Source organism: Symbiobacterium ostreiconchae, assembly GCF_055396975.1.
The window spans coordinates 401,704-624,437 of sequence record NZ_AP042454.1 but is presented as its reverse complement, the minus strand read 5'-3'; the positions used below and the strand labels follow the sequence as shown (position 1 = coordinate 624,437).

The window sequence follows — 222,734 nt, the reverse complement described above, 5'->3', positions numbered from 1 at the left end:
GGCACCCCGCGCGAGGTGTTCAGCCAGCCCGACCGCCTGCGGGCGCTGCGGCTGGATCTGCCTCCCGCCGTGCAGGCCGCGCAGCGGCTGCGCGCAGAGGGCGTGCCGCTTCCCGACACCATACTGACGCTGGATGAGCTGGTGGAAGCGCTATGCCAATTGTATTCGAGGCCGTAAGCCACATCTATCAGCCCGGGACGCCGTTTGCGTGGAAGGCCCTGGACGACGTGTCCCTCACCATCTCCGACGGGGAGTTCTGGGGAATCATCGGCCCCACCGGATCGGGGAAGTCCACCCTGATTCAGCACATGAACGGCCTCCTGCGGCCCACATCGGGGCGGGTCCTGGTCGACGGGCTCGACCTCTCCGACCGGAAGACCGACCTCCGGAAGGTGCGCCAGCGGGTGGGCCTGGTTTTCCAGTACCCGGAACACCAGCTGTTCGGCGAGACCATCTACGAGGACGTCGCGTTCGGGCCGCGGAACATGCAGCTGGACGACGCCGAGGTGGAGCGGCGGGTGATGACGGCGCTGGAGCGGGTCGGGCTTCCCCCTGAGATGAAGGACCGGTCGCCCTTCGGCCTTTCCGGGGGCCAGGCGCGCCGGGTGGCCCTGGCCGGGGTGCTGGCCATGGAGCCCCGGGTGCTGATCCTGGATGAGCCCACGGCGGGGCTGGATCCCCAGGGGCGCAGGGAGATCCTGAACCTGGTCGGCCGGTTCCCCGCGATGGGCATGACGGTCGTGCTGGTATCCCACTCGATGGACGACGTGGCCGAGTACGCCGACAAGGTGCTGGTGATGCACCGGGGCCGCGTCCACATGCTGGGCACGCCGCGGGAGCTCTTCGCCCGCCGGGCGGAACTGGAGGCCATCGGCCTCGGGGTTCCGGCGGCCGTCGTGCTCGCGGACAAGCTCCGGGAGCGGGGCTGGCCCATCCCGCCGGACGTGGTCACCATGGATGAGGCCGTGGCCGCCATCAAGGCCGTGCTCGCGGGCAAGAAGGAGGCGGGTGGCCTGTGAGCTTTCAGGTGACCATCGGGCAATACTACCCGGGAAACTCGATCCTGCACCGGCTCGATCCGCGGGTGAAGATCACGGCGGTCATCCTTCTGTCGGTGGCCATCTTCCTGCCCAGGGCCTGGCCGGGCCACCTCGCGGTGGTCCTGTTCACCCTGGCGATGGTGCTGCTCGGTCAGGTGCCCCTGAAGCAGATCCTCCGGGGCCTGCGGCCCATCCTCATCTTCCTGGTGATCACGGCCCTGTTCAACCTGTTCCTGACGCCGGGAGAAGAGCTCTTCCGCCTGGGCCCCCTGGTCGCCACGCGGGAGGGCCTGCGGCTGGTGGGCGTGACCTCGACCCGGCTGATCCTGCTGGTGACCATCGCGTCGATTCTCACGCTGACCACGTCGCCGATCCGGCTCACCGACGGTCTGGAGATGATGCTCCGGCCGCTCCGGCCCATCGGCGTTCCTGCACACGAGCTGGCGCTCATGATGACGATCGCCCTGCGGTTCATCCCCACCCTGGCGGAGGAGGCCGACCGCATCATGCGGGCGCAGCAGGCCCGGGGCGCGAGCTTCTCCACCGGTTCCGTCGTCTCGCGGGTGCGCAGCCTCGTACCCGTGCTGGTGCCGCTGTTCGTGGCCGCCTTCCGGCGGGCCGACGAGCTGGCCACCGCCATGGAGGCCCGGGGCTACCGCGGCGGCGAGGGGCGGACCCGGATGCGGGAGCTGACCTTTGCCCCGAGGGACGGCGTCGCGCTCGGGGTGCTGATCGGATTCGTCGCCCTGATCGTGGTCATGCGGGTCGCCGGCATCGGGTAGCGCCGCATGAGGGGGTGCGCGATGCGGACCATCAAGCTGGTTCTCGCCTACGACGGCACGGCCTACGCCGGTTTTCAGCGGCAGCCCAACGGCATCACCATCCAGCAGCGGCTGGAAGAGGCCCTGCGGGCCGTTACCGGTGAACCGGAGCTGCGCATCGGCGCTGCCGCCGGGCGGACCGACGCCGGCGTCCACGCCCGGGGTCAGGTCGTGCACCTGCGCACGCGCGCAACCATCCCCATCGACCGGTGGCCGGCGGCCGTCAACAGCCGCCTCCCGGATGACATCGCCGTGGTCGGCGCTGAACTGGCGCCGCCCGACTTCCACGCCCGGTACTGGGCCCGGGAGAAACGGTACCGGTACACGTTCTGCCTCGCGCCGTACCGGCTGCCTCTGGCCCGCCTCTACAGCTACCACTGGCCGCGGCCGGTGGACGTGGACGCGATGCGGGAGGCGGCGGCCATTCTGGTGGGGAGGCACGACTTTGCCGCCTTCCGGGCGACGGGGGGTTCCGCCCGCACGTCGGTGCGGACCGTCACCCGGCTGACGCTGACGGAGGAGCCGCCGTTCCTCCACCTGGACATTGCGGCCGACGGCTTTCTCTACAATATGGTGCGGATCATCGCCGGTACCCTTCTGGAGGTGGGCGCCGGACGGCGCAGCATCGACAGGGTGAAGCGGGCGCTGGCGACCGGCAACCGGCAGGATGCCGGCAGGACCCTGCCTCCCCACGGCCTCTGCCTCGAAGAGGTGGTGTACGGCGACGGTCCGAGCTATCCGCCGTGGGCCTTGGAGACCGCGCCCGACGCGGATTTGGAGCCTTGACAGTGGATCGGACACCAATGTATACTAAGGAGCGTTGACCTCGCCACCTCTGGCCAAAAGAGGTTGAGACCAGGAGCGACCTGGACCTCACGCCTTTTCCCCGAGTAGGGCGTGTACGCCAGGCGCCGGCCGATTCCATAGATTGACCCTCAACTGACCGATTCCGTAGGAGGGAACCCCGTGAGCACGACATTCATGGCCAAGCCGCAGAATGTTGAGCGGAAGTGGTATGTGGTCGACGCGGAGGGCAAGACCCTCGGGCGGTTGGCCAGCCAGGTGGCTGCCATTCTGCGCGGCAAGCATAAGCCCACGTTTACCCCGCACGTCGACTGCGGCGATTACGTCATCATCGTCAATGCCGAGAAGGTCAAGGTGACCGGCAAGAAGGTCACCGACAAGATCTATTACCGTCACTCCGGTTACCCGGGCGGCCAGAAGGCCATCAGCTTCGAGCAGATGATTGCGAAGCGGCCTGAGCGCGTTCTCGAGCTCGCCATCAAGGGCATGCTTCCTCACAACCGGCTGGGCAGGCAGATGTACCGCAAGCTGAAGGTGTACGCCGGTCCCGAGCACCCGCATGCGGCGCAGAAGCCCGAGCCGCTTGAGGTCTAATCGAAAGGAGGCGTGTTGAACGATGTCGACCGTGACGCAATACTGGGGTACGGGCCGCCGCAAGAAGGCCATCGCCCGGGCACGCCTGGTGCCGGGTACCGGCAACTTCGTGGTGAACGGCCGCTCCCTTTCTGAGTACTTCGGTCTCCAGACCCTGCAGATGCTGGTGGAGAGCCCCTTCGCCGTGACCGGCACGACGGGCAAGTTCGACGTGTACCTGAACGTGATCGGCGGCGGCATCTCCGGCCAGGCCGGCGCGTGCCGGCACGCCATCGCCCGGGCGCTGCTGAAGGTGGACCCTGAACTCCGCCCCGCCCTGAAGCAGGCCGGCTACCTCACCCGCGACCCGCGGATGAAGGAGCGGAAGAAGTACGGTCTGAAGAAGGCCCGCAAGCGCCCGCAGTTCTCCAAGCGCTAAAAGCTGTACAGGCCCGTGGCGTCGCCGCCACGGGCTTTTGTCCTCCTTCCGTCCCGGCCTGTCCCGCGGAAACCAGCATGTCCGACCGACTGGCGCATACCCATCCTCCGTGAGGGAGGGAGGCGTGTGCGCAGGTTTCCTGTGCTCCAGGCCGTGATGGCGGTCCTGGCAGTCGTGGTCGTGCTGGCCGGGATGCGTTTCGTGGCCGGGCTGCGGGCAGATGGGCCGGCAGGGGAGCCGCAGGCCCCCGAGGCCCCGCCCGGCCCGCTGGCCGGCATGGTCATCGTGGTGGACCCCGGTCACGGGGGCTGGGATCCGGGGGCTGTGGTTGAGGGCGTGAAGGAGAAGGACCTCACCCTGCAGGTGAGCCAGGTGCTGAAGGAATTGCTGGAGGCCCGCGGCGCGCGGGTGATCCTGACCCGCTCGGACGACACCCACTACTCGCGCACGGTCCGGGAGGACCTGCGCCAGCGGGTGGCGCTGGCGAGCGAGCACCGGGCGGACCTGTTCCTCTCGCTGCACGCGAACCAGGACCGCTGCAACTGCTGGGGGGCGCAGACCTTCTACCAGAAAGGCGGCTCGGCGGAAGGGAAGACCCTCGCCATCGCCATCCAGAACCGGCTGCGGGAACGGACGGACACCACCCGCTACGCGCTGCCGGGCGACTACTTCGTGCTGCGCACGACGGACGTGCCGGCGGTCATCGTGGAGATGGGCTTCCTCTCCCACCGTCCCGAGCGCGAGAAGCTGCAGCAGCCCGAGTACCAGCGGACCATCGCCCTGGCCATCGCCGAGGGCGTTGAGGCGTACCGGGAGTACCTGGCGCGCAGCCCCGGCGTGGCGCCCGATAACCCGGCGGACCCGAGCCCGCCCCGTTCCGGGGACTGAGATCGCGGCAGGGCGAAGGAATCAAAGGTCGGCGCCTCGAAACCCCTGTAGGAATTGCACCAGCCAGGGGAGGCGCCGACGTTGCACCGGAATCTCAACTACGGTTGGATCGATGTCATCACCTCGGGGAGCATGTATGCCGGCAAGACGACGGAACTGATCCGCCGGGTGCGGACGTTCATCCTGGCGAAGCGGACGGCCGTCGTCTTTCAGCCGCGCATGGCCAGGCGTTACACCGACGACGAGGTGATCGTGACGCACGACGGGCTGCGGTTTGAAGCGATTCATACCGACAGCCCGCTGGAGATCCTCTGGTATGCCGAACTCCATAAGCCCAACGTGATCGCCATCGACGAGGCCCAGTTCTACGACCCGTCGCTGGTGGATACGGTTCAGGAACTGGCCAACCGCGGCCACTACGTCATCGTGGCCGGTCTCTCGCAGACTTCCGAGGGCAAGCCGTTCGGCTGCATGCCGCAGCTGCTGGCCCTGGCCGACAGCATCACGTCGGTCTACGGCGTGTGCGTCGTCTGCGGCGAGCCGGCCACGAAGCCCTTCTCGCTCACCGCCAAGACCGAGGACGTGGCGGTGGGCGGCGGCGAGCGGTACGAGGCCCGCTGCCGCAAGTGCTGGCTGGAAGGCCGCCGTCAGCGCGGGGAGACGTGCTGACCAGGGTGCGGCGGCTTGCTGAACTTCAGCCCGTAGGAGTACGGTCCCACATCGCAGGCGCCCAGGAAGCGGAATCCGCCCGCAGTGAACTCCTGGGTGACGTCCTCCGGATCCAGCCGGACGTCCGGCGGCGGCCCCACCGGGGTCGCCTCGGGCTTCCAGTCGACCACCAGGCAGATCCCGCCCGGGCGGAGGATGCGCTTCACCTCGCCGATGAACATGGAGGCGGGATCGACCTCGTGGTAGACGTCGGCGATCAGGACGGCGTCGCACGACTCGGTGGGCACCGGCCACTCGTCCTCCTCCTCGGCCAGGACGGGCAGGACGTTGCCGAGCCCCTGCTCGCCCGCCCGCCGGCGCAGGAGATCCAGCATCTCCTCGCGGAGGTCGATGCCGTACACCACGCCCCCGGGGCCCATGGCCCGGGCCGCCGGCAGCGCAAACCACCCAGGCCCGCACCCCACGTCGGCCAGCGCGGTGCAGCGGGCGAGGTCCAGATGACCGAGGATCCGTTCCGGATCGTGCCAGCCGCGGCGGCTTTCGTCCAGCAGCCGCTCGGCCCCTTTCGGGTCGAACTTGTGGGCCAACCCGCATCACCCCTTTGCCTGTCTGGAGTTTGGACGAAAACCACGAGCAGAGGAGCACGGGAGGAGATACTATGGCGCTCAGCCCCGGTCTCCGTGGAGAGGCCCGGACTGCGGTAACCCCGGAGAACTGCGCCAGTGCCGTCGGCAGCGGCCTGGTGGAGGTATTCGCGACGCCCATGATGATTGCCCTGATGGAGGAGGCGGCCGCCCGGGCTGTCCAGCCGCACCTGGGCGAGGGCGAGACCACCGTCGGCACCGCCGTGCACGTGCAGCACCTGGCTGCGACCCCGCCCGGCATGAGCGTCCGCGCCACCGCGGTGCTGGAGCGGGTGGAAGGGCGGCGGCTCACGTTCCGGGTCGAGGCCTTCGACGACCGGGAGCGGATCGGCGCCGGTACCCACGAGCGGTTCGTCATCCAGCGGGACCGGTTTCTCCAGCGGGCACGGGAAAAGCAGTTGTCTTAAACGCTTTAACGTGCTAAACTTCCTCCAAACCATTTGGAGGTGTTCCTGTCTTGGCTCAGCCTACCTACCACATCGCCTGTCTCCCGGGCGACGGCATCGGTCCCGAGGTCACCCGGGGGGCAGTGACCGTGCTGCAGGCAGCAGCGGCTGCCCACGGCTTCCGCCTGGCGTTCTCGGAGCATCTGGTGGGCGGAGCCGCCTATGATGCCGCGGGCCACCCCTTCCCCGCGGAGACGCAGGAGGCCTGCGACCGGGCCGACGCCATCCTCTTCGGGGCCGTGGGCGGCCCCCGGTACGACGGACTGCCGTGGGATCTGCGCCCCGAAGCCGCCCTCCTGGCCATCCGCAAGCGCTACGACCTGTTCGCCAACCTGCGGCCCATCCTGCTCTACCCGGCGCTGAAGGACGCGTCGCCGCTGAAGAACGAGGTCATCGGCGGTGGTGTGGACTTCATCATCGTGCGGGAGCTGGTGGGCGGCATCTACTTCGGCGAGCCGCGGGGCATCACCACCCTGCCCGACGGCACCCGCCGGGCCGTGAACACCGAGGTCTACACCGACGCCGAAATCGCCCGCATCGCCCGCATGGGCTTTGAGATCGCCCGCGGGCGGAGGAAGAAGCTCACCTCGGTGGACAAGGCCAACGTCATGGAGGCGGGGAAGCTGTGGCGCACCGTGGTCGACGAGGTGGCCCGGGAGTTCCCCGACGTCGAGGTGGAGCACCTCCTGGCGGACAACGCGGCGATGCAGATTCTGCGCCGGCCCGGCGACTTCGACGTGATGCTGGCCTCCAACCTCTTCGGCGACTTCCTGTCTGACGAGGCGGCCATGCTCACCGGCTCCATCGGCCTCCTGCCCTCGGCCTCGCTGGGGTCCGCGCGGAACCGCTTCGGCCTGCCCAAGGGCTTCTACGAGCCCATCCACGGGTCGGCGCCGGACATTGCCGGCCAGGACCGAGCCAATCCGCTCGCCGCCATCCTGTGCGGCGCCCTGCTGCTGCGCCACTCGCTGGGACAGGAGCAGGCGGCCCGGGCTGTGGAGCGGGCCGTGGCCGAGGTGCTGGAAGCGGGCTACCGCACGGGCGACATCACCGTGCCCGGCAGCGCCGTCCTCGGTACCGCCGGCATGGCGGCAGAGGTGGCCAGGCGCATCGGGTGACACGGGAAGGGGGTCCACCCCGGCGGGGTGGACCCCCAATCGTCAGTCGTCCTCCTTCTCTTCCTTCCTGACGGCGTTCACCTTCACGTTCAGCGGGGCCTTTTCCAGGATGGCGGGGATCGCCTCGACGATCTTGTCGATGGCCGTGCCCTTGCCCAGCGGCAGGACGGAGACCTCGCCGTCCTTGATCACGATCACGGCCTTGGCCGCCAGGCGGGCGCCGCCGCCGCCGCCCACGCCCGAGCCGCCGCCCTGCTTGTCGTCCCGGCCCTCGCCGCTGCCGGCGCCGAAGCCGAAGGTCAGGTCCATCACGGGCATCAGCGTCACGTTGCCCACCGTCATCGGTTCCCCGATGATCGTCTTGACCGTCAGGTGCTTCTCCAGGGTCTCCATCAGCGAATCCAGCATCTGCACAGACATGTCAGAATCCTCCTTTCAGCAGGATGGCCCGCAGGGGCCTGAAGCGGATGTTCCCCACGATTCGGTTCCAGATGACCGGGTTGCGCGCCACCTGCCACGCGATGCGCAGCAGGCGGAAGCCGTACAGGCGGCCGGAGAGTTCGCCCGCCCCGATCAGGCACGGGCGCTGGAAATCGGGGGTGAGGGAGAGTGCGCGCCCGAGGCCGGTGCTCCAGCGGACGGCCTCGCAGAAGCCGGTGAGGGAGGGGTCGGGGAAGCCGTAGGTGCCCTCTGCCGCAAACCGCACGCCCAAGGAGCGCCAGAGCCTGCCCGGAAGCCGCGCCGCCTCCCGCAGGACGGCCAGGACCAGTTCAAGGTCAGTGCGCGAGCGGCGACGCCCGGACTTCCGATCGCCCCTCTGCCCCGGCCTCCCTTCGGGCCCGCCCCGGGGCTTCCGTCCCGCGCCCGGCCTTCGTGTGTTTCTTGCCCTGCCGTCCATGCGGCGGCCCATCACCCGGACCTCCGAGGACTGCAGCGCGCCGTCAGACCAGATTGCGCCGGCGGTGAGCAGCAGCAGGCCCCACCGGAGGCGGAGGCTCGCCTCGGCCCGGCCGAGCAGCGGGCTCTCCCAGTCGTCGGCCGCCAGGTCTGAACGGGCCCGCACGCGGACGTGGCAGGGTACGAAGAGCAGGGCGAGCAGGAGGAGCAGGAGCAGTCCCAGGAGCACGAGGAGCAGGCGGACGAGCGCCGTGCCGACCGCGCCCAGGATCGCCAGCAGGTCAACCGCCCCCTTTCCGCCCCAGCCACCGGCGCAGCCGGAGTGAGCGCTTCAGCCCTTCGACCCCGATATGGCCCAGGCTGCCGATCGCCCGGGCGGGCCGGGCAAATGCCGGGTTGGCCGTGAGCCACAGGGTGCTGAAGCCCCATGCGGTGGCCGGCTTGGGATCGGGCTGCGTGCGCCGCCGGTACTCGGCCAGGAGCTGTGCGGCCAGGGCGTCGGCATCCTGCGGGGGCTCCGGCGCGAGCCGGTCCGCGCCGCGCAGGTCCCAGTAGAGGCTCTTGTAGAAGCCGGCCTGACGGCGGCACGCCTGGCACTCCTCCAGGTGCGCCTCCACCAGCGCAGCCTCGGCAGGGTGCAGAACGCCGTCGACGTAGAGCTGGACCAGTTCCTCATCGCAGCGCATGAATGGCATCATTCCACCCCCTGAGTCGAAAGCCGGGCGCGTAGCCACCGCCGGGCCCGGAACAGGTAGGTCTTCACGGTGCCGACCGGGATATCCAGCATCCGGGCGATCTCCTCGTAGCTGAGGTCCTCCTGGTGCCGCAGGATGACCACCATGCGCCAGAGGGGCGGCAGGTCGGCGATCGCCCGCTGCAGGTCCACCAGGGTCCAGGAAGGTTCGGCGGCGGGGTCCCCGGGCAGGGCGGCCTCGGGGAGGGCGTCCAGCGACAGGTGGCCTCGCCGCTGCTTCAGGTAGTTGAGGGCGACGTTGGCGGTAACCCGCCTGAGCCAGGGCCACAGGGGGCGGGAGGGGTCCAGGGAGTCGATGGCCCGCACCGTCCGCAGAAAAACCTCCTGGGTGAGGTCCTGCGCATCCTCCCGGTGCTGGACGAAGCCATATGCGGTGCGGTAGACTCTGTCCTGATAGGCTTCCACCAGGCGGGCGAAGCCCGCGCCGTGACCCTGCCGGCACAACTGGATGATCGACGCGTCCCGGTCCATCTGCGAGCCTCCCTCCGCCCTCTACCCTGAAATACCATCTGGCTCTGCAGAAAGTTTCAGTTGTGGGGCAAACAACCTCAGTTTTCCGAAGGAGACAGTACAGCATGCTGGTTGCGTTGTACCTGGCGGCCATCGTGGCGGCCAACCTTTCCGTGGCCTATTTCGGGCCGTACGCGAGCATCATCAACTCGTTTGTCTTTATCGGCCTTGACATCACCACCCGCGACGCCCTGCACGAGCGGTGGGAAGGCAAGAACCTCTGGGGCAAGATGGCCCTCCTGATCCTGGCGGGTTCCGTGCTCTCCTGGCTGCTCAACCGGGACGCGGGGCGCATCGCGCTCGCCTCGTTCGCCGCGTTCGCGGCGGCCGGCGCGGCCGACACCGTCGTGTACCACCTCATGCGCCATCGGCCCAAGCTCTGGCGGGTCAACGGGTCCAACGCCGTCTCCGCCGTGGTGGACTCCGTCGTCTTCACGACCGTCGCTTTCGGCAGCTTCATGCCGCTGATCGTGGGCGGCCAGGTCTTGGCCAAGGTCGCCGGCGGGTACGTGTGGGCGCTCCTGCTGGACCGGGTCTACTGGCGCCGGGCCCAGACCCAGGAACGGTGATCCTTTCGGTCTATCGCAGGCATCCTCTCGTAGGGCGAACGGTCTAGGGCGTTCGCCCTATTTCCTTCTCGACAGCGTGCGACTCTTCTGCTATAGTTAAAAGACGAACTTTTCCGCGGAACATGGAGGGGTGTGGGGATGCGCTACCTGAGCGCCTGGATGTACGGGGTGGGGGCCCTGTACCTGGCCATGGCCTTTCTGTTCAACCCGCTGCTGCTCTCGTATGTCATCCCGACCGCCGGGCTGGGCCTGGAGCCCGGCGGGCAGCGGGTGCTGGCGGACGGCGTGTTGTTCATCGGCGCGATTGTGGCCGTGCTGGGCGTGTTCCTGCTGCGGGGCGCCAGCCGGCCGCACCTGAACCGGGAACTGGTGAAGCTGGTCATCTGGGTGGAGGTGATCGCAGGCCTGGTGCTCAACGTGTACCTGGCTCTGCGCGGCTACGGCCATCCCGTCGCCCTGGTGGCCCACGCGCTGCTGCACGGGGCGATCGCCCTGGTGGGCCGGCACGCCCTGGTCACCTGCCGGCGCCACCTGACGGCGGTGAAGCCCCTGAAGCGGGCAAGCTGAACAACGCGGAAGCCCCGAAGGCGAAGCCGCCTTCGGGGTTCTTCGTGGGGGGAGCCGGACCGCCCGGGGTCACTGCTGCAACAGCTCCTCCAGTTTCCGGCCAAATACCTGGGGCGGCTCCATGCCAAGGAGGACCAGGTACTGTCCGATCTGCGACCGATGGTGAATCTCGTGCTCGGCCATCGTCATCAGCAGGCGCCACGCGCTCACGGTCATGCCGAAGGGCGTGGTGCGTCTCATTTTCAACACGCCGGGGTCGGCCGCCTGCAGTCTGGCCATCGCCTCCGCATGGGTGCGCACCAGGTGGTCGACGGCCTCCTCCTTGGTGGGGCCGAGCTCACGGGCGTGGCCGGGGTAGCGCCAGTGTCCGTCGAGGACGCCGTCCACGAACATCCGCTCCGTGGCGGCGATGTGGCGGATCAGGTCGCCAAAGGAGAACTTGCCGGGGCGGGGGGCGAAGTCGATCTGGTCGGCCGGAACCGCCTGGATGAACGAGAGGGTGCGGCCGCGGACCGACTCAAAGTAGCGGGCGAAGTCGGCGAGGCTGGTGAGCACTGCACGATCCCCTCCTTATCGTACTTACCCAGATAAACGAAGGGCGCACGGCGGCGGTTCAGCCTGCGCGCACCCTCCGCTGAAACGGGGGGCCGCTGTGCGCACGTCTGAGGGGTAGGAGGCGATGACCCCATGAGACGGATGGCAAGCGCGCTGCTGCTGACGGCCCTACTGGCCGGCTGCGGCGGCCTGGCGTCGAACCCGGCCGCCGAACTGCCGGAGGTGGACCCACGCGTGGGTCAGGCCACGGTGGCGTTCGGGATCGACCTGTTGAAGGAGGTCTACACCGGCGAGAACGCCCTGCTCTCCCCCGTGAGCGCGAGCGTGGTGCTCAGCCTGACCGGGGCCGGCGCACGGGGCGAGACCCAGGCGGAGTTCTGGCAGGCCCTGCGGCTGGACGGGCTGACGCCCGACGAGATCCAGGCGGGCAACCGCGCCTTGCACGCGGTGCTCACCCGGCCGGACCCGAAGGTGGAGGTCAACCTGGCCAACGCCGTATGGCACCGCCCGGACGTGGCGGTGGAGGAGGCCTTCGTCGACCTGGCCGGGAAGTACTACGGCGCGGCGGTGGACGAGGCCGAGTTTGGCACACGGGCCGGCACGGACAAGATCAACGACTGGACGGCTGAACAGACCAGGGGTAAGATTGAGAAACTATTTGAGGAGACCAGCCGGAACACCGTCATGGTGCTGGCCAACGCCCTCTACTTCAAGGGGGCGTGGAGCGAGGCCTTCGACCCGCAGCAGACCCGGGGCGGCACTTTCACCACGGCAAGTGGCGCCGAACGCACCGTTTTCTTCATGGAGCGGGACGGCGAGTGGGAGGTGCTGGCAGCCGGGCAGGCGGAAGGCAGCGAACGCACGGTGCGGGGCGTGCGGCTCCCCTACGGCGAAGGCCGGGTGGCGATGTACCTCTTTGTGCCCGATGACCTGGACAGCTTTCTCGCCGACCTGACGCCCGAGGCCTGGGCCGAGATCATGGAAGGCTTTGCCCCCCAGCACGGGCTGGTGCGGGTGCCGAAGTTCAAGCTGGAGGCGACCCACGAGCTGAACGAGCCGCTGCAGGCCCTGGGGCTGGTGCGGGCGTTCGATGGGAGCCAGGCCGATTTTACCGGCATCTTCGGCGAGGGCCGGCGCGGCGTGGAGATATCGGATGTGGTTCAGAAGACGTTCATGGAGGTCAACGAGGAGGGGACGGAGGCGGCGGCCGCCACCGGAGTGGCCATGCGGGAGAGCGCCCCGCTGCCGCTGGTGGAGGTCGACCGCCCGTTTCTGCTGGCGATCTGCGACGACGAGAGCGGCGCCCTGCTCTTCCTGGGGGCCGTGACGGACCCGGTGTAAGGAGGTGCGTACGATGAAGTTGCTCACGCTTCTGCTCGTGGGCTTCTTTCTGACCGGCTGCGGCGGCGCGCTGCCCGGCGCCGGCGGCCCGGGAGGCACGGGCATGGCGGCGCCGCCTCCCCGGCCGGAGGCGGTAGACCCGGGCCTGATGCAGGCCACGGACCGGTTCGGGATCCACCTGCTCCAGGCGGTGCACGCTGAGCGGCAGAGCGAGAACCTCTTCCTGTCGCCCGCCAGCGCCCAGATCATCCTCAGCCTCACGGCCAACAGCGCCCGGGGCGAGACCCGGCAGGAAATGCTGGAGGCCCTGGGGTACGCGGGCATGGATCTGGACGCGGTCAACCAGGCCATCCGCGACCTGCGGGGCATCCTGGCCCACCCCGGTAAGGGGGTCGAGCTGAGCGCCGCCAACGCCATCTGGCACCAGAAGGGCATGGCGGTGGCCCCGGCCTTCCTGGAAGTGGCCGCGCAGCGGTACGGGGCGCAGGTGAACGAGACCACCTTCGGGGAGCCGGCCGCGGCGGAGGCCATCAACCGCTGGGTCGCGGACCAGACCCGCGGCCGCATCCCGCGGCTGGTCGACCAGACGCGGCCCGACGACGTGATGTGGCTCGTCAACGCCCTGTACTTCAAGGGCGAGTGGCAGAAGCCCTTCGATCCCCACCGCACCCATGACCGCCCCTTCACCCTGCCGGACGGCCGGAGCGTGCAGGTCCCCTTCATGCACCAGACGGCCACCTTCGGCTACCTGGCGGAGGAGGGGCTGGTGGGCGTGCGGCTGCCCTACGGCGAGGGCGACCTGGCCCTTTATGCCTTCATGCCGGACGCGTGGGAAGGCTTTGTGGAGGGGCTGACCCCCGAGCGCTATGCGGAGTGGATCGCCGGGATGGGCCTGCGGGAGATCCGCCTCGCCATGCCCAAGGTGAAGCTCACCGATCAGGCGGAGCTGAAGGAGCCGCTGGCGGCGATGGGCATGGAGCGGGCGTTCACCCCCGGCCAGGCTGACCTGGGCGGCCTGTTCACGGAGAGCCCGGAGCTCTACATCAGCCGGGTGATCCAGAAGACCTTCCTGGAGATCCACGAGGAGGGGACCGAGGCCGCGGCCGCCACCGGCGTGGGCGTGACCCTGACCAGCGCCCCGGCCGAACAACCGCCCGAGGTGGTGCTGAACAGGCCGTTCCTGCTGGCGATCCGGGACGACCGGACCGGCGTGACCCTCTTCCTGGGCGCGATCGTGGATCCGTCGTAGGGGGGTGCTGCATGCGGATGTCAGCCATGCGTAAGCGGCTCATCCTGCCCGCCGTGCTGCTGGCCGGGCTCCTGCTCCAGGGCTGCGGCGGCCTGCTGCCCGGTGGCCAGGGCCTGGCCGCGGCGCCTCCCCGGCCGGAGTCGGTGGACCCGGCCCTGGCGGAGGCTGCCGACCGCTTCGGGATCGGGCTGCTCCAGGCGGTGTACGCGGACCGGCAGGGTGAGAACCTGTTCCTGTCGCCCGTCAGCGCCCAGGTGATCCTCAGCCTGACCGCCAACGGCGCCCGGGGCGAGACGCAGCGGGAGATGCTCGCCGCCCTGGGGTACGGGGAGGCGGACACCGGTGCCGTGAACGAGGCCATGCGGGACGTGTGGGGTATCATGGCCCATCCCGGCGAGCAGGTGGAGCTCACCACGGCCAACGCCGTCTGGTACCACAAGGGGTTCGAGGTGGTGCCGGCCTTCCGGGAGGTGGCCCGGGAGCATTACGGTGCGGAGCTGTACGAGACCGAGTTCGGCAGGCCACAGGCGGCCGAGGCCATCAACCGCTGGGTGGCGCGCCGGACCCGGGATCGCATCCCGGCGTTGATCGACAAGACCTCCGAGGACACCCGCATGGTGCTGGTGAACGCTCTCTACTTCAAGGGCGAGTGGCAGGAGCCGTTCAACCCCGACCGCACGGAACCCGGGCCCTTCCACCGGCCGGACGGCAGCGTGGTGCAGGTTCCGTTCATGCGCCAGACGGAGACCTTCGGCTACCTGGCGGAAGATGGGCTGGTGGGGGTGCGGCTGCCCTACGGCGAGGGCGACCTGGCGCTCTACGCCTTCATGCCGGACGAGTGGGACGGCTTCGTGGAGGGGCTCACCCCCGGGCGGTTCCGGGGGTGGATCGACGGAATGGCGGAGGAACCGATCCGGCTGGCCTTGCCGAAGGTGCGGCTGGAGGACGCCCACGAACTTCAGGATCCTCTCCGCGCGCTGGGCATGGAGCGGGCGTTCGACGCCGAGCAGGCGGATTTCAGCGGGCTGCTGGACACCCCTGAGCCGCTGTACGTGGACCGGGTGATCCAGAAGACCTACCTGGAGATCCACGAGAAGGGCACCGAGGCGGCCGGCGCCACCGCCGTGGAAATGAGGGCCGGCAGCGCGCCGCTTGCCGCACCCCCTGAGGTGGTGCTGGACAGGCCCTTCCTCCTGGCGATCCGGGACGACCGCACCGGCGTCACGCTGTTTTTGGGCGCGATCCTGGACCCGTCGTAGACAGCGGAAATAACAGCGCTCCCCCGGCCCATTCCGGGCCAGGGGGAGCGCCTCGTCTTCCGCCGTCTCTCCTAGTCGCCGATCTTCTGGGCCTCCTCCAGGACCGCCGCCGGGATGTCCAGGCCCAGGGTCTCCACCGTCTTGGTGTTGATGATGAGGCTCAGGTCCTCGTTGTACCGCACGGGCAGATCGCCGGGGTTCTTGCCCTCCAGGATGTCGACCACCACCTCGGCGGTCAGCTTGCCGTGCAGGTAGTAGTCGAGGCCGAACGTGGCCAGGGCGCCCTGCTCCACATAGCTGTCCACCGACGAGATGGCCGGGATCTTCTGGCTGTTGGCCACGTCGATCACCGCCTGGACGCCCTGCGCGAGGGTGTTGTCGGTGATGAGGTAGAGGCCGTCCACCCGGCCGACCAGGGACTGGGCCGCCTGCTGCACTTCCGTGGCGTTGGCCACGGTCGCCTCCACGATGTTCAGCCCCATCTCTCCGGCGGCGGCGTGGATGTCGTTCATCAGCGCCACCGAGTTGGCCTCGCCGGCGTTGTAGATGACGCCGAGGTTGGTCACCTTGAGGCCCAGCCGGTCGAACAGCTCCATCTGGATCTTCACCGGCACCAGGTCAGAGGTCCCGGTGACGTGGCCGCCGGGCTTCTGCAGGTCCGAGACCAGGCCGGCGCTGAGCGGGTCGGTGACGGCGCTGAAGACCACCGGGATCGGGTTGTTCTTGGTGGCGTTCACCGCAGCCTGCGCGCTGGGCGTGGCGATGGCGATGATGAGGTCCTTCTTGTCGGCGACGAACTTCTCTGCGATCTGCTGTGCCAGGGGCTGCTCGCCCTGGGCCGACTGGAAGTCGATCTCGATCTCCTTGCCGTCCTCGTACCCGGCCTCCCGCAGACCGTCGATGATGCCCTGCCGGGTGGCGTCCAGGGCCGGATGTTCCACGATCTGGGTGAGGCCGATCCGAATCGGCCCGGCGGTCGACCCGGAGCCGGAGCTGTTATCGCTGGACCCCTGCGGTTGAGACGTGGTCCCGCCACACCCGGCCAGCACGAGCGCGGCGGTCAGAAGCACTGCGCATACGCGACGCACGGCAGATCGCCCTCCTCTGTGCCTTCCAAACTGCTCTCTATGTGCGAACCCCCGGGAAGGGGAAGCCGCCTAGTTGGCCAGGACGGCCCGGTCGTAGCTGAACTCCTCGCCCCGCACCCGCTCGAAGGCCTGGCGGAGCCCCTCGATGGTCAGCCCCTGCTTCTCCGGGCCGCTGAGGGTGAAGAGGATGCGCCCTTCATGCATCATGACCAGCCTGTCGCCGAGGCGGATGGCCTGCTCCAGGTTGTGGGTGATCATCAGGGTCGTCAGCCGGTGCTGCCGCACCCAGCGGTTGGTCAGATCCGCGATGAGCGCGGCGGCCCGCGGGTCCAGGGCCGCGGTGTGCTCGTCCAGCAGCAGGATGTCAGGCCGCTGCAGCGTCGCCATGAGCAGGCTCAGGGCCTGCCGCTGTCCGCCTGAGAGCAGCCCCACCTTGTCGTTCAGGCGGTTCTCCAGCCCGAGGCCCAGGTGGGCCAGCTCCTCCTGGAACATGCGGCGCTTGGCGGCAGTGAGGGCCCAGCGCAGGCCCCGGGCGCGGCCCCGGGCCAGGGCGAGTGAGAGGTTCTCGGCCACGGTGAGGCTCGGAGCGGTGCCGGCCAGCGGGTTCTGCAGCACCCGGCCGATGCGCGCGGCCCGCTGCACTTCGCTCCAGCGGGTGACGTCGACGCCCCCCAGCAGGATGCGCCCCCGGTCCGGCGTGATCACGCCGGCCACCGAGTTCAGCAGGGTCGACTTCCCCGCGCCGTTGGAGCCCACGACGGTGACGAACTCGCCCGGCGCCAGCGTGAGGTCGATGCCCTTCAGCGCCTTCACCTCGTTGACCGTTCCCGGGAAGAAGGTCTTGTGAACGCCCTCGATGGTCAGCCCGGTCACCTGGCTTCACTCCCTTCCGGCAGCCGCACCGTCTTCTTGATCTGCGGGATGGACAGGGCGATGACGACGAGCGCAGCCGTGACCAGCTTCAGGTCGCTGGCCTGGAAGCCGGCCCTGAGGGCCAGCGCGAAGATCGCCCGGTAGATGATGGAGCCCAGCAGCGCGGAGAGGGTCGCCCGGAAGACGGTGGGGGCGCCGAAGAGCGCCTCACCGATGATGAGCGCCGCCAGGGCGGCCACGATGGTGCCGATGCCCATCTGCGCGTCGGCGAAGCCGCTGTACTGGGCCACCAGGGCGCCGCCCAGCCCCACGACCGCGTTGGAGAGCGTGAACGCCAGGAGCCGCATGCTGTCGCTGCTGACGCCGAGCATGCGCACCATGCCGTCGTTATCCCCCGTTGCCCGGAGCGCGAGCCCGAGTTCGGTGCGGAAGAAGAGGTTCATCAGGAGGACCATCAGCGCGGCGATGCCCGCGAACAGCGCCAGCCTGGCCCAGCCGTCGTCCGGCACCAGGGTGTCGAGGGTGAACAGGGCGATGTTGGAGCGCCCCATGATGCGCAGATTGACCGAGTACAGCCCGGTCATGGTGATGATGCTGGCCAGGAGCGGCTGCACGCGCAGGCGGGTGTGGATGAGCCCCGTGATGGCGCCGCCGGCAGCCCCGGTGACGAACCCGGCGAGGGTGGCGAGCAGCGGGTGAACGCCCATCGTCAGCAGGCGGGCGGCCGTGGCCGCGCCGGTGGTGAGCGTCCCGTCCACCGTCAGGTCCGGGACGTTCACCACCCGGAAGGTCATCCAGACCCCGAGGGCGACCAGTCCCCAGACCAGGCCTTGTTGCAGGACAGGCAGCAGAAAGTTGAGGACGAATTCCATGACGACGCCTCCAATCGGGAACGCACTTTCGGGTTCAGAAATTGAGAAGGCCCCCCGAAGACGCGGGCGGCCCAGGGTTGGAGTTCCGGCGTGGTGAAGATGTCTCCTCGACTCGTGCCCATGCAACGTCACGCTATGCAAGTCTGCAGACTTGGCCACTATGATACTTTACCAAGATGAAGTGTGTCAATAGGAATCGGACAATTGGCTTGAGGTTGGCTGCAGGAAATCGGATGGCTATACTGATGGTATGGTCAAGTGTATTGGTGCCATTCCCGAAGCGAAGCCGCGCTCGTGGCGGCACAGGCTGACGGCGCCCCTTTCCGCCGTCGCCAGACAGGTGGCCGAACTGGAGGAAGGTGCAGGGCTCCGGCGGCTGGCCGGGCGGCTGGCGGCCCTGGACCTGGGCGACCGCGCCGTGCTGGTGGTGCGGCCCGCCCTGGGCTTCATGACCGTCGATCTCTGCCTCATCGGCCCGGGACGGGCCCTGGTCATGAACGCCCTGCACTGGGCCGGCGACATCGTGCCCGGGAAGAAAGGCGAGTGGCGGGGGGCCGGGGGGAAGGTGGATCTGGGCCGGCCCGACCGGAGGGCCCGGGTGTTCTGCGACCGGCTCGCTTTCAGCGGCCGCGCCCGGGGCATCGCGCTGGAGCCGGTGGTTGTGTTCACGGCGGGCCCGGCCCGGTGTCTCAGCGATGATGCAGAGGCGGCGCTGGTACAGTGGGACGAGCTGGAACCGTTCGTCCACAGCCGGATTCACCCCTCCGCCGTCGGCTTCCCTGCGGAGGATCTGGTCCGGCTGATCAGCCCGCCCGGCACCCGGCCGATTACCGAGTAAAGGAGGCGCGCCATGCACCTGAACCGCTTCTGGTCCTCCGTGTGGACGGCGGCCGGCTTCCTGTTGCTCATCACCCTGGTGCAGATGATCGCGGACCAGGTCGTGACGCTCTTCGACCTGCTGACGTTCCAGGCGCCTTCCGCGGCGCAGTGGGCCACGCGCGTCAGCCATGCGGTCGTGCCGATCCTCGCCGCACGCACGTACATCGACTGGCGCTGGGGCTGGAAGGCGGACAACGCCGGGCTCCGGGGGACTCCGGGCGCCGTCTTCTGGCTGCTCCCCGGCCTGGCCGGCGGCCTGGCGCTCGCCGGGGTGGCCTTCCTGCTGGACGGCTGGGGGCGCGTGCCGCAGCTCAACCTGGCCGCAGGGCCCCTGCTGCAGGCGGCCTTGACCGCCGTGGCGCTCTTCGGCGTCGAGTTCATCCTGCGCGGCGTTGTGATCTCACGGTTCCAGCACGATCTGTCGGGACGGGACGTCCTCATCCTGGCCCTGGCGGCGCCGGTGGTCTGGGTGGTGCTGGCCGCATCGTTCGGGTTCGGATGGCCGGCCCAGCCGCTCCGGGGCCACTTCGGGGGGCTGGCGGGCATCGCCTTCTCCGCCCTGCTGAGCCTGCTCTTCCTGCAGACCCGGTCGGTCTGGCTGGTGGCCGGCGTGCATATCGGGCTGTACCTGGGCCGGACCGTGCTGGGCCTGGCGTATACCCAGGCGGCGCTGTTTCTGGTGGCGGCCGTGCCGGCCGGCGTGCTCCTCTGGCTCGAGCTGAACCGCTTGCGGACGGTACGGCCCGCCGGCCCGCGCCAGGGGAAGCGTCGGACCGTCTATGGCAAGACGATCCGCGGCCCGTGGGGACCGCATTAGAACATATGGCCGTGCGGAGCACGGCGCACCTGCAGCGGTGCGCCGTGTATTTTTATGCTTGCATTCTGCATAGATATTCGCTACACTCTTTGCTATCAAGGGTAGGGGGCGCGTGTGATGACGGTGATGACCCTGAAAGGGAGGGACTTCATCTCGCTCCACGACTGGAGCAGAGACGAGCTCGAAGAGGTGCTGGAGCTCGCGCAGTGGCAGAAGGCCCGCCTGAAGGCCGGCATTCGGGACGAGCCGTTGAAAGGGAAGCAGCTGGGCATGTACTTCGCCAAACCGTCCACCCGCACGCGGCTTTCGTTCGAGGTGGGCATCCGCCAGCTGGGGGGCGACGCGCTGTTCCTCTCACCGCACGATCTGCAGGTGAGGCGCGGGGAGACCCTCGCGGACACGGCCCGTGTGATGAGCCGCTTCCTCGACGGCATCATGATCCGCACCTTTTCCCACCGGGAGGTGCTGGAGCTGGCCGAGCACGCGACCATCCCCGTGATCAACGGTCTGACCGACGAAGAGCACCCGTGCCAGGTGGTCGCGGACCTGCTGACGGCCCTGGAGCGGTTCGGCACCCTGGAGGGGCTGAAGCTGGCCTACGTGGGGGACGGCAACAACATGGCCCACAGCCTGATGGACGGCGGCGCCAAGTTCGGCATGCACGTGGTCGTCGCCAGTCCCGAGGGGTTCCAGCCCGATCCCGCCCGGGTCGCCCGTGCACAGGCGACGGCTGCGCAGCACGGCGGCAGGGTCGAGGTGGTGACCGATCCGGTGCTGGCGGCCTCGGGAGCGCACATCGTGTATACGGACGTCTGGGCCAGCATGGGCCAGGAGGCAGAGGCCGAGCGGCGGAAGAAGGCCTTCGCCGGCTACCAGGTGACGCCCGAGCTCATGCGCTGTGCCGCGCCCGAAGCGGTCTTCATGCACTGCCTCCCGGCCCACCGGGGCGAGGAGGTGGCCGCCGAGGTGATCGACGGCCCGCAGTCTGCGGTGTTCGACGAGGCCGAGAACCGTCTGCACGCGCAGAAGGCGATCATGACGCTGATCATGGCCTAGACGGGAAGAACAGCAAAGCAGCCAGCACGGTGGTCGTGCTGGCTGCTTTGCCGATGCGTCGTTATACGGTTGCCTTGGCCGCAGCGGCCTCCTCGCCGGTGATCCGGGCGAGGAACTTGCGGTACATGGGCCGGAACCAGTAGTCCACACCGATGTAGCCGGCGTAGGCGCCGCCCAGGGCGACCAGGATGAACTCCAGGATGAGCAGGTTCGGGTTGGTGCTGATGGTGCCGCTCAGGATGAAGGCGAAGTTCATCACCATGCCCATCACGGCGGCGAAGATGGTGGCGAAGCCGACGATCAGGGCCAGGCCGACGAGGAACTCGCCCACGGGGACCAGGAAGTTGAACAGGCCCACGTTAGGCAGGGCAAAGTTCTCCAGGAAAGCGGCCCACCAGCCCTGGACGACCGGCTTGGCGCCCTCGGAGGCGGGGATCGACTTGGCGATGGCACCCTTCAGGAAGCCCGAGGCGTCGAAGCCGTCCACAAGCTTGTGCCAGCCGGCGGTCATCCACTGGTAACCGACGTACAGACGGATCACGAGCCAGATCCAGCTGCCCTTGGCGCCCTTGAAGTACTCCAGCATCTTTCCGTACTCCTCCTTAATGAAGACATACAACCGCATGATAGAAATCCGACGGGTTGATGCAAGCTGTCCTCACGTTTCTTACGAACTTGTTACAGCCACACTGTAACATCGCAGCGCCGCTCTCCGCCATCCTTCGATTTGATTATTGTAGGTCTAGCACTTTGGTACTGTCTCCGGGTGCCGAAAGATCTCCCTCCGGCAGAACCGGTCTAATCCGGACGAGTGCCCCCGGCTCCGGAACGGAGGTCCACCGGGTACGGACCCTACTGCGATCGCGGTTCTTTTGCTCATGGCTGGTCCCTTCCAGTCTGTGATACCCTGTAAACAGGAGACGTGCCGGGGGGTGGCGATCATCACCGGACGAGCGACACTCAGCAAACTGCTCCCGCACAGGCGCTCCCAGCCTCCCGCGAACCCGGAGAAGGAGGCCGGCCCATGCGGCGGCCAGTGTCTGCTGTGCGTGGCGGCCTGCCCGTCCGGCGCGCTCATGTGGATCGGCAACGTGTGGCGGCTCGACCTCTCTCACTGCCTGGGCTGCCGGCTCTGCTTCCTCGCCTGCCCGGAATCCGTGAACTAACATGTAATGAAGAGATAGAAATGGCGTCATCACGCGGCGAACCGGCCTCTGCGGAGGCCGGTTTATTTTGTGTCTAGAAATATCGCTGAATGTGATAAAAATAACTAGTGTTCTCATAGAACGAAAGGAGGAGTTATGGGCGGACATTCAGAATACAATGGCCGGGATGAATGGCCATTCATTCAGTTAGTCTCCAGGGGGGAACCGGAACCGCACATGAGGGGGAGGGGAGGAAGTGTCGAACGGATACGCCGCAAAGCCCTGGCTCAAGGCCTACCCGCCGCAGGTGCCGGCCGCGCTGCAGTACGAGGATGTCGCCCTCTACGACCTGCTGGTGCGAGCCGCTGAGAAGTACGGCGACGCCACCGCGACGGTGTTCTACGGAGCCCGGCTCACCTACCGGCAGCTGTACGAACAGGCCCGCCGACTCGCCGCAGGGCTGGTCCGGCTGGGCGTGCGCAAGGGCGACCGGGTGGCCATCATGCTGCCCAACTGCCCGCAGGCAGTCATCGCCTACTACGGGGCGCTGATGGCCGGGGCCATCGTGGTGCAGGTCAACCCGCTCTACATGCCCCGAGAGCTCCGGCACCAGGTGAGCGACAGCGGCGCCAGGATCATGATCGCCATCGACCTGGCGTACCCGAAAGTGAGCCAGCTCAACCTGGAGCACGTGGTGTACACCGGAATGCAGGATTACATGCCGGTGCCGCTCAGGTGGATCGCGCCGCTGAAGCTGAAACCGCCCCGCATCCAGTACCGGAAGGGCGTGCTGCCCTGGGCGCGGCTGCTGGATGCCGAGCCCATCGCCGAGCCCGTACCGGTCAACCCGGCGGAGGACCTGGCCCTACTTCAGTACACCGGCGCCACCACCGGCCTTGCCAAGGGCTGCATGCTCACCCACCGCAACCTGGTCGCCAACGTGATGCAGACCGAGGCGTGGCTCTACAAGGCCAAGCGCGGACCCGAGCTGGTCACCCTGGCCGCACTGCCGTTCTTCCACGTCTACGGCATGACCACCCTGATGAACTTCACCATCCACATGGGCGGAACGATGGTGCTGCAGCCCAAGTTCGAGGCCGGGGAGACGCTGAAGCTCATCCAGAAGTACCGTCCCTCCATCTTCCCCGGCGCGCCGACGATGTACGTCGCGCTGAACAACTTCCCCAGCGTGGAGAAGTACCGGCTGGACTCCATCGAAGCTTGCATCTCGGGGGCGGCGCCGCTGCCGGTGGAGGTCCAGGCCGAGTTCGAGCGGCTGACCGGCGGCCGGTTGGTGGAAGGCTACGGGCTCACCGAGGCGTCGCCGGTCACCCACGCCAACCCCATCTGGGACCGGCGGAAAGAGGGGTCCATCGGCCTGCCCTGGCCCGACACGGAGTGCCGCATCGCCGATCCCGAAACGGGCGAGGACGTGCCGGTCGGCGAGGTGGGCGAGCTGCTGATCCGCGGCCCCCAGGTCATGAAGGGATACTGGAATCTGCCGGAGGCCACGGCCGAGGCCCTGCGGGACGGCTGGCTCCACACCGGCGACATGGCCCGCATGGACGAGGAGGGCTACTTCTACATCGTCGACCGCAAGAAGGACATGATCATCGCCGGCGGCTTCAACATCTACCCCCGCGAGGTGGAGGAGGTGCTCTACCTGCACCGGGGCATCAAGGAGGCGGCGGTGGTCGGCGTGCCCGATCCCTACCGGGGGGAGACGGTGAAGGCCTTCATCGTGCCGCGCGAAGGAGTGACCCTCGACCCCGAAGAGATCAAGCAGTTCTGCCGTGAGCATCTGGCAGCGTACAAGATTCCGCGGCTCATCGAGTTCCGGGAAGAGTTGCCCAAGTCCCTGGTCGGCAAGGTGCTGCGGCGCGCGCTTCTCGAGGAGGAGAAGAGCCGGAAGGAGGTTGTGTAGTGTCCACGCGGAGCGGCGACAAGTACGCCGCGATCCTGGATGCCGCTCAGCACGTCATCGCCCGGCAGGGCTACCACAATGCGCAGATCTCGCGCATCGCGGCCGAGGCGGGCGTCGCCGCCGGAACGGTCTACCTCTACTTTGAGAACAAGCCCGACCTGCTGATCTGCCTGTTCCGGGAACGCCTGAAGCTCCTGGTCAGTGAGATCAAGGAGGCCATCGGGGACGCGGCCGATCCCCGGGAGAAGCTGCGGCGGGCCATCGCACAGCATCTGCGGTCCCTGGGCACCCGGCCCGAGCTGGCGGCCGTGACGCAGATCGAGATGCGCCAGGCCGACACGCAGGTGCAGCAGCGAATCAGCGCCCTGATGCAGGACTGGTTCGGGGTCATCGACCAGATCATCGCGGAAGGGCAGGCATCCGGGCTGTTCACCCGTGAGGTGCCGTCGAAGCAGATCCGCAACCTGATCTTCGGCACCCTGGATCAGACCGTGACCGCCTGGGTCATGTCGGGGTACAAGTTCGACATCCAGGCCCTGGCGGAGCCCACCTACCGGCTCATCGCCCATGGCGTCATGGAACACCGTGAAGGAGGCGTGGGGAATGGAGATTCTTGTTCTCCTGAAGCAGACGTTTGACACAGAAGCCAAGGTGACCGTGAAGGACGGCCGGGTGGTCGACGACGACGTCACCCTCGTGATCAACCCGTACGATGAGTACGCCGTGGAGGAGGCCCTGAAGATCCGGGAAGCCGTCGGCGGCACGGTGACGGTGATCTCCGTCGGCCCGGCCCGGGTGGATGAGGCCCTGCGCCGGGCGCTGGCCATGGGGGCGGACGAGGCGGTAGCCATCGACCCGCCGGCGGACGCCGATGAGTTCGTGGTGGCCAGCCTGCTGGCTGCCTGGGCGAAGGACCGCAAGTTCGACCTGATTCTGGCCGGAAACGTCTCCGTAGACACCGGCGCCGGCCAGACGGCCCTGCGCGTGGCCGAGATCCTGGGCCTGCCCCATGTGGCGGCTGCCCTCAAGGTAGAGATCGCAGGCGACTCGGCCACGGTCCACCGGGACGCTGAGGGCGACACCGAGGTGGTCACGGTGCCCCTGCCGGCCCTCATCACCGCACAGCAGGGTCTCAACGAACCGCGGTATCCGTCGGTGCCGGGGATCATGAAGGCCAAGCGCAAGCAGATCACGCGGCTCTCCCCGGCGGACCTTGGGGTTGACGCCGCGCCGAAGACGGCCGTCACCTCTGTCTACCAGGCCGAGCAGAACCGGCTCAACAAGATGCTCGCCGGCACGCCTGAGGAGCAGGCCCGGGAGCTGGTCCGTCTGCTCCGCAGCGAAGCCAAGGTTGTATAGGGGAGGGCGCAAGAGGTATGGCACGCAACGTTCTCGTGGTGGCTGAGGTTCGCAACGGGGCCATTCGCCCTGTGTCGTTCGAGTGCATCGCCGTCGGCCGGGCGATCGCGGAGGGCGGCAGCATCACTGCCGTGCTGCTGGGGCAGCCGGGCGGCGACGGCGCCGAACTGGTCGCCCGGGGCGCCGACCGGGTGGTGGTGGTGAAGGGCGACCACCTGCAGAATTACACGCCGGACGGCTGGCTGTCGGCCCTGCAGCAGGTCTACCTGCAGGAGAAGCCCGACGTGGTCCTGATGGGTCACACCGGGATCGGCCGCGACCTCCTGCCCCGGTTCGCCATGCGCAACGGGGCCGGCATGATCAGCGACGCCATCGCCGTGAAGGTGGAGGGCGGCCAGGTGGTCTTCACCCGCCCGATTTACGCCGGCAAGGCGTACGCGACCCAGGTGGTGACCGAGGGGCTGATCGTGGCGACGATCCGGCCTAACAACATCGCGGCCCTGGAGGCCGACGCCGGCCGTACCGGCGAGGTCGTGGAGACCGAGGCGGCCCCGGCCGACCTGCGCACCGTGATCAAGGAGATCGTGCGGCAGGCCACCACGGGCGTGGACCTGACCGCGGCCAAGGTGGTGGTGGCCGGCGGGCGCGGCGTGCGGTCGGCCGACGGGTTCAAGCCGCTGTACGAGCTGGCGGAGGTCCTGGGCGGCGCCGTGGGAGCCAGCCGCGCTGCGGCGGACGCGGGCTACTGCGACTACGCCCTGCAGATCGGCCAGACGGGCAAGACCGTCACGCCCGACCTGTACATCGCCTGCGGCATCTCGGGGGCGATCCAGCACCTGGCGGGCATGAGCGCCTCCAAGGTGATCGTGGCCATCAACAAGGACCCCGAGGCGCCGATCTTCAAGGTGGCCGACTACGGCATCGTCGGGGACCTGTTCGAAGTGGTGCCGCTCCTGACGCAGGAGTTCAAGGCGCTGCTGGGGTAGGCGCCCCGCTGCCGCGGGCGCACCGGGAACACCGTGAAAGTCCGTGACGAGACCGAACTGCAAGGAGGGAGAGACCCGTGCCCAACGCGATCCGTAAGGCGGCGGTCCTGGGAGCCGGCGTCATGGGCGCCCAGATCGCGGCGCACCTGGCCAACGTGGGCATCCCGACCCTGCTTCTGGACATCGTGCCGCGGGAGGTCACGCCCGAGGAGGCTGCGAAGGGGCTGACGCTGGAGTCCCCGGCCGTACGCAACCGACTCGCGACGGCTGCCCTGCAGAACCTGCAGAAGCTGAAGCCCTCCCCGCTCTACTCCAAGGACGTCCTGCGGCTGATCACCCCCGGCAACCTGGAGGACGACCTGCCCAAGGTGGCCGAGTGCGACTGGGTGGTCGAGGCCGTCATTGAGAACCTGCAGATCAAGAAGGATCTCTGGCAGCGGGTGGCCACGTACCACCGCCCGGGGATGATCGTCTCCTCCAACACCTCCGGCATCTCGATTCAGGCGATGGTGGAGGGAACCCCGGAGTCCTTCCGCCGCCACTTCCTCGGCACCCACTTCTTCAACCCGCCCCGCTACATGAAGCTGCTGGAGCTGATCCCCACGCCGGACACCGACCCCGAGGTCGTCTCCTTCATGGCGGACTTCGCCGAGCGGGTGCTGGGCAAGGGCGTCGTCCTCGCGAAGGACACCCCCAACTTCATCGGCAACCGCATCGGGGTCTTCGGCATGATGGTCACCCTGGAGGAGATGAACCGGCTGGGCCTGACCCCCGACGAGGTGGACGCCCTCACGGGCAAGGCGATCGGCCGGCCCAAGTCCGCCACCTTCCGCACCCTGGACGTGGTCGGCATCGACACCTTCTGCCACGTCGCAGACAACTGCCGGGCCACCATCCCCGACCCGGAAGAGGCCCGGATCTTCACGGTCCCCGAGCCGATCCGCGACATGGTGAAGCGGGGCTGGATCGGCCAGAAGGCCAAGCAGGGCTTCTTTAAGAAGGAAGGCGGCCAGATTCTGACCCTGGACCTGGAGACGATGGAGTACCGCCCCCGCAAGAAGGCCAGCTTCCCGTCGCTGGAGGCCGCGAAGGCGAATGCGGATCTGCGCAGCCGCGTGCGGGCCCTCGTGTTCGCAAAGGACAAGGCCGGCGAGTTCCTCTGGGCGGTCACCAAGCGGACCCTGCTCTACGCGGCGGAGAAGGTCGGGGAGATCGCCGACGACGTGGTCGCCATCGACAACGCCATGAAGTGGGGCTACAACTGGGAGCTCGGGCCCTTCGAGATGTGGGACGCCATCGGACTGGAACCGTCCATCGCCCGCATGGAGGCCGAGGGGCACACGGTTCCCGAGTGGGTCAAGGAGGCGGCCCGGAAGGGCGGCTTCTACAAGCGGGAATCGGGCCGCAGCTTCTTCATCGCCAGGGGCGAGTACACCCCTGTGCCCGCCAGCGAGCGCATCATCGACATCGAGGCCCTGCGGGAGACCGGCCGGGTGGTGCGCGAGAAGAAGGGCGCGACCCTGCTGGATATGGGCGACGGCGTGCTCCTGATGGAAACGCATTCGCCCAAGGCGGCCATCGGCTTCGACATCATCAGCCTGTGCAAGGTGGCGGCGGAAGAGCTGGCCAGCGGCAGGTGGAAGGGCCTGGTCATCGGCGCCCGGACCGAGAACTTCTGCGTCGGCGCCAACGTGGCGATCATGCTCATGGAGGCGCAGGAGGAGGAGTGGGACGAGCTCGAGTTCATGGCGCGTGAGTTCCAGAACGCGTTCATGGCCTTGAAGTTCGCCCCGAAGCCGGTGGTGGTGGCGCCCTACGGCCTGACCCTGGGCGGCGGCTATGAGCTGTGCGCCGTCGCGGACCGGGTCGTGGCCGCCGCCGAGAGCTACATCGGCCTCGTCGAGGTGGGCGTGGGCGTGATCCCGGGTGCGGGCGGCAACAAGGAGATGCTGATCCGCGGCCTGGAACGCCTGCCGGCGGGGGTCCAGGTCGACACCCAGCCCATCCTCAACCGCATCTTCGAGACCATCGCCACCGCCAAGGTGGCCACCTCGGCCCGCGAGGCCCAGGAGATGGGCTACCTGCGGCCCACCGATGTGATCGTGGTCAACAAGGATCATCAGCTCTACGAGGCCAAGCAGACGGTCCTGGCCATGGAGGCCGCGGGGTACCGTCCGCCCGAGCCGGCGCTGATTCCCGTGGCGGGGCCGGAGGGCCGGGCCGTGCTGGAGATGGGCGCCTACGGCATGTTCCTGGGCGGCTGGGCCACCGAGCACGACCTGCTCATCGCCCAGAAGCTGGCCTATGTGCTCACGGGCGGCAACGTGCCGGGAGGCACGAAGGTGACCGAGCAGTACCTGCTCGACATCGAGCGCGAGGCGTTCCTCAGCCTGCTGGGCACGAAGAAGACCCAGGAGCGCATGGCCCATCTGCTCAAGACCGGCAAGCCGCTGCGGAACTAAGGAGGTGGCGACGAGTTGCGCGAGGCAGTGATTGTAACCGGCGTCCGTCTGGCACAGGGGAAGGCGCCGAGGGGCTCGCTCCGGCATGTGCGACCGGAGGACATGGCCGCGACAGTTATTAAGGAAGCGATCGCACGGACACCCGGACTCGAACCCGCAGCCGTGGAGGACGTGGTGATGGGCTGCGCGTTCCCCGAGGGGGAACAGGGCCTGAACATCGCCCGCAACGCCGCCATCCGGGCGGGGCTGCCGACCTCGGTCCCCGGCTTCACCATCAACCGGTTCTGCTCTTCGGGCCTGAACGCGATCGCCATCGCCGCCAACGCCATCATGGCCGGCAACATGGACATCGCGATCGCCGGCGGCGTCGAGTCCATGAGCCGGGTGCCCATGGGCGGCCATACCCCCCGCCCGCACCCTGACATCGTCGCGAGCTACCCGCAGCTGTACATGTCCATGGGCCACACGGCCGAGGTCGTCTGCGCCCGGTACAACGTCAGCCGGGAGGACATGGATGCCTTCGCCCTGGCCTCCCACCAGAAGGCGGTTGCGGCCATCGATGCCGGCAAGTTCAAGGACGAGATCGTGCCGATCACCGTGAAGGAGCGGATCTTTGACGGCAAGCGCGTGGTGGAGAGGGAGTTCGTCTTCGACACGGACGAGGGGGTCCGCCGGGACACCTCGATGGAGGCTCTTGCCCGTCTCCGCCCGGCCTTCTCCGCCAACGGCCAGGTGACGGCAGGGAACTCCAGCCAGACGACCGACGGGGCCGCCGCCGTGGTGGTGATGTCCGCCGAAAAGGCGCAGGAGATGGGCCTGAAGCCCATGGCCATCTTCCGCTCCTTCGCGGTGGGCGGCGTCGACCCCGAGGTGATGGGCATCGGCCCCGTGGTGGCGGTTCCCAAGGCCCTGCGGCAGGCGGGCATCACGCTGGCCGACGTGGACCTGATCGAGCTCAACGAGGCGTTTGCCTCCCAGTCCCTGGCCGTCATCCGGAAGCTCGAAATGGACCCGGCCAGGGTGAACGTCAACGGCGGGGCCATTGCGCTCGGCCACCCGCTGGGCTGCTCGGGCGCACGGCTGACCGTGACGATCATGCACGAGGCCCGGCGCCGCAAGGCCAAGTACGGCCTCGTGACCATGTGCGTCGGCGGCGGCATGGGCGCCGCCGGAGTGCTGGAGTTCGTGCACTAGCATAAAGGAGGTTCCGCACATGTCTGAGACCGCCAACGTCTTGAAGGGAGGCTCTTTCCTCCTCTCCCAGGCGAGCCCCGATCAGGTCTTCACGCCGGAGGACCTGAGCGAGGAGCAGCGGATGATCGGCAGCACGGCCCGCGAGTTTTCCGAGAAGGTGTTCGCGCGCCTGGCCGAAATCGAACAGGATAAGCCCTTCCACTCCCGGCCGCTCCTGCGCGAGCTGGGCGAGCTGGGCCTGCTGGGGCTGGAGATTCCCGAGGAGTATGGCGGGATGGGGCTCGATAAGGTGACTGCTACCGTTGCGACGGAGGAGTACTCCCGGGCCGGATCCTTCGCCATCACCATCGGCGCCCACACCGGCATCGGCAGCCTGCCCATCGTCTACTTCGGCACGCCCGAGCAGAAGGCCAAGTACCTGCCCAAGCTGGCCTCCGGCGAGTGGGTCGCGGCCTACGCCCTCACCGAGCCGAACGCAGGCTCCGACGCGCTGGGCGCCCGCACCACCGCGAGGCTCTCCGAGGACGGCAAGTACTGGATCCTGAACGGCACCAAGCAGTGGATCACCAACGCCGGCTTTGCGGACGTCTTCGTGGTCTACGCCAAGGTCGACGGCGAGAAGTTCTCGGCCTTCATCGTCGAGCGAAACTTCCCCGGGGTCTCGATCGGCCCGGAGGAGAAGAAGATGGGCCTGCACGCCTCCTCCACCTGCTCGCTGATCCTGGAGGACGCCAAGGTGCCCGTGGAGAACCTGCTCGGCGAGATCGGCAAGGGGCACGTCATCGCGTTCAACATCCTGAACATCGGCCGCTGGAAGCTGGGCGCCGGCACCGTCGGCTCCAGCAAGATGGTCCTGGCCACCTCCATCGAGTACGCCAAGACCCGCAAGCAGTTCGGCAAGCCCATCGCCGAACTCCGGGCCATCCAGCAGAAGCTGGCCGACATGGCCGTGCGCACCTATGTCACGGAGTCCATGGGCTACCGGACCGCCGGCCTCTTCGACGCGAACCTGGCCGGCCTCGACGCCAACGCCGACGGGCGGGAAGCGGCCCGGCGCATCGAGGAGTACGCCATGGAGTGCTCCATCATGAAGGTGTTCGGCACCGAGGCCTTCGACTTCGTCGCCGACGAGGGCGTGCAGATTCACGGCGGCTACGGTTACATGGATGAGTACATGGTCAGCATGGCATACCGGGACAGCCGCATCAACCGCATCTTCGAGGGCACCAACGAGATCAACCGGCTGCTCATCCCGGGCACCCTGGTCCGCCGGGCCATGAAGGGCCAGCTGCCGATCATGCAGGCGCTGGCCGGCCTGCAGGACGAGCTGATGAACCTCACGCCGTTTGAGGAGTCGGATGAGCCCCTGGCCCAGGAGCTCTTCATGATCGACCGGGCCCGGAAGATCTTCCTGATGCTGGCCGGTCTCGGCGTGCAGAAGTACCAGATGGCGCTGGAGCACGAGCAGGAGCTGCTCATGGGCGTGGCCGACATCGCCATCGAGATCTACGCCATGGAGTCGGCGGTGCTCCGGGCGCTGAAGGCGGTCCGGCGCGGGCAGCCCGGCCTGAAGGTCGAGATGGCCACGATCTACTGCCAGGAGGCCTTCGAGCGGATTGCCTCCACCGCCCGCACGCTGCTGCCGGCCGTGGAGGAGGAGGGCGACACGCTGCGTACGCAGCTCTCGATGCTCCGCCGGCTCAGCCGGTATACCCCGGTCAACACCGTGGCGCTCAAGCGGAAGATCGCCGAGCGGCTGCTGGAGAAGGGCGAGTACGTCTGCTAGGACGGAGCAGCCAGGATGTAGAGATGAAGGGGAGCGGTCCGGCCGCTCCCCCTTTTTCTGCCTGGGCGGGATGCCCAGATTTAAGATCGCGCGGAAAAAATCTATTCGAGGAATGGAAGGTATTTCATGACCGTGTATAGAACATGCAATACCATGCGTAGTTCATGAGTAAATCATCCGTCCGTATTGGATCCAAGAAAAGATATTTGGCGTATTCACCGCACTCTTCCCCCAGCGCCAAAGGCACACCCGCCGAAAGACGGGGCCGCAAAGCCACGGGGCTAAAGGAAGTCACCTTCCCATGCTAGCCGGGCTGCCGCTCGGGACGCTGCCGGTCTTGCGTCGCAGCGTCTGCTGGAGGGTGCTTTTTGCGTAGTTATTTTTACCGGCAAACGATTGTCGGTTTTTCGACGCCAGGAGGTTTCTCGCGTTTACGGGTAGAAGTTCCCCTTCGTGGATTAGCCACTCCTTGGACTTTCGGGCAGGAACTCTCTCTGACACCGCGAATAATTACACGAATAATATGCACATAGTCCCAACTTTGAGCCATTGTGGTATAGAGTCCCCCAGCCAGACGGAGGGGTTGTGCACATGGAGAACCCACTGAGCCAAGCGGAAATTGATGCCCTCGTAATGACGACGGGCACCAACGTCCGCACCTACGATTTCCGGAGGCCGAGCAAGTTCAACAAGGACTTGATCCGGACCCTGGTGCTGGTGCACGAGAACCTCGCCCGGCTGCTTCAGTCGTACCTGTCTGCAGGGCTGCGCACCTGGGTCCAGATCAACGTGCGTTCCACCAACCAGTTCACCCTCTCGGAGTTCACGCAGCTGCTCCCCAATCCCACCATCGCGCTCTCGTTCCGCCTCAATCCCCTGCCGGGAATCTGCCTGCTGGAGATGAGCCACAACATCGCCTTCGCGATCATCGAACGGGTCTTCGGCGGACCGGGCAGCGACGCGCAGCCGCAGCGGGAGCTGACCGAGATCGAACTGGGCATCATCCAGCGGGTCGTGCGGGACACCTTCGGCCCGATGAAGGAAGCCTGGCGGAACGTGGCCGAAATCGACCCGACCATCGAGTCGGTGGAGACGAACCCGGTGTTCATCCAGGTGGACAATCCCACAGAGGTGGTGGCGGCCATTACCCTGGCGGTGGAGATCGGCGAGCACCTGGGTCACATGACCTTCGCCTTCCCTTACTCCACCGTCGAGCCCGTTTTGTCCCGTCTCTCGCCGCAGTCGTGGCTGGCCGAGACCAAGCACAAGAGTCCTTCCGAAGAGGAGAGCCTGCGGCGCGCCGTGCAGGGGGCGCCCCTGCCGGTGACCGCTCAGCTTGGCAAGACCCGCATGCGACTCGGCGAGTTTCTTGCATTGGCGGTCGGCGACGTCATCCGGCTGGACGCCCGGGTGGGGGACGAACTGCCGGTTTTTGTCGGCAACAAGCTCGCCTTCCATGCAAAACCCGGCGTGGTGGGTGACCGCATGGCCGTCCAGATCACGCGCCGGGTGACCTGACAACCGGTGAAGTGGTGGAGCAATGAAAGTTGAATTCCTGAACCCCTTTGTCTACGCCGGACTCAAGGTTCTGGCCTCGGAGGCCGGGCTGAAGAGCGTCGTCTCCGACAAGCCGCAGATGCGCAAGGCGATTGCCACGCTGCACGCGGTGAATGTGGTCATCGGCGTCATGGGATCGGTTCAGGGGATCGTCATCTACGGCATGGAGCTGGCGATGGCCAAGGGCATCATCCGGGCCATGACCGGTCAGGACTTCCCGATTACCGACCCCATGGCCGAGTCGGCCCTGGGCGAGCTCGCGAACCTCATCACGGGCTACGCCTCCGGCACCCTGGAGCAGGCGGGCTGGCCGAGCCGCATCTCGCCCCCGCGCATCGTCAGGGGAACCGGCGTCCGGTTCGCCAACTCCGTGATCAACATGCTGACCGTACCGATCATCACGGAACTCGGGCAGATCACGATCTACCTGGCCCTGCGGGAGGTGGACCCCGCAGCCGCCAGGTCAGCCGGCGGCGAAGGTCCCACGGGAGGGATGGCAGATTGATTCGGGGCATTGAAGCCTCCAGATCGGGCATGGCGGTGGAGCAGCTGCGCACGGACGTGCTGGCCGACAACATCGCCAACATGAATACGAGCGGGTTCAAGCGGGCCACCGCGACGTCGGTGGAGTTCGACAGGATGCTGATCCACCGCATGGGCGATCCCACGGACCCCAGGTCCCAGGAGGTGGGCACCTTGGGGAACGGCAGCCGGGTGGACCAGGTGGTGGTGGACGAGCGCCAGGGCGACATCTACGAGACGGGCCGGGCGCTGGACCTCGCGCTCGAGGGGCCCGGCTGGTTCCTGGCCCAGCGGCCGGACGGCAGCCTCTACCGCACCCGGAACGGCACCTTCCGCCAGATGGCCGACGGCACCATTACCACCGCCGAGGGATACCGGGTGCTGATGGAGGCCCCGGGCGGCCTGGTTCCGCTGGTGGTGCCCGGCGTGGAGCCCACCTTCCAGGCCGACGGCACGATCCTGGCGGACGGGATGCCCATCGGCCGGCTGGCCCTGGCCGATGCCGCCCCGGAGACCCGGCTGCACAGCCGGCGGCTGGAGGCCTCCAACGTGGATCTGGCCAAGGAGATGACCGACCTGATCGTCACCCTGCGGGCTTACCAGGTGAACCAGCGGGCGCTCCGGGTGCAGGACGAGACCCTGGCCCGAGCGGTCACCGAGATCGGCAAGGTCTGATGGACGGCGAGGAGGGGGATAGCCCATGATCGGTCGTGACCTGGCCGCCCGCATCGTGGAACAGGCCATCGACGCGGCGTCGCTGCGGCAGCGGGTGCTGGCCAACAACCTGGCCAACGCGATGACGCCCGGATTCAAGCGGTCTCGGGTCGATTTCGAGACCGAGCTGGCCCGGGCCCTGGCCAAGGGGGGCGACCCAGACCAGGTGCGCCCGACGGTCGTGCGGGAGACCGATTCGATCGGCCGCCCCGACGGCAACAACGTGGACGTGGAAGCGGAGTCGGTGAAGATGGCCGCCAACCAGATCTGGTACGCCGCGCTCACGCGACAGATCAACGACCACTTTGCCCGGCTGCGCATGGTGATCACGGAGGGGAGGCGCTAGTTAAATGCGGATGTTTCAGGCCATGGAGGCCAGCGCTTCGGCCCTGACCGCCGAGCGGCTGCGCATGGACGTGATCGCCAACAACCTGGCCAACTACCGCACCACCCGCACGGCGGAGGGCGGGCCCTACCGCCGCCGCACCGTGGTGGTGGAGGAGCGGCCCAATACCTTCGCCGGCGAGCTGGCCAGGCAGGCGGGCCGGCCGGCCGAGCCCGGGCTGGGGGTGCGGGTGGCGCAGATCGTGGAGGATCCCAGCCCCTTCAAGGAGGTCCACGATCCCACGCATCCCGACGCCGACCCGGTCACCGGCATCGTCCGCCTGCCCAACGTGGACCTGCTCCAGGAAATCACCGATCTCATGCTGGCGCAGCGCATGTACGATGCCAACCTGACGGCGTTCAACGCCGCGAAGAACATGGCCCTCAGGGCCCTGGAGATCGGCCGCTAGCCGCTAGGAGAGGAGAACCGCCATGGACATTCAACGGATCAACGCCATGCTTTCGCTGGAGCCGACGATCTCCCGCGAGAACCGCAGTGAGGTCCGGGAGGGCACCTCCTTCGGCGACGTGTTGGCCAACGCCATCCGGCAGGTGGAGCAGGATCAGCGCCACGCCAACGAGATGGCCGTCAGGCTGGCGGCCGGGGAGGTCGAGGATATCGCCCAGGTCATGATCGCCTCTGAACGCGCGAGCCTCAGCCTCAACCTCGCCATCCAGGTCCGGAACAAGGTCATCGAAGCTTACCAGGAAATCATGCGCATGACCTTCTAAGTCAAGACCTAGACCGCACCTGCACCAACCTCAGCGGGGGGAGACCACTTGGCTAATGCGGGCTCCGATGTGATGGGGCGAGTCAAGCAAATCTGGGGCGGGATGAGCCGGCCGGTGCGCTGGCTCACCGTGGGCCTGCTGGTGGCGCTGGCCCTTTCCCTCGCCGTCGCCGTCTACCTGAACCGGCCGCGGTGGGAGGTCTTCTACAAGGCCAGTGACCCCAGCGAGGTCAGCACGCTGGTGGCGCACCTGGATGAACTGGGCGTCCCGAGCCGCGTCACCGGCAACGGGCTGGTCATCGAGGTGCCCGCCCGGGAGCGCAGCGCCGCCAACCTGGCGAAGGCGCAGGCCGGCCTGCCCAGCTCGGGACACGTGGGTCTCGAGATCTTCGCCCAGCCCCAGTTCGGCGCAACCGAGTTCGACCGCCAGGTGAACTACAAACGGGCGATGGAGGGGGAGCTGTCCCGCTCCCTGATGCGCATCGCCGACATCGAATACGCCAAAGTGAATCTCAATGTACCCGAAAAGTCCGTCTTCGTGCGGGATGAGGAGCCGCCCTCGGCCGCGGTCCTCGTTCAGCTCCGGTCCGGACGGACCCTCGACGCGGATAACGTCACCGCAATCATCAATTTCGTTGCCAGCTCCGTCGAGGGGCTGACGCCGGACCGGGTGACGGTGATCGACAGCCAGGGACGGGAGCTCAGGCCCGCCGACGACGATGCGCAGCGGCTCGACGCCGAGGCGCTCGCCTTCCAGCGGCAGCGGGAGGAGCAGCTGACGCAGAAGCTCCTCCAGGTGCTGGAGCCGATCTTCGGTCGGGGCAACGTCGCGGCTTCCGTGACGGTGGAGCTGGACCACCAGTCCTCCCGCACCGAGGAGCGGATCGTGGGCCAGGGCGTGCCCGTCGCCACCGTGTCGGAGCGGTCGGGCTCCCAGACCCAGGGCACCAGCACCGAGCCCGCGCCGGTCAGCACGCAGCTGCCCGGCCAGGGGGAGACCCCGGGGGTCACCGCGCCCGCCGTGCCCATCTACCAGGAGCCCAGCGTCTCCACGGAGTCCGGCGAGTCCTACCAGAGCCGCACCGAGACCCGGTACGACGTGGGCGAGCGGAACCAGGTCACCGTGTCGCCCGCCGGTTCGGTGAAGCGCATCAGCGCGGCGGTGACCATCAACCAGGATACCCTGACCCAGTCCGAGATCGACCTGATTCGACAGCACGCGGCCAGCGCCACCGGGGCGCAGCTCTCCGACGTGACCGTACTGGCCATGTCCTTCCGCCCGACCGCGCAGGCGGATGCTGCGCCGCCCGCGCCGGAGGCTGCGGCGGGTTCCCGGCTCTTTGACGCCAGGGCCCTGGCCATCGGCCTCGGGATCGCGTCGTTCCTGCTGATTCTGGCCGCACTGCTGACGCGGCGGCGCGAGTCCGAGCCCGAGTTTGCGCTGCCGGGCCATCCGGCCGTGGGCACGGCCCTCGACGTGGCGCTGGGGCTCGACCAGCCGCTTCCGGTCCAGCAGGCCGCGGCCGCAGAGGCGGCGCCGGCGGCACCGGAGGCACCGGAGGCAGCCCCCGCCGAGGAGACCGACGTGCAAATCACAGGGGAGATGACGGCCGCGGAGAAGTTCGAGGAAGTCATGAAGCGGCGGCGGCCCCCGCGGCAGCCGATCGATCCGGAGGATTTCATGGACGACGACATCCTGGCCGACATCGACGTGCTGCTTGAGCAGGCGCCCGAGGCCTGCGCCGAGGTCATCCGGCACTGGCTGAAGGGGGGGATCTAGCGCTTGGCAGACCGTGACCAGAAACTGACCAGCCGGCAGAAGGCGGCGATCTTCTGCATCAACATCGGCGTTGAGCGCTCGGCGAAGATCCTGAAGCACCTCCGGGACGACGAGATCGAGATGCTCACCGTCGAGATCGCCCAGTCCCGTAAGGTGACCCCCGAGGTACGGGACCAGGTGCTCACCGAGTTCATCATGGTGGCCACGGCTGATAAACACATTCGCACGGGCGGCATCGATTATGCCCGTGAGATGCTCGAAAAGGCGCTGGGACAGGAGCGGGCGCGCGACATCCTGACCCGCCTGACCTCCCACCTCCGGCGCCGTCCCTTCGACGCCGTGCGGCACACGGATCCGGTGCACCTGGCCTCGTTCCTGCAGAACGAGCATCCCCAGACCGTCGCCGTCATCATGGCCCACCTCGACGCGGACAAGGCGGCGCAGGTGCTGCTGGGCCTCCCGCCGGAGCGGCAGGCCGACATCCTCCGCCGGGTGGCCACGCTCGACCGCACGTCGCCCGAGATGCTGCGGGAGGCCGAGCGGGTCCTGGAACGGAAGGCATCGGCCATCGTCAGCCAGGAGTCGACGGCGGCCGGCGGCATCAACTGGGCGGTGGACGTCCTCAACCGGGTCGACCGCACCACCGAGAAGACCATCATGGGGTTGCTCTCGGCGGACGACCCCGACCTGGCCAGCGAGATCGCCCAGCGGATGTTCCTCTTCGACGACATCGTCAACCTCGACGACCGCACCGTCCAGCGGATCCTGCGCGAGGTGGACATGAACAAGGATCTGCCGCTCGCCCTCAAGGCCGCCAAGGAAGAGGTGTGGCGCAAGATCATGAACAACGTCTCCAAGCGGGCCGGCGAAGCCCTGCGGGAGGCCGTGGAGTACCTGGGCCCCGTGCGCATCCGCGACGTGGAAGAGGCGCAGGCCCGCATCGTCGCCCTGATCAGGCGGCTTGAGGAGTCCGGCGAGATCCAGATCGCCAGGGGTGGTGGCGCTGATGAGTACATCTAGGTCCGGCAAGCTCCCACCCGGGGTGGAGGTACGGGCCCCTTCGTGGCCGCAGCTCACGCCGCCCCCGCCGCCGCCTCCGCCGCCGCCCAGCCCGCCGAAGCCGGCCCGGCGGCCGGCGCCGCCGGCACCCGAGGAGCTGGAGGCGGAGAAGAAGGCCGCCGAGTCGGTGCTGGACGAGGCGCGGCTGGAAGCCGCCCGCATCCTGCAGTCCGCGGCGGAGGAGGCCGAGCGCGCCGAGGCCGCCGCCCGGGAGGAAGGCTTCCAGCAGGGTCGCCGGGAAGGGCTGGAGGCCGGCCGGGCCGAAGTGGAGGCCCTCCGGCGGGAGGCCGAGCTGGCGCTGGAGAACGCCCGGCTCCAGGGAGAGAACCTGCGACAGACCGCCGAGAAGGAGGCCGCCGTCACCCGCCTGGAGGCGGAGAAGGCGGCGGAGAAGCTGCTGGCCGATGCGCGGGAAGAGGCGCAGCGCATCCTCGAGGAGGCTCGCCAGCGCGCCGAGCGGCTGGTGCAGGAGCGGCTGGAGCAGTCGCAGGAGGCGCTGGTCCAGCTGGCGGTGGCGGCCGCGGCACGGCTCGTGCAGGGGCACCTGGCCGTGGAGCCCCAGTCGGTGGTGCGCATGGTGGCCGCCGGCCTGCGGCTGGTGAAGGACGCTCCCGCAACCGTGCGCGTGAACCCCGAGGACCTGCCGCTCTTGGAGGCGCAGCGCGCCGTCCTGGAGCGGGAGCTCGGGGCGGGGGCCCTCACGCTCACCGCCGATCCCGGGATGCAGCGGGGCAGCTACGTGGTGCAGACCCCGGTGGGCCAGGTCGACGGCGACCTGGAGCACCAGATCGAGCGCATGGAGGCCGCCATGCGTGCCGCCCTGGGAGGGTCTGAGGAATGAGCGCTGCACTGCCGTGGACCAGGCTGCGGCGGGCGGTGGAGCAGGTCGAACTGCTGCCCGTCGTCGGCCGGGTGACCGGCGCCGCCGGGCTCATCATCGAGTCGGCCGGCCCCAGGGCCAAGATGAACGAACTGTGCTGGCTGCAGGGCGACGGGCGGAGGGTCCCGGCCGAAGTGGTCGGCTTCCGGGAGGACCGACTGCTGCTGATGCCCCTCGGTGAGACCGACGGCCTGCGCCCCGGCTGGGATGTGATCGCCACCGGCGGCCCCCTGCAGGCGCCGGTCGGGATGGGGCTCCTGGGCCGGGTCATCGACGGCCTCGGCAACCCCATCGACGACAAGGGCCCCCTGATGGGCTGCGGCTTCCGCCCCATCCTCGGGCCCGCCCCCGACCCCCTGGCCCGCCAGCGCATCCACCGGCCGCTCAGCCTGGGCGTCCGGGCCCTGGATGCCCTGATTACGGTGGGCATGGGTCAGCGGATCGGCATCTTCGCCGGGTCGGGCGTCGGCAAGTCGACCCTGCTCGGCATGGTCGCCCGGGCCACCGCCGCCGACTGCAACGTCATCGCCCTGGTGGGCGAGCGCGGCCGGGAGGTGCGGGAGTTCATCGAGAAGGACCTGGGCGAGGAGGGGCTCCGGCGGTCCGTGGTGGTGGTGGCCACCTCGGAGCAGCCCTCCCTGGTGCGGATCCGGGCCGCGCTCATGGCCACGGCCATCGCCGAGTACTTCCGTGACGCCCACGGGCTCGACGTGATCCTGATGATGGACTCGGTCACGCGCCTGGCCCACGCCCAGCGGGAGGTGGGGCTTGCGGTCGGCGAGCCGCCCGCCACCCGGGGCTACACCCCGTCGGTGTTCGCCATGCTGCCCCGGGTGCTGGAGCGCTCGGGCACCGGCCCCGCAGGCAGCGTGACCGGCGTGTACACGGTGCTGGTGGACGGCGACGACATGAACGAGCCGGTGGCCGACGCGGTCCGCTCGATTCTCGACGGGCACGTGGTGCTCTCCCGGAAGCTCGCCAACGCCGGCCACTACCCGGCCATCGACCCGCTGCAGTCGGTGAGCCGCGTGATGCCCGACGTGACGACGCCGGAGCACCGGAAGCAGGCCCAGCGGCTGCGGGCCTTGCTCTCGGCCTACCAGGAGGCCGAGGACCTGATTCAGATCGGCGCCTACCAGCAGGGCACCAACCCCCTGGTGGACGAGGCGCTGGCCAAGATGGACCAGATCAAACGCTTCCTGATCCAGCCCGCGGACCAGCCCAGCACGATGGAGGAGGCCCTCCGGGGGCTCGCGGCGCTGTGCGGGGAGGATGCATAACCGATGAAGCGCTTCCGCTTTCGGCTGCAGCGGCTGCTGGAGATCCGGCAGCAGGAGACCAAGGTGGCGCTGAGCAACTTCGCCCGGGCCCGCCTGGCGACCCGCGCGGCCGCCATGCGGCTGGAGCAGGCCGCCGCCCGCCGGGCGGAATCCGCCCAGCGGCTGCTGGCCCGCCGGCAGGGGCGGATGACGGTGCTGGAATGGCGCCAGTCCACCGAACTGCACGAGGCCCTGGTGGCGGCCGAGTGGCTGGCGGCGGAGCAGCTTGCGGCGGCGCAGCAGGAGGAGGAGCGCCGGCGGTGGGAGCTCACCGAGGCCGAGCGGCGCGAGAAGGTGCTGGAGCGGCTGCGGGACCGCCGGGCCGCCGAGTTCGAGCGGGCGATGCTGGCCGCGGAGCAGGCGGCGATTGATGAGATGGCACAGACGGTCTATCGGGAGGGAGGTGGCCGACGATGAGCGCTGTGGCACCCGAGCCCACCAGTACGCCCGGGGAGGAGTTGCCCAGGAAGCGGCGTCTGCGCCTTCCCCGGCTGCGCCGGCGCCGGGCGGAGGAGGCGGGGGCAGAGCCACCGCCCAAGCCGCGCCGGCGGCCCAGGACCCGGCCGCGGCGCCCCCGGCAGCCGCCGTCCATCGCCGTCTACCTCACCCTCTTCGCCCTGCTGACGGGCGCAGCGGCCATCACGCTCCACCTCCGCCCCGACCTGATTCCCGGTCTGACGCCGGTGGAGGAGGCGCCCGGACAGGCGCCTGCGGATGCAGCCCCCTCTGCCGAGCAGCTGCAGAGGGCGGTGGAACTGGCACGGAAACAGGCGGACCTGCAGCAGCGTGAAGCGGACCTGAACCAGCGGGAGGCGGCGCTGCAGGAGCGGGAGGCCCAGGTGGACCAGCTCCTGGAGGAACTGGGGGTCGCCGACCGGTCGGGAGCCACGGCCGCGCAGACCGCCCGGCTCCTCACCGAAATGTCCCCCTACCGGGCAGCTGTCCTGCTCGCGGAGATGGGGAACGGCACGGCAGTGGCCGTTCTGAAGCAGATGAAGACGGACGACGCAGCGGCGATTCTGGCGGCGATGGAGGAGAACCGGGCAGCCGCGCTGCTGCGGGCCTATGCAGAGGAGGTAGAGCCGTGACGGCACCGATCGTGAGTGCGGGCGGAGCGCCCCAGGCCCCGGTGGCGACCCACGGAGAGGGCAGGCGCAGAAGCGAAGCTTCCCCGGCCGACGGCACCTTCGCGGCGGTGCTGGCCGCCCTGGCGCCTGCACAGGCGCCGCCTGACGCCCCCGGGGCCGGTGAGGTGGTTCCTCCGGGGCAGGCCCCGCCGGCCGGAGCCGGGCTCCCCGATCCGATCCAGGCGCTGTTGGGACCGGCCAGTCCGGCTGGCCCGCAGGCGATGCTGCCCGCGGCGCTTCCCGGGGAGGCCGCCGCGGCCCCGGACGGGCAGGCTGACGCCGCCGCGGCGCCGGCCGGCCTGACGGTCGAAGTGATCGCCGCGGAGCAGGCGGCGCCGGGGCAGGCCGGGCAGGATCCGCTGGCGAACCTGCTGCGGCCGCAGGGGCCGGAGCCCCCGGGCCCGGGGACGGGAGATCTGCCGGCCGGGTCGCCGGCACAGGGCGGCCAGGCGGCGCCGGCGGAGGCCGGTGAGGCCTGGATGGCGGCGCGGGATCGGCCGCAGCCGGCCGTCCTGCCCGATGGGGCCCCCGCCGGGCAGGCCGCGGAGGCCGACGCGGCGGCTGAACCCCCCGCAGGACCCGCACCGGCCGGGATGCCCGAAGGTAGGGCGAACCCCGCAGCTCTGGAGCCGCTCGCCGATGAGGGCTTCGCCGCGGGGGACGGCGCATCGGCCGAGGAAGGAAGTCCGCAGGGCACGGCGGTGCGGCAGGCGCCCGACGCCGCGCCGGCCACCGGGCCTGATCCGGGAGGCGGCGCCGAGGTTGCTGCCCGTCCGGCGGCGGTTCGGGGGCTGGAGCGGCTCACCGCCGGCCGGCTGCAGGCGGAGCAGCTGGTGAACGAGCTGACCCGGGCGCTTCCCGAACTGCCGGACGGCCAGTACCGGCTGACCCTGCGGCTGCACCCCGAGCACCTGGGCGAGGTGCGGCTGGAGCTGCACCTGAGCGGTCGTGAGGTGTACGCCGCCATGGAGGTGTCCACCGCCGACGCCCGCCAGGCGCTGGAGAGCCGGGGCGAGCAGCTCCGGCAGGGCCTGAGCGATGCCGGGTACCAGCTCGCAGGGTTCGAGGTGGCTACCGGCCAGGGGCGGCAGGCCCGCCAGGGCGGCGACGAGGATCCGGCGGGGTGGCCCCGGGCGTCCGGCCGCAGCGTGAAGGCGACCGAGGCCGCGGCCGCACCGGCGGCCGCTGTCGGGCGATCTGCCGGCCCCCGGAGCGGGCGGCTGGATACGTTGGCGTAGGAGGCGGTAGGCGATGAGTGTGAACGGCGTTCAAGGGGTCCAGCCGGGTACGGCCTCCGGCGCCGGGCAGACCGCTGAGAGCAGGAGGCCCACCGACCAGCTGGGCAAGATGGAGTTCCTGCAGCTGCTGGTCACGCAGCTGCGGTATCAGGACCCGCTCAACCCCATCGACGACCGGGAGTTCATGGCGCAGCTCGCGCAGTTCTCGGCCCTGGAGCAGATGACCGAAAACGTCCGCTGGGCGCGGCTCAGCTACGGGCTCAGCCTCGTCGGCGCCGCGGTGAAGTACTGGGGGAACGAGGGGCAGCCTGAGATCGGCATCGTGTACGCCGTCCGGATCGACAGCGGTGAACCGCTGCTCAATCTCGGCAACCGGGAGATCCGGCTCGAGCAGGTGATCGAGGTCGCACCGCCCAGCTTCGAAGAAGAGTAAGGGGAGGTAGTCTGGCATGCGTTCGCTGTACTCCGGCGTTTCGGGTATCCGCAGCCACCAGACGCGGATGGACGTGATCGGCAACAACATCGCCAACGTCAACACGACCGGCTTCAAGGCCAGCCGGGTCACCTTCACTGACGTGTTCAACCAGACGCTCTCCTCGGGTTCGGCCCTGACCAACCCGCAGCAGATCGGCCTGGGCGTGGCCGTGGGCTCCACGGACCTCATCACCGACGAGGGCGCCTTCCAGATGACCGGCCGGGCGTTTGACCTGGCGATTTCCGGCGCCGGCCTCTTCGTGCTGAAGGGCGCCAACGACGAGATTTTGTACAGCCGGGCGGGCATGTTCGACTGGAACCCGGACGGCATCCTGATCAACCCGGCCCTCGGGATGAAGGTGCAGGGCTGGATGGCCGTCGACGGCGTCATCGGCCGCACCGACCGGGCGACGATGCAGGACATCCAGATCGTCCGGGGCTCGGTCTCGCTGCCGGTCGCGACCACCCGCGCGACCTTCAAGGGGAACCTGGACGCGGCCGCAGAGGAAGACAGCACCTACGAGACCATCATCAACGCGTACGACTCCCTGGGCCGCGACATCCCCATCACGCTCCGCTTCACCAAGGGCGACGGCAACACCTGGACGGTGCAGTACTGGGATCCGGAGACCGAGGGCTGGTCTGACGAGCACACGCTGGCCTTCGGATCGGACGGCCGGATCCTGGGCCCTGAGGGTCCTAACGATGATGACCCGAGGCTCTGGACGATCACCATCACGGATCCCAACGACCAGGCGGACGACCTGGAGATCACCCTGGACTTCCGCAAGATCACCCAGGCCTACGACGCGTCCGGCTCCGGCGGCACCGCCCGTTCCACGGTGGAACTGGACACCCGCGACGGCCGGCCCATGGGCAGCCTGGAGGCGGTCTACGTCAACGAGCTCGGCGAGATCATCGGCCGGTACACCAACGGCGACTCCCGGCTGCTGGCCCAGATCGCCCTGGCCCACTTCAACAACATGGCCGGCCTCATCAAGGAGGGCAACTCCACCTTCGCCGAATCCCCGGCCTCGGGCGTGCCGCAGATCGGGACGGCCGGCACGGGCGGGCGCGGCACCCTGGTGCCGGGCAACCTGGAAGGGTCCAACGTCGACCTGGCGGGCCAGTTCACCGAGATGATCCTCACCCAGCGGGGTTATCAGGCCTCGGCGAGGGTCGTCAGCACTGCGGATGACATGCTGCAGGAGATCATCAACCTGAAGCGGTAAGTGCGGGTTCCTTACTGAACTAACCGATAAGAGGAGATTACACATGAACCGAGGGCTGATTACAGCGCTCGTCGCCGCCGTTGTCATCCTGGCGGTCGGCGTGGCCGGCCTCGCCGCCTACGTGATCTTCATCCTGCCGCAGAGCGGCGGTCTCGTGGCCGCCGGCGGGGGCGGGGGCACGGCCGTCGTGGCCGGCGAGCCGGTGCTGGAAGCGGCGTACTACGAGCTCGACGAGTTTGTGACCAACCTCGCGGACAAGGACCGGCTTCGCTACATCAAGTTCAGCGTGGCCCTGGGGCTGCGCAGCGGCAACTCCGAGCAGATCGCCCGGGACGCCGCCCCGCAGGTGCGGGACGTGGTCCTGAGCCAGGTCCGCGAGCTGACCGCGGCCGACCTGAGCGGCGCCGACGGCAAGGAGCGGCTGGCCCAGGCGATCAAGAACGGGCTCGACGGCCTCCTGCCCGGCCACGTGACCCGGGTCTACGTGACCGACATGGTGATCCAGTAGGGAAGGAGGGGCGATCGATGGCCAAGCACGGACTGACCCAGGAGGAGATCGCCGCCCTCTTCGCCCAGGCACGGCAGGGTGAGCAGAAGCCGGAGGCGGCCGCCTTTCCCGACCTGAACCCGGAGGGGTCGGCCCAGGGGGACCCGTCGCCGCTGGGGCTGCTCGCCGACGTGGAACTGGAACTGACGGTGGAGCTCGGCCAGAGCCGGCGGAGCCTGCGGGAGATCCTGGCGATGGGCCCGGGCTCGGTCCTGGAGCTGGACAAGCACGCGGGTGAGGCGGTGGATCTCCTGGTCAACGGTCAGCTGGTGGCCCGCGGGGAGGTCGTGGTGATCGGCGAGAACTATGGCATCCGCATCACCGAGCTGATCAACCCCGAGGGGAGCGCCGGCCGATGACCGGCACCGAGACCCCGGTCCAGGCCTGGCCCGGCGGCGGCTCGGGCAGTCTGCTGCTCTTCCTGTTCAGCGCGCTCCTGGTCATCGCGCTGGCCTTCGTCACCGTGCGCTGGCTGGCCCGGTGGCAGTTTCACATCGCCCGCGGCCGGCGGATGCGGGTGCTGGAGGGGCTGGCTGTGGGCCGCGACCGGTACCTGCTGCTGGTGCAGGTGGGGCAGGAGATCCTGCTCTTGGGCTCCGCTGAGGGCTCCATCCGGCTCATCCACCGCATCGACGACCCGGAGCTGGCGGCGGAGTGGCTGGCGGAGTCTCCGCCCGAGCAGGGGTCCCGCCCCACCAGCTTCGCGGGTGTGGAGGGCGCGGTGCGGGCCAACCTGGAGCGCATGCGTGAGCTTCTCGCGCGGAAGGGAGGGGGGCCGCATGCGTAGCGCACGGATCCTGCGCCCGCTGCTGCTCACCGCGGCTCTCCTGGCGCTGGCGGCGCCGGCCGCGCTGGCCCAGCCGCTGGAGATTCCCACCTTCGACTTCATCCGGCCCGCGGAGACGCCCCAGGAGGGGCTGCAGACGATGCAGCTGCTCCTCCTGCTCACGGTGCTCACGCTGGCGCCGGCCATCGTGATCCTCTGCACTTCCTTCACCCGCATCATCGTCGTCTTCGGCTTCATCCGCACGGCGCTGGGGCTGCAGCAGACGCCGCCGAACCAGGTGCTCATCGGCCTTGCGCTGTTCCTCACCGCCGCGGTGATGATGCCGACCTTCAGCGAGATCAACCAGACCGCCGTGCAGCCCTACCTGGCCGGGGAGATCGACCAGGTGGAGGCCATCGAGCGGGGGGCGCTGCCGCTGAAGGCCTTCATGCTCCGGCAGACCCGTGAGGCCGACCTCGGCCTGATGCTGGAGGTGAGCGGTCAACCGGCGCCGGAAGGGCCCGAGGACGTCAGCTTCCTCACCGTGGTGCCCGCGTTCGCCCTCAGCGAACTCAAGACCGCGTTCACCATGGGCTTTCTGATCTACCTGCCCTTCATCATCATCGACCTCATCACCGCCAGCCTCATGATGTCCCTGGGCATGATGATGGTGCCGCCGACCCTGATCTCGCTGCCCTTCAAGGTGCTGCTCTTCGTGCTGGTCGACGGCTGGCACCTCGTGGTGGAGTCGCTGGTCCGAAGTTTCACGGGATAAGGGGGGCGAAGGCACGTGACTCCGGAATTCGCCCTGGATCTTGCACAGGAAGCGGTGCGGGTTGCGCTTTACGTGGCGGCGCCCGTCATCGGACTCAGCCTCCTGGTGGGCCTCATCATCTCGCTGTTCCAGGCGACCACCCAGGTGCACGAGCCGTCGCTGCAGTTTGTGCCCAAGATTCTCGCGGCGGTGGCGGGTCTGGTCGTGTTCGGGCCCTGGATGCTCACCACCCTCATGGACTTCGCCCGGCGCGTGATGGACCTGCTGCCCCGGATGGTGCGCTGACGGCCGATGGAACAGCTCTACGCGCAGCTCGCCGCCCTCCTGCTGGGCGCTTCCCGGGCCATGGGCGTCTTCACCGCAGCGCCCGTCTTCTCCACCCGGTTCGTGCCGTTTCAGGTGCGGGTGGCCCTGAGCTTCGTGCTGGGATTCTTCCTCATGCCGGCCATCGAAGTGGCCCCCGGGCGGACGGAGGGGGTGCACCTGCTCACTGCCGCCCTGGTGGAGATGGTGGTGGGCCTGGTCATCGGGTTCCTGTGCCTGATGGTGATCAGCGTGCTGCAGATCGCCGGCGCGCTGATGGACCTGGAGATGGGCTTTGCGCTGGCGGGCCTGTTCGACCCGATCACCGGCCAGGGCGCCACGGTGCTGGGCAACCTGTTTCAGACCACGGCCCTGGTGTTCTTCATCGCCCTCGACGGCCACCACTGGCTGATCCGGGCGTTTGCGCAGAGCTACGCCCTGGTGCCGGCGGGCGGGCCGGTGGAGGGCACCGCCGGCGGTCTCTACGTCGCCCGGCTCTTCGGCGACCTGCTGGCGCTGGCTGTGCAGCTCGTCCTGCCCTTTGTGGCGGTCATGCTGCTCACCATGGTGGCGTTCGCGGTGCTGAACCGGGCCGTGGCGCAGCTCAACATCTTCGCCATCGGTCTGGGCACCAAGACCTTCGTAGGGCTTCTGCTCCTGGTGCTGCTGCTGCCGTTCTACGGGCGGCCGCTCACGGCCCTGTTCGAGGCCGGCTTCCGGGAGGCCCTGCGGATACTCGAGCTCATGCGGGCCGTGCCGGGGGGGTAAGCCGTGGACCTGCAGCTCTTTGCGGAGCGCACCGAGGAGCCAACGCCACGAAGGCTCCAGAAGGCCCGTGAGGAGGGCCGCGTCGCCCGGTCCACCGACCTGGTGGCCGGCCTGGGGCTGGTGGCAGCCACGCTGGCCCTGCGGGGCCTGGGCGGCTACAGCGTGCAGCAGGTGACCGGCGGCATGGTCGGCGCCTTCGAGACGCTCCGGCCGCTGGAGCTCACCCCCGAGACCACGGCGGCGGTCATGCAGGACTGGGCCCTGATCGGCCTGCGCGCGGTGCTGCCCATCGCCCTGGTGGTGGTGGCCATCGGCGTCGTCGCCGGCACCCTGCAGACCCGTTTCATCTTCACCCTGCGGGCCCTGGTCCCCCGGTTTGCCACGCTCAACCCCATCACCGGCCTCACCCGCATCTTCTCCCTCCGCACGGTGACCGAGCTGGTCAAGGGCCTGATCAAGCTGGCGGCCATCGGCTACATCGCCTACCGGAGCGTGCGGGGCCTGGTGCCGCAGTTTCCCAACCTCATCGCCCAGACCGTTCCGGCGGGGCTCAGCGCCATCGCCGATATGGTGCTCGACGTCATGCTGGCCGTGGGCCTGGCCTACCTGGTCGTCGGCGTGCTCGATTACGGCTACCAGTACTGGGAGTTCAGGCGGTCGATGCGCATGACGAAGCAGGAGGTCAAGCAGGAGCACCGGGAGCAGGAGGGCGCCCCGGAACTGAAGTCCCGGCAGCGGCAGCGCATGCGGGAGCTGGCCATGCGCCGCCGGGCCCTCAAGGAAGTGCCCGGGGCCGATGTCGTCGTCACCAACCCGACCCACTTCGCCGTCGCCCTGAAGTACGAGGCGGCCAAGGACGAGGCGCCCCGGGTGGTCGCCAAGGGCGCCGACCTGCTGGCGCTGGAGATCCAGAAGATCGCCCGGGCCCACCACGTGCCCCTGGTGGAGAACCGGACCCTGGCCCGGGGCCTCTACTACGACGTCGAGGTCGGGCGTCTCATTCCCCCCGAATACTACCAGGCCGTGGCCGAGGTGCTCGCCTTCGTCTACAACCTGCGGCGGCAGAGCCGGCAGGCCGGTCAGGAATAAATCCGTTGAGTCCGAGGTGAACGAGCTGTGACCAACCCGAGCGGCGCTCCGTCGATCCGGGTCTCCGACGTCGCCGTGGCCGGCGCCATGGTGGCCATGGTCACCCTGCTCATCGTGCCCCTGCCTGAGTTTCTGGTCGACCTGCTGCTCACGTTCAACATCGCGGCCGCGGTGGTGATCGTGCTGGTCTCCATCTTCACCGGCGAGGTCCTGCAGTTCTCGTCGCTGCCGACCCTGCTGCTGATCACCACGCTGTTCCGCATCACCCTCAACATCTCCACCACCCGCCTCCTGCTCACCACCGGCGAGGCGGGCGAGGTCATCCGCCGGTTCGGCCAGTACGTCATCGGCGGCAACACGGTGGTCGGACTCATCGTCTTCCTCATCCTCATCATCGTCCAGTTCATCGTGATCACCAAGGGCGCCGAGCGCGTCTCCGAAGTCGCGGCCCGCTTCACCCTCGATGCCATGCCTGGCAAGCAGATGTCCATCGACGCGGACCTGAACGCCGGCCTCATCACCGAGGCCGAGGCCCGGGCCCGGCGGCGGCAGATCGAGCGGGAGGCCGACTTCTACGGCGCGATGGACGGCGCCACCAAGTTCATCAAGGGCGACGCCATCGCCGGCCTGCTCATCGTCTTCATCAACCTGCTGGGCGGCTTCATCGTCGGCATGCTCCAGCACGGCATGACGTTTGCCGAGGCCTGGGGCCACTTCTCGCTGCGCACCGTAGGAGACGGCCTGGTGACCCAGATTCCGGCCCTCCTGATCTCCACCGCCGCCGGCATCGTGGTGACCCGGGCGGCCGACGAGTCCAGCCTCGGCATCGAGCTCACCCGGCAGCTGGGCGGCGACCCGAAGCTGCTCATGCTGGCCGGCGGCCTCATGATGGTCCTGGGCGTCATCCCCGGGCTGCCCACGGTGCCCTTTTTCGTCATCGGCGGCCTGATTCTGGGCATCGGGGCCGTCAGCTCCCGGTACCAGCGGGCCAGGATTGCGGCCGAGGTGCCCGAGCCCGAGCCGCTGCCCATCACCAACGACGTGGTGCCCGAAAGCCGGGTGCAGCTCACCCCGGTGGATCCGCTGGAGGTGGAGCTGGGCTATGCCCTGGTGCCCATGGCCGAGCCCGGCCGGGGCGGCGACCTGCTGGACCGGGTGGTGGCCGTGCGCAAGCAGGTGGCCGCCAACCTGGGGCTGCTCCTGCCCTACATCCGGGTGCGGGACAACCTCGCCCTCGGCCCGTACCAATACGTCATCAAACTGCGGGGCATCGAGGTGGGCTCCTACGAGCTGCAGCCCGACCGCTACCTCGCGATGGACCCGGGCGGCCTCGATGAGACCGTGCCCGGCCAGCCCACGGTGGAGCCGGCCTTCGGCCTCCCGGGGCTCTGGATCTCGCCGGCGGACAAGCAGCGGGCGGAGCTCATCGGCTACACCGTGGTCGACCCCGCCTCGGTGCTGGTGGCGCACCTCACCGAGGTCATCAAGGAGAACGCGCACCAGCTCCTGGGCCGGCAGGAGGTCAAGGGCATGGTGGACATGGTGAAAGAGACCCACCCGGCCCTGGTGGAGGAGCTCACGCCCCGGCTGCTGTCGCTGGGCGAGATCCAGAAGGTGCTCCAGAACCTGCTGGCCGAGGGCGTGCCCATCCGGGACCTGGTGCTGATCTTCGAGGCCCTGGCCGACTGGGCGCCGGTGACCAAGGACCCAGAGCAGCTCACCGAGAAGGTGCGGGTGGCGCTGGGGCGCACCATCGTGCACCACTTCGAGCTGGGGCCGGTCATCAAGGCCATCACCCTCGCGCCGGACGTGGAGCAGCGGCTCTCGGCCGCCGCCGAGAAGCGGGGTCCCGGACCCGGCCTGGACCCGCAGCTCGCGCAGGCCGTCATCAACGGCATCGCGCGGGAGGCGCAGGCGATGGCTCAGGCGGGCCACACCCCCGTGCTGGTCTGCTCGCCCGCCCTGCGGCCGGTGATCCGGCGCATCGCCCAGCACACCTATCCGCGGCTGATCGTGCTCTCGTACGCGGAGCTTGATCCCAGGCTTGAGATCGAGTCGGTGGGGGTGATCCGTGCATGATGCAGGTGAAGAAGTACATGGCCCCCACGTACGCGGAGGCCCTGATTCTGGCAAAGAACGAACTCGGCACCGACGCCGTCATCGTCGACAGCCGCAAGGTGCGGGTGGGCGGCATTTTCGGCCTCTTCGGCCGCGTGATGACCGAACTCACCGTCGCGGCCGATCAGCGGCCGCAGCCTTACCGGGGCGCGCGCCCGGCGGCACGCCCGCGCGGCGCAACCGCACCGTCCGGGGCGCCGGCTTCCGCGCAGCCCGCGCCCACGGTGCCGCAGGGGGTCTCTGCTGATGCGGCGCCTGCGGTGGTGCACGGGGGCCCTGCTCCTGCGGCTGCTGCGGTGCCGCACGGGGGCCCTGCTCCTGCGGCGCCTGCGGTGCCGCAGGTGACCTCTGCCGCTGGTGTTCCGCAGCCTGTCGCCGGCGCAGCCGCTTCTGCGAGCCCGGACTCCGGCCCCGCGCCCGCGCCGGAACCGGCAGCGGCTCCGGCGGCGGCCGTCTGGCCGGCGCTGTCGGATGCCGTCCCGGCAGCGCCTCTCTCCGGCATCCCGCTGCCCGGCAGCCCCGCCTCTGCGGTCCTGGCCCCCGGCAGCGCGGATCTGGCCGGCCTGCGCCGGGAGGTGGCCGACCTCCGGCAGGCGGTGACCCGGCTGGTGGAGGCGCGGCCTGACCCCGCCGCTCTGCTGGAGCTGAAGGGCTACGCCCGCAAGGTCTACGAGCGGCTGCTGGACGCCGGCGTGGCGGAAGGGCTGGCCCTGGCGATCAGCCGGAAGGTCGGCACCCACGCGACGAAGGGCAGGGCCCTTCTCCGGGCGGAGCTGAACCAGCTCATGGGCCCCGGCGCGCCGATCCAGGCGGAGGCCGGCCGCCGGAGGGTGGTTGCGCTCATCGGCCCCACCGGCGTGGGCAAGACCACGACGCTGGCCAAGCTGGCCGCGCACTTTGCCCTGGAGCGCGGGCTGAAGGTGGGGCTCATCACCGCCGACACCTTCCGCATCGCCGCCGTGGATCAGCTGCGCACGTACGCGGACATCCTGGCCATTCCCCTCTACACCGTGGAAAGGCCGACCGACGTCCACCAGGCTCTGGCCCACAATGCGGACGCCGATCTGGTGCTCATGGACACCGGCGGCCGGAGCCACAAGGACGAAGAGCGCATGGCGGAGCTGCAGGAACTCCTGGCGGAGGCGCAGCCCGACGAGGTGCACCTGGTGGTCTCCCTGAATACCAACCCGCGGGACGTCCGCCGCATGCTGGAGCGCTACCTGCCGCTGGGCGTCAACCGCTTCATCTTCACCAAGGCCGACGAGACCTCTGCCCCCGGACTGATGCTGAACATCCGGGCACAGTGGGACCTGCCGATCTCCTACGTGACCGACGGTCAGTCCGTGCCCGACGATCTGAGGCCCGCAGACAGCGTCGACTACTCCAAACTCTTCATGGGGGCGTAGCCCGATGTTCGATCAAGCCAGCCGTCTGCGCGAACTGGCCGCTGCCTACCGGAATCAGGCCGCGGGCCGGGCGCCCCGTCGCTTTGAGGCCATCGCGGTCACCAGCGGCAAGGGCGGCGTGGGCAAGACCAACCTGGCCGTGAACCTCGCCCAGGTGCTGGTGAAGGACGGCCATGAGGTGCTGCTGATGGACGTCGACCTGGGTCTGGCCAACGCCAACATCCTGCTGGGTACGGTACCCCCGTATCATCTGGGGCACTTCCTGCGGGGCGAGGTCGACATCCTGCAGGTGATCCACCGGACGGACACGGGCCTGAAGCTGATCGCGGGGGGCTCGGGCCTGGTGGAGCTGGGCAGCCTGACGGCGGCCCAGCTGCGCCCGATCCTGCGCTCCCTGGAGCGGCTGGAGGGCGAGGCGGAGTACCTGATCCTGGACACGGGGGCCGGGGTCGGCGATGCGGTGCTGGAGTTCGCCCTCGCGGCGGATCAGGTGCTGGTGGTCACCACGCCGGAGCCCACGGCCATGGCCGACGCCTACACGATGATCAAGGCCCTGGTCGCCCGGGATCCCCGGGCCCGCATCCGGCTCGTGGTCAACCAGGCGGAGCGGCCGGAGGATGCGCAGCGAGCAGCGGAGCGCATCGTCACCACGGCCCGCAACTTCCTGGGCGTCGAGGTGGTGCACCTGGGCACCGTTCCCCGGGACCCCCACGTGTGGCAGTCGGTGCGGCGCAGGGTGCCGTACGTGCTGGGCTACCCGGCGTCGCCCGCTGCCCGGGCGGTGGAGGCCATGGCCTCACGGCTGCTGGGGGAGCAGGTGCCGGCGCCGTCTGTACCGGGTTCGTTCTTCGGCCGGCTGGCGAGCCTTTTCGGCCGGCGGAGCAGCAGCCTCTAGAGGAGGGATATCCGTGACCGTGCAGCACCTGGAGCTGTGGCAGCGCTGGCGGCAGTCTCACGACACGGCTGCACGAGACGCCCTGGTCCAGCACTATCTGTGGCTGGTCCGCTACGTCGCGGGCCGGCTGATGGTGGGCATGCCGGACCACGTGGACCAGGGCGATGTGGAGGGGCACGGGTGCTTCGGGCTGCTGGAGGCGATTGCCCGCTACGACCCCGACCGGGGGGTCAGGTTCGAGACGTTCGCGATTCCTTGGATCCGCGGCGCCTGCCTGGAGGGGCTGCGGGCGATGCAGTGGGCTCCGGCCCTGCGCCGGCGGGTGCGGCAGCTGGAGAGGGTGCGGGACGAGTTGATGGCCGTCCTGGGCCGCGAGCCCTCCGCCGCCGAGCTGGCCGCGCACATGGGGATCTCGGTGGAGGAGGCGGACAAGCGGCTGCAGGAGGCCGGGACGCTCGCGGTGCTCTCGCTGGACGAGGCCCTGGCCTTCGATGACGGCGAGACCACGGCGCTCGCGGACCGTGTGGCCGACGACGAGGCGGTGGACCCGGAGCTGGAGAGCCAGCGGGCGGAGCGCCGGGAGATGCTGGCCCGGGCGATCGCGTCGCTCTCGGAGCAGGAGCAGCTGGTGATCTCGCTGATCTACCAGGAGGGGCTGATCGCGAAGGAGGTCAGCGAGATCCTGGGACTCTCGCAGGCCCGGATCTCGCAGGTGCACAGCAAGGCGATCCTGCGGCTCAGGGGGAAGCTGTCGCGGATGAAGCGGGATCTGGTGTCGTGAGCCGTGGGGTGTCGGCCGACCTGGGCCGGGAGCCGAGGCGGCGAGATGTGGGCTGTGAGTTGTGAGTGGTGAGAGCGGCTGTGAGCGCCTGTGTGCGGGGAGGGCGGCCGTGAGTGGTGAGCCGCGGCGAAGCCCTGTGCCCGGGAGTTGAAGGCGTGCCGGGTCGGCCCGTGCCGGAGCGTGGCCTCCGTTCGGCGGATGGAGGCCTCGTGGCGGAGAGTCTGGGGCATAACGGCGGTGCGCACGGGTGCGCTGCCCTGAACTGCGTGGATGAAACGTGAAATGCGCCTGAGGGGGTAGCCCATGGAGACCTTTCTCTATCTCGTCCTGGCCCTGGCAGCGGTCGGTGCGCTGGCCTACGCCGTCTACCAGGTGACGGTCAGGCAGCAGCGGATGCTGGCGGAGATCACCCGGCTGGAGCGGCTGACGGCCGAGGTGACCATGAGCGCCGAGGCCCTGCTGGATGAGATCGACCAGCGGATGGCGCGGCTCAACGACCTGGCCGCCCAGTTGGAGATCCGGGCGGTCGCCGAGGTGCAGGCGAAGGCGCGGTCCCGGGCCAAGTCCGGGACGCAGCCGCAGGCGGACGCGCCGCCGGACGGGCGTCCTCCGGCCCCTGCGCTGCCGGACGCCGGGGGCCAGGAAGCGCCTCAGCCGCAACCGGAGCGAGCGCCGGAGGTCGAAGCCGCCCAGCAGAAGCCGAAGCGAGGCCGGCGGTCCCGCGCCGGGGCTGGGAGCACAGCGGCGCCATCCGGTCCGGCGGCGGGCTCCCAGCAGGCGGGGGGCTCCCGGCAGGCTGCAGACTCAGGGCAGATAGCAAGCCCCGGGCAACCGTCGGAGCCGGCAGAGGCCCCTCCCGCGGAGCCTTCGCCCACGGAGCCGGCACGCCCCCAGGCCCCGGCCGATCGCTACGGCGACCTGCGCGAGGCGGTCTGGCGCCTGGCCGACGAGGGCAAGAGCCCTGTGGAGATCGCCGAGGCTCTTGGCGTGCCCCGGGGCGAGGTGCTGCTGCTGCTCAACCTCAGGGGCAAGAAGGCTCCACGTTAATATTGGGTGCATTGCGGCGAAAATGGGCCCTAGTTCGTGCAAAGCCATGCTGATTCGCCGCGAACTGGGTTAAACTTTGAGGCGTTTTGAGCCATGTAAGAAGTATCAGATCGAGGGGGTTGGGACGCACATGAAGATTGACCGGCGAGATCTCTCGGGGCTGCCCGGCGTGCAGCGCCCCGGCTTTTCGCGCTCCGGGCGTGAGGTGCGGCGCAGCGCCGGATCGCCGGGCGTCCAGCCGCCCGATCAGCTCTCCATTTCCGACCGCTCCGTGCAGGTGAGCGAGCTGAAGCCGGCGCTCGCCGTTCTGCCGCCCGTGCGGGCGGAGGTCATCGCCCGGCTGAAGGAGCAGATCGCCCGCGGCGAGTACCGGGTCGATCCCCACCAGCTGGCCGAACGGCTGCTCCGGCTGGGGGTGATCGACCGGTGAGCGCAACCGCGCTGCTGCGTGAGATGATCGAACTGACCCGCCTCCAGGTGGAGCGGGTCATCAAGCGGGACCACCAGGGACTCCTTGAAGGGTCTCGGCAGCAGGAGGCCCTGCTGGCTGCCCTGCAGGAGGCCGAACTCGACGGCAGCCCCGAGGAACTGCGGGCGCTCTACGAGGAGCTGGAGAAGGAGAAGGTGAAGCTCCAGAGCCTCCTGGAGACCGAGAGCCAGCGGATCGACTTCCTGATGCGGCTGCTGCTCGGCGGGCCGGAGCAGAAGAGCGTGGGCTATCCGTCCGGCGTGACGAAGCGCGCCGGCGGGCGCATGCTGAACAAGAAGACGTAAGGGGGAAGCGGCGGTGATCCGTGGAATCAGCTCGGGTTTTTACACGGTCACGCGTGCCCTGCAAGCCTCCCAGTGGGCGATGCAACTGCACCTGGAGAACATCGCCAACGCCAACGATCCGAACTACACCCGCCGCACGCTGGAGAACCGGGTGGACCCCTTCGGTCGCCTGCCCGAAGTGGTGCGGATGCGTGACCTGTTTATCGACTTCCAGTACCGCCGGGCGCAGTCCAGCGCCGGCTACGCCTCGATTCGGGCCGACCTCATGGCCCGGGTGGAGGACATCTTCGGCGACCCGATCGAGGGCGGCCTGGCCCAGGCCATCGACCGGTTCTTCGACGCCTTCAAGGCGGTGTCTGAGGACCCGGCGGACGAGGTGCTGCGCATGGAGGCCATCGAGGCCGGGCGGCGCTTCGTCCAGCACATCCACGAGGCGATGTCGCAACTCACGCTGATCAAGGGCCAGATCAACGAGCGCATCGAGGGCGTGGTGACCCAGATCAACGCCCACCTCAAGAACCTGCAGAACCTGAACAGCCGCATCGCCTCCATGGTGGGCTCTTCCGAGATGGCGGCCGACCTCATGGACGAGCGGGACCGCGTGCTCGATGAACTGGCCCGGCTGACCGGGGCCCGGGCGACCTACCTGGCGGACGGAACGGTGCGGGTGATGATCGGCTCGGTCCCGGCCGTGGACGGCACGGCGATCAACCTGCTCGAGGTTGTCCAGGGCGAGAACGGCCCCATGGTGAGGTGGCAGGACTTCGCTGTGCCGCAGTTCGCTGGCCACGGCGAGCTCGCGGCGCTGCTGGACATGCGGGACGGGGACCTGAACCACGTGATCGCCGAGGTCGACAAGCTGGCGAAGAACGTGGCGCGGGAGGTCAACAACATCCACCGGAAGGGCTACGACCTCGACGGCCAGACCGGGCGCGACTTCTTCCTCATCCAGGACGATGTGCCGGGCGGCGTCTACGTGCACCCGGACCTGACGCTGCGCGGCATCGCCGCCGCCGGTTCGGCGGATGGCTGGAGGGCGGACGGCACGAACGCCGACAAGATCTACCAGCTGTCATACGGCATGTGGCCCGCTTACGCGGACACCTACACCTGGGAGGATACGAGCTCGCCGGAGAACCCGGTGAAGACCCTGGAACTCGGGAGAGACCTGTCCGCCTCCTTTCTCCACACCTGGCAGACCGAGGAACCCGTGGTGGATGAGAACGGTGACCCGGTGCTGGACGCAGAGGGTAACCCCGTCACCCAGACGGTTGACCACGAGGTCAGGATGCGCGGCACCTGGCGCCAGAACGTGGACGGCTCCGTCACGGTGACATTCACCGAGCAGTGGGATGCGGATGCGGGCGACTGGGTCCCGCTGGATCCCCCTGTCGTGGCGCAGTACCGGCGGGAGAACCAGCAGCTTGCGGCCGTCGGCGGCGAGGTCTACCAGGCGGGCAATCCCGACTTGATCGACAAGTCCAGCTCACCCACGACGTGGTACCGGAACCTGGTGGGCCTGATCGGCTCACGGGGCAAGGCCGCGATTCACGACAACGAGATTGCCGAGGCCCACATTCAGGCGGCCCAGGAGCAGCGCTCGTCCAAGTTCGGGGTCTCCATCGATGAGGAGATCGCGCTGATGACGGCGGAGCAGAAGGCCTTTGCCGCCGTGGCCCGGGTGCTGACGGTGCTGGACGAGATGCTGCAGACCCTGATCAACGCGGTGTCGTAGCTGGGGTGATCACATGCGGGTAACCAACTGGATGCTGGTAAGCACGGCCATACGGGAGCTGGAGGACCTGCGGGCGCAGTACGCCAAAGCGCAGAAGAAGGTCTACGGCCGCGCCCTGGAGCGCCCCTCCGACGACCCGCAGCGGGTGATCGAGGCGATCGACCTGACCGGCATGAAGGTGAAGCTGGAGCGGGCGCAGCGGGCGGCCACCGACGCGAAGGAGTGGCTCTCGATCGCGGAGACCAGCCTGACGGCGATGTCGGAGGATCTGCAGGCGGTCTACGAGACGATGATCCAGTTCGGGTCGCCGGCCAATCAGGAGCCCACAGCGCGGGAGAACCTGGCGCTCCAGATTGAGGCGCTGCGGGATGCGATCAAGCGGGAAATGAACACCCAGCACCGCGGGCGTTACCTGTTTGCGGGTTGGGCCGTGGACACGCAGCCCTTTGAGGACGACGGCTCGGGCGGCGTGGAGTACAAGGGCAGCACGCACAAGATCGAACGGGAGATCGCGCCGGGGTACAAGGTGGCGATCAACGTCCATGGCGATGAACTGCCCCATGAAATCATCGCCACCCTGACCGAGGTGGCGAACGCCATCCGCACCGGCACCGTCGAGGATGTCACAAAGCACCTGGACAAGGTGCAGGCTGCCGCCGATGAGTTGCTGGCCCGGCGGTCGGAGGTCGGGCTGGCTTACCAGCAGGTGGAGCAGTTCCAGGGTTACGCCCGTGACGGGTTGATTACGGTCGAGGAGCGGCTGGGCGAGATCAGCGGCGGCGACATCGCGGAGGCCGTGATGGAGATGACGCAGGCGCAGCAGGCCTTCCAGGTGGCCCTGACGGCGTTCAGCATGGCCCTGCCGAAGTCGCTGATGGACTACATGTTCCGGTAGTTGGCTTCCAAGGGAGGCGTGAGGGATGAAGGTGACGGCACCCGTCAGCGGCCCCACTTCGGTCCCCGACCGGGCCGTGACGCCGCGCGAAACGGCCGAAGCGGTCAAGTTGCACATGCAGGAGGAACAGCGGAAGCTGTCACAGCCGCTGTCGAAGGAGCGGGCCGAGGAACTGGCCGAAAAGATGAACTCCGCGGCCGAACTGTTCAATAAGGCCGTGCAGTTCAAGGTGGTCGAGGGGAATCGCATCGTCATCAAGGTGGTGGACGTGACCACGGACGAGGTGCTGCGGGAGTTCCCGCCGGAGCGGCTCTTGGAGGCGCTGCTGGCGATGGAGCGGTCCCTCGGCCTCCTGATTGACGAAAAGGTCTAGGGGGTGGTCCCGTGAGCATGCGACTGGGCGGGCTCATCTCCGGCGCCGACACCGAGACGCTGATCTCGGCGCTGATGGAGCTGGAGCGGACCCGGATCTACCGGCAGGAGAACCAGCAGGTGCTGCTGGAGCAGAAGCAGAAAGCGTGGCGCGATGTACGCACCCTTCTGGAGCGGATCCGGGAGAAGCTGGACCCCCTTCGCTTGCCCATGGTCTTCCGGGCCCGCAAGGTGACGGTGAGCGATGACGCCGTTGTCTCGGTCACCGCTGAGCCGGGGGCGGCGCAGACCAGTTACGCGATCGAGGTCATCCAGCTCGCGCAGAATCACATGGTCGCGAGCGAGAAGATGTCCCTGGATGCCACGCTGACGGCGGGCAGTTTCCAGATTGGGGACGACCCGGACCATGTGGTGGAGGTTGAGGACGGGGATACGCTGAGTACCCTCGCGTCCAAGATCAACCAGCTGAACGCCGGTGTCACTGCCCATGTGGTCTCTGCCGGAAACAATGAGTACCGCCTCATTCTGACCAGCACGAAGTCCGGCAAGGACCATCGCATTGCCTTGACGCCGGGCCAAGGCACGGTGTTGGAGCAAATCGGCCTCGCCGACGGCGTGGATGAAGAGGGCAAGGTGATCTTCCAGTACGTCCTCTCCGAGGCACAGGACGCGAAGATCAAACTGAATGGTGCCGAGGAGTTTGAGAGCTCCTCCAATACGTTTGGCAACATCCTTCCGGGCATCAGCATTACCGTGAAGAAACCCAGCAGCGAGGCCGTGTTAGTCACGGTGGACGCTGACCCCAACAAGGTCGTGCAGGCGGTCAAGGAGTGGGTGTCTGCGTTCAACGCCGCTCAGGATCAGCTGAAGGCGCTCAGCGCGTACGACACCGAGAAGAAGACGGCCGGCATCCTGAACGGTGACAGCTTGGTGCGCAGCATCCAGTACAACCTGCGCGACTTTCTGTCCCGGGAAGCGCAAATTCCCGGTGCAGCTTATACCCTGCTCAGCCAGGTGGGCATCGGCTATGGTGCCTACGGCTCCGCAGACTACGGCAAGCTCGTGGTCGATGAGGCGAAACTAAAGGCGGCGATCGAGCAGGATCCCGAGGCTGTTCTTCGGTTGTTCAACGCGGATACCGGACCCTTGGCTGAGATGAGTTCGTATCTCAAGACGGTGCTCGACTACAACGAAGGTCCCTTCAAGGTGCGGGATGAGAGCCTGACCAGGCAGATCAACCGCATCAAGGAGACGATCGAGCGCCTCGAATACCAGCTGGAGATGCGGGAGCAGACGCTGCGCCGGCAGTTCCAGTACATGGAAGAAGCCATGGCGAGGCTGAAGAGCCAGGGCAATTACTTCATGATGCAGTTGTTCGGCGGCATGATCCAGTCGCAGTAAGCGCTCGGCCGGGGGTGACACCGTGAACGGAATCAACCAGTACAAGACTTACCAGGTGAACACGATTGCGCCGGAGGATCAGGTCGCCCTGCTGTACGAGGGGGCGCAGCGGTTTATCGACAGGGCCGCGAAAGCCCTCGAAGAACACGACTATGCCGCGGTGAGCCTCAACGTCGGCAAGGCGCAGCAGATCTTTGCTGAGCTCGCGGCATCGCTGAACTTCGACGCGGGGGAGATCGCCCACAACCTGAACCGGTTGTACGACTACTGGTCCTGGCGCTTGAGCGAGGGGCTGATTCACAAGGACGTCGGCGCGTTCCGGGAGGTATCCGCGGTCGTCGGCGACATGGCGGCGACATGGGCCCAGGCCGCCAGGCAGGTGCGCGCCCAGCGCGGGGTCAAGGCCAGTGGATAGGCTGGCAGAACTCACGGCCGCCTACGACGAGGCTCTGGCGGCAGGTACGGAGCTGCTCGACCTGCTGCGGGCGCCGGTTGCGGCGCTGCCGGTGGATCGCATCCAGGCGCTTATTGAACGCCGGGAGGCGGCGGTGCAAACAGCCGTGGCCCGCTTTCAGCCGGGCGACCAGGAGGCGCTGCGGGACAGGCTGGAGACCCTGGTGGCACAGCAGCAGGCGCTGGAGGCCCAGTTGGAAAGGGTGATGGGCGACCTGCGGCGGCGCATGCAGGAGGTGGAGGCCGCCAAGGCGACCGCCCGTCGGTCCCGTCAGGTGATGGACGCCGGAAGGCGGGGCAGCGTTCTGGATCAGCGGCGCTAGGCGGAATCGGGAGCATTGGGGCGGGAAAGCGCGAAATCCGGGAAGATCCGGCAGGAACAACGTCAAACCCGCATTAAGTTGAGGTCAGGATATACCCATTCATATATTGTCCAACCAGATGGGGGCAACTGGACCGGCCGGCAGGGATGAAGCCGCCCATCTGGCTGGGCAGAGCACAATAAGAGCAAGGAGGCTACTTAACGTGCGTATCAACACCAACATGGCTGCGCTGAACGCGTGGCGGGCCCTGACGATCAACAACGAGAGCATGACCAAGTCCCTGGAGAAGCTCTCCTCTGGCTACCGGGTGAACCGGGCGGCCGATGACGCCGCCGGCCTGGCGGTCTCGGAGAAGATGCGGGCGCAGATCCGCGGCCTGAACATGGCCATCCGGAACGCGCAGGACGGCATCTCGCTCATCCAGACCGCTGAGGGTGGCGCCACGCAGATCCAGAACATGGTCCAGCGCATGCGTGAGCTGGCCGTTCAGGCGGCGAATGGCACGCTGACGGAAGAGGACCGGGGGCAGCTCCAGAAGGAGTTCGCACAGCTACAGGAGGAAGTGTCTCGTACCGCTGCAACGACCAAGTTCAACGAACTGGGTCTGCTGGGTGTTGCTCCTGCTTCTGCCAAGGCGAACGCTTCCCTCTCGACCTATGGAGTCAAGGTAACCGTATCTGAGCCGGCCGTCGTTACCGGTAAGACGTACGTGGTTACCTACGACGACGACAACGACCAACTGGTCATCTCCGATGGTACCGACATTGAAAGAGTAGATGTGGGAACGAAGACGACGCTGGCTAGTCTGGGCATTACCGTTGATGCAACAGACTTTGCCCTTCCCGACCCCGATAACCCTCCTGCTGACGGTGACCAGCTGGGCACCATTGAAACCGTCAAGCAGGGGGCCTGGAGCAACGAGATTACCCTCCAGATTGGTGTGGGAGCGGACGAGACTGTCGATGTTCTCAAGATCACCATGGAGGCGCTGGATGCCACGTCTCTGAAGATTGACGAGATCAGCATCGATGACGATGTCGAGGCCAGAAATGCCATTAGCGTACTTGACGGCGCGTTGGAGACTATCAGCGGTGTCCGGGCTAACCTGGGGTCCTACCAGAACCGGCTGGAGAACTCCATTGCTACTCTCCGCATCCAGTCCGAGAACCTGACCGCCGCCGAGAGCCGCATCCGCGACGTCGACATGGCGCTGGAGATGGCCACCTTCACCAAGTACCAGATCCTGCAGCAGGCCTCGACGGCCATGCTGGCCCAGGCCAACATGTCCACCCAGTCCATCCTGTCGCTGCTGCGGTAAGCGAAACCATAGCGCATACCGGGGACGCCGTCCCCCCGGACGGGGGGACGGCGTCTATCGCAGCAGGCGGTCACTGAGGAGGGAGTCTCTTGGATCTCGCAACTATCGGCGGGCTGCTGTTCGCCATCATTGCCATCGCCGTCGGCGCGTACCTGGAGCACGTGACCCTGAAATCGCTGCTCGGCATCAGCGCATTCCTAATCGTCGTCGGTGGCTCCGTCGGCGCCACGATCGTGTCCCATGCCGTCGAGGACCTGAAGCAGGTTCCCAGGGTCCTCAAAATGGCCTTCTCGCCGCCGAAGCGGGACTACCAGGGGATGATCGACCTCCTCGTCGGCCTGGCCGAGAAGGCCCGCCGCAACGGATTGCTCTCCTTGCAGGAAGATGCCGAAGAGGCCGAGAACCCGGTGGTGAGGCGGGGGCTCACCATGGCCGTGGACGGCGCGGATCCCGAGCAGGTCGTCGAGGTCATGCGTGCACTCAGCGACCAGATGGCGGGCGAGATCATGCGAGGCGCAGCGGTCTTCGAGACGGCCGGCGGCTACGCGCCCACGCTGGGCATCATGGGCACGGTCATGGGTCTCATCACGATCATGGGCCGTCTAACGGAGCCCGACACGCTGGGTCCCGCGATCGCCGTCGCCTTCCTGGCGACGCTCTACGGCCTCGGGTCGGCCAACCTGTTCTTCCTGCCCATGGGCTTCAAGATCAAGGCGCTGGCCAAGCAGCTGACACATTTCAATGAAATGATCATCGTGGGTATCGAAGGCATTCAGGCCGGCGAAAACCCCCGTAACTTGCGGGAGAAGCTCTCCATCTACCTGCCCACCACTGGTGGTCGGCGGGCTGGCGCTGTCACGGGGGCTGCCGCACAGGAAGGGGTATAGCTGAATGGCCCGTAACAACAAGGCCCTGGTCGAAGAAGAGCACGGCGGTGGCGGGGGGCACGGCGGCGGCACCGCGCGCTGGATGGTTTCCTACGCCGACTTCATGACCCTCATGTTCATCGTGTTTGTGGTCATGTTCTCTTTCGCGCGCGTCGACACCGCTAAGTACCAGAGCCTTGCCAGGTCGCTGGGGCAGGCCCTCGGCGTGGCGGGACCCGACATTCCGCCGCTGCCCACGCGCAGTCTGCCGGGCACAGCCCTGCCCATCATCGCGCCGGAGCGGCCGGGCAATCTGCCAGACGTGCCGGACTGGCCGGCGCACCTCATCGCGCCGCCGGAAGAGGAGCCCGCCGAGATCGCACCGGTTCCGCCCGTGGAGCCGCCCCCTGAAGAGGCACAGCCGGCGGAAGACTCCACCGGCGTCTGGACGGCTCCTGAGCCTGCTTCCACTCCCGTTGTGGAGCCTGTGGTGGAAGTGGACGAGATGGAAGAGGTGGCCGAGGTGTTCCGGGCCATGCCGGGCGTGAAGACCGGCCTGCTCTCTGTGGCGTTGGAGGAGCGGGGCATTGTTCTGAGCGTTGCCGGCAGCCTGCTGTTTGACCCGGGCGAGTATGCGATCCGGCGTGAAGCCCACGATACGCTGAATGAAATTGCCGGGAAGCTGGCAGGGGTCGAACTCCCCATCATGGTAAACGGCACGGCCGACGCGACCCACGATCCGGGCAGCGCCGAGGCGTTCGAACTGGCTGCCCTCCGTGCGGGCGCCGTGGTGCGGTACTTTACCGAGACGGCCGGCCTGCCCGGCGGAAATTTCGTCTACTTCGGTTACGGCGACGCGGAGACCGCCACGGACCGGGTGACGATTATCGTCGCGCGCAAGGCCAGATAACGCGGGCGGCGGTCATGCCCGGGGCGTCCCCCCCATATCCTCCTATGAGCCCGTCCACGGGCACACAGGGGGGAGCCCGCGTTGGAATGGAAGTCCGCCCTCGCGACCTTCGCCATCATCTTCCTCGCCGAACTCGGCGACAAGACCCAGCTCATGGTCATGTCCCTGTCCGCCAGATCCAAGGCTCCGCACATGATCTTCCTCGGCGCGGCCGGGGCGCTGATTGCGTCCTCGCTGGTCGCCGTGGTCGCGGGCGACAGTTTCCTACGCCATATCCCCGTCCGGTACCTCCGCTTCGGTACCGGGATGATGTTCATGATGATCGGGGCCATGCTGGTCTATCGTTCGCTACGCGGCTGAGCGGCCGTCCCGCCGGGACGGCCCTTTCGATTCTCCCGCCCCGCGAACTTCTTCTCCCTCCCCGGCGTCTCCCATACGAAGGGGTTGATCGCACGCATGAACAAGCTCATCGGCCTCGTCCTGGTCCTCATCGGCCTCCTGGCCGTGTTCCGCTTCACCATGTCCAGCGCATGGCTGTTCCTGCTCATCGCGGCCGGGCTGGCCTTCGCGGTCAAGGCCGGGTGGCTGGGCCGCGGCGGGTACGTCGCCGCCGTCATCTTCGTCCTGCTCGCCTTCGCCGGCCTGGCCGCCCGCACTGTGGTCTTCGGCTTCGCCATGCTGTTCCGCCTGGCTCCGCTCATCCTGCTGGCGCTGGGGATCTACTACGTCTACAAGGCGTTTACGCGCTAGGGAGGTGTCGGCGTGAAGGTCGCGCCGGTCCATCAGGTGGTGAACATCTGGGCGATGAAGCAGATCATGCGGGCCGCGCAGAACCACGTGCAGCAGGTCCTGAAGGCCGCCCTCAGCAGCCCGGAGCCCCACAAGGGCACCCGGATCGACGTGCGGGTGTAGCATGGCGGTTACGCTGATCATCGGGCCGGCCCGGTCCGGGAAGACGGCGGCGCTGCGTGAGCGCTGCCTGCACTGGCTGCAGCAAGGCGTGCGCACCGATCAGATCCTCATCCTCACCCACGGGGCGGAGCAGACCGCCCCGTGGCGTCGCGGTCTCGACCTGCCCGCCAGCGGCGCCATCGAGGTCCACGACTTCTATGGCTTCGTCCGGCAGGAGCTCACGCTCCACTGGCCGACCGTGCAGGCGCAGCTCCCGCCGGCACGCCGCTGGCTCGCGCCCGTGTTTCTGCCCCTCACCGTCGAGCGCTACCTGCTGCAGGCGCTCCTGGAGCCCTACTACACTCTCTTTGGCGACGTGGTGAAGACCACCCCCGAGCGGCTGGCGATGCAGCTGCTTACCCGGGTCGACCGGGCCGCCGCCGCGGCCGGGATCGCGCCGGGGCAGGCGGTTCGGCGCATGGCCGAGGCCGACCGACCGGAGAAGCGGCTGGTCTACAGCCAGGTGGCGGCGCTGCTGGAGCAGCACCGGACCCGCCTGCTGGCGTCAGGCCTGCTGGATTACGGCCTCGCACTCACGCTCTTTTCCGAGACCCTCCTGCCCGCTCCCGGTTACCGCGCGTTCCTGCGGGGCCGGTTCTGCCGGCTCCTGGTGGACGACCTTGAAGAGGCCGCCCCTGCGGAGCGGGCGTTCATCGCGGCCATGGCGGAGGCGGTGGAGGAGGCCGTGCTGACCATCGATCCGGACGGCGGCCACGGCATCCTGTACGGTTCGGCCGCGGCCGAGGTCCTGGCCCGCTTCGCCGGGGCGGACCGCGTCGTGCTGCCGGACCCCGCGCCCGACCTCGACGCCCGGCTGGCGCAGATTCGTGAGGCCCAGGCGGCAGCAGGTCCGCCCGGGCTGCCCGCGCCGCCCGGCCCGGTGCACCTCGCGGCCGAGTTCTGGGGCGACATGGTCGCCCGTGCGGCCGAAGCGGTGGCCGATCTGGCGGCCGAGGGCCTGCCTCCCGGGGAGATCGCCGTGATCGCCCCCCGGGTCGACCACCTGCTGGCCACCGCGCTGGGCCAGGCCCTGGCGGCCCGCGGGATCCCCCTGCAGCCTGTCGTCCCGACCCGGCGGCTGCTGGACGAGCCCGCCGTGCGGGCCATCGTCGCCCTGGCCGGCCTGGCCGTCCCCGCGTGGCGCCCGCCCTGGCCGTCGCCGAGCCCGTACATCGACGCTGTCCGGGTGCTGTTCGGCCTCGATCCCATCGCCGCCGCTCACCTCGGCGAGGCGCTTTGGGCGGCGGAGGGCGACCTGCCCGATCCCGCCGACCACCCGGGCCCGTATCGGCTGCTTTATGCCTGGCTGCGGGCGGCCCGCCGCAAGACGTGGCAGACCGATACCTTCATCCGGGCGGTCCTGCTGGAGCTGCTCCTTCCCCTGCGGCCCGACCTGCCGCCCGCGGCCGTTGACGCGTGCCGCCAGCTGCTCCGTGTTGCGACGGATTTCCGCCTGGCGGCCCAGCGGTCTGACGTCGCAGCGGATCCCGGCGGCACCGGCCCCTTCGGTCCCGCCTACCGGCCGCTGCTCACCGAGGCGACCGCGCCGCTCTGGCCCGGCGAAGCCGAAGGGGACGGCGGCGCCGTGCTGCTGGCCACGCCTCAGGCGTACCTGAGCCGCCGGCTGACCTCGGCCGTGCAGGTCTGGCTCGACGTCTCCTCGCCCGGGTGGCGGCCCGCCGGCGTGTCCGAGCTGGCCAACCCCCACGTGCTGGATCCCACCTGGCCGGATGGCGCCCCCTGGACCGACGCCGACTCCCGCCGGGTGCGGGAAGCGGCCAGGGACCGCATCGTGCGCGCCCTCCTGCGCCGCTGCACCGGCCGGGTGATCACGGCGTCGGCCGCCCTCAGCCCGTGGATCCAGGAGCAGGAAGGGGGGCTGTGGGCATGACCTTCACCCTGCGGCCCGACCAGGAAGACGTGGTCAAGTACCGGGGCGGTTACATGGCGGTGCCGGCCGTTCCCGGTGCGGGCAAGACCACCGTGCTGGCCTACCTGGCCGCGGACCTCATCGCCGAGGGGCGCCACCTCCCCGGCCGGATCCTGATCGTTACCTACACCAACTCAGCGGTGGGCAACTTCAAGAACCGCATCGGCCAGTTCCTGGAGGCACGGCAGCTGCCCCGAGCGGGTTTCGAGGTGCGCACCATCCACTCCCTGGCCGTGCAGATCGTCCGGGAGCGGCCGGAAGCCATCGGCTGGCCGGATACGTTCGCCGTGCTGGACGACGTGCGCCGCATCAGCCTCATGAGCGCCCTCACCGACCGGTGGATACGCGCACACCGGGACATCTGGGAGTCGCTGATCCGGGAAGACGCCCACAACCGCGAGCAGGCGCGGGCGCGCTGGGCAGAGCGGACCCCGGAGCTTGTGGGTCGGCTGATCCAGGCCTTCAAGGCCCGGCAGCTTTCCCCGGACGACGCCCTGGCGCTTACCGAGCGGCTTGCGGACACCGAGCCCCTCCGCTGGGCGGCGCAGGTCTACCGGGACTACCAGCGGGCCCTGGCCCGCGAGGGGCTGGTGGATTTCGACGACATGATGCTGGGGGCCCACCGGCTCCTGACCGCCGAGCCGGACCTGCTGCAGCGGCTCCGGCAGCGCTGGACATACATCTTTGAAGACGAGGCGCAGGACTCGTACCGGCTCCAGGAGCAGGTGCTCCGCCTCCTGGCCGGCCCCGGCGGCAACTTCGTCCGGGTGGGCGACCCCAACCAGGCGATCATGGGCAGCTTTACCACGGCCGAGCCAGCGCTCTTCCGTGCCTTTGTGCGGGAGCCGGGGGTGACCGTCCGGCCCCTCACGATGGCCGGCCGCTCCAGCCAGGAGATCATCGATCTCGCCAACGAGCTGGTCCGCTGGACCCGGCAGGACTACCCCGAGCCCGGCTGCCGGGACGCGCTGGAGCCACAGTTCATCCAGCGTGTCCCGAAGGGGATGGGGCAGCAGAACCCGGAGCCGGAGGGCCGGCGGGTCCTGGTCCGGGACTTCCCCACCTACGACGAGGAGATGGAGAAGATCGCCGCCCTGGCCGCCCGGTCGGTGCGGCGCTACCCCGATGCGACAGTGGGCGTGCTGTTGCCTACGAACGCCATGGTGGACCGGATGCTTTCGCACCTGCGCGCCCTGGAAGCCCCGGCGGTCCCGGTGGGCAGGACGGCGCCCCTGGAGCGGCTGCGGACAGGGTCGGACCTGCTGGCCGCCCTGGCCTTCCTGGCGGCGCCCCACCTGCCCGAGCGGCGTGCGGCGGCCGCCCGCCTGGAGCCGTATCTCGAGGGCTGGCTGGCGGATGCCGCGCAGCCGGCGGACGTCCTCCTGCTGCGCATGGCGGCCGACCTGCGCCTCTCCGGCGAGGACCTGGCCCTGGCGCAGTACCTGGCCGTGCGGGCCCGGCGCATCCTGGAAGAGGCGCCCCTCTATGGCCCCGGCGACGTGGCCCGGGAGCTGACCGACGCCCTCGGCCGGGCCGGGTGGCTGGCCGACGCGCTCTACGACCGTCAGGGGTTCGAACCCCGGCCGGGCGCCGTCTACGTGGTCACCTGCCACGCCGCCAAGGGGCTGGAGTGGGATACGGTGTACGTCGCCGGCCTGACCCGTGGGTTCTTCACCGGCGGGCTGCGGGACCGGACGCTGTCGGAGCTGTGGTCGCTGGTGCCCGGGCAGGTCAATCCCGAGGCGCGGGCGCTGGCCCTGCTGGACCGGCTCACCGGCGCGCCCGGGGTTCCCGACGATCCCGTGGCGGCGCATAAGCGGGAGCAGATCGGTGAGAAGATCCGCCTGCTCTACGTGGCCATCACCCGGGCCCGCCGCAACCTGATGCTCTCTTACCACTGGCGCACCGAGCGGGGGTACGACACCTCGCCCCCGCCGGCGGTGGTCCGCCTCCGGCAGTTTATCCAGGCGAGGAGGTGACCGGGTCGGTGGCGCAGTTGATTCCCTTGCACGAGCGGCCGTTCAGCGCCCTCGCCCTCCGGCTGTACTCGGAGTGTCCGCTTCGCTTCCGGCGGCGGTACATCGACGGCCTCTACCTTACGGGCGGGCCGGACGACCCTGACGAGCAGCGGGCCCTGCTTCAGGGCGAGCGCTTCCACCTGATGGCCCGCCGCTACTTCAGCGGAATGGAGCCCGGCACCCTGGGCGACCCCGCGGATCGGGCGGAGCTGATGGGATGGATGGATATGCTTCGCCGCTACCTCCCACGGCGTCCGGAGTACACCTACTACCCGGAGCTGGAGCTGCGGCTCTGCGAGACCCAGGCGCTGGCGCCCGATGACCCCGGGAGCCCTCCGGCTCTGCCGGTTCCGGCTGGTTCCCGGGCACGATCGGGCGCCTCCGCCCCGGCCGGCGGGCGGGTTCAGGGCGGGCAGCCCGACCATCCTGCACCGCCGACTCGCACCGTCCTCCGGCTGATGGCGAAGTTCGATCTGGTGGTGGTGGCGCCCGACGGGCAGGCGACGATCTACGACTGGAAGACCTTGCGGCACATGCCGCCCCGGGCCCGGCTGGAGAGCGCCTTTCAGACGATGGTCTACCGCTACGTCCTCTGCGCGGCGGGTGGCCCCTACGCCCCGGGCGGCGCCTTCGACCCCGACCGCGTGGCGATGGTCTACTGGAACCCGCTGCGAGGGGGGCGGGAGGTGCGGATCCCGTACAGCCGGGCCCAGTTCGAGGAGGACGGCAGGCGGCTGCGAGAGGTGGTGGCGGAGATCCTGGCCACGCCGCCGGATGGCTTCCGGCCCACCGGCGACTCCCGCATCTGCGCCCGCTGCGAGTACGGGCAGCTCTGCCACGGCCCGCTGGCTGCGTGGGCGTCGGAGCCTGTCCGGGGTGCGGATGGACCGGTGGAGGAGGAGGGGCCTCAAGAAGTACCCGACGTCGGGTTCGACGGCATGGCCGACCTGCCGCTGCCGTGAGTGCGCAGGGACCTCTGGATGATGGCCAACGGGAGACAGGGGGTGGTGCCCCCTGTTTCCCTTGCTATTGGGATACCCGTCGGCCAGGTGGAAGTCTTGCCGCTGTTCGCGCCCGGCGTCCCCGACATTTCGGTGTTCCGGGGTGAGACGCAGACCGGGCACGCATGATGGGAACGAATGTGCACTTTCGTCGAGTCCTTGCGCCGCAAGCGTTTCCGGGCTCACGGGCCGGCAAAAGCGCACAGGGCGCGGGTTTCACGAAAGTGCACATTCATGCCACCGCTGCGGGCCAGGGCCGCACTGACCAGAACGGAGAAGCGAGCAGGACGCCCCCCTGGGAGAGCGTCCTGGACTCATACGATGGCGGGCCCAGCGGAAAGCCCCGGGTCAAACCGCACGGAGCGCCGCTGACACCCTATGTACTTCGCCTGTGTGTCGGGCGCACCCCCGCTCGGCGCTGCACATTCGTCATGCCCCACGCAGCCCGTACGACTTGGGTCAGGGCTTCGCTCTCGTCGTCGCCCTGCGCACCACGCCCGGCTTCGGCCAGCGCTGCACGCTCGTCGTCGCCCTGCGAATCACGTTCGACTTCAGCCAGCGCTGCGCCCTCGTCATTGCCCTGCGCACTACGCCCGACTTCGGCCAGGGCTACATCCTCCCTATTGCCCTACGAAACACGCCCACCTTGGGCCGGCGCTGCATCCTCGCTATCGTCCTGCGAATCACGCCCGTTTTCGGTCAGCGCTGCATCCTCGCTATCGCCCTGCGGATCATGGCCGCCTCCGGTCAGCGCTGCATCTTCGCCATCGCCCCGCGAATCACGCCCGCCTTCGGCCGGCGCTGCACCCTCGTCATTGCCCTGCGCACTACGCTGCGCTTCGCCTGGCGCCGCACTCTCCGCCTCGCCCTGCAAATCGCGCGCATCCGCCGGCTCGCCGCCGACCCGGAAGTTCCCCACCTGCTCCTTCAGCCACAGGGCGATCTGGTTCAGGCTCTGCGCGTGGCTGGCCACCCCGTCGGCGACCGCCGTCAGCTCCTCGATGGCGGCCGAGACCTGCTCGGCTGCCGCGGCGTTCTGCTGCGCCGCATCCACGATCGAGGAGATGGAGGAGAGCGCCTTGACCGTGCTCGCGGCCATCTGCTCCGTGGCGGCGGTATTCTCCGCCGTCACCGCGGCGACGCCCTCGAATGCCTGCATCGCCTCGTCCACTTCCTGCTTCAGCGAGCGGGCGGCCTCGGCGACCTGGCTCACATCCTCCGCAGCCCGGGTGACCGTCTGCAGGATCTGCTCCAGCCGTGCGCCCGAACGTGTGGCCAGCTGGCTGCCCTGCTCCACCTCGGCGGAGCCCACGTTCATCGACTCCACGACCTGCGAGGTCCGGGCCTGGATCTGCCCGATCAGCTCGCTGATCTCCCGGGCCGAGGCGGCGGAGCGCTCCGCGAGCTTCCGCACCTCGTCGGCGACCACCGCAAAGCCGCGGCCGTGCTCGCCGGCCCGGGCCGCCTCGATGGCGGCGTTCAGTGCGAGCAGGTTGGTCTGGTCGGCGATCTCCGAGATGACCGCGGTGATCTGGCCGATCTGGGCCGAGGCCTCCGCCAGCTCGCCCATGCGGGCCGCCGACTCGCCCACCACCTGCCGGATGCGGTCCATCCCCTGCACCATCTCGGCGACCGCGCCGGCGCCCTCCGCGGCCATCTGCGCCGCCTCCTGGGCGCCCCTGGCGACCAGCTCGGTCTGCTCGGTCATGCGGGTCAGGTCCTGCGCGGCCCGGTGGAGCAGGCCGGACGCGTCCTCCAGGTCGGCGGAGGACCGGCTGGCCCCCGCCGCGATCTGCTGCACGGCCTGGCGCAGCTCCTCGATCATCCTGTTGATCTCGCGGGCCGAGGCGGCCTGCTGCGACGTTCCCTCCGCCACAACGGTCACGGCGCGGGCCGCGTCCTGGGCAGAGGCCGCCGCCTGGTCCGCCGTGGTCGCCAGGTCGCCCGAGACCTCCAGGCCGGCCTGCACGGTGCCCTGCATGCCCACCACCAGCCCCCGGAGGTAGTTCACCATCTGGTGGTAGCTCCGGGCCATCTCGGCCAGCTCGTCCCGCCCCTTCAGCCCGGCCAGCGCAGCCGTGACGTCCTGGCTGAGGTCGCCTTCCGCCATACGCTGCGCCGCCCGGGCCAGGGCCTGGACCGGGAGGGTAATCCGCCGGGCGATCAGGTACGAGATGGCCAGGCCGAGCACCACCGCGGCGCCGGTGGTGCCGACGGTGAGAATCCGCGTGCGCTGAACCGCTTCCTCGGCGGCGCGGGTCGTCTCATCCACGCGCTCCTGGAGGTGATCCACCAGTTTCTCCAGCGCAGCGCTGATGGCGGCCCGCTCGTTCTGGAGCGACCTGCTCATCCACCGGACTTCTGCCGGATTAAAGCTCTCCCGGCTCAGCACTCGCGATACGAACCCGGTGAACTGGTCAAACTGGCCGTGCACCGCGGCCACCAGATCGGACTCCTGGGTATCCCCCGCCGAGTCTGCCAGTGCCCGAAGCCCATCCGTCACCTGGGCTTCCAGCTGCAGAAACTTATCCCGGTGGCTGGCTTCAGTGGTCGCGGTAAAGGCGGAGGCGGCGTAGGCCATTTCAGAGAGCTGGCGCTCCAGCTGCTGGGCCTTCAGCATCTGGGCCAGGGCCGCCTCCTTCTCCGCATTGGCCACCTGGACGTTCTGCAGCCCCCAGTTGGCCGACGCGGCGACCCAGCCGGCCAGCGCGATCAGCACCACGGACAGCGCGAACAGGCGGAGTTGGACCGTCCACTTCATCCGAGAAGCCCCTTTCTCGTGCATGCGGCCGGTGGGAACCGGCGAGGAATTGCAAGCAAGCACAGTATAATGGTAAAGTGTGCTAACTTCAAGGTATTGACAACGCCGTGTCGTTTCATTATCGACTTCGCCGGGTCCCTTCCCGTGCCCTGTGTCGATCCGTCACTTTCCCTCCGCCGGGGGCGTCCAAACACTGGGTAAACCAATCTGATTACTTGGAGGGAACCGCCGTGGAACGTGCTGGTGCTTTTCAGTTCAAGGGTGCGGTAACCCTGGTCGGTCCGGAGCTGCGCGTGGGCGATCAGGCCCCGGCCTTCACCGCCGTGGGCAACGATCTTTCCACGGTTGATTCGCGCTCGTTCGCGGGCAAGGTGCGCATCATCTCGTCGGTACCTTCGCTGGACACGGGCGTGTGTGACACCCAGACCCGCAAGTTCAACGAGGCCGCCGCCAGCCTGGGCGAGGACGTCGTCATCCTCACCGTCTCGGCCGACCTGCCATTTGCCCAGAAGCGGTGGTGCGGCAGCGCCGGCGTCGACCGGGTGATCACGCTCTCGGACTACCGCGACCACGCCTTCAGCAAGGCGTACGGGACCTACATCAAGGAGTGGGCGCTCTGCTCCCGGGCGGTCTTCGTCGTCGACCGGAACGATAGAATCGTCCACGTGGAGTACGTGCCGGCAGCGGGCCAGGAGCCCAACTACGAGGCGGCTCTGGAGGCGGCGCGGGCGGCGCTGTAAGGAGCGGGTACGTGCAGGTCGGGCCGACCCAGTGTCGGCCCGACGCCTTTTTTCTGACGGATGAAAGAAACCTTCATGTGAATCTCGTCACAAAGTAAATTTTACTTGATGGATTTGATTTCGCGAAGTAAACTTTATGGCAGGGAGGCGAGAACAGTGGTGAGTGTTCGCGAGCGGCTTGCCGTGATGGAGAAATCGATGACGGAGTCGGAGGCCAGGATTGCCAAGGTGTTGCTGACACAGAACGAACCCTTCTTCCTGTCGATCGGTGAGCTGGCCCGGCGCAGCGGCGTCAGTGAGGCCACCGTCGTGCGCTTCTACCGGCGGCTGGGCTTCAGCAGCTACCAGGAACTGAAGGTGGCGCTGGCGCAGGAGGCCACCCCTGTGGCGCCGTCTGCCGCTTACGAAGACGTGCTGGTTGACGATTCGCCCGCCCAGGTGCTGGCCAAGGTGATCGCCCAGACGGTGGAGGCGCTGAACGCCACAGGAAGCCTCCTGGACAAGGAGGCCCTGGACAGGGCAGCCCTCTGGCTGTCCGAGGCCCAGCGCATCTACTTCATCGGCGCAGGCGCGTCGGGCGCCGTCGCCATGGATGCTGCGCATAAGTTCCTGCGCCTGGGCGTCCAGTCTGTCGCCTGCACCGATTCCCACCTGCAGGCCATCATCGCCACTCACCTGCACGCCGACGATGTCGTCGTTGTCATATCCCATTCCGGCGAAAGCGTGGAGGTCATCGACGCCATGCGCCTTGCCAAAGCGCGGACGGAGAAGGTCATCGGCCTGACCGGCTACCACAACTCCACCCTGGCTCAGGAAGCCCCGGTCGCCCTGGTGGTGGCCGCACGCGAAACCCATTACCGTTCCGATGCCATGGTGAGCCGGCTCGTGCAGCTGGCCGTCCTGGACGCGCTCTATGTGGTGACCGTCTGCCGGAGGGGGGCCGGCGCCGTCGAGGCGCTCAACCGATCCCGGCTCGCGGTGGCACGGCGCAAGCGATAATCTGTAATCCCAGCGAAAGGAGCAGTCGCAGCATGAAAGTTCTCTGCATCGGTGACGCGATGATTCCCGGGTCGTGGTTCGAGGAGGCAGCGAGAGAGCTGGGTTCGTGCGAGCGTGTCACGGCAGATTGGGAGACCGACTGGGGGCGGCTCCAGAACCGGCGGCTCGTGGTGGAACAGCAAGGTCCGGCGGTGGAGGAGGTTCCGCCCGCATTCCGCGAACACCCCGACGCCGAGATGGTCATCGGCCTGTTCTGTCCCTTCTCGGCGGAAGGGATGGACGCGTTCCGCAACCTGCGGGTGATCGGCGTGGCCCGGGCCGGCGTCGAGAACGTCGATGTCAGGGCCGCCACTGAGCGGGACATCCTGGTCTTCCACGTGATGGGCCGCAACGCGGAGGCGGTCTCCGACTTCGCCATCGGCCTCATGCTGGCCGAGGCGCGCAACATCGCCCGGGCGCACGCCGGGGTGAAGGCCGGCGGGTGGCCCAAGAAGTTCAGCAACGGAGATCACATTCCGGAGCTCCGGGGGCGCACGGTCGGGCTCGTGGGCTTTGGCTACATCGGCCATCTGGTGGCCCGGAAGCTGCGCGGCTGGGATGTCAACTTGCTGGTCTACGATCCGTACGTCGACCCGGCGGAGGTCGCGGCGGTCGGCGGCAAGTTGGTGGATCTGGACGTGCTGATGGCCGAGTCCGATTTCGTGTCGCTGCACGCCCGGCTGACCAAGGAGAACCGGGGCATGATCGGCGCTGAGCAGATCGCCCGGATGAAGCCCACCGCCTACCTGATCAACACCGCACGCTCAGGGCTGGTGGACACCGACGCCCTGGTCGCCGCCCTCCAGGAGAAGCGGATTGCGGGCGCCGCGCTGGACGTGTTTGACGTCGAGCCGATCCCGGCGGACCACCCGCTGCTGAAGCTGGATAACGTCACGCTCACCTCGCACATCGCGGGCACCACGAGGGATGCCCTGACCCGTTCCCCGTACCTGCTGGTCCAGGAGATCGCCCGCGTCCTGGACGGCGAGCCGTCCAGGGGGCTGATGAACCCCGAGGTCCTCGAGCGGCCTCAGGTGCAGGCCTGGCTGAAGCAGGCCCGGGCGGAGCTGGGGAGGTAAGGACGATGCTGCAGCTCAGGCCGTTTGGCCCGATGCTCCGTGATGCGGTGGCGCGCGGGTACGCGGTGCCTGCGTTCAACGTGTACAACTGTGAGTCGATCACGGCGGCCGTCCGTTCGGCCGTCGCCCACCGGGCGCCCCTGATCCTGGCGCTCGGGGCCAAGTACTTCGACCAGATGCGCCCTGCCTTTGCCAGGGCGGTCCTTGAGGCGGTGGTGGCCGCCGAGGAGGCCCGGGGCCACCGTGTCCCGTCCCTGGGCCTGCACCTGGACCACTGCGACGACCCGGCGCTCTGCCAGGAGGCCATTGAGGCCGGCTTCAGCAGCGTCATGATCGATGCCTCCGCCCTCCCCTTCGAGGACAACGTCCGCATCACGCGCCAGGTGGTCGAGGCGGCCCACGCCCGCGGCGTGGGGGTCGAGGCCGAGCTGGGCGGACTGGCCGCCGGTGAGGCCAGCCACGAGTTCAGCAGCGGCGTTGAGGCGCTCACAGACCCCGAGCAGGCCCGGGATTTCGTCGCTCAGACCGGGGTAGACGCCCTGGCCGTCTCCGTGGGCACCGTGCACGGCCTGTACAAGGGCGATCCCCACATTGACCTGCCGCGGCTGGAGGCGATTCGCCAGCGGGTGGGCATCCCGCTCGTGCTGCACGGCGGCACCGGCGTGCCTGCCGAACTTCTGCGGGAATCCATCGCGCGCGGGGTGGCCAAGGTCAACGTCAATACCGAGGTCTCGCTGGCCGCCGTCGGGCGCATCCGCGCGGAGATCGAGCGCAAGCCCAAGGTGCACTTCTCCGAGGTTACCAAGGTCGCCGTGGCCGCCATGGAGGAGGTGATGGCCGACTACATCGCCCGGTTCAACGCGGCCGGGAGGGCCGCTGCGGAGTAGCCCCGCAGAACGGCACAGGGCGCACGCCGTCCCGCCGCCCGTGCCGCGCTCAACACAGACCGCGTTCCCCGAACATCCCGGAGGCAGGCAACTGGTCACAACGATCCCTGATCATCCCCGAAACCGAGTGGCAACGCATGGGGGGACCTTGCATGTTACTGTGGATCTTCTTCGGATCGCTGCTCCTGATTTTCGGCCTCATCGTCTGGGCGAAGTGGGATGCGTTCCTGGCGCTGATTGCCACGGCAATCGCCACCGGACTCGTGGTGGGCATCGGCCTGGACAAGCTGGCCGGCACGATTACCGGCGGGTTTGGCAGCACCCTGGGCGGCATCGGCATCACGATCGGCCTCGGTGTGATGCTGGGCGAGCTGCTGTCGGCGTCCGGGGCCACCGAGCGCATCGCCGACTCGCTGCTGCGGCGCCTGGGAGACCGGCGCGCGGTCATGGCCGTCGCCCTCACGGGCTGGGTGGTTTCCATCCCGGTCTTCTTCGATGCGGCGTTCGTCATCCTGGTCAGCCTCATCCGGCACATCTCCAAGCGCACCCGTATCTCCATGGTCACCCTGATCACCGCGCTGGCCGTCGGCCTGATCACCACGCACGCCGTGGTGCCGCCCACCCCGGGCCCCATGGTCGTGGCCGAGAACCTGAAGGCCAACCTGGGCTGGCTCATCCTCTATGCGATCATCATCTCCGTGATCGCCATCCTGGTCGTCGGCGTGCTTTACGGCCGCTGGATCGGCCGCAACGCTCCCCCGGCGTCTGACGATGACGCGTCCGGGGCCCAGCAGGAGACCGCGGCCGCTGCGGAACCGGGCACCGAGAGCCTGCCCAGCGCCGCCCTTTCCTTCGGCCTGCTCGCCCTGCCCATCGTGCTGATCCTGGCCAACACGGTCGTCTCCGCTGTGGCCCCCGGCACGGGCGCCGCGCGCCTGTTTGCGTTCCTCGGCGACAAGAACGTCGCCCTCTTCATCGCTGTCCTGGCGTCCCTGTTCACCCTGCGGTCGTACTTCAAGGCGCAGACCAACGCCATCCTGAGCAACGCCGTCAAGGCCTGCGGCACCATCCTGCTGATCACCGGCGCAGGCGGCGCTTTCGGTTCGGTCATCTCCGCCAGCGGCATCGGCGACTACCTGGTGGAGGTCATGCAGGCGTGGAATCTGCCGATTATCATCCTGGCCTTCCTCTTCTCGCAGATCCTGCGCATGGCTCTGGGCTCCACCACCGTGGCCCTTGTGACCACCTCGTCGGTGTTGGGTCCGGTCGTCGCACAGCTGGGCGTCTCGCCCGTGCTGGTCGCCCTTGCCATCTCCGCCGGCGGCATCGGCCTCTCCCTGCCCAACGACTCGGGCTTCTGGGTGGTCACCAACTTCGGCGGCTTTGAAGTCCGTGACACCTTCAAGACCTGGACTGTGGGCGGCACGCTGGCCGGCCTGGTCTGCCTGATCCTCGTACTGATCCTGAGCCTCTTCCAGGGGATCCTGCCCGGACTGTAATGGGAGCACTCGCCGGCTCTCCGCTCCCTGCGGGGAGCCGGATGGTTTGACAGGAGGTGGAGGTTGCAGATGCAGCAGCAAGTCAACACGCAGACCCCGGCGGCAGACCCTGCAGCCCGCGTTCTCGCCGTCGACGTGGGCACCACGGGCGCCCGCGCCATGTTGTTCGACCTTCAGGGGCGCCCCCACGGAATGGCCTACCAGGAGTACCGCAGCCATTTCCTGACGCCCACGACGATCGACCACGACCCGCAGACCTGGCTCAACGCCGTCGACCGCGTGATCCCGGCCGTCCTGCAGCAGACCGCCACACCCGGTGAGGCGGTGAAGGCCATCGCCGTCACCAGCCAGCGGGCCACGATCATGCCCGTGGACGGGCAGGGCCGGCCCCTGGCCCCGGCCATCCTCTGGCAGGACAAGCGGACCATGGCCCAGTGCCGCGAGATTGAGGAGGCGGTGGGGGACGACGAGATCTACGCCCGCACCGGGCTGCGCATCGATCCGTACTTCTCGCTGCCCAAGCTGATGTGGTTCCGGGACCAGCGTCCTGACGTCTTCCGCGAGGCCCGCTGTTTCCTCACCGTGCACGACCTGATCGTGAACTACCTCACCGGCGAGTTCGTGACCGACTGGACGCAGGCATCCCGCACCATGCTCTTCCGGGTCAACGAGTTCCGCTGGGACGGCGAACTGGCCGAGCGGTTCGGCATCGACATCGCACGCCTGCCCCGGCCGCTGCCGCCGGGCTCCGTCGCCGGGACCCTCACCCGCGAGGCGGCCGGGCGCCTGGGCCTGCCGGCCGGGACGCCGGTGGTCCTGGCCGGCGGTGACCAGCAGAGCGCCGCCCTGGGCCTCGGCGTGACCCGCCCCGGGTACGCCAAGGTGACCACCGGCACCGGCTCCTTTGTGGTGGCCGCCACCGCTTCGCCGTACCGGGACCCGCAGAAGCGGGTGGTCTGCAGCGCCTCGGCGGTGGCCGGCGCCTGGATTCTCGAGGCGGGCATCTTCACCTCGGGCTCGGTGTACCGCTGGATGCGGGATGAGCTGTCTGCGGCGGAGAAGTCGGCCGCCGACACCCTGGGCCTCGACCCGTACGATTTGCTGAACCTGGAGGCCGCCCAGTCAGCGCCCGGCGCAGGCGGGCTCATCCTGCTGCCTCACTTCGCGGGCAGCGCCGCGCCGTACTGGAACCCCCGGGCGCGGGGCGTCATCTTCGGCCTCACCCTCGGTCACGAGCGGAGCGACGTGGTTCGGGCCGTGCTCGAGGGAATCGCCATGGAGGTCAGCAAGAACCTCCGGATCATCACCGACCTCATGGCCGACCAGACCGAGCTCACCGAGATCCGCGTGAGCGGCGGGGCCGTGCGCTCAGACCTGTTCAACCAGATTCAGGCCGACGTCTACGGCCGCCGGGTGGTGCCCGGAAAGATGGAGCAGGCCAGCGCGCTGGGGGCCGCGATCCTGGCGGCCACCGCGGTGGGGGCCTACCCCGACGTCCACGCCGCGGCTGAGGCCATGAGCGCCCTGGAGCCCGGACGGGCCCGGGAGCCCGACCGTGACCGTCACGCGCTCTACCAGGAGATCGTCGCCCTCAACGACGCCGTATACCAGGCGCTGCTGGCCGGCGGCGTCTACGAGCGGGCGGCGGCGCTCGAAGCCCGGCTGCAGCAGATGAAGGGGTGACTTCCCGGAAAGACTGCAGGGCCGACCCGGTGGGGGGTCGGCCCTGCCCGTATGGTTTTTGGGGTCTACTTCGCCTGCGCGGCGACGTCCGGTTCCACGTGGACGTGCACCTCGCGCACGTCGTCGACCCGGATGAGCGCCTCTTCCACCCGGTCGGCCACGGCGTGCGCCTCCACGATGCTGTAGTGACAGGGCACCAGCACGGTCACGTCCACGTGCACCCGGCTCCCCAGCAGGCGGGCGCGCAGGCGCTGCACCCCCGTGACGCCGGCGACGCCCATGACGACCTCGTGGAGGGCGTCGATGCGTTTCTGATCGGCGAAGCCGTCCATCAGCATGTGCGCGGCGTCGGAGCCGATGGACCAGGCCGTCCGGGCAATCAGGGCCGCGACCGCCAGCCCGGCCAGCGGGTCGGCCCAGTACCAGCCCAGCTGGCTGCCGACGATGCCGGCCGCCGCGCCCAGGCTGATGAAGACGTCGGAGAGATGGTCGTAGGCTGCCGCTTCCAGGGCCTTGCTGCAGCAGCGGCGGGCCAGCCGGAGGTTGTAGGCGTAGATGGCCAGCAGGACGGCCGCAGAGCCCAGGGCCACCCAGAGCGACCAGGCCTCCGGCGCGGCGCGCCCGGGAGAGACCAGCGAGAGGACGGCGCCCCGGCCCACCTCCAGGCTGGCGAGCCCCATGATGGTGGCCACCACCAGGGAGGCGACCCCTTCGGCGCGCTCGTGGCCGTACCGGTGCTCGTTGTCGGCCGGCTGCTGCGCGATCTTCAGCCCCAGCAGGACAGCGACGGAGCCCAGCACATCGGTGGCGTTGTTCACGCCGTCGGCGGCGATGGCCTGCGAGCCCGACAGCCAGCCGACGACCAGCTTGACGGCAGCGAGCAGACAGTAGGTGGCGATGCTGAGCCAGGCCCCCTTCACGCTCTGCGCCTGCCGGGAGGAAGAGGTATCGATCGCCGTACACCCCCGTTCATCCGCGACCGCACGGGGTTTCCCCCAGCCAAGAATGTTGCCCTGGGGAAACTCTCGCAAGACGACGCAAGACCCGCACCGCACTGCGGCACAGGTCCCTCACCCAAATCGTAGCATGTGAACCGGATCACGGCAACGCCCAGGGCGCGAAATACGGCCAGGAGACTAGATCTCCTGGCCGAAAGTACCTACGCCTCGTCCTCGCACTCGCTCTCCAGCATGTGCTCCATGGCTCCGGTGGTCACGCAGAGGATGCGGGCCGGCCGGTCGCTGCAGTTCTCCACCCGGTGGGGGATATAGCCGTGCCAGTGGAGCGAGTCTCCCTCGTTGAGGGTCAGTTCCTCATCCCCCTGCCGGTAGCGGACCGTGCCCTCCAGCACCAGGTGGCATTCCTCGCCCTCGTGCACGTGGTTGTCCCCGCCGGTGGCGGCCCCGGGCGCCAGCTCCAGCAGCATCATCTTCAGGTTGCGCCCCGGCGCCGAGAGCAGCTGCACGCTCAGCCCGTCGCCGCTCATGGAATATCCCTGCCGGGCGTTGGCCCGAACCACGTGCGCCCGCTCTTCCTGGGAGATGAGCAGGAGCGCCACCGGCACCCCGAGTCCGGCCGAGAGCCGGTCGAGGGCCTGCAGCGAGGGCGAGGCCTTGTCGTTCTCCAGCTGGCAGATGAAGCCCTTGGAAAGGCCGCTGCGTTCCGAGAGCTCCTGGAGGGTGATGCCCTTTTGCGTGCGAGTCTGGCGGATGCGGTGGCCCAGGGACATCAGCGCACCTCCTCGGTGACTCAGGCCAGGTCTGTGGCCGCGGGCGAGGTGTACCCGGGCACGTAGACGCCGGCGTCCAGCACGCGCTTCAGGGCCTGGCGCGCCCGGTGGAGCCGGGCCTTCAGCGCGCCCACCTCGATGCCCAGCATATCCGCCACCTGACTGTTGGAGAAGTCTTCCAGATCGCGCAGCTCGAGCAGGCGGCGCTGGTTCTCCGGCAGCTTGTCGAGTGCCGCCCGCACCACGTTCTCCCGGTACTGCTGCTCCAGGTAGAGATCGGGGTTGTCGGCGGGTTCGTCGTCCAGAATGGCCAGCGAGGCGGCCGGCGAGAACTCCAGGGTCGCTTCCAGCGACTCCGCGGCGGTGCGGCCCCGCTTGCGCCGGATGTCCAGACACGTGTTGGCCGCCAGCCGGTAGACCCAGGTGCCGAAGCGGGAGCGCCCCTCAAACTTGGGCAGCGCGGCCATCAGCTTGACCAGGATCTCCTGGACGGCGTCCAGCGCATCGTGGTGGTTCCCCAGCATGCGGTAGGACAGGCGGTAAAGCCGGTCCTCGTACCGGCGGACGATCTCCTCAAACGCCGCCTGGTTGCCCTTCAGGTAGGCGGCGACCAGCTCCTCATCGGTGGGTACGGCGACCGGGTGCGGCCGCTGTTCGGGAACTCGGGTGACCGGCACCTCAGACAGTGCAGCGTTGGATGCAGCCATCTGGCAGATCCTCCCCTCCATCACGAGCCTCTCTATGTAAGGTTGGTAAACATCGTTTGTTGTGATTAAACTTTACCACAGGGGTTTGCTCCGAGTCAACAGGGTTTGCTAGAAGAAAACCGGACTTTTTTAAGCTACAAGTATAAGATCTGTGAATACCCATAAGCCCCGCCGATAGCTGCCCGGGTTTCGGGGGCAGACTAGCTCAAGTTTCACGCGAACAACTCGACATTCGTGGTGTTAAAAGGGCGTATGGGTAGGGAGTGGCCCGGTTCAGGGTAATCTCAGCTCCAGCCAGGGGAGTACCCCGGCTGAACACCAACCGCAGCGTGTCGCCGAGGCACCGAATGGTTGCTCGGCACCGGGCCGCTACTCGTACCAAGAGTCGACTCCCCGCCTCGGCCAGTTTGGGCGAGTTCGTGCTCAGAAACCGCCAAGCCCAGCGCACCAGGTTGAAGGCGAACAAGACCAGCTGCGTGAAGGCGGCGTTGGCCTCATACTTCCGCAGCCGAGGAGTACCAAAGTGGAACGTTCCCTTCCACTCCTGGAACCCGGCTTCGATGGTCTGCCGTCCATGGTAGAGCTTGACGACCTCTGTCGTGGTGAGCTCCTCAGGCTGGAGCGTAGTCAGGATGACGCTGCGGACCTCCCGGCCATCGGCGTCCCAGCGGCGCATGGCGACCAGGCGCACCGGATACGGTGCGAGCAAAGTGGGGCCAGGTACGGTAACGGCTTCGGAGGCAAACCGGTTCTTCTCGACTTCAACCCAGTTCTCTGCCGGTACAGCGTCGAAGAGGTGCTTGTAGGCGACGTTGCTTCCGGAGTAGGACTTGATGGTGAACTCATACCCCAGTTCCAGCAGGCGCTGGATCACTTCCGGCGTGCCAAAGGCGCTGTCAGCTCGCAGCAGAATACGGAGGGGAGCCAGGTTCGTCCGATTCTCCTGCCGGTACTGCCGGAGTCGCTGGTTCACTTCACGGAGGTGCTGAACCTCCTCCTGGAACTCACGCTGCAGCTTCTGCTTCCGGCGGGCGCTGCCCTTGCCTGATACCGTCTGCAGTTGCTGATACAGCTGCCTGACCCGAGCCTTCTGCTGAGCCAGGCATGCCTCGACCCATTCGACTCGCCGCAGGGGACGACCAATCCGGGCTTCGATCCTGGGAATCAGTTCGAGCAGGCAGGCGCCGGAACGGCTGTTGGCCTTGCCGGACTTGAGAAGGCCGTCGATGGCAAAGCGCTGCTGCTTCCCGCTGAGGAAGGCGGCTGCGATCTGATAGCCTCGGGCCAACTTCCCCTGGATGTAGCCGAAGTCGGTACCGGTGTACTGCCTGGTCTCGCCCCGAACCTTCTGGCCGGTGAGGTCAATGTCGACGATGACCATTCCGGAGCGGTCTGGACCTGCTACGGCAGCCACCTCCTGCTGAAGCAGCGGGGCCTGGATCTCAGCGAGTGCGTCGGAAAGCTGCTGAACGTTCTCCTCCGTCAGCTTGCTGAAGGTCGCACAGACGGTGGAAAAGTGAGCAAAGCGTTCCTGCCCCCAGGCTTGAGCTACGGCAGGATCGGCAACCAGCGGCTCAGGGTCGAAGTTGAGATCCTTCATGTAGCGACAGTTGCCGAGAATGGCAACCAACGCCTCGACCACCTTGTCAACCGGCGTGTGGGCGTAGGTCTTCTGCTTGATGCGCAGGTGCCGATTCAGGATCTCAGCCAGGTTGAGCCTTTGAGCTACCCAGCCAAGAGCGACGAGAAAACCATGTCGGGTGGTGGACTTGATGGCTTGCGCAGCGATGTTGGGTGTCGTACCATGAGACTGCATCAGTCGAACCTCCACATGGTGGTTTAAGAGGGGCAACTCCCACCATGTATCATTGGTTCTGACTGATGCTTTTTCAATGGGTTTCCATTGCACGAAGTCCGGGTTATTCACGCGAAACTTGAGCTAGGGCCGGGAGGTGCATGGGCGTATGAGCGACCAGCCGCAGGGCTGCACCGGCGAACGCTGCAAGGTGTCGGGGACGTACAGCTGCAGCGCGGGCGTCAAACAGTATTACAACGAAGGCGACCCGTTCGGCCCCTGCCCGCAGACCGGCCAGCCGACCCGCTGGGTGCGAGTGACCTGAGCGCACCGGCCCGATAGCGGGTCCGGGTGCGGGGGAGACTACGCGCGGGAGGTGAGCGCACATGAGCCCTGACCCGCGCGTGACGCCCACGGGCGACGCGGCTCCGGACAACCCGGCCCTGGGACGGCTCACCGTCCAGCGGCTGGGCATGGAGGTCGCCCAGGAACTGGGCATCGATCCCCACGGGGTCGCCGCCTTCGGGGCCGGACAGGACCCGGCCCTGCCGCAGAAAGAGGCGCAGACCCACAGCCCCGGATCGCGCCCAAACCGATGAGGTTTCGGCAGCTTGCGGCGCTGCCCCGGTTCCCGGGGCAGCGCCGCCGGCTACAGGGCGAAGGTGCCCCCGTCGGTCACGATGAGCTGGAGAATCTGCTCCTCGGCGCCGGTCTCGGCGTTGATATAGACCAGGTAGATGTACTCGCCCGTCTGCCCCTGGAACTCATAGGTGAGCACCTCGCCCGTCCCGGCCTGGTCCGGGATCAGGGCCAGCTGCACCCGGGTGACCTCCAGGGCGGGGTTGAGCCGGCGCCTGGCCTCCTCCGCCGAGAGGCGCGGCCTCGGCAGGCTGCGGCGGCGGTGGTGGGTCAGGTACTGGCGGGCGTCCATCCCCAGCACCTCGCCGTTGTCCAGGGCCACCTTCACCTTGGCCTGGTCGGGGTAGATGAGCACCTCCCCCTGCCGGTGGGCGTAGGCGACGAAGGCGACGCCGTCCTGGATCTGCGCGAAGGTGGGCACCATGTCCGTGTAGCCGGCGCGGGCCAGGTACTCCTGCCCGATGGCGCGGGCCCGATCCAGGTCCAGCCTGGGGCTCCCCACCACCCGCCCGTTCACCACCTCCAGCAGGTGGCCGCCCTGGCGGGTGAGCGATACCGCGACCGTGTAGGCGCTGCCCCGGCTGCCCGCCGGGGCCAGCCGGAAGGTGTACGCGGGCAGGTTGCCGCCGCTCTCCACCACTTCCACGATGCGGTGCGCCGCCGCCTCGGGGAAGACCGCCGTCAGCCGCCCCGCGGCTTCCTCCCGGGTGATCGGCGGGCCGGCCAGGGCCGGCGGCGTCTCGCTCACGTGGTCGGAAAAGGGGCCGTTGTAGATGAGGGTCGGCATCTGCTCCGCACGGGTGGCCAGCTGGGCCCAGCCGCCGTCCAGCACGGCCGCCATGGCTGCCCCGCCCCCGGCCGACGGCGCCAGCAGGCTCTGATCGGGCCTCCGGAACAGGGTGCGCCAGGAGAGCTGAGCGGGCTGGTGCCACCGGAAACCGCCCCGGTGGTACTGGGTCAGCATGGTGCTCAGCTGCTCCCGCAGCGCCGTGGCGGACTCGCGCAGGCGCTGCAGCTCGGCCCGTTCGGCCTCCGTCATCGGCCGCCCGGCCGCCTCGTCCCGCAGCAGGGAGTACGCGAAGTCGCCCACCTGCTGCAGGAACTTGCCGGTGGCGGCGGAAACCTCGGTGGGCAGCGGCAGCGAGGAGAAGGCGGTCACCGCGGCCGACGCGTGCCGGTGGACGTCGGCCATATACCGCATGTTCTGCCGCTCGCTGCCGGTGACCAGCCCCTTGCCCAGCAGCGCCTGGATCTGCTCGACGTGGTGCACCATGTCGACGAAGCTGCGCTGCCGCTCGGCCTCCAGGGCGTTGGCCAGCAGCCGGTTGTGCTCGTTCAGACTGACGGTCCACGCCGACCAGACGGCGACGCCCAGGACGGCGACGAGGCTGATGCTCAGCCAGGTGACGACCCGTGGCCAGGCTGCGAAACGATGCATGGGACCGCCCCTCTCACTTGGCGAAGACGTGGTTGCCGATCTGCTTGATGATGGGCCGCGACCAGACCCACTGGCTGGTGGCCTTGGCGGGGTTCCAGAAGAAGAGCGCGCCGCCTGAGGGATCCCAGCCGTTCAGCGCATCCTGGGCAGCCCGGACGGCACTGTCCGCGGGCGGGGCGTACACCGTGCCGTTGCTCACCGATTCGAAGGCGTGGGTCTGGTAGACGACGCCCGCGATGGTGTTCGGAAAGCGCGAGTCCCGCACGCGGTTGAGGATGACCGCCGCGACGGCCACCTGCCCCTCGTAGGGCTCGCCCCTGGCCTCCGCCGACACGACCCGGGCCAGAAGATCCCGGTCGGCTTCCCGGGTTCCCGCGGCGGCCGCCGCCACCGTGCTGGGCGGGCCGCCCCAGTACCCCAGCGCGGCCCAGGTGTCGGGGCCGACGATCCCGTCCACCGTCAGCCCGTTGCGCCGCTGGAAGAGGGTCACGGCCTCGTGGGTGAGCCGGCCGAAGATGCAGTCCACCTCGCCCTTGTAGTACCCCCAGGCCTTCAGCCGGCGCTGCGCGAGGCAGACGTCGCTTCCCCGGCTGCCCCAGCGCAGGGTGGCGCGCGTCTCGGCGCCGGTGCGCCAGGGGAAGGAGATAAACAGGATGACGGCGAGCAGAGCTGCCGCCAGCGTGCGCGTTCTCATCCGCTTTCCCCCCGTGACGATCTCCCTGAGCCCTCCTTAACTTGCCACCCGGCGGGCCGGAGTATGCTGAGGGATTGCCACGTCCTGGGGCGGGCGGTATACTTAAGACAGCATCATACGGGCCGAGAGCCGCTAGGGGAGCCGTTGGAACGGCTGAGAACCGGGGTGAACCCCGGGACCCTGTCACCTGATCCGGGTAATGCCGGCGTAGGGAAGCGAGCCTCGCGGACACACCGACCGCGGCTCGCTGGGCTGCGGTTTTTTCGTGCCACGAGATAGCGAATCCTGAGTGCACATGGAGGTGTCCGGAATGTCTGATGCTCGGCTTCGTCTTCGCCGTCTGGTGGAGACCGCCATGATGATCGCCGCGGCGGTGGCGCTGTCGTACGTGAAGGTGTGGGAGATGCCGCAGGGCGGCTCGGTCACGCTGGGGTCCATGGTCCCGATTCTGCTGGTGGGCCTCCGCCACGGGGCCGGCTGGGGAATCACGGCCGGTGTCCTGAACGGGCTGCTGCAGTTCTGGCTGGATCCGTACTTCTACCATCCCGTGCAGGTGCTGCTGGACTATCCGGTCGCCTTCGGCGCGCTGGGCCTGGCCGGACTGGCCCGGGGCCACTCCCGGTGGGCGGCCGCGTGGCTGGGCAGCCTGGCCATCGCCGGCCGGTTCGTGGCCCACGTCATCTCCGGCGTGGTCTTCTTCGGCCAGTTTGCGCCCGAGGGCCAGAGCCCGCTGATCTATTCCATCATCTACAACGGCGCCTATCTGCTGCCCGAGGCCGTGCTGAGCGCGGTCCTGCTGATGTTCCTGCTTCCCGCCCTGGAGCGGGCGCTGCCGGCCCAGGTGCGTTCGGCGCACTAGGCCGGTCCGGGCGCCGGTGCGGTGGCCGCCCGATTCCCGCAGGCCCCCCGGTACGTCATAATCTTAGCGAGGATCGCGCTGAGGCCCCCGGCCCGGTCGTGATGAGGATTGCAAGAGGCGTACCACAGGGGAGGTTGCATGGGGATGCGGAGATGGCGCAACCCCGGTCTGATCGTGGCCGTGGCGATTGCCGCCCTCTGGGCGGGCGTGTGGCTGGTGGGCTACCTGGCCGGGTTCTCGGGTGAGCCCGAGACGTTCCTGGCACCCTAGGTCTCGGGCACGGAGAACGCGGAAAGAAGGTTGATCTGTGGAACGACAGGATCACTTTGCAGGAAAGGAGCCCGTCGTCTACCTGCCCACGGAGGCCGGAACCGCCATCGGGCCGGACGGCCGGAAGCTGGTCTTCTTCACCGTGCCGCAGCTGGACCTCATGATCAAGCAGGTGCTGGCCGCCCAGCCCAAACAGTACACGTACCGCTGGGGCTACCATCCGGGGGAGCGGCTGCACGTGCTGCTCTTCGGCTGGCCCACCGGACACGGCGCCGGGCTGGCGATCCCGGAGGGCGTGGGCGACGCCATCCTCAACTTCATGCTGGGCACCAGCGATCTGTATATCACCGCGCAGCCGGTGGGCGAGAAGCTCCGCGGCAACGTCACCCCCGAGGTCATCGATGCGATCCGCCTGGGGATGACCCTGCACCTGCCCGACGTCAAGTTCAAGCCGGAGGGCTGGGGCTGAAATGCACCGCCGTTGGACCGATGCCGTCCTGCGTCAGGGTCTGGGGCTGCGGCCCGGTGAACGGGTGCTGGTCATGGCGGACCGCCCGCTGCGGCCGGCGGCGGACGCGCTGGCCGAGGCGGCCCGCGCGCTGGGCGCGGCCGAGGTGATGCAGCATGTGCTGCCCGAACCCGGCCCGCTGCAGGTCGTCTCCCGGTCGCTCACGGCCGCCGCGGCGGCTGCGGACGCGGTGGTCGTCCTGCGGGCGGAGCTGCGGCTCGCTGCGGAGGACGCGCCGGTGCGCGCCGCCCGGGACGCCTTCCGCCGGGCGCGCCGCGGCCGCTGGGTCTCGCTGGCCCAGGTGGATGAGGAGACGCTGGAGGCGGTCCTCGCGCCGGGGCTGGAAGAGGCCGCCGCCCGGGCGGCCGCCCTGGCCGGGCGCCTGCGGTCCGCCGTTGGGGTGCGGCTGACGGCGCCCGGCGGCACCGACCTGCGGGTCCTGTACGGCGGCCGGCCCATCCTGGTGGACACGGGCTGGGTGAGGGCGCCCGGGGACGTTGGCAACCTGCCCGCCGGCGAGGCCTTCGTGGCCCCATACGAGACGCGCGCTGACGGGCGGCTGGTGGTGGATGTGGCCCTGGGCGACATACCCCTGGACCAGCCGGTCACCCTCACGTTCCGGCGCGGCCGCGTGGTGGAGGCCGCCGGGGGGCAGGCGGCGGAAGAGCTGCGCCGCCGGCTGGGTGACGACCGCTGGGCGTGGACCGTGGGTGAACTGGGCCTGGGCGCCAACCCGCACGTCACGCCCTGCAGCCGGGTGGCGCTGGCGGAGAAGGCGCTGGGCACCGCCCACATCGCGCTGGGCGGCAACCTGTCCTTTGGCGGGCGCAATCCGGCGTCCACGCACTACGACTGCGTCATCGCCTCGCCCACGTTGTCGTTTCTGTGACGATGAAAGGGCCCGCCCCTTCGGGGGCAGGCCCTTTGCTCATGCCTGTGCGGTTGACTCGCCGTCCGGGTCGCCGGCGTCGGCTTCCGCCGCGCCGGGCCGGGCCCCGGCGTCGGCCGCGCCGAGCTCGACCGCGTCGGTCCCGGTCGGGCCGAACAACCCGGCGTGGCCCATCCCGAACGACAGGGCCTCGGGGTCGCCCCCCGCCGCCCCGGCCGGGTCAGCGGGCGCGGCGACCGCCCTTTCGCCCGGGGCCAGCGCCGCGGGCGTCTCCGATGTATAGGGCGAGATGTCGAGGGCGTCGGGAAGCTGGCGGAGGAGCATCCCGGAGATCTGCAGGAGGCCCTGGATGGCCGGAATCACGCTGCTCAGGGCGGGTTCGAGCACCGCCATCCACTCCACCACGACCGGATCGGGGGCGGATCCCCAGCCCGGCGGCACGTGCACGCCGTACGGCGCCGGACCCGCCGCGGCAAGCCAGGGAGGCGGGGGCGCCGCAGACGCAGCCGGGTACCAGGTCCCGGCAGGCGATGCGGCTCCCGTCGGGTACCAGGCCCCGCGGGGATACCAGCCGGGGTGGCCCATCGGCGGTGGGTAGAAATGGGACATCGGCTTCACACCTTCCTCGGGGGTCTGCCCCATACTATGGGGCCACCCGCCTGCGGGGTGTGGGCTCTGCCGGACTCCGTTTCTACACCACCGGGTTGGCCAGCGTCCCGATGCCGGGGATGTGGATTTCGATGAGGTCCCCGGGCTTCATGGCCCCGACGCCCTTCGGCGTGCCGGTCAGCACCATGTCGCCGGGCATCAGCGTCATGATGCCGGAGAGGTAGCTGAGCAGTTTCGGCACAGGGTGGATCATCAGCCGGGTGGAGTCGGACTGGCGGACCTCCTCGTTGCACATGAGCGTGATGTGCGCATCGAACGGGTCAACGCCGTCCGTCACCAGCACGGGCCCGCAGGGGCAGAAGGTGTCGTACGACTTGCCCCGGCCGAACCCAAACGCGCCGTCGGCCTTCTGCGCGTCGCGGTGCGAGACGTCGTTGGCGATGGTGTAGCCGAACACATAGGAAAGCGCCTCCGCCTCGGGGACGTTCTTCATCCGCTTCCCGATCACCACCGCCAGCTCGGCCTCCCAGTGGACGTTGGCCTCCGGGTCCGGCAGCCGGATCGCCTCCCCCGGGCCGATGAGCGCGGAGGGCGCCTTGAGGAAGAACATCGGGCGCTCCGGGGCGGTGTTGCCCAGTTCGGCCGCGTGATCATGGTAGTTGCGGCCAATGCATACGATCTTCGAAGGTGCCACAGGCGGCAGCAGGCTGACCGCAGACAGGGCCGCCGTCCGGCCGGTGGGCCGGCCGCCTTCGTAAGGAGCGCCGTCCAGCTCGTGCACGACCTCGCCTTCCAGGCGACCCCACGAGGGCAGGATATTTCCGGACACGAAACGAATATAGCGCATGGAACCTAGCTCCTCTCCTGTTCCGCATTCGGGCTGGCGTGAAACCTCCCTTCGGTTTTTCTGCGCGCGACGCCAGGTTCCTCCGACGGGACCTGGGCACTAACCCGTACCTAGTTACCCTTCGTCACCAACTAACGATATAAAAGGCGCGGGCGCGACCCGGCCGGAGTGATGGGAGGAGACTGTTATGGGAAAGAGTGTTTGGGTGATTGACAACGCGCACAGCCTGGCTGAGTTCTCCGTGAAGCACATGATGATCGCAACCGTGAAGGGCCGCTTCACGCAGATGGAGGGCCGCATTGAGGCGGATCCGGCAGACATTCCCGGCGCGTACTTCGAGGGCAGCGTAAACGTCGCTTCCATCAACACCGCCGACTCGGCTCGCGACGATCACCTGCGTTCCGCCGACTTCTTCGACGCCGAGAACTACCCGACCCTCACCTTCAAGAGCACGAAGATCGAGCCCGCCGGCGACGGCTACAAGATGACCGGCGACCTGACCATCCGCGGCGTCACCCGGCCGGTCACCTTCGACCTGGAGTTCGAGGGCACCGGCAAGGACCCGTGGGGCAACGAGAAGATCGGTTTCTCGGCCACCGCGAAGATCAACCGCAAGGACTTCGGGCTCACCTGGAACGCGGTGCTGGAGACCGGCGGCGTCCTGGTGGGCGAGCAGGTGAAGATCGAGCTGCACCTGGAGGCCACCAAGCAGGCCTAAGCGCCCGGTCCCGGCATGCCAGCAATTGGCCGGGCCAGAATCCGCCGCGAGACGCCGCGGCGGGCGCGAGGTCATGTATACTGAACAGGGCTCATGTAGAAATGGTCAACTCAGCAGCATATCGAGGTGACCTCGCGTGAACAGATGGATGGCCCTTGCCGCCCTGGCGGCCGTGCTGGCCGGGTGCGCCGGCAGCCCCGTCCCTTCGCCGGCGCCCGGGAACCCGCCCGCGGCCGCGGCGCGTGGACGGCCAGCGTCCCCGCACCGGCGCTTGCCGACCTGCCTGCCGGCCTGCAGGAGGAGGTCGCCGGGATCTCCGCCTGGGAGGCGGCACAGCGGGCGGCCATGTGGCTGCATGGCGCGGATCTGGCTGTACCGCTCACCGTCGCCCCTGCCCTGGAGCAGCAGCTGGTCTCGCTCCGCCCGGCGGACGTCGAGCAGGTCTGGGTCCGGCTGGTGGGCACGGACGAGACGGATGAGGCCTTTTCCTTCCGGCTGCAGGTGATCCGGCGGGACGTCTCCGGGCGGCTCGCGCTGGCCGGTGAGGACGAGGTGGTGGTGAGTCTCCTGGAGGGCGGCGCACCGCTGGTGACCGGTTACGGCCACGGGGAGCGGGGCCGGTCGGCGGACGAAGTCGCGGTCTGGTCCGGCGAGGGACCCGAGGGCGCGATCGCGCCGGCGCTCCTGGATCTGCCCGCGCCGGTGCTGGCGGATGGCCCCGACGGCTACCAGGTCCCCGTGGATGCCCTCGCGGCGCTCGGGGAGGTGGCCTGGCAGGCGGACGGCTCGGTCGCCCTGGTGCTTGGCGACGGCAGCCGCACCGCTGCGCTGCCGGTGGCGGAGGTCGGCGGACGACCCTACGTGCAGGGCGCTGACCTCGAAGCCGCCGTGGACGGCCTGCGCCTGGCGGCGCAGCGGCCGATCTCGTGACGGCAGCGTGAGCAGGGCTGCCCGGGAGTCACAGGGTTGACTCCCGGGCAGCCCTTTCAGGTATCCGTCTCCGTGCCTATCGTATGCGGCGCGCCGCCCTACACGTTGAAGCGGAATGTCACCACGTCGCCGTCCTGCATCACGTAATCCTTGCCCTCCAGCCGCACCTTGCCGGCCTCCCGGGCGGCGGCCATGGAGCCGGCGGCCACCAGGTCGTCGTACGCGACCACCTCGGCGCGGATGAACCCCCGCTCCATGTCGGAGTGAATCTGGCCGGCGGCCTGCGGCGCCTTCGTCCCCCGGCGGATCGTCCAGGCCCGCGCCTCCGTTTCGCCGGCGGTGAGGAAGGAGATGAGGTTGAGCAGGTGATAGCCGTGCCGGATGACCCGGTCGAGGCCCGACTCGGTGAGGCCGAGGTCGGCCAGGAAGGCCCCCCGTTCCTCGTCGTCCATCTCGGCCAGCTCGGCTTCGATCCTGGCGGAGATCGGCACGACCTCGCTGCCCTCCCGGTCGGCAAGCTCCTTCACCCGGGCCACGTACGGCACGGCGAAGGGGTCGGCGACGTGCTCCTCCGCCACGTTGGCCACGTACATGACCGGCTTGGCGGTGATCAGGTGCAGGTCGCGCAGGACCCGGGCCTCCTCGTCGTTCTCCAGGGCCACGCTGCGGGCCGGCAGCCCGGCTTCCAGGGCGTCCCGGAGGCGGGTGAGCAGGCCGTACTCCACCTGGGCCTCCTTCACGCCGGCCTTCGCCGCCTTGCCGGCCTTCTCGTACCGCCTCTCCACCGTCTCCAGATCGGCCAGAATCAGCTCCAGGTTGATGACCTCAATATCCGAAAGCGGGTCCACCCGGCCGCTGACGTGGGTCACATTGGGATCCTCGAAGCAGCGGACCACGTGGGCGATGGCGTCGACCTCGCGGATGTGGTGCAGGAACTTGTTGCCCAGTCCCTCGCCTTTCGACGCACCCTTGACGATGCCGGCGATGTCGATGAACTTGATGCTGGTGGGCACGATGCGCGCCGAGTTGAACATCCTGGCCAGTACGGGCAGGCGGGCGTCGGGCACGTCCACCACACCCACGTTGGGCTCGATCGTGCAGAAGGGGTAGTTGGCCGCTTCCGCACCGGCGCGGGTGATCGCGTTGAACAGGGTGGATTTCCCGACGTTGGGCAGGCCCACAATGCCGATCGAGAGTCCCATGGAAAGACCTCCTCTTGTGAACACCCTTACGATTATAATGGATGGTGATGTAGGCCGCAATCGCCGGCGCGGGGAAGGGGAATGGCCGCCCGCCGTCGTAGTGTTTTCAATCCGTCCTTTTCCGGGAGGTGAACCCTGCGTGACCGACCTGGACTTCCTGCGGGGACTCGATCTCTTTCAGGGGTTGTCAGATGAGGAGCTGGCGCGCATCGCCGCGATCGCGCGGGAGCGCCACTACCGCAAGGGGACCATCCTGTTCAACGAGGGCGACCCCGGCGAGGCCATCTACTTCATCAAGAAGGGCCGGGTCAGGGTGTCCCGCCTGGCCGCCAACGGTCAGGAGCAGGTGCTCCGGGTCTGGGGGCCGGGCCATGAGGTCGGCCTGGTGGTCCTGGCCGACAAGGCGCCGTACCCTGCCACCGCGCAGGTCACCGAGGATGCGGTGCTCCTCGTCTTCCGGGTGGACGACCTGGTGCGGCTGCTGCCGGAGAGCCGCACGCTGGCCGCCAACGCCTTCTGTCTGGTGGGCCGCCGGCTCCGGCTGGCGCGCGACACGGCCCACGACCTGGCCGTGCACAACACCCACGGGCGGCTCGCCGCCCTGCTGCTGCGCATGGCGGAGGAGCAGGGGAGCCACGTCATCACCCTGGGCATGACCCACCAGGAGATCGCCGGCATGATCGGCACCAGCCGCGAGACCGTGACCCGGGTGCTGGGGGACTTCCGGCGCACCGGCTGCATCGCGGTGCAGGGAGAGTCGGTGATCATTCAGGACGAGCGTAAACTGCGCGAGTGGATGGGCGAGAGCTGAGCGGGCGGCGCGGGCGCGCCGCCCGTCTTGATATCTGGTGACGGATGTCACACCGATCCGGCGCGTCTCGGCACCGGCGCGGCGCCCCGGCGCGGGTAGACTAATGAAGAAACCAGGAACAGGGGGGATCAGGCATGCAGGTGCGGCTCATCCGGCCCCGGAAGCCTTCGGCCGACGGGGTCTCCGTGGAGATGATCCACAGCTGCCAGGACATGCGGGTGATCCTGATGGAGCTGAGTCCGGGCGGCGAGGTGCCCGCCGCCACCAGTTCCTCGAGTGTGAGCCTGCAGGTGGTGAGCGGGGGCTGTGAACTGCTTGCTGGCTGTGAATGGGTCCCGGCGGAGGCCGGAACGATCTGGTTCTACCCGCCGGGTGAGCCGTTCGGCGTGCGGGCCACCGACGGGCCGGCCACCGTGCTGGCCACCTACGCGCCGCGGCCATGACCGGCCCGAAGAAAACGGGGCCCCAGATCATCGATCCGGCCAAGTCGCCGCCGATCTACGTGCCCATCGGCATGGCACTGGCCGGGCTCGCGGGGCTGCTGGCGCTCCAGGTGCTGATCCTCTACAAGGCGCCCATGATCTTCGGCCCCTTCCGGTTCAACCCCGCCGCGCTGGCGGCCGTGCACCTGTTCACGCTGGGCTTCGCCACCAGCGTGATGATCGGCGCCTTCCACCAGATCACCCCGGTGATGATGCTGGGGCGTCCCGTGGAGAGCCGCTGGGCCGTCCTGCAGTGCGCCGCGTACCTGGTCGGCAGCTGGGCCCTGGTGTGGGGATTCTACCGCTCCGCGGGGCCGTGGATCACGGCAGGGGGCAGCCTCACGGTCCTGGCGCTGGCCGCCTTCGCCGCGCTGGTGGTGAGGGCCATGCGTTCGGCCGGCCAGTGGACCGTCGCCGGCCGGTTCATGGCGGCGGCCCTCTCGTTCGTGCTGGGCACCGTGATCTGGGGGCTGGTCCTGGCGTTCAACCTGCGCTACGGCTTCCTGCCTGACACCCTCGACTACTCGCCGCTGGGCGCGCACGTGCTGGTCGGCCTGGGCGGCTGGTTCATGCTCACGATCTTCGGCGTCTCGTACCAGCTCTTCCCCATGTTCGCGCTGACCAACCGGCCGGGCGCCGCCTCCGGCCACACGGTGCTGGCTCTGCTGGCGGCGGGGCTCTGGGGCGCGTTTGCCGCCCTGCTGCTTCACCTCCCCCTGCCCGCCACCGCCGCCGCGCTGCTGCTCGCCGCGGCCGGCGTGGTCCGCTACGCCGCCGACCTCTTTGCCATGATGCGGCAGCGCCGCCGGCCCGAACTCGACCTCTCCATGCGTTGGGCCGTGACGGCCCTGATCTTCCTCGTGCCCGCCGTGCCCCTGCTCCTGCTCAGCCACTGGCACCGGCCCGCAGCCGTCCCCGGAGCCTGGCTGTTCCTGTTCGGCTTCGTCGCCACCATGATCCTGGGCATGCTGTACAAGATCGTGCCGTTTCTCGTCTGGCACTACCTGATGAAGCACCGGCGCGCCAAGACCCAGCGGCTGCCCACGCTGGATCAGATGTTCTCGCAGCGGGCCGCGCGGGCCGGGTACGGGTGCTGGACGGCCGGGGTGGCACTCACCGGGCTCCTGCTCCTGGGCGGCGCGCTGGACTGGTGGGATGCCCGGTATCTGGTGCGGGGGAGCGTCATACTAAACCTGATCGGCAGCCTGCTGTTCGCCGGCACCATCGTCCAGGTGCTCCGGGCCAGGCCGCTGGACTGAAGGGAGCGATCCGCGAGATGGAGAACGCGAACGGAACCCGCCGGGAAACGAGCCCGCAGGCCGACAAGGCGGCGCTCGCGCGCACCATGCTCCGCAACGTCTACGACCCGGAGATCGGCCTCAACATCGTCGACCTGGGGCTGGTCTACGACCTGAAGGTGGACGAGCAGAACCGGTGCCGCGTGCTGATGACCTTCACCACCGCCGGCTGTCCGGTCGGCGGCCACCTGGTCAACGAGGTCTACGAGGCCCTGAGCGTGCTGGATTTTGCCGACGTGAAGGTCGATCTCACCTTCGACCCGCCCTGGTCTCCCCAGCGCATGTCGCCCGAGGCCCGGAGACAGCTGGGCTGGCAATAAGCGATTTGTGCGGTTGGCAGCCGGCGTGAACTGCGTTACCATACGGATGATGGCCCTGCTTGAAGCATGGATTGAAGGAGCGTGGCACGTTGGCAAATGAGAACAGCCGGGGGACGATTGCCCTGGCCGTGGCGGCGACCCTGGTGGTGGCCGGCCTCGGGGGTTACTTTGTGGGCAGCAGCATGCAGCGGCCCGGACCCGACGCCGAGGTGGTGGCGACGGTCAACGGCGATCGGATCACCCGGATGGAAGTGCACCAGAGGCTGATGGCGTACTACGGGAAAGAGACCGTCGACGACATGATTCTGACCCGTCTGGTGGAGCAGGAAGCCGCCAAGGCGGGCGTTGCGGTGACCGATGCCGAGGTGGAGGCCGAAGTCGCCGCCACCAAGGCCGCATACGGGGGCGACCTGTACTTCTCCCTGGCGCTCCGGCAGTACGGTCTGACCGAGGCGCAGTTCCGCGATGCGCTGCGCCGGGACATGACCGCCACCCGGGTGCTCAGGCAGGAGCTTCAGCCCGACGATGCCGCGCTGCGGGCGTACTTCGACGAGATGCAGGGCTCCGATGAGACCCGGCGCATCAAGGTCCGCCACATTCTCGTGGACACGGAAGAGGAGGCCAGCGAGATCCGGGCGCTGCTGGACGGCGGGGCCGACTTCGCGGCGCTGGCCGAGGCGGAGTCGAAGGACACCGTCAGCGCGGCCAGGGGCGGCGACCTGGGCCTGATCGCCAGGGGCGATACCGTGCCTGAGTTCGAGGCGGCGGCCTTCGCCCTGGGCGACGGCGAGATCTCCGCCCCGGTGCAGAGCCCGTACGGCTGGCACATCATCCAGGTCAGCCTGCTAGACTTCGAGCAGGAGAAAGAGACGATCCGGGAGCAGTACCTGAGCGAGAAGGTGAGCGAGCGGCTGGGCAGCTGGTACACCGAGCTGCGGGAAGGCGCGCAGATCACCAACACGCTGTCGGAGTAGCGGCCGGAGACCGGGCCAGGGGACAACCTCCTGGCCTGGTTGCGCATGACGGGGGGTGGTGGGGTGGATCTGCGGTCCCGCTGGCGGATTTTCCTGCTGGTCGGCGTCGCGGCGCCGGCGGCCATGGCGGCGGGCGGGCTCCTCCTGGCCCGGCTGGCCACGGGGCAGTTCCCCGACCTCCTGCGGCTGCCCTCGGGGCACGCCGTGCTGGCCGGCCTCGCCGCGGGCGGGCTGTCCCTGGGCCTGGTCGGGCTGGTTTCCCGGTTCAGCGACCGGCTGGAGGAGGCGCTGCGGAAGACGGGCGGGCGGGCCGGCGAGGAGGCCCTGCGGTCCGTCGGCTACCCGCTGATGCTGGTCATGGTCACCACCGCGGCCATCGGCGAGGAACTCCTCTTCCGGGGCGGGCTACAGCCCCTGGTGGGCCTGCTGCCGGCGGCCTTCCTGTTCGGGTTCAGCCACGGCGGCTGGATGCGCGAGAACTGGCCCTACGCGGCGGTCGCCGCGCTGTCCGGCGCCATTTTCGGCGCCGCCTACGACCTGACCGGCGACCTCTGGGTGCCGGCGATCGGCCACAGTGTGCACAACATGCTGTCCACGGTTCTGCTGGGCCGCCACATCGAGGTGGAATGGCGGGGGCCGGTGCCGGTGATCCGCCTGGTGCCGGACGAGCCGCCCGTGTCTCCACGTGCAGAGGAGGTGCCTTCCATGTCGTTTCCCAGCCCTTATCCGCCCCGACCCACGGCACGGGCCCTGGGCCTGGTGACGGGCCACCTGCCTCCGGGACCCCACAACGACATCTGCGACGTACCCGGGGTGCGCGTCGGCCACGCCACCCGGGTTGAGGGCGAGGGGCCGCTGATCCCCGGCCAGGGGCCGGTCCGCACAGGTGTGACGGCCATCCTGCCCCACGGCGGCAATCTGTTTGCCGAGAAGGTGCCGGCGGGCCTCTTCGTGCTCAACGGCTTCGGCAAGGCGACCGGCCTCGCCCAGGTGGCCGAGCTCGGCACCCTGGAGACGCCGATCCTCCTGACCAACACTCTCTCCGCTTTCCAGGCGGCAGACGCGCTGGTCAGCTACATGCTCGAGCAGAACCCGGAGATCGGCGTGACCACCGGCACGGTCAACCCGGTGGTGGGCGAGTGCAACGACGGCTACCTGAACGACGTGCGGGGCCGGCACGTCACGGCGGAGATGGTGCGGGCCGCCCTGGAAGGCGCGTCCGGCGGACCGGTCCAGCAGGGCGCCGTGGGCGCGGGCACGGGGATGGTCTGCTTCGGCTTCAAGGGCGGCATCGGCTCCTCGTCTCGCCTGGTGGACCGCTACGTGCTCGGCGCGCTGGTGCTCGCCAACTTCGGCCGGCGCCCTGACCTCCTGATTCACGGGGTGCCGGTGGGCCGGCGGCTGCAGGACCCCCCCGGCGAGCCGAAGGCCGCTCCTCCGGGGGATGCCGCGCCCCGGGCCGGGACTGCGCCCCGGACGGATGCGGAGCCCCAGGACCAGGCCGCGCCCCGGGCGGATGCCGAGCCCCAGGACCAGGCCGCGCCCCGGGTGGAGGCTGCGCCCGAGACCGGGCCGGACGAGCCGCCGCCCGGGTCGGTGATGGTCGTGCTGGCCACCAACGCGCCGCTGGACGCCCGGCAGCTCACGCGCCTCGCGCGCCGGGGCGCCCTGGGCCTCTCCCGGGTGGGCGGCAGCGCGATGAACGGCAGCGGCGACTTCGTGCTGGCGTTTTCCACCGCCAACCGGGTGCCGCACCGGGCCGACGCCCCGGTCCGCGCGGTGACGGTGCTCCGGGACGACAGCGCCATCATGAACGACCTCTTCCGGGCCGCGGTGGAGGCGGTGGAGGAGGCCGTCATCAACGCCCTGTTCACCGCCCGCACGGTGACCGGCCGCGATGGCCATGTGGCGCCGGAGCTGCCGGTGGAGCAGGTGTTGTCGTGGGTGAACAGAACCGATACATGATTGATCACGAATCTATCCCTTACGGTGTGAACCTTTTCAGCCCGGTGTTCGTATAAGAGAGTGATAAGCGGAGTCCAATTAGATCGAGGCTTGAACCCAGGGTCTGGAGTTGACACCGACGCAGGAAGGGCAGTCTTTTATCTGTGGGCGAAAATGTGCAGACGCCGTCGCAGCCAACGGAATGACCCCAGGAAAGAAGGGGATGGGTGTTCATGGTCGAGGCGTTAGCCCGGCTCCTGGAAGAGGGCCGGTACGCACGCTGTCTGTTTGCGGCGGAGCAGATCATGGAACAGGGCGGCCTGCCGCCGGAGGAACAGGCCGGGATTCACCTGATCATGAGCCGCTGCCGGCTGGCCCTGCAGGATGCCCCCGGAGCGGTGCGGTCCGCGCTGTCTGCTGTGAAACTGGCCGAGCAGGCGAAGTCGTTCGATCTGCTGGGCCGGGCCTTGCTCACGCTCGGGGCCGCCCATGCGGCGATGCAGCAGTACGAACAGGCCGTGAGCTGTTTCCACCGGTACTTCACCTACAGGGACTGCTACCGGGAGGCGGCCCGGCTGGAGGGAGCGGCGTGGAAGTCGCTGGGCATCACCTACCAGCGGCTTCTGCAGCCGGCGCAGGCCGTGCACGCCCTGGAGGCGGCTCGGGCCTGGTTCGCCGGGCACGGGATGCTGCACGGCGTCTTCACCTGCACCCACGACCTGATCAACGTCTATCTGTACATGGCCCGGCAGGACCGCAGCCAGCGGCGCCCGGTGAGGCGGCTGCTCCTGGAGCAGCGGGCCATCGCCGCCCGGCATCCCGCCGAGCCGTACTACGCCGGCACCTACCTGCTCGACCTCGCGGCCTGGCTGCTTCGGGGCGGGTATGCCGGAAGGGCCGCAGTGGCCGCGGCGCGCGCGCTGACGGTCTACCGCGGCGATCCCGCCCACGCCTGTCACTGCTACCTGCTGCTCGCCCAGTGCAAGCAGCGGGTGGGGGAAGGGCGTCAGTCCCTCAGCTTCGTCCTGGCGGCCCTGAGCGAGGCGGTCACGGCCGGGCAGCCTGAGCTGGAGCACCTGGCTGCTGAGGCACTGGAAGAGCTGGTGGAGCGGGAAGGGGTGCAGATCCTGCGCCATCTCGACGCCGCCTACCAGGCGACCGCCCACTTCCCCGAGGAGATGCCGCCCGTTCCGCTGCTGAGACGCGACCTGCAGTAGCGCCCTTGCGACAGCCCCGTGCCCCGGGGCTGTTTCCTTTCCGCGCCTGTCGGGGAAGACTAGGGCCAAATCGGGGAGAGAGGCGGTGAAAGGATGACCTTGTGGTTGGAACGCCTCTTCCGGAAGGGCGAATACCGACGCTGTCTGGCCTACGGGCGCCGGCTGCTGAAGGCCGGCGGGCTCACCCCCGGCCAGCGGCTGCGGGTGCTGCTGCTGGTGCAGCGCTGCAGGCGGGCTACCGGCGCCGTGATGCGGCAGTGCTGCAGCGGCCGGCTGCGGCTGATCAGCGCCGGCATGCTGCGGGCGGCCGGCCGTCCCCAGCAGGCGGCGGATGAGGCTTTTCGGGCGCTCCAGTGCGCGGCCCCCCTGAGCCCCCTGCAGGTGCGGGCGCAGCTCTTCCTGAGCCGGGTGGCGGGCGCGACCGGCCGCCTGGTGGAGGCCCTTGGCTTTGCCCTGGCCGCCCGGACGGCTGCGGCAGCCGGCGGGCACTCCCGACTGGAGCGCAGGGCATCCGACCTGCTCGCCCTGCATCTCCGGGCCGGCGGCTGGACCGCGGTCAGCGAGCTGGCCAGCGCCCTGGCCGCGCACGGGGTCGATGTCTACGAGTACCTGGACCTTGCGGAAATGATCTCCCCAGCCGGGGAATGAAGAAGAGGCGTTCTGAAGGGGAACGGCGGGGCGCTGGAGAAACCTACCTGCAAGTTCTGTGCGGCAGGAGGGGTGGCCATGCGGTCCCGCCTCTTTGCACCGGGCCGGCGGCTGGTGGCCGAGGTGGTCTCGGTCTACCAGGGCCGCGCCATCCTCGCCTTTGGCGGCGGGGTGCGGCTGGAGGTCTCGGCGCACGCGCCGCTCCGGGAAGGCGAGCGGGTGGTTCTCCGGGTGGAGCGCGGCGGGGACGGCACCGTGGTGCTCCGCCTGGCGGGGGATGAGCCCGGGCTCGACCGCCTGATGTAGGGGAAAGGGGGTGCTCGGCGTGATTCTGGGCACCGGCGTCGACATCGTGGCGGTGGAACGGCTGGCCCGCGCCGTCGACCGCCACGGGGAGCGGCTTCTCACACGGCTCTTCACCCCGGCGGAGATCGCCTACTGCGAGTCCAGCGAACCTCACCGGGCTGCGCGGTATGCGGCCCGGTTCGCCGCGAAGGAGGCGCTGCTGAAGGCCCTGGGCATCGGGCTGCGTCAGGTGCGCTGGACCGACGCGGAGGTCGTCCGCGACGACCTCGGCCGGCCGTCGCTGCGCCTTTCCCATCGACTCGCCGAGATCGCCGCTGAGCGGGGTGCAACTCGGATTCACCTTTCGCTGTCACATACACAGGAGTACGCCGTTGCACAGGTGGTGATCGAAGGATGAAGGTGGTTTCGGGCGAGCAGATGCGGGCGATCGAGGCGCGCCTCTTCGATCAGTACGGCTTCACCTCCTCGGTCCTGATGGAACTGGCGGGGCGGCAGGTGGCCCTGATCGCCCGGCGGATGATGCAAGGGCGGTCAGGGCCCATCGTCGTGGTCTGCGGCAAGGGGAACAACGGCGGCGACGGCCTGGTGGCCGCCCGGTGGCTGCGCCACTGGGGCTTCCAGGTCTCGGCGGTGGTGTGGGCTTCCCTGGACGACCTGCCGGCCGACGCCGCGGCGGCGCTGTACTCCGCCCGCATGGCCGGGGTGCCCATCCTGATGCCGGCCCAGGCGTACGAGGCGCTGCAGGGCGCCGACCTGATCATCGACGCTGTGCTCGGCACCGGAGCGGTCGGCTCGGCGCGGGGCCAGGCCGCCGAGGCGATCAAGCTGATCAACGCCGCGAACCGGATGGTGCTCGCGGTGGACATCCCCTCCGGCATCGGCACCAACACCGGACGGGTGGACGGGCCGGCCGTCCGGGCCGATGTCACGGTCACCTTCGGCCTGCCCAAGCTGGGGCTCTTCCTCTTCCCGGGGGCAGACCTGGTCGGCCGGATCGTGGTGGTGGACATCGGACTGGACGAGAAGGCGATCGAGGCCGAGAACATCCAGGTGGAGCTGACCCGCCCGGCGATGGCGAAGAGCTGGCTGCCCGCCTACAGCCGCGACGCGCACAAGGGCACCCGCGGCCGGGTGTACGTGGCGGCGGGCTCCCACGGCATGGCGGGGGCCGGCGCCCTCGCGGCCATGGGCGCGCTGCGCATCGGCGCGGGGCTGGTCACCGTCGCGGCCCCGGAGCGGTCGCAGCCGGTCCTCGCGGCGATGCGGCCCGAGTGCATGACCCTGGCCCTGCCCGAGTCGCCGGCAGGCGGCTTCCTGGCCGACGCCGCCGAGCTGTTTCTGCAGCGGGCGGCCCGTGCCGACGCCCTGGCCGTGGGGCCGGGCCTCGGGACCGACGCCGACGCGCAGCTCTTCACCCGCCGGGTGGTGGCCGGCGCCACGGCGCCGCTGGTCCTGGACGCGGACGCCATCAAGGCGTTTGCCGGCCGGCCCGAACTCCTGGCCGAGTGCCCGATGCCGCTGGTGATCACCCCCCATCCGGGGGAGATGGCCCACCTGCTGGGCGTCTCAGTGGAGTCCGTGCAGGCGGACCGGTTCGCCGCGGTCCGCCGTGCGGCTTCCGTGACCAAGGCCGTGGTGCTGCTGAAGGGGGCCTACACGCTGATCGCCGAGCCCGGAGGGCAGGTCTTCATCAACCCCACCGGCAGCCGGATCCTGGGCACGGCCGGGTCGGGCGATGTGCTGACCGGCATCATCGCCGGGCTGATGGCGCAGGGGCTGGGCGCGCCGGAGGCCGCGGCGGCGGGCGCCTTCCTGCACGGCCTGGCCGGCGACCGGCTGGCGCAGCGGATGGGGCAAGACGGGGTGCTTGCCGGCGAGATCGCGGCGGAGCTGCCCGCCGCGCAGCAGTCCCTCCGGGAAGGGCTGCCCGACCTGATCGAGGAGTTCGTGGGATAGGAAACGCCACGTGGGGGAGGAGCCACGATGGATCTGGATCGCATGCGCCCGACCTGGGCGGAGATCGATCTGCAAGCAGTTCAGGCCAACATCGCAGCACTGAAGAAGATCATCCGGGCTCCTCGACTGCTGGCGGTGGTCAAGGCCAACGCGTACGGGCACGGCGCGGTGCCCGTGGCCACCGCGGCCATCGAGGCGGGGGCCGACTGGCTGGGCGTGGCCTCTGTGGAGGAAGGGGTCACCCTGCGCCGGCACGGCATCACCGCGCCGATCCTCGTGCTGGGCTACGTGTCCCCCGGCCAGGCGGAGACCGTGCTGACGGAGGGGCTCCGGGTCGCCCTGTTCGACGGCGAGCTCGGCCTGGCCCTGAACCGCGCGGGAGAGCGGCTGCGCCGCAGGGCGCGCGTCCACCTGAAGGTCGATACCGGCATGGGCCGCATCGGCCTCCAGCCGGACCAGGTGGCCGCCATCGGCCGCCAACTGGCCGGGCTCAGCCACGTCGAGGTGGAAGGGGTCTTCACCCACCTGGCGACGGCGGACGAGCCGGAAAACCCGTATACCCGTCTGCAGCTGGAGCGGTACGAGGCGGCGCTGGCCGAGCTGGAGGCCGCGGGGGTGCGCCCGCGGATCCGGCACGTGACCAACAGCGCGGCGCTCATGCTCCACCCGGAGGCGCACTACGACATGGTGCGCACCGGCATCGCCGTGGTGGGGCTGCCGCCGGCGCCGGGCGTGGCGTGGCCCGTCAACCTCACGCCCGCCCTCACCTGGAAGACCCGGGTGGGCATGGTGAAGTGGCTGGAGGCCGGCCAGTCGATCTCCTACGGCTGCACCTACACCACCTCCCGCCGTGAGCAGATCGCCACGCTGCCCGTGGGATATGCCGACGGCTACCCCCGCAAGCTCTCCAACCGGGCCGAGGTGCTGATCCACGGCCGCCGGTGCCCGGTGGTGGGCGTGGTGACCATGGACCAGATGATGGTCCGCGTCCCCGACGACGTGCCGGTGCAGGTGGGCGACGAGGTGGTTCTGATCGGCCGCCAGGGCGGGGAGGAGATCACCGCGACCGAACTCGCCGGCCTGGCCGACACCATCAACTACGAGATTGTCTGCGGCATCTCCCGGCGGGTGCCCCGCTTCTACCCGCCGGAGAACCTCTGAACCTGTGCGCCGTTGCGATGACCTTTCTCCGGGGCCGCGTATAGACTGGAACCAGGGCAGTATCCGGAGGAGGTGCTCCATGGCCGCTATGCGACGCATTCGGGTCACCCTGCCTGCATCGCTCCTGGAGCAGGTGGACGGCCTCGCGGCCCTGGAGCGGACCAGCCGGGACGCCCTGATCCACGAGGCCGTGCGAATCTATGTGGAAGAAAGGAAGAAACGGGACATGCGGGAGCAGATGAGGCGGGGCTACCTGGAGATGTCCCGCATCAACCTGACTCTTGCGGAGGAAGGGCCGATCTTCGAGCAGATCGGCAGTTTGCCCTGAGCGGTCCCGGGCGTATGAGCAAGCCACTTCAGATTCGTCGGGGCGACGTCTTCTACGCGGACCTGAGCCCGGTCATCGGGTCGGAGCAGGGAGGCGTGCGGCCCGTTCTGATCCTGCAGAATGATGTCGGCAATAAGTACAGTCCGACCGTCATCGTCTCGGCCATCACCAGCCAGATCGAGAAGGCCAAGCTGCCGATTCATGTCGAACTGGACGGGGAAACCTATGGGCTCGAGCGGGATTCTGTCATCCTGCTCGAGCAGGTCCGCACCATCGACAAGCGGCGGCTGCGCGAGCGGGTGACCCACCTGGGCGGCGACATCATGCGCCAGGTGGACGATGCCCTGATGATCAGCCTCGGACTGAAGGAGTTTTGATGCGCCGCCGGGGCACCTCCGCGGCGAACCCGGGAGTCCAAAGAGTGTGGACCCCCGGGTTCACGCACATAACGAGGCGGTGAGCATCAGGGAGGAGACCGGACGCATGAGGCCGTTGATCGGCGTGACCGCATGCAACCGCGAGCGCGAGGAACCGGGGCGCGACTGGCTTTACACGCCCCACGACTACTTCCGGGCCATCTGGCGGGCCGGCGGGCTGCCGGTGATGCTGCCCGTCGCCGCGGGGGAAGAGGAGGCGTCGCAGGTGCTGGAGCGGCTGGACGGCCTGCTGCTCTCCGGCGGCGAGGACCTGGATCCGCTGCTGTACGGCGAGCTGCCGCTGCCCGCCACCGGCCGCATCGACCCCGACCGCGACGCGGCGGAGCTGGCCTATGCCCGCGTGGCGGTGGACCGGGACATGCCCGTCCTGGGGATCTGCCGGGGCCACCAGGTGCTGGCGGTGGCCTTCGGCGGCGCGCTCTGGCAGGATATCCCGTCGCAGGTCGAGGGCGCCATCAAGCACCGGCAGGAGGCGCCCGCCGGATACCCCACCCATCCGGTGACCATCGCGCCCGGCACGCGGCTCGCCGCGCTGCTGGGCGCCGAGCGGCGGGTCAACAGCCGGCACCATCAGGCGGTGAAGCGGGTGCCCGACGGGTGGGTGGCCAGCGCGCACGCGCCCGACGGCGTGATCGAGGCGATGGAACACCCGGGCCGGCGCTTCGTCCTCTCGGTGCAGTGGCACCCCGAAAACTTCGAGGGGCGGTCGTACAATTTCGCCCCCCTGTTCGCCGCGTTTGTCGACGCGGCGCGCCATCGTTCTTGACAACGAAGCGCGCGGCCGCGACAAGGGGTCGTCAATACGCGCCAACAACTGGTCGTCATAACGCGGCGCCTCCGGCGGAAACATAAGACCGTCAGGAGGTGAGAACGCAATGGCGAACAACAACAGCAACGAGATCCTCGTTTCCTCGGCTCGCAACGCCCTGGAGCAGCTGAAGTTCGAGACGGCCGCTGAGCTCGGCATCCCGAACTATGCCCAGCAGTACAAGGGCGACCTGCCCAGCCGTGTGAACGGCTCCGTCGGCGGGTACATGGTGAAGAAGATGATCGCCCTGGCCGAGCAGCAGCTGAACGGCGGTACCACGCGGTAACCGGCGCTCAGGCTGGCCGGCTCCTCCGGGAGGCGCGGGAAGGGGGCTTCGGCCCCCTTCCCGGCTTTTCTTGACGGGCCAACCGCCGATTGGTAAACTCTTCTCGCCTGCGGCGTCCGGCGGGGTGATCACTGTGGCCGGCCTCACCGCCGCGGGCTGACCGGGCTGGCTGAGCCCCGGGAGGGATGAACGATGAAGCTGATGGAGCAGGAGTTTGCCGAGATCCGCGGCCGGCTCTACCCGCTCATGATGGATCCGGTGCAGATCCAGGCGAAGGGCGGGGGGCAGATGGTGAACGGCCAGATCGCCGAAGGGCTGCACGTGATCTACGGCATCGAGGAGCCGGGCGACAAGATCCGCTATGTCACCTACCAGGACCTGCGCGACTGGGGGGTGAGCCACACCACCGTCCATATCACGGCGCTCCAGAACCTGAAGCGGCTGACCGAGGGGAAGCGGGTGACCAAGCTCGACTCCCCCGAAGGCGGCCGGCCGATGTTCATCTGGGCCCTGCAGGACGGCTACGACGCCGCCCGCATCCTCCTCACGGAATGGCTGCACGACTTCGCGGATGCGGTGCCGGGTCAGCTGGTGATCGGCGTGCCCCACCGGAACTGGATGGTCGCGATCGGCGACGCCGACGAGGAGCTGTTCCGGGTGGTGCAGCGGCGGGTGGCCCTGGAGCACCGGGAGGCCGGGTTTCCGGTGAGCCCTTACCTGTACACCTTCGACGGCGAAAGGATCGTGCGCTATGTGCGGCAGCAGGGGTAGCGAGACGGGTTTCGTCCGGCAGCTGGCGGAGGCCATCCGCCACCACGGCGGCCCCGGTTACGACGACGCCCGGGCCGCGGCGCTCGCCCGGTCGGTCTGGGGCGAGCTGGCGCGCAGCGGGCCCGACGACTTCCCGCATATGGTGCAGGACGGCGACCTGCGCTTCGTCTGGCAGTGGGACGAGGCGCCGCCGATCATGACCGTGATGCGCTGGGACGGAGAGATGTGGCGCGATATGGAGCGGCTCGTCCTGCCCGGCGGGCCGCCTGCGCAGGAAGGTGAATGAACGTGAGCCACGATGTGATTCAGGCCCGGCTGGCCCGGGAACTGGGGCTGTCGGTCGGTCAGGTGGCGCGGTGCATCCAGCTCCTGGACGAGGGGAATACCGTGCCTTTCATCGCCCGGTACCGCAAGGAGGCCACGGGCGAGATGGACGAGAACCAGATCCGCCTCCTGCAGGAGCGGCTGGCCTACCTCAGGAACCTGGAGGCCGAGAAGGAGAAGGTCCTGCGGGTCATCGCGGAGCAGGGCAAGCTGACGTCCGAGCTGGAGCAGGCCATCCGGCAGGCGGAGAAGCTGCAGGAGGTGGAGGACCTCTACCGCCCCTACCGGCCCAAGCGGCGGACCCGGGCCATGATCGCCCGGGAGCGGGGGTTGGAGCCGCTGGCGCAGCGGATGCTCGCCCAGGCGGAGTCCAGCGGCTCGCCCGAGGAGATGGCCGCTGCCTTCGTCAACCCGGAACGGCAGGTGGAGTCGGCGGAGGACGCCCTGGCCGGCGCCCGCGACATCGTGGCCGAGATCGTGTCGGATGACGCGGCGGTGCGGAAGCGGGTCCGCGAGCTCACCTTCGCCCGCGGCGTGATCCGGTCCGCGGCCAGCGACAAGGGCGACCCCGAGAAGGCCCGGGAGTTCGAGATGTACTTCGACTTCCAGGAGCCGGTGCGCACCCTGCCGCCCCACCGCATCCTGGCCCTCAACCGGGGCGAGCGGCTGGAGTGCTTGAAGGTGACGCTGGAGGCGCCGGTGGAGGAGATCATCGCCGGCATCGAGCGGCAGTACATCACCGGCCGGTCGGTCTGGGAGAATCAGCTGCGGGAGGCGATTGCCGACGCGTATCGGCGGCTCATCGCGCCTTCCATTGAAACGGAGATCCGGAACGAGCTCACCGAGAAGGCGGAGGAGCACGCCATCCGGCTCTTCGCCGTGAACCTGCGGAACCTGCTGCTCCAGCCGCCGATCAAGGGCATGACGGTCATGGGCATCGACCCCGGGTACCGCACCGGGTGCAAGCTGGCCGTGGTGGACGAGACCGGCCGGGTGCTGGAAACGGGTGTCATCTACGTGACCCTGGGCGACCGGCAGCGGCAGCAGGGCGAGGAGACGCTGGTGCGGCTGGTGGACAAGCACAAGGTGGACCTGATCGCCATCGGCAACGGCACGGCCTCCCGGGAGACCGAGCAGGTGGTGGCGAGCATCATCCCCCGCTGCAGCCACCCCACCGCCTACATGATCGTCTCCGAGGCCGGCGCTTCGGTGTACTCCGCCTCGAAGATCGCGCAGGAGGAGTTCCCCGACTTCGACGTGACGCAGCGCTCGGCGGTCTCCATCGCCAGGCGGGCGCAGGATCCGCTGGCGGAGCTGGTTAAGATCGACCCCAAGTCCATCGGCGTCGGCCTGTACCAGCACGACGTGAACCAGAAGCGGCTGGCCGAGCAGCTGGGGGCCGTGGTGGAGTCGGTGGTCAACGCCGTTGGCGTCGACCTCAACACGGCTTCGCCGTCGCTGCTGCAGTACGTGGCCGGCATCAAGGCCTCGGTCGCGAAGGCGATTGTCGAGTACCGGGAGAAACACGGCAAGTTCCGCAGCCGGCAGGAGCTGCTGAAGGTCTCGGGCCTGGGCCCGAAGGCGTTTGAGCAGTGCGCGGGCTTCCTCCGGGTGGAGGGCGGCCTGGAACCGCTGGACAACACGGCGGTGCACCCCGAGTCCTACGCCATCGCCGAGGCGATCCTGAAAGCCGTGGGGGCCACCCGGGAGCAGCTGATCGGCCGCGGGGCGGCGGGGCTCCGGGATGCCCTGAAGAAGCTCTCTCCCGAACAGGTGGCCGCCGAGCTGGGGGCCGGCGTGCCCACGGTGCGGGACATCATCGAGGCGCTCTCGAAGCCCGGCCGCGACCCCCGGGACGAGCTGCCCAAGCCCATCTTCCGCACCGACGTGCTGAAGCTGGAGGACCTGAAGGTGGGCATGGAGCTCACGGGGACGGTGCGCAACGTGGTCGACTTCGGCGCCTTCGTCGACATCGGCGTCCACGAGGACGGGCTGGTGCACATCTCCCAGCTCTCGCACAAGTACGTCAAGCACCCCTCCGAGGTGGTGGCGGTGGGCGACGTGGTGCGGGTGAAGGTCATCGAAGTGGACCTGAAGCGGCAGCGCATCGGGCTCTCCATGAAGCTGGGCGACCCCCCCGCAGGGGAGCAGCAGCGGGAGCGGGGTGGCAACCGGGATGCCGGGCGGGCCCGGGAAGCCGGCCGGAGCCGGGAGTCCGGCCGGGACAGGGAGTCCCGTCCGAGCCGGGAGGCGGGCCGCGGCCGGGCGGGCGAGCCGCGGGCGAAGCGCCAGCCCAGCCTGGAGGAGCAGGTGCGGATGCTGCAGGAGAAGTTCAAGCGGCTGTAGGCCCGATGCGGCCGGGGCCGTGCTGGTGGGGCGGGGACTCCCGCCCCTTCTGCATTGCTCTCTCATGTGGACCGGAGCTCACCGCTTCGTCTTCTCATGCATGGGCCGGGGCAGGGCGCGAACTGCGGGAGATTTGCACTTGGCGGCCGGGCGAAGTGGAGATTTGCCGCAGTTGAACGGGGCCATGGCCCTACGCCGGGTGGTTGAGGCGTGAAAGAGCCGGGTCAGGGCGCAAACTGCGGGAGATTTGCACTTGGCGGCCGGGCGAAGTGGAAATCTGCCGCAGTTGGGCGGGGCCTTGGCCCTGCGCCGGGTGGTTCAGGCGTGAAGGAGCCGGGGCAGGGTGCGAACTGCGGGAGATCTGCACTTGGCGGCCGGGCGAAGTGGAAATTTGCCGCAGTTGGGCGGGGCCACGGCCCTGCGCCATGCGGTGAAGGCGTGTGCAGCCACGCCGGCCGCAGGAACAGGCGTGCGGGCAGCGAGCACGGCGAGCGAACAGCGAGTGCTCGGGGGATGGTAAACTTCGTCCTGATAGGCTATTATTAGTACCAGGTGTTAATACAGGGAGAGGGAGAGGTGCGCCGTGGGACTGATGACGGGGAGAAAGTGCCTGGTGATGGGCGTGGCCAACAAGCGCTCCATCGCGTGGGGAATCGCCCGCGCCCTGCACCGGGAGGGGGCGGAGCTGGCGTTTACCTATGTCAACGACCGTCTGAAGGAGAACCTGGTGGAGCTTGTGCAGACCCTGGAGGGGCACGAGCAGATGCCGCTGCTGCCCTGCGACGTGATGGAGGACGGGCAGATCGAGGCGGCGTTCGCCGAGCTGGGCGAGCGCTGGGGGAAGCTGGACGTGCTGGTCCACTCCATCGCCTACGCCCGGACCGAGGACCTGCAGCGGGACTTCGTGGAGACCACCCGGGAGGGCTGGCGCATCGCCCAGGAGGTCTCAGCCTGGTCCCTGATCGCCGTCGCCCGGGCCGCCAGGCCGCTGATGGAGGCCGCCGGGGGCGGGTCAATCATGACCCTCACCTACCTGGCCGCCGAGCGGGTGGTGGACCGATACAACATCATGGCGCCGGCCAAGGCCGCCCTGGAGTGCAACGTGCGCTACCTGGCCCACGAGCTGGGGGCCAGCAACATCCGGGTGAACGCGATCTCCGCGGGCCCGCTGAAGACCCTGGCCGCCAGCGCGGTGAAGGGGCTCAGCACCATCCGGGACATCGTGGAGGAGCGGGCACCGCTCAGGCGCAACGTGACCGTGGAAGAGGTGGGCGACGTCGGCCTGTTCCTGGCCTCTCCTCTGTCGCGGTGCATCACCGGCGAGACGATCTACGCCGACAACGGCTTTCACATCATGGGGGTGTGACCGGCGGGCAGGGGCCGTCACCCCGCGGACGGGAGACCGGGACCACCGCCCCGGAGCGCGCGGCGCGCCGGGGCTTTTTGCTTGACCTGCCGGACAGAGACGCCCAGAATAGGTGTTGATCGGTCTTGGGAGGATGAACGCATGGTGCGCGTGATCAGCAGGAGCCCCGCCGAAACGCAGGCCCTGGGCCGGTGGCTGGGCGAACGGCTCAGGCCCGGCGATTTTGTCGCGCTGGTGGGCGAACTGGGCGCCGGGAAGACCGCGCTGTCCACCGGCATCCTGGCCGGCCTCGGCGTCAGCCGCACCGGCGGCAGCCCCACCTTCACCCTGCTGTGGGAGTACGAGGGGCGCTTCCCGGTCTACCACTGGGACGTCTACCGGCTGGAGGATCCGGAGGAGCTGGAGGACCTGGGCTTCGAGGAGTACTTCTTCGGCGGCCATGGCGTCAACCTCGTCGAGTGGGCCGACCGGGTGCGGCCGCTCTGGCCCGACGAGGTCCTGGAGATCGCACTGAGTTATGGGAGCGGCGAGCAGGAGCGGGTGCTGGTCCTCTCCGGCACCGGGCGCTACCGGCCGCTCCTGGAGGAGTTGGCGCATGCGGATTTTGGCGTTTGACACCGCCACCGCCGCCTGCACCGTCGCGGTCATGGCGGAGGGGCGGGTGCGTGCGGAGCTGACGCTGCAGGTGCCCCGGGCCCATTCGGTCCGGCTGATGCCGCTGATCGCCCAGGCCCTGCGGGAGGCCGGGGTGGACCGGCGGGAGCTGGATGCGATCGCCGTCGGCGTGGGCCCGGGCTCCTTCACCGGGCTGCGCATCGGCCTGGCCACGGCGAAGGGGCTGGCCTTCGCGCTGGACAGGCCCGTGGTCCCGGTCTCCACGCTGGCGGCTGCCGCCTACGGCACCGGCGCGCAGGCCGGCCTGGTGGTGCCTCTGCTGGACGCGAAGCGCGACCAGGTCTTCACGGCCGTGTACGCCGCGGGCGACCGGGATCCGGCCACCTGGGAAGAGCGGATGGGCCCGGCGAACCTGCACATCGACGAGGTGGTGGAGCGGGTCCGGGCGCTGCGGGCCGAGCTGGGGCACACCTGGCAGTTCGTCACCCTGTGCGGCGACGCGGCCGAGCAGCACGCCGCCCGGTTCGGTCTCGGTGATCCGGACCTGTCGGGCGCGGAGACCTTCGTGCGGGTGGCGCCGCCCGGGAGCCTGCTGCCCCGGGCCGCCAGTGTCGCGGCGCTGGGGCTGAGCTTCCTCTCGCGCGGGGGCGGGGTGAGCCCCGATGCGCTGTCGCCCGTTTATCTGCGGAAAAGCGAGGCAGAGAGCCTATGGGAGTCCCGGAAATTGCGATCCACCCCATGACCCCGGCCGACCTCGATCAGGTGATGGAGGTGGAGCGGCTTTCCTACCTCACCCCGTGGTCCCGGGAGGCCTTCGAGTCCGAGCTCGTGCAGCGGTACACCGTCTACCTGGTGGCGCGGGCGCAGGGCCGCGTGGTGGGCTTTGCCGGCATGCACGTGCTGTGGGAGTTCGCCCACGTCACCAACATCGCCGTCCATCCGGAGTTCCGGGGCCGGGGCATCGGCGAGCGGCTGCTCAGGGAGCTGATCCGCATCGGCGCCCGGCGCGGGGCCACGCGGATGACCCTGGAGGTGCGGGCGGGCAACGCGCCGGCCCAGGCGCTGTACCGGAAGCTGGGCTTCGTCACCGAGCCGGGGGCCGTCCGCAGGGGCTACTACACGGACACCGGGGAAGACGCCATCATCATGTGGAAGGAACCGCTGGTCGGGGAGGCGATCTGACCGTGCGGGAAGTGATCATCTACACAGACGGCGCCTGCTCCGGCAACCCCGGGCCCGGGGGCTGGGGGGCGGTGCTGCTGAGCGGCCCCCACCGCAAGGAGCTGTCCGGCTTTCACCCTCACACCACCAACAACCGCATGGAGATCCAGGCTGCCATCGAGGCCCTGCGGGCCCTGAAGTACCCCTGCCGGGTCAAGCTCTACTCGGACAGCGCCTACCTGATCAACGCCTTCCGGCAGAACTGGCTTGAGACCTGGCAGCGAAACGGCTGGGTCAACAGCAGGAAGGAGCCGGTGGAGAACCAGGATCTCTGGCAGGCGCTGCTGGAGGCCGCGCGTCCTCACCAGGTGGAGTGGCTGAAGGTGAAGGGGCACGCCGACGACGTGGAGAACAACCGCTGTGACGAACTGGCGCGCGCGGCCATTCTGGCCGGCACGCAGGGGCAGCGCCCCGGGAGGTGAAACGGGTGACGGACGGGCTGATCTTAGGCATCGAGTCCTCCTGCGATGAGACGGCCGCCGCGGTGGTCGCGGGCGGCCGCCGGGTGCTGTCCAACACCGTCGCCAGTCAGGTGGACCTGTTCAGGAAGTACGGAGGCGTCGTTCCCGAGATCGCCTCCCGCAAGCACCTGGAGCTGATCCTGCCCGTGATCCGGGAGGCGCTGGAGACCGCGGGCGTCCGGCTCGGGGACATCGACGCCATCGCCGTCACCCACGGGCCCGGCCTGGTGGGCACGCTGCTCGTGGGGCTGTCGGCGGCCAAGGCGCTGGCCTTCGGGCTGGACAAGCCCCTGATCGGCGTCAACCATCTGCAGGGGCATATCTACGCCAACTTCCTGGTGGAGCCCGAGCCGGCGTTTCCGCTGGTCTGCCTGGTGGTCTCGGGCGGCCACACCGACCTCATCTACATGGCCGGCCACGGCCAGATGGAGCTGCTGGGCCGGACCCTGGACGACGCGGCCGGGGAGGCCTTCGACAAGGTGGCCCGCTCCGTGGGGCTGGGCTACCCCGGCGGGCCGCAGGTGGAGCGGCTGGCCCGGTCCGGCGACCCGGAGGCCGTGCCGCTGCCCCGCGCCCAGACCGAGGGGCCGTACGACTTCTCCTTCTCCGGCCTGAAGACGGCGGTGCTGCAGTACGTGCAGCGCACCGGCCCGCTGAACGACCAGCAGCGGGCGGACCTGGCCGCCTCGTTCCAGCGGGCGGTCACCGCGGTGCTGGTGGACCGGACCCTGAAGGCGGCACAGGACCGGGGCGTTCGGCAGGTGATCCTGGCCGGGGGCGTGGCCGCCAACGGCGCGCTGCGGCAGGAGATGCGCGCGGCCCTGGAGCCCCGCGGCATCGCCCTGGGCTACCCGCCGCCGGCGCTCTGCACCGACAACGCCGCCATGATCGCCGCCGCCGGGTACTACCTGTGGCGCGCGGGCGTGCGCCACGACCTGGATCTGAACGCCATCCCCGGGCTGGGGCTCGGGATCGGCGGGTGAGGGGGGATGTCGCCGTGACAGAGCGCCAGGCACGGCTGACCCGGCTGCCCGACTACGGGCCGCTGAACCCGCTGCAGTACTGGTACCGGTTCCTGAACCCGCTGCGGGTCGTCTGGAACTTCATCTGCATCTACCTGGCCAAGTACGCCCCCTCGCTCACGCTGAAGTGCTGGCTCTACCGGCTGACCGGGGCGAAGATCGGGCGCAACGTGTCCATCGGCCTCGCCGTCGTGTTCGACATCTTCTACCCCCACCTGATCCGGATCGACGACAACAGCGTCATCGGCTACAACTCGGTCATCCTGTGCCACGACTTCCGGGTGAAGGAGGCCTACATCGGGCCGGTGCACATCGGGCGCGACGTGCTGGTCGGAGCCAACTGCACCATCCTGCCGGGGGTGCACATCGGCGACGGCGCGACCGTCTCCGCCATGAGCCTGGTGAACCGGGACATTCCCCCGGGAGCCATGGCGGGAGGCGTGCCGGCGAAGGTGCTCCGGGCCGCGGAGTAATCGCGGCTTCGGTCGTCCCATAGAATGACAGGACAGGTGAAAGGGTGGGTGACATGTCGGGCGTGGAGATCCTGCAGGCGATCCAGACGATCCAGTCCCCCCTGATGGACCGCGTTTTCGGGTTCATCACCAACCTGCATCACGAGACCGTCTACGTACTCATCCTGCCGCTGATCTACTGGCTGTATGACAAGCGGTTCGGCCGGTACATGTTCTCGGTGTTCGTCATCGGCTTCTGGTCCAACGGCGCGCTGAAGGGGGTCTTCCAGACGCCCCGCCCTGACCCCGGCCAGGTGCGGGTGATCCTGGCGGAGACGGGCGGCGGCTACGCCTTCCCCAGCGGCCACGCCCAGACCCCCCTGGTCTTCTGGGGGGCCATCGCCCACCATCTGCAGCGGCGGTGGTTCACCTGGTTCACCGTCGTCCTTGTCTTCCTCATCGGGTTTTCCCGGCTCTACATCGGCGTCCACTGGCCGCTGGACGTCCTGGGCGGATGGGCGATCGGCCTGGCCGTCCTCTGGCTGATGGTGCGCAGCCGCGAGTTCTGGATCGGCGCGCGGCAGGGGCTCGCCCTCCGGGTGCTGCTGTCGTTCCTGCTGCCCGGGGCAGCGCTGGGGATCCTGGCGCTCCTGGGTCCGGTGGACGAGATCGCCTGGGTCGTCGTCGGCGCCTACGGCGGGCTCTTGCTGGGTTCGGCGCTGGAGGAAGAATACGTAGGGTTCGACCCGCGCGCGGGCACGCCGCTGCAGCACCTGGTGAAGATCGTCATCGGCCTGGCGCTGGTGATGGCGGTGAAGGAGGGGCTGAAGCTGGTGCTGCCCGACACCGGCGTTGGCGACCTGGTGCGCTACTGGCTGGTGGCGCTGGCCTCGACGCTGGCGGCGCCGTGGATCTTCGCGCGGTTCATCGCCCGCCCGCCTGCGGCACAGGCGGAGAAGGCGCATCACCTGTAGAAAACGTCGTCCCACGAGGGGGAAGCCTGGGTGCTGAAGGCCCGGAAGGTGCATTTCATCGGCGTCGGTGGCTACGGCATGAGCGCGCTGGCGATGGTGCTGAGGCAGCGCGGCACGGAGGTTTCAGGCTCCGACGTGACGGCCTCTGCCCGGACGCAGCGGCTTGCCGCGGCGGGGGCGGAGGTCCACATCGGCGCCCACGACGCCGCACACATCGACGGAGCGGATGTCGTCGTCTACTCGACACAGGTTCCTGAAGACAATCCCGAACTGGCCGCCGCCCGAGCCCGGGGACTCCGGGTGCTGCACCGCTCGGAGCTGCTGGCCGAGTTCCTGGGCGGCCAGTCCATCGCGGTGGCGGGCACGCACGGCAAGACCACCACCTCGTCGATGGTGGCCTTCCTGCTGGAAAAAGCGGGCCTCGACCCCACCGTCCTGCTGGGCGGCGAGATGGAGGCCATCGGCGGCACCGGCAAGGCCGGCCGCGGCCCGTGGGTGGTGGCTGAGGCCGACGAGTCCGACCGCTCCTTCCTCCGGTACCACCCGCGGGTGGCGGTGGTGACCAACGTGGAGCCGGAGCACCTGGAGTTCTGGGAGGGGTCGTTCGAGCGCATCAAGGAGGGCTTCCGCCAGTTCCTGCGCCAGGTGCAGCCTGGCGGCCTCGCCGCGCTCTGTGCGGACGATCCGACCCTCCTCGCCATCGGGCGCGAGCTCCGGGCGCAGCCGGGGGCGCCGGAGGTCGTCTTCTACGGCACGGGTCCGGAGGCCGACTGGCGCGCGGAGAACATCCGCCCCTGGGAGAAGGGTATCGCCTACGACTGCGTCCGGGGCAGCCAGCTTCTGGGCGAGGTGCGGCTCCCGATCCCGGGGCGGCACAACGCGCTCAACTCTTTGGGCGCCCTGGCGGCCGGGGCATACGCCGGCCTCTCCTTCGCCCGGATGCAGGAGATCCTGCTGGCCTTTGGCAACGCCCGCCGCCGGTTCGAGGTGTGGGCGGAGGTGCAGGGCATCCGCGTCGTGGACGACTACGCCCACCATCCCACCGAGATCCGGGCCACCCTGGCGGCGGCCCGGGAGCAAGGGGGAGGGCGGGTCGTCGCGGTCTTCCAGCCGCAGCGCTACTCCCGTACCCACTGGCTGATGGACGAGTTCGCCACGGCGTTCCAGGATGCCGACGTCCTGGTGCTGACCAAGATCTACAGCCCGCCCGGCGAGCGGCCGATCCCCGGCGTCTCGGCCGAGGCCCTGGCTGTCCGCATCGAGGAGAACGCCGGCCGCCCGGTGGTGCTGCTGACCGAGCACGGGGAGATCCTCCGCTTCCTGCTGTCGGAGGTCCGCCCCGGGGACACGGTGCTCACCATGGGCGCCGGCGACATCTGGAAGGTCGCCCGCGAGCTGGCGGCCGCCCTGAAGGCGCGGGTGCCTACGCGTACGGCGAGTAGTGATTCGGGTCCACCAGCTCCCGGTAGCGGGCGATGACCTGCTTCATGTCGTTCCACACATCCCGCTTCTTCGAGGGATCCCGGAGCAGCGCCGCGGGGTGGTAGGTGGGCATGAAGTGGATGCCCTCCCGCTCGATCCACTGGCCGCGCATGCGGGTGATGCGCCCCTGCGGGTCGATGATCCCCTGCAGGGCCGCGGCGCCCAGGAGGACGACGATCTTCGGCCGGACGAGCCGGATCTGCGCCCGCAGGTTGGGCCAGCAGGCCTCTCGCTCGGCCGGGTCGGGCGCGCGGTTGCCGGGCGGCCGGCACTTGACGATGTTGGCGATATAGCAGTTCCGCTTCCGGTCGAAGCCGGAGACCTCCAGGATGCGGTCCAGCAGCTGGCCGGCCCGGCCGACGAAGGGGCGCCCGAGCCGGTCCTCGTCAGCCCCTGGCCCCTCGCCGATGCACATGAGCCCGGCGGGCCAGACGCCCTCGCCGAAGACCACCTGCGTGCAGCCGGCCCGGAGTCCGCAGCGGCTGCAGCCCTTCACGGCCTCTTCCAGGGCCTCCATGGTGGGGATGCGGTCGAGTTCCGTGGGTTCGCCTGTGTAGATCATCTCCGTCCACCTTCATGCGGGGGTTTGCCCGTATGTTTCGGTGGCGGGCAGGTCAATACCTCCACCGAAAAGCCCGCCGATCGGCGGTTGTCGACCGATATACGCTATGGTATAATGCTTCAAATTCCGAGCAAGAGGCTCAGTCGGAGGTCGGATCATGAACGACAAGTTCGGGCCGGAGGCTTTGACATTCGATGACGTGCTGCTGGTCCCGGCACACTCGCAGGTACTGCCACGCGACGTCGACGTCTCAACCCGGCTGACGCGTAAGATACGGCTCAACATCCCCCTGGTGTCCGCGGCCATGGACACGGTGACGGAGGCCCGCATGGCCATCGCCATGGCCCGGGAGGGCGGCATCGGCATCGTGCACAAGTCGATGTCGATCGAGCGGCAGGCCGAGGAGGTCGACAAGGTCAAGCGTTCCGAGCACGGGATCATCGTCGACCCTGTCTTCGTGCACCCCGATGACATGATCGAGGTGGCCCTGCAGCTCATGGCCCGCTACCGCATCTCCGGCACCCCGGTGGTGGAGCGGGGCACGCACAGGCTGGTGGGCATCCTCACCAACCGCGACCTGCGGTTTGAGGACAACTGGGACCAGCCCGTCGCCAACGTAATGACCCGGGAGAACCTGATCACCGCGCCGGTGGGCACCACCCTGGAGGAGGCCAAGGATATCCTGCGCCACGCCAAGGTGGAGAAGCTGCCGCTGGTGGACGAGCATGGGGTGCTGAAGGGGCTCATCACCATCAAGGACATTGAGAAGGCCAAGAAGTACCCCAACTCGGCCAAGGACGAGCGCGGCCGGCTCTTGTGCGGCGCGGCGGTGGGCGTGTCGGACGACCTGCTGGAGCGGGCCGGCGCCCTGGCCGACGCGGGCGTGGACGTCCTGGTGCTGGACTCGGCCCACGGCCACTCCAAGGGCATCATCGAGGCGCTGAAGAAGCTGAAGGCCAACTTCCCGAACGTGCAGGTGATCGCCGGCAACGTGGCCACCTATGAGGGCACCCGCGACCTGATCGAAGCGGGGGCCGACGCGGTGAAGGTAGGCATCGGGCCGGGCTCGATCTGCACCACCCGGGTGGTGGCCGGCATCGGCGTCCCGCAGGTCACGGCGATCTACGAATCGGCCCGGGCCGCGGACGAGTACGGCGTGCCCATCATCGCCGACGGCGGCATCAAGTTCTCGGGCGACATCACCAAGGCCATCGCGGCCGGCGCGTCGGCGGTCATGATCGGCTCGCTGTTCGCCGGCACCGACGAGTCGCCGGGCGAGATGGAGATCTACCAGGGCCGCTCCTTCAAGGTCTACCGCGGCATGGGCTCCCTGGGCGCCATGAAGGAGGGCTCGGGCGACCGGTACTTCCAGCAGGATGCGCCCAAGCTCGTGCCGGAGGGCATCGAGGGCCGGGTGCCGTACCGCGGGCCGCTGGCGGAGATGGTGTTCCAGCTGGTGGGCGGGCTCCGGGCCGGCATGGGCTACTGCGGCACCCCCACCATCGAGGACCTGCGCAAGAACGGCAAGTTCTGCCGCATCACCGCCGCAGGCCTGCGGGAGAGCCACCCGCACGACGTGATGATCACGAAGGAAGCCCCCAACTACAGCGTTTCGTAGAGGAGAGGCGTGGCCCGGGCACAGGTGCCCGGGCCCTATACTTGGGAAATGCGGGGGCGTTGTGGACGAGGGTCCAGCTTTCTGCTAAAGTGACTACGTATGACCTGCTGAGGGCTGAGTCAGCGCATACTAGAATGCAACGCGCATTGTACGAGGGGAGACCGCTATTGGCAGCGAAGTTCGTCGTCCGCGGCGGCAACCGGCTCTCCGGCACTGTCACCATCGGCGGTGCCAAGAACAGCGCCCTGCCCATCGTCACGGCTGCCGCCCTGGCCGCCGAGGGCGAGTCCATCCTGGAGAACGTACCTGATAACTCTGATATACAACATCTCTGTGAGATCCTGCGTGCGCTGGGGTGCCGCGTGGAGCGGGTGGCGGAGACCACCCTGCGCATCCAGGCCCACCAGCTGGAGAACCACGTCGCGCCTTACCACCTGGCCCGCCGGCTCAGGGGCTCCACCTACGTGATGGGGCTCCTGCTCGCGCGCCTGGGCAGGGGCGAGGTCGCCTGCCCGGGAGGGTGCGAGATCGGGGCGCGCCCGGTTGACTTTCACCTGAAGGGCTTCCGGGCCCTCGGCGCCGAGGTGGTGGTGGAACACGGGGCGATGGTCAGCCAGAAGGTGAACCTGCAGGGGAACCGCTTCTACGTGGACCGGGCCAGCTTCGGCACGACCGTGAACATGATGATCACGGCGGCGCTGACCCCCGGCGTCACGGTGTTGGAGAACGCCGCCTGCGAGCCCGAGATCGTGGACCTGGCCAACTTCATCAACGCCATGGGCGGCCGGGTGCGGGGAGCGGGCACCAACACGGTGCGCATTGAAGGGGTGGACCGGCTGCGCGGGGCGCGCCATGAGATCATCCCCGACCGCATCGAAGCGGGCACGTACATGCTGATGACCGCCGCCGCCGGCGGCGAGGTCTGGGTGGAGAACGTCATCCCCGAGCACCTGGGCACGGTCATCGCCAAGCTGGTCGAGGCCGGGCAGGAGGTGGAGGAGCACGGCGACGCCGTTCGGGTGCGGGCCCGCCCCATCCGCGCAGTGGATGTGGAAACCCAGGTTTACCCGGGGTTTCCCACCGACCTGCAGTCGCCCTGGGTCGCGCTGATGGGCCTGGCGGACGGCATCGCGGTGGTGCACGAGACGATCTTCGAGAACCGGTTCGGCTTCACCAACGAGCTGATCCGCATGGGCGCGAAGATCAAGGTGGACCGCAACACCGGCATCATCCGGGGCGTCCCCCGGTACACCGGCGCGCCGGTGGAGGCCCGGGACATCCGGGGCGGCGCCGCGCTGGTCACCGCGGCCCTGGCGGCGGAGGGTGTCACCGAGGTGTCCGGGGTGCGGTACATCGACCGGGGCTACGCCCGCATGGAGGAGAAGCTGGCCGCGCTCGGCGCCGACATCCGGCGGGTGGACGACGGCAACGGCGAATAGTCTCGGCGAGCGATGAGTTGCGGGCCGGTGGCCGGTTGTTGCGGTGTGCCGTGAGCCGTGAGCATGGGCGGCTGTGGGCGATGCGCCTTGAGCCGTGAGCGGTTGGCTGTGAGCGATGTGCCGTGAGCCGTGAGCATGGGCGGCTGTGGGCGATGCACCTTGAGCCGTGAGCGGGTGGCTGTGAGCGATGTGCCGTGAGCGGTGAGCATGGGCGGCTGTGGGCGATGCGCCTTGAGCCGTGAGCGGTTGGCTGTGAGCGATGTGCCGTGAGCCATGAGCATGGGCGGTTGTGGGCGATGCGCCTTGAGCCGTGAGCGGTTCGCTGTGAGCGATGTGCTGTGAGCCGTGAGCATGGGCGGTTATGATCGATGCCCCTTGAGCCGTGAGCGGTTGGCTGTGAGCGATGTGCTGTGAGCCGTGAGCATGGGCGGTTGTGGGCGATGCGCCTTGAGCCGTGAGCGGGTGGCTGTGAGCGATGTGCCGTGAGCCATGAGCATGGGCGGTTGTGGACGATGCGCCTTGAGCCGTGAGCGGTTGGCTGTGAGCGATGTGCCGTGAGCCATGAGCATGGGCGGTTGTGGACGATGCGCCTTGAGCCGTGAGCAGTGGCCCTGCGCGGCGTTCGCCGGGGCGTGAGCAGCGACCGTGAACCGTGGGCGGCGGAAGGTGAGCGGTGCACGGTTTCGGCGAAGCGGCTGGCGGTGGCACGATCCCGCCCCGCAAGAAGGGCACGGGGAAACGGCGAGGACTGCGGTTACGGGCGCTGTGCCGGCTTGACACTGTTGGCAGTGGTGTGCCGCTGGCGATCCTGAAGCAGGTTCGCATCAGTCGAAGGAAGAACGAGGGAGTTCTCAGCGGTGGGGCTGGCCGTGAGGCACGCATGGCCCCACCGCTGAGCGCGCGACCGGACCCTGGGGCCCGCGGTTCACGGTCAGCGTCTCCGCGCCCGGCGCCCGTCACCGTGCTCAACCCGCACGAACCGGGATCCCGAGACGCCTCCCGCCACCGGGCTGGTCCCGCACGAACCGGGACCCCAAGACGCCTCCTGCCACCGGGCTGGTCCCGCACGAACCGGGATCCCGGGACGCCTCCCGCCACCGGGCTGGTCCCGCACGAACCGGGATCCCGAGACGCCTCCCCCCACTGGGCTGGTCCCGCACGAACCGGGATCCCGGGACGCCTCCCGCCACCGGGCTCGTCCCGCACGAACCGGGATCCCGAGACGCCTCCCGCCACCGGGCTCGTCCCACACGAACCGGGACCCCGAGACGCCTTCCGCCACCGGGCTGGTCCCGCACGAACCGGGATCCCGAGACGTCTCCCGCCACCGGGCTCGTCCCACACGAACCGGGACCCCGAGACGCCTCCCGCCACCGGGCTGGTCCCGGACGAACCGGGATCCCGAGACGTCTCCCGCCACCGGGCTGGTCCCGCACGAACCGAGACCCCGAGACGACTCCCGTCACGGTGCTCAACCCGCACAGACCAAGACCCCGGAACTACTCCCGCCACAGGGCTTGCCCCGCGCGAACCGGGTCCCCAACACGCCCTCCCACCGATCACCAGCATCGCATACAGCCCACTGCGCAGCCGGCAGCCTACAGCCCACAGCCGACGGCCCACAGCCGGCAGCTTACAGCCGACGGCTCACAGCCCACCGCTTACTGCCCCCTGCGCCCTTGCCCCCTGTCCCCTGCCCACTGCTCACTGCTCACTGCTCACGGCCTCAGGCACTCACGGCCCACAGCCCACTGTTCGCTTACAGCCCACTGCTCACTGCTCACGGTCTCAGGCACTCACGGCCCACAGCCCACTGCTCGCTCACAGCCCGCTGTTGTTGCCCGCGCTATTTGGCAGTGACTTGACTGGCGACAGTGTCGTTCGTCAACTGACGCGTTGGTTTGTCGCCAGGATCGGGGGCGACCGGCAAGCCGGTCGCCCCTGCTGAGCAAACTTGGCGAAGACCCAAATCCACGTTGCCGTTGACACGGTAGGTGGGAGCACCGTTGGCGTCTAGGCTATTTGCACACAAGCGACGAGGTAGGGGGCCTAGCTCCCTACCTCGTCGACTCTACACTCCCTCAGGGGGCTTTCTGATCAGTCTCTCACCCGTTTGGTTCGCGAACTGCAATCTCCGACGGCGGGATCTCAAGGAACCGCTCGGCGCCGTCCCAGACGATGCGTAGCCGGATTGGGTTCAAGATGGCAGCCTTCACTTCGCCTAGCTGCTCCCAGTCGAATGCAGCTACAGTATGTGTGAACCGCCACTCGGGTCGTTCCGGAGTCACATCAAAGCGGCGGCCACTGGGAGGAAGGACCAAAGTCTCCTCCGGAATGAGCAACACTTCGACCATCTGTTCGGGATAGAAAATGGCGACCCTCACGTTGTGGAGATCTTCATCTACTAAGGATACGAACCTGAAGGTCATGCTTCCCTGCCAACTATTGGGCAGTTCAGGATGAGGCTGCAGGACCAGTTCCGCATCTATGTTGAAGTCGGTCGCCTCCGTAATCGGTGTAAATGTGACCGCGTCCGGAAGTTGCGTTAGGTTGGCCCGAGCGCTGCAGCCCACCAAGAGAGCAGATACCACCAACAACAGAATCGTTCGCCTCATGCTGGACATCAACCACCCTGCCCATCTTCGTAGGAACTCTATCGTCAGGTTAGTATACCATTTTCGCTCATTTCCGCAACCCGGTATCGATGGCGTACTCGCTCTCACGCCGTAGAGGGACTTGACCGCGGCCGACATGGTTCAGGCCCACCCGGACTTCAGTGGGAGTTGCACGGTCCCCGTCCGCGAGGCGGAGGAACACTTCGCCAGGCTCCCGTTGTATGGTTCCACGTACTGCGTCGTCCGGTTGCAGTCCTCGATGCCACTGGCGATCTCCTAGCTCAAGTTTCACGCGAACAACTCGACATTCGTGGTGTTAAAAGGGCGTATGGGTAGGGAGTGGCCCGGTTCAGGGTAATCTCAGCTCCAGCCAGGGGAGTACCCCGGCTGAACACCAACCGCAGCGTGTCGCCGAGGCACCGAATGGTTGCTCGGCACCGGGCCGCTACTCGTACCAAGAGTCGACTCCCCGCCTCGGCCAGTTTGGGCGAGTTCGTGCTCAGAAACCGCCAAGCCCAGCGCACCAGGTTGAAGGCGAACAAGACCAGCTGCGTGAAGGCGGCGTTGGCCTCATACTTCCGCATCCGAGGAGTACCAAAGTGGAACGTTCCCTTCCACTCCTGGAACCCGGCTTCGATGGTCTGCCGTCCATGGTAGAGCTTGACGACCTCTGTCGTGGTGAGCTCCTCAGGCTGGAGCGTAGTCAGGATGACGCTGCGGACCTCCCGGCCATCGGCGTCCCAGCGGCGCATGGCGACCAGTCGCACCGGATACGGTGCGAGCAAAGTGGGGCCAGGTACGGTAACGGCTTCGGAGGCAAACCGGTTCTTCTCGACTTCAACCCAGTTCTCTGCCGGTACAGCGTCGAAGAGGTGCTTGTAGGCGACGTTGCTCCCGGAGTAGGACTTGATGGTGAACTCATACCCCAGTTCCAGCAGGCGCTGGATCACTTCCGGCGTGCCAAAGGCGCTGTCGGCTCGCAGCAGAATACGGAGGGGAGCCAGGTTCGTCCGATTCTCCTGCCGGTACTGCCGGAGTCGCTGGTTCACTTCACGGAGGTGCTGAACCTCCTCCTGGAACTCACGCTGCAGCTTCTGCTTCCGGCGGGCGCTGCCCTTGCCTGATACCGTCTGCAGTTGCTGATACAGCTGCCTGACCCGAGCCTTCTGCTGAGCCAGGCATGCCTCGACCCATTCGACTCGCCGCAGGGGACGACCAATCCGGGCTTCGATCCTGGGAATCAGTTCGAGCAGGCAGGCGCCGGAACGGCTGTTGGCCTTGCCGGACTTGAGAAGGCCGTCGATGGCAAAGCGCTGCTGCTTCCCGCTGAGGAAGGCGGCTGCGATCTGATAGCCTCGGGCCAACTTCCCCTGGATGTAGCCGAAGTCGGTACCGGTGTACTGCCTGGTCTCGCCCCGAACCTTCTGGCCGGTGAGGTCAATGTCGACGATGACCATTCCGGAGCGGTCTGGACCTGCTACGGCAGCCACCTCCTGCTGAAGCAGCGGGGCCTGGATCTCAGCGAGTGCGTCGGAAAGCTGCTGAACGTTCTCCTCCGTCAGCTTGCTGAAGGTCGCACAGACGGTGGAAAAGTGAGCAAAGCGTTCCTGCCCCCAGGCTTGAGCTACGGCAGGATCGGCAACCAGCGGCTCAGGGTCGAAGTTGAGATCCTTCATGTAGCGACAGTTGCCGAGAATGGCAACCAACGCCTCGACCACCTTGTCAACCGGCGTGTGGGCGTAGGTCTTCTGCTTGATGCGCAGGTGCCGATTCAGGATCTCAACCAGGTTGAGCCTTTGAGCTACCCAACCAAGAGCGACAAGAAAACCATGCCGGGTGGTGGATTTGATGGCTTGCGCAGTGACTTCGGGCGTCGTACCATGAGACTGCATCAGTCGAACCTCCACATGGTGGTTTACGAGGGGCAACTCCCACCATGTATCATTGGTTCTGACTGATGCTTTTTCAATGGGTTTCCATTGTACGGAGTGCGGGTTATTCACGCGAAACTTGAGCTAGGAGCCTGTCTGAGTAAGCCAGTTCTGTAGGAGCAAAAGGGTTCGGTGTCCAATGTCTTCAGCATGAGCAAGAAGACGTATCGACCGTATGAGCCCAATCAGCTGTTGCTGCTGCCCCCTGCCCTGCAGGACTGGCTTCCGCATGACCATTTCGCTTACTTCCTGAGTGATGTCGTGGACTCATGTTGTTGCCCGCGCTATTTGGCAGTGACTTGACTGGCGACAGTGTCGTTCGTCAACTGACGCGTTGGTTTGTCGCCAGGATCGGGGGCGGCCGGCCAGCCGGCCGCCCCTGCTGAGCCTAGAACAGTGTAGCTTGTACAGTTCCGGATGCGACTCGTTTTCTTGGGCTGCGGTGAATCCGTGCCGTCCTGCGGCACTCCGTGAGTGCCTGGCGGCTCCTGGTGAGGAATGCACGAAGATCTCGGGCGCTGGCGAACTCCAGCTCGACGGCACCAGCCGTTCCATCCCGGAGCACGAGTACGTAACGTGGGTGCGTCCGGCAGTCCGGCTCACAATCGAAGTAGACCTCAACCGTAAACTGAGGCAGCACGGTCGCTCGCAGTGAGGCCAGCACGAGTCATCCCCCCATTACCACGGGCTGCTGCCCTTGGCGGTCTGCAGATCCTGCAACTCAAAGAGAACCCGGTCGACATTGGCCTCGTCCACAAAGCGCTGTTCACGGGAGCAGGCGTCCAGCAGGCAATTGGTGCAGAGTGTGTTAATGACCCGGGGAAGCCCGCGGGACTCGGCGGCGATCTTCTGCAGCGCCTGTTCCGAGAAGATGTCGTGGTCGACGCCCGCCCTGCGCAGGTGGTGCCGAATGTAGGCGACGCTCTCTTCCTCGCTCAGCGGCCCCAGATGGTACCGCACCTGAACGCGCTGGGCGATGGCTTCGAAGGTGCGCAGGCGGAGTATGCCGCGCAGTTCGGACTGGCCCACCAGCAGAAAGGTCATGGGACAGGCCGAATCCAGGTGGAAGTTGAGCAGGAACCGCACTTCCTGCAGCATGGCGTGCGGCAGCAGATGGGCCTCGTCCAAGACGATGACGGGCTGCAGCCCGTGCAGCCGGTAGCCGTCCAGGATGGTCTGCTCAAACAGCCGGCGGGCCTCTCGGCTCAGGAAGTGGTAGGGTGCGGCGACACCGAGCTGGGTGAGCACGTCGCGGTAAAAGGCCGTGGGCGTGAGCTTGGAGTCGGCAATGTAGACAAACGGATTCCGGCTGCGATCCAGCAGGTCGTAGAGGGTACGGATCGCAGTGGTCTTGCCGGATCCCACCTCACCGGTGATGAGGCCGAACGCCCGGTGGCGCACGCAGTACTAGAGCCTGGCCAGCAGCTCCTGGTGCTGTGCACACGGAAACAGGTCGGTGGTCGGGATCTCCTTGCTGAAGGGCAGGACGCGAAAGCCAAAGAACTCGGCCAGCACTCAGTTCTGGCCCCCCTTCGGCTGCGTCAGCCGGGTGTAGGCGGTCTCACCCAGCCGCCTCCGCCGTTCGGTGTCATGCTGCTTCTTGGCCAGCGTGAGGAAGTTCAGGCCGGTCTTGGGTGCTGCTGCAGCTGGTTCGGGTGCGGGGGATACCGACCGGTGCCGGGTACGGTGCAGCTTTAGCGGGACCGCGTCGGCAAAGCGCTTCCCCTCGTGCCAGACCTGGATCTGGCTGAGGTCGTACGGGTCGTAGCGAAGCGTGACCTTCCGGCGGGCCAGGGCCGGGTCGACCTCGTATTGGTTGCGGTAGAGCGAAAAGCAGCCCGTCTGGTCCACCACACGCTCCTCCTCCCAGAGGAAGACCTCACGGAGTGCACTGGGGTCAATTCGCCGCAGCGGCTCCGTGTCGCCCTCAAACCGCTGCCGCGGCGTCTGCTTGGTCACGCCGTGCACCCGGTTGTGGTACGCCACCTCCAGCCAGGCCCAGAACAGCTCGTTGAGCTGCTCCAGGGTCGCAAGCTGGCCGGCGGCGATGAGTTGCTGTGCCTCCGGCAGAAAGCTCTTCTGTACGGTAAGGAAGAAACGCTCGATCTTCCCTCGCCCCTGCGGTCGATAGGGCCGGGAATGGGTGAGGCGGATGCCCAGCCGGCCGCTGATGCGCGCCAGGTGCCGGGCGGAATAGATCGCCCCGTTGTCCACGTAGATACGCCGGGGGAGACCGTAGCGCAGGATGGTGCGTTTCAGGCAGTCCTCCAGGCGGGGCAGTTTCTCCTCCCAGTACATCTGCCCGTAGACGATGCGGCTGTAGTCGTCGATGAAGGCGATGAGGTAGACCTTGCGGGTCTTGTCGGGCCTGTCCGGATGCGGCAGGTTCAGGAGATGACACACGTCGCCCTGCCAGCAGTCGTTGCGGTGGGCCGCTTCAAAGCGCCGGAAGGTCGCCCTGCGCTTGCGGCTGAGCATAGCCTTGCGGCTGTAGCCCGCCCGCACCAGATGCTGCGACAGGGTGGATCGCCGGAGCAGCCCCGGTGGAACTACGCCGGCCTTCTCCAGGGTGTCAATGATCTGCTGCACGCTGCGCTCCGGCACTTCCCGCCTGGCAGCGATGGCGTGCTCCAGAATCTCCGGTGTGATGACACGGCCCTTGCGGGCGTCGTCCCGCACCTTGGGTTTCAGCCCGTCGAAGCCGGCCTGCCGGTAGGCGGCGATCCAACGCTCCAAGGTGCGAACGCTGACCCGGGTCTTGTCGCTGTGCGGAATCTGGTGGTGCTGGCGGGCGATTTGCTGCAGAATCCGCCGCCGTTCGAGCCGGGTCACATCCTCCGCCACAACCGGTGCGATGAGCTGCCACCGAAAAGCGGCAATCTCGTCGCGCTGCTGTTCGTCCATGGTGAGTCCCTCCCTTGCCAGGTTGGCGCCATTGTGGCACGCCAGCCTGCGGGAAGGCGACGGACAGACTCTGTGGTGTGCTAGAGGGAAGCCGTGCCTTCACCCAGCCGGTTCAGCGCAGCAAACACTCCGCCGTGTTCCTCCGGCCGCCGCCCCATCTGACGGCGGTACCAGTCCCCCACATCCAGCAGGAAGTGGAGCGTGGCGTCCGGACCTTCCCGCCGGGGGGTGAGGGCATCGAGGTCTGTGTCCGGCCAGAAGCGCAGAACCCGTTCGGCAAGGTACTGGCTCCACTCTCCGGCCAGCGCTCTCGCCCTGACAAGCCAGCGTCTGAGCGTCTTCTCCGAGAGCCAGCTGACCGTCGGGCTGCTCAGTCGCCGGGCCAGGGTGCTCCAGGGCAGCCCCCGCCGCACCCGCCCGCGAACCACGGCTTCTCGCACCAGCGTGATGAATCCGGCGTACGGTTTCAGAAAGTCAGGCAAGATGGCGCACGTCTTACGGCACCCTGGGCACCACCAGCGGTAAATCGGGATGTACGCCTTCTGGTGCGCAGTAAAGACCCAGCGCCAGTACCGCCCATGCCGCCGCATTCGACCACCGCAGCCTGGGCAGTGCAGGGGCAGGTCCGGCCCGCAAGTGCCATATTTGCGAAGATAGGTCTGGACGTTCTGACCCAGGGGAAGTAAGATACACATACACAGGTGCACTCCGCCCTGTGGGGAGAGCCTGCCCAGGTGGACCGCCAAGTCACAGGCCTGGGCAGGCTCTCATATTTGTACCCTGTCGTACCAAAACGGAGAGGACAGCCCCTCTCCTGATGATTCTATCTTCAATATTCTCTGTCCTACACAAGCGCACCATGCTCAGCACATGTTGACAAATAATCTGGGCAACAACACCCGCCGCTCACTGCTCACGGTCTCAGGCACTCACGGCCCACAGCCCGCTGCTCACTCACAGCCCGCTGCTCACTGCTCACGGTCTCAGGCACTCACGGCCCACAGCCCGCTGCTCGCTCACAGCCCGCCGCTCACTGCTCACGGTCTCAGGCACTCACGGCCCACAGCCCACTGCTCGCTCACAGCCCGCCGCTCACTGCTCACGGTCTCAGGCACTCACGGCCCACAGCCCGCTGCTCGCTCACAGCCCGCCGCTCACTGCTCACGGTCTCAGGCACTCACGGCCCACAGCCCACTGCTCACTCACAGCCCACTGCCCACGACTCACCGCTCAATGGGGGGGAGTTGGGCGAAGGCGGCAGGGAACGGCAGCTTTCCGCCTAATTTATGTAAGGTATAGGGGGGAGGCTGGTGGCACGTACGGTTCCCTCTGCCCGGCGTCCGCCCGCACCGGCGGTCCGCCCGCCTGTGCTGGGCCTGCCCGACGGACTGCTCATCGTCGCACTGGCCGGGCTCGTTAGCCTGGGCCTCATCATGATCTACAGCGCCACCCTCCACGAGAGCGCGCCCTACGAGGTGGTGCGCGAGCTGGGGCTGCAGTTCGGGACGGGCCTCGCCGGCCTGTTGCTCGGCATGATGGTGCCGCTGTCGTGGTGGCGCAGGCTGACGCCCGTGCTGCTCCTCGGCGCCGCGCTGGCCCTGGCAAGTCTGCTGGTCCCGGGCAACCCCTGGGCGATCAGTCGGCTGGGCGCCACCCGGTGGCTCGACCTGGGGCCGGTCAGCATCCAGCCGTCCGAGTTCGCGAAGCTGGCCTTCATCCTGTTCGCGGCCCGTTTTCTCGATCGGAACGGAAAGCGCCTGCGCCCGATGGACTGGATCGTCTACCTGGGCGTGATGGGCGTTCTGGCGTACCTCATTTACGAAGAGCCCGACCTGGGCACTGCTGCTGTCCTCGGCGGCATTGCGATCTGCATGCTGTGGGTGGCGCGGGTCCACTGGCTGGGGGTGTCCGGCCTGTGCGGCCTGGCCCTCGGCGGCGTCTATCTGCTGGCCCAGACCAAGAAGCATCAGCAGGACCGCCTGCTCGCCTGGCGCAACCCGTGGGCCTTCGAGGACACCATCGGCCATCAGGTCATTCAGTCCTGGACGGCCATGGCACGGGGCGGCCTGTGGGGCGTCGGCCTGGGCCAGTCGCTGCAGAAGCTGGACAACCGGCTCCCCGAGGCGGAGACGGATTTCATCTTCGCCGTCATCGTGGAGGAGCTGGGCCTGGTCGGCGGGATCTTCGTCATCCTGCTGTTCCTCCTGTTTGCCTGGCGGGGCTTTTCCATCGCCCTCCGGGCGCCGGACCGCTACAGCATGCTCCTGGCGGCAGGGGTGACCACCTGGGTGGCCGGCCAGGCGGTGCTCAACGTGGGCGTCGTCACCGGAACCCTGCCGAACACCGGCATTCCGCTGCCCTTCCTCTCGTCGGGCGGCTCCTCGCTGCTGGCGCTGATGATTGCCACGGGCCTGCTGCTCTCCATCAGCCGGCTGCCGCCGGCGGAGCCGCGCACGCAGCCGCCGGCCGAGGCGGGTACACAGGGTCCGGCCGGGGTTGGCGCTTTGCGGCCGGTTCGGGCGGGCGCACAGGAGCCGCGCCGCCCGCGGAAGCGGTCGCCCCGCCGGGGGTAAGCGGCTGCCGCCGGCGAGCCGGGGCCGATCCGCCGGATGTGAGCGGCTGCCGCCGGGGACGGGGCCGCCGTGCATGGCGGGTACCGCCGCAGCGTCTCGGGCCTCTGCGAGTGCAGGGGCCCTTTCTGTTTGCGCATCCCTTTCGGATCGCCATCTGCTATAATGGTGACCGTGAGAAGAATTTCACCATTGCAAATCGCAAGGGAGGAGCGCTAATGGGCCGGGAAGCCGTCATCGTCAGTGCCGTTCGTACACCGTTCGGTGCCTTTCAGGGCGCGCTGCGCGACCTGTCCGCGACCGATCTGGGGGCAGTCGCCATCCGCGAGGCCTTGCGCCGGGTGGAGCTGCTGGACCAGCCGGAGGAGATCGATCAGGTGTTGATGGGCCAGGTGGTGCAGGCCGGCGCCGGGCAGATCCCGTCGCGCCAGGCTGCGCACAAGGCCGGGCTGCCGTTCGGGGTCGTCTCGGCGACGGTGAACAAGGTCTGCGCATCGAGCCTCTGGGCGGTGAACCTGGCGGACACCCTGATCCGGGCCGGCGATGCGGACGTGGTGGTCGCGGGCGGCATGGAGTCGATGAGCAACGCGCCTTACCTGCTCACCGGCGCCCGCCGGGGGTACCGCATGGGCCACGGCAAGCTGATCGACGGCGTCATCCACGACGGTCTGTGGTGCGCCTTCGGGGATGTGCACATGGGCACCTACGGCGGTCGGGCGGCTCGGGAGTACGGCCTCTCCCGGGGAGAGCTGGACGCATGGGCCTACCGCAGCCATATGCGGGCGGCCGCCGCCTGGGACCGGGGCTTCTTCGCGGAGGAGGTCACCCAGGTGGTAATCCCTTCGAAGAAGGGCGAGACCGTCGTGCTGGAGGACGAGCCCATCCGGCGCGACACTTCGCCGGAGAAACTGGCGGCGCTGCGGCCGGCCTTCGAGCCGGACAGCCCCATTACCGCGGGCAACGCCCCGGGCCTTTCCGACGGCGCGTCGGCGCTGGTCGTCATGTCGCGGGACAAGGCAGAAGCCCTGGGGCTGGAGATCCTGGCCACCATCGTGGCGCAGGGTCAGTATTCCGATGAGCCCCACGCCCTGCACGTCGTCCCCGCCCGGGCCGGGCAGATCGCCCTCAAGCGGGCCGGCCTCACCGCGCAGGACCTGCACCTGGTCGAGATCAACGAGGCGTTCGCCGCCGTTACCCTGGTCTCGACCCGGCTGCTGGAGGTCGACCCGGAGATCGTCAACGTCAACGGCGGGGCCATCGCTCTGGGCCATCCCATCGGGGCCAGCGGCGGCCGCATCCTGATGCACCTGGTATACGAGCTGCGCCGGCGGGGCGGGGGGATCGGCCTGGCGGCCATCTGCTCCGGCGGCGGTCAGGGCGAGGCGACGCTGATCCGGGTGGATTAGGGGACGGCGGAGGCTTACCGGGCGATCCTGGATCGGGCGGTGGCGGAGGCTTACCGGGTGATCCTGGATCGGGCGGTGGCGGAGGCTTATCGGGCGATCCTGGATCAGGCGATGGCCGGGTCTCACGGGATGCCTCTGGTTGAGGCGGTCGGGACGGGCAAGGAGACTGAGAACCTGAGTCGGAGGGGATGTGGATGATCAAGCGGGTCATGGTGGTCGGCGCAGGCCAGATGGGTTCGGGCATCGCACAGGTGGCGGCGCAGGCCGGGCTGCAGGTGTGGCTGCGGGACATCGAGCAGCGCTTTGTCGACCGGGGCCTCGGGGTGATCGAGAAGAACCTGGCCCGCGACGTGGCCAAAGGCCGGCGCAGCGAGGAGGAGAAGGCGGCCATCCTCGGGCGCATCACCGGCACCACGGAGCTGGCGCCGGCCGCCGGGTGCGACCTGGTCATCGAGGCGATCGTGGAGAACCTGGACGCGAAGCTGGCGCTCTTCAAGGAACTGGACGCGATCTGCCCGGAGGCCACCCTGTTCGCCTCCAACACCTCCAGCCTGCCCATCACCCAGCTGGCGGCGGTGACCCGCCGGCCGGACCGGTTCATCGGCATGCACTTCATGAACCCCGTCCCGGTCATGAAGCTGGTGGAGGTGATCCGGGGCATCGCGACGTCGGACGAGACATACGCGGCGATCCGGAACCTGGCCGAGGCCATGGGCAAGACGCCGGTCGAGGTCAACGACTTCCCCGGCTTCGTCTCCAACCGGGTACTGATGCCCATGCTGAACGAGGCGATGTTCTGCGTGTACGAGGGCATTGCCGGGGTCGAAGAGGTCGACACGGTGATGAAGCTGGGGATGAACCATCCGATGGGCCCGCTGACGCTCGCGGACTTCATCGGCCTGGATACCTGCCTGTCGATCATGAATGTGCTTTACGAGGGCTTCAAGGATCCCAAGTACCGGCCCTGCCCGCTGCTGGTGCAGATGGTGCAGGCAGGCTACTTGGGCCGCAAGAGCGGGCGCGGGTTCTACATCTACGATGAGAACGGCGCCACGCCGGTCAAGTTCAAGCGGTAGCAGACGTGGATCCGCCCCCGCCGCAGTGCCCTGCGGCGGGGGCGGACGTCTCTTTGCAGCCGATTTGCTCTACCGGGCATGGCGGCAGAGGCGCTCAAGCGACGTGCGCACGACCCGTTCCATCGTCTCCGGCCGGAGCCTACCGGGTTCCAGGAGCGCGTGGACGGCCAGGCCGTCGATGATCGCATAGATCCGCTCAGTCTCCAGCGCCAGATCCAGCCCGTCCTGCAGCATCCCTTCATGCGCCAGGTAGGCGATCACCTGGCTGACGAGGAAGGCGAGCCGGTTCTCGGGGATCCCCTCCAGGTCCGGGCGGTGGCGGACGTACGCCATGAACGAGAACCAGACGTCCATCTCCGCCCGCCGCTCCTCATCCAGGGGGAGCACCTCCAGCAGCAAGCGCACCGCCTTCTCCACCGGCGGCAGGCTCTCCCGCACGATGCGCATGATGCGCTGCTCCACCCGCTCGTTCACCAGCCGCATCGCGTAGACCAGCAGGTCATCCTGCTGTTTGAAGTAATGGCGCAGGGCGCCGGGCGACATCCCCGCCTCCGCAGCGACCTTCCGCACTGTCGCTCCTTCCATGCCGTTTCTCAGGATCACCCGCCACATGGCCTCAGCGATGCGCTGCCGCTGTTCCTCATGATCAACGATCTTCGGCATGGCCTCATTATAGCACAAGTGTGTTGCAAAAACCACCGGACCGTGGTAGACTCCGCTTTGGCAGCACACCTGTGCGAAAAAAGAAGGGAGGCCAGCCGTTGAATTTCATCGCCTACCTCATTATCGGGGTGGAGATCGGTTTCTGGGTCTTCGTCATCGCCGGCCTGACCGCGCGCTACCTGTTCCACCGGCCCGGACTGGGCCTGGTGCTGCTGGCCATGACGCCTTTGCTGGATCTCATCCTGCTGGCGGCCACCACCTATGACGTTCTGGTGAAGGGCGCGACGGCAAGCCTGGCGCACGGCATCGCGGCGGTGTACCTCAGTGTTTCGGTGACGTTCGGCAAACGCATCATCCGCTGGGCCGATGAGCGCTTCCAGTACCACATCCTGAAGCGCGGCCCCCGGCCCCGGCAGCTCTACGGCCGGGAGCACGCTCGCTACAACTTCGCCGGCAGTATGCTCCACGTGCTGGCATGGCTTCTGGGCGGCGGTTACCTCGCCCTGCTCATCTACCTGGTCGGCGACCTGGCCCGGACGAGCGCGCTGCTGCGAGTCCTGGGGACGTGGACGCTGGTCGTGATCATCGACCTGCTGATCTCACTCTCTTACTTCATCTGGCCCCGCAGCCCCGGCTCGGCCGAAGCGCACTGAGACACACGCCCTGCCAGGGGTGAATACGGAGGCGACACCGGGTGACGCCGGTCAGGGCGCCACCCGGTGTCGCGTCGCCAAGATCCTGGGAGACGTTACCCGTGTACGCCGGTCTCGCGGTATACGGACTCCCGGTACCGGCGCACGTGCCGGTACAGCCACTGCACCAGATGCCACTCCTCATCGGGAATCTCACGCACGGGAACCTTCCGGGCGAGTGCCCGCCAGATCCGACTGGGCCAGAGGTCAGCACTCGTGACCACGAGCAGGTCGATGCCTTTCTCCTGGCAAAGGCCCAGCTTCATCAGGTCACGCGCCCGTTGCGCTCGGAACTGCTCCTCTTCGGAAAACCATTCGGTCGTCGTGTAATGCTGGGGGCCGTTGTACTCCAGCCCTAGCCGAAACTCAGGGAGGTAGATGTCAATCTCCAGTTCTGCGTCGGTTAGCGGGTTGGTCAGAGCGGGCAATCTGGCGTTCAGAAGGATCTTGGCCGTTGGGAAGGCTATTCGAACGGTGAAGTACAAGAGGCACTGACCGCGAGACAGGCCGCTTTTCAGCCCTTCGGTTAGTCGCTGCTCCCACTCTTCGATCTCTGCCTGGCGACGGGCTTCGAACGGGTTGACCGCCCTGAGCCTGACCGGGCGCCTTGAAGTTCCTTCCATGACCAGCCAGTGTGTATCCAGAAGCCCTCGAATGGACGCCCGGATCGTGTCAGGGCTGAACCCGGTCAGCGCTCGCAACTGCTGATACGTCACCGGTCGATCCATCGTCCGCAGCACGGCCCAGATCCACTTGGCCGTACGCGGGAGCGGTTGCAGCAGGATGTCGGAGGGCAGCCGCAGTCCATCGTCGGTTCTCACCAGGCATAAGACGGTTCGTAGACCCAGCCGACGAAACTCGATCCAGCCTTTCTCTTGCAGTTGACGGACGGACCCATGAAGGGTGTGGTAAGACAGACCGGTGAGCTTGTGGAGCTCCCCCAGCGAGAAGGTTGACTTGGGTTGGAGGGCACGCAGGAAACACCAGAGTGTCTTGGCCGCCTCGCTGATGGTCCTGTCCTTCCACAGTGCATGAGGCACAGAGAACTCGACCGGTTTCATCACACTCACCAGGTATAGTGGGTCCTAGAAATTTGTGGAAGGTCCTGCTCGTGCGGGCGGAAGATTGTGGGAAGAGAGACGTGAGCTTCGGTGCCTGGTCGTTGAGGCGCAAAGGATCGTGGCGACGGCGGCAAGTACGATGAATTTCCACTTGGCGGGCGGAGGAAGTGGAAGTTCGTCGCAGTTGGGGCGCCCCGCCGCCCCCGTGCCTAGCTCAAGTTTCGCGTGAATAACCCGCACTCCGTACAATGGAAACCCATTGAAAAAGCATCAGTCAGAACCAATGATACATGGTGGGAGTTGCCCCTCGTAAACCACCATGTGGAGGTTCGACTGATGCAGTCTCATGGTACGACGCCCGAAGTCACTGCGCAAGCCATCAAATCCACCACCCGGCATGGTTTTCTTGTCGCTCTTGGTTGGGTAGCTCAAAGGCTCAACCTGGTTGAGATCCTGAATCGGCACCTGCGCATCAAGCAGAAGACCTACGCCCACACGCCGGTTGACAAGGTGGTCGAGGCGTTGGTTGCCATTCTCGGCAACTGTCGCTACATGAAGGATCTCAACTTCGACCCTGAGCCGCTGGTTGCCGATCCTGCCGTAGCTCAAGCCTGGGGGCAGGAACGCTTTGCTCACTTTTCCACCGTCTGTGCGACCTTCAGCAAGCTGACGGAGGAGAACGTTCAGCAGCTTTCCGACGCACTCGCTGAGATCCAGGCCCCGCTGCTTCAGCAGGAGGTGGCTGCCGTAGCAGGTCCAGACCGCTCCGGAATGGTCATCGTCGACATTGACCTCACCGGCCAGAAGGTTCGGGGCGAGACCAGGCAGTACACCGGTACCGACTTCGGCTACATCCAGGGGAAGTTGGCCCGAGGCTATCAGATCGCAGCCGCCTTCCTCAGCGGGAAGCAGCAGCGCTTTGCCATCGACGGCCTTCTCAAGTCCGGCAAGGCCAACAGCCGTTCCGGCGCCTGCCTGCTCGAACTGATTCCCAGGATCGAAGCCCGGATTGGTCGTCCCCTGCGGCGAGTCGAATGGGTCGAGGCATGCCTGGCTCAGCAGAAGGCTCGGGTCAGGCAGCTGTATCAGCAACTGCAGACGGTATCAGGCAAGGGCAGCGCCCGCCGGAAGCAGAAGCTGCAGCGTGAGTTCCAGGAGGAGGTTCAGCACCTCCGTGAAGTGAACCAGCGACTCCGGCAGTACCGGCAGGAGAATCGGACGAACCTGGCTCCCCTCCGTATTCTGCTGCGAGCCGACAGCGCCTTTGGCACGCCGGAAGTGATCCAGCGCCTGCTGGAACTGGGGTATGAGTTCACCATCAAGTCCTACTCCGGGAGCAACGTCGCCTACAAGCACCTCTTCGACGCTGTACCGGCAGAGAACTGGGTTGAAGTCGAGAAGAACCGGTTTGCCTCCGAAGCCGTTACCGTACCTGGCCCCACTTTGCTCGCACCGTATCCGGTGCGACTGGTCGCCATGCGCCGCTGGGACGCCGATGGCCGGGAGGTCCGCAGCGTCATCCTGACTACGCTCCAGCCTGAGGAGCTCACCACGACAGAGGTCGTCAAGCTCTACCATGGACGGCAGACCATCGAAGCCGGGTTCCAGGAGTGGAAGGGAACGTTCCACTTTGGTACTCCTCGGATGCGGAAGTATGAGGCCAACGCCGCCTTCACGCAGCTGGTCTTGTTCGCCTTCAACCTGGTGCGCTGGGCTTGGCGGTTTCTGAGCACGAACTCGCCCAAACTGGCCGAGGCGGGGAGTCGACTCTTGGTACGAGTAGCGGCCCGGTGCCGAGCAACCATTCGGTGCCTCGGCGACACGCTGCGGTTGGTGTTCAGCCGGGGTACTCCCCTGGCTGGAGCTGAGATTACCCTGAACCGGGCCACTCCCTACCCATACGCCCTTTTAACACCACGAATGTCGAGTTGTTCGCGTGAAACTTGAGCTAGTGGTTCAGGCGCAAAGGATCGTGGCCACGGCGGCAAGTACGATGAATTTCCACTTGGCGGACGGAGGAAGTGGAAGTTCGTCGTAGTTGGGGCGCCCCGCCGCCCTCGTGCCTAGTGGTTCAGGCGCAAAGGATCGTGGCCACGGCGGCAAGTGCGACGGATTTGTACTTGGCGGGCGGAGGAAGTGGAAGTTCGTCGCAGTTGGGGCGCCCCGCTGCCCTCGTGCCTGGTCGTTGAGGCGTAAAGGATCGTGGCGACGGCGGCAAGTACGATGAATTTCCATCGCACGTCACCCCCGCGGCAAGCCCCGCAGCGGTTCCCGCAGCAGCCCGAACAGCACCACCAGGGCGAACAGCCCGATCAGTGGGTAGAACAGGGCCAGAAGCTGGCTGAAGCCGAAGCTGCTGCCCACCAGCGCGAGGCAGACGCTGGCGACGACGGCTTCCCGGTACCGCCAGATCTGGCCCAGCCGTCCGGCGAAGCCGTAGGCGCAGGCCACCGCCGTGGTGTAGATCTCCGCCCACAGGACCAGGGCGTAGAACCACTGCACGAAGCGGCCGTGGAACCGGGTGAGGTACAGCATGGGAATCTCCACCGCCGCCTCGGGCAGGTGGACACTGACCGCGAGCATCATCCCGGCGGCCATCAGGCCCAGGGCCAGGCCGCCGAGGAGGCCGCCCCACAGGAGGGACTGACGGTCATCCACCTCCGCCCCCAGCGGCCCCAGCACCGAAAGCGAGAGGACCAGGTTGTAGCTCACGTAGAGCAGCGCCGACATCCACCACGACCGCGCAGGGGCGAGGGCGGCATTCGGCGTCAGGGCGCCCAGGGCTTCACCGAGTCCGTGGTGCTGCAACGAGGCGGCCACGAGCCCCAGGACAGCCAGGGTGAGCAGGGGCACGACCACGGCGTTGGCGGAGATGACGCCCCTCATGCCGGCCATGATGGTCGCGCCGGCCAGCACGGCGGTGAAGAGGGTGCCCAGCGGGAACGGCGCGCCGAACTGCTGGGCGAAAATCGCCCCGCCTCCGGCGATCATCACCGTGAGGGTGATGCCCAGGAACACCGTGATGGCACCGTCCATGATCCGGGCGAGCGGCGCGCCCAGGATGTGGTGCAGAATCTCCCGGTGGGTTTCCGCCCGGCGTCTCCGGCCCAGGTTCATCGCGCTGATGCCCAGCACGCAGAAGAGCAGCGTGGCAAGCAGGATGCCCGCCAGCCCCGCGGGGCCGTACGCGGCGAAAAAGCGCAGGGTCTCCTGGCCCGACGCGAACCCCGCGCCCACAACCGTGCCGATGTACGTGGTAGCCACGCGGAAAACGGCTGCCCTCCGCCTTGCCGCCATCTGCACCGCTCCTTTCGCCGCTGCTAAACACGCAGGTTTATCCCCGGTCAGTCAAGCATATGTCGAAAGTGGACAGAGCTTGCTTGCCCTGCCCCTGCGACAGAACGTATAATGGATGCAGTAACTGAATGACGGTATGGTGTCGTCCCGAGTCTGGCGACCTGACCCGGATCCGAATGGTCGCCCGACCGGTCCCGGCTCGTCCGGGCAAGGGTTGTCGGGGAAACCCGGCGGCCTCCTGCTGGAAAGGGGCGGAACTGCGGGCTGTGCCCGCCTCGTTCTGCTATCTTCCATCCGGGAGATAGCTTTTTCGTTCGAGGCAGATGTCGGCGAAGCAGGTGAGGATATGGATTTTTTCACACTGAAGTCCGTCGAAGAAGCCCGGTCCGAGTTGCTGCGCGCCGCCACGCGGCGCATGGATGCCGAGCGGGTGGCGCGGGAGGCGGCGCTGGGGCGCATCACCGCGGCGCCGGTGCTCGCACCCGAGGATCTGCCGCCCTTTCCCCGCAGCTCGGTGGACGGCTACGCCGTCTGCTCGGCCGACACCTTCGGCGCGTCCGAGGGGCTGCCGGCGTATCTGACCGTAACCGCTGAGATTCCGATGGGTCAGGCCCCCGCGGTGCCGCTCAGCCCCGGCGAGGCGCAGAAGATCGCCACTGGCGGCGCGCTTCCAGAGGGGGCCGATGCTGTCGTCATGGTGGAGCACACCGAGCAGTCGGCGCCCGATGAGATCGCCGTCCTGCGCCCCGTCTCGCCGGGCGAGAATGTGATGCAGCGGGGCGAGGACTGCCGGGCCGGCGAACCGCTCCTGCCCGCCGGCCGGCTGATCCGGGCGCAGGAGCTGGCCCTGCTGGCCCACGCCGGCGTGGGGGAACTGGAGGTGGTGCGTCGGCCGCGGGTCGCCATCATCTCCACGGGCGACGAACTGGTGCCCCCGGAGGCGACGCCGGCGCCGGGCCAGATCCGGGAGTCCAACGGCCAGGCGCTGCAGGCCCTGGTCCGGCGGGACGGCGGCGAGCCCACCTACCTGGGCATCGCCCGGGACGACGAGCAGCAGATCCTCGCCCTGCTGCGGCAGGGGATGTCCTACGACCTTATCCTGATCTCCGGCGGCTCCAGCGTGGGCGCCCGGGACCTGACGGCAGCGCTCATCGGGCGGCTGGGCAGCCCCGGCGTGCTGGTGCACGGCGTGCAGCTCAAGCCCGGGAAGCCGACCATCCTGGCGGTCGCCGAGGGCGTGCCGGTGGTGGGCCTGCCGGGCCATCCGGTGTCGTCCCAGGTGGTCTACGGCCTGTTCGTGGCCCCGCTGCTCCGGCAGATGCAGGGGCTGCCGCCGGAGCCTCCGTTCCGGCCCACGGTGCGGGCCCGGCTGACCAAGAACGTCGCCTCGACCGCCGGCCGCACTGACGTCGTGCGGGTGCGGCTCTTCCGGCAGGACGGCGAGGTCTGGGCAGAACCGGTGCACGGCAAGTCCGGCCTGATCTCGACCCTGGTGCGCGCCGACGGGCTCCTGGTCATCCCGTCCGCCCGGGAGGGGCTCCTGGCCGGCGACCTGGTGGAAGTGGAGGTCCTCGAATGAGCACGCGCAAGATCTACCTGGAATCGCTGCCCCGGGACGAGGCGCTGAACCGGCTGTTCCAGGCGCTGGACCAGGCCGGGTGGAGGCCGCAGCGGGAGATCATCCCCACCGACGAGGCCCTGGGCCGCATCACCGCTGAACCCGTGCGGGCCCGGATCTCGGCCCCCCACTACAACGCCTCGGCCGTCGACGGCGTGGCCGTGAAGGCCAGCGACACCTTCGGCGCCACGGAGACCTCGCCGCGGGTGCTGACCATCGGCGAGCAGGCCTTCTGGGTCGACACCGGCGACCCGCTGCCGCCGGGATGCGACGCGGTCATCATGGTGGAGCACATCAACCTGCTGGACGAGGGCTACCACACCGGCGCCCGCTGCGAGATCCTGGCGCCCGTGGCCCCGTGGCAGGACGTGCGCCAGATCGGCGAGGACGTGGTCGCGACCGAGGTCCTGCTGCCCGAGGGGCACGTCATCCGTCCCCAGGACCTGGGCGCCCTGCTCGCGGCCGGCATCCTGGAGGTGCCCGTCGTGCGCAGGCCGGTGGTCACGTTCATCCCCACGGGCACGGAGATCGTCGAGCCCAAGCCCGACCCCGCCCCGGGGGAGATCGTCGAGTTCAACTCCCGGGTCATCCTTTCCCTGGTGCGGGAGTGGGGCGGCGAGCCGGTGCGGCACCCGATCGTGCGCGACGACTACGAGCAGATCCGGCAGGCCGTGAAGGAGGCGGCGGCCCGGTCGGACATCGTCATCGTCAACGCCGGCTCCTCCGCCGGCAGCGAAGATTACACCGTACATGTCCTGAAGGAGCTGGGTCAGGTGCTGGCCCACGGCGTCGCCATCCGCCCGGGCAAACCCGTGATGCTGGGCCTCATCGACGGCAAGCCCTTCGTCGGCCTGCCGGGCTACCCGGTCTCCACCTGGCTGACGGCAGACCTGTTCGTCAAGCCGCTGGTGTACCGGGCGCTGGGCCAGCCGGTTCCGCCGCGTGAGACGGTGCAGGCGTCGCTGGCCCGCCGGATCACCTCGCCCATGGGGGTGGAGGAGCACGTGCGGGTGAAGCTGGGACGGGTGGGCGACCGGCTGGTCGCCACGCCCATCAGCCGGGGCGCGGCGGTGATCACCTCGCTGGTCCGGGCCGACGGGCTGCTGGTGGTGCCCGCGGACCGGGAGGGCATCGGCGAGGGCAGCGAGGTGATGGTGGAGCTGCTCCGCCCGTTCAGCGACATCCAGGAGACGGTGGTGGTCATCGGCTCCCACGACACCTCGCTGGACCTGATGGGCTCTTTCCTCCGGCGCAAGGGCGGGTATTACGTCTCCAGCGCCCACGTCGGCTCCCAGGGCGGGCTGCTGGCTCTCAAGCGGGGCGAAGCGCACATGGCCGGCGTCCACCTGCTGGATGAGGAGACGGGTGACTACAACACGTCGTACGTCCGCAAGTACCTGGGCAAGTCGGCCCTGCTGGTGCTGCTGGCCCGGCGGGAGCAGGGCTTCATCGTGCCGAAGGGCAACCCGAAGGCGATTACGTCCTTCCGCGATCTGGCCCGTCCGGATGTGCGGTTTGTCAACCGGCAGCGCGGGGCGGGCACCCGGCTGCTCCTGGACTACCACCTGCGGCAGGAGGGCATCGCGCCAGCCCAGGTGCAGGGGTACCGCTGGGAGCTGTTCACCCACCTGAACGTCGCCGCATCCGTGAAGGCGGGCGATGCCGATGCGGGGCTGGGCATCCGCTCGGCTGCCCAGGCGCTGGACCTGGACTTCGTGCCGGTGGCCTGGGAGGAGTACGAACTCTGCATCCCTGCCGAACTGGAGGATCACCCCGGTGTGCAGGCGGTGCTGAGCCTGCTGCGGGATCCCGAGTTCCTCCGGGCTGTGGAGTCGCTGGGCGGTTACGACTGTTCCGACTCCGGCCGGATCCGCCGGGTGTGAGAAGGCCCCGGCGGACGCGCACAGCCGATCCGGGACGGGATCCGCCAAGCCCGCGACGATCGGGCCGGGACCGGCCGACCCGGGGCTGACCGAATGAAAGGGGGCGCTGCCCGTGATCGATCAGTGGGGCCGTAAGATCAACTACATGCGCATTTCCGTCACCGACCGCTGTAACCTTCGCTGCGTGTACTGCATGCCCCTGACGGGTGTGAAGCTGGGCCCGCACAGCGAGTACCTGACCTACGAGGAGCTTCTCCGGGTCGTGAAGGCCGCTGTCAGCCTGGGGATCGACCGCATCCGCGTGACCGGCGGTGAGCCGCTGGTGCGCCGGGACATCGTCAAGTTCCTGGCAGAGCTGAAGCCCCTGGGCGTGACCGACCTGGCCCTCTCCACCAACGGGCTGCTCTTCCCCAAGATGGCCAGGGACCTGAAGGCCGCGGGCGTGGACCGGCTGAACCTCTCGCTGGACACCCTCCGCCAGGACCGCTACACCCGCATTGCCCGGCTGGAAGGCGGCCCGGCACAGGTGCTGGAGGCCATGGAGACCGCGCTGGCGCTGGGCATGGAGCCGGTGAAGCTGAACATGGTGGTCATCCGCGGCTGGAACGACGACGAGATCGCCGACATGGCCCGGCTCACGCTGGACCGGCCCGTTCACGTGCGCTACATCGAGGTGATGCCCTTCTCGGAGGCGTACCAGTTCACGTGGGAGAACCTGGTCCCCGCCGCCGAGATGCGCGAGCGGCTGATGGACGCTTTCGGCGACCTGGAGCCGGTGCGGGAGGGCGTGAAGGGCAACGGCCCGGCCCGGTACTGGCGGCTTCCCGGCGCGAAGGGCACCGTCGGCTTCATCTCCGCCGTGACCGAGTGCTTCTGCGCCGACTGCAACCGCATCCGGCTGTCGGCCGACGGCAAGATCAACCCGTGCCTCGGCCACATCCACGAGGTGGACCTGAAACCGGTGATCCGGGATCCCGGCAAGACGGACGAGGACCTGAAGAACGCCCTGGCGGACGCCATCCTGAAGAAGCCCCGGGAGCACAACTTCGACGACCTGGAGTCTGACTACCGGCTGCGGGTCATGCACGGCATTGGCGGGTAGGAGGGGGTGCGACATGGCTGACGCAGCGCGGACCGGTGAGCACGGCGACAGGGCCGGGCTGACCCATCTGGACGAACGGGGCCACGCCCGGATGGTCGACGTGGGCGGCAAGCGGGAGACCGAGCGGGTGGCCGTCGCCCGGGCGGAAGTCAGGATGCGCCCGGAGACCCTGGCGCTGATCCAGTCCGGCGGAGTGCCGAAAGGCGACGTGATCGGCGTGGCCCGCGTGGCGGGCATCATGGCGGCCAAGCGCACCGGCGACCTGATCCCCCTCTGTCACCCCCTGCCCATCACCCAGGCCAGCGTCGAGTTCGCCTTCGACGAGGCCGGCAGCCGGGTGCTGATCGAGGCCCGGGTCTCCACCGTGGGCCGCACGGGCGTGGAGATGGAGGCGCTCACGGCCTGCTCGGTGGCGGCGCTCACCATCTACGACATGGCCAAGGCGGTCGACAAGGGCATGGTGATCGGCGCCGTCCGCCTGGTGAAGAAGAGCGGCGGCAAGAGCGGCACGTACGTGAGACCCGGCGAGGAAGTGGAATAATGCAGACGCCCCCGTGCCGCACACCGCGGCGCGGGGGCGTATTGCCGGGTCGACAACGGGCCTGCCGGGCCTGCAGCGCGCCGAAGGCTCTCAGCCGCGTCGAAGTCACGGGCCCCCGCGAACGGAAGCCGCCTTCGCCTCCTCAATGTCAGTGAGACCAGCCAGAAAGGATCAAGCCATGGACTACTTTCAGCTGCTGCGCGCCCACCAGGGCTACCTGGAGCGGATCGCGCTGGCGATGCTGGGGAACCGCGCCGACGCCGAGGACGCCCTGCAGGAGGCGGCGCTGGCCGGCTACCGGCACTTCGGCCAGCTGCGGGACGAGCACGCCTTCGGCGCCTGGATGCGGCGGATCCTGATCCGGCAGTGCCGGCAGATCCTGGAGCGCCGCCGGCGATCCTTCCCGGTGGAGGACCTGGCGGCATACTTGCCCGATACGGCCCCGGGGCCGGATGCCGAGGCGACGGCAATCTGGGAGATGGTCGCGCGCCTCAGCGACCACCTGCGCCCGGTGGTGGTGTTGCGCTACATGCTGGACATGTCGCAGCAGGAGGTGGCCGAGGCCCTGGGCATCCCCGTGGGCACGGTGAAATCGCGCCTGGGCAAGGCGCTGGCCCTGCTGCGGGAGATGGAGGAAGCGGAGAGGAGGGCGGCGCGATGACGGGCCGCGACGACTTTGAGCACCGCCTGAGCCAGGGACTGAAGCGCTGGGCGCAGGCCGGTGAGCCGAGCATGGACCTCGAGGCTTATGTTCGGGGGGATGCGGTGCGCCGCACCCGCCGGCGGTGGTCATGGCTGGGAGGCGCGGCCGCCGCGGCGGCGGTCGCCCTGGCACTGGGTCTCACCTTCCCCCGCTGGGCAGGGGCGGCGGCCGAACTGCCGCTGGTGGGCCCCGTCATCACCCGGATCATCCTCGAGGACGCCGGGCTGAAGTGGGCGTACGACAGGGGGCTGATCGACGGAAACGTGGCCGAGGTCACGCAGAACGGCGTCACGGTACGCATCCTGGGCGTGGTGGCGGACGCCCGGCGCACGACGGTGCTCTACCGGGTGTTGGGCGCGCCTGGCAGTCCGCACCGGGATGGGGCGCCCGTGCCGGTGGATTCACTCATCACCCCTCCGCGGCCGGTGGATTCGCTCGTGATCCCTCCGCGGACGGTGGAGCCTGTGGTTGGGTTTATCGACACCGTGAATGGCCAGGGTGTCACCAGCAGCTTCATGTACCCGGAGGAGACGCCTCTCGGCCATTTCGGCGTCCTGTCCACGCTGCCGCTGGAGACGGAGGAAGCCGAACTCGGTTTGACGTTCCGGGTGGGCGATGAGGAGATCCGGCTGACCGTACCTGCCTCTCGCCAGGAGACCGACAAGTTCTCCCGGGAGGTGGCCGTGAACCAGACGCTGGAGCACGACGGCGTGCGGGTGACGGTGGAGAGCGTGATCTACACCCCGGCCGAGACCGTGGTCCGGTACCGGGAGGAGAAGGAGCATTTCCAGGGTTCGCTGAGCTGGGATCCTGAGGTGGAGTACAACTACCTGGAGGTGGACGGCCGGCGGTATCCTGAGTCGAGCAAGAGCAGCATCGGGGTCGACAATGTCTACCACATCGCCTTTCCGCCGATGGAGGGGCCGTCCAGGCTTGTCCTGAGGCCCCGGGTCAAGGGTGTTCCGATTGAGGCCGTCTGGCCCCTGGAGGAGGGTGCCGTGGCTGAGGTGATGGGCGTGCCGATCACGCTGGTGGCGTTTGAGCAGACCCCCGATGGCGTTGGCTTCCGCTGGGAAATGCCGGACGTTGAGCCGCTCCGGGGGATCGCCGGGTTCGAGGTCATCGATGCAGAGGGGCAGGCGCATCCGCTGGGGCCGCAGGGACAGGCGTCGTGGGCAAGCACGGCCAATTTCGTGAGCGAGGGCGTGCGCCATCAGCGGTACGCTTCCGGTCTCTCCGAGGGGGTGGAGCCCGTGGCCGTCCGGGCCACGCGGGCGGCGGTGGCGGTGGAGGGGCCGTGGGTGTTTGAGCTGCCCGGCCCGGAGCCCGACGGCTGACCACCGGCCGGATATTCACCCTTCGCGGCGAGTGAGCGGGTGTAGGCGGCGTGGGCAGGGTTGATCCGGGTGGCGGGACGGTGGCGCGATCCAGTTCCTCTAACCGCTCGATAATTCACCAGCAGGAAAACCGTAGTCAGGCCGCGTACTGTACAGGTGAAACCCCTTTGAGGTGATCATCATGCTGCAGCTGCGGCTTCAGACGGCGCTCCTGCTGTTCCTGGGACAGATCCTGCTGGGAGGCCTGGGCTGGTTCTTCTCCGGCCGGTTCCCCTGGGTCGGGCTGCCCGCGGCCCTGGTGCTCCTCTGGTTCGTCTGGAGACTGGGCATCGTCTTCCGGGAGGAGGCCGAGCGGCGCACCCGGCGGTACCGCACGTCGATGGCGGCGTGGACCGCGCTGCTCTCACAGCTTCCGGGCCTGCTCCTGTTGCATTACTGGGCGCCGGACTGGATTCACTCGCTCTGGCAGGGGGCCTTCCTGCCCATATCGGCCTTGCTGGAGCGGTACTGGCCCGGGGTCGGCCAGGCGGTCGCCCCCTGGCTCTGGGCGTCTGCCGCCCTCATCATCCTGCTGTTCGCCCGCGCTGCGAAGGCCGAGGGACCTCCGCCGGCTCCGGCCGCGCCCGCCAGGCCCGGGGAGTGGGTGCCGGCGCGTCAGCTGGCGGACGTGCAGAAGCGAGGCGTAAAAGTCCGCTGATCGCAGCGGGCGGAACGACATCGGCACAGATCCTGGATGTCGAATGTGCGCACAGGTTGTCAAACGGCCGAAATTTTGTGCGAATAATCTGTAAGGGAAAAGGATGGACCTTTGGCTCCGGTGAATTCCCCTCCATGTTCAGATGGGGGGGATTCGTGTGCTGCGCAGGGAGAGAAGAGTGAACCGTCCAGCGTTCCTGTTGCTGCGGTCCCGGCCGGGGGACGCCGGGGTCCGGCCCCTCGCGGCGCCCTTTGCCTCACCCGACATCACGGTGGGGCCGGACGGGCGCCCGCGGGCGGTCGTGTGCAACCTGGGCTCCCGGGAGGTCGTGGCCACCACCGAGTTCTACAGCGTGCCCGCCGGCCTTCCGGTCACGGCCGAGAATGCGCGCCTGGTGGGCACGGGCAATCCGGCGATCATCGGCCCCGGCGAGGCGGTGACGGTCAGCTGCTCCGAGGTCTGGCTGCACCGGCAGGCCGACGTCCTGGTGGTCATGACCTTCCACCCTGAGCTCGATCCGGTCTCGCGGCCCTTCGATGCCCTGGCCGACCGGCACGTGGGCCAGATGAACTACGCGTGGGTCGGCACATACGCCGGGAGACTGCCCGACGGGGACGTGCGGGTCGAGATTCGCCCTGCGCCCCAGGGGCTCTTCCGGCTGAAATTGTTCCAGGAGGGCGCCCGGTTTCCCCGGTGTGACCGCGTCATGAAGCCCCAGGGGCACCGGTTCTACTGGATGGAGGTGGAGGGCAGCCTCCGGATGCTCTTCGACCTCACGGTAGTGGACAACAACCGGATGACGCTGGGCGTGGGCCCCCGGGGGGCGCCGCCCAGGAGCGGCCTGCTGACCCGGGTGACGGCGTGACGGTCAGGCCGGGCTGGACCGCCCCAGCCACTCGAGCAGTTCGGGCAGATCCCAGGCGTTGACCACGTCCCCCGGCTCGATCCAGCCCCGGCGGGCCTGGCCTACGCCGTAGGGGAGCAGCTCCAGCTCCCGCACCGAGTGGGCGTCGGTGTTGATGACCAGCTTCACCCCCGCCTCCTTCGCCATGCGGGCATGCTCGGCGGAGAGGTCGAGCCGTGAGGGGCTGGCCGAGATCTCCAGGGCGGTGCCGGTGCGGGCGCAGGCCTCCAGGATGCGCGGGAAGTCCAGGGCCATGGGCTCCCGGCGACCGATGACCCGGCCGAAGGGGTGGCCGATGATGTCGACGTGGGGATTTTCGATGGCCCGGAGCAGCCGTTGGGTCTGCTCTTCCGCCGGGAGGTTCAGGTGGCTGTGGATCGAGGCCACCACCACGTCCAGCTCGGCCAGGAGCGCATCGGGGTAGTCCAGTGTGCCGTCCCGCAGGATGTCCACCTCGGCCCCTGCCAGCAGCCGGAAGTCCGGCCACTGGTCCAGGCGGCGGATCGCGGCCACCTGCTCCCGCAGCCGCTCGGGGCTCAGGCCGCGGGCGATGCGCAGCGACTGGGAGTGATCGCAGATGGCCAGGTACTGGTGGCCCATCGCCCGGGCCGCCTCGGCCATCTCGGCCAGGGTCGCCGTGCCGTCAGAGGCGGAGGTGTGCACGTGCAGGTCGCCCTTCAGGTCGGCGCGTGCAATCAGGCGGGGGAGGCGGCGGGCCAGGGCGGCGGCGATCTCGCCGCGTCCCTCCCGCAGCTCCGGCGGGATGAAGAGGAGCCCCCGGGCGCGATAGACCTCGGCGTCGGCCTCGTCGGATTCGCCCGGGCCGCGATCCGCCGGAACGCTCGCACCGGGATCTGCCGCAACGTCCGCACCGGATTCCGTCAGGGTCACGGGCGCTGTTGCCATCCTGGCGACCTCGGCCACGTGGGCCGCCGATCCCGTTCGCTCGAACAGCGCCAGCGGGAAGTCCTCCGGCGGCACCAGCACGGGGTCCAGCGGCAGGGGCAGCGGCGGCAGGGCGCTGAGGGCCGCCCGGACCGCGGCGGGGTCCCGGGTGGCGATGACCAGGTCGATGTCCCCCGCCGTCTCCGCCCGCCGGCGGATCGAGCCGGCCACGGCCACCTGCAGGACGGCAGGGTGGGCGCGCAGCCGGCCGGCGACTGCCTCTGCAACCGGCCCGGCTGTGCCGATGGAGAGCCGCTCCGGCCGCCGGCGCACCTGCGCGGCGGCCTGCAGCAGCGCCGCCTCCTTCCGGGGTCCGAACCCCGGCAGGTCGCGCAGCTTCCCTTCCCGCGCGGCCAGCTCCAGCGCCTCCAGGCTGTCGATGCCCAGCCGCCGGTACAGCAGCATGGCGGTCCGTGCGCCGAGGCCCGGCACCCGGGTGAGGTCCAGCACGCCGGGCGGCACCGCCTGGCGCAGCTCCTCCAGGTAGGCGATGCGCCCCGTCTCCACCATCTCAGTCACCTTGGCGGCGATGGCCTTGCCGCTCCCGGGGATGCGGGTGAGCCGCCCCTCCCGCACCAGGTCCGTCACCGGGTCCGGGAGGAGGCCCAGGGCCTCGGCGGCCTTGCGGTAGGCGCGGACCTTGAACGGGTCGCCGCCGGTGAACTCCAGCAGGTCTGCGATCTCGTAGAGGGCTTCGGCCACGGTCAGGTTGTCCACGGTTCCGCCTCCCCCAGGGGAGCGCCGCCCGGGTCCGGGCCCGCGCCCCCTGCCTGTTCACCGCTCATTCTACCCGATCCGCCGCCCGGGCTGTCTTTCCGCGCCAGCGGGGACAGCAAAAAAAGCGAACGGAGGGGCTTGACTCCCTCCGGTTCCTTTTCTATCATAGGTCATGGTGTTAGCACTCGGGCGGAATGAGTGCTAACAGACTCAGCACTGAGGAGGGACCTTCAAGATGAACATCAAGCCGTTGGGCGCTCGGGTTGTCATCAAGCCGCTCGAGAAGGAAGAGCGCACCAAGAGCGGCATTGTGCTGCCCGACACCGCGAAGGAGAAGCCCCAGCAGGGTAAGGTCATCGCCGTGGGCCCCGGCCGTACCCTGGAGTCCGGGTCGAAGGTGGAGCTCGAGGTCAAGGAGGGCGACACCGTCATCTTCTCCAAGTACGCGGGCACCGAGGTCAAGATCGACGGCGAGGAGTACATCATCCTGGACGGCGAGCGGGACATTCTCGCCATCGTTCAGGGTTAGTTAGGGAGGTCTGCAATCGATGACGGCGAAGCAGATTATCTTCGACGAGGCCGCCCGGCGGAAGCTCCAGGCCGGCGTTGATGCGCTTGCCAATACGGTGAAGGTCACCCTCGGTCCCCGCGGCCGGAACGTCGTGCTCGATAAGAAGTTCGGCGCCCCTGCCGTCGCCAATGACGGCGTGACCATCGCCCGTGAGATCGAGCTCGAGGATCCGTTCGAGAACATGGGCGCCCAGCTGGTCAAGGAGGTCGCCACCAAGACCAACGACGTCGCGGGCGACGGCACCACCACCTCCACCGTGCTGGCTCAGGCCATCGTGAAGGAGGGCCTGAAGAACGTCACCGGCGGCGCCAACCCGATGATCCTGAAGCGGGGCATCGAGAAGGCCGTCGAGGTGGCGGTTGAGGAGCTGCGCAAGCAGGCCATTCCGGTCGAGACCAACAAGGCCATCGCCGAGGTCGCCGCCATCTCCGCCAACAACGACAAGGAGATCGGCGAGCTGGTCGCCAAGGCGATGGACACCGTGGGCAAGGACGGCGTGATCACCGTCGAGGAGTCCAAGACGCTCCATACCGAGCTGGAGACCGTCGAGGGCATGCAGTTCGACCGGGGCTACGTCTCCGCCTACATGGTCACCGATACCGAGAAGATGGAGGCCGTCCTGAACGAGCCCTATATCCTCATCACGGATAAGAAGATCTCCGCTGTCCAGGACCTGCTGCCGGTGCTGGAGAAGGTCGTGCAGCGCGGCAAGCCGCTGCTGATCATCGCGGAGGACGTCGAGGGCGAGGCGCTGGCCACCCTGGTCGTGAACAAGCTGCGCGGCACCCTGCAGGTCGCGGCCGTCAAGGCTCCGGGCTTCGGCGACCGCCGCAAGGCCATGCTGGAGGACATCGCCATCCTGACCGGCGGCGAGGTCGTCTCCGAGGAGCTGGGCCGCAAGCTCGAGAACGCCACCATCGAGATGCTCGGCCAGGCCCGCCAGGTCCGCGTCGAGAAGGAGAAGACCACCATCATCGACGGCGCCGGTTCCAGCGAGGCCATCAAGAACCGGGTCGCCGCCATCAAGCGGCAGATCGAGGAGACCACCTCGGACTTCGACCGTGAGAAGCTGCAGGAGCGGCTGGCCAAGCTGGCCGGCGGCGTGGCCGTCATCAAGGTCGGCGCGGCCACCGAGGTCGAGCTGAAGGAGAAGAAGCTCCGCATCGAGGACGCCCTCAACGCCACCCGGGCGGCCGTCGAGGAGGGCATCGTCGCTGGCGGCGGCGTCGCGCTGCTGCAGACCCAGAAGGCCATCGACGAGCTCATCAAGACGCTGGAGGGCGACGAGAAGGTCGGCGCCCAGATCGTCCGGCGGGCGGTCGAGGAGCCGCTGCGGTGCATCGTCGAGAACGGCGGCCTCGAGGGCTCCGTCGTCGTGGAGAAGGTCCGCAGCCTGCCGACTGGCCACGGCTTCGACGCCCTGAAGGAGGAGTACGTCGACATGGTCGCCGCCGGCATCATCGACCCGGTGAAGGTGACCCGCTCCGCCCTGCAGAACGCTGCTTCCATCGCTGCGCTCATCCTGACCACCGAGGCGCTGGTCACCGAGAAGCCCGAGAAGAAGGAGAACAACGCCCCGGCGCCCGGCATGGACATGATGTAATGCCACTCCGGCGGCAAGAGCGACCCCCTGGCGATGTGCCAGGGGGTCTTCGCCTTTGCCCGCGATGTGATAATATGGCTCAAACAGCAGGAGGTGAACCGTTTGATCAGGGCGGTCCTGTTCGACCTGGATGAGACGCTGATCCTCGACGAAGCCGTCACGCGGGAGGCGTTCATGGCTGCGGCGGCGCTGGCCGGGCCGGGGGTGGATGCCGGGCAGCTGGCGGCCCGGGCCTGGGAAGAGGCCCGGCGTCTGTGGGCCGAGGGGCCCCACGCCGCGTACTGTGAGCGCATCGGCCACAGCGCAGCCGAGGGGCTGTGGGCCCGTTACGACCGGGGTGACCACCCGGATATTCTCGGGCTCCGGGCGTGGGCGCCGGGCTACCGGGTGGCCGTGTGGCGCCGTGCCCTGGCCGCACAGGGGGTGCAGGACGACGCGCTGGCCGCCGCGATGGCCGAGCGGTTCATGGACGCCCGGCGGCGGTACCCGCGCTATCCCGAGGTGGACCCGCTGCTGGCCGCGCTGCGGGCGCGGGATTACCGGCTGGGCATCGTGACCAACGGCGTGCCCGACCTGCAGCGCACCAAGCTGGCCGGGTCCGGCCTGGATAAGGAGTTTGACGCCGTGGCGATCTCGGGGGAGATCGACTGCGGCAAGCCCGACCCGGGGATCTTCCACCATATCTGCCGGGAGCTGGGCGTCGCGCCGGAGGAGGCCGTGATGGTCGGGGACAACCCCGGGCGCGACGTGGCCGGCGGACGGGCCGCCGGCCTGCTGACCGTGTGGGTGCAGCGGGTCGGCCGGGCCCGCGATGCGCGCTACCCGGCCGACTTGGAGTGTACGGATCTCTCTGCGCTTCTCCCGTGGCTGGAGAAGCGGGGGTGACGGGACGGGGCCGTGGTTCTCACGACTCGGCCAGGCGCACGCCGATGATGGCCGAGACCCGCTCGCTCGTCTTCAGCACCTCCCGGAGCGGTGCGGCCGGCGCGTCGATCATGTCCGCGATCCAGGCGCCCCGGAGCCGGTCCAGCGCGCCCTCGGCGATGGCCCGGGCCTTCCACACCGTCTCGTACTGCTCGGGCATCCGGAAGAGGTAGAACCGGCGCAGCCGCCGCTCCGCCTCCGCGCCGAACTCGAGCAGCGGCTCCAGTTCCGCCGCCAGCCGCTCCCGGGGAGGCGTCAGGTCCCCCGCGGCTTCCCGCAGGTCCGCAATCGCCTGCACCCGCAGCTGGCGGACGGCGGCGAAGAAGGGCAGCCCGTCGCGGAAGGGCAGGGCCCACGTCGCCCACCAGAGGACGGGCAGCAGCACGATGAACGGAATCGACCAGGGAACGGTCGGCAGCCAGAGGGCGTTGAGCGGGGCCGCAGCCATGAGCAGCAGGTTGAGGGCGCCCCAGCCCACCGTCCAGGCAAACGCCTGGTCGAAGCGCCGGCGCAGTGCGGAGACGGCCAGGTTGAGGGTCTGCAGCTGGCTCTCCGCGGCCTGCTCAGCCGCGTCGGTCACGGCGCGCACGTCCTCGGGCAGCTGCAGGAGCCGGTTTTCGAGTTCAGCCGTCTCCCGCTGGAGCCGCAGGGCCGACAGGGCGTCGGCCTCGGCGCCGCGGGTCAGGGCCGTGTGCGGGCCGCTCAGCCGGGCCAGGGCTTCCGACGCCAGGGCGCGGGCTGCGGCGGGGTCCTCCGTCAGGGTCAGCTGGGCGCGGATCAGGGCGTGGACCCCCATCGCCCAGGCCGTGAGGGCGGCTGCATCGGCGCCTTCACAGCTGTGCAGCCGGAACAGCGCCGACTCGCATTCTTTCAGCGCTTCGGCATAGTGCTTGCGGCAGGTGAGATGTTCCAGGGCGGAGGCCGCTCGCTGGCAGTGGCCGCGCACGGCCAGGAGATGGCCCAGGGCGAGGGTGATGTCCTCCCGGTGTGCAGGTTCCTGGTTCAGGCGGGCCGACAGGCTTTCGACGCTCGCGATCTCATCCGCAGGCGACCGGCCGGTCCAGGGAGCCGCGAACAGGCCGCCGGCGGTGCGCTGGGCGAACGGTTCGTGCGGACATGTCGCCGGACGCGGGTGGACGATGTTCGTCATACGATCAGCCCCCTTTCAGCCGGAGCGGTCTGTTCCTCCACTTTCACCTTACCATTGGACCGGGTGTCCGAACATACCAGCTTAGAACCATTATGGGGCAATTCGAATAGCACATTCGTCTCGCATTTCGGTGCGTTCGTGTGCCAATTGGCGTGGCCCCTGGAGAGGAAATGCCGGTCTTGTGGCAGAACGTCTATGCTGAAACGGTTCATGGGAGGGAGAGGTCTTGGGGGACGGTCACTACCAGGAGCGGCCTGAGACCCGTGCGGAGCGGTGCCTGGTCGGCGCCCTGCTGCTGGCCGTCTGCCTGACCGGCGGCTGGCTGATCGCGCGCATCCGGGCGGCGCCCGGCGCGGCCCGCCCGCTGGAGTTCACCGGCCTCTTCCTGCTGCTGGGTCTGGCGGTCTATCTCGGGTTCCTGGCTTACGCGCTGCTGACGATCCGCTACGAACTCGGTCAGCGGCAGTTCCGGGTCGCGCAGGGGCGCCGGGCGGTGGAGTTCGACCTCGGCCACCCCATCCGCCTGCAACGCTGGCTCCGACGGTGGGATGGGAGCGGCTCGGCGGCCGGGGAGCTGGAGGTTCCGGACGTGGAATGGTACCCGCCGGTCGTGCTGGCCCGCACGGCCTGCTGGGTGGTGATCGGGCGCGGCCCGGACGGCCTGCGCCGGGCGGTGGCCATCCGGCCCTCGCCGCGGCTGCTGGCCCTGCTGCGGGAGTGGGCGGCGCCGAGGTGGGGGGATGGCGTTGACGAGACTGCTGATCGTTGAGCTGCTGCTCTTGCTTGGCACGGCGCTGTTCGCGGCCGCCGGGGTCCCCTGGCTTTCCGGCCGCTCCCCCTCATGGCCGCTCTTCCTCGTGGGCTTCCTGATGGGTATGGCCTTTGTCGCGCTGTACGCCCTGGCCAACCTGGCCGCCCGCCGCTTGCGGGAGCCGGTCCTGCTGGCGGTGGGGCTGGCGGCGCTGGGACTCCTGTACATCGGCCCGGGCCAAGCCGCTGCGGTTCACTGGACCCCCCTGGCGGCGGGGCTCGTCCTGCCGGCGCTCGGCCTGGTGCTGCGCCGGCGCGCCGGATCCAGCCTGTACGCCTACGCGGTGCCGCTGCTGGCGGTGCGGTACGTGCTGGTCCCCCTGGCAGGATCCGGCGAGTTTGTGCACCAGCTGGCCCTGCAGAGCGGCACGTTCTACTTCTTCTTCCGGGGGCTGGTCCGGCTGGCGTTCCCCACCTCAGCGGAAGGGAATCTGTCCGCCGGGCCGCTGGTCCGGCGGCCGGTGCCGGACCCGGTGGTGGGTCTGGTGGAGGCGACCAGCCGCCGCCGCGCCCTGCCCTACGCCACCCGGGAGGACGGCAGCCGCGACGAGGAGGCCATCTGCGTCCGCTGCGCCGGCGCAGAGGCTGCCGCACTGGCCGGGCGGCTGCGGGCGGCGCTGAAGGATCACCCGGTCACGGTGTCGGTGGGCGCGGCGGTGGGAGACGAGGTCGAAGTGGTCATCCGGATGGCGCCGGAGGCCCGGAACCGGGGCTGACGGCGGTTTTCCAGCAAGAAACATCCCGGGCTCCTTTGGACAGGGCCCGGGATGGATTTATCATGGAGAGGTCCGGTGCCCCAAGGGGCATTCCGGGGATTGCATCTTTATACACATAGCGTTATGATTATGCAACAAGAACTGGGGTGGGGGGCCGCAAGGATGACGATACGTGTGGGCATCGCCGGGGCCACCGGCTACACCGGCGTGGAGCTGATCCGGCTGCTGGGGCTGCACCCCGAGGCGGAGGTGGTGGTGGCCGGCACCGAGAGCTACCAGGGACAGCGCCTGGCCGAGGTGTACCCGCACCTGGGCGGGCGGGCGGACCTGGTCGGCCAGGAGGCGACGCCCGAGGCCCTGGCGGCGTGCGACGTGGTCTTCACCTCGCTGCCCCACGGCCTCACCATGGCCCTGGCGCCGGCGGTGCTGGCGGCGGGCCGGCGGCTGATCGACCTGGGGGCCGACTTCCGCCTGCGGGACGTGGCGGTCTACGAGCAGTGGTACAAGAAGCCGCACACGGCGCCCGCGCTCCTGGCCGAGGCGGTCTACGGCCTGCCGGAGCTGTACCGGGAGCAGATCCGGGGCGCCCGGCTGGTGGGCAACCCCGGCTGCTACCCCACCGCGTGCGCGCTGGCGGCGGCGCCGCTCTTGAAGGCAGGCGTGGTGGAGACGACCGGCATCATCTTCGACGCCAAGTCCGGCGTCTCCGGCGCCGGCCGGGGGGTGAGCCTCGGCGTGCACTTCTCGGAGGTCAACGAAAACTTCAAGGCCTACAACATCGCCGGGACCCATCGGCACACGCCGGAGATCGAGCAGACCCTCTCGGACCTGGCGGGCGAGCCGGTGCTGGTCAGCTTCACCCCGCACCTGGTTCCCATGACCCGGGGCATCCTGGCCACCGGCTACTTCACGTTGAAGGAACACCGCACCACGGAGCAGCTGGCCGACCTGTTCCGGGAGTTCTACGCGGGCGAGCCCTTCGTACGGGTGCGCCCGGCGGGCGACCTGCCCACCACCAAGCAGGTCTGGGGCTCCAACTACTGCGACATCGGCCTCCGGGTGGACCCGCGCACGGGCCGGGTGCTGGTCGTCAGCGTCATCGACAACCTGGTGAAGGGGGCCGCCGGCCAGGCCATCCAGAACATGAACCTGCTCTTCGGCCTTCCCGAAACCACCGGGCTGCTCCACAGCGCGCCGGTCTATCCCTGATCCGCGGTTTCCCACTGATCTCCCCGGGAGGGGTTCGCATGTTGTTCCGGAAGGCCACCATGGCCGACATTCCCGCGGCCCACGAGATTATCAACGGCTACGCCGCACAGGGGCTCATGCTCCGGCGGCCGCTGATGATGCTCTACGAATCTGTGCGCGACTTTACCGTGGCGGTGGACGACGACGGCCAGGTGCTGGGCGTAGGCGGCCTGCACATCATGTGGCGGGATCTGGCCGAGATCTGCTCCCTGGCGGTGCGGCCCGGCCTCACCGGCAGGGGGGTGGGGCGCGGCCTGGTGGAGCACCTGCTGGAGGAGGCCCGCAGCCTGGGCCTGAAGCGGGTCTTCGCCCTCACCTACCAGCCAGGCTTCTTCGGGAAGTGCGGCTTCGAGGTCGTGCCGAAGGAGAGCCTCCCGCAGAAGGTCTGGAAGGAATGCATTTACTGCGACAAGTTCCACAACTGCGATGAGATCGCGATGATGCGGCTCCTGGTGCCGCCGGAGGAGCTGGACGAGGAGACCTACGAGATTCCGCTGGTGGCACGGCCGAACTGGGTAAAGGGGTAGATGAGGAGATGCAGTACGTGGCAGGCGGCGTGACGGCGCCGGCCGGCTTCGTGGCCGCCGGCGTGTGCGCAGACATCAAGGGGAAGGGCGGCACCAAGAAGGACGTGGCCCTGCTGGCCTCGCGGGTCCCCTGCACGGCGGCGGGCGTCTACACCACCAATCTGGTGAAGGCTGCCCCCGTGCTGCTGACCCGGGAGCGGACCCAGACCGGGCAGCTCCAGGCCGTGGTGGCCAACTCCGGAAACGCCAACGCGTGCACCGGCGAACAGGGGCTTCGGGATGCCGCCGAGATGGCCCGGCTGGCCGGAGCTGCCCTGGGGATCCCGCCGGAGCGGGTCGGGGTGGCGTCCACGGGTGTGATCGGCGTGCCGCTGCCGATGGACCGGGTGGCGGCGGGTATCGCCGCGGCGGCGGCCGCGCTCTCGGAGGACGGCGGCGACGATGCCGCACGGGCCATCATGACCACCGACACCCGTCCGAAGCAGATCGCGGTGCGTCTGGACCTGGGCGGCACGGCGGTCACCCTCGGGGCGATGGCCAAGGGCTCGGGCATGATCCACCCCAACATGGCGACGATGCTGGGGTTCGTCACCACCGACGCCGACGTGGAGGCCGGGGCGCTCCAGGCCGCGCTGCAGGAGGCGACGGAGCGCTCGTTCAACATGATCACGGTGGACGGGGACACCTCGACCAACGACATGGTCGTCGTCCTGGCCAACGGCCTGGCCGGCAATCCGAGGATCACGCTCGACTCCGCCCACTACCGGGCGTTCGCCGACGCGCTGGCGGCGGTCCTTATCCACCTGGCCAAGGAGATCGCCCGGGACGGCGAGGGCGCGACCAAGCTGATCGAGGTGCGGGTGAAGGGGGCGGCGAGCCTCTCCGACGCCCGCCGGGCGGCCCGGGCGGTCTGCGGCTCCAGCCTGGTGAAGGCGGCGGTCTTCGGGGAGGACGCCAACTGGGGCCGTGTGCTGGCTGCCCTGGGCTACTCAGGGGCATCGTTCGACCTCGGGCGGGTGGACCTCTGGCTGGGGGACGTGCAGATGATGCGCGCCGGCGAGCCGGTGCCCTTCGACGAGGCGGCGGCGGCCCGGGTGCTGAAGCAGGCGGAGGTCGTCTTCACCGCCGATCTGCACGCGGGCGAGTGCGAGGCCACGGCCTGGGGCTGCGACCTGACGTGCGATTACGTGAAGATCAACGGCAGCTACCGGACCTGACCCTTCAAGCGCAACAGGCGGAGACGCGGGAGCCCAGCGTCTCCGCCTGTTTCATCCATGCCGACCCGGCCCGCCGTCCAGCCCATGCTGTCGGCCCGCTCCCGGAGCATCCCGCCCAGCAGGGCGATCAGCTTGTCGCCCGTCTCCCGCTCGCGCAGAAGGCAGACGGAAACCCCGGGGGAACCTTTCAGCCCCCGGGGTTCATGTGCAGTTTCCTCACGCGCACCGCCTACCCGCCGCCGCGCATGGCCCGCAGGCGAAGGCCGCTGACCACCCGGGCCACCGACTGGGGATCGCCGGAGAAGGTCACCACCACCCGCGGCCACACCGCCCCGAAGGCCCGGTGTTCGCCGGCCTCCAGCCGGGCCGTCCAGCCCGGGCCGGCCAGGGCGCCGTCGGGACCGGGCGTGCCGCCCAGGCCGATCAGGTACTCGCGGATCTGGTCCGGCGTGCTGCCGCGCAGGTCCAGGACCACGGCGCTACCCCCCGGCGGACGGCGGGAAGATGGCGACGCTGTCCTGCTCGGACACCGGCGTCTGCAAGCCCTGCAGGTCGCGAATCAACCGGCCGTTCAGCATGATGTTCACGTGAGGGAGCAGCGCGTCCCCCTCCGGCGTGACGACGTGTGGCCTGAGGGCCGGGCGAAGGGCGAAGAGCCGCTCCAGCAGGTCGGCCACCGTGCGCCCCTCGCCCAGGTCCACCTCCACCCGGCTGCCTCCGCCGTGCTGGCGCAGGCTGCCGAACAGCTTCACGATCACCCTTCGATGATCTCCAGTTCAATGAGTTTCTCCTCGGGCACGACGCTGTTCTTCCAGCCCCGCAGCCGGTAGTACTCCTCCAGCATGACGGGCAGCTGCGACAGCATGCCGGCCGAGTTGTGGGTGGCGGGCTCGGTGAAGAACCGCTTGGGCAGCGTGTCGTCCTCGCCGGTGAACCCGTTCAGGTTGTTGTAGTAGCGCTCCAGGTTGTAGACCCGTTCGCCGATGCGCATGGCCTCCTCGGGCGTGATGTCCTCGAAGCCCGTCAGCGCACGCACCTGGGCGGAGAACTCCTCGGCGCCTTCCGAGAAGCTGGCGAACTTGCAGACGTCCATGGAATCCAGGAAACCGAACAGATCCTGGAAGGTCTTCAGCAGCTCGGCCTTCCCCTCGGTGACCGTGCGGTCGGTGGCGAACGGAATGCCGGCGATCTCGGACGCGATGGTGTAGCCCCGCAGGTGGCAGGCGCCGCGGTTGGAGGTGGCGTAGCCCAGGCCGATGCCCTGCACGCCGCGCGGGTCGTAGGCCGGGATGCCCTGGCCCTTGACCGACAGCGCCATGTCCGGATCGCCCAGGATCTTGGCCGCGCCGTAGGCGCCGTTGGCCAGGATGTCGCCGAAGCCCTCCCGGTAGGCGGTCTTGCGGATCAGCTCCGACATCTTCTCGGCGTCGCCCCAGTTGATCACCTCAGGCGTGAGCCCCTTCTCGGAGGCCTCCATGGCCATGGCCAGGGTGACGCCCATTTCGATGGTGTCCAGGCCGTAGTCGTTGCACTGGTCGAGCATGTAGATGAGCGGGTCGCGGTCGCCCAGCCCGCAGAGCGCACCCAGGGCCCATGCGGTCTCGTACTCCATCGACTCGGTCTTGGACTTCCAGCGGCCCTCCTTGACCTCGACCTCCTTCTTGCAGTGCACCGGGCAGGCGTGGCAGACCGGCTCGGAGACGAGGTTGAACTCGCGGAAAGCCTCACCGCTGATGGCCTCACCGTGCTCGAAGTGGCTCGTCTTCGCGTTGCGGGTGGGCAGGGAGCCGGCCTCGTTGAGGATGTTCATCAGCACGTTGGTCCCGTAGAGGGAGAGGCCGCCCTTGTTGGGCGCCGTGAGCGCACCGGCGAGGATCGCCTTCTGGCCCATGCGCACGGCCTCCTGGAAGGCCTCCTTCCGCTCAGGCAGCGGCTGCGGCTGGCCATCGCGGTCGCCGATGATGACGATGGCCTTCAGGTTCTTCGAACCGCCCACCGCGCCGGTGCCGCCGCGGCCCGAAGCCCGGTCGTGCTCGTTCAGCCAGCCCGCGAAGCGCACCAGCCGCTCGCCCGCGGGGCCGATGGCCATGACGGAGGTGTTCTCCTTGCCGTACTTCTCCTGCAGGGCGCGCACGGTGGCCCGGACGCCCAGGCCCCACAGGTGGGAGGCGTCTTCGATGGTGACGGTACCGTCCTTCACCACCAGGTAGACCGGCTTCCAGGCCCGGCCCCTGATCAGTAGGCCGTCGAAGCCCGCCCAGCGCAACCGCGCCGCGGTGAAGCCGCCCATGTGGGAGTCGGTGATGGTGCCGGTGAGCGGAGACTTGGTCACGATGGCCAGACGGCCGGACATGGGAACGGCGGATCCGGTGCAGGGACCGTTCATGATCGCCAGGAGATTGTCGGGCGAGAACGGGTCGACCTTGGGACCGTTGTCGAACACGAACTTGACGCCCAGCCCGCGGCCGCCGATGTACTTGCGGAGCAGCTCCCGCTCCACCTTGCCGTACTCGACGGTGCCGCTGGTCAGGTTGATGCGTGCGATGCGGTCTGCGTAGCCACCTAAGGTCACAGGCATCCCCTCCACACCGTTGTGATTCTCGATCCGCCAGGGGACCGATCTGTCCGTGATAGAAATGCAAGTTCCGTGCCACTGATGCGACGCGGGTTTGCGGCGCTGCCCGATGCAAAACAGGTGTCCCGCGCGGGACACCTGTGTGAAACACCTGTCTCATTCCACCTGGCGTCTGAGCCGGATGCCGTACAGTTCCAGCTTGCGGTAGAGGGTCGAGCGGCTCATCCCCAGTGCCCGGGCCGCGGCCGAGACGTTGCCGCCGCAGTGATCGAGCGCTTCCCGGATGGCGGCCTCCTCGCCCTCCGGCCCGGGTTCGGCCTTGGACCGGGGCAGCGGCGGAAGGGGCAGCAGTTCGGCCGGATCCTCGTCAAGGGTGACGGCCAGCTGCACCAGGTTGAGCAGCTCCCGCACGTTCCCCGGCCAGTCGTACCGGCACAGTTGCCTCCAGGAGCTGAGGGGCAGGCGCGGCACCGGCCGGCCCAGGCGCTGGTACCCGTGCACCACCAGCGGGATGATATCGCGCGGCCGCTCCCGGAGCGGCGGCAGGTGCACCGGGATGACGCTCAGCCGGTAGTACAGGTCTTGCCGGAACTTGCCCTGGCGCACCATCTCCTTCAGATCGCGGTTGGTCGCGGCCACCACCCGCACGTCCACCGGGATCGGCCGGTGGCCGCCCACGCGCAGCACCTCGCCCTCCTGGAGCGTGCGGAGCAGCGCCACCTGCGCCTCGTACGGCAGTTCGCTGACCTCGTCGAGAAAGAGCGTGCCGCCGTCGGCCGACTGAATCAGTCCGGTTCGGCCCTTCGGATGGCCGCCCGTGAACATCCCGGGCTCGTACCCGAACAGTTCGCTGGCCAGCAGGTCGGGCAGCAACGTGCCGGCGTTGATGGCGATAAACGGGCCGTCGGCCCGGTCGCTGGCCGCGTGAATGGCCCGGGCGACCAGTTCCTTGCCGGTGCCCGTCTCCCCGGTGATCAGCACGGTGGCCGAGGTCCGGGCCGCCTTCCGGGCTCTTGTCAGCGCCCGGAGCCAGCGCGGGTCGCACCCGATCAGCCCCGAGAACGGGTCCTGCCCCGAACACGACGGGGTCCTGGCTTCCTGGATTGAGGAGCCCATTCCCCCACCTCCTCCTGAACTCGGTGGCGCGGCGCGCCTCCGTTGCACAACCCCGGAAGCGACGACGCTCCCGGGGCGCAGGAAGCAGACGGCTTCCGCCGCAGGGACTACGGTTACCGCTAGGCGCAATGTGCCAGCACAGCATCCGGGTATGGTCACATCGATTACGCTGTCCTTAGTGTAGTTCGCTCCGCGCTCCCGGCCTCCCTGTGCTTCGTGCGAAAAATGGTCTTTGGTGATGGCATCTGCACTTTTTATCTATACAAGACCATTTTGCGGGCAGGAAGGATACCCGCGAGGCCGAAATCATAGAGAATCGGCTGAGCGGGAGGGAGAGAGCGTGACCAAGCGTCAGAAAGCGTACGCCCTCATCGTGGAAAATGGCCGCCTGCTGCTGGTCCGGTACTACTACCCCGAGGAGAACGCCTGGTACTGGAACTTCCCCGGAGGCACCCTGGAGCCGGGCGAAACCTTGGAAGAGGCCCTGCGGCGGGAGCTGATGGAAGAGTGCTCCGTCGAGGTGGAGGTAGGGCCCATGGTCCTGAAGGAGGCGCCGCCGGGCCGGGACTACGTCCGCTACTTCTTCCGGTGCTATATCAAGAAGGGGCGCCCGCAGGTGGGCAAGGATCCCGCGACCAACGATTCCATCGGGGCGCTGGAGTGGGTGGACCTGACCGACCCGGGCCGGTGCGGCGGGTGGGGCCGCCGGAATCTGCCGCAGGTGGCCAGGGTGCTGGGATTCGAACCGCGCCGCCGGCGCCGGCTGCCGCCGCCCATTCCCCGCCAGGCGGTGCAGAAGTAGAGAAGGCGCGAGGGTCACGGGAGGGAGACGGGTTGCCGGTCCAACTGGTGCCCGCCAGGCCGTGGGAGCCATGGGCGCAGGCGGGAATGGTCCTGCTTCTGGTGCTTGCCCATTACGCGAGCTGGGAAGTGCGCGGCAGGGAACTGGACTTCGTGCACCTCCTGATGTTCCTTTCCCTCATCGTGGTGGTGGGGGAGAACCGGCGCAACCGGATCACCCTGCTCAGCGGGCCGGTGCTGCGCGTGGGGTCCCTGGCGGTGATCCAGGTCATTCCCCTGGCCGCTGCCGAGATCATTCCCGTGCGGCGGGGGTGGCAGGTCCGCTGGACGGAAGGCCGGGCGAAGAGGCGCATCTCCATGGAGACGCCGCCGGGGTTCCGGGAGGCCGTGGCACGGGCCGCTGAGCACGCGAGGGCCGCCCCGCCCGGCGAAGTGCCGCGCACGGTCCGGGAGGCGGAGCTGGCGGTGCCGCTCATGCTGCGCACGGCCGCCCGGAGCCGGGCGGCGGGTTTCGCACTCGGCATCCTGGCGGTGGTGGTGCTGAGCGTGTGGACGAATCACCCCGGGTTCCTGTTTGCGCTTCCGGTGCTCTTCGGGTTCCATGACCGCATCTTCAAAGGCACGAGCCTCGTGCTGTGCGACGGCACGCTCTGGTTCCTCGGCAGCCGCGGCGTGGTCCACCGAATCCCGTTGGCGCGCGTCCGGTCCGTCGAGCCGGTGGGCGAGAGCCGGGTCCTGGTGCGCACGGACGATCCCCGGTACCCGGCCCTGAAGCTGGTCCGCCGGTATGGCGGAGCGGATGCGCTGGTCCAGCTCAGGAAGGCGCTGGCCGGCGAGCCGCTGTTCAGCGCCGGGGCGGATGCCGGCGCGCCGGGTACCGGCGGGCAGGCGGCTGCAGCCGTGCAGGCGGAGCAGGACAGCCGCCTCCGCTGTTCTCTATGCGGGAAGCCTGTGCCGGTGAACCTGGTAGCCGGAGAGATCTACATCTGCGAAGCGTGCCAGAACCGGGCCCGCTACGAGGCGCAGGAAGCGGGCCACGGCCTGCAGGGAAGGGAGCCGCTGCCCATGTGAGGGCGGGAGGCTCCCCTTGAATATGCATTCACCCTGAAGTATAATTATGCAAACCCACCCCGGGAGGCGGAACCCGTGGATCAGCAGGCGCTCGACAAGGCGGCGGTGCTGGCCGAGGCGCTGCCCTATATCCGACAGTTCTCCGGGAAGACGGTGGTCATCAAGTACGGCGGGGCGGCCATGGCTGCCGCAGACCTGAAGGCCGCCGTCATGCAGGATATCGCGCTGATGAAGTATGTGGGCATGCACCCGATTGTGGTGCACGGCGGCGGGCCCGAAGTCTCGGAGATGGCCCGGAAGATGGGCATCGAGCCGCAGTTCGTCGACGGACTCCGGGTGACCGACGCGGCGACCATGGCCATCGCCCAGATGGTGCTGGTGGGCAAGACCAACCGGGAGATCGTGACCCACCTCTGCGCCCAGGGCGTGAAGGCGGTGGGCCTCTCTGGGCAGGACGCCGGCCTGATCCGGGCGGTGCGCCACCTGCACCGTTCCGCCGAGACCGGCGAGATGGTGGATCTGGGGTACGTCGGCGACGTCGCCTCGGTGGACACCGAGGTGCTCACCGCGCTCACCCGCGCGGGGTTCGTGCCGGTGATCGCGCCGATCGGCGTGGGCCCCGGGGGGCAGCCGTACAACATCAACGCCGATACGGTGGCCGGCGCCATCGCGGCCGCCATGCAGGCCGAGAAGCTGGTGCTGCTGACCGACGTGGAGGGGGTCCGGGCGGACAAGGACGACCCCTCCAGCGTGCTCAGCCGGGTGACGGCCCAGGAGGTGCAGGCGTGGATCGCCCGGGGCAAGCTGGAGGGCGGGATGATCCCCAAGCTCCAGTGCTGCCTCACGGCGCTGGAAGGCGGCGTCAACCGGGTGCACATCATCGACGGGCGGGTGCCCCACAGCCTGCTCCTGGAGATCTTCACCGACGAGGGCGTCGGCACCATGGTGATCAAGTAGCGGAAGGACGGCGATGGCGGGCATGACCGGGACGAAGAGCGCCGCGCTGATGGCGAAGGCGGACGCGTACACGATGAAGACCTACGGGCGGTACCCGATCGCCCTCGTGCGGGGGGAGGGGGCGCGCTGCTGGGATGCCGACGGGAGGGCGTACCTGGACTTCCTCGGGGGCATCGCGGTCAACGTGCTCGGCCACGCCCACCCGGCGGTGGTGTCGGCGATCGCCGCCCAGGCGGCCAGGCTGATTCACTGCTCCAACCTATATTACAGCGAGCCGATGGCCGAGCTGGCCGAGCTGCTCACGCAGAGCGGCGGGCTCGACCGGGTGTTCTTCTGCAACTCCGGCGCGGAGGCCAACGAGGGCGCGATCAAGCTGGCCCGCAAGTACCAGTGGCGCAAGGGGCACAAGGAGAAGAACCGCATCGTATCGCTGACCCACTCCTTCCACGGCCGCACCCTGGCCACGGTGACGGCCACCGCGAAGCCGGCGATCCAGGAGGGGTTCGGCCCCCTGCCGGAGGGGTTTGACTACGCGGAAGCCGGCGACATCGAGTCCCTGAAGGCTGCCGTGACCGAGCGGACGGCCGCGGTGATCCTGGAGCCGGTGCAGGGCGAGGGCGGGGTGCATCCCCTGCCGCAGGCGTTTCTGGAGGCGGCCCGGGCCGTCTGTGACGAGCACGGCGCCCTCCTGATCTTCGACGAGATCCAGTGCGGCATGGGCCGCGTGGGGCGGCTCTTCGCCTGGCAGGCCTTCGGGGTGAAGCCCGACATCATCACGCTGGCCAAGGGTCTGGGCGGCGGCGTCCCGATCGGGGCCATCTGCGCGACCGAAGAGGCGGCTTCGGGCTTTGCGCCGGGCGACCACGGCACCACCTTCGGCGGCAGCCCGCTGGCGTGCGCCGCGGCGCTGGCCACGGTGAAGACGCTGCTGGCGGAGGACCTGCCCGCCCGGGCCGCGGCCATGGGCGAGTACCTGCTGGCGGGGCTCAGGCGGCTGCAGGCAAGGCACCCGGACCTGGTCAGGGAGGTCCGGGGCATGGGGCTGATGCTCGGCATCGAGCTGACCCGGCCGGCCGGGCCGGTGCTGGCGAAGTGCCACGAGCTGGGGCTGCTGGTCAACGTGACGGCGGATACGGTCGTGCGGCTGCTGCCGCCCTACATCATCACCGAGGCGGACTGCGACCGGGCGCTGGAGATTCTCGATCAGGCGCTGGCGGCGGTGAGCTAGAGACGAGAAGCGGTGCACCCCAAGTGCACCGCTTCGTGTTCGTCACTGGGTATGAGCTGGGTATGTCTTGGGCCTCCTTTCTCTTGGCAAGAGGAGTCCGCCTTCTGAGAAAGAAGATGAGAAGCGCACCAGGTCGTGAAATCCGTAACGGCAAGGAGGTGGCGAGGTGCTCGCAAGGCCGCACATGAGCAGAAGGCAGAGCAGGGTCCGGCGGGCGCTGCGGATCGCGGGGTTGCTCCTGGTCGTACTGGTCCTGGCGGGGCTCGCAGCGATTCCCCCGCTCATCACCGGCCCGATGATCGATACGCACGTGGACTTCCGGCAGACCTGGCGCGCGGAGGACTTCGGCCTCGCAGCCGAGCGGGTCAACCTCACCACGGTCGACGGGCTGCGGCTCGCGGCCCACGAGGTACGGCTGCCCGACCCGAAGGCCGTGATCATCTTCCTCTCCGGCATCCAGAATCCATCGGTGACCGCCTTCTTCGGCCACGCCCGGTGGCTGGCCGGTCACGGCTACGCCTCCCTGCTGCTCGAGATGCGGGCGCACGGCGAGAGCGAGGGCGACCTGATCTGCCTCGGTTACCGGGAGCACCTCGACGTCCGGGCGGCCGTGGACTACCTGCGCGCCAGCAGCGCCTATGAAGGCGTGCCCATTGTCGTCTACGGCCTCTCCATGGGCGGCGCCACCGCCATCAACGCCGCGGGCCAGATCCCCGAGATCGCCGGGGTCATCAGCCTGTCGGCCTTCTCCTCCTGGCCGGACGTGTTTGCCGACAACATGGCCCTGCAGGGGGCCCCTGCCTGGCTGGCCGCGGCGGAGAAACCCTTCGTCGCCGCCTACACGGCGCTCCGGTTCGGCCCGACGAACGCGGGCATCACGCCTGCCCGGCAGATCGCCAGGCTGGGCGACCGCCCGGCGCTCCTCATCCACTCCCGCGGCGACTCACAGGTGCCCTTCGCCAGCTTCGAGCGGCTGGTCGCCCGCGCCCCCGGGCATGTGGAGACCTGGGTGATCGAGGGCGACCGTCACCTCATCATCGACGACTACGAACATCCTGAGCGCAACGCCGACTACGCGGCGACCATACTCGGCTTCCTGGAGCGGCACTGGGGTGGTGAATAGCGGCGGCGCAGGCCAGGGCGGGGCGCACACCGGGCCGGCGGCCGCCGGCAAGTCACACGAGGGGACCTGCGGCCTGTCCGCAGGTCCCCTCGTACCCTTCATACGTGATCTACGCCTCCGATTCCGGATCCGGCTCAGACGCCGCCTCCGTCTGCGGCTCCGCCGCTGCAGCCACCGGGACCGGCTCGCCTTCAGGCGCCGGCTCCCTGATCTCGGCCTCGATCTCCTTGACCTTGGCGTCCAGCCCGGGGATCTTGCTCATCAGGTCCTGGATCGAGAGGCCGGTCAGCCCCTCCAGCACGGTGGGGGCGGTGGCGACCAGCTTGGCGACGTCAGCCATGAACTTGTTGACGCCCACCTCGGCCCCCTGGCCCTGGGAGAGGATGGTGACCTTGTCGATGCGGGACAGCGGCTCGGCGGCGGCCCGCATGAGCTCGGGCAGCACCGGCAGGAGCTTGTCGAGGATGGCGGCCTGCCCGTACTCCTTGTACGCCTCGGCCTTGATCCGCATGGCCTCGGCCTCCGCCCGGCCCTTCGCCATGATGACCTCGGCCTCCGCCAGACCCTTCTGCCGGACCACGTCGGCCTCGGCCTCACCGGACAGCCGGATGGCCTTGGCCTGGCCTTCGGCCTCGATCTCCAGCTTGCGGGCCTGGGCCGCAGCCAGGGCCTCCTGCTTCTGCCGCTCGATCTCGGCGGCCTTCAGCACGGTCGCGATCAGTTCCTTCTCACGCCGCAGGATTTCGGCCTCCTGGACCTTCACCTGCTCCTGGCGCTCCACCTGCTGCACGCGGACCTGCTCCGCGACGACCTTCTGCTGGATGATGTTGGCCTCAATGTCGTAGGCCTTGTCGGCCTGGGCCTGCGCCCGCTTGACCTCGGCCTCGAAGGCCGCCTTCTTCAGGTTGAGGTCCCGCTGCGCCTCAGCCTGCTTGGCCAGCGAGGCGGACTGGGCCAGCACCGTCTCCTGCTCGGCCTGCGCCTTGGCGATGGCGGCCTCGCGCATGGCCTCAGCCCGCTTGATCTCGGTGTCGCGCAGGGCCTCGGCGGCGGCGATCTCGGCGGCCCGCTTGATGCGCTCGGTGTCCGGCCGGCCCATGTTGTTGATGTAGTCGTTCTTGTCCTTGATCTCCTTGACCGTGAAGGAGATGACCTCCAGGCCCATCTTGTTCATGTCGTCGGCGACGTTGGCCCGCATGCGGTCAGCCACCATCTCCGGCTCCTTCACGATCTGCTCCACGGTGAGCTGGCCGATGATGCCCCGCAGGTGGCCCTCCATGACCAGCTTCAGGATCTCGTGCTGCTCCTTGGTCGACTTGGAGAGGAACTGCTCGGCCGCGGTCAGGATGGACTCGGTGTCCGACTTGACCTTGATCTGGGCCACCGCCTCCACGGTGACGGAGACGCCCTGCACGGTGTAGAAGTCCTGCTGCGGAACGACGTCAAAGGACATGAGCTCCAGCGAGAGCTCCTGCGCCGACTGGATCAGCGGCCAGACCACCAGGCCGCCGCCCTTGGTGACCCGCGGCCCGCCGAAACCGTAGACGATGAGTGCGCGGTTGGGCGGAACCTTGCGGTACATGGAGGCCAGGAGGCCCAGCAGGAGCAGGATGCCCAGTACCGTGAGGCCTGCATAGATCAGCGGTCCCATCCGTGTCTCAAACCCCCTTGCTGTGTTCTTCGTTCATGAGCTCACGCCACGGCTGGACGTACGCGATGCCCCGCTCGTAGCGAAGGATGACGACCTCCTCGCCCTTCGGGATCGGGCGCCCGTCCACCGACCGCGCCGCGGACACGGTGCGGGTCTGGTGCATCGTGTAGACCACCTCGCCGGTGCCCCCTTCCCGGATGGGCACGGTGAGCCGCCCGACGATGCCCGTGTAGCGGGTGGGCGGAAGCGGCCGCTCGCCGCGGATCAGGAAGCGCTGGAACCGGTAGACCAGCCAGCCGGTGGCGAAGGCGCCGCCCAGCGCCCCGGCCAGGGCCACAAGAGCGAACGGGGGGCCGTAGGCGGCGGTCAGGTAGCCAATGCCGCCGAAGCCCATGAGCGCGGCCACCAGCGTCTGGAAGTTGATGGGCGAGAGCGCCGTCGCCTTGCCGATGGACCCGTCGTGGGCTGCGGTCAGGTCGGCGCCCGCGTCGCCGCCCAGGTCGATGCTCAGGTCCCCCCCGTGCGACAGATCGCCGCCGTGGGAGAGGTCGCCGGCGTCGCCCCCCAGGTCGATGAAGCCGAGGATGACCGAAACCAGCGTCAGCCCGAAGCCGACATAAAAGGTATAGAGGAATAGCGATGTCATGCGGGCACACCTCCTCGCGGCGCCGGATGCGGGCTCCGCCTATATGACCCACCGCGGGCCGCGTTTGGTTCTGATTTCAGAGACGCCCGTGGGACGATTTGCGCAGGCGCTGCGCGATTTCCTCGAGCTGCAGGATGTGGTGCACCGCGTGGCCCCCCTGCTGCCGGAGCAGGTCGCGCACGCGGGCCGTGTAGCCGCTGGGCCAGACGACGGTGTGCTCCAGGCCGTCCGGCAGGTGGGACAGAGCCTCCAGCACCCAGGCCCGGGCGGCGGCGAACAGCGCGATCGCCGGCTCCACCGCCCGCCGGTCGCCGGCCAGCCCCCGCATCCACTCGTCGTTGTCCCAGATGGTGGGGGCGATGCGCGTCCCCGGCAGCGCCAGGGCGATGCGCAGGATGTGGAAGGTTTCGGCGTCGGCGTCGACGATGTGGTGGACGATCTGGCGCGCCGTCCACTTGCCCGGGGCCCGCGCCGCCTCCAGCCCCTCCTCGCCCAGGCGCGCGACGGCTTCGGCCAGGCGGGCGGGACCGGACCGGTACAGGTCCAGGATCTCGGCGTCGGTGACGGGAAGCTCCTCCCAGAACGCGAGCACGTAACCCTCGGGGTCGGGCAGCAGCATCTGCCGGTAGCCGGGATAGGTCACGGCTGGCCCCTCCGGGAGGAAGCCCGCGCTCCGCAGCCGCTCTGCCAGTTCGGGCAGGTCCCGGCGGTGCAGGTACACCCACGCCCCGGGGCCGGCCGCCGGCGCGGCGAGCGAAGGGGGCGGCTCCGTTCCGGCGCGCTGCAGGATCAACGTCTCGCCCTCCGGCGCGGTGACCCGCGCCGTATGGGGTCCGGCCTCCGCGGCGCGGAACCCGGGGAGCCGGTCGTAAAAGGCGGCGGCGCGCGCCAGATCCTGCACGCGCAGCAGGGCCTGGGGCGGCCGGACTTGCGTCTTGGACACGGCAGCATCACCTCGATGATCGCTTCTCCCGCGGCGGCGCAAGTCCTGCCATAGATCCGGCCGATATGAGGCAAACTGGATGCGAGCGGTTTTGGCCAAAAGGCTATTGCAGTAACACCTGATCTGATATACTGTTACCTGGAATGATTCTGACTGCCGGGAGGTGAACGCCATGACCCTGAGCGGGCAGCCGGTTGCTGAGGAGCGTCACGAAGATCCGTTCACGGCGGGCCTGCGCGCCGCGGGACTGAAGCTGACGGCGCAGCGTACCGCCATCTGCACTGCCCTGGCCGGCATGGCGGGAAAGAAGCATCCGACCGTGCAGGAGATTTTCGAGGAGGCCCGCAAGCACCACCCCGGCGTCAGCCTCGCCACGGTGTACAACACCCTGGCCGTTCTGAAGGAGCGGGGGCTGCTGTATGAGCTGGGCCCCGACGCGGCCGGCGCCGTCCATTACGAGCTGGACGTCGATACACACGTCAACGTCGTCTGCATCCGCTGCAAGCAGGTGCTCGACCTGCACCACATCTCCACCGGGCTCGAGGAAGTGGTCGAGGCGGAGACCGGCTTCCAGCTGGTCGGCGCCCAAATGCTGTACTACGGCATCTGCCCCGACTGTGCCCGGGACGGCGTCGCCGACTGATTCGATCCCGAATCCCGCGTTCTCTCGCCGCGGCTGAGGCCGCGGCGTTTTTTCTGTCCGGGCCGCGGATCCCCCTTGCGCGCCTGCCCGTCCTAAGTTAGAATGGTTCTAGATTAGAATCGTTCTAAACAGGAGGTGGCTCGGTGTGCAGGCGGGTTTGGCCCTGATGGACGAAGAGCTGCGGCCGCTGGTGCGGGCGACCGTGCTCAGCGGTGTCTTCCTTGCGCTCGGGTGGATGTGGGAGTGGCTGGCACCGGGCCTGGCGAACTGGGCGGCCGCGGCCTATGCGGCCGCATACGTCTTCGGCGGCTACCTGCGGGTCCGGGACGGGCTGGCCGCGCTGCGGCAGGGCAGCCTGAACATCGACATGCTGATGGTGCTGGGCGCAGCGGGCGCCGCGGTCCTGGGCCGCTGGAGCGAGGGCGCCGTGCTGATCTTCCTCTTCGCCCTCTCCAACGCGCTGGAGGAGTACGCCTCGGGCCGCACCCGGCGGGCGATTGAGGCCCTGATCACGCTGCGCCCGGACGAGGCCCTGGTGCGTACGCCCGACGGCGGCGAACGGCCGGTACCCCTGGAGCAGGTGCGGGTGGGCGACCTCGTGGTCGTGCGGCCGGCGGAGCGGCTCGGCGTGGACGGGGTGGTGGTGGACGGGCGCTCCGCCGTCGACCAGGCGGCTATCACGGGGGAGTCGGTCCCCGTCGCCAAGGAGCCCGGTTCCCCGGTGTACGCGGGGAGCGTGAACACGACGGGCACCCTGCTGGTCCGGGTGACGAAGCCCGCGACCGACTCCACCCTGGCCCGGGTGATCCGGCTGGTGGAGGAGGCGCAGGAGCACAAGGCGCGCGCGCAGCGCGCCGTCGACTGGATCGACCGCTACTATACCCTGGTCGTCGTGGCGGTGGCCCTGCTGACGTGGACGCTGCCGCCGATCGCGGCGGGATGGGCCTGGTCCGACAGCTTCTACCTGGCGATGCAGCTGCTGGTGGTCATGTCCCCGTGCGCGCTGGTGATCGCCACGCCGGCGGCCCTGCTCTCCGGCATCGCCGCCGGCGCCCGGAAGGGCGTCCTGTTCAAGGGGGGCATCCACCTGGAGCGGGCCGGGGCCGTCCGGGTCGTCGCCTTCGACAAGACCGGCACCCTGACCGAAGGCCGGCCGGAGCTCACCTCGGTCATCCCGGCCGCCGGGGTGCCGGAGGCGGAGCTGCTCCGCCTGGCGGCGGCGGCCGAGCTACACTCGGGCCACCCGCTGGGGCAGGCCATCGTCGCCGCGGCCCGGCGGCGGCTGGGCGATCTGCCGCAGCCCGAGCAGGTGGAGGAACGGCCGGGACTGGGCGTCTCCGCCCGGGTGGAGGGCCGTCGGGTCCTGGTGGGCAGCCGGCGGCTGATGGACGGGAGCGGGGACGGCTGGCTGGACCGGCTGGCGGCGGAGGTGGAGGCGCAGGGCGAGACCGCCGTGCTGGTCATGGCCGACGGCCGGCCGCTGGGCGTGCTGGGCATCGCCGACCGGATCCGGCCCCAGGCCCGGGCGGTCATCGCGGCCCTGCGGGCGCAGGGCGTGGAGCGGGTCGTCATGCTGACCGGCGACAACGAGCGGGTGGCGGCCGCGGTGGCGGCGGAAGCCGGCGTGGACGCGTACCGGGCGAACCTGCTGCCCGCCGACAAGCTGAGGGCGATCGAGGAGCTGGAGCGCGCGTACGGCCCGGTGGCGATGGTGGGCGACGGCATCAACGATGCCCCGGCTCTGGCGCGGGCCGCCCTGGGCATCGCCATGGGCGGCGCCGGGAACGACGCGGCGCTGGAGAGCGCCGACGTGGTGCTGATGTCCGACGACCTCGCGCGGCTGACGGACGTCTTCCGGCTGGGCCGCCTGGCCCGGAAGGTGGTCGCCCAGAACCTGGTCTTCGCCGTCGGCGTCATCGCCGTGCTGGTGACGCTGAGCCTCATGGGCGGCCTCACCCTTCCGCTGGCGGTGGTGGGGCACGAGGGCTCCACGATTCTGGTGGCGGTGAACGGCCTGCGGCTGCTCCTGGCCGGCCGCCGCGGGGCCGTCCCGGCGCCGGTGCGGGGGCTGCAGACGCCCGCCCGGGGGTACCAATACTGAGGTGCAGGAGACGGGAGGCGCTGCCGCACGCGGCGCCTCCCGAAATCCTTTCTCCCCCTATTGCATACTTATTCACATACGGGTATAATCATGCACCAAGAGAACCCGGGGGAAGCGGGCGAAGACGAGGAGGCGCCGACCAATGGCGAAGAAGAAGTGCGTACTGGCTTATTCAGGCGGGCTGGATACTTCGGTGGCGATCCACTGGATCAAGGAGAACTACGACGCCGACGTCGTGGCGCTCACGGTGGATGTGGGCGCCAACGACAAGGATCTGGAGTTCATCCGGCAGAAGGCGCTCTCCATCGGGGCCGTGAAGTGCGTGGTCCACGACGCCAAGAAGGAGTTCGCCTACGACTTCATCCTGCCGACGCTGCAGGCCAACGCCTGCTACGAGTCCAAGTACTACCTCTCCGCGGCGCTGTCCAGGCCGCTGATCTCCAAGCTGCTGGTGCAGGTCGCCGAGGAGGAGGGGGCGGAGCTGGTCGCCCACGGCTGCACAGGCAAGGGCAACGACCAGGTGCGGTTCGACGTCTCCGTGGCCGCCCTCAATCCGAACCTGCAGGTGATCGCGCCGGTGCGGGAGTGGGGCTGGAGCCGGGAGGAGGAGATCGACTACGCCCAGAAGCACGGCATTCCCATCCCCGTCGGCCGGGAGAACCCCTTCTCCATCGACGTGAACCTGTGGGGCCGCTCCTGCGAGGCGGGCGTGCTGGAAGATCCGTGGGTGGAGCCGCCCGAGGAGGCTTTCGAGTGGACCGTCAACCCCAAGGACGCGCCCGATGAGCCCGAGTACGTGGAGATCGGCTTCGAGCAGGGCGTGCCGGTGTCGCTGAACGGCGAGGCGCTGGACCTGGTGACGCTGATCGAGCGGCTTCACACCATCGCCGGCCGGCACGGCGTGGGCCGCATCGACCACGTGGAGAACCGGCTGGTGGGCATCAAGTCCCGGGAGGTCTACGAGATGCCGGCGGCGGCGGTGCTCACCCTGGCGCACAAGGAGCTGGAGACCATCACCCTGCCCCGGGAGCTGCACCACTTCAAGCTGGGGCTGGAGCAGAAGTACGCCGAGCTGGTCTACTTCGGCCTCTGGTTCCACCCGCTGAAGGAGGCCCTGGACGCCTTTATCCAGAAGTCGCAGGAGACCGTGACCGGCAAGGTGCGGGTGAAGCTCTTCAAGGGCTCGGCCTTCTGCGTGGGCCGCACCTCGCCCTACACCCTGTACTCTTACGATCTCGCCACCTACGACAAGGCCGACAAGTTCGACCACCAGGCGGCGAAGGGCTTCATCGACATCTTCGGTCTGCCCACCCGGGTCTTCGCCGCTGTTCAGAAGGAGAACGCCTGAGAGACATAAAGAGACGTGCTGGTGTGCGCCGCCCCTCCGGGGGCGGCGTCTCCGCGCGGCCGGGCAGGAAAGCGCGGAGCGGGAACGAACTGGAAAACGATGGACGGTCGCGACGGTGAGAGGGGGGAGGTCCGGTGGCCCGCGTCTACTACAGGCTCGTGCTCACCGTGCTCTGCGCGCTGGCGGCCTATGTGGCGCCGGTCTACACCCTGCGCTACCCCTACCACCTCCCCTACTTCGGCGGCGGGCTGGTGGCGGCCCTGCTGGCCTGGGCCTTCCTGCAGATGGCCATCCTGCTGGAGCCGGAGGTGAAGCCCGGCGTGCAGTTCATCGTCGGCGCCGGGTTTGCCGTCGTCTCCTGGGCGCACATCTCCATGGTGGCCCTCATGATCATCATCCCGCAGGTGCTCCGGGCCGGACGGCTGCTGGACACCTTCGACCCCATCTGGATCCTGGGCGGCCTCTCGCCGCTGGTGGTGCCGGCGGCGGCGCTCGCCCTCCGCATTTCCGGCCGGCCTTTCCTCCCCGCGCTGGCCTCCGCCCTCTTCCGCTTCTCGGTGCCGCTGGGCTTCCTGAGCCTGCTGCCCCGGTGGCTCCACCTGCCCAAGCAGTTCCGGTGGCTCTTCCTGTTCACCGGCGTGATGTTCCTGGTGCTGGACGGGCTCGGCTTCGATCCGCGCCCGAGGCGCCGCGGGCCCGTGTAGCCTATGTGTGTCATGGGCTTCCGACGAACAGACCATACCAAATGAGATCATGCAAATGGGACATACTGGGCAATTGACCGACATTTTTCTTACGGATAACCTGAATGTAGACAACTGAAAGTGAATAACGGGGCCAGCGGCGGGAGAGTCTTCCCTTGTGGGAAGCGCCGAAGGAGCAAGCGGGGATTCGGTCGGACTCCCCGTGAAACTCTCAGGCACCAGGACCGTCGCCCGGCGCGAGCGATGCGCCCCCCACCCTCTGGAGAGCCGCCCTGCGCGGCACCGAAGGAGCAAGGCCTCCCGCACGGCCAAACTCTCAGGTCGAGGAGACAGAGGAACGACCAGCTCACTGGCCGTTCCTTTTTTCACAAGCGGCGCCAACATCGTTCTCGGGAGGGGTACCCATGGCTGAGCGCTACGATCTCGTCATCATCGGCGGCGGCCCGGCAGGGCTGGCGGCTGCGGTTTACGGCGCGCGCGCCCGGATGTCCACCCTGCTCATCGAAAAGGGACGGCCAGGCGGCCAGGCGGCATCGACCGAGGAGGTCGAGAACTACCCCGGCGCCGGCCGCACCACCGGACCCGGGCTGATGACCCAGTTCCGCGAGCACGCGGAGTCCCTGGGCGCCAGGATTGTCCGCGGCGACGTCTGCTCGGTGGAGCTGGAGGGCCCCATTAAGACCATCCGCACCAAGAAGGGCGAGACGTACGAGGCCCGGGCGGTCATCCTCTGCCCCGGCGCCGAGCCCCGCATGCTGGGCGTCAAGGGCGAGGGCAAGTTCCGCGGCAAGGGCGTCTCGTACTGCGCCACGTGCGACGCCGATTTCTTCACCGACCTGGACGTGGTGGTGGTGGGCAACGGTGACGCTGCCGTGGAGGAGGCCATCTACCTCACCCGCTTCGCCAACAGCGTGACCCTCATCTGCATCCATCCCGAGGGCATCATGGACGCCAACAAGGCCAGCCAGGAGCGGCTCTTCGCCACGCCCAAGATCAAGGTGATCTGGCAGACCGTGGTCGAGGAGATCATCGGCGAGGGGCACGTTGAGAAGGTCGCGCTGCGCCACCTGGGCACCGGGGAGCGGACGGAGCTGCCCTGCGACGGCGTGTTCATCTTCGTGGGCACCACCCCGCGGACCGACTTCCTCCGGGGCACCGGGGTCGACCTGGACAGCCGCGGGTACATCATCGCCGACCCGGACACGATGGAGACGAGCGTACCCGGCGTCTTCGCCGCCGGCGACGCTCGCCGCAAGTGGCTCCGGCAGATCGTCACGGCTGCAGCCGACGGCGCCATCGCCGCCTGCGCGGCTGAGAAGTTCCTGGCGGAGGAGGAGCAGGTCCACCGGGAGATCCTCTCCCCCGAGGAGCCCGTGGTGGCGGTCTTCTGGAGCCCGGCCAACCCCCTGTCGCTGCAGGTGCTGCAGGAGGCCGAGCGCGTCGTCGGCCGGCTGGGCGGACAGGTGCGGCTGGCCCGCATCGACTGCTACAAGTCGTCGCGCGCGGCGGCCCGTCTGGGCGTATTCGACGTGCCCGCGGTGCGCATCTTCCACAAGGGCATCCCCCTGGCCACGCTGACGGAGGATTTCAACCACCTGGAAGACTGGGTGGTCGGACATATCCCTGCCAGGATCTGAGGAGGTGAACGAAGCATGCTGGAGGTCAACAAGGACAACTTCGAGCAGGAGGTGCTGCAGGCTTCCGGGCCGGTGGCGGTCGACTGGTGGAGCCCCAAGTGCGATCCGTGCATGGAGCTTCTGCCGGAGGTGGAGCGGCTGGCCGAGATCTACGGCGACCGGGTCAAGTTCGTCAAGGTGAATGTGCTGGAGAACCGGCGGCTGGCGATCAGCCAGCGGGTGCTGGGGCTGCCGACCTTCCTCTTCTTCCGCGACGGGCAGAAGGTGGCGGAGCTGGCCGGCCCCGAGGACTGCACGGTGGAGGCCATCGAAGCAGAGCTGAAGCGGCTGGTGTGAGGAGGTCAGTAGCGATGAGGCTGGAGTTGGGCCGCATCTTCATTCGCGATGTACAGTTCGGCGGCGCCACCCGGGTGGAGGACGGCGTCCTCACGGTCAATCGGGAGGAGCTCGTGAGCCTGCTGCTGGAAGACGAACGCCTCACGGCCGTGGAGCTGGATATCGCCCGCCCCGGTGAATCGGTGCGGATTATCCCGGTCAAGGACGTCATCGAGCCGCGGGTCAAGGTCTCGGGCCCGGGCGGGGTCTTCCCCGGTTTCATCGGCAAGGTGGAAACCGTGGGCGAGGGCCGGACCCACGTGCTCAAGGGCTGCGCGGTGGTCACCACCGGCAAGATCGTCGGCTTCCAGGAGGGGCTGATCGACATGTCGGGGCCGGGGGCGGAGTACACGCCGTTTTCGCAGCTCATCAACCTGACGGTGCACTGCACCCCCCGGGAGGGGCTGACCCAGCACGAGCATGAGGCGGCGCTGCGCCTGGCCGGGCTGAAGGCCGCCGCCTACCTGGGCGAGGCGGGGCGCAGCGTGGAGCCGGACGAGATCGTCACCTACGAGCACCTGCCGCTGCCGGAGGCGGTCGCCCGCTACCCGGGCCTGCCGAAGGTGGTCTACGTCTACATGCTCCAGTCCCAGGGACTCCTGCACGACACCTACGTCTACGGCGTGGATGCCAAGCGGATCCTGCCGACGCTGATCTCCCCGACCGAGGTCTTCGACGGCGCGATCGTCAGCGGCAACTGCGTGTCCGCCTGCGACAAGAACACCACGTACCACCACCAGAACTCGCCGGTGATCGAGGACCTGTACGCCCGGCACGGCAAGGACCTGAACTTCATCGGCGTGGTCATCACCAACGAGAACGTGACCCTGGCGGACAAGGAGCGGTCCTCCAGCTACACCGCGAAGCTGGTGCAGATGCTCGGGGCCGACGGCGCGATCGTCAGCGAGGAGGGGTTCGGCAACCCCGACACCGACCTGATGATGAACTGCCGGAAGCTGGAAGAGAAGGGCATCAAGACGGTGCTGATCACCGACGAGTACGCGGGCCGCGACGGCGCGTCGCAGTCGCTGGCCGACGCCACGCCGCACGCCGACGCGGTGGTGACGGCCGGCAACGCCAACGCCGTGATCGTCCTGCCGCCCATGGAGAAGGTGATCGGCTACCCCGAGCAGGTGAACGTCATCGCCGGCGGCTGGGACGGGTCGCTCCGGCCCGACGGGTCCATCGAGGCCGAGATCCAGGTGATCACCGGCGCGACCAACGAGCTGGGCTTCTCCCGGCTGTCCGCGCGCACGATCTAGGGCCGCACGATGCAAGGTGTTCCGCCGCACGGGCGCAGGCGCGGCCGGCGGCGATGCCACGACTGTCTGCAAAGGAAGTGAGAGCATGCAGCTGAAAGGGAAGAAGGCGATCATCCTCGGCGACCGGGACGGCATCCCGGGTCCCGCGCTGGAGGCCTGCATCCGCAGCGCCGGCGCCGAGGTGGTCTTCGCCTCCACCGAGTGCTTCGTCTGAACGAGCGCAGGGGCCATGGACATGGAGAACCAGCGCCGGGTCAAGGAGCTGGCTGAGAAGTATCCGAAGGAGGACCTCGTGGTCATCCTGGGCGGCGCCGAGGCCGAGGCCTCGGGGCTGGCGGCGGAGACGGTCAGCAACGGCGACCCTGCCTGGGCCGGTCCACTGGCCGGAGTCCAGTTGGGACTCAAGGCTTACCACATCTTCGAGCCCGAGATCAAGGAGCAGGTCGATCCCGCCGTCTACGAGGAGCAGGTCTCCCTGATGGAGATGGTGCTCGACGTGGACGCGATCGTCCAGGAGGTCCGGTCGATCCGCGAGCAGTACGCCGCCTGGTAAGGGGGGTCACATGTGCGGATTGTGCATTATCTGAACCAGTTCTTCGGGGGCATAGGCGGCGAGGAGCACGCCGGCCACAGGCCGGAGGTGCGCCCCGGCCCGGTGGGGCCCGGCCTGGCCCTGAAGGGGGCCCTGGGCGGCACCGCGGAGATCGTGGCCACCGTGATCTGCGGCGACTCCTGGTTCAACGAGAACCTGGAGGAGGCCAAGGCGACTGTGCTGGAGCTCATCCGGCAGCAAGAGCCCGACCTGGTGGTCGCCGGCCCGGCCTTCAACGCCGGCCGCTACGGCATGGCCTGTGGGGCCGTGGCCGAGGTGGTCAGCAAGGAACTCGGGATCCCCGTGGTCACGGGCATGTACAAGGAAAACCCCGGCGTCGAGGTCTACCGCCGCTACGCCTGGATCGTGGAGACCGGCAACTCCGCGGCCTCCATGCGGACGGCCATCCCGGCCATGGCCGCTGTCGTGAAGCGGCTGGCGGCGGGGCTGGAGCCCGAGCCGGGCACGTATCTGGAGCGGGGCCTGCGGGTGAACACGTTCGCGGCGGAGCGGGGCTCCGCACGGGCGGTGGAGATGCTGGTGCGGAAGCTGAAGGGCGAGCCCTTCACCACCGAATACCCCATGCCCTCCTTCGACCGGGTGCCCCCGAACCCGCCGGTCAGGGACCTGAGCAAGGCGACGATCGCCCTGGTCACCTCCGGCGGCATCGTGCCGAAGGGCAACCCCGATCACATCGAATCCTCCTCGGCCTCCAAGTACGGCAAGTACTACCTGGGGGACGTTGACGACCTCACGGCCGAGACGCACCAGACCGCCCACGGCGGTTACGATCCCACGTACGCGAACGACGACGCGGACCGGGTGCTGCCCGTGGACGTGATGCGGGAGCTGGAGCGGGAAGGCGTCATCGGCAAGCTGCACGACTACTGGTACGCCACCGTGGGCAACGGCACCTCGGTGGCCAACGCCCGGGCTTACGCCCAGGCGATCGCCGAGGACCTGAAGAAGTACGAGGTGGATGCCGTCATCCTCACCTCCACCTGAGGGACCTGTACTCGTTGCGGAGCAACGATGGTGAAGGAGATCGAGCGGGCCGGCATCCCCGTCGTTCACGTCTGCACCGTGGTGCCGATTTCGCTGACCGTGGGCGCCAACCGCATCGTCCCGGCGGTGGCCATCCCCCACCCGCTGGGCAATCCGGCGCTGCCGCCGGATGAGGAGCGGGCCCTGCGCCGCCGGCTGGTGATGAAGGCGCTGCATGCGCTCGCCACCCCGGTGGACGGCCAGACGGTGTTTGAGTAAGACCCGAGGGGGCGTCGTGGTGCACGGCGCCCCTTCCGTGCCGGGGGGCAGCCTCCCTGGGCCGCGCAGCACGCCGTCCGCGCCGCGTCAGGGATCTCTCCCCCGCAGCCCGGGGGTCAGGCGCCCGAGCGCGCCCGGCGCTGCGCCCCGGCACGCGCCGAAGAGGAGTGATGCGCATGACCGAGCCTGTCATCCGGGGAACCGCCTACTGCCTGATCCACGCCCCGAACCTGCTGGTGCACTACGGCACCACACCGGCGATGGAGCGGCGGCTGCACCCCGACAGCCCCTACCTCGCCAAGCTGCCCCAGCACCTGCGCAGCTACGAGGACGCGGTGGCCTACCCGCCGAACCAGGCCTACCTGGGCCGCATCCGGCCCGACGACCTGGCCCGGATCCCCCGCCCCTGGTACCAGCATCCGCTGGAGGGGGCGGAGCGGGAGGCCCGCTACGGCGAGATCATGCCGGAGGAGGAGTTCCTGGCCCTCCTCAGGCTGGTCGACGCGTTTGACCTCGTGCGGCTGGAGGCCGGCTTCGCCGCCGAGATGGCCGGGCGGCTGGCCGCACATCCCCTGTGGGCCGCCGAGGCCGCACGCCTGGGACCGGGCGCCGGCCTGGACGAGCTGCAGCGGCTGCTGCAGGAGCAGGCGGCTCCGCTCTACCTGGGCGACCGCCTGGTGGGGGTCGTCCGCCGGGCCCACGAGCACGACGAGACCCTCTCCAGCCACGTGATGCTGGAGAACCTGGTCACCAAGGCCTCTGCCGTGCTGGGGCTGAAGCACCTGTTCGCCAAGACCGGCGTAAGGCCGGAGGAGATTGAGTATATCATTGAGTGCTCCGAAGAGGCATGCGGCGACATGAACCAGCGGGGCGGCGGCAACTTCGCCAAGGCCATCGGCGAGATGGCCGGCTGTGTGAACGCCACCGGCTCCGATACCCGCTCCTTCTGCGCGGGTCCGACCCACGCGCTCATCGAGGCGGCGGCCCTGATCAAGTCCGGCGTCTTCAGGCATGTGGTGGTGCTGGCGGGCGGCACGCCGGCCAAGCTGGGGCTCAACTCCCGGGACCATGTGGCGAAGGGGCTGCCGGTCCTGGAGGACGTCATCGGCACCTTCGCGATCCACCTGTCGGCTGACGACTACGTGAGCCCCCGGGTGCGGCTGGACGTGGTGGGCCGTCACCGGATCGGTTCCGGCTCCTCGCCCCAGGCGGTGATGGAGGCGCTGGTCACAGAGCCGCTGGAGCGCGCCGGGCTGAAGCTCTCCGACGTGGACCGCTACGGTGTGGAGATGCAGAACCCCGAGCTCACCGAGCCCGCGGGGGCCGGCGACGTGCCCCAGTCCAACTACAAGATGATCGCCGCGCTGGCGGTCAAGCGGGGCGAGATCGCCCGGACGGACCTGCCCGCCTTCGTCGCCGCCCACGGCATGCCGGGGTTTGCGCCGACACAGGGGCACATCCCCTCCGGCGTGCCGGTCATCGGGCCGGCGTGCGACGCGATCGCCGCCGGCGAGATCCAGCGGGCGATGATCATCGGCAAGGGGTCGCTCTTCCTGGGCCGCATGACCAACCTGTTCGACGGCGTGTCCGTGCTGCTGGAGCGGAACCCGGGCCGTCCGGCCGATGAAGCCGGGGATGGGGCGTTCGCCGCCGAGGCCGGCGGGGCAGGCGCCGGTGCGGCGGTCGCCCGGCCCGCCCGCCCGGTGGTGGGCATCACGCTGCACGGCAGCGAGCTGGGCGAGGAGGAGGTGCTGCGCGGCGCCGAGCAGGCCCAGCGGCAGTGGCCCGACATCGAGGTCGTGGTGATCGGCCGGCCCGCCCGCGAGACCCTCGTGCGCTGGGTGGAGGCGGGCGACGGCTGCATGGCCGACGAGCACCAGGCGATGGAGCGGATGCTGGCCTCGGGCGAGCTGTCCGCGGCGGTCACGCTGCACTACGCGTTCCCCATCGGCGTCGCCACGGTGGGCCGGGTCGTCACCCCCGCCCGCGGCCGGGAGATGCTGATCGCGTGCACCACCGGCTCGGCGGCGGCCGACCGGGTGGAGGCGATGGTGCGCTCGGCCATCGGCGGGATCGCCGTCGCCCGGACGCTGGGGATCCCGGAGCCTGCGGTGGGCATCCTGAACGTGGACGGGGCACGCCAGGCGGAGCGGATCCTGGAGGCGCTGCGCCAGGGCGGCTACCCGCTCCGGTGGGCGGCTTCCGGCCGGGCGGACGGCGGCGCCCTCATGCGGGGCAACGACGTGCTCACCGGCGAGCCCGACGTGCTGGTGACCGACAGCCTGACGGGCAACCTGCTGATGAAGCTGCTCTCGGCGCAGTCCACCGGCGGCAGCTACGAGGCGACGGGCTACGGCTACGGCCCGGGCGTCGGCCCGGAGCAGAAGCAGATCGTGCACATCATCAGCCGGGCGTCCGGCGCGCCGGTGATCGCCGGGGCGATCCGGTACGCGGCGGACATGGCCCGGGGCGGGCTGCCCGGGGTGGTCGCGGACGAGTACGCGCGGGCCCGGGAAGCCGGGCTGGAGCGGCTGCTGGCGGAGCGGCGGGCCGGCCGTGCGCCGGGGATGGGTGCCGCTGGCGGGCAGCCCGATGCGGCCAAGCCCGATCCGGCCGCGCTGATGGCCGGCGAACCGGATGGCGGCCGCAGCGCGCCGGCAGAGGTGGCGCCGCCGCCGGAGAAGGTGGCGACGGCGGAGATCCCGGGCGTGGAGATCCTGGAACTGGATGAGGCGGTGGCCTGCCTCTGGCGCCGGGGCATCTACGCCAGGTCCGGCATGGGCTGCACGGGCCCGGTGGTGCTCGTCGCCGACGAGGACCTGGAGGCCGCCCGGGCAGCGCTGAAGGAAGCCGGGTTCCTGGGATAGGGCCGGGCAGAGGAGTTCTCCCGCCGCCGCCGAACACAAGTAGGGTCACGGGGGTTTTCTGAACCCCGATCTGCGAAGGAGGCGGCGGGATGGCTTCGTGGCTGATTTGGCTGCTCATCTTCCTGGGAGGCGTGGCGGGGGCGCTTCAGGCCCCGGTCAACGCCACCCTGGCCCAGCACATCCGTCCGATACCGGCGTCGCTGGTCTCGTTCATCGTCGGCGGCACGGCCCTGCTCGTGCTGACCCTGTTCACCCTGCGGGGGCAGGGGCTCGCCGGCCTGGGCCAGGGGCTTGCCGGTGCGCCGCCGTGGAGCTTCCTGGGAGGCCTGTGCGGGGCCATGGTGGTGACCGCCGTGGTCGTGGGCACGGGGAACCTCGGCGCCAACGCCACCCTCAGCCTGCTCACCGGCGTGCAGCTGATCGCGGCCCTCGTGATCGACGCCATCGGCTTCGGCACGGCTGGGCCGATCCCGATTCGCTGGCCCCAGGTGGTCGGCGTGCTGCTCATCATCGGCGGCATGAAGCTGGTGCTGACGCGCTGAAGTCACGCGGGCCGGCGGACAGGCGCCGTGCGGCCGCAGCGGTCGCCACATCGCCCGCCACGGAGAGCGACGCCGGAGGCCGTGACGGAACGGAGGGCCCCACCCTGCCCCCGGCAGGGTGGGGCCCTGCGAATGTCCGGCATCGGGGCCGGACCCGGCTGACCGCCCGGCCATACGCGTTCACGGCAACGGCATAGAACCCGGCTGTATCGCCGTGATGTGGGAACGCCCTCTTTTTCACTTCCATATCCGGACCGAAGTCGAAAACCTGACCTTCCCACTGTGCGATAGCGCTCCACCCCCTGGCGACTTGGGCCGTGGACATCGATTATGTAAACAAGATGGCGGTATTATGTTGCCTCGCCCCCAGTGTGACTCCCCCATGCCGACCCGGCGCATGGGCGCGGCCCCCTCCGGGGGGCGCGCGTGACGTGGGACAGCCCACTTTTTGACTTCCGTGTCCGGGCCGAAGTCGAAAACTTGACCTTCCCGCTCAGCGACGTGCGCCATCGCCGGCCGATCCCCGCCCGCGCAACGGCCGCGCCGGGCTGCCCCCTGCCCGCAGGCGCCCCTCTGCGACACCGCCCATCACGCCTGAGCCCCACCCTGCCCGAACGGGAGGGTGGGGCCTTCGCGTGCGCGATCATGGTTCTCGAATATCTGTCCTACTCATCGCCGTAGAACCGCAGCGCTCCGTGCATGACGGAGCCCACGTACTGGTTCAGCCGGAACCCGTGCCGGATCGCCGCGCTGACGAAGCGCTTGGCGGTGCGGACGGCGTCGGGCACCGACGCGCCCTTGGCCAGCTCGGCCGTGATGGCCGCCGCGGTCGTGCAGCCGGCGCCGTGGTTGTAGCCATGTGTGAACTTCTCGGACTCCAGCAGGGTGAACTCCTTCCCGTCGTAGAACAGGTCCACGGCCTTGTCGACGCCCTCCAACTTGGAGCCGCCCTTGATGAGGACGTTCTTCGCCCCGGCCTCGGCGATGCGCACCGCGGCCTCCCGCATGTCGTCGAGGGTGCGGATGGGCGGCCGCTGCGCCAGCTGCGCCGCCTCGAACAGATTCGGGGTGATGACGAGGGCCCGGGGGATGAGCAGCTCCCGGATGGCGGCGGCGTGGTCGGGCATCAGCACCTCGTCGGTGCCCTTGCAGACCATGACTGGGTCGATGACCACGCGCTCCGCGCCGTACTGGTCCAGCTTGCGCGCCACCAGCTCCACCACGGCGGCGGAGGCCAGCATGCCGGTCTTCACGGCGTCGACGCCGACGCCTTCGAAGGCCGTCGCCAGCTGCTGCTCGAGCAGTTCCAGATCCAGCGGGAAGACCTGGTGGCTCCAGCCGTTGGGGTCCATGGCCACGATGACGTTCAGGGCCGACATGCCGTAGACGCCCAGCTCCTGGAAGGTCTTCAGGTCCGCCTGAATGCCCGCGCCGCCGCTCGTGTCGGACCCGGCGATGGTCAGTGCCTTGCGCAATTCCGCTCCCTCCTGCTGACTGTGTTCTGGAGGCTATGGTGCCCCGACCCAGCCAATTCGTCAACATCCACTGCTCTGGTGAATTGGATGCATCCAATCTGGATTGCTGATGGCTGGCGGAGCAGGTATGGCGCTGACCCAGACCCCGATCCAGTAGGGTCCGGCCCGTGACGCGGGGAATGGTTGGGCAGGCCGGCGGGGGAGACTGAACGAACCCGTGGGAGTGTGGAGTCCGAACGTTTTACGTCCCGAAACGAAAAAAGTTCGGGTTTACGGTTGACACCGGCCATTCCGGGGCGTAGAGTGAAGATAGAGGCCGGTCCGAGGACCGGCGATGGAGGAAAGTGTGCCTAGGGTTCCGCGGCGCCCCGGCGGCGCCGGTCTGCGACCGAGCGGCACAGGCCGGACGGGGTCCGGCTACACCGGTGGGCGAAAAACCCGGGCGGGCAGGTTTCACTCCAGGCGGGAGTAAACCTGCCCGCCTCAACGTTCGGGATCCGTGCGAAGGCGTCATCCATCCATTATCTGCTCATGGGAGGCGTTTGGCTGTGGCTGCTCGTGAGGCGATCCGTCCCAACCAGGCATCCGAAGGGGTGCTCGAGCGCGTCTTCAAGCTCTCCGAACACGGCACCGACGTGAAGAAGGAGATCCTGGCCGGTCTGACCACGTTCGTCACCATGTCGTACATCATCGCGGTCAACCCCGCCATCCTGTCCGACGGCACCGGCATGGAGAAGTCCGCGATCTTCATGGCCACCATCCTGGCCGCGGCCCTGTCGACGCTGCTCATGGGCCTGGTCGCGAACTGGCCCGTCGCGCTGGCGCCCGGCATGGGCCTGAACGCCTTCTTTGCGTACACTCTCTGCGGCTACCTGGGGCTTTCGTGGCAGCAGGCCCTGGCTGCGGTCCTGATCTCGGGCCTGCTGGCCCTGGTCGTGACCCTCACCGGCCTCCGGGAGCTGATGATCAAGGCCATCCCGCTGTCGCTCCGGCACGCGGTCTCCGCCGGCATCGGCTTCTTCATCATGCTGATCGGCCTGGTCAACGCCGGCGTCGTGGTGGCCAGCCCCGCGACCACGGTCGCCCTCGGCGACCTCGGTGCGCCCAGCACGCTCCTGGCGATCATCGGCCTCATCATCACCAGCGTTCTGGTCGCCCGGAAGGTCACCGGCGGCATCCTGCTGGGCATCCTCATCACCACCCTCATCGGCATCCCGATGGGCGTGACCCAGCTGCCCGGGACCCTGGTCTCGGCGCCCCCTTCGCTGGCGCCGACCTTCCTGAAGTGGGACTTCACCGGGCTGGGGTCCGCCGCCATGCTCACCGTGATCTTCGCGATGTTCTTCACCGACCTCTTTGACACCATCGGCACCTTCGTCGGCGTCGCCTCCAAGGCGGAGCTGATGGATGAGAAGGGCAACCTGAAGGGCGGCAACCGGGCCCTGGTCATGGACTCCCTCGGCACGATCATCGGCTCGTTCTTCGGCACCTCCAACACGACCACCTACGTGGAGTCCGCCGCGGGCGTGTCGGCGGGCGGCCGCACGGGCCTCACCGCGGTCACCGTCGCCGTCCTGTTCCTCCTGGCCTCCTTCTTCTCCGACATCTTCCTGGCCATCCCGTCCGCGGCGACGGCGCCGGCTCTCATCATCGTGGGCGTCATGATGGCCTCCTCCATCACCCAGATCGACCTCGACGACATGGCCATCGCCATCCCGGCCATCATCACCGCCCTGATGATGCCCTTCTCCTACTCCATCGCCGAGGGCCTGGCCATGGGCTTCATCGCCTACGCCGTCATCGCCCTGCTCACCGGCCGGGCGGCGAAGGTCCACTGGATGATGTGGGTGCTGACCCTCTTCTTCATCGTCCACTTCGTCACGAAGGGATAGCGTGATACAACCTCGCAGCAGACGTGGCGGGGCTCGGGCAAGACCCCGGGCCCCGCTCGACTTCGCTTGCAGCGTGGCAGCGGGAAAGCTACGCTGGTGGCGGGAAGAACTGTCGCCAGAGGGAGAGGATACCCATGATCGAACGGTACACGCGGCCGCGCATGGCGCAGCTCTGGTCGGCCACAAACCGCTTCCAGAAATGGCTGGAGGTCGAGCTCCTCGCCTGCGAGGCCTGGGCGAAGCTGGGCGTCATCCCGGCGGAGGAGGTCGCCGAGCTCAGGGCCCGCGCCTTCACCGTGGACGAGGCCTTCGTCCGGCGGGTGGCCGAGATCGAGGAGACGACCCGCCACGACGTGATCGCCTTCACCACCGCCTGCGCCGAGCGCATCGACCACCCGTCCGCTCGCTATATCCATTACGGCCTCACCTCCACCGACGTGGTGGACACGGCCCTGTCGGCGGTGCTCAACGAGGCCGTCCAGGAGGTCCAGAAGGGGCTGGACGGCCTGATCGCCGCGCTGGGCCGCCAGGCGGTGCGGTACAAGGATACCCCCATCATGGGGCGCACCCACGGCGTCCACGCCGAGCCCACCTCCTTCGGGCTCAAGCTCGCGGTCTTCTACGCGCAGTTCAAGCGTGACGCCGCCCGGCTGGAGCAGGCGCGCCAGTCCATCGCCGTGGGCAAGCTCTCCGGGGCCGTGGGCAACTACGGCAACATCGATCCGTTCGTGGAACAGTACGTCTGTGAAAAACTGGGGCTCAGGCCGGCGGAGATCTCGACGCAGGTGCTGCAGCGGGACCGGCACGCGCACCTGCTCACCACCCTGGCGATCCTCGGCTCGTCGCTGGACAGCCTCGCCACCGAGCTCCGGCTGCTGCAGAAGACCGAGACGCGCGAAGTCGAAGAGCCCTTCTCCAAGGGCCAGAAGGGCTCCAGCGCCATGCCGCACAAGCGCAACCCGGTGACGCTGGAGCAGATCTCCGGCCTGAGCCGCATCCTGCGCGCCAACGCCATGGCAGCCCTGGAGAACGTGCCGCTCTGGCACGAGCGGGACATCTCCCACTCCTCCGTGGAGCGGGTGATCCTGCCCGACTCGACGATCCTGGCCGACTACCTGCTGGCGAAGATGACCTGGATCATCGAAAACCTGCACGTCTACCCGGAGAACATGCTCCGCTCGATGCAGGCCTCCTACGGGCTCACCTCCTCCGGGTCGGTGCTGCTGACCCTGGTGGAGAAGGGGCTCACCCGGGAGCAGGCCTACGCCATCGTCCAGGAGCGGGCCATGCAGGCCTGGGCCGAGGGGACCCACCTGCGCCGGCTCCTGGAGCAGGATCCGACGGTGCAGTCGCTGCTCACGCCGGCGGAACTGGACGCGGCCTTTGACCTGCAGCATCACCTGCGGCACGTGGACACGATCATGAAGCGATTGGGGTTGATCGAATGAGCACGGGCAGCATCATCGCGGGCGCGCTGGCCGGACTGGTCGTCACCGTGCTGGTCATGTACCTCTGGCCCCGGGGCCGGAACCGGCACGTGGGCGCCCTGGTCGCCGCGCTGCTGGGGTTCGGCGCGGCCCTGGTGATCATGACCCAGGTGAAACTGTAACGGGGGGCCGGGGCGATGACGGATCCGGTGGAGAAGAGGCAGCGGCTCTGGACCGGGGCGGGCATGGCGGTCTACGCCACCGACCGGTCCGACCGGCAGGTGGTGGAGTTTGAAGACGAGATCGCCTGTGAGGTCTCCTTCCGCGTTCACGAACGGCTCGCGCGCCACGCCCTGCCGACCAGCTTCGAGGCCCGCCTGACGGGCCGGTCCCTCCTGGTCCAGAAGACGGCGCTCCTGCCGGTGGAGGTGAAGGCGGAGGCGGCTCCCGGCCAGGTCCGCCTGACCTTCCTGGACGGCGGGCGCGCGATCGCCCGGGAGGAGGCCGAGGCGGCGCTGACGCCGGAGCGGCTGGAGCGGATCGAGGACGCCGCGCAGCAGGCAGCCCGTGCGCTCCGGGCGCACCTCAGCCTGCGCGGGGTGGACCGGCTGCGGCTCCACCTGCGCTTCGGCGTGACGGACGAGGGCGCCTGCCTGATGCAGGTGATCAACCCGCTGGAGTGCCGGCTGGGGACCGAGGATTTGCGAGAGGCAGCAGCGCTCCTGGGAGGCGATTGAGGATGGAAGTCTTGCTGACGGTACCGGATCTGGGGCTCAGGCGGCTGCACAGGGGCAAGGTGCGGGAGATGTTCGAGATCGACGCCGACCGGCTCCTGATGGTGGCCACCGACCGGCTCTCCGCCTTCGACGTCGTGTTTCCGCAGGGCATCCCCGGCAAAGGGCGCGTCCTCACCCGGATGAGCGCGCTGTGGTTCCAGGCGACCCGGCACATCGTGCCCAACCACCTGATCACCACCGACCTCAGCGGCCTGGATCTGCCCGAGGCGGTCCGGCCGCTCCTGGAAGGGCGCTCGATGGTGGTGCGCCGGGCGCGGCGCATCGACGTGGAGTGCGTGGTACGGGGGTACCTCGCCGGGTCGGGCTGGAAGGAGTACCAGGCGGGCGGCACGGTCTGCGGGATTCCGCTTCCGGCGGGGCTCCAGCTCTCCAGCCGGCTGCCGGAGCCGATCTTCACCCCGGCGCTCAAGAACGACCTCGGCCACGACGAGAACGTGCCGGAGGCCGAGGTGCGCAGGCGGTTCGGGGATGCGGTGACCGACTTCATCAAGGAGAAGTCGCTGGCGCTGTACGCCTTCGCGGCCGGGGTGGCGGAGCGGGCGGGCATCCTGCTCGCCGACACCAAGTTCGAGTTCGGCTTCTGCGACGGCGAGATCGTGCTCATCGACGAGGTGTTCACCCCGGACTCCAGCCGCTACTGGCCGGCGGACCGGCACCGGGTGGGACAGCCGGTGGACAGCCTGGACAAGCAGCCGGTGCGGGACTACGTGGAGCAGACGGGGTGGAACAAGCAGCCGCCGGCGCCCGAGCTGCCGGAGGCGCTGATCCGGGAGACCGCCCGCCGCTACGCGGACGTGCTGCAGCGGCTCGAGCGGGCGCTTTCGACCAACTGACGGGGAGGACCAGCCATGACAGATGCGCAGCAGCCCTGGAGCCAGGTCGGCTTGACGGAGGCGGAGTACCGCCGGGTGGTGGAGATCCTGGGCCGGGAGCCCAACCACGTGGAACTGCACATGTTCGGCGTCATGTGGTCCGAGCACTGCGCCTACAAGCACTCGAAGGCCGCCCTGAAGCGGCTGCCCACCAAGGGTGAGCGGGTCCTTCAGGGGCCGGGCGAGAATGCGGGCGTCGTCCGGGTCGACGACGACCTGGCCGTCGCCTTCAAGATCGAGTCCCACAACCATCCTTCCTCCGTCGATCCCTTCAACGGGGCGGCCACCGGCGTGGGCGGCATCCTGCGGGACGTCTTCACGATGGGCGCGCGGCCGGTGGCCAGCCTGAACTCGCTGCGCTTCGGTCCGCTCGATGACCCGAAGCAGCGCGGTCTCCTCAAGGGCGCGGTGGAGGGCATCGCCCACTACGGCAACACCGTCGGCGTGCCCTGCATCGGCGGAGAGGTCTACTTCGACGAGTCGTACCGGGGCAACTGCCTCGTCAACGCGATGGTCCTCGGCCTCGTGCGTCCCGACCGGATCCACCGGGGCGTGGCCGCCGGGCCGGGCAACGTGCTCATGCTGGTCGGGGCCCGCACGGGGCGCGACGGCATCCACGCCGCGTCGCTTCTGGCCTCGGCCGAGTTCACCGAGGAGGGCGCCGAGCCGCCCTCGACCGTGCCGGTGGGCGACCCCGAGTTGGAGAAGCGGCTCATGGAGGCCTGCCTGGAGCTGTTTGAGACCGACGCGGTGGTCGGCATCCAGGACATGGGCGCCGCCGGCCTCATCTCCTCGTCCTCGGAGATGGCCTCCCGGGCCGGCACGGGCGTGGAGATCGACGTCCGGAAGGTGCCGGCGAAGGAGGAGGGCATGGAGCCCTGGGAGTTCCTGCTCTCCGAGTCGCAGGAGCGCATGCTGGTCTGCGTGAAGCAGGGCCGGGAGGCCGAGGTGGCGGCGATCTGCGAGCGGTGGGGCGTGCTCTCGGCCGTGATCGGCCGGGTGACCGACGACGGCATGGTGCGGGTGCTGGACGGCGGGACCGTGGTGGCCGAGGTCCCGGCCCGGGCGCTCACCGACGCCCCGGTCTACCGCCCGGCCAGGGCCGAGCCGGCCTACCTGGCGGAACTGCGGTCGTTCGACTGGTCCGGCCTGCCCGAGCCGGAGGACTGGAACGGGACCCTCCTGCGCCTGCTCGGGTCGCCCAACATCGGCTCGAAGGCCTGGATCTACCGCCAGTTCGACCAGGCCGCGGGCGGCCGCACGGCGCTGGGTCCCGGCGGCGACGCGGGGGTCATCCGGCTCAGCCCGGACGGGCGGAAGGGCATCGCGGCCAGCGTCGACTGCAACGGCCGGTACGTGTACCTGAACCCCCGGCGGGGCGCCGCCATCGCCGTGGCGGAGGCGGCCCGCAACTGCGTCGTGACCGGCGCGCGGCCGGTGGCCATCACCAACAACTGCAACTTCGGCAACCCGGAGAAGCCGGAGATCTACTGGACGTTCGACGAGGCGATCACCGGCATGGCCGAGGCCTGCGAGGCCCTGGACACGCCGGTGACCGGCGGCAACGTCTCGTTCTACAACGAGACCAGCGGCGAGGCCATCCACCCCACGCCGACCATCGGCATGGTCGCCATCCACGAGAACCTGGACCGGCTCACCACGCCCGGGTTCAAGCAGGCCGGCGACGTGATCGTGCTCCTGGGCGAGACCCGGGACGAGCTGGGCGGGTCGGAGTACGCCCGGCTGGTGCACGGCGTGCTGGCGGGCGACGCGCCGGCCCTGGACCTGGCGTTTGAGAAAAAGCTGCAGGACGTGGTGCTGCGGGCGATCCACGAAGGGCTGGTCACCGCGGCCCACGACGTGGCCGAGGGCGGGGTGGCCGTGGCCCTGGCTGAGATGGCCATCGCCGCGGCGCCCGGAGCCCGGGGCTGCCAGGTAAGCCTGTTCCTCTCCCGTGGCCGGGTGGACGGCCAGATCTTCGGCGAGTCGCAGTCCCGCATTCTCGTCACGGCTACCCGGGAGCAGGTGGGCCGCCTGCAGGCCCTGCTCATGGTGGAGGACGTGCCCTTCAAGGTGCTGGGCGACGTGACCGGCGACGGCCGGTTCCGGCTGGCCGCCCTGGCTCCGGGAGCGGGGTCGGACCACATCTTCCGGCGGCAGGAGCTGATCGACCTTTCCGTGGACGAGCTGCAGCGCGCGTACGAGGAGGCGATTCCCCGGTGGATGGGCGAGTGACGTCCCCGGTCCGCGCCTGGCCGCGCGATCCCCGGCGGAAGGACGCAGCCGCCGGACCCGCGGCCGACCCGACGCTGGAACTGGCCCTGCGCCCCTACCAGGGGGGCTGGGCGGCGAACCCGGACAAGGGGCCGGTGGATGAGTGCGGCGTCTTCGGCATCTACGGCCATCCCGAGGCGGCCAGGGTGGTCTACCACGCCCTCATCGCCCTGCAGCACCGGGGGCAGGAGTCCGCGGGCATCGTCACCGCAGACGGGGGAAACCTGTTCACCCACCGGGGCATGGGGCTGGTCAGCGACGTGTTCGAGAAGCCCGAGACCATCGCACGGCTGGTGGGGGACATCGGCATCGGCCACGTGCGCTACTCCACCTCGGGCTCCTCCCGGCTGGGCAACGCGCAGCCGGTGGTGGTGAACACCCGGCGCGGCGGGCTGGCCCTCGCGCACAACGGCAACCTGGTGGACGCCTGGGCCATCCGCCGGCAACTGGAGGAGCAGGGGGCGATCTTCACCACCGCCATCGACACCGAGGTGCTGGCCCACCTGATCGTCCGCTCCCGGGCGGAGAGCCTGGAGGACGCGATCGTCGACGCGGTCAACCAGGTTCACGGCGGATACGCCCTGCTCATCCTGGCCGAGGACCGGCTGATCGGCCTCCGGGATCCCCACGGCATCAGGCCGCTGCAACTGGGCCGGCTGAACGGAAGCTGGGTGCTCGCCTCCGAGACCTGCGCCTTCGACACCATCGGCGCGGAGTTCGTGCGCGAGGTCGCCCCCGGCGAGATGGTGACCATCAGCGAGCGGGGCAAGCTCCGGTCCAGGACCGCGGTGAAGGAGGCCCCGGGTCCGCGCCCGTGCATCTTCGAGTTCATCTACTTCGCCCGGCCCGACTCGCAGTTCGTGGGCGCCAACGTGCACACGGTGCGCAAGGCGATGGGGCGCGAGCTCGCCCGCGAGGCGCCGGCCGAGGCCGACATCGTCATCGGCGTGCCCGACTCCTCCATCTCCGCCGCCACGGGGTACGCGGAGGAGTCCGGCATCCCCTACGAGGTGGGGCTGATCAAGAACCGGTACATCGCCCGCACCTTCATCCTGCCGTCGCAGGCCGGGCGCGAGTCGGCGCTGAAGCTGAAGCTGAACCCCCTGCGCAAGGTGATCGAGGGCAAGCGGGTGGTCCTGGTGGACGACTCCATCGTGCGGGGCACCACCTCCCGCCACCTGGTGAGCCTGCTCCGGGAGGCGGGGGCGCGGGAGGTGCACATGCGCATCGCATCGCCCCCCTACCAGAACGCCTGCCACTACGGCATCGACACCTCCAAGTCCAGCGACCTGATCGCCCGGGGGCGCACCGTGCAGGAGATCGCCGACGCCATCGGCGCGGACTCCCTGGCCTACCTCTCGGTGGACGGCATGGTGCGGGCCACCGGCCTGCCGCCGGAGGCCGGCTTCTGTCTGGCCTGCTTCACCGGCGAGTACCCCGTCCCCGTTCCGGAGGACGCCGAAGAGCATGCATGGGAAGGGGGCTCTGGCTGTGACTGACAAGGGGCTCACGTACGCCGACGCCGGGGTGAACCGGGAACGGCACTACGAGCTGGTGCGGCGGATCGCCGCCCATACCGCCCGCACGCTGCAGCGGCCCGGGGTCCTGAGCAACATCGGGGCCTTCGGGGGGCTGTTTCAGCTCGACCTGGCCAAGTACCCCGACCCGGTGCTGGTGAGCGGCACCGACGGGGTGGGCACCAAGCTCCGCCTGGCGTTTCTCAGCGGCCGGCACGACACCGTGGGCATCGACCTGGTGGCCATGTCGGTGAACGACATCCTCTGCCAGGGGGCGGAGCCGCTCTTCTTCCTGGACTACATCGGCATCGGGCAGAAGGACCTGGCCGTGCTGGAGCAGGTGGTGAAGGGCATCGCCGACGGCTGCCTGCAGGCGGGCTGCGCCCTGATCGGCGGCGAGACCGCCGAGCTGCCCGGCATGTACCCGCCGGGCGAGTACGACCTGGCGGGCTTCGCCGTGGGCATCGTCAACCGGGACCGGCTCCTCACCGGCGAGAAGGTCGCACCGGGGGACGTGCTGGTGGGGCTCGCCTCCAGCGGGCTCCATTCCAACGGCTACTCGCTGGCCAGGCGGGTGCTGCTGAAGGTGGACGGCGGCGCCTTCGACCTGGATGACCGGCCGCCCGAGCTGGGCGGCCGGACGGTGCTGGAGGTCATGCTGACGCCCACCCGCATCTACGTCCGCACGGTGCTGGCTCTGCTGGAGCGGTTTTCGATCCACGGCATCGCCAACATCACCGGGGGCGGGCTGCACGAGAACATCCCGCGCATGCTGCCCGAGGGCACGGCCGCCGTGCTGCGGTGGGGCGCCTGGAAGGAGCCGCCGGTCTTCGACCTCATCCGGCGGCTGGGGCCCGTGGCGCAGGCGGAGATGGAGGCCACCTTCAACCTCGGCCTCGGGATGGTGCTGGCGGTGCCAGCGGACCAGGCCGAGGCGGTTGCGGCCGCCGCGCGGGAGATGGGCGAGGAGGCGTGGGTTGTGGGTGAGGTCGCGGCCGCCGAGCCCGGCGGTCCGAGGGTGGTGGTGCGGCGATGATCCGCATCGGCGTGTTGATCTCCGGCTCGGGCACCAACCTGCAGGCGATCCTGGACGGCTGCCGGGAGGGGCGCATCCCCGGCCGGGTGGCGGTGGTCATCTCCGACCGGGCCGATGCCTACGGGCTGGAGCGGGCCCGCCGGGCCGGGGTCGATGCCCTGCACATGGACCCGGCCGCGTACCCGAGCCGGACAGCCTTTGACGCGGCGCTGGCGGAGCGGCTGCAGGCCTACGGGGTCGATCTGGTCTGCCTCGCGGGGTACATGCGGCTGGTCCGCGGGCCGATGCTCACGGCGTTCCCGAACCGCATCCTCAACATCCACCCGTCGCTGCTGCCGGCCTTCCCGGGGCTGGAGGCCCAGCGGCAGGCCCTGGAGCACGGGGTGAAGGTGGCGGGTTGCACGGTCCACTTCGTCACGGCGGGCGTGGACGAGGGGCCCATCATCCTGCAGGCCGCCGTGCCGGTGCTGGAGGGGGACACGGTGGAGGACCTGCGCCGGCGCATCCTGGCCGAGGAGCACCGCATCTACCCCGAGGCGATCCGGCTGTTCGCGGAGGGGCGGCTGGTGATCGAGGGGCGCCGGGTGCGGATCCTCGACCGGGCGGAGGCTCCCCGCGGGTAACCCGGGTCTCCGTTTGGGCAGGCCCCCCGGGCGCCTGGTGCGGCAGGAGAACCCGGGCCCGTGCGGGTACACTCTCCGGCGGGGGCTCGCTCCCGCATCGGAGGACGCGCCGTGCGGGAGGAGGGCCCGTATCGGAGGGAGGAATCGGCGTTGGCAGAGCAGTTCATTCTGGGCCTCGGCCTCGTGGAGGACGAGGACCGGCTGGTGATCGTGCGGAACCGTTGGGCCGTCGGCGAGGTCTGGTCGCTGCCCGGCGGCCGGCTGGAGGTGGGCGAGTCGCTCACCGACTGCGTGGTGCGGGAGGTGCAGGAGGAGACCGGCCTGCTGGTCGCCCCCGTGGAACTGGCGTACGTGCAGGACACGCACAACCGGGTCCATGATCAGCACTTCCTGGTGCACGTGTTCTCCTGCCGGCTGGTGGCCGGGACGCTGCGGGTGCCGGAGCATGACGAGTACGTGGTGGACGTCCGGTGGGTCAAGCGCGACGAGGTCGCCCGCTACATCACCTGGCCCACCTACCGGGACCCGCTGCTGGCCTATCTCGCCGGCCACGAGCAGCGCTACTGGCTGGACCGGGACGGCTACCGCCCCGAGCTGGGGAAGGGGCCGGACCGGAAGGGGAAGGAGGAAAAGGGATGGCAGTGAAGCGCGCCCTGATCAGCGTCTACGACAAGCAGGGGATCGTGGAGTTCGCGCGGGGCCTGGTGGACCTGGGGATCGAGGTCCTCTCCACCGGCGGTACGTACCGCACGCTGCAGGGAGCGGGCATTCCCGTGCGGGAGGTGGCCGAGGTGGCCGGCTTCCCCGAGATCCTGGACGGGCGGGTGAAGAGCCTGCAGCCGCAGATCCACGCGGGGATCCTGGCGGTGCGGTCCAACCCGACCCACATGGCGCAGCTGGCCGAGCACGGAATCGGCCTCATCGACCTGGTGGTGGTCAACCTGTATCCCTTCCGGGAGACGGTGGCCAACCCCGCGGTGACCCTGGAGGAGGCCATCGAGAAGATCGACATCGGCGGGCCCGCGATGGTGCGGGCGGCGGCGAAGAATTACCAGGACGTGGGGGTCGTCGTGAACCCGGCGCGCTACCCCGCCGTGCTGGCCGAGCTGCGGGAGACGGGCGACCTGTCGCTGCGGACCCGGTTCAGCCTGATGCTGGAAGCCTTCCAGCACACGGCCGCGTACGACGGCGCCATCGCCGGCTGGATGGCCACGCGGGGCAGGGAGATCGTCGCCACCCGGGCCTTGGGGGAGACGGCCCCCGAACGACCCATCGGAGCGGACCCGGGCCCGCAGGAGCCGGCCGCGCCCTCTCCCTTCCCGGATGTCCTGAGCCTCACGTTCACCAAGGTGCAGGAGCTGCGCTACGGCGAGAACCCGCACCAGGCGGCGGCGTTCTACAGCGACGGATCCGACGGGGGCACGGTGATCGCCCGGGCGAAGCAGCTGCACGGCAAGGAGCTGTCGTTCAACAACATCAACGACGCCCACGCGGCCCTGGAGCTGGTGAAGGAGTTCGAGGGGCCGGCCGCGGTGGCCATCAAGCACGCCAACCCCTGCGGCGTGGCCGTGGCCCCGACGATCGCCGAGGCCTACCGCAAGGCCTACGAGGCCGACACCGTCTCGATCTTCGGGGGCATCGTCGCCCTGAACCGGCCCTGCGACCGGGAGACGGCCGAGGCGCTCAGCCAGATCTTCCTGGAGATCGTCATCGCCCCGGAGTTTGAGCCCGACGCCCTGAAGGTGCTCATGAAGAAGAAGAACCTGCGCCTCCTGGAGGTGGGCCCGATCGACCGGAACCCGCCCGCCGGGTTCGACATGAAGCGGGTCGGCGGCGGGCTGCTGGTGCAGAGCTGGGATGCCGTGGCCGAGGATCCCGCTGCCTGGAAGCCGGTGACGAAGGCGGCGCCCACCCCGGAGCAGCTGCGGGACCTGGCCTTCGCGATGAAGGTCTGCAAGCACGTGAAGTCCAATGCCATCGTGGTGGCGAAGAACGGGCAGACCCTGGGCGTGGGGGCCGGGCAGATGAACCGCATCGACGCCGCCCGGTTCGCCCTGAAGCAGGCCGGGGACGGGGCCCGGGGGGCCGTGCTCGCCTCCGACGCCTTCTTCCCCTTCCCCGACGTGGTGGAGGCGGCGGGGGAGGCCGGCATCGCGGCCATCGTGCAGCCGGGCGGGTCGATCCGGGACGAGGAGTCCATCGCCCGGGCGGACGAGCTGGGGCTGGCGATGGTGTTCACGGGGGTGCGGCACTTCCGGCACTAGGGCTTCACGGCGGGGTGTAAGAATAATAGGAAGAATGCTGGAAATGCCGGGAACCGTGCGGCAGGCAGGGATCAGGGAGGAGACTGAGAAATGAAGGTCCTAATCGTCGGGGGCGGGGGGCGGGAGCATGCCCTCGCCTGGAAGGCGATCCAGAGCCGGCACATCGACGAGCTGCACGCCGCCCCGGGGAACCCGGGCATCGGCCGGTTCGCGTGGTGCCATCCCCACGTCGAGGCTGCCGACGTCGCCGGGCAGGTGGACCTGGCCCGGCGGCTGGGGATCGACCTGGTGATCGTCGGCCCCGAGGCCCCGCTGGCGGCGGGGCTGGTGGATGCGCTGACGGCCGCGGGCATCCGGGCCTTCGGCCCCACGGCGGCGGCGGCCCGCATCGAGTCCTCCAAGGCCTACGCGAAGGAGGTCATGACCGCGGCGGGGGTGCCCACGGCGGCCTACGCGGTCTTCACCGATTATGAGCAGGCGCTGGCCTACATCGAAGCCCGCCCGGGGCCTGTCGTCATCAAGGCCGACGGGCTCGCGGCGGGCAAGGGCGTGCAGGTCTGCGCCGGCCTGGATGAGGCCCGGGCGGCCCTGAAGGCCGCCATGGTGGAGGGGGCCTTTGCCGAGGCGGGCAGCCGGGTGGTGATCGAGGAGGTCCTGGAAGGGCAGGAGGTCACCGTGCTGGCTTTCAGCGACGGGCACACGGTGAAGCAGATGGTCGCCGCGCAGGACCACAAGCGGGTCGGCGAGGGCGACACCGGCCCCAACACGGGCGGGATGGGCGCCTACGCCCCGGTGCCGGCCTACACCGAAGCCGTGGCTGCCGAGGTGCAGCGGCGCATCCTGGAGCCGACCGTCGCCGAGCTGGCCCGGCGGGGCACGCCGTTTGTGGGGTGCCTCTTCGCCGGCCTCATGCTCACCGCCGACGGGCCGAAGGTGATCGAGTTCAACGCCCGGTTCGGCGACCCCGAGACCCAGGTGGTGCTGCCCCTGCTGGAAAACGACCTCCTGGAAGTGGTCCAGGCCTGCCTGGACGGGCGGCTGCACGAGGTGGAGCTGCAGTTCCGCCCCGCGGCGGCGGTCAACGTCGTGCTCGCCTCGGCGGGCTACCCGGGCGCATACGCCAAGGGGCTGCCGATCCGCGGGCTGGTGGAGGCCGAAGAGGTCGGTGTGATGGTCTTCCACGCGGGCACCGCGTTCAACGACGAGGGGCAGCTGGTCACCGCCGGCGGTCGGGTGCTCGGCGTCATGGCGATGGGATCCACCCTGCGTGATGCGCTGGACCTGGCCTACGCCGGGGTGAACCAGATTCAGTTCGAAGGCAGGACGTACAGGCGCGATATCGCCTGGCGGGCGCTCTGAGCATATCGGTTCCGGTGCCGGAATCGGACGAAAGGTCGATGAGCCGTGAGCTTTGCAGGGGTACCGAAGGGACAGGGGACGCAGCGACTGGACATCAGGCGCCTGGCCGGGTTCGCGGCGGGAGCCCAGTGGCTGCAGGGACTGCTGATCCTGTCCGCGCCCGATCACTTCGCCGCTCCCTTGCGGGAGTTTGGCGGGCTGTCCCCCGCGCTCATCGGCGTTTCCTTCTTCCTGAGCGGCAGCGCGCTGCTGTGGCTCGCGCGGTCGGGGCGTCCCGGCCCCGGGCGCGCGGCGGCGCTTGCGCTCTCTCCCCTGCCGGCGGCGCTGGTCGCCGCGGGCGCGCTCTGGTCCCGCTGGTGGCCGGGCGTGTTCTTCTTCGGCGGGGTCAACCTCTGCCTGTTTGCGGCGCCGTGGATCCTGCGGCCGCTCCGCCCTTCGGAGCAGTGGCTGACGGCGGTCGTGGGCATGGCGCCCAGTGCGCTCATCGCGACCGACCGGGACGGCCGCATCGTCCTTTTCAACAACCGGTCCGCGGAGATCTTCGGCTATGCCGAGGAGGAGGTGCTGGGGAGGCCCCTCAGCATGCTCCTGCCCGCGCTCCCGGAGCCGGCGCCGCAGACGGCCCGCCGCGGTGGCGGGCCTGCGGGCGCGGCGCCCCAGGGGTGCGAGGTGGTCGCACGGCGCAAGGACGGCCAGGAGGTCCACGTTGAGGTGACCGTGGCCGTCGCCCACGCCGGATCCGAGCCTCTCCGCATCGTGGAGGTACGGGACATTTCGGGCCACAAGCGGGTCCAGGCGATGCTGAAGCGTCTGGCCCGCCGCGACCCGCTGACGGGCCTGTTCAACCGCCGGACCTTCCAGGCGGAGCTGGAACGGTATCTGGAGCTGGCGCGGAAGCACCGGGTGCGTGGGGCGCTGGTATTTCTGGATCTCGACCTGTTCAAGTATATCAACGACACACTCGGACATCAGGCAGGCGATCAGGTGCTGGTGCGCGTGGCCGAAATCATCCAGGCGCAGCTGCGGCCCACCGACATCGCCGCGCGCCACGGCGGCGACGAGTTTGCCATCCTCATGCCCTACACCGGGCGGGAGGCGCTCAGCGTCGCCGAATCGATTCTGCGGGCGGTGCAGCAGGAGGACTTCCAGGTGAAGGGCCGGAGCGTCACCATGACCGCCTCCGTCGGCGTCACGTTCTTCCCCGACCACGGCCTCACCGCCGAGGCGCTGCTCGCCCAGGCCGACCTGGCCATGTACAAGGCGAAGGAGTCGGGGCGCAACGCGGTGGCCGTGTTCGACGAGACCGACGAGCAGCGCGACGAAATGGCCGCCAAGCTCTCGTGGGACCGGCGGCTGCGGGAGGCGCTGCGCGACAACCGGTTCGTGCTGCACGCGCAGCCCATCCTGGACCTGAAACGGGGGAAGGTCACCCGCGTGGAGCTTCTGCTCCGCCTGGTGGATGAGGACGGAACCCTGATCCTGCCCGGAGCCTTCCTGGCCGGGGCGGAGCGGTTCGGCCTGATCCAGGAGATCGACCGATGGGTGCTGCGGGAAGCCATCCGGCTCATCGCGGCCCAGCAGCCGGGCAGCGAGATCGAGGCCTTCGAGGTGAACCTCTCCGGCAAGACCATCTCCGATCCCGGCCTGGCCCGCATGATCCAGGAGGAGCTGGAGGCCAGCGGCGCAGACCCGTCCAGGCTGGTGCTCGAAATCACCGAGACGGCGGCGATCGGCGACCTGGAGCAAGCCCGGCGGTTCATCACCGCCATGCGCAGGCTGGGCTGCCGGTTCGCGCTGGACGATGTGGGTTCAGGCTTCTCCAGCCTGCACCTGCTGAAGCAGTTGCCCGTGGACTACCTGAAGATCGACGGCGCTTTCATCCGCAACCTGCCCACCGAGTCGGCCGACCAGCACCTGGTCCGGGCCATGGTGGCCATGGCCCGGTCCCAGGGGCAGGAGACCATCGCAGAGTTCGTCGACCGCTCGGAGACGCTCCGGCTGGTCCGGGAGTTCGGCGTGGATTACGCCCAGGGCTACCTGGTCGGCCGGCCCGGCGTCGAGTGGCTCGGTGCGGGTGGGGTTACCCCTGCGTCCCCGCCTGGTCCAGATGGCGCAGGAAGTGCTTCAGGAACGTCTCGGGCTGTTCAATGAAGGGCGAGTGGCCGGCGTCCTCGATGACGACCTCCTCGTACTGCCCTCCGTTCTGGCGGTAGCGCTCCAGGACCGTGCGGGTCTGGGCGATCATGGGCTGGGGCGGGCAGGCATCGGGACCCGGCCATCCGGGCACGGCCCCGATCTGGCCGAGGTAGGCCAGGTCGAAGAACGAGGTGTCGCTGACGATCTGGTCGCTGTCGCCGCGGATCCAGAGGACCGGGGGCTTGGGGGAGATGTCGGCGAAGGCGGACACGTTGTGGTACTTGGGCGACATGGCGTTGTTGATGCCGCGGGTGCCCGGGGCCACGCCGGGCCAGTGGGCCGACTGCACGAAGTCGCCGGGGTAATGATCATCGCCGATCCGGGTGCTGAGGAGCGCGTCGACCCAGCGCTCCTCTTGTTCTGCCGTGCCCCGGAAGGGCGGCTTGACGTAGAAGCTGTTCAGCACGTTGCGGGGCGAGGAGGGGTGGTCGGCGCTGCGGTCGCCCTCCTGGATGAGCCGCACGAAGTCCCGGTTCACGGTGCCGCCGCCGGAGCCGGCGAAGTCCGGGGTGGTCGGCGTGCCTTCTGCGTCACGAGTTCCGCCGAAGCCGAACGGGCTCAGCGGGGCGATGAGGGTGAGTGAGAGGAGCCGCGGCGCGTGGTCCAGGGCGTAGCGCATGGCCACGCCGCCGCCCATCGACCAGCCTGCCAGGTGGAAGCGCTCGAGCCCGAGGGCGTCCGCCAGGGCGGCCAGGTCGTCGGCCCAGTCGCCGCAGCCCCGGGTCGCGTCCACCGGCAGGGGTTCGGTCTGGCCGTAGCCCCGCAGGTCGGGGGCGATCGCGCGGTACGCCGGCCCCAGGGCGAGCATCAGGTCATCGTAGAAGGCCGAGGAGCTGCAGTTGCCGTGCAGAAGCACGACGGGCACGGGACCCGAGCCGGCCTCCCGGATGTGGATCTTCAGCCGGGCGGTCTCAACGGTGCGCTGCCGAATGCCTGAAGACATGCCGATCATACCTCCTTCTGGTCGGAACATTCGCTATCCGGCAGCCACTTCCTATCCGCCCCAGGATTTCCATGCCATCATGGCAAGAGTTGAACCGGCGGCGCGGCTTCCCCCCGTCTAACTCGCGGACAACAATCGGAGGAGGGACCCGTATGCGATTCCGGAATGGTCTTTTCACGATTCTCCTTGCCGGACTCCTGGTACTCGGACTCGCGGCATTCTCGTCCCAGGGCGCCCAGGTCCATGCGGCCGAGGACGATGCCGTGCGGACCCTGTCGGTGACGGGCCGGGGCCAGCTCGAGGTGAAGCCCGACACCGCGGTGATCACCGTGGGCGTCACCGAGGTCAAGCCGACGCCGATCGAGGCCTACAACGCCCTGAGCGAATCCATCAACAAGGTGGCTGAGGCGGTGATGGCCAGGGGCGTGAAGGAGGGCGACCTCCAGACCAGCGTCTTCCAGCTCACCCCCGAGTACAACTGGACGCAGGAGCGCGGGCAGGAGCTGGTCGGCTACCGGGCGACCAACACCCTCTCCATCACCACGCAGGACCTGGATGACGTGGCCGGGCTGATCCAGGCGGCGGTGGAGGCCGGGGCCAACGATCTTCGGGGGATCTCCTTCTCGGTCAAGGACTCCGCGAAGCTGCTGGAAGAGGCCCTGAAGCTGGCGGTCGCCGACGCCAGGGCCAAGGGTGAGCTGGTGGCCGGCGAGTTCGGCGCCAGGATCGCCCGGGTCCAGTCGGTCAGCGTACAGGATCAGGGCTCTTCGATGGTGAGGGTCGAAGCCGAGGCCCCCATGGCGCTGGACGGGGCGTTCAAGGCGGCGCCCGTGCCCGTGTACAGCGGGACCACCACGTTCACGGCCACGGTGTCGGTGACGTTTGAGCTGCAGTAGTACAGCATGGGAAAGGCCGGGGGCAAGGCCCCCGGCCTTTCCGCGCGCCGGTGGCGCCGTCCCGGCGGCGCCGTCTCCGGCTCCCCCGGCGCGCGGGGGATCCCGGTTGGATGTGACCAGCATCACCGTATCCGTGTGACCCGGCACCACACCTCCGGAGGAGAAGATTCGGTACACTGAGGCCGACAGATTGACCCCCGGAGGTGGTCCGAGCGCATGGCAGTACGCACAGGTCCGTCTTCCAACCGGCTTCTCCAGCACGCCCTGCTGCTTACCCTGCTCCTGGCCTTCACCGTCATGATCGTGGGGGGCGTCTGGATCTTCCGGTCACGTGCACCGATTCCCGACCAGATCGTCGGCCCGGACGGCTCGGTCTTGACCACGGCGGAGCAGATCAAGGGCGGCCAGGCCGTATACCAGAAGTACGGCCTCATGGACTACGGAACCGTGCTGGGCCACGGTTCCTACCTGGGTCCCGACTATACCGCCGAAGCGCTGCACATCATGACCCGGTCCATGCAGGACTACTATGCAGAGGCAGAGTACGGCGCGCCGTACGGGGCGCTCGACGCTGCGGCCCAGGCCGCCGTGTCGGCCCTGGTGAAGGAAGAACTCAAGCAGAACCGGTACGATGAGGCCACCGGTACGCTGGTCTTCAGCGACGCGCAGGTTCAGGCCCTGGAGGCGGTGCGGGCCCACTACCGCAGCTACTTCAAGGACGGCAATCCGCTTGCGGCCCTCCCGCCGGGGCTCATTCAGGAGTGGCACATGCCCGAGACCGGTCGGAAGTGGGTGGCGGAAGGTGATCAGGTCACGCAGATCGCTGACTTCTTCGCCTGGACGGCCTGGCTCGCCGCTGCGAACCGGCCGGGGGAAGACTACTCCTACACCAACAACTGGCCCTATGCCCCCGAGTCGGGTAACGAGGCCGGCTACGCCGCGGTTCTGTGGTCCACCGTATCGGTGACGCTGCTCATCGCCGGCCTGGCCCTCATCCTGTGGCTGCAGAAGCGGTACCGGCTGGAGATGGAACAGGCCTACCAGGTCTTCCCCCGGTATGATGTCACCAAGTTGGCCGTCATGCCCGGCCAGCGGCGGCTGGCCAAGTACATTCTCGTGGTGACGCTGCTCTTCCTGGTGCAGAGCCTGCTCGGCGGGCTGCTGGCGCACTATTACGCTGAAGGCAGCACCTTCTTCGGCCTCGACCTGACGGCCCTGCTGCCGTTCAACATCGCCAAGGGCTGGCATCTGCAGCTGGCGATCTTCTGGATCGCCACGGCCTGGCTGACGATGGGCCTCTACACCGCGCCGGCGATTGCGGGAGAGGAGCCGGCCGGTCAGCCGGTCTTGATCGACGTGCTCTTCTGGGCCCTGGTCGTCGTGGTGGGCGGCTCCCTCATCGGCGAGTGGCTGGGCGTGAAGGGCTACCTCGGAAACCTGTGGTGGCTGCTGGGGCACCAGGGCTGGGAGTACCTCGAACTCGGCCGGTTCTGGCAGGTTCTGCTCACGGCCGGCCTGGGCCTCTGGGTCTTCATCCTCTGGCGCGGGCTGCGCCGGCCCCTGAGGGCCGAGGCGGACCCCGGCGGCCTGCGGCACCTGCTCCTGTATACCTCCGTCGCCATCCCGCTCTTCTACGTGTTCGCTTTCTTCATCAACCCCGACACGCACATCACCTACGCCGACTACTGGCGCTGGTGGATCATTCACCTCTGGGTGGAGGGCATCTTCGAGGTCTTCGCCGTTGTCATCGTCGGCTATCTGATGGTCTCGCTGAAGCTGGTCACCGAGCGCTCCACCGTGCGTGCCCTCTACTTCCAGCTCATCATCCTGATGGGCTCGGGGGTCATCGGCACCGGCCACCACTATTACTGGATCGGGGCGCCGGAGATGTGGATCGGCCTCGGCGCGGTGTTCAGCGCCCTGGAGGTCGTGCCGCTGACCCTGCTGATGGTGGAGGCGTGGGAGCAGTACAAGATGGCCCGGGAAGGCGGCGTCGACTTTCCCTATCGCGGCACGTTCTGGTTCCTGGTCTCGGTGGCCTTCTGGAACCTCTTCGGTGCCGGCATGCTGGGGTTCCTGATCAACCTGCCCATCGTCAACTACTTCCAGCACGGATCCTGGCTGACGCCGGCCCACGGCCATGGCGCCTTGATGGGCGTTTACGGCATGCTGGCGATCGCCCTGGCCCTCTACGTGCTGCGCAGCATCATGAAGCCCGAGAAGTGGAGCGACCGAGCCGTGGCGCTCTCGTTCTGGGGGCTGAACATCGGGCTCATGGGGATGCTGCTGGTCACCTTGATCCCCGTAGGCTTCATGCAGCTGGCCGAATCGTTCACCAACGGCTTCTATGCCGCCCGCGACTTCAGCTTCTACCGGCGGCCGCTCGTCAACACCCTGATGTGGCTGCGGGCTATACCCGATACGGTGTTCCTGGTGCCCGGCATCCTGCCGCTGGTGTGGCTGGCCTTCCGCGGCCTCCTGAACCTGCGGTCGGTGCAGCCAGCCACGGGTGAGGCCATCGTGGTGGACGAGGCCACCCACGCGGCGGACTGATCCGCGCGGCGTTGCACGATTTGGCGGGGTCCCCTCCTGGACGGAAGGAGGGGGCCCCTTCCTGTTTTGCAGACCGCCGGGCCAGAAGACTTACCGCAGGACCGGCAGGGAAAAGGCCGGGGGAAATATAAATACCACAGAAGACAGAAAAAACCGACAACGAGGGAGGGAATCGCGTGGGTTCGGTTCTCGGACTGGGACTCATAGACCTGGCTCTGGGCATTTTGGTGATGGCCCCGCTGGCGGTGGCGCTGCGCCGGAACCGGCACCTGTCCGACGCATTCTTCCTCGCATTCCAGGTCTGCGCGGCCGTCGGCATGGGCCTGGTGGCCGTTGCGGGGATGCTGGCGATGGCGGGATGATGCCGTTCCGGGCCGGCGTGGAGGCGTAACCCCGGGTTTATCGCGACAGCCCGTCGCCTGGCAAAAGGGGTTTTCGCCCGCGGAAGCGAATAGGTTATCCCAGATGTGCTGTGCTGGGAGGGAACCCGTGCATGCCGGTCAACGAGAAGCTGCGCGATGAGCTGACTGACAAGCTGTTTGAAGCGATGCTGACGCTGAAGACCGTGGAGGAGTACTACCGCTTCTTCGAGGACATCGCAACCATCGGGGAAATCAAGGCGCTGGCGCAACGACTCGAGGTGGCCAAGATGCTGGACGCGGGCATGACCTACGAGGACATCGTTGCGGCAACGGGCGCCAGCACGGCCACCATTAGCCGCGTGAAGAAGTGCCTCAACTACGGGGCTGACGGATACCGCATCGTTCTCGAACGGACGAAGAACGAGTACAAGGAGAAAAAATGAGGCCCGGGCGAAAGCAGGCACAGGGGGAACGCCCCCCTGTGCCGCTTTCCGTCTCCCGGGCCTTATGTCGCCCTGGCCATCTCCCACGTCTGCGGCCCGACCAGGCTCTGGATGGCGGTGCCCACGGTGCCGAGCACGCCGTCTGCGGCAGCGACGGACTGAACCAGACTGCCGGTCAGGCTGTGCCGGACGGACGGCATCACCGAGAGCACCTGTTCCGCGGCCGCACGCATCCGGGGCTGAATGCGGCTGAGCCCGTGGAAGCCCGCGGCCAGGTTCATAAGTACGTTCGGAGTCGCCTCGCCACAGAGGATCCGCCGGATCGCTCCCAGCGTGGCGCCGTGGTAGTAGAGGCCCTCCTCGACGCTGCGAACCGCCTCGTTCAGCGCCGGCGAGGGGGCGGCACTGCTGGCCTCCAGCAGGAGCGAGAGCAGCGCCTGGTAGCCGGGGAAGAGCTGCTCCAGCGCCCTGGCCGTCTGCACCAGCTGCTGGGTGAGCACCTGGGCCGGATTCGGCGGCTGCTGGCCCTGGGCAGGCGCACCGGCAGGTGCAAAGGGCGGCGCCCCGTACGGGCCGGCCGGGAACGGAGCCGGCGCTGCCAGGGCGGCCTGGGGCTGGCCCTGAACCGGCGCCTGCGGACCGTAGGTTGCCATGCCGGGCTGTTGCATGGACCTTCCTCTCCTTTCGCGCACACGAGTTCAGGTCCAGCGTATGTAGGAACCGCCCGGTTGGTTACGCGGCCCGATGGCTCTTGCTGCCCGCACCGTCAGATTCGCGCCAGCGGAAGGCGAACCAGTAGAACAACCCCACGCACACCGCGCCGCCGACGAGGTTGCCCAGCGTGGAGGCGACCAGGTTCTGGCCGACGCCCCACAGCGTGAGATGCGGCAGCAGGTCTGCGGGCGCGCCGGGCAGCCCCGCCACCGCCGGCGTGGCCTTGAGCATGAGGGCGTAGGGAAGGAAGAAGAGGTTGGCAATCGAGTGTTCCCCGCCCATGGCGACGAAGGCGGTGATCGGCAGGAGCATGGCCGCGATCTTGTCCGCGGCCGTGCGCCCGCCGGAGTACGCCCAGACCGCCAGCGTCACCAGGATGTTGGCCAGAATGCCCCGGGCGAACGCCACGCCGAAGGGGAGCGCGGCCTTGGCGGCGCCGATGCTCAGCGCCTTCAGCCCGACCAGGTTGCCGCCCCCGGCCCAGACTTGTGCACTGTAGGCCAGCAGGGCGATGAGCACTGCGCCCACCGCGTTGCCCAGCCAGACCGACGCCCAGTTGGCCATCATCTGACGCAGGCTGATCTTCCGGCTGGCGAAAGCCATGACGATCAGGGTGTTGCCGGTGAAGAGCTCCGCCCCGGCCAGAGCCACCAGCGCAAGACCGAGGGTAAACGACAGGCCCCCCAGAATCTGGCCGGCGCCGTAACTGCCCTGCCAGCCGGCCAGGGCCACCTGGTATGTGATGCCGCCCAGCGCGATGAAGGCGCCGGCGGCGATGGAGAGGAGCGCGCGGCGGTGCGGCGGAAGGGCGCACTTGGTGACGCCGAGCTGCTCCATGCGCCGCGCGATCTCGGCGGGCGGGTGCAGGTCGACTGCGGGTGTCTGTGTCACGGATGATGCCTCCTTATGTATCGCTGCATGTATCGCTGCGGATGTCGCCGCGGACCCACGTTCGATGATACCGGTGATCCGGTGCGCGCGCCATCCGGTTGGGTCTCTAATGCGAGGGCCCAGCAGCGCGCTGCTGGGCCTCCTTTTTCCCTATCGCCGTCAGCTGATCGGCTCGAAGCGGGCCGTGAAGAACCGCAGCGTGGGCGGCTCGTAGACCATGCGCAGCCCCGGAATCGAATCGCGGTGCTTCCACAGCTCCTTGACCGAATAGGCGACCACGTCCATGTGCCGGTCGGTGTAGACCCGGCGCGGAATCGTGAGGCGCACGAGCTCCAGCTTCGGGTAGATGTGGTCGCCGGTCTTGGGATCGCGCCCGGCCGAGACGATGCCCCGCTCCATGGCGCGCACTCCGGAATCCACATAGAGCGCCGCAGCCAGTGCCTGGGCGGGGAACTGGTCCTGCCTGAGGTGCGGCAGGAAGGCCCGGGCGTCCAGGAACACGGCGTGGCCGCCGATGGGCTGCACGATGGGGATGCCCGCCTCCAGCAGCTGCTCGCCCAGGTAGCGCACCTGGTGGATGCGGTGGGCGATGTAGTCGTCGTCCACCATCTCGTAGATGCCCTGCGCGATGGCCTCCATGTCCCGGCCGGCCAGGCCGCCGTAGGTGGGCATGCCCTCAAAGATCACCACCTGCTCCCGGGCCTTCTGCAGGATCCATTCCTCGTTCATGGCCAGGAAGCCGCCGATGTTGACGAGGCAGTCCTTCTTCCCCGACATGGTGCAGCCGTCGAAGTAGGACATCATCTCCTTCAGGATCTCCCGGACCGGCTTGTCCTGGTAGCCTTCCTCCCGCTCCTTGATGAACCAGGCGTTCTCCACGGCGCGGGTCGCGTCGCTCCACATGCGGATGCCGTGCCGGTCGCAGACCTTCCGCACCTCCCGCAGGTTGGCCATGGAGACGGGCTGGCCGCCGGCCATGTTGACCGTGAGCGCCACGTTGATGTACGGGATCTTGTCGGCCCCGACCCGGTCAATGAGCGCCTCGAACTTGGCGATGTCCACGTTCCCCTTGAACGGGTGGTTGGCCTGGGGATCGTGGGCCTCATCGATGATCACGTCGACGAACGTGCCCCCCTGCATCTCCTGGTGGGCGCGGGTGGTCGTGAAGTACATGTTGCCGGGCACGTAGTCGCCGGGCTTGATGAGGATGCGCGAGATGAGGTGCTCCGCGCCGCGCCCCTGGTGGGTGGGCACCACGAACTTGAACCCGTAGATCTCGCGCACCGCTTCTTCCAGTCGGAAGAAGGAGCGTGCGCCGGCGTAGGCCTCGTCGCCCATCATCAGGGCGCCCCACTGCCGGTCCGACATCGCGTTGGTCCCCGAGTCCGTCAGCAGGTCGATGTACACGTCTTCACTGCGCAGCAGGAAGGTGTTGTACCCGGCCTCGCGGATCGCCTGTTCCCGGTACGCACGGGTCGTCATGCGGATGGGCTCCACGGCCTTGATCTTGTAGGGTTCTGCCACCGGTCGCTGCATGGATCATTCCTCCTGTCCGGCTCGGTGCCTGATCTGCTCCAAGACCAGTATAGGTGGCCTGCATCTGCCAGAACAACCCGTCTTTACCTGAATAAAACATCGAAGCTGAACAGGGGGAAAGGACAGTCGGTCTTCGCGCAGGCGGCGCCTCACCCGGTGAGGCGCCGCATCTCTTCCCAGACATCCGGCGGGCCGACCACCGTCAGCAGGTCCCCCTGCTGCAGCACCGTACCGCCGTGGGGCACGATCTTCTCGGCCCCGCGCTTCACCGACACCACCAGCACCCCCGCGGGCAGCGGCGCCGACCGCAGGGCCGCACCCACCAGCGGGCCGCCGTTGAGCGGGAAGTCCTGGATCTGCAGGTCCTGGTTTTCGCCGGTGAACAGCTCCGTCGCGGCCGGGCTGCTCAGCAGGCTCTCCACCAGCAGCGCGGGCGCCAGGTCCGGGTTGACCGCCTCCAGCCCCTCCTGCCGGGCTTCGGCGAACCCGGACGGGCTGGTGGCGAAGAGGATGGCCCGCGGAATGCCGAACTCCCGGCGCCCCAGGCGAGCGGCGGCCAGGTTGGACCGCTCGTCGCCGGTGAGCGCGACCAGGGCGCGGGCCTGTTCCGCGCCGGCCTGGCGCAGCCCCTCCGCCGAGGCCGGGTCCGCGAGCACCGCCCGCATGCCGGCGGCGGCAAACTCCTGCACGCGCTCCGGGTGCTCGTCCACCGCCGAGACCGGAATGCCCTGCGCCAGCAGCCGGCGGCCCACGTGCAGCGACAGCCGGTTCATGCCGGCCAGCACCACCGACTCGCGCACCGGGCCCGTTTCGGCGTCGCCCAGGATGCGGTTGAAGAGGATGGGTCCGAGGATCGCGGTGGCGATGGCCACGAGCACCACCGCGGCGTGGGTGGAGGCGCCGTAGGCGCCTACGGTGTAGGCCACGGCCGAGGCGGCGATGGTCACCGACATCTGCGTCGTCAGGAGGATCATCCCCGCGATGGCGCGGCGGGGCGGGTGCCAGATGGCCAGCAGGGCGCCGGGCAGCGCCTTGACCACCAGCGTGCCCGCCAGCAGCAGCGGCACCAGGGCCAGGGCGCCGGGGTCGCTCAGCAGCGCCCGGAGGTCAAACTCGACGCCCACCATGACGAAGAAGACGGGAATGAGGAAGCCGAAGCCCAGCGCGTCCAGCTTGTGGGTGATCTCCTCCCGGTGGGAGCCGGCCAGCATCGAGAGCAGGAGGCCGGCCAGGAAGGAGCCCAGAATCGCCTCGACCCCTACGGTCTGCGCGAGGGCCAGGAAGACCAGCATGAGGGCCCAGGCGGCCCGCACCGAGATCTGCGCGGTGCCCCCGGTCAGCCCTTCCAGCAGGTTGAACCGCCCGAGCCACCGGGAGACCAGGTAGACGGCGGCGCCGAAGGCGATGAGGGCCAGGATCCAGAGCGCCTCCAGCGCGGAGCCGTTGAGCTTCACGGCCGCGAGCACCGACAGGCCCAGCATCGGCAGGAAGTCCGCGATCACCGCGGTGGAGAACAGCACCTGTCCGAAGGGATCGGTGAGCATGTGCCGGTCCTTCAGCACGGGCATGATGATCGAGAGGCCGCATGTGGTGATGATGAGCGTGAGGAAAAGCGGCTCCTCCACCAGCCCGCGCTGCTGCAGCACCCTGGCGAACCACCACGCGCCGTACGCGGTGAGCAGGAAGATCACGACGCCGAGCGCGAGCGGATGATGCAGGCGCGCCAGCCAGGCGGGACGCCCTTTCGGCCGGGCGCCCCCGCTCACCAGCGAAGCCAGGTCGATCTCCAACCCGGCGAGGAACATGAGGGCGCCGATCCCCAGGAAATTGAAAATGGAGAGCAGCTCGTCGCTGTGCACCAGGCCGAGGCCGCTCTTGCCGACCAGCATGCCGGCCAGAATCTCTCCGGCGGCAATGGGAATCCGCACCCGCTTCAGCCGGTTGAGCAGGAGCGGCACCACGAAGGCCAGGACAGCGACCAGGACCAGGCTGCCCAGGGCCGGGCCGTGATGAGGCATGCCATCCACCCTTTCAATGCCGATAGGCGAGATTTTCGTGTTATATCATCACAATATCATGCGCCCTGATTCTTCCACAACACGATTCCCCTTACAGCCTGCAACCGCGTCCACGCCGGGCTCGGCGCACCGCCGCCAGGGGAGAGCCGCTCAGCCAAATTGCGGGCGTTGGGCGCGCCAGATTTTCTCCCGCGTGAAGCGGACCGGGTCGCGCACAATGAAGCCAAATCGGCAACAGGGCTCTGAGGATCCGATCGGATCGGCGCCCCAACAAGAGGAGGCAACGGATCGTGCCATTCAGCATCTACGTGGGAAACCTGCCCTGGAGCACCACACCCGAGGACCTGCGCGCGCTCTTTGAACCCTACGGCGAGGTGCAGAACGCCCGCATCATCACCGACCGTGAAACCGGCCGCTCCCGCGGCTTCGGCTTCGTGGACATGGCGGAGGAGGAGGCCGCGCGCAGGGCCATCGCAGAGCTGCACAATTACGAATACGGGGGCCGGCCTCTCACCGTCAACGAGGCGCAGGCCCGTCAGGGCGGTCTGTAGCCCCCTCACCCCACCCGACCGGTTCTCCGGTCGGGTTTTTCGCGCGCCTCTTGACCAAAAGCCGGTCGTTATGGTAGGTTCGTTTTAGTTATTTACCACATTAGCCGACTAAAGCACGGAGGGGATGGCCGTGAGCGCGCCGGTAACTCGCACACAGGTTCCGGATGGCGTGCGCGACCGCCTGCCCGCAGAGGCCGCGGGGATGCGCCGCCTGTCCGCGCGGCTGGACAGCGTCTTCCGCACCTGGGGTTACCGGGAGGTCTGCCCGCCGGTCATCGAGTACCTGGAGGCCGTCTCCGTCGGGGCCGCCAACTGGGGCCGCCGGGAGGACCTCTACCAGTTCTTCGACCGCAAGGGCCGCACCCTGGCCTTGCGCCCGGACATGACGACGCCCATCGCCCGCCTGGTGGCCACCCGCCTGACCGACGAGCCCCTGCCGCTCCGGCTTTCTTATTTTGCGCCGGTCTTCCGGCACCGCGAGCTCAGAGCCGGTGCGACCAGCGAGATCTGGCAGGCCGGGGTGGAGCTGGTGGGCGCCTCGGGAGAGGCGGCCGATGCCGAAGTGATCAGCCTGGCGTGCGCCGCGGTGCAGGCGGCGGAGCTCGACGGGTTCCGCATCGGCCTGGGCCACGTGGGCATCGTCGAGGGGCTGTTCGAGAGCGCCGGCGTGGCCCCGGGGGCGGCTGCCGCCCTGAAAGAGGCCATGGTCTCCCGGGACCTGGTGGCCTTCGAGTACGGCGTCGCGCAGGCCGGCCTTTCCGGCGAGCAGGCGGACCTGCTGCTGGGGCTGGTCCATTTCCACGGCAGCTTCCGGGAGGCGATGGACCGCTTCGGCGGCATCGGCGGCCGGGTGACCGCGGCGCTCCAGCACCTGGGCAGGGTGCTGGAGGTGCTGGAGGCCCTGGGCGTGGCCGACCAGGTGAACCTGGACCTGGGCCTGGTGCGCTCGCTGGGCTACTACACGGGGGTGGTCTTCGAGGGCTACCTGCCGGGGATCGGCCAGCCCGTGATGGGTGGCGGGCGCTACGACAACCTGGTGGCCGAGTTCGGCCGGCCGCTGGCCGCCACCGGCTTCGCGCTGGAGGTCGACCGGCTGCTGATGGCGCAGGAGCAGCAGCGGGCGCCCGCCGCAGAGGCCGGGCTCGACGCCGTGATCGCCTGCCCGCCCGGCCAGGAGGCGAAGGCGATGGCCTGGGCGGCACGGCTCCGGGCGCAGGGGCTGGCCGTCGAGGTGGACCTCCTGGGCCGGACAGGTGAAGCGCTCGCGGCCTACGCCCGCTGCCGGGGCGCTGCCCGGGTCCTGAGCCCGGGGGTCCCGCCGATTCATTAGAGGGAAGGAGCCTTCACGCATGTCACCGCTGACCATCGCGCTGCCCAAAGGCCGTCCGTACGCCTCCACGGTCCAGTTCCTGCGGGAGGCCGGCCTGGCGGGGCCCGAGCTGGAGCCAGAGGAGGGGCGGAGCCTGTACGTGGAGTGCCCGCGGCAGGGCACGCGCTTCATCATCGCCCGCGACTCCGACGTGCCCACTTACGTGGAGTACGGCGCCGCCGACCTGGGCATCGTGGGCAAGAACGTGCTGATGGAAGCCGAGCCCCAGGTCTACGAGCTGCTTGACCTGGGCTACAGCAAGTGCCGCTTCGTGCTGGCGGCGCCGGCGGGCGTGGACCCCCGGCAGCTGCTGAACGGCCGCTCCACGCAGCGCGTGGCGACGAAGTATCCGCGCATGACGGAAGCCTACTTCAACAGCCGGGGCCTGCAGGTGGAGACCATCTTCCTGCATGGCTCCATCGAGGTGGCGCCCAAGGTGGGGCTGGCGGACCTGATCGTCGACATCGTGGAGACCGGCCGCACCCTGCGGGAGAACAACCTGGCCGTGGTCGAGGAGCTGTGGACCTCGTCGATGCGGCTCATCGCCAACCGGGCCGCGTACCGGCTTCAGGCCGAGCGCATCGCGCCGATCGTCCGCCGCCTGCGGGAACTGGTCGCACTGCGGGAGTCTGCCGCGCAGCACGAGGTGGCCGCCGCGCACGGCCAGGAATCCGCTCCGGAGCAGAACCATGCTGCACAGCGGGAGTCGGCCGCAGAACCGTAGCCTGCGGTTGCAGAGCGCACAGGAGGAGATCGTCATGCTGAAGGTATGGGAGCCGCAGGCGTTCCTGGAGTTCCTGAACCGGCGCCGCACTGAGTTCTACCCGGAGGTGGAGGCGCAGGTGCGCGCCATCCTGGACCGGGTCCGCCGGGAGGGCGACGCGGCGCTCTATGACCTCACCCGGCAGTTTGACGGCGCCGACCTGGAGGCGGTCGGGCTCCGGGTGACCGAGGCGGAGTACCGGGAGGCGGAGGCCGCCGTGTCGGACGAGTTCCGCGCGGCCCTTCAGGTCGCGGTCGACAACATCGCCGCCTTCCACCGGCCGCAGGTGCCGTCTTCGTGGTTCATGACCCGGCCCGACGGCACGATCATCGGCCAGCAGGTCACGGCGGTGGACCGGGCGGGGGTGTATGTGCCCGGCGGATCGGCGCCGCTTTTCTCCTGCCTCCTGATGACCGCCATCCCCGCCGTGGTGGCCGGGGTGAAGGAAGTGATCGTCTGCACCCCGCCGGACCGCAGCGGGAAGATCGACCCGCACATGCTGGCCGCCGCCCGGGCCGCGGGCGTGAAGGACGTGTACAAGGTGGGCGGCGCGCAGGCCATCGGGGCCATGGCCTACGGCACGGCGACCGTGCCCCGGGTGGACAAGATCGCCGGCCCGGGCAACTACTACGTGACGCTGGCCAAGAAGCTGGTTTTCGGTCCCGTCGGCATCGACATGCTGGCCGGGCCGACCGAGGTGCTGGCTGTAGACGACGGCAGCGCCGATGCCGGGTGGCTGGCGGCCGACCTGCTGAGCCAGGCCGAGCACCCCAACGGGATGGTGATCCTGGTCACGGTGGCTGGGCCGCAGCGCGTCGAGGCGGTTGGGGCCGAGATGGCGCGGCAGGCGGAGGCCCTGCCCCGGGCGGAGACCATCCGCCGTTCCGTGGCGGAGCTGGGCGCGGCGCTGGTGGTCGGCACGCTGGAGGAGGCGGCCGACCTGGTCAACGCCGTCGGGCCCGAGCACCTGGAGATCAACCTGGCCGACCCCTGGTCCTTCCTGCCGCGGGTGCGGCACGCCGGCTCCATCTTCATGGGCCGGTGGACACCCGAGGCCATCGGCGACTACATCGCCGGGCCGTCCAACGTGATCCCCACCGAGGGCACCGCCCGGTACGCGTCTCCGGTGAACGTCGAGACGTTCATCAAGCGTTCGGCGGTCACCTGCTACAGCGAGGCCGCCTTCCGGGCCCAGGCGCCGCACGCGGTCCGCCTGGCGCTCACGGAGGCGCTGCAGGCCCACGCGGCGTCCATGCAGATCCGGCTGCAGGCACAGGCCGGGCCGGCGCCGGGGGCAGCGGCGGGCGGCGGCACCGAGCGAGGGAGGTAGGCAGGATGGGAGAGCGCATCGGCCAGGCAAGCCGCAAGACCCGGGAGACCGAGATCGCCGTCACCTGGCGGCTCGACGGCGCCGGCCAGGCGGACATCGATACGGGCGTGCCCTTCTTCGACCACATGCTGGACCAGATCGCCCGCCACGGCCTCATGGATCTGACGGTCCGGGCCGTGGGCGACCTGCACATCGACGCGCACCACACGGTGGAGGACACCGGCATCGTCCTCGGTCAGGCGCTGCGCCAGGCCCTGGGCGACGGCCGCTCCATCCGCCGCTACGGCTCGGCCTTCGTCCCCTTCGACGAGACGCTGGCCTTTGCCGCCGTCGACGTCAGCGGCCGGCCCTACCTGGTCTTCGACGCCCTGCTGCCGGCGCAGAAGGTCGGCGACTTCGACACCGAGCTGGTCCCCGAGTTCTTCCGCGCCCTGGCGATGAACGCCGGCATCACCCTTCACCTGAAGGTGCACTACGGACAGAACACCCACCACATGATCGAAGGGCTCTTCAAGGCCTTCGCCCGGGCCCTGGGGGAGGCCGTGTCCCGGGATCCCAGGGTCCAGGGAATCCCCTCCACCAAGGGAGCCCTGCTGTGATGGCCCGGATCGTCATCGTCGACTACGGCATGGGCAACCTCCGCAGCGTCCGGAACGCCCTGCGGGCAGTGGGGTTGGAGGCCGGGGTGAGCGAGGACCCGGCGGTCGTGGCCGGGGCGGACGCCCTGGTGCTGCCCGGGGTGGGCGCCTTCGGCGCCGGCATGCGGAACCTGACCCGCCGCGGGCTCGACCGGGCGGTGCGGGCGGCGGCGGCCGCCGGGCGGCCCGTCCTGGGCATCTGCCTGGGCATGCAGCTCCTGTTCACGGCGGGCGAGGAGGGCGGCCTCCGGCCGGGGCTGGGCCTGTTCGAAGGACGGGTCAACCGCCTGCCCGGCGGGCAGCCGCTGCCCCACATCGGCTGGAACCTGGTGGAGCCGCGGCGGGACCACCCGGTCTTCGCCGGCCTGCCACCCGCCTTCTGGGCGTACTTCGACCACAGTTACGCCGTCGAGGGGGAGCCGCCGTCCGCAGCGCTGGCCACGACGGCGTACGGCCGCACCTACCCCGCGGTGGTGGGCCGCGAGAACCTGCTGGGCATCCAGTTCCACCCCGAGAAGTCTTCCCGGGTGGGGCTCCGGATCCTGGCCAACTGGGGGAGAACGGTATGCGATTCGAGCTCTTTCCGGCCATCGACCTGAAGGCCGGGCAGGTGGTGCGGCTCCGGCAGGGGCGGATGGACGAGGCGACGGTCTACGGGTCGGACCCGGCGGAGGTGGCGGCCCGCTGGGCGGCGGCCGGCGCCCGCTGGATCCACGTGGTGGACCTGGACGGGGCGGTCCGCGGCCGGCCGCAGAACGCCGACGCCTTACGGGCCATCGTGGCGGCCGTTCCCGGCGTGAAGATCCAGCTCGGCGGGGGCCTGCGCAGCCTGGAGGCGGTGGAGGCGGCGCTGGCGCTCGGCGCCGCCCGGGCGGTCATCGGCACCTCGGCGCTGGAGGGCGACCTGCCGGCCCGGGCCGTCGCGCGCTACGGCCCCGACCGGATCGCGGTCTCGATTGACGCCCGCGGCGGCCTCGTCGCCGTACGGGGCTGGGTGGAGGTGACGGAGGTTCGGGCCGCGGACCTGGCCGCCCGGGTCCGGGAGGCGGGCGTGCGGACGGCGATCTACACCGACATCGCCACCGACGGCATGCTCACCGGCCCCAACTTCGCCGAACTGGAAGCGATGGGCCGGACCGGGCTCGACGTCGTCGCCAGCGGCGGGATCGCGTCGCTGGAGGATATCCGGCGGCTCCGGGAGATCCCCGGCGTGGTCGGGGCGATCCTGGGCAGGGCGCTCTACACCGGGGCGGTGGACCTGGCGGCGGCCCTGCCGATCTGCGGCTAGATCTGCGCACAGAAGGAGGAGACGACATCATGCCCCTCGCGAAGCGCATCATCCCCTGCCTGGACATCAAGGACGGGCGGGTGGTCAAGAACGTCCAGTTTCACCTGAACACCTGGGACGCCGGCGACCCGGTGGCCCTGGCGGCCGAGTACGACCGGCAGGGGGCGGATGAGATCGTCTTCCTCGACATCCACGCGTCCTGGGAGGGGCGGGCGGCCACCCTGGACCTCCTGAGCCGGGCCGCAGAGCAGGTCTTCATCCCGCTCACCATCGGCGGGGGCGTGAGCAGCGTCGATCATGTGAAGGCGTACCTGCGGGCGGGCGCGGACAAGGTGTCCGTGAACACAGCGGCCGTCCAGCGGCCGGACCTCATCAACGAGATCGCCGACCTGTTCGGGTCGTCCACGCTGGTGATCGCCATCGACTGCAAGCGGAAGCCCGAGGGCGGCTGGGAAGTCTACCTGCACGGCGGCCGCACGCCGACGGGGCTGGACGCGATCGCCTGGGCGCAGGAAGCCCAGCGGCGCGGCGCGGGCGAGCTGCTGGTGACCTCCATCGACGCCGACGGCACGCGCGCGGGGTACGACATCGAGCTGCACCAGGCCCTGGCGGACGCGGTGACCATCCCGGTCATCGCCTCCGGCGGGGCAGGGAGCCCGGAGGACATCCTCGAAGTTCTGACCGTGGGCCGGGCGGACGCCGCCCTGGCCGCCTCGATCTTCCACACCGGGGAGCACACGGTGGAAGGGGTGAAGACCTTCCTCCGGGAGAGAGGGGTGCAGGTACGGTCATGACGGAGACGCTGACGCTGAAATGGGGCCCCGACGGGCTGATTCCGGCCATCGTGCAGGACGTGCGGACCGGCCAGGTGCTGATGCAGGCGTACATGAACGCCGATTCGCTCCGGCGCACCCTCGAAACCGGGGTGGCCTGGTACTGGTCCCGCAGCCGGCAGGAGCTCTGGCAGAAGGGCGCGACCTCGGGCCACGTGCAGCGGGTGCGGGAGATCCGCACCGACTGCGACGGCGATTCGCTCCTGCTCCTGGTGGAGCAGGAGGGGGTGGCCTGCCACGAGGGCACCTACTCCTGCTTCACCCGCCGTGTCGACGGCTCGCCCAAGGCCCTGATCGACACCGCGTTCTGGCCCGTCCAGCCGGATGATACGGTGCCCTACGACATCGGTTCGATCCTGCGGGAGCTGACCGCCGTCCTGCTGGAGCGGCGGGCGCACCCGGACCCGGAGAGCTACACCAGCAGGCTGTTCCGCAGGGGGCCCGACGCCTACTGCAAGAAGATCGGCGAGGAGGCCACCGAGGTGGTGCTGGCCGTGAAGAACCGGGACCGGGAGAACCTGGCATTCGAGGTGGCCGACCTCTGGTTTCACACCCTGGTCGCCCTGGTGGACCAGGGGCTGGGCCCGGCGGATGTGGCCGATCAGCTGGCCAGCCGGCGGGGGAAACGGCGGGAGCAGCAGAAGGAGGACTAGCCATGTCCGGCGTGCGCACAGCGGTCCGGCGAATGAAGCCCTACGTGCCGGGCAAGCCGGTGGAGGACGTGCAGCGGGAGCTGGGGCTTCACGATCTCGTCAAGCTCAACCAGAACGAGAACCCCCTGGGCCCGTCGCCGCGGGCGGTGGCGGCGGCGCAGGCCGCCCTGGCGCAGGTTCACACCTATCCGGAGGGGACAGCCCGCCGGCTCCGGGAGCGGCTGGCGCGGGTGTGGAACCTGCCTCCGGAATGGTTCCTGATCGGCAACGGCTCCGACGAGGTCTTCCGGCTGCTGGCCGAGGTCTACCTGGAGCCGGGCGACCGCGTGGTGGTGCCTGCGCCCTCGTTCGCTGCGTACCGGTTCGTGGCGGAGCTGATGGGCGCTGAGGTGGTCGAGGTGCCCCTGGCCGGCTGGTCCATGGACCTGCCGGCGATGGCCGCCGCGTCGGCGGAAACCGGCGCCAGGCTGCTCTTCCTCTGCCGGCCCAACAACCCCACCGGCGCGGTGTTCGCCGAGGCCGACCTGCGGGCGGCGATGGCGCAGGTGCCGCCGTCGACCCTGGTGGTGGTCGACGAGGCGTACCGGGAGTTCGACGAGACCCCCTTCGACAGCCGTGCGCTGCTCCTGGACCACCCGAACATCGTCGTCACCCGGACGTTCAGCAAGATCTACGGCATGGCCGGGTTCCGGCTGGGGTACGGCATCATGCGGCCGGAGGTCCTGGCGCCCATGTGGACGGCCCGAGATCCCTTCAGCGTCAACGGCCCCGCAGTGGCGGCCGGCCTCGCGGCGCTGGAGGACGTCGAGCACGTGGAGCGGACCCGGGCCCTCACCCGGGAGGGGAAGGCGTACCTGTACGCCGCTTTCGCCCGGCTGGGGCTCGACTATGTGCCCAGCGAGGCCAACTTCATCCTGTTTGACGGGGGCCGGCCCGCGGCCGAGCTCTTCGACCAGCTCCTCCGCCGGGGGGTGCTCGTGCGCCCCTGCGCCTCCTTCGGCCTGCCCCGCCATCTGCGGGTGACGGTGGGGACGCCGGAGGAGAACCGCCGGTTCGTGGAGGCGCTGGAGGAGGTGCTGGGCGAAGGGTGACAGCAGGGGGATCATCGGCGGGGCGCCGGAGGGCGCTCCCGCCTTTTTCGGTGTGCCCGGCATGGGCGCTGACTTGGCGGTGAAAGTCCGCTACGGGCGAGGCAGCACCAGCCCGTTAGCCAAAGGCAAGGGTGTCCGTCGTGAGGCGGAATCTGAAGGAAGCCCGAGGCAAAGCCACGACCCGAGGAACACGAACCCCATAGGAGGCTGTGCCGCTCGGGTGAGCTGGCCGAACACAGCAAAACCCGAAGCTGCCAAAGGGCGGTGCGGTAGATGGGGCGGGTGCGGGGTGAAGGTCAGCGTTCTTACCCGGGGAGATCTGCCGGGAACGCCAGCAACGCTGGTAACCTGCGTCGGGAGACGCAGCTGAACCGGCAGAAGTCAGCAGGGGCCATAGTACCGGCAGGGGGACGCCCCAACCGGGAAGGGCCGAACGTCAGGAAAGGGGTGAACCCGTTGCGTTCGAGCAGCCCGCGACAAACGCAGAAGACCCCGAACGGGACCTGCTCGCCGGAGGTAGCGGTGAAGCCGCAAGGGACGGCGAGAGGGCGGAGTGGGCATCCGGCACAAGACGGAACGTCACCCCGCGGGGAGCACAGCAACCTGATGGAGCAGGTGGTGGCCAGGGAGAACATGCTGGCCGCCCTGAAACGGGTGGAGCGGAACGGAGGCGCTCCCGGCGTGGACGGTGTCCCCACCGGACGGCTGCGGGACCAGATCCGCGCGGAGTGGGAGCGCATCCGTGAGGAACTGCTCCGGGGGACCTACAGACCGCAGCCAGTCCGCCGGATCGAAATCCCGAAACCGGGCGGCGGCAAGCGGATGTTGGGTATTCCCACCGTGATGGACCGCCTGATCCAGCAGGCACTCCTGCAAGTACTGACGCCAATCTTTGACCCGACATTCTCCGAATCCAGCTACGGCTTCCGGCCGGGGCGGCGGGGTCATGACGCGGTCAGGAAGGCACGTCAGTACGTGGAGGAAGGGTACGACTGGGTCGTGGACATGGACCTGGAGAAGTTCTTCGACCGGGTCAACCACGACGTGTTGATGGCCCGCGTGGCACGGCGGGTAACGGACAAGCGAGTGCTGCGGCTGATCCGGCGGTACTTACAGGCTGGGGTCATGCTGAACGGGGTGGTTGTGGCGACGGAGGAAGGGACGCCGCAGGGCGGTCCGCTGAGCCCGCTGCTGGCGAACATCCTGCTGAATGACCTCGACAAGGAGCTGGAGCGCCGCGGGCACCACTTCGTCCGGTACGCCGATGACTGCAACATCTACGTCCGCAGCAAACGGGCGGGAGAACGGGTCTACAGGAACGTGCGCCACTTCCTGCAGGAGCGGTTACGGCTGAAGGTCAACGAGGAGAAGAGCGCAGTAGACCGGCCGTGGAAGCGGCAGTTCCTCGGATTCAGCTTTTACAAGAACCGGGGAGTGCGCATCCGGCTGGCGCCGAAAAGCCTGAAGCGAGTGAAGGACAAGCTTCGCACACTGACGGACCGCAACCGCAGCCAGAGCATGGAAGAACGAATCCGGCGCCTGAACGCTTATTTGCGGGGCTGGATCGGGTATTACGCGCTCTCGGACGCGAAGTCAGTCTTCGAGACGCTCGAAGGATGGCTGAAGCGACGGCTGCGAGCATGCGTATGGAAGCAGTGGAAGCGTGTACGCACGCGCTTTCGGGAGTTGCGCGCCCTCGGTTTGCCCGAATGGGTAGTCTACCAACTCGCCAACAGCCGCAAAGGCCCGTGGCGAATGGCAGGTGGCCCATTAAACAACGCCCTGGGCAACGCCTACTGGCGTGCCCAGGGGTTGCTCAGCCTGACCGAATGCTACGAAGCGACTCGTCAATCCTGGCGAACCGCCGGATGCGGACCCGCATGTCCGGTGGTGTGAGAGGACGGGGGCTAGCCGCCCCCTCCTACTCGATCGCAAGACCTGCGCGAAACTTCTGGTCCCGCGCATTCGTCCAACGTGTGAGTTGGCAGAACAATGCGCCGGGAGTGATGCCCCATGCGCACCCGACAGACCGTGTTCTCTCTGTCCGTTGTCCTCGCACTCATC

The 222,734-nt window shown here is 68.8% G+C and carries 224 protein-coding genes and 5 riboswitches (2 of these 229 only partly in view); of the genes, 180 read left to right on the top strand and 44 right to left on the bottom strand.

What is annotated here, in order from left to right; translation table 11 throughout:
- The 8 genes from ACZ5UM_RS02985 to ACZ5UM_RS02950 all read left to right on the top strand — a co-directional run.
- Positions 1-177, top strand: the end of a protein-coding gene (locus ACZ5UM_RS02985) for an energy-coupling factor transporter ATPase (protein ID WP_464846891.1). Its footprint begins 687 nt before the window's first position; only the last 177 of its 864 coding nucleotides appear in the window; its start codon lies off the left edge, out of view; it ends in the stop codon at positions 175-177.
- Entirely contained in the window at positions 153-1,019 is an 867-nt protein-coding gene (locus tag ACZ5UM_RS02980; RefSeq protein WP_464846890.1) for an energy-coupling factor transporter ATPase, read from the top strand. Before ACZ5UM_RS02985 ends, ACZ5UM_RS02980 begins: the two co-directional genes overlap by 25 nt.
- Complete coding sequence (locus ACZ5UM_RS02975; protein ID WP_464846889.1) at positions 1,016-1,822, top strand: energy-coupling factor transporter transmembrane component T family protein; 807 nt, start codon at positions 1,016-1,018, stop codon at positions 1,820-1,822. The genes ACZ5UM_RS02980 and ACZ5UM_RS02975 overlap by 4 nt, the downstream gene beginning before the upstream one ends.
- A gap of 21 nt (positions 1,823-1,843) precedes the next feature.
- Positions 1,844-2,647, top strand: coding sequence for a tRNA pseudouridine(38-40) synthase TruA (gene truA, locus ACZ5UM_RS02970; protein ID WP_464846888.1), 804 nt, complete (start codon positions 1,844-1,846; stop codon positions 2,645-2,647).
- Between the two features lie 180 nt (positions 2,648-2,827).
- Positions 2,828-3,259, top strand: a complete 432-nt coding sequence (gene rplM / locus ACZ5UM_RS02965) for a 50S ribosomal protein L13 (protein ID WP_464846887.1) — start codon at positions 2,828-2,830, stop codon at positions 3,257-3,259.
- Positions 3,260-3,281: 22 nt separating this feature from the next.
- On the top strand, positions 3,282-3,677 hold the full coding sequence (gene rpsI / locus ACZ5UM_RS02960; protein WP_464846886.1) for a 30S ribosomal protein S9: 396 nt from the start codon (positions 3,282-3,284) through the stop codon (positions 3,675-3,677).
- A gap of 126 nt (positions 3,678-3,803) precedes the next feature.
- A complete protein-coding gene (locus ACZ5UM_RS02955) occupies positions 3,804-4,565 on the top strand; it encodes an N-acetylmuramoyl-L-alanine amidase (RefSeq protein ID WP_464846885.1) in 762 nt (253 codons plus the stop codon).
- Positions 4,566-4,646: 81 nt separating this feature from the next.
- The gene (locus ACZ5UM_RS02950; RefSeq protein WP_464846884.1) at positions 4,647-5,234 is read left to right on the top strand and encodes a thymidine kinase; all 588 of its coding nucleotides are present in this window, start codon (positions 4,647-4,649) and stop codon (positions 5,232-5,234) included.
- On the opposite strand, the gene ACZ5UM_RS02945 is transcribed toward ACZ5UM_RS02950, so the two are convergent.
- Positions 5,213-5,821: a class I SAM-dependent methyltransferase gene (locus ACZ5UM_RS02945; RefSeq protein WP_464846883.1), complete on the bottom strand. Its 609-nt coding sequence runs from the start codon at positions 5,819-5,821 to the stop codon at positions 5,213-5,215. The genes ACZ5UM_RS02950 and ACZ5UM_RS02945 overlap by 22 nt on opposite strands.
- A gap of 71 nt (positions 5,822-5,892) precedes the next feature.
- On the opposite strand from ACZ5UM_RS02945, the gene ACZ5UM_RS02940 reads away from it, so the two are divergent.
- Positions 5,893-6,285, top strand: a complete 393-nt coding sequence (locus ACZ5UM_RS02940; protein WP_464846882.1) for a thioesterase family protein — start codon at positions 5,893-5,895, stop codon at positions 6,283-6,285.
- A 50-nt stretch (positions 6,286-6,335) separates the two neighbouring features.
- Complete coding sequence (gene leuB, locus ACZ5UM_RS02935) at positions 6,336-7,442, top strand: 3-isopropylmalate dehydrogenase (protein ID WP_464846881.1); 1,107 nt, start codon at positions 6,336-6,338, stop codon at positions 7,440-7,442.
- Between the two features lie 42 nt (positions 7,443-7,484).
- On the opposite strand, the gene ACZ5UM_RS02930 is transcribed toward leuB, so the two are convergent.
- Genes ACZ5UM_RS02930 through ACZ5UM_RS02915 form a run of 4 tightly spaced genes read right to left on the bottom strand, consistent with a single transcriptional unit; the run spans position 7,485 to position 9,564 of the window.
- Positions 7,485-7,862 (bottom strand): GerW family sporulation protein, encoded by a 378-nt coding sequence (locus tag ACZ5UM_RS02930; protein ID WP_464846880.1) that lies wholly within the window; start codon positions 7,860-7,862, stop codon positions 7,485-7,487.
- A gap of 1 nt (position 7,863) precedes the next feature.
- Positions 7,864-8,568, bottom strand: a complete 705-nt coding sequence (locus ACZ5UM_RS02925) for a hypothetical protein (RefSeq protein ID WP_464846879.1) — start codon at positions 8,566-8,568, stop codon at positions 7,864-7,866.
- 52 nt (positions 8,569-8,620) lie between these two features.
- Complete coding sequence (locus ACZ5UM_RS02920) at positions 8,621-9,034, bottom strand: anti-sigma factor family protein (protein ID WP_464846878.1); 414 nt, start codon at positions 9,032-9,034, stop codon at positions 8,621-8,623.
- Positions 9,034-9,564: an RNA polymerase sigma factor gene (locus ACZ5UM_RS02915; RefSeq protein ID WP_464846877.1), complete on the bottom strand. Its 531-nt coding sequence runs from the start codon at positions 9,562-9,564 to the stop codon at positions 9,034-9,036. Before ACZ5UM_RS02915 ends, ACZ5UM_RS02920 begins: the two co-directional genes overlap by 1 nt.
- 104 nt (positions 9,565-9,668) lie before the next feature.
- Here ACZ5UM_RS02915 and ACZ5UM_RS02910 point away from each other — a divergent pair, with 104 nt between their 5' ends.
- Positions 9,669-10,172: a VUT family protein gene (locus ACZ5UM_RS02910; protein ID WP_464846876.1), complete on the top strand. Its 504-nt coding sequence runs from the start codon at positions 9,669-9,671 to the stop codon at positions 10,170-10,172.
- Positions 10,173-10,310: 138 nt separating this feature from the next.
- Positions 10,311-10,739 carry a hypothetical protein gene (locus ACZ5UM_RS02905; RefSeq protein ID WP_464846875.1) on the top strand — a complete coding sequence of 143 codons (429 nt, stop codon included), beginning with the start codon at positions 10,311-10,313 and terminating at the stop codon, positions 10,737-10,739.
- Between the two features lie 69 nt (positions 10,740-10,808).
- Here the strand turns inward: ACZ5UM_RS02905 and ACZ5UM_RS02900 are convergent, their stop codons facing one another.
- Positions 10,809-11,294, bottom strand: a complete 486-nt coding sequence (locus ACZ5UM_RS02900; RefSeq protein ID WP_464846874.1) for a DinB family protein — start codon at positions 11,292-11,294, stop codon at positions 10,809-10,811.
- A gap of 132 nt (positions 11,295-11,426) precedes the next feature.
- On the opposite strand from ACZ5UM_RS02900, the gene ACZ5UM_RS02895 reads away from it, so the two are divergent.
- Genes ACZ5UM_RS02895 through ACZ5UM_RS02885 form a run of 3 tightly spaced genes read left to right on the top strand, consistent with a single transcriptional unit; the run spans position 11,427 to position 15,143 of the window.
- Positions 11,427-12,635 carry a serpin family protein gene (locus ACZ5UM_RS02895; protein ID WP_464846873.1) on the top strand — a complete coding sequence of 403 codons (1,209 nt, stop codon included), beginning with the start codon at positions 11,427-11,429 and terminating at the stop codon, positions 12,633-12,635.
- Between the two features lie 13 nt (positions 12,636-12,648).
- Positions 12,649-13,884, top strand: a complete 1,236-nt coding sequence (locus ACZ5UM_RS02890) for a serpin family protein (RefSeq protein ID WP_464846872.1) — start codon at positions 12,649-12,651, stop codon at positions 13,882-13,884.
- A gap of 17 nt (positions 13,885-13,901) precedes the next feature.
- Positions 13,902-15,143 carry a serpin family protein gene (locus ACZ5UM_RS02885; RefSeq protein ID WP_464846871.1) on the top strand — a complete coding sequence of 414 codons (1,242 nt, stop codon included), beginning with the start codon at positions 13,902-13,904 and terminating at the stop codon, positions 15,141-15,143.
- 71 nt (positions 15,144-15,214) lie between these two features.
- Here the strand turns inward: ACZ5UM_RS02885 and ACZ5UM_RS02880 are convergent, their stop codons facing one another.
- From ACZ5UM_RS02880 to ACZ5UM_RS02870, 3 genes are all read right to left on the bottom strand, one after another.
- Positions 15,215-16,231 carry an ABC transporter substrate-binding protein gene (locus ACZ5UM_RS02880; RefSeq protein WP_464846870.1) on the bottom strand — a complete coding sequence of 339 codons (1,017 nt, stop codon included), beginning with the start codon at positions 16,229-16,231 and terminating at the stop codon, positions 15,215-15,217.
- 69 nt (positions 16,232-16,300) lie between these two features.
- Positions 16,301-17,104 carry an ABC transporter ATP-binding protein gene (locus tag ACZ5UM_RS02875; RefSeq protein WP_464846869.1) on the bottom strand — a complete coding sequence of 268 codons (804 nt, stop codon included), beginning with the start codon at positions 17,102-17,104 and terminating at the stop codon, positions 16,301-16,303.
- A complete protein-coding gene (locus ACZ5UM_RS02870; RefSeq protein ID WP_464846868.1) occupies positions 17,101-17,976 on the bottom strand; it encodes an ABC transporter permease in 876 nt (291 codons plus the stop codon). The genes ACZ5UM_RS02875 and ACZ5UM_RS02870 overlap by 4 nt, the downstream gene beginning before the upstream one ends.
- A gap of 250 nt (positions 17,977-18,226) precedes the next feature.
- Here ACZ5UM_RS02870 and ACZ5UM_RS02865 point away from each other — a divergent pair, with 250 nt between their 5' ends.
- The 3 genes from ACZ5UM_RS02865 (at position 18,227) to argF (ending at position 20,728) form a co-directional block, all read left to right on the top strand.
- On the top strand, positions 18,227-18,814 hold the full coding sequence (locus ACZ5UM_RS02865; RefSeq protein ID WP_464846867.1) for a hypothetical protein: 588 nt from the start codon (positions 18,227-18,229) through the stop codon (positions 18,812-18,814).
- A gap of 12 nt (positions 18,815-18,826) precedes the next feature.
- Positions 18,827-19,672 carry a hypothetical protein gene (locus tag ACZ5UM_RS02860; protein ID WP_464846866.1) on the top strand — a complete coding sequence of 282 codons (846 nt, stop codon included), beginning with the start codon at positions 18,827-18,829 and terminating at the stop codon, positions 19,670-19,672.
- Between the two features lie 117 nt (positions 19,673-19,789).
- Positions 19,790-20,728 carry an ornithine carbamoyltransferase gene (gene argF, locus ACZ5UM_RS02855; protein ID WP_464846865.1) on the top strand — a complete coding sequence of 313 codons (939 nt, stop codon included), beginning with the start codon at positions 19,790-19,792 and terminating at the stop codon, positions 20,726-20,728.
- Positions 20,729-20,789: 61 nt separating this feature from the next.
- Here argF and ACZ5UM_RS02850 read toward each other — a convergent pair whose 3' ends face one another.
- A complete protein-coding gene (locus tag ACZ5UM_RS02850; RefSeq protein WP_464846864.1) occupies positions 20,790-21,314 on the bottom strand; it encodes a DoxX family protein in 525 nt (174 codons plus the stop codon).
- A gap of 346 nt (positions 21,315-21,660) precedes the next feature.
- Between ACZ5UM_RS02850 and ACZ5UM_RS02845 the strand changes: the two genes are divergently transcribed.
- From ACZ5UM_RS02845 to ACZ5UM_RS02590, 52 genes are all read left to right on the top strand, one after another.
- On the top strand, positions 21,661-21,894 hold the full coding sequence (locus tag ACZ5UM_RS02845) for a 4Fe-4S dicluster domain-containing protein (protein WP_464846863.1): 234 nt from the start codon (positions 21,661-21,663) through the stop codon (positions 21,892-21,894).
- A gap of 235 nt (positions 21,895-22,129) precedes the next feature.
- Entirely contained in the window at positions 22,130-23,797 is a 1,668-nt protein-coding gene (locus ACZ5UM_RS02840; RefSeq protein WP_464846862.1) for a long-chain-fatty-acid--CoA ligase, read from the top strand.
- Positions 23,797-24,435 carry a TetR/AcrR family transcriptional regulator gene (locus ACZ5UM_RS02835; protein WP_464846861.1) on the top strand — a complete coding sequence of 213 codons (639 nt, stop codon included), beginning with the start codon at positions 23,797-23,799 and terminating at the stop codon, positions 24,433-24,435. Before ACZ5UM_RS02840 ends, ACZ5UM_RS02835 begins: the two co-directional genes overlap by 1 nt.
- Positions 24,401-25,156: an electron transfer flavoprotein subunit beta/FixA family protein gene (locus ACZ5UM_RS02830; RefSeq protein ID WP_464846860.1), complete on the top strand. Its 756-nt coding sequence runs from the start codon at positions 24,401-24,403 to the stop codon at positions 25,154-25,156. Before ACZ5UM_RS02835 ends, ACZ5UM_RS02830 begins: the two co-directional genes overlap by 35 nt.
- A gap of 17 nt (positions 25,157-25,173) precedes the next feature.
- Positions 25,174-26,142 (top strand): electron transfer flavoprotein subunit alpha/FixB family protein, encoded by a 969-nt coding sequence (locus tag ACZ5UM_RS02825; RefSeq protein WP_464846859.1) that lies wholly within the window; start codon positions 25,174-25,176, stop codon positions 26,140-26,142.
- Between the two features lie 77 nt (positions 26,143-26,219).
- Positions 26,220-28,604, top strand: a complete 2,385-nt coding sequence (locus tag ACZ5UM_RS02820) for a 3-hydroxyacyl-CoA dehydrogenase/enoyl-CoA hydratase family protein (protein WP_464846858.1) — start codon at positions 26,220-26,222, stop codon at positions 28,602-28,604.
- A 15-nt stretch (positions 28,605-28,619) separates the two neighbouring features.
- A complete protein-coding gene (locus tag ACZ5UM_RS02815; RefSeq protein WP_464846857.1) occupies positions 28,620-29,798 on the top strand; it encodes an acetyl-CoA C-acyltransferase in 1,179 nt (392 codons plus the stop codon).
- 19 nt (positions 29,799-29,817) lie between these two features.
- On the top strand, positions 29,818-31,584 hold the full coding sequence (locus tag ACZ5UM_RS02810) for an acyl-CoA dehydrogenase family protein (RefSeq protein ID WP_464846856.1): 1,767 nt from the start codon (positions 29,818-29,820) through the stop codon (positions 31,582-31,584).
- Between the two features lie 232 nt (positions 31,585-31,816).
- Positions 31,817-31,905, top strand: a riboswitch (cyclic di-GMP riboswitch).
- Positions 31,906-32,175: 270 nt separating this feature from the next.
- Positions 32,176-33,102 (top strand): flagellar motor switch protein FliM, encoded by a 927-nt coding sequence (gene fliM, locus ACZ5UM_RS02805; protein ID WP_464846855.1) that lies wholly within the window; start codon positions 32,176-32,178, stop codon positions 33,100-33,102.
- A 22-nt stretch (positions 33,103-33,124) separates the two neighbouring features.
- Positions 33,125-33,646, top strand: a complete 522-nt coding sequence (locus ACZ5UM_RS02800; RefSeq protein WP_464846854.1) for a chemotaxis protein CheX — start codon at positions 33,125-33,127, stop codon at positions 33,644-33,646.
- Entirely contained in the window at positions 33,643-34,338 is a 696-nt protein-coding gene (locus ACZ5UM_RS02795; RefSeq protein ID WP_464846853.1) for a flagellar hook-basal body protein, read from the top strand. The genes ACZ5UM_RS02800 and ACZ5UM_RS02795 overlap by 4 nt, the downstream gene beginning before the upstream one ends.
- Positions 34,339-34,363: 25 nt before the next feature.
- Positions 34,364-34,723 carry a flagellar basal body rod protein FlgB gene (locus tag ACZ5UM_RS02790; RefSeq protein WP_464846852.1) on the top strand — a complete coding sequence of 120 codons (360 nt, stop codon included), beginning with the start codon at positions 34,364-34,366 and terminating at the stop codon, positions 34,721-34,723.
- Between the two features lie 4 nt (positions 34,724-34,727).
- The gene (gene flgC, locus ACZ5UM_RS02785; protein ID WP_464846851.1) at positions 34,728-35,171 is read left to right on the top strand and encodes a flagellar basal body rod protein FlgC; all 444 of its coding nucleotides are present in this window, start codon (positions 34,728-34,730) and stop codon (positions 35,169-35,171) included.
- 22 nt (positions 35,172-35,193) lie between these two features.
- Positions 35,194-35,493, top strand: a complete 300-nt coding sequence (gene fliE, locus ACZ5UM_RS02780; RefSeq protein ID WP_011197119.1) for a flagellar hook-basal body complex protein FliE — start codon at positions 35,194-35,196, stop codon at positions 35,491-35,493.
- A gap of 48 nt (positions 35,494-35,541) precedes the next feature.
- Positions 35,542-37,272: a flagellar basal-body MS-ring/collar protein FliF gene (gene fliF, locus ACZ5UM_RS02775; RefSeq protein WP_011197118.1), complete on the top strand. Its 1,731-nt coding sequence runs from the start codon at positions 35,542-35,544 to the stop codon at positions 37,270-37,272.
- 3 nt (positions 37,273-37,275) lie between these two features.
- Positions 37,276-38,292, top strand: coding sequence for a flagellar motor switch protein FliG (gene fliG / locus ACZ5UM_RS02770; protein ID WP_464846850.1), 1,017 nt, complete (start codon positions 37,276-37,278; stop codon positions 38,290-38,292).
- On the top strand, positions 38,279-39,172 hold the full coding sequence (locus ACZ5UM_RS02765; RefSeq protein ID WP_464846849.1) for a FliH/SctL family protein: 894 nt from the start codon (positions 38,279-38,281) through the stop codon (positions 39,170-39,172). The genes fliG and ACZ5UM_RS02765 overlap by 14 nt, the downstream gene beginning before the upstream one ends.
- Entirely contained in the window at positions 39,169-40,491 is a 1,323-nt protein-coding gene (locus ACZ5UM_RS02760) for a FliI/YscN family ATPase (RefSeq protein ID WP_464846848.1), read from the top strand. Before ACZ5UM_RS02765 ends, ACZ5UM_RS02760 begins: the two co-directional genes overlap by 4 nt.
- Before the next feature lie 3 nt (positions 40,492-40,494).
- On the top strand, positions 40,495-40,947 hold the full coding sequence (gene fliJ, locus ACZ5UM_RS02755; protein ID WP_464846847.1) for a flagellar export protein FliJ: 453 nt from the start codon (positions 40,495-40,497) through the stop codon (positions 40,945-40,947).
- Positions 40,944-41,618, top strand: coding sequence for a magnesium transporter MgtE N-terminal domain-containing protein (locus tag ACZ5UM_RS02750; RefSeq protein WP_464846846.1), 675 nt, complete (start codon positions 40,944-40,946; stop codon positions 41,616-41,618). The genes fliJ and ACZ5UM_RS02750 overlap by 4 nt, the downstream gene beginning before the upstream one ends.
- Positions 41,615-42,895 (top strand): flagellar hook-length control protein FliK, encoded by a 1,281-nt coding sequence (locus tag ACZ5UM_RS02745; protein ID WP_464846845.1) that lies wholly within the window; start codon positions 41,615-41,617, stop codon positions 42,893-42,895. Before ACZ5UM_RS02750 ends, ACZ5UM_RS02745 begins: the two co-directional genes overlap by 4 nt.
- Before the next feature lie 13 nt (positions 42,896-42,908).
- Positions 42,909-43,328, top strand: a complete 420-nt coding sequence (locus ACZ5UM_RS02740; RefSeq protein ID WP_464846844.1) for a flagellar hook capping FlgD N-terminal domain-containing protein — start codon at positions 42,909-42,911, stop codon at positions 43,326-43,328.
- 16 nt (positions 43,329-43,344) lie between these two features.
- Complete coding sequence (locus tag ACZ5UM_RS02735) at positions 43,345-44,601, top strand: flagellar hook protein FlgE (RefSeq protein WP_464846843.1); 1,257 nt, start codon at positions 43,345-43,347, stop codon at positions 44,599-44,601.
- Positions 44,602-44,644: 43 nt separating this feature from the next.
- Complete coding sequence (locus tag ACZ5UM_RS02730) at positions 44,645-45,109, top strand: flagellar basal body-associated FliL family protein (RefSeq protein ID WP_464846842.1); 465 nt, start codon at positions 44,645-44,647, stop codon at positions 45,107-45,109.
- Positions 45,110-45,126: 17 nt separating this feature from the next.
- Complete coding sequence (gene fliN, locus ACZ5UM_RS02725; protein WP_011197108.1) at positions 45,127-45,507, top strand: flagellar motor switch protein FliN; 381 nt, start codon at positions 45,127-45,129, stop codon at positions 45,505-45,507.
- Positions 45,504-45,935: a FliO/MopB family protein gene (locus ACZ5UM_RS02720; RefSeq protein ID WP_011197107.1), complete on the top strand. Its 432-nt coding sequence runs from the start codon at positions 45,504-45,506 to the stop codon at positions 45,933-45,935. Before fliN ends, ACZ5UM_RS02720 begins: the two co-directional genes overlap by 4 nt.
- Positions 45,928-46,689, top strand: coding sequence for a flagellar type III secretion system pore protein FliP (fliP, locus tag ACZ5UM_RS02715; protein WP_464846841.1), 762 nt, complete (start codon positions 45,928-45,930; stop codon positions 46,687-46,689). The genes ACZ5UM_RS02720 and fliP overlap by 8 nt, the downstream gene beginning before the upstream one ends.
- A gap of 15 nt (positions 46,690-46,704) precedes the next feature.
- Positions 46,705-46,974, top strand: a complete 270-nt coding sequence (gene fliQ / locus ACZ5UM_RS02710) for a flagellar biosynthesis protein FliQ (RefSeq protein ID WP_011197105.1) — start codon at positions 46,705-46,707, stop codon at positions 46,972-46,974.
- Between the two features lie 6 nt (positions 46,975-46,980).
- A complete protein-coding gene (locus ACZ5UM_RS02705; protein ID WP_464846840.1) occupies positions 46,981-47,760 on the top strand; it encodes a flagellar biosynthetic protein FliR in 780 nt (259 codons plus the stop codon).
- A 3-nt stretch (positions 47,761-47,763) separates the two neighbouring features.
- Positions 47,764-48,849 carry a flagellar biosynthesis protein FlhB gene (gene flhB / locus ACZ5UM_RS02700; RefSeq protein ID WP_464846839.1) on the top strand — a complete coding sequence of 362 codons (1,086 nt, stop codon included), beginning with the start codon at positions 47,764-47,766 and terminating at the stop codon, positions 48,847-48,849.
- 27 nt (positions 48,850-48,876) lie between these two features.
- A complete protein-coding gene (gene flhA / locus ACZ5UM_RS02695; RefSeq protein ID WP_464846838.1) occupies positions 48,877-50,928 on the top strand; it encodes a flagellar biosynthesis protein FlhA in 2,052 nt (683 codons plus the stop codon).
- Positions 50,925-52,373 (top strand): flagellar biosynthesis protein FlhF, encoded by a 1,449-nt coding sequence (gene flhF, locus ACZ5UM_RS02690; RefSeq protein ID WP_464846837.1) that lies wholly within the window; start codon positions 50,925-50,927, stop codon positions 52,371-52,373. The genes flhA and flhF overlap by 4 nt, the downstream gene beginning before the upstream one ends.
- A gap of 4 nt (positions 52,374-52,377) precedes the next feature.
- Positions 52,378-53,268, top strand: a complete 891-nt coding sequence (locus ACZ5UM_RS02685) for a MinD/ParA family protein (protein ID WP_464846836.1) — start codon at positions 52,378-52,380, stop codon at positions 53,266-53,268.
- 13 nt (positions 53,269-53,281) lie between these two features.
- On the top strand, positions 53,282-54,049 hold the full coding sequence (locus ACZ5UM_RS02680; RefSeq protein WP_464846835.1) for a FliA/WhiG family RNA polymerase sigma factor: 768 nt from the start codon (positions 53,282-53,284) through the stop codon (positions 54,047-54,049).
- 303 nt (positions 54,050-54,352) lie between these two features.
- On the top strand, positions 54,353-55,096 hold the full coding sequence (locus ACZ5UM_RS02675; RefSeq protein ID WP_464846834.1) for a hypothetical protein: 744 nt from the start codon (positions 54,353-54,355) through the stop codon (positions 55,094-55,096).
- 130 nt (positions 55,097-55,226) lie between these two features.
- Entirely contained in the window at positions 55,227-55,526 is a 300-nt protein-coding gene (gene flgM, locus ACZ5UM_RS02670) for a flagellar biosynthesis anti-sigma factor FlgM (RefSeq protein ID WP_464846833.1), read from the top strand.
- Positions 55,523-55,870: a hypothetical protein gene (locus ACZ5UM_RS02665; protein ID WP_464846832.1), complete on the top strand. Its 348-nt coding sequence runs from the start codon at positions 55,523-55,525 to the stop codon at positions 55,868-55,870. The genes flgM and ACZ5UM_RS02665 overlap by 4 nt, the downstream gene beginning before the upstream one ends.
- 13 nt (positions 55,871-55,883) lie before the next feature.
- On the top strand, positions 55,884-57,605 hold the full coding sequence (gene flgK / locus ACZ5UM_RS02660; RefSeq protein WP_464846831.1) for a flagellar hook-associated protein FlgK: 1,722 nt from the start codon (positions 55,884-55,886) through the stop codon (positions 57,603-57,605).
- A gap of 13 nt (positions 57,606-57,618) precedes the next feature.
- Positions 57,619-58,500 carry a flagellin N-terminal helical domain-containing protein gene (locus tag ACZ5UM_RS02655; RefSeq protein WP_464846830.1) on the top strand — a complete coding sequence of 294 codons (882 nt, stop codon included), beginning with the start codon at positions 57,619-57,621 and terminating at the stop codon, positions 58,498-58,500.
- Positions 58,501-58,525: 25 nt separating this feature from the next.
- Positions 58,526-58,873, top strand: coding sequence for a flagellar protein FlaG (locus ACZ5UM_RS02650; RefSeq protein WP_464846829.1), 348 nt, complete (start codon positions 58,526-58,528; stop codon positions 58,871-58,873).
- 17 nt (positions 58,874-58,890) lie between these two features.
- Positions 58,891-60,273 carry a flagellar filament capping protein FliD gene (gene fliD, locus ACZ5UM_RS02645; RefSeq protein ID WP_464848259.1) on the top strand — a complete coding sequence of 461 codons (1,383 nt, stop codon included), beginning with the start codon at positions 58,891-58,893 and terminating at the stop codon, positions 60,271-60,273.
- Positions 60,274-60,295: 22 nt separating this feature from the next.
- Positions 60,296-60,688 carry a flagellar export chaperone FliS gene (fliS, locus tag ACZ5UM_RS02640; protein WP_464846828.1) on the top strand — a complete coding sequence of 131 codons (393 nt, stop codon included), beginning with the start codon at positions 60,296-60,298 and terminating at the stop codon, positions 60,686-60,688.
- Entirely contained in the window at positions 60,681-61,049 is a 369-nt protein-coding gene (locus ACZ5UM_RS02635; RefSeq protein WP_464846827.1) for a hypothetical protein, read from the top strand. Before fliS ends, ACZ5UM_RS02635 begins: the two co-directional genes overlap by 8 nt.
- Positions 61,050-61,251: 202 nt before the next feature.
- Positions 61,252-62,367 carry a flagellin N-terminal helical domain-containing protein gene (locus ACZ5UM_RS02630; RefSeq protein WP_464846826.1) on the top strand — a complete coding sequence of 372 codons (1,116 nt, stop codon included), beginning with the start codon at positions 61,252-61,254 and terminating at the stop codon, positions 62,365-62,367.
- Positions 62,368-62,456: 89 nt separating this feature from the next.
- Complete coding sequence (locus ACZ5UM_RS02625; RefSeq protein WP_464846825.1) at positions 62,457-63,254, top strand: flagellar motor protein; 798 nt, start codon at positions 62,457-62,459, stop codon at positions 63,252-63,254.
- A 4-nt stretch (positions 63,255-63,258) separates the two neighbouring features.
- A complete protein-coding gene (locus ACZ5UM_RS02620) occupies positions 63,259-64,143 on the top strand; it encodes a flagellar motor protein MotB (RefSeq protein ID WP_464846824.1) in 885 nt (294 codons plus the stop codon).
- An 81-nt stretch (positions 64,144-64,224) separates the two neighbouring features.
- Positions 64,225-64,503, top strand: coding sequence for a TMEM165/GDT1 family protein (locus ACZ5UM_RS02615; RefSeq protein WP_464846823.1), 279 nt, complete (start codon positions 64,225-64,227; stop codon positions 64,501-64,503).
- A 96-nt stretch (positions 64,504-64,599) separates the two neighbouring features.
- On the top strand, positions 64,600-64,893 hold the full coding sequence (locus tag ACZ5UM_RS02610) for a hypothetical protein (RefSeq protein WP_464846822.1): 294 nt from the start codon (positions 64,600-64,602) through the stop codon (positions 64,891-64,893).
- 12 nt (positions 64,894-64,905) lie between these two features.
- Positions 64,906-65,055 (top strand): hypothetical protein, encoded by a 150-nt coding sequence (locus ACZ5UM_RS02605; RefSeq protein WP_464846821.1) that lies wholly within the window; start codon positions 64,906-64,908, stop codon positions 65,053-65,055.
- Position 65,056: 1 nt separating this feature from the next.
- Positions 65,057-66,985 carry a hypothetical protein gene (locus ACZ5UM_RS02600; protein ID WP_464846820.1) on the top strand — a complete coding sequence of 643 codons (1,929 nt, stop codon included), beginning with the start codon at positions 65,057-65,059 and terminating at the stop codon, positions 66,983-66,985.
- Positions 66,982-69,003 carry an ATP-dependent helicase gene (locus ACZ5UM_RS02595; protein ID WP_464846819.1) on the top strand — a complete coding sequence of 674 codons (2,022 nt, stop codon included), beginning with the start codon at positions 66,982-66,984 and terminating at the stop codon, positions 69,001-69,003. The genes ACZ5UM_RS02600 and ACZ5UM_RS02595 overlap by 4 nt, the downstream gene beginning before the upstream one ends.
- A gap of 8 nt (positions 69,004-69,011) precedes the next feature.
- Positions 69,012-70,004, top strand: a complete 993-nt coding sequence (locus ACZ5UM_RS02590; protein ID WP_464846818.1) for a PD-(D/E)XK nuclease family protein — start codon at positions 69,012-69,014, stop codon at positions 70,002-70,004.
- Positions 70,005-70,671: 667 nt separating this feature from the next.
- On the opposite strand, the gene ACZ5UM_RS02585 is transcribed toward ACZ5UM_RS02590, so the two are convergent.
- Positions 70,672-72,804: a methyl-accepting chemotaxis protein gene (locus tag ACZ5UM_RS02585; protein ID WP_464846817.1), complete on the bottom strand. Its 2,133-nt coding sequence runs from the start codon at positions 72,802-72,804 to the stop codon at positions 70,672-70,674.
- Positions 72,805-73,034: 230 nt separating this feature from the next.
- Here ACZ5UM_RS02585 and tpx point away from each other — a divergent pair, with 230 nt between their 5' ends.
- From tpx to ACZ5UM_RS02555, 6 genes are all read left to right on the top strand, one after another.
- A complete protein-coding gene (gene tpx / locus ACZ5UM_RS02580) occupies positions 73,035-73,544 on the top strand; it encodes a thiol peroxidase (RefSeq protein ID WP_464846816.1) in 510 nt (169 codons plus the stop codon).
- 159 nt (positions 73,545-73,703) lie between these two features.
- On the top strand, positions 73,704-74,543 hold the full coding sequence (locus ACZ5UM_RS02575) for a MurR/RpiR family transcriptional regulator (protein ID WP_464846815.1): 840 nt from the start codon (positions 73,704-73,706) through the stop codon (positions 74,541-74,543).
- A gap of 32 nt (positions 74,544-74,575) precedes the next feature.
- On the top strand, positions 74,576-75,661 hold the full coding sequence (locus ACZ5UM_RS02570; protein ID WP_464846814.1) for a 2-hydroxyacid dehydrogenase: 1,086 nt from the start codon (positions 74,576-74,578) through the stop codon (positions 75,659-75,661).
- A gap of 5 nt (positions 75,662-75,666) precedes the next feature.
- Positions 75,667-76,548 (top strand): class II fructose-bisphosphate aldolase, encoded by an 882-nt coding sequence (locus tag ACZ5UM_RS02565; RefSeq protein ID WP_464846813.1) that lies wholly within the window; start codon positions 75,667-75,669, stop codon positions 76,546-76,548.
- Positions 76,549-76,700: 152 nt separating this feature from the next.
- Positions 76,701-78,047, top strand: coding sequence for a GntP family permease (locus ACZ5UM_RS02560; protein WP_464846812.1), 1,347 nt, complete (start codon positions 76,701-76,703; stop codon positions 78,045-78,047).
- A 69-nt stretch (positions 78,048-78,116) separates the two neighbouring features.
- On the top strand, positions 78,117-79,730 hold the full coding sequence (locus ACZ5UM_RS02555; protein WP_464846811.1) for an FGGY-family carbohydrate kinase: 1,614 nt from the start codon (positions 78,117-78,119) through the stop codon (positions 79,728-79,730).
- Between the two features lie 65 nt (positions 79,731-79,795).
- Here ACZ5UM_RS02555 and ACZ5UM_RS02550 read toward each other — a convergent pair whose 3' ends face one another.
- The 4 genes from ACZ5UM_RS02550 to ACZ5UM_RS02535 all read right to left on the bottom strand — a co-directional run bounded on the left by ACZ5UM_RS02550 (position 79,796) and on the right by ACZ5UM_RS02535 (position 83,982).
- Positions 79,796-80,650: a cation diffusion facilitator family transporter gene (locus ACZ5UM_RS02550; protein ID WP_464846810.1), complete on the bottom strand. Its 855-nt coding sequence runs from the start codon at positions 80,648-80,650 to the stop codon at positions 79,796-79,798.
- A 239-nt stretch (positions 80,651-80,889) separates the two neighbouring features.
- The gene (locus ACZ5UM_RS02545; protein WP_464846809.1) at positions 80,890-81,459 is read right to left on the bottom strand and encodes a cupin domain-containing protein; all 570 of its coding nucleotides are present in this window, start codon (positions 81,457-81,459) and stop codon (positions 80,890-80,892) included.
- A 20-nt stretch (positions 81,460-81,479) separates the two neighbouring features.
- A complete protein-coding gene (locus tag ACZ5UM_RS02540; RefSeq protein ID WP_464846808.1) occupies positions 81,480-82,166 on the bottom strand; it encodes an RNA polymerase sigma factor in 687 nt (228 codons plus the stop codon).
- Between the two features lie 205 nt (positions 82,167-82,371).
- A complete protein-coding gene (locus ACZ5UM_RS02535; RefSeq protein ID WP_043713033.1) occupies positions 82,372-83,982 on the bottom strand; it encodes a transposase in 1,611 nt (536 codons plus the stop codon).
- Between the two features lie 148 nt (positions 83,983-84,130).
- Between ACZ5UM_RS02535 and ACZ5UM_RS02530 the strand changes: the two genes are divergently transcribed.
- Together ACZ5UM_RS02530 and ACZ5UM_RS02525 are read left to right on the top strand one after the other, a co-directional pair.
- Positions 84,131-84,286 carry a hypothetical protein gene (locus ACZ5UM_RS02530; RefSeq protein WP_464846807.1) on the top strand — a complete coding sequence of 52 codons (156 nt, stop codon included), beginning with the start codon at positions 84,131-84,133 and terminating at the stop codon, positions 84,284-84,286.
- A 61-nt stretch (positions 84,287-84,347) separates the two neighbouring features.
- On the top strand, positions 84,348-84,560 hold the full coding sequence (locus ACZ5UM_RS02525; protein WP_464846806.1) for a hypothetical protein: 213 nt from the start codon (positions 84,348-84,350) through the stop codon (positions 84,558-84,560).
- Between the two features lie 50 nt (positions 84,561-84,610).
- Here the strand turns inward: ACZ5UM_RS02525 and ypeB are convergent, their stop codons facing one another.
- Both ypeB and sleB read right to left on the bottom strand, forming a co-directional pair.
- On the bottom strand, positions 84,611-86,038 hold the full coding sequence (ypeB, locus tag ACZ5UM_RS02520; protein ID WP_464846805.1) for a germination protein YpeB: 1,428 nt from the start codon (positions 86,036-86,038) through the stop codon (positions 84,611-84,613).
- A gap of 13 nt (positions 86,039-86,051) precedes the next feature.
- Positions 86,052-86,732: a spore cortex-lytic enzyme gene (gene sleB / locus ACZ5UM_RS02515; RefSeq protein ID WP_464846804.1), complete on the bottom strand. Its 681-nt coding sequence runs from the start codon at positions 86,730-86,732 to the stop codon at positions 86,052-86,054.
- Between the two features lie 124 nt (positions 86,733-86,856).
- Positions 86,857-86,963, top strand: a riboswitch (TPP riboswitch).
- Positions 86,964-87,042: 79 nt separating this feature from the next.
- On the opposite strand from sleB, the gene thiT reads away from it, so the two are divergent.
- From thiT to ACZ5UM_RS02495, 4 genes are all read left to right on the top strand, one after another.
- A complete protein-coding gene (gene thiT, locus ACZ5UM_RS02510; protein ID WP_464846803.1) occupies positions 87,043-87,591 on the top strand; it encodes an energy-coupled thiamine transporter ThiT in 549 nt (182 codons plus the stop codon).
- 144 nt (positions 87,592-87,735) lie between these two features.
- Positions 87,736-87,861 (top strand): hypothetical protein, encoded by a 126-nt coding sequence (locus ACZ5UM_RS02505; RefSeq protein WP_464846802.1) that lies wholly within the window; start codon positions 87,736-87,738, stop codon positions 87,859-87,861.
- Between the two features lie 37 nt (positions 87,862-87,898).
- Positions 87,899-88,330, top strand: coding sequence for a hypothetical protein (locus tag ACZ5UM_RS02500; protein WP_464846801.1), 432 nt, complete (start codon positions 87,899-87,901; stop codon positions 88,328-88,330).
- A 1-nt stretch (position 88,331) separates the two neighbouring features.
- Positions 88,332-89,258 (top strand): aminopeptidase, encoded by a 927-nt coding sequence (locus ACZ5UM_RS02495; protein WP_464846800.1) that lies wholly within the window; start codon positions 88,332-88,334, stop codon positions 89,256-89,258.
- Positions 89,259-89,297: 39 nt separating this feature from the next.
- On the opposite strand, the gene ACZ5UM_RS02490 is transcribed toward ACZ5UM_RS02495, so the two are convergent.
- Positions 89,298-89,900 (bottom strand): hypothetical protein, encoded by a 603-nt coding sequence (locus ACZ5UM_RS02490; RefSeq protein WP_464846799.1) that lies wholly within the window; start codon positions 89,898-89,900, stop codon positions 89,298-89,300.
- 49 nt (positions 89,901-89,949) lie between these two features.
- Positions 89,950-90,714 (bottom strand): fumarylacetoacetate hydrolase family protein, encoded by a 765-nt coding sequence (locus tag ACZ5UM_RS02485; protein WP_464846798.1) that lies wholly within the window; start codon positions 90,712-90,714, stop codon positions 89,950-89,952.
- A gap of 187 nt (positions 90,715-90,901) precedes the next feature.
- On the opposite strand from ACZ5UM_RS02485, the gene ACZ5UM_RS02480 reads away from it, so the two are divergent.
- Together ACZ5UM_RS02480 and ACZ5UM_RS02475 are read left to right on the top strand one after the other, a co-directional pair.
- Positions 90,902-91,432: a YceI family protein gene (locus tag ACZ5UM_RS02480; protein ID WP_464846797.1), complete on the top strand. Its 531-nt coding sequence runs from the start codon at positions 90,902-90,904 to the stop codon at positions 91,430-91,432.
- A gap of 183 nt (positions 91,433-91,615) precedes the next feature.
- On the top strand, positions 91,616-92,362 hold the full coding sequence (locus tag ACZ5UM_RS02475; protein ID WP_464846796.1) for a hypothetical protein: 747 nt from the start codon (positions 91,616-91,618) through the stop codon (positions 92,360-92,362).
- Positions 92,363-92,460: 98 nt separating this feature from the next.
- Here the strand turns inward: ACZ5UM_RS02475 and ychF are convergent, their stop codons facing one another.
- On the bottom strand, positions 92,461-93,564 hold the full coding sequence (gene ychF / locus ACZ5UM_RS02470; RefSeq protein ID WP_464846795.1) for a redox-regulated ATPase YchF: 1,104 nt from the start codon (positions 93,562-93,564) through the stop codon (positions 92,461-92,463).
- Between the two features lie 139 nt (positions 93,565-93,703).
- Between ychF and ACZ5UM_RS02465 the strand changes: the two genes are divergently transcribed.
- The 28 genes from ACZ5UM_RS02465 (at position 93,704) to murC (ending at position 117,571) form a co-directional block, all read left to right on the top strand.
- Entirely contained in the window at positions 93,704-94,375 is a 672-nt protein-coding gene (locus tag ACZ5UM_RS02465; protein WP_464846794.1) for a Crp/Fnr family transcriptional regulator, read from the top strand.
- Between the two features lie 134 nt (positions 94,376-94,509).
- Positions 94,510-94,818, top strand: a complete 309-nt coding sequence (locus tag ACZ5UM_RS02460; RefSeq protein ID WP_464846793.1) for a cupin domain-containing protein — start codon at positions 94,510-94,512, stop codon at positions 94,816-94,818.
- Positions 94,815-96,116 (top strand): hypothetical protein, encoded by a 1,302-nt coding sequence (locus tag ACZ5UM_RS02455; RefSeq protein ID WP_464846792.1) that lies wholly within the window; start codon positions 94,815-94,817, stop codon positions 96,114-96,116. Before ACZ5UM_RS02460 ends, ACZ5UM_RS02455 begins: the two co-directional genes overlap by 4 nt.
- A gap of 17 nt (positions 96,117-96,133) precedes the next feature.
- The gene (locus tag ACZ5UM_RS02450) at positions 96,134-96,475 is read left to right on the top strand and encodes a metal-sulfur cluster assembly factor (RefSeq protein WP_464846791.1); all 342 of its coding nucleotides are present in this window, start codon (positions 96,134-96,136) and stop codon (positions 96,473-96,475) included.
- Between the two features lie 89 nt (positions 96,476-96,564).
- Positions 96,565-97,449, top strand: a complete 885-nt coding sequence (locus ACZ5UM_RS02445) for a peptidylprolyl isomerase (protein WP_464846790.1) — start codon at positions 96,565-96,567, stop codon at positions 97,447-97,449.
- A 63-nt stretch (positions 97,450-97,512) separates the two neighbouring features.
- Complete coding sequence (locus ACZ5UM_RS02440; protein ID WP_464846789.1) at positions 97,513-99,414, top strand: P1 family peptidase; 1,902 nt, start codon at positions 97,513-97,515, stop codon at positions 99,412-99,414.
- Positions 99,415-99,626: 212 nt separating this feature from the next.
- Positions 99,627-100,610, top strand: coding sequence for a hypothetical protein (locus tag ACZ5UM_RS02435; protein WP_464846788.1), 984 nt, complete (start codon positions 99,627-99,629; stop codon positions 100,608-100,610).
- A gap of 93 nt (positions 100,611-100,703) precedes the next feature.
- Positions 100,704-101,258, top strand: a complete 555-nt coding sequence (locus ACZ5UM_RS02430) for a hypothetical protein (protein ID WP_464846787.1) — start codon at positions 100,704-100,706, stop codon at positions 101,256-101,258.
- 78 nt (positions 101,259-101,336) lie between these two features.
- Complete coding sequence (locus ACZ5UM_RS02425) at positions 101,337-101,564, top strand: hypothetical protein (RefSeq protein WP_464846786.1); 228 nt, start codon at positions 101,337-101,339, stop codon at positions 101,562-101,564.
- A 10-nt stretch (positions 101,565-101,574) separates the two neighbouring features.
- The gene (locus ACZ5UM_RS02420) at positions 101,575-101,961 is read left to right on the top strand and encodes a holo-ACP synthase (protein WP_464846785.1); all 387 of its coding nucleotides are present in this window, start codon (positions 101,575-101,577) and stop codon (positions 101,959-101,961) included.
- On the top strand, positions 101,958-103,520 hold the full coding sequence (locus ACZ5UM_RS02415; protein WP_464846784.1) for an NAD(P)H-hydrate dehydratase: 1,563 nt from the start codon (positions 101,958-101,960) through the stop codon (positions 103,518-103,520). The genes ACZ5UM_RS02420 and ACZ5UM_RS02415 overlap by 4 nt, the downstream gene beginning before the upstream one ends.
- Positions 103,521-103,547: 27 nt before the next feature.
- A complete protein-coding gene (alr, locus tag ACZ5UM_RS02410; RefSeq protein ID WP_464846783.1) occupies positions 103,548-104,681 on the top strand; it encodes an alanine racemase in 1,134 nt (377 codons plus the stop codon).
- Between the two features lie 79 nt (positions 104,682-104,760).
- Positions 104,761-105,009, top strand: a complete 249-nt coding sequence (locus ACZ5UM_RS02405; RefSeq protein ID WP_464846782.1) for a CopG family ribbon-helix-helix protein — start codon at positions 104,761-104,763, stop codon at positions 105,007-105,009.
- A 14-nt stretch (positions 105,010-105,023) separates the two neighbouring features.
- On the top strand, positions 105,024-105,386 hold the full coding sequence (locus tag ACZ5UM_RS02400; RefSeq protein WP_464846781.1) for a type II toxin-antitoxin system PemK/MazF family toxin: 363 nt from the start codon (positions 105,024-105,026) through the stop codon (positions 105,384-105,386).
- 106 nt (positions 105,387-105,492) lie between these two features.
- Positions 105,493-106,212: a gamma-glutamyl-gamma-aminobutyrate hydrolase family protein gene (locus ACZ5UM_RS02395; protein ID WP_464846780.1), complete on the top strand. Its 720-nt coding sequence runs from the start codon at positions 105,493-105,495 to the stop codon at positions 106,210-106,212.
- Between the two features lie 109 nt (positions 106,213-106,321).
- The gene (locus tag ACZ5UM_RS02390) at positions 106,322-106,540 is read left to right on the top strand and encodes a small, acid-soluble spore protein, alpha/beta type (protein WP_464846779.1); all 219 of its coding nucleotides are present in this window, start codon (positions 106,322-106,324) and stop codon (positions 106,538-106,540) included.
- Positions 106,541-106,732: 192 nt separating this feature from the next.
- Positions 106,733-107,311, top strand: coding sequence for a DUF1444 family protein (locus tag ACZ5UM_RS02385; protein WP_464846778.1), 579 nt, complete (start codon positions 106,733-106,735; stop codon positions 107,309-107,311).
- Complete coding sequence (locus tag ACZ5UM_RS02380) at positions 107,292-107,597, top strand: hypothetical protein (protein ID WP_464846777.1); 306 nt, start codon at positions 107,292-107,294, stop codon at positions 107,595-107,597. The genes ACZ5UM_RS02385 and ACZ5UM_RS02380 overlap by 20 nt, the downstream gene beginning before the upstream one ends.
- Before the next feature lie 2 nt (positions 107,598-107,599).
- Complete coding sequence (locus ACZ5UM_RS02375) at positions 107,600-109,981, top strand: Tex family protein (RefSeq protein WP_464846776.1); 2,382 nt, start codon at positions 107,600-107,602, stop codon at positions 109,979-109,981.
- A 592-nt stretch (positions 109,982-110,573) separates the two neighbouring features.
- Positions 110,574-111,347, top strand: coding sequence for an enoyl-ACP reductase FabI (locus ACZ5UM_RS02370; protein ID WP_464848258.1), 774 nt, complete (start codon positions 110,574-110,576; stop codon positions 111,345-111,347).
- 141 nt (positions 111,348-111,488) lie between these two features.
- Positions 111,489-111,962 (top strand): tRNA (adenosine(37)-N6)-threonylcarbamoyltransferase complex ATPase subunit type 1 TsaE, encoded by a 474-nt coding sequence (tsaE, locus tag ACZ5UM_RS02365; protein ID WP_464846775.1) that lies wholly within the window; start codon positions 111,489-111,491, stop codon positions 111,960-111,962.
- A complete protein-coding gene (tsaB, locus tag ACZ5UM_RS02360; protein ID WP_464846774.1) occupies positions 111,943-112,704 on the top strand; it encodes a tRNA (adenosine(37)-N6)-threonylcarbamoyltransferase complex dimerization subunit type 1 TsaB in 762 nt (253 codons plus the stop codon). Before tsaE ends, tsaB begins: the two co-directional genes overlap by 20 nt.
- Positions 112,671-113,144, top strand: coding sequence for a ribosomal protein S18-alanine N-acetyltransferase (gene rimI, locus ACZ5UM_RS02355; RefSeq protein ID WP_464846773.1), 474 nt, complete (start codon positions 112,671-112,673; stop codon positions 113,142-113,144). The genes tsaB and rimI overlap by 34 nt, the downstream gene beginning before the upstream one ends.
- A 2-nt stretch (positions 113,145-113,146) precedes the next feature.
- Positions 113,147-113,605 carry a ribonuclease HI gene (rnhA, locus tag ACZ5UM_RS02350; RefSeq protein ID WP_464846772.1) on the top strand — a complete coding sequence of 153 codons (459 nt, stop codon included), beginning with the start codon at positions 113,147-113,149 and terminating at the stop codon, positions 113,603-113,605.
- 5 nt (positions 113,606-113,610) lie between these two features.
- Positions 113,611-114,627 (top strand): tRNA (adenosine(37)-N6)-threonylcarbamoyltransferase complex transferase subunit TsaD, encoded by a 1,017-nt coding sequence (tsaD, locus tag ACZ5UM_RS02345; protein ID WP_464846771.1) that lies wholly within the window; start codon positions 113,611-113,613, stop codon positions 114,625-114,627.
- A 14-nt stretch (positions 114,628-114,641) separates the two neighbouring features.
- A complete protein-coding gene (locus ACZ5UM_RS02340) occupies positions 114,642-115,139 on the top strand; it encodes an acyltransferase (protein WP_464846770.1) in 498 nt (165 codons plus the stop codon).
- A 53-nt stretch (positions 115,140-115,192) separates the two neighbouring features.
- The gene (locus ACZ5UM_RS02335) at positions 115,193-116,092 is read left to right on the top strand and encodes a phosphatase PAP2 family protein (RefSeq protein ID WP_464848257.1); all 900 of its coding nucleotides are present in this window, start codon (positions 115,193-115,195) and stop codon (positions 116,090-116,092) included.
- A 30-nt stretch (positions 116,093-116,122) separates the two neighbouring features.
- Entirely contained in the window at positions 116,123-117,571 is a 1,449-nt protein-coding gene (murC, locus tag ACZ5UM_RS02330; RefSeq protein ID WP_464846769.1) for a UDP-N-acetylmuramate--L-alanine ligase, read from the top strand.
- Here murC and ACZ5UM_RS02325 read toward each other — a convergent pair.
- A complete protein-coding gene (locus ACZ5UM_RS02325; RefSeq protein ID WP_464846768.1) occupies positions 117,516-118,136 on the bottom strand; it encodes a uracil-DNA glycosylase in 621 nt (206 codons plus the stop codon). The two genes, murC and ACZ5UM_RS02325, sit on opposite strands and share 56 nt — an antisense overlap.
- A gap of 157 nt (positions 118,137-118,293) precedes the next feature.
- Here ACZ5UM_RS02325 and guaB point away from each other — a divergent pair, with 157 nt between their 5' ends.
- Positions 118,294-119,754 carry an IMP dehydrogenase gene (gene guaB, locus ACZ5UM_RS02320; protein ID WP_464846767.1) on the top strand — a complete coding sequence of 487 codons (1,461 nt, stop codon included), beginning with the start codon at positions 118,294-118,296 and terminating at the stop codon, positions 119,752-119,754.
- A gap of 167 nt (positions 119,755-119,921) precedes the next feature.
- Positions 119,922-121,193: a UDP-N-acetylglucosamine 1-carboxyvinyltransferase gene (gene murA / locus ACZ5UM_RS02315; protein ID WP_464846766.1), complete on the top strand. Its 1,272-nt coding sequence runs from the start codon at positions 119,922-119,924 to the stop codon at positions 121,191-121,193.
- A 2,105-nt stretch (positions 121,194-123,298) separates the two neighbouring features.
- Here murA and ACZ5UM_RS02310 read toward each other — a convergent pair.
- The 5 genes from ACZ5UM_RS02310 to ACZ5UM_RS02290 form a co-directional block, all read right to left on the bottom strand.
- Positions 123,299-123,808 carry a hypothetical protein gene (locus ACZ5UM_RS02310; protein WP_209468312.1) on the bottom strand — a complete coding sequence of 170 codons (510 nt, stop codon included), beginning with the start codon at positions 123,806-123,808 and terminating at the stop codon, positions 123,299-123,301.
- A 281-nt stretch (positions 123,809-124,089) separates the two neighbouring features.
- Positions 124,090-125,700: a transposase gene (locus ACZ5UM_RS02305; protein ID WP_464846756.1), complete on the bottom strand. Its 1,611-nt coding sequence runs from the start codon at positions 125,698-125,700 to the stop codon at positions 124,090-124,092.
- A 717-nt stretch (positions 125,701-126,417) separates the two neighbouring features.
- The gene (locus ACZ5UM_RS02300; protein ID WP_464846765.1) at positions 126,418-127,140 is read right to left on the bottom strand and encodes an ExeA family protein; all 723 of its coding nucleotides are present in this window, start codon (positions 127,138-127,140) and stop codon (positions 126,418-126,420) included.
- A gap of 114 nt (positions 127,141-127,254) precedes the next feature.
- Positions 127,255-128,643, bottom strand: coding sequence for a transposase (locus ACZ5UM_RS02295; protein ID WP_464846764.1), 1,389 nt, complete (start codon positions 128,641-128,643; stop codon positions 127,255-127,257).
- Positions 128,644-128,723: 80 nt separating this feature from the next.
- Entirely contained in the window at positions 128,724-129,338 is a 615-nt protein-coding gene (locus ACZ5UM_RS02290; RefSeq protein WP_464846763.1) for a DUF6431 domain-containing protein, read from the bottom strand.
- 615 nt (positions 129,339-129,953) lie between these two features.
- On the opposite strand from ACZ5UM_RS02290, the gene ACZ5UM_RS02285 reads away from it, so the two are divergent.
- The 3 genes from ACZ5UM_RS02285 to ACZ5UM_RS02275 all read left to right on the top strand — a co-directional run bounded on the left by ACZ5UM_RS02285 (position 129,954) and on the right by ACZ5UM_RS02275 (position 133,695).
- The gene (locus ACZ5UM_RS02285; RefSeq protein WP_464846762.1) at positions 129,954-131,216 is read left to right on the top strand and encodes an FtsW/RodA/SpoVE family cell cycle protein; all 1,263 of its coding nucleotides are present in this window, start codon (positions 129,954-129,956) and stop codon (positions 131,214-131,216) included.
- Positions 131,217-131,431: 215 nt separating this feature from the next.
- A complete protein-coding gene (locus ACZ5UM_RS02280) occupies positions 131,432-132,619 on the top strand; it encodes an acetyl-CoA C-acetyltransferase (protein ID WP_464846761.1) in 1,188 nt (395 codons plus the stop codon).
- A 194-nt stretch (positions 132,620-132,813) separates the two neighbouring features.
- Positions 132,814-133,695, top strand: coding sequence for a 3-hydroxybutyryl-CoA dehydrogenase (locus ACZ5UM_RS02275; protein ID WP_464846760.1), 882 nt, complete (start codon positions 132,814-132,816; stop codon positions 133,693-133,695).
- Positions 133,696-133,764: 69 nt separating this feature from the next.
- Here the strand turns inward: ACZ5UM_RS02275 and ACZ5UM_RS02270 are convergent, their stop codons facing one another.
- Positions 133,765-134,358 carry a TetR/AcrR family transcriptional regulator gene (locus tag ACZ5UM_RS02270; protein WP_464846759.1) on the bottom strand — a complete coding sequence of 198 codons (594 nt, stop codon included), beginning with the start codon at positions 134,356-134,358 and terminating at the stop codon, positions 133,765-133,767.
- Positions 134,359-134,456: 98 nt separating this feature from the next.
- Between ACZ5UM_RS02270 and ACZ5UM_RS02265 the strand changes: the two genes are divergently transcribed.
- On the top strand, positions 134,457-135,011 hold the full coding sequence (locus ACZ5UM_RS02265; protein WP_464846758.1) for a hypothetical protein: 555 nt from the start codon (positions 134,457-134,459) through the stop codon (positions 135,009-135,011).
- Positions 135,012-135,106: 95 nt separating this feature from the next.
- Here the strand turns inward: ACZ5UM_RS02265 and ACZ5UM_RS02260 are convergent, their stop codons facing one another.
- Positions 135,107-136,111, bottom strand: a complete 1,005-nt coding sequence (locus ACZ5UM_RS02260; RefSeq protein WP_464846757.1) for a PDDEXK family nuclease — start codon at positions 136,109-136,111, stop codon at positions 135,107-135,109.
- A 336-nt stretch (positions 136,112-136,447) separates the two neighbouring features.
- Here ACZ5UM_RS02260 and ACZ5UM_RS02255 point away from each other — a divergent pair, with 336 nt between their 5' ends.
- Positions 136,448-138,058: a transposase gene (locus ACZ5UM_RS02255; protein ID WP_464846756.1), complete on the top strand. Its 1,611-nt coding sequence runs from the start codon at positions 136,448-136,450 to the stop codon at positions 138,056-138,058.
- Between the two features lie 294 nt (positions 138,059-138,352).
- Here ACZ5UM_RS02255 and ACZ5UM_RS02250 read toward each other — a convergent pair whose 3' ends face one another.
- Positions 138,353-139,408, bottom strand: a complete 1,056-nt coding sequence (locus ACZ5UM_RS02250; RefSeq protein ID WP_464846755.1) for a YkvI family membrane protein — start codon at positions 139,406-139,408, stop codon at positions 138,353-138,355.
- Positions 139,409-139,541: 133 nt separating this feature from the next.
- Positions 139,542-139,676: riboswitch (molybdenum cofactor riboswitch) on the top strand.
- A 78-nt stretch (positions 139,677-139,754) separates the two neighbouring features.
- Between ACZ5UM_RS02250 and ACZ5UM_RS02245 the strand changes: the two genes are divergently transcribed.
- The 8 genes from ACZ5UM_RS02245 (at position 139,755) to ACZ5UM_RS02210 (ending at position 148,154) form a co-directional block, all read left to right on the top strand.
- Positions 139,755-140,987, top strand: coding sequence for a molybdopterin molybdotransferase MoeA (locus tag ACZ5UM_RS02245; protein ID WP_464846754.1), 1,233 nt, complete (start codon positions 139,755-139,757; stop codon positions 140,985-140,987).
- Positions 140,984-142,909 carry a molybdopterin biosynthesis protein gene (locus ACZ5UM_RS02240; protein ID WP_464846753.1) on the top strand — a complete coding sequence of 642 codons (1,926 nt, stop codon included), beginning with the start codon at positions 140,984-140,986 and terminating at the stop codon, positions 142,907-142,909. Before ACZ5UM_RS02245 ends, ACZ5UM_RS02240 begins: the two co-directional genes overlap by 4 nt.
- Positions 142,910-143,021: 112 nt before the next feature.
- A complete protein-coding gene (moaA, locus tag ACZ5UM_RS02235) occupies positions 143,022-144,011 on the top strand; it encodes a GTP 3',8-cyclase MoaA (RefSeq protein ID WP_464846752.1) in 990 nt (329 codons plus the stop codon).
- A gap of 13 nt (positions 144,012-144,024) precedes the next feature.
- Positions 144,025-144,552 carry a cyclic pyranopterin monophosphate synthase MoaC gene (gene moaC / locus ACZ5UM_RS02230; RefSeq protein WP_464846751.1) on the top strand — a complete coding sequence of 176 codons (528 nt, stop codon included), beginning with the start codon at positions 144,025-144,027 and terminating at the stop codon, positions 144,550-144,552.
- 178 nt (positions 144,553-144,730) lie between these two features.
- Positions 144,731-145,213 carry an RNA polymerase sigma factor gene (locus tag ACZ5UM_RS02225; protein ID WP_464846750.1) on the top strand — a complete coding sequence of 161 codons (483 nt, stop codon included), beginning with the start codon at positions 144,731-144,733 and terminating at the stop codon, positions 145,211-145,213.
- The gene (locus ACZ5UM_RS02220) at positions 145,210-146,592 is read left to right on the top strand and encodes a DUF4179 domain-containing protein (protein ID WP_464846749.1); all 1,383 of its coding nucleotides are present in this window, start codon (positions 145,210-145,212) and stop codon (positions 146,590-146,592) included. The genes ACZ5UM_RS02225 and ACZ5UM_RS02220 overlap by 4 nt, the downstream gene beginning before the upstream one ends.
- 172 nt (positions 146,593-146,764) lie before the next feature.
- Complete coding sequence (locus ACZ5UM_RS02215) at positions 146,765-147,289, top strand: hypothetical protein (RefSeq protein WP_464846748.1); 525 nt, start codon at positions 146,765-146,767, stop codon at positions 147,287-147,289.
- Positions 147,290-147,467: 178 nt separating this feature from the next.
- A complete protein-coding gene (locus ACZ5UM_RS02210; RefSeq protein WP_464846747.1) occupies positions 147,468-148,154 on the top strand; it encodes a hypothetical protein in 687 nt (228 codons plus the stop codon).
- Positions 148,155-148,157: 3 nt separating this feature from the next.
- Here ACZ5UM_RS02210 and ACZ5UM_RS02205 read toward each other — a convergent pair whose 3' ends face one another.
- Positions 148,158-149,855, bottom strand: a complete 1,698-nt coding sequence (locus ACZ5UM_RS02205) for a PHP domain-containing protein (protein ID WP_464846746.1) — start codon at positions 149,853-149,855, stop codon at positions 148,158-148,160.
- A 235-nt stretch (positions 149,856-150,090) separates the two neighbouring features.
- On the opposite strand from ACZ5UM_RS02205, the gene groES reads away from it, so the two are divergent.
- From groES to ACZ5UM_RS02190, 3 genes are all read left to right on the top strand, one after another.
- On the top strand, positions 150,091-150,384 hold the full coding sequence (gene groES, locus ACZ5UM_RS02200) for a co-chaperone GroES (protein WP_464846745.1): 294 nt from the start codon (positions 150,091-150,093) through the stop codon (positions 150,382-150,384).
- 19 nt (positions 150,385-150,403) lie between these two features.
- Positions 150,404-152,029, top strand: a complete 1,626-nt coding sequence (gene groL, locus ACZ5UM_RS02195; RefSeq protein WP_464846744.1) for a chaperonin GroEL — start codon at positions 150,404-150,406, stop codon at positions 152,027-152,029.
- 102 nt (positions 152,030-152,131) lie between these two features.
- Complete coding sequence (locus ACZ5UM_RS02190) at positions 152,132-152,914, top strand: HAD family hydrolase (RefSeq protein ID WP_464846743.1); 783 nt, start codon at positions 152,132-152,134, stop codon at positions 152,912-152,914.
- A gap of 19 nt (positions 152,915-152,933) precedes the next feature.
- On the opposite strand, the gene ACZ5UM_RS02185 is transcribed toward ACZ5UM_RS02190, so the two are convergent.
- Complete coding sequence (locus ACZ5UM_RS02185; protein WP_464846742.1) at positions 152,934-154,103, bottom strand: hypothetical protein; 1,170 nt, start codon at positions 154,101-154,103, stop codon at positions 152,934-152,936.
- Between the two features lie 226 nt (positions 154,104-154,329).
- Between ACZ5UM_RS02185 and ACZ5UM_RS02180 the strand changes: the two genes are divergently transcribed.
- From ACZ5UM_RS02180 to argJ, 5 genes are all read left to right on the top strand, one after another.
- The gene (locus ACZ5UM_RS02180) at positions 154,330-154,872 is read left to right on the top strand and encodes a hypothetical protein (protein WP_464846741.1); all 543 of its coding nucleotides are present in this window, start codon (positions 154,330-154,332) and stop codon (positions 154,870-154,872) included.
- Positions 154,850-155,629, top strand: coding sequence for a hypothetical protein (locus ACZ5UM_RS02175; protein WP_464846740.1), 780 nt, complete (start codon positions 154,850-154,852; stop codon positions 155,627-155,629). Before ACZ5UM_RS02180 ends, ACZ5UM_RS02175 begins: the two co-directional genes overlap by 23 nt.
- A 162-nt stretch (positions 155,630-155,791) precedes the next feature.
- Positions 155,792-156,838 (top strand): N-acetyl-gamma-glutamyl-phosphate reductase, encoded by a 1,047-nt coding sequence (gene argC / locus ACZ5UM_RS02170; protein WP_464846739.1) that lies wholly within the window; start codon positions 155,792-155,794, stop codon positions 156,836-156,838.
- Between the two features lie 38 nt (positions 156,839-156,876).
- The gene (locus ACZ5UM_RS02165) at positions 156,877-157,404 is read left to right on the top strand and encodes an N-acetyltransferase (protein ID WP_464846738.1); all 528 of its coding nucleotides are present in this window, start codon (positions 156,877-156,879) and stop codon (positions 157,402-157,404) included.
- A gap of 8 nt (positions 157,405-157,412) precedes the next feature.
- Positions 157,413-158,621: a bifunctional glutamate N-acetyltransferase/amino-acid acetyltransferase ArgJ gene (gene argJ, locus ACZ5UM_RS02160; protein ID WP_464846737.1), complete on the top strand. Its 1,209-nt coding sequence runs from the start codon at positions 157,413-157,415 to the stop codon at positions 158,619-158,621.
- A gap of 229 nt (positions 158,622-158,850) precedes the next feature.
- Here the strand turns inward: argJ and ACZ5UM_RS02155 are convergent, their stop codons facing one another.
- The 4 genes from ACZ5UM_RS02155 to ACZ5UM_RS02140 all read right to left on the bottom strand — a co-directional run bounded on the left by ACZ5UM_RS02155 (position 158,851) and on the right by ACZ5UM_RS02140 (position 162,312).
- Positions 158,851-159,096, bottom strand: coding sequence for a MoaD-like domain-containing protein (locus ACZ5UM_RS02155; RefSeq protein ID WP_464846736.1), 246 nt, complete (start codon positions 159,094-159,096; stop codon positions 158,851-158,853).
- A 4-nt stretch (positions 159,097-159,100) separates the two neighbouring features.
- Positions 159,101-159,379 (bottom strand): ubiquitin-like small modifier protein 1, encoded by a 279-nt coding sequence (locus tag ACZ5UM_RS02150; RefSeq protein WP_464846735.1) that lies wholly within the window; start codon positions 159,377-159,379, stop codon positions 159,101-159,103.
- Entirely contained in the window at positions 159,376-161,193 is a 1,818-nt protein-coding gene (locus ACZ5UM_RS02145) for an aldehyde ferredoxin oxidoreductase family protein (protein ID WP_464846734.1), read from the bottom strand. The genes ACZ5UM_RS02150 and ACZ5UM_RS02145 overlap by 4 nt, the downstream gene beginning before the upstream one ends.
- Positions 161,194-161,352: 159 nt before the next feature.
- Positions 161,353-162,312: a sigma-54 interaction domain-containing protein gene (locus ACZ5UM_RS02140; protein WP_464846733.1), complete on the bottom strand. Its 960-nt coding sequence runs from the start codon at positions 162,310-162,312 to the stop codon at positions 161,353-161,355.
- Between the two features lie 340 nt (positions 162,313-162,652).
- Between ACZ5UM_RS02140 and ACZ5UM_RS02135 the strand changes: the two genes are divergently transcribed.
- The 5 genes from ACZ5UM_RS02135 to ACZ5UM_RS02115 all read left to right on the top strand — a co-directional run bounded on the left by ACZ5UM_RS02135 (position 162,653) and on the right by ACZ5UM_RS02115 (position 167,492).
- The gene (locus ACZ5UM_RS02135) at positions 162,653-163,114 is read left to right on the top strand and encodes an NUDIX domain-containing protein (protein WP_464846732.1); all 462 of its coding nucleotides are present in this window, start codon (positions 162,653-162,655) and stop codon (positions 163,112-163,114) included.
- A gap of 32 nt (positions 163,115-163,146) precedes the next feature.
- On the top strand, positions 163,147-164,184 hold the full coding sequence (locus ACZ5UM_RS02130) for a hypothetical protein (RefSeq protein ID WP_464846731.1): 1,038 nt from the start codon (positions 163,147-163,149) through the stop codon (positions 164,182-164,184).
- A gap of 75 nt (positions 164,185-164,259) precedes the next feature.
- A complete protein-coding gene (gene argB / locus ACZ5UM_RS02125) occupies positions 164,260-165,141 on the top strand; it encodes an acetylglutamate kinase (protein WP_464846730.1) in 882 nt (293 codons plus the stop codon).
- 22 nt (positions 165,142-165,163) lie between these two features.
- Entirely contained in the window at positions 165,164-166,369 is a 1,206-nt protein-coding gene (locus tag ACZ5UM_RS02120) for an acetylornithine transaminase (RefSeq protein WP_464846729.1), read from the top strand.
- A gap of 166 nt (positions 166,370-166,535) precedes the next feature.
- Positions 166,536-167,492 carry an alpha/beta hydrolase gene (locus tag ACZ5UM_RS02115; RefSeq protein WP_464846728.1) on the top strand — a complete coding sequence of 319 codons (957 nt, stop codon included), beginning with the start codon at positions 166,536-166,538 and terminating at the stop codon, positions 167,490-167,492.
- A gap of 109 nt (positions 167,493-167,601) precedes the next feature.
- Here ACZ5UM_RS02115 and ACZ5UM_RS02110 read toward each other — a convergent pair whose 3' ends face one another.
- The 3 genes from ACZ5UM_RS02110 to ACZ5UM_RS02100 all read right to left on the bottom strand — a co-directional run bounded on the left by ACZ5UM_RS02110 (position 167,602) and on the right by ACZ5UM_RS02100 (position 170,732).
- A complete protein-coding gene (locus ACZ5UM_RS02110; protein ID WP_464846727.1) occupies positions 167,602-169,143 on the bottom strand; it encodes a flotillin family protein in 1,542 nt (513 codons plus the stop codon).
- A 7-nt stretch (positions 169,144-169,150) separates the two neighbouring features.
- Positions 169,151-169,789, bottom strand: a complete 639-nt coding sequence (locus tag ACZ5UM_RS02105) for an NfeD family protein (RefSeq protein WP_464846726.1) — start codon at positions 169,787-169,789, stop codon at positions 169,151-169,153.
- Between the two features lie 76 nt (positions 169,790-169,865).
- Positions 169,866-170,732 carry a DinB family protein gene (locus tag ACZ5UM_RS02100; protein WP_464846725.1) on the bottom strand — a complete coding sequence of 289 codons (867 nt, stop codon included), beginning with the start codon at positions 170,730-170,732 and terminating at the stop codon, positions 169,866-169,868.
- Positions 170,733-170,904: 172 nt separating this feature from the next.
- On the opposite strand from ACZ5UM_RS02100, the gene ACZ5UM_RS02095 reads away from it, so the two are divergent.
- The 11 genes from ACZ5UM_RS02095 (at position 170,905) to ACZ5UM_RS02045 (ending at position 184,066) form a co-directional block, all read left to right on the top strand.
- Positions 170,905-171,375, top strand: a complete 471-nt coding sequence (locus ACZ5UM_RS02095) for a Fur family transcriptional regulator (RefSeq protein ID WP_464846724.1) — start codon at positions 170,905-170,907, stop codon at positions 171,373-171,375.
- A gap of 145 nt (positions 171,376-171,520) precedes the next feature.
- A complete protein-coding gene (locus tag ACZ5UM_RS02090; RefSeq protein WP_464846723.1) occupies positions 171,521-173,476 on the top strand; it encodes a heavy metal translocating P-type ATPase in 1,956 nt (651 codons plus the stop codon).
- Between the two features lie 142 nt (positions 173,477-173,618).
- On the top strand, positions 173,619-174,824 hold the full coding sequence (locus tag ACZ5UM_RS02085) for an argininosuccinate synthase (protein ID WP_464846722.1): 1,206 nt from the start codon (positions 173,619-173,621) through the stop codon (positions 174,822-174,824).
- Between the two features lie 134 nt (positions 174,825-174,958).
- Positions 174,959-175,528: a hypothetical protein gene (locus ACZ5UM_RS02080; RefSeq protein WP_464846720.1), complete on the top strand. Its 570-nt coding sequence runs from the start codon at positions 174,959-174,961 to the stop codon at positions 175,526-175,528.
- A gap of 130 nt (positions 175,529-175,658) precedes the next feature.
- Positions 175,659-175,765, top strand: a riboswitch (glycine riboswitch).
- Positions 175,766-175,777: 12 nt separating this feature from the next.
- Positions 175,778-175,871, top strand: a riboswitch (glycine riboswitch).
- Between the two features lie 61 nt (positions 175,872-175,932).
- Complete coding sequence (gene trxB, locus ACZ5UM_RS02075; protein ID WP_464846718.1) at positions 175,933-177,165, top strand: thioredoxin-disulfide reductase; 1,233 nt, start codon at positions 175,933-175,935, stop codon at positions 177,163-177,165.
- A 15-nt stretch (positions 177,166-177,180) separates the two neighbouring features.
- On the top strand, positions 177,181-177,501 hold the full coding sequence (gene trxA, locus ACZ5UM_RS02070) for a thioredoxin TrxA (protein WP_464846717.1): 321 nt from the start codon (positions 177,181-177,183) through the stop codon (positions 177,499-177,501).
- A gap of 14 nt (positions 177,502-177,515) precedes the next feature.
- Positions 177,516-178,802 carry a glycine/sarcosine/betaine reductase component B subunit gene (locus ACZ5UM_RS02065; RefSeq protein ID WP_464846716.1) on the top strand — a complete coding sequence of 429 codons (1,287 nt, stop codon included), beginning with the start codon at positions 177,516-177,518 and terminating at the stop codon, positions 178,800-178,802.
- 85 nt (positions 178,803-178,887) lie between these two features.
- Positions 178,888-179,355: a glycine/sarcosine/betaine reductase complex selenoprotein A gene (gene grdA / locus ACZ5UM_RS02060; protein WP_464846714.1), complete on the top strand. Its 468-nt coding sequence runs from the start codon at positions 178,888-178,890 to the stop codon at positions 179,353-179,355.
- A 12-nt stretch (positions 179,356-179,367) separates the two neighbouring features.
- Entirely contained in the window at positions 179,368-180,657 is a 1,290-nt protein-coding gene (gene grdB, locus ACZ5UM_RS02055) for a glycine reductase complex selenoprotein B (protein ID WP_464846712.1), read from the top strand.
- Positions 180,658-180,833: 176 nt separating this feature from the next.
- Positions 180,834-183,524, top strand: a complete 2,691-nt coding sequence (gene grdC / locus ACZ5UM_RS02050; protein ID WP_464846711.1) for a glycine/sarcosine/betaine reductase complex component C subunit beta — start codon at positions 180,834-180,836, stop codon at positions 183,522-183,524.
- A gap of 89 nt (positions 183,525-183,613) precedes the next feature.
- Positions 183,614-184,066 (top strand): DMT family transporter, encoded by a 453-nt coding sequence (locus ACZ5UM_RS02045; protein ID WP_464846710.1) that lies wholly within the window; start codon positions 183,614-183,616, stop codon positions 184,064-184,066.
- A gap of 665 nt (positions 184,067-184,731) precedes the next feature.
- Here the strand turns inward: ACZ5UM_RS02045 and pdxK are convergent.
- Entirely contained in the window at positions 184,732-185,541 is an 810-nt protein-coding gene (gene pdxK / locus ACZ5UM_RS02040; RefSeq protein ID WP_464846709.1) for a pyridoxine/pyridoxal/pyridoxamine kinase, read from the bottom strand.
- A 548-nt stretch (positions 185,542-186,089) separates the two neighbouring features.
- Between pdxK and ACZ5UM_RS02035 the strand changes: the two genes are divergently transcribed.
- The 13 genes from ACZ5UM_RS02035 (at position 186,090) to ACZ5UM_RS01975 (ending at position 201,753) form a co-directional block, all read left to right on the top strand.
- The gene (locus tag ACZ5UM_RS02035) at positions 186,090-187,433 is read left to right on the top strand and encodes an NCS2 family permease (RefSeq protein WP_464846707.1); all 1,344 of its coding nucleotides are present in this window, start codon (positions 186,090-186,092) and stop codon (positions 187,431-187,433) included.
- Positions 187,434-187,567: 134 nt separating this feature from the next.
- Complete coding sequence (gene purB, locus ACZ5UM_RS02030; protein ID WP_464846706.1) at positions 187,568-188,881, top strand: adenylosuccinate lyase; 1,314 nt, start codon at positions 187,568-187,570, stop codon at positions 188,879-188,881.
- A complete protein-coding gene (locus tag ACZ5UM_RS02025) occupies positions 188,878-189,042 on the top strand; it encodes a hypothetical protein (RefSeq protein ID WP_464846705.1) in 165 nt (54 codons plus the stop codon). The genes purB and ACZ5UM_RS02025 overlap by 4 nt, the downstream gene beginning before the upstream one ends.
- Before the next feature lie 15 nt (positions 189,043-189,057).
- On the top strand, positions 189,058-189,597 hold the full coding sequence (locus ACZ5UM_RS02020) for a hypothetical protein (RefSeq protein ID WP_464846704.1): 540 nt from the start codon (positions 189,058-189,060) through the stop codon (positions 189,595-189,597).
- Between the two features lie 2 nt (positions 189,598-189,599).
- Positions 189,600-190,490, top strand: coding sequence for a phosphoribosylaminoimidazolesuccinocarboxamide synthase (locus ACZ5UM_RS02015; protein WP_464846702.1), 891 nt, complete (start codon positions 189,600-189,602; stop codon positions 190,488-190,490).
- A gap of 15 nt (positions 190,491-190,505) precedes the next feature.
- Positions 190,506-192,764 carry a phosphoribosylformylglycinamidine synthase subunit PurL gene (gene purL / locus ACZ5UM_RS02010; protein ID WP_464846700.1) on the top strand — a complete coding sequence of 753 codons (2,259 nt, stop codon included), beginning with the start codon at positions 190,506-190,508 and terminating at the stop codon, positions 192,762-192,764.
- Between the two features lie 86 nt (positions 192,765-192,850).
- Positions 192,851-194,302 carry an amidophosphoribosyltransferase gene (purF, locus tag ACZ5UM_RS02005; RefSeq protein ID WP_464848256.1) on the top strand — a complete coding sequence of 484 codons (1,452 nt, stop codon included), beginning with the start codon at positions 192,851-192,853 and terminating at the stop codon, positions 194,300-194,302.
- A complete protein-coding gene (purM, locus tag ACZ5UM_RS02000) occupies positions 194,295-195,356 on the top strand; it encodes a phosphoribosylformylglycinamidine cyclo-ligase (RefSeq protein ID WP_464846698.1) in 1,062 nt (353 codons plus the stop codon). Before purF ends, purM begins: the two co-directional genes overlap by 8 nt.
- On the top strand, positions 195,353-195,979 hold the full coding sequence (gene purN, locus ACZ5UM_RS01995) for a phosphoribosylglycinamide formyltransferase (protein ID WP_011196971.1): 627 nt from the start codon (positions 195,353-195,355) through the stop codon (positions 195,977-195,979). Before purM ends, purN begins: the two co-directional genes overlap by 4 nt.
- A gap of 150 nt (positions 195,980-196,129) precedes the next feature.
- Complete coding sequence (locus tag ACZ5UM_RS01990; RefSeq protein WP_464846696.1) at positions 196,130-196,624, top strand: NUDIX domain-containing protein; 495 nt, start codon at positions 196,130-196,132, stop codon at positions 196,622-196,624.
- A complete protein-coding gene (gene purH, locus ACZ5UM_RS01985; protein ID WP_464846694.1) occupies positions 196,615-198,243 on the top strand; it encodes a bifunctional phosphoribosylaminoimidazolecarboxamide formyltransferase/IMP cyclohydrolase in 1,629 nt (542 codons plus the stop codon). The genes ACZ5UM_RS01990 and purH overlap by 10 nt, the downstream gene beginning before the upstream one ends.
- A gap of 90 nt (positions 198,244-198,333) precedes the next feature.
- Positions 198,334-199,602: a phosphoribosylamine--glycine ligase gene (purD, locus tag ACZ5UM_RS01980; protein ID WP_464846693.1), complete on the top strand. Its 1,269-nt coding sequence runs from the start codon at positions 198,334-198,336 to the stop codon at positions 199,600-199,602.
- Between the two features lie 45 nt (positions 199,603-199,647).
- Positions 199,648-201,753 carry a putative bifunctional diguanylate cyclase/phosphodiesterase gene (locus tag ACZ5UM_RS01975; RefSeq protein ID WP_464846691.1) on the top strand — a complete coding sequence of 702 codons (2,106 nt, stop codon included), beginning with the start codon at positions 199,648-199,650 and terminating at the stop codon, positions 201,751-201,753.
- Here the strand turns inward: ACZ5UM_RS01975 and ACZ5UM_RS01970 are convergent.
- Positions 201,683-202,741, bottom strand: coding sequence for an alpha/beta hydrolase (locus tag ACZ5UM_RS01970; protein WP_464846690.1), 1,059 nt, complete (start codon positions 202,739-202,741; stop codon positions 201,683-201,685). The two genes, ACZ5UM_RS01975 and ACZ5UM_RS01970, sit on opposite strands and share 71 nt — an antisense overlap.
- Positions 202,742-202,893: 152 nt before the next feature.
- Here ACZ5UM_RS01970 and ACZ5UM_RS01965 point away from each other — a divergent pair, with 152 nt between their 5' ends.
- The 4 genes from ACZ5UM_RS01965 (at position 202,894) to ACZ5UM_RS01950 (ending at position 206,995) form a co-directional block, all read left to right on the top strand.
- Positions 202,894-203,637 carry an SIMPL domain-containing protein gene (locus tag ACZ5UM_RS01965; RefSeq protein ID WP_464846689.1) on the top strand — a complete coding sequence of 248 codons (744 nt, stop codon included), beginning with the start codon at positions 202,894-202,896 and terminating at the stop codon, positions 203,635-203,637.
- 216 nt (positions 203,638-203,853) lie between these two features.
- A complete protein-coding gene (locus ACZ5UM_RS01960) occupies positions 203,854-206,190 on the top strand; it encodes a nitric-oxide reductase large subunit (protein ID WP_464846687.1) in 2,337 nt (778 codons plus the stop codon).
- A gap of 176 nt (positions 206,191-206,366) precedes the next feature.
- Positions 206,367-206,552, top strand: coding sequence for a hypothetical protein (locus tag ACZ5UM_RS01955; RefSeq protein ID WP_464846684.1), 186 nt, complete (start codon positions 206,367-206,369; stop codon positions 206,550-206,552).
- A gap of 131 nt (positions 206,553-206,683) precedes the next feature.
- Positions 206,684-206,995 carry a YerC/YecD family TrpR-related protein gene (locus ACZ5UM_RS01950; RefSeq protein WP_464846682.1) on the top strand — a complete coding sequence of 104 codons (312 nt, stop codon included), beginning with the start codon at positions 206,684-206,686 and terminating at the stop codon, positions 206,993-206,995.
- 62 nt (positions 206,996-207,057) lie between these two features.
- Here the strand turns inward: ACZ5UM_RS01950 and ACZ5UM_RS01945 are convergent, their stop codons facing one another.
- The 4 genes from ACZ5UM_RS01945 to ACZ5UM_RS01930 all read right to left on the bottom strand — a co-directional run bounded on the left by ACZ5UM_RS01945 (position 207,058) and on the right by ACZ5UM_RS01930 (position 212,154).
- Positions 207,058-207,663 carry a hypothetical protein gene (locus tag ACZ5UM_RS01945; protein ID WP_464846681.1) on the bottom strand — a complete coding sequence of 202 codons (606 nt, stop codon included), beginning with the start codon at positions 207,661-207,663 and terminating at the stop codon, positions 207,058-207,060.
- A 64-nt stretch (positions 207,664-207,727) separates the two neighbouring features.
- Entirely contained in the window at positions 207,728-208,600 is an 873-nt protein-coding gene (locus ACZ5UM_RS01940; protein ID WP_464846679.1) for a formate/nitrite transporter family protein, read from the bottom strand.
- 159 nt (positions 208,601-208,759) lie between these two features.
- Positions 208,760-210,136, bottom strand: coding sequence for a tyrosine phenol-lyase (locus tag ACZ5UM_RS01935; protein ID WP_464846678.1), 1,377 nt, complete (start codon positions 210,134-210,136; stop codon positions 208,760-208,762).
- A 149-nt stretch (positions 210,137-210,285) separates the two neighbouring features.
- Positions 210,286-212,154 (bottom strand): monovalent cation:proton antiporter family protein, encoded by a 1,869-nt coding sequence (locus ACZ5UM_RS01930; RefSeq protein ID WP_464846675.1) that lies wholly within the window; start codon positions 212,152-212,154, stop codon positions 210,286-210,288.
- A gap of 290 nt (positions 212,155-212,444) precedes the next feature.
- On the opposite strand from ACZ5UM_RS01930, the gene ACZ5UM_RS01925 reads away from it, so the two are divergent.
- The 12 genes from ACZ5UM_RS01925 to ACZ5UM_RS01870 all read left to right on the top strand — a co-directional run.
- Positions 212,445-212,705 carry an RNA recognition motif domain-containing protein gene (locus ACZ5UM_RS01925; RefSeq protein ID WP_464846673.1) on the top strand — a complete coding sequence of 87 codons (261 nt, stop codon included), beginning with the start codon at positions 212,445-212,447 and terminating at the stop codon, positions 212,703-212,705.
- Positions 212,706-212,835: 130 nt separating this feature from the next.
- Positions 212,836-214,035, top strand: a complete 1,200-nt coding sequence (gene hisZ / locus ACZ5UM_RS01920) for an ATP phosphoribosyltransferase regulatory subunit (protein ID WP_464846671.1) — start codon at positions 212,836-212,838, stop codon at positions 214,033-214,035.
- Positions 214,036-214,054: 19 nt separating this feature from the next.
- Positions 214,055-214,798 carry an ATP phosphoribosyltransferase gene (hisG, locus tag ACZ5UM_RS01915; protein ID WP_464846670.1) on the top strand — a complete coding sequence of 248 codons (744 nt, stop codon included), beginning with the start codon at positions 214,055-214,057 and terminating at the stop codon, positions 214,796-214,798.
- 34 nt (positions 214,799-214,832) lie between these two features.
- Positions 214,833-216,167, top strand: a complete 1,335-nt coding sequence (gene hisD, locus ACZ5UM_RS01910) for a histidinol dehydrogenase (protein WP_464846668.1) — start codon at positions 214,833-214,835, stop codon at positions 216,165-216,167.
- A gap of 5 nt (positions 216,168-216,172) precedes the next feature.
- Entirely contained in the window at positions 216,173-216,766 is a 594-nt protein-coding gene (hisB, locus tag ACZ5UM_RS01905) for an imidazoleglycerol-phosphate dehydratase HisB (protein ID WP_464846666.1), read from the top strand.
- Positions 216,766-217,404 carry an imidazole glycerol phosphate synthase subunit HisH gene (gene hisH / locus ACZ5UM_RS01900; RefSeq protein WP_464846664.1) on the top strand — a complete coding sequence of 213 codons (639 nt, stop codon included), beginning with the start codon at positions 216,766-216,768 and terminating at the stop codon, positions 217,402-217,404. Before hisB ends, hisH begins: the two co-directional genes overlap by 1 nt.
- Positions 217,371-218,093: a 1-(5-phosphoribosyl)-5-[(5-phosphoribosylamino)methylideneamino]imidazole-4-carboxamide isomerase gene (gene hisA, locus ACZ5UM_RS01895; protein ID WP_464846663.1), complete on the top strand. Its 723-nt coding sequence runs from the start codon at positions 217,371-217,373 to the stop codon at positions 218,091-218,093. Before hisH ends, hisA begins: the two co-directional genes overlap by 34 nt.
- A 29-nt stretch (positions 218,094-218,122) precedes the next feature.
- Positions 218,123-218,887 (top strand): imidazole glycerol phosphate synthase subunit HisF, encoded by a 765-nt coding sequence (hisF, locus tag ACZ5UM_RS01890; protein ID WP_464846662.1) that lies wholly within the window; start codon positions 218,123-218,125, stop codon positions 218,885-218,887.
- Complete coding sequence (gene hisIE, locus ACZ5UM_RS01885; RefSeq protein WP_464846661.1) at positions 218,884-219,579, top strand: bifunctional phosphoribosyl-AMP cyclohydrolase/phosphoribosyl-ATP diphosphatase HisIE; 696 nt, start codon at positions 218,884-218,886, stop codon at positions 219,577-219,579. The genes hisF and hisIE overlap by 4 nt, the downstream gene beginning before the upstream one ends.
- A gap of 2 nt (positions 219,580-219,581) precedes the next feature.
- Complete coding sequence (hisC, locus tag ACZ5UM_RS01880) at positions 219,582-220,670, top strand: histidinol-phosphate transaminase (protein WP_464846659.1); 1,089 nt, start codon at positions 219,582-219,584, stop codon at positions 220,668-220,670.
- A gap of 606 nt (positions 220,671-221,276) precedes the next feature.
- Entirely contained in the window at positions 221,277-222,566 is a 1,290-nt protein-coding gene (gene ltrA / locus ACZ5UM_RS01875) for a group II intron reverse transcriptase/maturase (RefSeq protein ID WP_464844121.1), read from the top strand.
- A 117-nt stretch (positions 222,567-222,683) separates the two neighbouring features.
- Positions 222,684-222,734, top strand: partial view of an Ig-like domain-containing protein gene (locus tag ACZ5UM_RS01870; protein ID WP_464846658.1) — the 5' portion only. 4,812 nt of this gene lie beyond the right edge of the window; only the first 51 of its 4,863 coding nucleotides appear in the window; it begins with the start codon at positions 222,684-222,686; the stop codon falls past the right edge of the window.

Excerpts from the sequence above, each read along its gene's own strand:
- ACZ5UM_RS02980 (WP_464846890.1), top strand. The coding sequence starts at position 153 with ATGCCAATTGTATTCGAGGCCGTAAGCCACATCTATCAGCCCGGGACG.
- truA (WP_464846888.1), top strand. The coding sequence starts at position 1,844 with ATGCGGACCATCAAGCTGGTTCTCGCCTACGACGGCACGGCCTACGCC.
- rpsI (WP_464846886.1), top strand. The coding sequence starts at position 3,282 with ATGTCGACCGTGACGCAATACTGGGGTACGGGCCGCCGCAAGAAGGCC.
- ACZ5UM_RS02940 (WP_464846882.1), top strand. The coding sequence starts at position 5,893 with ATGGCGCTCAGCCCCGGTCTCCGTGGAGAGGCCCGGACTGCGGTAACC.
- ACZ5UM_RS02930 (WP_464846880.1), bottom strand. The coding sequence starts at position 7,862 with ATGTCTGTGCAGATGCTGGATTCGCTGATGGAGACCCTGGAGAAGCAC.
- ACZ5UM_RS02920 (WP_464846878.1), bottom strand. The coding sequence starts at position 9,034 with ATGCCATTCATGCGCTGCGATGAGGAACTGGTCCAGCTCTACGTCGAC.
- ACZ5UM_RS02915 (WP_464846877.1), bottom strand. The coding sequence starts at position 9,564 with ATGGACCGGGACGCGTCGATCATCCAGTTGTGCCGGCAGGGTCACGGC.
- ACZ5UM_RS02910 (WP_464846876.1), top strand. The coding sequence starts at position 9,669 with ATGCTGGTTGCGTTGTACCTGGCGGCCATCGTGGCGGCCAACCTTTCC.
- ACZ5UM_RS02905 (WP_464846875.1), top strand. The coding sequence starts at position 10,311 with ATGCGCTACCTGAGCGCCTGGATGTACGGGGTGGGGGCCCTGTACCTG.
- ACZ5UM_RS02895 (WP_464846873.1), top strand. The coding sequence starts at position 11,427 with ATGAGACGGATGGCAAGCGCGCTGCTGCTGACGGCCCTACTGGCCGGC.
- ACZ5UM_RS02890 (WP_464846872.1), top strand. The coding sequence starts at position 12,649 with ATGAAGTTGCTCACGCTTCTGCTCGTGGGCTTCTTTCTGACCGGCTGC.
- ACZ5UM_RS02885 (WP_464846871.1), top strand. The coding sequence starts at position 13,902 with ATGTCAGCCATGCGTAAGCGGCTCATCCTGCCCGCCGTGCTGCTGGCC.
- ACZ5UM_RS02870 (WP_464846868.1), bottom strand. The coding sequence starts at position 17,976 with ATGGAATTCGTCCTCAACTTTCTGCTGCCTGTCCTGCAACAAGGCCTG.
- ACZ5UM_RS02865 (WP_464846867.1), top strand. The coding sequence starts at position 18,227 with ATGGTCAAGTGTATTGGTGCCATTCCCGAAGCGAAGCCGCGCTCGTGG.
- ACZ5UM_RS02860 (WP_464846866.1), top strand. The coding sequence starts at position 18,827 with ATGCACCTGAACCGCTTCTGGTCCTCCGTGTGGACGGCGGCCGGCTTC.
- argF (WP_464846865.1), top strand. The coding sequence starts at position 19,790 with ATGACGGTGATGACCCTGAAAGGGAGGGACTTCATCTCGCTCCACGAC.
- ACZ5UM_RS02850 (WP_464846864.1), bottom strand. The coding sequence starts at position 21,314 with ATGCTGGAGTACTTCAAGGGCGCCAAGGGCAGCTGGATCTGGCTCGTG.
- ACZ5UM_RS02830 (WP_464846860.1), top strand. The coding sequence starts at position 24,401 with ATGGAGATTCTTGTTCTCCTGAAGCAGACGTTTGACACAGAAGCCAAG.
- ACZ5UM_RS02825 (WP_464846859.1), top strand. The coding sequence starts at position 25,174 with ATGGCACGCAACGTTCTCGTGGTGGCTGAGGTTCGCAACGGGGCCATT.
- ACZ5UM_RS02810 (WP_464846856.1), top strand. The coding sequence starts at position 29,818 with ATGTCTGAGACCGCCAACGTCTTGAAGGGAGGCTCTTTCCTCCTCTCC.
- fliM (WP_464846855.1), top strand. The coding sequence starts at position 32,176 with ATGGAGAACCCACTGAGCCAAGCGGAAATTGATGCCCTCGTAATGACG.
- ACZ5UM_RS02800 (WP_464846854.1), top strand. The coding sequence starts at position 33,125 with ATGAAAGTTGAATTCCTGAACCCCTTTGTCTACGCCGGACTCAAGGTT.
- ACZ5UM_RS02790 (WP_464846852.1), top strand. The coding sequence starts at position 34,364 with ATGATCGGTCGTGACCTGGCCGCCCGCATCGTGGAACAGGCCATCGAC.
- flgC (WP_464846851.1), top strand. The coding sequence starts at position 34,728 with ATGCGGATGTTTCAGGCCATGGAGGCCAGCGCTTCGGCCCTGACCGCC.
- fliE (WP_011197119.1), top strand. The coding sequence starts at position 35,194 with ATGGACATTCAACGGATCAACGCCATGCTTTCGCTGGAGCCGACGATC.
- ACZ5UM_RS02765 (WP_464846849.1), top strand. The coding sequence starts at position 38,279 with ATGAGTACATCTAGGTCCGGCAAGCTCCCACCCGGGGTGGAGGTACGG.
- ACZ5UM_RS02760 (WP_464846848.1), top strand. The coding sequence starts at position 39,169 with ATGAGCGCTGCACTGCCGTGGACCAGGCTGCGGCGGGCGGTGGAGCAG.
- fliJ (WP_464846847.1), top strand. The coding sequence starts at position 40,495 with ATGAAGCGCTTCCGCTTTCGGCTGCAGCGGCTGCTGGAGATCCGGCAG.
- ACZ5UM_RS02750 (WP_464846846.1), top strand. The coding sequence starts at position 40,944 with ATGAGCGCTGTGGCACCCGAGCCCACCAGTACGCCCGGGGAGGAGTTG.
- ACZ5UM_RS02740 (WP_464846844.1), top strand. The coding sequence starts at position 42,909 with ATGAGTGTGAACGGCGTTCAAGGGGTCCAGCCGGGTACGGCCTCCGGC.
- ACZ5UM_RS02735 (WP_464846843.1), top strand. The coding sequence starts at position 43,345 with ATGCGTTCGCTGTACTCCGGCGTTTCGGGTATCCGCAGCCACCAGACG.
- ACZ5UM_RS02730 (WP_464846842.1), top strand. The coding sequence starts at position 44,645 with ATGAACCGAGGGCTGATTACAGCGCTCGTCGCCGCCGTTGTCATCCTG.
- fliN (WP_011197108.1), top strand. The coding sequence starts at position 45,127 with ATGGCCAAGCACGGACTGACCCAGGAGGAGATCGCCGCCCTCTTCGCC.
- ACZ5UM_RS02720 (WP_011197107.1), top strand. The coding sequence starts at position 45,504 with ATGACCGGCACCGAGACCCCGGTCCAGGCCTGGCCCGGCGGCGGCTCG.
- fliP (WP_464846841.1), top strand. The coding sequence starts at position 45,928 with ATGCGTAGCGCACGGATCCTGCGCCCGCTGCTGCTCACCGCGGCTCTC.
- ACZ5UM_RS02705 (WP_464846840.1), top strand. The coding sequence starts at position 46,981 with ATGGAACAGCTCTACGCGCAGCTCGCCGCCCTCCTGCTGGGCGCTTCC.
- flhF (WP_464846837.1), top strand. The coding sequence starts at position 50,925 with ATGATGCAGGTGAAGAAGTACATGGCCCCCACGTACGCGGAGGCCCTG.
- ACZ5UM_RS02685 (WP_464846836.1), top strand. The coding sequence starts at position 52,378 with ATGTTCGATCAAGCCAGCCGTCTGCGCGAACTGGCCGCTGCCTACCGG.
- ACZ5UM_RS02675 (WP_464846834.1), top strand. The coding sequence starts at position 54,353 with ATGGAGACCTTTCTCTATCTCGTCCTGGCCCTGGCAGCGGTCGGTGCG.
- flgM (WP_464846833.1), top strand. The coding sequence starts at position 55,227 with ATGAAGATTGACCGGCGAGATCTCTCGGGGCTGCCCGGCGTGCAGCGC.
- ACZ5UM_RS02655 (WP_464846830.1), top strand. The coding sequence starts at position 57,619 with ATGCGGGTAACCAACTGGATGCTGGTAAGCACGGCCATACGGGAGCTG.
- ACZ5UM_RS02650 (WP_464846829.1), top strand. The coding sequence starts at position 58,526 with ATGAAGGTGACGGCACCCGTCAGCGGCCCCACTTCGGTCCCCGACCGG.
- fliD (WP_464848259.1), top strand. The coding sequence starts at position 58,891 with ATGCGACTGGGCGGGCTCATCTCCGGCGCCGACACCGAGACGCTGATC.
- ACZ5UM_RS02620 (WP_464846824.1), top strand. The coding sequence starts at position 63,259 with ATGGCCCGTAACAACAAGGCCCTGGTCGAAGAAGAGCACGGCGGTGGC.
- ACZ5UM_RS02610 (WP_464846822.1), top strand. The coding sequence starts at position 64,600 with ATGAACAAGCTCATCGGCCTCGTCCTGGTCCTCATCGGCCTCCTGGCC.
- ACZ5UM_RS02600 (WP_464846820.1), top strand. The coding sequence starts at position 65,057 with ATGGCGGTTACGCTGATCATCGGGCCGGCCCGGTCCGGGAAGACGGCG.
- ACZ5UM_RS02595 (WP_464846819.1), top strand. The coding sequence starts at position 66,982 with ATGACCTTCACCCTGCGGCCCGACCAGGAAGACGTGGTCAAGTACCGG.
- ACZ5UM_RS02585 (WP_464846817.1), bottom strand. The coding sequence starts at position 72,804 with ATGAAGTGGACGGTCCAACTCCGCCTGTTCGCGCTGTCCGTGGTGCTG.
- ACZ5UM_RS02570 (WP_464846814.1), top strand. The coding sequence starts at position 74,576 with ATGAAAGTTCTCTGCATCGGTGACGCGATGATTCCCGGGTCGTGGTTC.
- ACZ5UM_RS02565 (WP_464846813.1), top strand. The coding sequence starts at position 75,667 with ATGCTGCAGCTCAGGCCGTTTGGCCCGATGCTCCGTGATGCGGTGGCG.
- ACZ5UM_RS02560 (WP_464846812.1), top strand. The coding sequence starts at position 76,701 with ATGTTACTGTGGATCTTCTTCGGATCGCTGCTCCTGATTTTCGGCCTC.
- ACZ5UM_RS02555 (WP_464846811.1), top strand. The coding sequence starts at position 78,117 with ATGCAGCAGCAAGTCAACACGCAGACCCCGGCGGCAGACCCTGCAGCC.
- ACZ5UM_RS02545 (WP_464846809.1), bottom strand. The coding sequence starts at position 81,459 with ATGTCCCTGGGCCACCGCATCCGCCAGACTCGCACGCAAAAGGGCATC.
- ACZ5UM_RS02540 (WP_464846808.1), bottom strand. The coding sequence starts at position 82,166 with ATGGCTGCATCCAACGCTGCACTGTCTGAGGTGCCGGTCACCCGAGTT.
- ACZ5UM_RS02535 (WP_043713033.1), bottom strand. The coding sequence starts at position 83,982 with ATGCAGTCTCATGGTACGACACCCAACATCGCTGCGCAAGCCATCAAG.
- ACZ5UM_RS02530 (WP_464846807.1), top strand. The coding sequence starts at position 84,131 with ATGAGCGACCAGCCGCAGGGCTGCACCGGCGAACGCTGCAAGGTGTCG.
- ACZ5UM_RS02525 (WP_464846806.1), top strand. The coding sequence starts at position 84,348 with ATGAGCCCTGACCCGCGCGTGACGCCCACGGGCGACGCGGCTCCGGAC.
- ypeB (WP_464846805.1), bottom strand. The coding sequence starts at position 86,038 with ATGCATCGTTTCGCAGCCTGGCCACGGGTCGTCACCTGGCTGAGCATC.
- sleB (WP_464846804.1), bottom strand. The coding sequence starts at position 86,732 with ATGAGAACGCGCACGCTGGCGGCAGCTCTGCTCGCCGTCATCCTGTTT.
- thiT (WP_464846803.1), top strand. The coding sequence starts at position 87,043 with ATGTCTGATGCTCGGCTTCGTCTTCGCCGTCTGGTGGAGACCGCCATG.
- ACZ5UM_RS02505 (WP_464846802.1), top strand. The coding sequence starts at position 87,736 with ATGCGGAGATGGCGCAACCCCGGTCTGATCGTGGCCGTGGCGATTGCC.
- ACZ5UM_RS02495 (WP_464846800.1), top strand. The coding sequence starts at position 88,332 with ATGCACCGCCGTTGGACCGATGCCGTCCTGCGTCAGGGTCTGGGGCTG.
- ACZ5UM_RS02490 (WP_464846799.1), bottom strand. The coding sequence starts at position 89,900 with ATGGGGCAGACCCCCGAGGAAGGTGTGAAGCCGATGTCCCATTTCTAC.
- ACZ5UM_RS02485 (WP_464846798.1), bottom strand. The coding sequence starts at position 90,714 with ATGCGCTATATTCGTTTCGTGTCCGGAAATATCCTGCCCTCGTGGGGT.
- ACZ5UM_RS02480 (WP_464846797.1), top strand. The coding sequence starts at position 90,902 with ATGGGAAAGAGTGTTTGGGTGATTGACAACGCGCACAGCCTGGCTGAG.
- ychF (WP_464846795.1), bottom strand. The coding sequence starts at position 93,564 with ATGGGACTCTCGATCGGCATTGTGGGCCTGCCCAACGTCGGGAAATCC.
- ACZ5UM_RS02460 (WP_464846793.1), top strand. The coding sequence starts at position 94,510 with ATGCAGGTGCGGCTCATCCGGCCCCGGAAGCCTTCGGCCGACGGGGTC.
- ACZ5UM_RS02455 (WP_464846792.1), top strand. The coding sequence starts at position 94,815 with ATGACCGGCCCGAAGAAAACGGGGCCCCAGATCATCGATCCGGCCAAG.
- ACZ5UM_RS02450 (WP_464846791.1), top strand. The coding sequence starts at position 96,134 with ATGGAGAACGCGAACGGAACCCGCCGGGAAACGAGCCCGCAGGCCGAC.
- ACZ5UM_RS02435 (WP_464846788.1), top strand. The coding sequence starts at position 99,627 with ATGGTCGAGGCGTTAGCCCGGCTCCTGGAAGAGGGCCGGTACGCACGC.
- ACZ5UM_RS02430 (WP_464846787.1), top strand. The coding sequence starts at position 100,704 with ATGACCTTGTGGTTGGAACGCCTCTTCCGGAAGGGCGAATACCGACGC.
- ACZ5UM_RS02425 (WP_464846786.1), top strand. The coding sequence starts at position 101,337 with ATGCGGTCCCGCCTCTTTGCACCGGGCCGGCGGCTGGTGGCCGAGGTG.
- ACZ5UM_RS02415 (WP_464846784.1), top strand. The coding sequence starts at position 101,958 with ATGAAGGTGGTTTCGGGCGAGCAGATGCGGGCGATCGAGGCGCGCCTC.
- alr (WP_464846783.1), top strand. The coding sequence starts at position 103,548 with ATGGATCTGGATCGCATGCGCCCGACCTGGGCGGAGATCGATCTGCAA.
- ACZ5UM_RS02405 (WP_464846782.1), top strand. The coding sequence starts at position 104,761 with ATGGCCGCTATGCGACGCATTCGGGTCACCCTGCCTGCATCGCTCCTG.
- ACZ5UM_RS02400 (WP_464846781.1), top strand. The coding sequence starts at position 105,024 with ATGAGCAAGCCACTTCAGATTCGTCGGGGCGACGTCTTCTACGCGGAC.
- ACZ5UM_RS02395 (WP_464846780.1), top strand. The coding sequence starts at position 105,493 with ATGAGGCCGTTGATCGGCGTGACCGCATGCAACCGCGAGCGCGAGGAA.
- ACZ5UM_RS02390 (WP_464846779.1), top strand. The coding sequence starts at position 106,322 with ATGGCGAACAACAACAGCAACGAGATCCTCGTTTCCTCGGCTCGCAAC.
- ACZ5UM_RS02385 (WP_464846778.1), top strand. The coding sequence starts at position 106,733 with ATGAAGCTGATGGAGCAGGAGTTTGCCGAGATCCGCGGCCGGCTCTAC.
- ACZ5UM_RS02380 (WP_464846777.1), top strand. The coding sequence starts at position 107,292 with ATGTGCGGCAGCAGGGGTAGCGAGACGGGTTTCGTCCGGCAGCTGGCG.
- ACZ5UM_RS02370 (WP_464848258.1), top strand. The coding sequence starts at position 110,574 with ATGACGGGGAGAAAGTGCCTGGTGATGGGCGTGGCCAACAAGCGCTCC.
- tsaE (WP_464846775.1), top strand. The coding sequence starts at position 111,489 with ATGGTGCGCGTGATCAGCAGGAGCCCCGCCGAAACGCAGGCCCTGGGC.
- tsaB (WP_464846774.1), top strand. The coding sequence starts at position 111,943 with ATGCGGATTTTGGCGTTTGACACCGCCACCGCCGCCTGCACCGTCGCG.
- rimI (WP_464846773.1), top strand. The coding sequence starts at position 112,671 with ATGGGAGTCCCGGAAATTGCGATCCACCCCATGACCCCGGCCGACCTC.
- ACZ5UM_RS02335 (WP_464848257.1), top strand. The coding sequence starts at position 115,193 with ATGTCGGGCGTGGAGATCCTGCAGGCGATCCAGACGATCCAGTCCCCC.
- ACZ5UM_RS02325 (WP_464846768.1), bottom strand. The coding sequence starts at position 118,136 with ATGATCTACACAGGCGAACCCACGGAACTCGACCGCATCCCCACCATG.
- guaB (WP_464846767.1), top strand. The coding sequence starts at position 118,294 with ATGAACGACAAGTTCGGGCCGGAGGCTTTGACATTCGATGACGTGCTG.
- ACZ5UM_RS02310 (WP_209468312.1), bottom strand. The coding sequence starts at position 123,808 with ATGAGGCGAACGATTCTGTTGTTGGTGGTATCTGCTCTCTTGGTGGGC.
- ACZ5UM_RS02305 (WP_464846756.1), bottom strand. The coding sequence starts at position 125,700 with ATGCAGTCTCATGGTACGACGCCCGAAGTCACTGCGCAAGCCATCAAA.
- ACZ5UM_RS02295 (WP_464846764.1), bottom strand. The coding sequence starts at position 128,643 with ATGGACGAACAGCAGCGCGACGAGATTGCCGCTTTTCGGTGGCAGCTC.
- ACZ5UM_RS02290 (WP_464846763.1), bottom strand. The coding sequence starts at position 129,338 with ATGTGTATCTTACTTCCCCTGGGTCAGAACGTCCAGACCTATCTTCGC.
- ACZ5UM_RS02280 (WP_464846761.1), top strand. The coding sequence starts at position 131,432 with ATGGGCCGGGAAGCCGTCATCGTCAGTGCCGTTCGTACACCGTTCGGT.
- ACZ5UM_RS02275 (WP_464846760.1), top strand. The coding sequence starts at position 132,814 with ATGATCAAGCGGGTCATGGTGGTCGGCGCAGGCCAGATGGGTTCGGGC.
- ACZ5UM_RS02270 (WP_464846759.1), bottom strand. The coding sequence starts at position 134,358 with ATGCCGAAGATCGTTGATCATGAGGAACAGCGGCAGCGCATCGCTGAG.
- ACZ5UM_RS02260 (WP_464846757.1), bottom strand. The coding sequence starts at position 136,111 with ATGAAACCGGTCGAGTTCTCTGTGCCTCATGCACTGTGGAAGGACAGG.
- ACZ5UM_RS02255 (WP_464846756.1), top strand. The coding sequence starts at position 136,448 with ATGCAGTCTCATGGTACGACGCCCGAAGTCACTGCGCAAGCCATCAAA.
- ACZ5UM_RS02250 (WP_464846755.1), bottom strand. The coding sequence starts at position 139,408 with ATGGCGGCAAGGCGGAGGGCAGCCGTTTTCCGCGTGGCTACCACGTAC.
- ACZ5UM_RS02245 (WP_464846754.1), top strand. The coding sequence starts at position 139,755 with ATGGATTTTTTCACACTGAAGTCCGTCGAAGAAGCCCGGTCCGAGTTG.
- ACZ5UM_RS02240 (WP_464846753.1), top strand. The coding sequence starts at position 140,984 with ATGAGCACGCGCAAGATCTACCTGGAATCGCTGCCCCGGGACGAGGCG.
- moaC (WP_464846751.1), top strand. The coding sequence starts at position 144,025 with ATGGCTGACGCAGCGCGGACCGGTGAGCACGGCGACAGGGCCGGGCTG.
- ACZ5UM_RS02225 (WP_464846750.1), top strand. The coding sequence starts at position 144,731 with ATGGACTACTTTCAGCTGCTGCGCGCCCACCAGGGCTACCTGGAGCGG.
- ACZ5UM_RS02220 (WP_464846749.1), top strand. The coding sequence starts at position 145,210 with ATGACGGGCCGCGACGACTTTGAGCACCGCCTGAGCCAGGGACTGAAG.
- groES (WP_464846745.1), top strand. The coding sequence starts at position 150,091 with ATGAACATCAAGCCGTTGGGCGCTCGGGTTGTCATCAAGCCGCTCGAG.
- groL (WP_464846744.1), top strand. The coding sequence starts at position 150,404 with ATGACGGCGAAGCAGATTATCTTCGACGAGGCCGCCCGGCGGAAGCTC.
- ACZ5UM_RS02185 (WP_464846742.1), bottom strand. The coding sequence starts at position 154,103 with ATGACGAACATCGTCCACCCGCGTCCGGCGACATGTCCGCACGAACCG.
- argC (WP_464846739.1), top strand. The coding sequence starts at position 155,792 with ATGACGATACGTGTGGGCATCGCCGGGGCCACCGGCTACACCGGCGTG.
- ACZ5UM_RS02165 (WP_464846738.1), top strand. The coding sequence starts at position 156,877 with ATGTTGTTCCGGAAGGCCACCATGGCCGACATTCCCGCGGCCCACGAG.
- argJ (WP_464846737.1), top strand. The coding sequence starts at position 157,413 with ATGCAGTACGTGGCAGGCGGCGTGACGGCGCCGGCCGGCTTCGTGGCC.
- ACZ5UM_RS02140 (WP_464846733.1), bottom strand. The coding sequence starts at position 162,312 with ATGGGCTCCTCAATCCAGGAAGCCAGGACCCCGTCGTGTTCGGGGCAG.
- ACZ5UM_RS02120 (WP_464846729.1), top strand. The coding sequence starts at position 165,164 with ATGACCGGGACGAAGAGCGCCGCGCTGATGGCGAAGGCGGACGCGTAC.
- ACZ5UM_RS02110 (WP_464846727.1), bottom strand. The coding sequence starts at position 169,143 with ATGGGACCGCTGATCTATGCAGGCCTCACGGTACTGGGCATCCTGCTC.
- ACZ5UM_RS02105 (WP_464846726.1), bottom strand. The coding sequence starts at position 169,789 with ATGACATCGCTATTCCTCTATACCTTTTATGTCGGCTTCGGGCTGACG.
- ACZ5UM_RS02095 (WP_464846724.1), top strand. The coding sequence starts at position 170,905 with ATGACCCTGAGCGGGCAGCCGGTTGCTGAGGAGCGTCACGAAGATCCG.
- ACZ5UM_RS02085 (WP_464846722.1), top strand. The coding sequence starts at position 173,619 with ATGGCGAAGAAGAAGTGCGTACTGGCTTATTCAGGCGGGCTGGATACT.
- trxB (WP_464846718.1), top strand. The coding sequence starts at position 175,933 with ATGGCTGAGCGCTACGATCTCGTCATCATCGGCGGCGGCCCGGCAGGG.
- trxA (WP_464846717.1), top strand. The coding sequence starts at position 177,181 with ATGCTGGAGGTCAACAAGGACAACTTCGAGCAGGAGGTGCTGCAGGCT.
- ACZ5UM_RS02065 (WP_464846716.1), top strand. The coding sequence starts at position 177,516 with ATGAGGCTGGAGTTGGGCCGCATCTTCATTCGCGATGTACAGTTCGGC.
- grdC (WP_464846711.1), top strand. The coding sequence starts at position 180,834 with ATGACCGAGCCTGTCATCCGGGGAACCGCCTACTGCCTGATCCACGCC.
- ACZ5UM_RS02045 (WP_464846710.1), top strand. The coding sequence starts at position 183,614 with ATGGCTTCGTGGCTGATTTGGCTGCTCATCTTCCTGGGAGGCGTGGCG.
- purB (WP_464846706.1), top strand. The coding sequence starts at position 187,568 with ATGATCGAACGGTACACGCGGCCGCGCATGGCGCAGCTCTGGTCGGCC.
- ACZ5UM_RS02025 (WP_464846705.1), top strand. The coding sequence starts at position 188,878 with ATGAGCACGGGCAGCATCATCGCGGGCGCGCTGGCCGGACTGGTCGTC.
- ACZ5UM_RS02020 (WP_464846704.1), top strand. The coding sequence starts at position 189,058 with ATGACGGATCCGGTGGAGAAGAGGCAGCGGCTCTGGACCGGGGCGGGC.
- ACZ5UM_RS02015 (WP_464846702.1), top strand. The coding sequence starts at position 189,600 with ATGGAAGTCTTGCTGACGGTACCGGATCTGGGGCTCAGGCGGCTGCAC.
- purL (WP_464846700.1), top strand. The coding sequence starts at position 190,506 with ATGACAGATGCGCAGCAGCCCTGGAGCCAGGTCGGCTTGACGGAGGCG.
- purN (WP_011196971.1), top strand. The coding sequence starts at position 195,353 with ATGATCCGCATCGGCGTGTTGATCTCCGGCTCGGGCACCAACCTGCAG.
- purH (WP_464846694.1), top strand. The coding sequence starts at position 196,615 with ATGGCAGTGAAGCGCGCCCTGATCAGCGTCTACGACAAGCAGGGGATC.
- purD (WP_464846693.1), top strand. The coding sequence starts at position 198,334 with ATGAAGGTCCTAATCGTCGGGGGCGGGGGGCGGGAGCATGCCCTCGCC.
- ACZ5UM_RS01970 (WP_464846690.1), bottom strand. The coding sequence starts at position 202,741 with ATGTCTTCAGGCATTCGGCAGCGCACCGTTGAGACCGCCCGGCTGAAG.
- ACZ5UM_RS01965 (WP_464846689.1), top strand. The coding sequence starts at position 202,894 with ATGCGATTCCGGAATGGTCTTTTCACGATTCTCCTTGCCGGACTCCTG.
- ACZ5UM_RS01960 (WP_464846687.1), top strand. The coding sequence starts at position 203,854 with ATGGCAGTACGCACAGGTCCGTCTTCCAACCGGCTTCTCCAGCACGCC.
- ACZ5UM_RS01950 (WP_464846682.1), top strand. The coding sequence starts at position 206,684 with ATGCCGGTCAACGAGAAGCTGCGCGATGAGCTGACTGACAAGCTGTTT.
- ACZ5UM_RS01945 (WP_464846681.1), bottom strand. The coding sequence starts at position 207,663 with ATGCAACAGCCCGGCATGGCAACCTACGGTCCGCAGGCGCCGGTTCAG.
- ACZ5UM_RS01935 (WP_464846678.1), bottom strand. The coding sequence starts at position 210,136 with ATGCAGCGACCGGTGGCAGAACCCTACAAGATCAAGGCCGTGGAGCCC.
- ACZ5UM_RS01930 (WP_464846675.1), bottom strand. The coding sequence starts at position 212,154 with ATGCCTCATCACGGCCCGGCCCTGGGCAGCCTGGTCCTGGTCGCTGTC.
- hisG (WP_464846670.1), top strand. The coding sequence starts at position 214,055 with ATGTCACCGCTGACCATCGCGCTGCCCAAAGGCCGTCCGTACGCCTCC.
- hisD (WP_464846668.1), top strand. The coding sequence starts at position 214,833 with ATGCTGAAGGTATGGGAGCCGCAGGCGTTCCTGGAGTTCCTGAACCGG.
- hisB (WP_464846666.1), top strand. The coding sequence starts at position 216,173 with ATGGGAGAGCGCATCGGCCAGGCAAGCCGCAAGACCCGGGAGACCGAG.
- hisH (WP_464846664.1), top strand. The coding sequence starts at position 216,766 with ATGGCCCGGATCGTCATCGTCGACTACGGCATGGGCAACCTCCGCAGC.
- hisA (WP_464846663.1), top strand. The coding sequence starts at position 217,371 with ATGCGATTCGAGCTCTTTCCGGCCATCGACCTGAAGGCCGGGCAGGTG.
- hisF (WP_464846662.1), top strand. The coding sequence starts at position 218,123 with ATGCCCCTCGCGAAGCGCATCATCCCCTGCCTGGACATCAAGGACGGG.
- hisIE (WP_464846661.1), top strand. The coding sequence starts at position 218,884 with ATGACGGAGACGCTGACGCTGAAATGGGGCCCCGACGGGCTGATTCCG.
- hisC (WP_464846659.1), top strand. The coding sequence starts at position 219,582 with ATGTCCGGCGTGCGCACAGCGGTCCGGCGAATGAAGCCCTACGTGCCG.
- ltrA (WP_464844121.1), top strand. The coding sequence starts at position 221,277 with ATGGAGCAGGTGGTGGCCAGGGAGAACATGCTGGCCGCCCTGAAACGG.